This is a genomic window from Flavihumibacter stibioxidans (assembly GCF_014332695.1).
Classification (GTDB): domain Bacteria; phylum Bacteroidota; class Bacteroidia; order Chitinophagales; family Chitinophagaceae; genus Flavihumibacter; species Flavihumibacter stibioxidans.
In genome coordinates this window covers 346,214-576,899 of the sequence record NZ_MBUA01000012.1, presented here as the reverse complement: position 1 = coordinate 576,899, position 230,686 = coordinate 346,214, and the positions used below count along the sequence as shown (strand labels likewise).

The window sequence follows — 230,686 nt, the reverse complement described above, 5'->3', positions numbered from 1 at the left end:
AAGCTGGATGCAAACCCCAGTTGCTTCAGCAGAAAAACGGTAAAAGCGGGAAAGAAGGCCGTGCTGACCAGTACTGATATAAGTTTGATTTTCTTATACCACTCGTTTTCACCCGCGAAGGCAAAGGGATGCACGAATAATAAAAACGCCGTGATATATCCGGGTATGAATAAAGGATGAAAAACAAAGGAGATCAGTTGCCCGATGACCCATCCGGCGTTCACCCGTCGGGTGCCACCCGACGGGTGAACGCCGGATGGGTCCGCCACAGCAGATGTATTTGGTTGCTCTGTTGATACCATCATTACAATTCCTTTCTGAGTCGGGCCACCGGTATATTGAGTTGTTCCCGGTATTTGGCCACTGTTCTGCGGGCAATATTATAACCTTTTTCCTGCAAAAGCTCAGTCAGCCTTTCATCGCTAAGCGGTTTGCGCTTGTTTTCGCCTTCCACCATATCGCTCAGAATCTTTTTCACCTCCCTGGTGCTTACTTCCTCGCCGCTTTCGGTGCTCAGGCTTTCGCTGAAAAAGAATTTCAGCCGGTAGGTGCCGAACTCAGTCTGCACGAACTTGCTATTGGCCACCCGGCTTACCGTGGAAATATCCAGTCCCGTTCTTTCTGCAATATCCTTGAGGATCATGGGGCGCATGGTGGTTTCATCGCCTGTTACAAAAAACTCATACTGGTAATCCATGATGGTCTGCATGGTCATCATCAGGGTATGCTGACGCTGCTTGATAGCGTCAATGAACCACTTGGCCGCGTCAATTTTTTGTTTGATAAACATTACCGCCTCTTTCTGGCGTTTGTCTTTTTTACTGCCCCTGTCATATTCTTTCAGCATGTCGCGATATCCTTCACTGATCCGCAGGTCAGGAGCATTCTTGCTGTTAAGGGTCAGTTCGAGTTTGCCGGCATTATTATAGATGAAAAAATCGGGCACCACATAACTTTCCGCTTTATTGACCTCGCCCACATTGCCACCCGGTTTGGGATTCAGTTTAATAATCTGTTGTATGATCAGTTTGAGCTGCTCATCGTCAATATTCAGTCCGCGCTGGATCTTGTCGTAGTGTTTTTTAATGAACTCATCGAAGTAATCGGTCAGGATTCGGATGGCGCCATGAACGGCTTCGCCTTCGTGTTTTCTTCTTTCCAGTTGAAGGAGAAGGCATTCCTGCAGGTCACGGGCTGCCACACCGGCAGGATCGAATTGCTGGATCAGGCTGATCAGGTCTTCGATTTCTTCCTCACTGGCATCGATGTTCTGCCTGAATGCCAGGTCATCCTGGATGGAAGTGGTTTCGCGGCGCAGGTAGCCGTCGTCATCAATGCTGCCCACGATCTGTTCGGCAATACGGCGCCTGCGGTCATCCAGGGTGAGCATGCCCAGCTGGTCGGCCAGGGTATCATGGAGGGTCGATTCCACTTTGAAGGGAGTCGCCTGCTTATCGTCCAGTTCAGGGTAATTATCGTCTCTAAGCCGGTAGTCGGCTATCTCGTCATCGCCTTCCTGTACATATTCGCTGATATCGATATTGTCATACTCGTCCTCACTGCCTTCAGTATCGTATTCGTCATCAGGGTTTTCAAATTCTTCACCCTGCTCCTCAAAACTGTCATCCGCCATCTCATCACTCTGTTCCAATGCCGGGTTCTCCTCCAGTTCCTCCTTGATCCGTTCCTCCAGGTTGGCCGTTGGCACCTGCAGCAACTTCATCAGCTGGATTTGCTGGGGCGAAAGCTTCTGCAATAATTTCTGCTGTAAACTTTGACTCAGTGCCATTAATAGTTCAGGGTTTTTTAGCCCCGTTTTTTACCACGGGGCGCGCTATCCACAAAAATCAGGCCGTAAATTACTAATTTACTAAATAATGGCCGTAATCTAAAACTTAAAATATTGGTAATGCTGGTGGTCCGGGCTGTTGATTCCTTCCTCTGATGCAATACCATAAAGGATTTGCCCGGATTTTAAAGGATCGAAACCTGATGAAGAAAATATTTCCGGAAAAAAACAGTAAAAATGGGTTCCATTAGCCAGTTTGACCTGGTTTCGGAACTGCCTCCAACGCCCGCAGTGGGTAAATTGCCGCCCGCCGCGTGTAAACAGCTCCTTTTACTAAGGCATGTTTTAATGCTAACGGGCCACAGCAGTTGCCGTAGCCCGTTTATATTTATTTATCTGCGATATTTTGGGGAGTAGCCGGTTGATTACATTCCGGAGGTAAAAGGATTTACAGGCAGCCAGTCCATTGCCGGGATGGCAGCAGGCTGGCGGTAATAATGCTGCCTGAGGCTGTCGCCCCAGCCATTGGGATTGTTCACAAAACTCTTACTACTGAAATATATCACGCCATGCATGTTCGGGGTATTCCTGACAGCCCGGATCATCCGGGGTAGCTGGTTTTTATCCTTCCATGCCGGGTTGCTTCCTGCCCGGTAAATTCCCAGTCCGATATAACAATGTTTGCCATAGCAGTTTTTACTCCACCAGTCCAGCAATACTTCAAAGTCGGCGGCCTTGTGCCCGAATTCCCAGTATAACTGCGGCGCCACATAATCAATCCAGCCTTCCCTCAGCCACAACAGGATATCCGCATACAGGTCGTCATAATTGGTTTGTCCTGCCGTAGTGGCGCTTCCCATCGGATCCTTGTCTTTGTTGCGCCATACACCAAAGGGCGAAATGCCAAACTTCACCCAGGGCTTTTCCTGCCTGATGGCACGGGCCAGCTGAACAATAATGGAATCCACATTGCTGCGGCGCCATTCATCGCGGCTCAGGCCTTCGCCAAATACTTTATAGGTTTTGTCGTCCGGAAAGTCTTTGCCCGCAATGCGATAAGGATAAAAATAATCGTCGAAATGAACTCCGTCCACATCATATCGCTTCACCAGATCCCGAACGATGTTCACCACAAACTGTTGTGCGTTCTTGTTGCCCGGATCGAAATATTTCTTGTCGCCGTAGGTCAGGAACCATTCGGGGAACTCCCTGGTTATATGGGTTTTGGCAGGAATCGATTTGTTGATATTGAACACCGCGCGGTAGGGGTTGAGCCAGGCGTGAAATTCCATGCCTCTCTTTTTGGCCTCGGCAATCATGAACTGAAGCGGATCATAGTAAGGTACCGGTGGCTGGCCCTGTTTTCCGGTCAGCCATTCGCTCCATGGTTCATATTGGGAGGGATAAAATGCGTCTGCTGCCGGCCTCACCTGGACGATCACCGCATTTAAGCCATTTCTCTTGTGCATGTCCAGCAACCGGATGTATTCATCCCTTTGCATGGCCGGGTCTACAGTACCGGCATTGGGCCAGTCAATATTGTTTACCGTTGCTATCCAGGCTGCCCTGAATTCGGCCGGGGCTTCACCCGCTGTTTTACTGCCCGCTTCCATTGGTGCCGGGATGGGCGCTGCGGGCTGCTGGGCTTGTAGTTGGGACAAACACCCAAGGGCCAGGGTAATAGTGGTAAGGACTAAATTTTTCATTTCACTGATTTCATAAAAAAATCGACGCCATCCAATGGCTGCCGGGCAGGGGGTATCCTGTTAATCCTGCGAATTTCGCAATTTGTCGAGCAATTGATTAAGCTGGCTTGCTTCATATTCGTTAAGATTTTTCAGCAGATTATCCCAATCGGCTTCATGGGAGTCCATCTTGGACAGCAATTCCCGGCCTTTATCGGTAATGGTTACGTCCACCAACCGCCGGTCGGCATTGCAAATCACTTTCTGCACCAGTTCCTTTTTTACCAGCCGGTCCACAATCCGGGAGGTATCGCTCATTTTATCCAGCATCCGCTGGCGGATCTGCAGGGTACTCAGCGGTTCCCCGGCACCTCTCAGGATGCGCAGGATATTGAACTGCTGATTGGTGAGATCAAACTGGTCCAGTTGTTTCCGCGTATTCTCCATCAGCCAGTTATAGGAAAATATCAGGTTGATCATTGCTTTCTGATGCTCATTCCTGAATTTTCGCTGATTGATGTCCTTGTTAATACTCATAAAATGAATGGTTCAACCTTAAAATTATAAAAAAAGGCTCAAACAGGCTGTGCGATTGGTTACGCTGCAAGTTCGGGACCCTCGTGGTGCGGGTTCAACCCCAAACCCTGGTACCCTCAGAACAATTGGCGCAAATATCAATATTGGCCCTGCTTTCCAGCAGTTTGGCCCTGAAACTCCGGTAGTCGGGATGCTGCCAGATTTCCCGGAATGATTTTCCTTTCAGGTCGCCCAGCCGGTGTTGTGCATCCTTGTCAAAACAGCAGGGAACCACCAGTCCGTCCCAGGTGATGACCGTAGCATGCCATGCCCGCCAGCAATGATTATGCAGGGGATTGCGAAATTCGAATTCACCCTTCCGGTTTTTACGGTAGCGGCTGTATTTATCAATGGTAGGAATCAATTGGTTGGGATCGTTGGCATAATCATATACCTGCGCAGTCTTGAGCCAGATATCATCCACGCCTATTTCCCGGGCCAGTACTTTGACTTCGCTGATCTGGTGTTCATTGGGCTTCACCACCAGGAACTGGAAAACAACAAAAGGCGTGCGGCTGCCAAGTTCTTTTTTCCACTTTACGATATTACGGGCCCCTTCCAGAACTTTTTCGAGTCTGCCGCCAATGCGGTATTGCTGGTAAACCTCCTGTGTAGTTCCATCAATGGAAATGATCAGCCTGTCGAGGCCGCTTTCCACGGTTTTCCTGGCGTTCTCGTCGGTCAGGTAATGGGCATTGGTAGAAGTGGCTGTATATATGCCCTTGCTTCCGGCATATTGAACCATGTCAAGGAACCCCGGATTCAGAAATGGTTCGCCCTGGAAATAGAAGACCAGGTAAAACAGGTCCCTGTGCAACTGGTCAATGGTATCGCGGAAAAAGTCTTTCTGAAGCATACCTGTTGGCCGGGAGAAGGCCCTTAAGCCGCTTGGGCACTCCGGACAGCGAAGGTTACAGGATGTGGTGGGCTCAAAGGAAATGGAAATGGGAAGCCCCCATTGAACAGGCTTCCTGGTGTACTTGCTTACATAATAACTGGCCAATACTTTTACACCGTTCCATGCCCTGCGGATGGTCAGTTTACGTAAGAGGTTGAGCGAGTCGGAAAGGTTGAAAGGCATGGGGCAAATATAGATTGTTTGTAGTTGTTGATTTGCTGATACAAACCGCCAACCGTTTATATATTTGCCCCGCATGGCAAAAAAGAAATCGAACCAGGTACCTGGACCAAAATATCTGTTTGCGCTGTTGATCCTGGTGGTGATCGGTGCCCTGGCCTGGTGGTGGTTCAAACGCAGCCAGCCGGATTTTGAACATTATCCGGATTTCGGGATCGAGATCCCGGCAAATTTTTCCATTCATGGTATCGACGTGTCCAAGTACCAGGAACGGGTAAACTGGAGGGCTGTTAAAGAGATGGAAGCCGGTGAGGTGAGGATCGGCTTTGTTTTCATAAAAGCCACAGAGGGATTGGGTAACATGGACCGCCAGTTCAAAAGAAACTGGGAGCATGCAGGTGAGGCAGGATTCCCGCGCGGGGCCTACCATTTTTTCCTGGCTACCAAAAGCGGCGCTGACCAGGCTGAGAACTTTATTCGCCGCGTTGATCTGCAAAAAGGGGATCTTCCACCTGTGCTTGATGTGGAACAGACCTACGGGGTAAGTGCTGAAAAACTGCGGACTGGTGTGAAATCCTTCCTGGACCGGCTGGAAGCTCATTATGGCGTAAAACCCATCATCTACACCAATGTCGATTTTTATAATAAGTACCTGAAAGGCGAGTTTGATGATTATCCGCTGTGGGTGGCTCATTACCTGAAAAAAGACCGCCCCCGCATTGCCCGTAACTGGGCTTTCTGGCAGTACAGTGAAACCGGAAATGTGAACGGAATCAGGGGTAAGGTGGATTTCAATGTATTCAATGGTGATTCAACGGATTTCGAAGATCTGCTGATTGATTAGGCTTTAAATTTGTCAGACACCTAAAATAAACGGAAATGGAAGAGGATGCAAAAGATTTCCTGCGCAGGGTATTGCTGACCCTGTCTGTCGGGGCATTGTGGATGCTCATTAATTCAACACTTGGCCTGATGATGGGCTGGGCCTTTTTTGCAACAACCCCAACATTGGGGAACTATATTTTTTACGCCTGGTTCCTTGGCAGTCTCGTCGGCATGATTCTTTATTTTATCCGGCTCTGGAAAAAGAAATTTCCGGTCACCTGATCTCTCAATTCTCCCTTCTCTCTTCTTTTCCGGCATACCTTCTCCTCCTTTGTGCCATATACTTCGCATGGATAATCTCGCTCATCGGCTTTTCGTACACTTTGCTTTCCACCCATGAAATGATGTCCAGGTAGGCAAAAGCACGGGTTTCAAACCGGCTTTTTTCCAGGTGTTTGATCTTATTCAGGAATTTTTCCAGTTCAGGCTTCATCCTGCGTACCGAAACACCAAAATTATGACGGATAAACCGGAACATTTCTTCTTCCACCACAGTCAGGTTTTTCATTTTAGCCATGAAGCGATACACCGATTTGATGAGCGATTCAATGATCTCATCATTACCCAGTTCGTAGTGGGCCAGCATGTGCATCAGGCGCGCATAACTCTGCAGGTCGATTCGTAAATCTGCCGATGTATCGTAAATGATCCGCTGCAGGTAATCAATACAGGTGTTGTAATCGCCGCTGCCGAAATACAGGGTTGCGAATTTGTAATTGAATACTACAATGCGATGCGGGTCGACATATAATGAATATTCTTCCAGATTGGCGGCGATCCTGTCTACCAGTTTTAATCCATCTTTGAAAGTGCCCGTCATAAGATGCCAGTTCAACTTGGCACTATTTATATAAATGCTGGTGTGGATACGAAAATTGTCATGCTGCTGGGCGATGGGCGTTTCGGCAAAAGCTTCAAATGCTGAAAGAACCGATTCGAACTGCTGGAAATTTCTAAGGTCAAAATGAGCATTCAAAAGATTGTGCATTCCCTTAATGTAGTGACCAATCTCCACTTTTTTCATGTCCTCGTTTTCATCAAACAGGTCCACCCATTTCTGGGCGTATCTATAATACATCAGGAAATCCTGCCGGATAAAAGCATACCAGGTATAACTCTGGAACAGGTAAAGCCGTTCATAAAAATCGGTTAGTTCGAAGGCGTCTGAAGGCAGCTGTTCCTTGAAATATTTTCGGATGCCGCTTTCATCCTGTTCATTGCGTGCATGGCCATTTTTGGTATACCAGCCATACAACAGTAGTGCAAGGTTTGAAAGTTTGGTAACCCGGTCGATATGGGCACTAATTTCCAGTGCCTCCTGGGTAAGTCTTTCGGTTTTCTCCTGGATGGTTCGGGTGATGTGAAGGGTTTCGATCTTTTTCTCCAGCGAAATCACCTGGGCAAGAAAATTGAACTTGCCATTGGCTTTGGCCAGTTCCCTCGATCTTTCCAGGATCCGAAGGGCCTGGTGTTTCAGTCCCTTGTGGTAGAGAATCCGCGCATTGTCGAGTTGTTCCGACAACTGAAGTTCCAGCGTATCAGCGCTTTTCAGGTCGCGCAGGCTGGCCAGCAATTGCTTGTACAGGTGGGTTTTTACATTATTTAACTGGGGTTTCTGGATGGAAGGCAGTTTTTTGAGCAGTAGCTTCTCATCATAATCGGCCAGTTTGTCAAGGCTGTCGAATAATTCGACGATTTTAAGGTCTTCTTTTGCCGAGCTGCGCTTGATATAAAGTTTAAAATGCCGCTTTTCAGCCTTGTGCAAAGATTTTATCAATTGAAATAAAGCGTCTGCTGATCTGTTGGGCATCATTAACTATTTTTTCTCAAATCCTTGCTGGATAAGGGTTTATATGCAAAAATATCCATTTTGGAGTAATAAAACCTTTCCAATTTTGATTTTAGACATGAATTTTCCCGCACTACTTTTACATCAGAGTTCAGGGAAATAAAAAAAACGACCTGCAATCACCGGGAAAGCAAACAGTCGTTGAGAAGGCAAAATTTCGTTAGAGGTCTGAAAATACGGCAAGCAATCGTTAAAGCAAACATCGTAGAGGCCGATCCCGAATCCTGAAAAGGATGACTCTCAAAACAAGATTCGAAGATTTTTTTATATGGCAAGCAATCGTTAGAGGTCGACTGTTTCTACAGTGGACCTTCTTTTTTTTATTGCGGTGGTGAAATTAGTGTTCCCAACCTATATCACAAAATTTTATTTATAATTTCTTAACATTTCCGGGTAATTATCCAAGCATTCTGCCATTTGTCACTTTCCGCGGTATTTCATGTAATTTATTTGTATCGTATTTTGAAATGAAGCATTTTGTTATTCTAAAATGTTTTCATGAGAAAAACTTCCCTCTTTGTTCCCCTGGCCATATTGATGGCAACGGGAGCATTTGCCCAGAAGAAGAGCAAGGCCGCTGCCCCGCCCGTGGCAGATACAGCGAAAAAGGCGGTACCAGCGGCACCTTCGAAACCTACCGTTAAAGACAAGGTAAAGTCGAGTAAAAAGCATGAAGGCCTGTTTACCCTTTACCAGGATACCGTTACAGGCAGCGTTCAGATGTATGTTAAAAAGGACCAGTTAGGCAAGGAATTCATTTACCAGAGTTTTTCCATGGGTGGTCCTACGGCATTGTTCCTGAACCAGAATATGATCAGGGCAACCTTTCTTTTCAAAATCGAAAAATCATTTGATAAGCTTGAATTCAAGCAGCAGAATACCAACTTCCATTACGACGGGGAGAATGCCATCAGCAAAGCCGCCAATGTGGATGTGAGCGATGCGGTAATGTTCGCTGAGAAAGTGGCAGTAGAAGACAGCCTGGGTTACCTGGTTGCGGTGGACGGACTTTTGTTGGGCGACAAACTCGATCCGGTGAAGCCGGTATTTCCGCCTACCCTGCCTCCCGGTTCGGTGTTCAATCTCGGCGGGTATAATCCCTCCAAGTCAAAGTATGGCACGGTACGTTCCTTCCCCAATAATACCGATGTATTGGTAGAACTGGCTTACGACAATCCGATGCCATTGAATGGTGGCGGAAAAGACATTACGGATGCCCGTTATGTAAGGGTAAAGATGCAGCATTCCTTTATAGAAGTACCGAATAACGATTTCCGCGCACGTCGCGATGATCCCCGTGTCGGATATTTCGGCAGTGAAGTGGATGACCTGAGTTCCATATCACCTACTCCATACAAAGACATTATCAATCGCTGGAACCTGGTAAAAAAGGATCCGGCTGCTGCAATCAGTGAGCCTGTGGAGCCCATCGTTTGGTGGGTTGAAAATACGACCCCTGTTGAGTTGCGTGAGATTGTGAAGGAAGCAGGTGAAAAGTGGAACGAGGCATTTGAAGCAGCCGGGTTTAAGAACGCCGTGGTGATGAAGATCATGCCGGACAATGCCGATTGGGATCCTGCCGATATCCGTTATAATGTGATCCGTTGGGTGAGCAGTGCCAATCCCCAGTATGGAGCCATCGGGCCAAGCTTTACGAATCCGCGGACCGGCCAGATACTGGGAGCAGATATCACGGTGGAATGGCGTTCCGGGGCCGGTGCTCCGGTGCAGGATGACCTCTTTAATGGCGGGCTGTCCTCCCTTGCAGCCAATCTGCCCTGGGAGAACCCCGCAGCCGCCATCGACCCGTCACAGTACACCAGTAAATATCCGGCCTTTGGCAACAGGCATATTACAACTTGTGCGCTGGCGAATGAACTCAGCATGCAATACCAGGCTGGTGTGGCGGCAATTGCCACCCTCGACGACGATGGTTCCAACGGCGAAAAGAAAACCACTGCTGTTCGTGAGTTGCACAAGCAGTTCCTGTATTACCTGATACTCCATGAAATGGGACATACCCTGGGACTGAACCACAACATGAAGGCCAGCCAGATGCTGCGCCCCGACCAGGTTCATGACCAGAATATCACCCGCAAACTCGGCCTGCAGGGTTCAGTCATGGATTATCCTTCACTGAATGTCAGCAGCGACAGGAGTAAACAGGGAGACTACTACACAACAAAAGCCGGACCATATGATATCTGGGCAATCGAATATGGCTACAGACCATTCAGGCCTGAAGAAGAAGAAGAAGGACTCCGGAAGATCCTGTCCCGCAGCACAGAACCTAACCTGACATTTGGTAATGATGCGGATGACATGCGTGCGCCGGGCAAAGCCATAGATCCGCGTGTAATGGTCAACGATATGAGCTCCGATATGGTGGCTTATGCTGAAGATCGCCTGAAACTGGTAAATACCATGATGCCCAAATTGAAAGCCCGCTTCAGTCAGCCCAACCAGAGCTATGCAGAACTGCGCAGCCGTTATTACCAGCTGATGAACCAGCGTGCACAGATGGTTGGAGCAGTAAGCCGGTATATCGGCGGGGTTAACGTGGACAGGAGTTATGCCGGACAGAATGCGGCCGCGAAGCCCTTTACACCTGTTTCAGCTGACTATCAGAAAAAGGCCATGGCATTACTGAACAAATACCTGTATGCCCCTAATGCCTTCAGTACTGATGCGGCATTATTCCCTTACCTGCAGATGCAGCGACGTGGTTTCAATTTCTTCAATGGAACAGAAGACGTGAAACCGCAAACAACTGTTGCCAGCCTGCAGATGAGCACACTGGCGCATATCCTGCACCCCGTGACTATGAGCCGTATCAACAACAGTTCCCTGTATGGCAACTCGTACAGTGTGGCTGATGTGATGAGTGACCTGGTGAAAGGAATTTTCAATGAGGATCTGAATGGTTCGGTTAACCTTTACCGCCAGAACCTGCAGACCGAATTTGTAAAAGCATCTGCTGCTATTGTGAATTCCCCGGTTGGTTATGACAATGCATCAAAAGCCGCCGCGCTTTCCACCCTTAAAAAGATTAAATCCATGCTGGCTGCTGCTTCCAGTCCGAACGAACAGACCCGTGCACACCGCACGAATCTGAACTTCCTGATTGAGAAGGCACTGTCGGTGAAATAACAAATGAAAAGAAAGGAAGCGCCAGCATTAACTGGCGCTTCCTTTTATTCTATGCTCAATTTTTCGGTAATAGCGCTTTGCCTTAATCCTTACTACATCATATATTAAGGCGAAAATCAAAATGCCTGCGGGTATGAAAAAGGAATGGTAGAATAATTTCCTGAAAGCAAAGGCGCCCAGTAATGCTCCCGCAATAAATGAACTGATTATAAATACCCTGAGCCATATACGGGATTTTAATTCAGATTTTTTCTCGGATTGAATAAATTTCAACTGCGCCAGTTCGATGCCCAGGTCTGTAAAGGTTCCCGTTAAGTGGGTAGTGCGCACAACAGATTTCGAAATCATAGATACCAATGCATTCTGCATGCCCATCGCAAACAACAAACTGCCAGCAAATATATGCCGGACTGTATCACTCGTGGTATATTGATGCCCGAGGAACCCAATGATAACAAGTATCAAAAACTCAAGACTTACAGGAATAGTTTTTGAATACCGTTGATTTTTACCGATCACATCAATGATAAAGCTTGAAACAAATGCGCCGGCTAAAAACAGAAGCATCCAGGTAGCGATCAACCAGGAGGTTGTCCATGCTTCAATGGAAATATATTCGGCAAACAGGGCTGCATGACCTGTTACATTGGTGGTTAAAACAGAGAATCCAAGAAATCCCTCGCTGTTCACGAATCCGGCTGTAAGACTTAATAGTACCGCCAGCCTGACATTATGGATGTGCGTTCGCCTTACTCCCTGGTGTTTTAGCATTGTTTAATGGCAATTTTATAAGTTGGTTATTTGATGCAATTATTAACGCATATTATAAAAGTATAATAAAAGGCTGTCTCATTGCCGACCGGAATTGCTTAATTCGCGGAAAAAGAACAGGCCATGCTCTGGAGGTATTGATCAATAACCGGCCGCTGAAATGCCTGTTCCCGTTAGGATTCACCCGAAAGGGGGATACATCGGTAAGTCCAGCAAGCCTTGAAAACAATATTAACCCTTGCAAAGGTAAAAGGGGGATTGGGCATGCTGTGGTGATAATTATCAATTTCCCCGGACACTAAAAAATCCGTTCAAACGTTATCTTCGATTATTATCCACCCAATAGAAAACCATGAAACAATTCATTGCTACCCTGTCCCTCTTTGCATTATTCCTTGTTTCCTGCGACAAAGTTGATAAACTTACCCAGTTTACCATAACCGACAAATCCAGCATGACCATTTCCGCGGGAGCCGCCACCCTGCTTCCTTTTGATGTCAGCACACCACCCGTAAACTCTGTGGCCGAAAAGGAAATGACCATGAACAATTCGCGGATCGACATGATTGAATCTGTGATGCTGGATGAACTGAAACTGGTTATTTCTTCGCCTTCCGGCCGCACGTTTGATTTCCTGAAGGATATCGAAATTTATATTTCTGCCGATGGTTTGCCTGAGAAAAAGGTCGCATTTGCCAATGCCATTGCAGATAATGTAACCAATACGATTCGCCTGACGACGGAGAAAGTGGAACTGGAACAATACATTAAAAAAGGCACTTATAACATCCGTACGCGGGTAACTACCGATAAGATCCTGAATGAAGACATTAACATCGAAATTACCTCGAAGTACCGGATAGACGCGAAAATATTGGGTGTCTGAAACCCGTGAATTAGCTAACTTACAGCATTAATCACGTAATACAGAGGAGTTAATATGTCAATTCTCAACAACAATAAGAATAGTAAGGATAAAAAGAAGAATGCTCAGCAAACCGTGAAACTTGGCATCCAGGCCGGTGGTGCAAAAGGTAAAGCCAATTCCAAGTCCCAGAGCCGCCAGACCAAATTAACTGGTGGCGCGCAGCGGGGCTCATGATTTAGCAGCCCGCTTTTTTAAGAAAGTAAACACTATTCCCGCAAGTAATATGACCATGCCTGCCGTAGCCGTTTTGGCCACCAGGGCATGGTCATGTTGTTTGGAGTAGATGCCGTACAGAGCCCAGGAAATTACCCCCGTATAGGCAAGATCCCGCCATTTGATGAGCGCCAGTACTCCCAGCAGGGTGGCAGTAATAATCATCCCGCTGCTCCAGGTTTCAGGTTGAATGCCCCACCCACTCCAGCTTTCTGATACCAGCCATGCCGTAATATTGGCGATGGTGGCCACACTGATCCAGCCCAGATACACACTAACCGGCAGGCGGATAAATAATTGCTGGCCGGCACTGATGTTTTTCAGTGCAAGCAGCTTCCTGTGCAGGGCGATCAGGGATACAAGGAAAAGAAGCATAATGATAACGGACAACCGAATCTGTAGATAATGCCAAAGGAATATCCAGCTGATATTCAGTATGCAGGTTAGCAGGAACAGGCGCAGTACGGACATCTGGATTTCGGAACTTCCCCGGCCGGCCGGGGCCAGTGGATTCAGCACTTTTCCCGATGCGATGAGCACCTGGTAAATGTTAAACATCAGCAGCAGGATATAGATTAACGACCAGATGCTGAAGGTGAATCCGGCCGGAACAAACAGGTTGGGATACAGGTCGGAAATAGCTCCCGTACTCATATTATTCAGGGGAAGTAATACGGCCATGGCATTGATGGCAATGACGGCCAGCATGGCAATGAATCCTGTAACCGCCAGTGGTTTTGCTGTCATAATGAACCTGGTTTTCAATTTAAGGTATTGCAACAATTGTTGCCGTTAAAGGTTCGGGTGATCCGATCATGGTTTTTTTTAAGTAGATTTCAATCTAAACCCAGCCAGATGACTTTCCAGGAAAAAATCCGGCAATACCAGACCCTTGTCAGCAACCTGCTGGAAGGGGAAGGTAAAAACCGGGATCAGTTATTGTCCGCCCTGAGAGAAGCGGGAATGGATATCAGCCTGCGAACCTTCCAGCGGGCACTGGAAGAATTGCGCGAAGAGTACGGCATTCATATCAGCTACGATGCTTCCAGGAATATATACTCGGTGGCCGATGCGGCCAAACCTGTTCTGGAAGATTTTATGCGCTTTTGCGGCCATAATGCCTGGACCGGCTTTGCCCGCATGTTACTGGCAGCTTCACCGGAAGAAAGATTGGCAGTTTCATTTGAGCGTGGTAGTGAGGAAAGGGGAATGCATGCACTACAGCCTCTTTTCAGGGCAATTGTTGACCGGAAGCAGGTGCGCTTTATACTGGAAAATCATTCCGGCCAGCCAGGGAAGGAGTATATCCTTAACCCATACCTGTTAAAGGAATACCGTGGAAACTGGTTTCTCGCGGGGATGGTGGCCAGGAATGGGAAAATCCGGACTTATGAGCTCAGCCGTATCAGCAACCTCGAATTATTGCAGGAAACTTACCAGCCCGATAAGGATTTCCCTTCCGATATGATATCCCGGTTCATGATCGGTGCCGGACTGGAAGACGGCAAACCGGAGAAAATTGTGCTGGAATTGTATCCGCCTGCTGACAGGGTTCTGGCCGAATTGCCCCTGCATGCAACACAGAAAAAAGTGAAATCGGGTAAGGACTGCCTGCAGGTGGAACTGCGGTTGCTGGTAAACCAGGACCTGGTGGAAGCATTGCTGCAACTGGGCGACCGGGTGAAAGTGCTGGAACCTTCAGCCCTCCGTAAAGCACTTGTCAGCCGCTATAAGGATGCCTTGAAGCTGTATAAGAAATGAGGTGAAAATTCTGGCATGTTCCGGCTAAATGCAGGAGGGCGACGGGGGAATTTTGAAGGATATTTGGTTTTCAAGTCTACGCCATGATAAAAAACACCATCAGATATTTTGCCCTTGTTTTGCTGGGCAGCCTTGCAACAGATGGATTTTCGCAGAATAGCCAATCGCTTTTTCCACAACCATACGGCGCCCTTCCGGCACAAAACCAGTTGAACTGGCATGAACTGGAAATGTATGTGCTGATCCATTTTACACCCACTACCTTCGAAAACAAGGAATGGGGTTATGGTGATGCTGATCCCGGGATCTTTAATCCCTCGCAGTTCAATGCGCAGCAGATTGCCGATGCCGCTGCTGCCGGCGGTTTCAAAGGGCTCATTTTTGTTGCCAAACATCATGACGGTTTCGCCCTCTGGCCCACCAGAACAACAGCCTATAATATCAGCAAAAGTCCATGGAAGAATGGCAATGGTGATATGGTAAAGGAATTTGAACAGGCCGCCAGGAAGAATGGTATGCAGTTCGGCGTTTATTGCTCACCGTGGGACAGGAATTTTCCGGCTTACGGAACCCATGAATATGTGAAAGCCTACCGGGAGCAACTCAAAGAATTGTATTCCCGCTATGGTAAACTTTTTATTACCTGGTTCGACGGCGCGAATGGCGGTGACGGCTATTATGGCGGCGCCCGCGAAAAAAGAAATATAGACCGTACTTCTTATTATGGCTGGGATACCACCTGGAATATTGTACGACAGATGCAGCCCGGTGCGGTGATCTTCAGCGACATGGGTGATGTGCGCTGGGTCGGCAACGAAGAAGGACACGCGGCTGAAACCTCCTGGGCAACATTCACGCCTGAACCTGTTGAAGGTAAAACCGTGGCTGTGCCCGGTGAAATGAAATACTGGAAATCACCGGAAGGCACCCGGAATGGGGCTTACTGGAAGCCGGCTGAATGCGATGTTCCACTGAGGCCGGGATGGTTTTATCACCCCGACCAGGACAAAAGGGTGAAAACTCCGGCACAGCTCTTTGATCTCTATTTTAAAAGTGTAGGCCGTGGCGCTGCCCTCGACCTCGGACTGTCGCCAGACAAGCGAGGGTTACTGCATGACAATGATGTGGAATCGCTCAGTGCCTTTGGGAGGCTGCTGAAGGAAACTTTTAGCATGGATCTTGCCAAAACAGCCAAACTATTGGTGAGCAATATACGTGGAAATAAAAGGGCTCTCTTCGGTGTGAAGAAACTGGTGGATGATGACCGCTATTCCTATTGGGCAACAGACGATCAGGTAACATCTGCTGACCTGGTATTGGAATGGAAAAAGCCGGTGAAGTTTAATATCATCAGGATAAGGGAAAATATCCAACTGGGACAACGCATAGAAAAGGTCGCGATTGATGCCCGCATAGATGGGCAATGGAAGGAGGTTGCGCAGGCAAGCAGCATCGGCTCCAACCGGCTGGTGAGGTTGAAGGAATTTATAACAACGGAGTCGGTCCGCCTGCGTGTGCTGCAATCCCCGGTTTGCCTGGCCATCAGTGAAATCGGTGTGTTTAAGGAGCCGGACCAGTTACCGGAGGTGAGTTATTCCCATTGGAAGGCAACAGGTGGGCTTGACAAGAAAGGCTGGACCATCCATTCCGTTTCTTATGAAAGCAGGATGAGTACCGGCGCTGCCAAAAATGCCATTGACGGCGACCCCAACACTATCTGGCATACCTGGGATAGTGAAAGGGAGATGAAAGCACCGCCGCAGGAAATTGTGGTAGATATGGGAGCGGCAAAAAACATTCGTGCATTTACCTATCTTCCGCGGCTAAACGGAGCCTGGGGTATTGTGGCAAATTATGAATGGCAGGTCAGCAGCGATGGTATTCAATGGCAGACCGTGGCAACAGGCGAATTCTCCAATATAAAAGCCAATCCCATTGAACAGATGGTAAGTCTGCCTGCACCGGTTAGCTGCCGCTATTTCAAATTTATCGGCAAAACATCTGTGGAGGATAATTACATCAGTGCGGCAGAACTGGGAGCAGTGGAAGCCGACAGGTGAATGGCGTTTTAGAATATCTAACGGTATGGCTTACTCGAAAAGAGCCGGACTGCAGAAAGTCCCTGGGCGTGCTTAAAAAAACTCATTTGATGAATTTAAAATATCGGAATGAAATATGTTAAGCTTCTGATACCTGCTGTTTTGTTATCCTTCCTTGTTTTTGTTGCCCGGGCGCAGAGAAACGCTTCATTGCCACCCGGACTGGATGCCTATATTTCAAAAGTGCTGCAGGGTTTTAATGTGCCCGGGGTTGGGGTGGCCATCGTTAAGGATGGAAAAGTATTGCTGTCCAAAGGCTACGGCGTGAAACGTTTGGGTACCAGTGATCCGGTAGATGACCAGACCCTTTTCCTGATTGCATCCAACAGCAAGGCATTTACCGCAACCTCCCTGGCCCTGCTGGTGGAAGATGGCAAGATCAGCTGGGAGGATAAGGTGATTCAACACCTGCCCTGGTTTAAAATGAGTGATCCCTATGTAACAGCCAGCATGACTGTGCGCGACCTGCTTGTTCATCACAGTGGTTTGCCGGCCTATGCAGGGGATATCATGCTCTTCCCGCCTGCCACCTTCAGCAGGAGGGAAATTCTGTCCAGGCTGCCGCAGATCCCGCTCCGGTATGATTTCAGGACTGTGTATGCCTATGATAATATTCTCTATGTGGCCGCCGGCGAACTGGTGGCTTCGGTTTCAGGAATGAGTTGGGAAGATTTTGTGCAGGAACGCATCTTTAAAAAAGTGGGCATGAGGGAAAGTATATCCCGCTATTCCGACCTGCAAAAGAAAAAGAATTTTTCGTTTGCACATGCCCGTTCTTACAACGATGTCAGGGTGGTGGAGAAATTTATGGATCAGAATATCGGCGATGCGGGTAACCCTGCGGGCGGCATCGTGTCCAATGCTGCCGATATGGCTAACTGGCTGATCACCCAGCTTGATTCGGGCCGCACCCCGCTGAAGGAGAGAGTACTGACTCCCGCCGCTACTGCCGATCTCTGGAAGATCATCCGTCCCATGCCCATCAGTAAAGTGGATGCTGCGATCAAACCTGCCCAGTCTGATTTTTGGGGCTATGCTTCCGGTTTCCGCGCCTACAATTATGGTAAATACAAAGTGATTGGTCATGGTGGTGCTTTGTCGGGATTTGTTTCGCAGATCGCCATGGTGCCCGACCTGAACCTGGGTGTGGTGGTACTGACCAACCAGGCATCCGCAGGGGCCTACTGGTCCATCATCTACCAGATACTGGATTATTATATGGGTAATCCGGCCTTCGACTGGCTGGGAGGTTATAAAAAGATACAGGATTCTGCCGTGGCCAGAGCCCTGGCACAACGGAAAAAGGTAGAAGTGGAAAAAGCATTGGGCGACAAGCCTTCCCTGCCATTGGAAAAATATGCGGGGCAGTTCATGGAACCCATGCTGGGCAGGGCTACTGTTGGCATTGAAGGAGGCGGACTGGTGTTGCGGTTTGATAATTCCGAACATTTCGTGGCCGACCTCAGCTATTTTCAGTACAATAATTTTATCGCCAGTTTCAGGGGCATGGGACTTCCGACTGAAGCCTATCTGTCTTATGCCCTGAATGCTGATGGCAGTATTGACCGGGTCAGGCTGAAAGTGACAGACCCCGCTTCGCAACTGGATTTTAACGAACTGGAGCTGACTCCGATTAAAGATAAAAAGATGGATACGGTTGCATTGCGCAAGGCTATCAATGCCGAGACCAGTAAATACCCCGAAGCATCCTTTGCCGTGGCCTTCAAGGACCTGGGCACCGGGCAGCAGTTTTTTGTAAATGAACTGGAGATGTTTCATGCAGCCAGCACCATGAAAACACCTGTGCTGATGGAAACCTATAAACAGGCAGCTGCGGGTAAGTTTTCTATTCATGATAAAATAGTGGTAAAGAACAGTTTCGCCAGTATTGTGGATGGAAGCTCATATAGTCTGAGTCCTGCGGATGACAGTGAACAGGAATTGTATACACTGGTCGGGAAGGAGCTCACCATCTATGATAGCCTGCACCGCATGATCACGAAAAGCAGTAACCTGGCGACCAATATCATCATCGACCTCGTGGGTGCCAGGAATGTGATGTCCACCATGAAGGAACTGGGTGCTAATAAGATACAGGTGTTGCGGGGTGTGGAAGATAATAAAGCTTACCAGGCCGGCATGAACAATACCACCAATTCTTATGACCTGATGCTGGTATTTGAACAACTGGCCAATGGCAGTTTTGTCAGCAAATCTGCCTGTGCGGAGATGATCCGCATTCTGCAGGATCAGTATTTCAGGGATATCATCCCGGCCCTGTTACCTGCAAATGTGAAAACCGCCACCAAGAGTGGGTCCATCACCAAAATTGCGCACGATTCGGGCATAGTGTACCTGCCCGATGGCCGGAAATATGTAGTAGTATTGCTTTCCAGGGGTTTTGCCGACCATGGCAAGGCCTCCGCTGCCCTGGCGCAGCTATCAAAACTGATTTACGACCAGGTGCGTTAGGTAGGCGTCTGACGTGCGTCTGACGTACGTCAGACGCACGTCAGACGCGTTAAAAAAACAATTCCAGATGTGTAGCATTCAAAAGTTCACCCTGATATCGGCAATATGGTTACCACTGGCTTTGATCCCCGCGGCATCACTGGCGCAATCGTCCACAGCAGCCCAGCGGTCAAATCAACAGCGTCCGAATATTGTATTGATTATTTCCGATGACCACGCCTTCCAGGCCATTGGTGCATACGGAAGCAAACTGATGCCTACTCCCGGTATTGACCGGATCGCCAAAGAGGGGGCAGTTTTCAATAAGGCCTACGTCAACAACAGTATCTGCGGGCCTTCCAGGGCAGCCATCCTGACAGGTAAATACAGTCACAAGAATGGCTTTAAAGACAATGAAAATTCTGTTTTCGATGCCAGCCAGGATTCTTTCATCAAACAATTACGGTCAGGTGGTTACCAGACCGCCTGGGTAGGAAAATATCACCTGCATTCTGATCCTCAGGGTTTTGATTTCTGGAAAGTGTTGCCCGGGCAGGGACAATATTATAACCCGGATTTCCTTGTGAAGGGCGGAACAGAAAGAATCGAGGGATATGCCACCAATATCATCACCGATATCGCAGAAGATTTTCTCGATGGTCGTGATGCTTCAAAACCTTTTTGCCTGGTTGTCGGACACAAGGCCACCCACCGCACATGGATGCCGGATACGTCAGACCTTGGACTGTTTGACCAGGTGAATTTTCCGTTGCCGGCCAATTTTTACGACAATTATGCCGGCCGTTCTGCCGCAGCTGTCCAGGACATGACCATCGAAAAAAACATGCGGATGGATTATGACCTGAAAATGTCCTCCTTTGGTAAAGACGGCCAGGGCTTTGTGAAAAGGATGAACCCTGCACAACGCAAGAAATTTGAGGATTATTACAGAACAGTGGAAGAAGACCTGAAAAACCGGAATCTTTCCGGGAAGGCACTAACGGAATGGAAATTCCAGCGATATATGAGAGATTACCTCAGCACGGCAGCATCCATGGACCGTAATATAGGCCGCTTGATGGACTACCTCGATAAAAAACAGCTCACCCAAAACACCATTGTCATTTACCTGAGCGATCAGGGATTTTACCTGGGGGAACATGGCTGGTTCGATAAACGTTTTATGTATGAGGAGTCATTCCGAACACCCATGGTTATGCGTTATCCGGGAAAAATAAAACCCGGAACAAAGGTGAACCAGTTTGTGATGAATACTGATATCGGTCCAACCCTGCTTCGTGCAGCTGGACTTCCAGTTCCGGCGGACATGCAGGGACGTTCATTCCTGCCGGTACTCACCGGTCAGAAGGGCGCCGGTCAGGATGCGATGTACTATCACTATTATGAAAATGGGGAGCACAGTGTTTCTCCTCATTTCGGAATACGCACCAGCCGTTACAAACTGATCCGTTTTTATAAAAGGGTGGAGGCCTGGGAGTTGTATGATCTGCAGCGTGATCCCGCCGAGATGAATAATCTCTTTGGTAAAAAGGGATACGAAAAGATCACCCAACAAATGCGAAGCCGACTGCTTCAACTGATCGATCATTACGACGACAACGAGGCCCGCAAACTCTTCACCCGTCGGGTGGCACCCGACGGGTGAAGAGCTGTTTGAAATGGAATCATATATATTTTAAATATGGAACGGGTTCACAACTACTTGCTTACTACATTGGTTCTGCTGGTGGCTGGTTTCGGCCTGCAGGCCCAGGTGCCCACCGCACTCAAATGGTGGGACCCACTTACCGAATCAACTGGTGCCATTGGTGGCCGTGGCTGGACAAGCGGGTTGGAATCCCCATATGATCGCTTGCCGGCAAAGGCGGAAGCGATGGTCAGAAAAGAAGTCTGGAGTCTTTCGCGGCAATCAGCCGGACTATTTGTCCGTTTCAGGTCAGATGCGAAATATATTGTTGTCCGCTATGCAGTGAATGGCGCCCTGGCTATGAACCACATGCCTGCCACCGGGGTCAGCGGCATAGACCTCTATGCCAGGGATGCATCTGGAAACTGGAACTGGGCCCCCGGAAACTTCCGGTTTGGAGATACCATAATATATACTTTTTCCAATCTCCGGTGGTCTGGAAAGGAGGCTGATTTTCACCTGTACCTTCCTTTATATAATTCCGTAAAATGGCTGCAGGTAGGGGTTCCCGAAAGTAATTTGTTCCAGCCGCTACCGGCAACTTTAGAAAAACCGGTGGTGGTCTACGGAACTTCCATCGCACAGGGCGGATGCGCCAGCAGACCCGGACTGGCCTGGACAAATATCCTTGAACGTCGCTTAGGTAAGACCGTTATAAACCTTGGTTTTTCCGGAAATGGACGACTGGAAGATTCGGTTCTGCATCTGTTGGCCGAAATAGACGCTGCTGTTTATGTGCTGGATTGCATTCCCAATCTTACAACTTCTTCAGGTCCGGATGGCAGTGACCTCAAAAACAAAATCCGCCATGCGGTGAAAGTTTTACGTTCACGCAGGCCAGGAGTCCCCATCATCCTTACGGAACACAGTGGTGGAACAGCAGCCCATTTTATGGATAGTTCGCGTCAGGAATTGTTCAGGTCTGTTAGTCTGATTACCCTCAATACTTATAATACCATGAAAACTGCTGGTGTAGACAATATCTATCATCTGAGTTCTGCGCAGATCAATCTAACCCAGGACGGCACGGTTGACGGTGTGCACCCAAATGATATCGGCATGATGTCGCATGCTATTGCTTATGAAAAGCTTATTCGTGCCATACTGAGTAAGGACAGGAAATACTAACCGCTTAATTTCTTTTAACACAAAAGGCTGCCCCTGAAAATGAAGCAGCCTTTTGTTTGCAATTGTTTATCCTAGTAACTGTCTTTAGACTTACGTTTCTCAATCTGTTTTTCCAATGCGTCAACTGCCTGGGCTGTTGCTTTCTCAAAAGTTTCAGCTCTTGAACTGGCCAACAAGTCATTTCCCGGAATCACCAGGCGGATATCTGATATTTTGTTATCATTCGTGGCGGATTTATCAATACGAAGTGTGATTTCATAACTGATGATATTATCCAGATAACGACCCAGTCTGGCTACTTTCTCCTTTATAAATTCGTTCAGATCGTCTTTTGCTGTAAAATCAAGCGTTTGAATATTGATGTTCATAGTGTAACTGTTTGATACAAAGAAAAGCAATTCAGCCCGTGTTATGAGTGACATAAATCAGTTTTTATCCTGTTTAACATTAGGTCAACACTGAACACTGTTCACCCGTCGGGTGCCACCCGACGGGTGAAATTTTGCCCCCTTGTTTTGTCGCATTTGCACAGGCCTCTGCCGGCTGATTGTAGGTAGATTTGGATCATAAACCTGATCGTTATGGTAAATGAAATCTGGATCAACCTGCCGGTAAAAAATGTCGCCAGGTCAAAAGAATTTTTCCGCCAAATCGGATTTTCCTTCAATGAAGAGCGGTGCAATGGCAATGATTCTGCCTGTATGGTAGTTGGAAGAAAAGGTATAGTAGTGATGCTGTTTGCAGACTCCCTGTTTAAAGGCTTCGCTGCCAATGAACTCGCTGATACCAGTCGCGGCACCGAAGTGCTTCTCTCTTTCGATGGTGAAAGTCGGGAGGCAGTTGACGAGATGGCAAAAAAAGTGGCAGCAGCCGGTGGAAATGTGTTCAGTCCGCCAGCAGAAAGCCAGGGCTGGATGTATGGTTTTGGCTTCGCTGATCCCGATGGTCACCGCTGGAACCAGTTGTATATGGATATGAGCAGGATGAGTCAATAATTATCGTAAAGATCTTTAAAGTATAAGTCATGAATAATAACACTATAAACGACTTTACTGGATATTTACCTGGTTGATGGTACTATTCCTCCTGTTCGATGGCATTGGTGGTGTCACGCACCGGCACCGGCAGACGGGAGTAGCGCTCATTAAACACCTGGGGTATCCGGTTTATTTCCTGAGTATTGCAGGGATCGCTAAACTCTTATCAGTCCCAGCCATACAGCAGTCAAAATATATAACCAGCGGGGAATGAGCCGGTGCGGGAAATGCATTCAATTTCATCGATACATAAAGGATTTGCTGTTGGTTAAGTTTATTTCAAGGCATGCTTCAGGGTTTGCTCAATCCTGAACGCATGACTTGAGCCCATTGTCAGGAAAACTTTTTTACCTGCCCGTACGGTTTCAATAATGGCAGCACACATATGGATATCCCTTGCCTGGTTGGAATAGTCAAAGATTTCTGAAAGCCAGCCTTTGGGCCAGCCGTACTCATCGCTGTTGTCACGCCAGTCCTTTGCCCCCGGAAATTCTGCTTTCCAGAAACTGTCGATGGCCGCTACATCGCTGATCTGCGCGCGTATGCCATCATAGTTGGTTCTGCTATTTATATATTCCTGCATTTTTTCATCCGGGTTCGCGGGTTTCCCAAAACGGAAATTACTGAAGTAGGGGCGAAGGGAATAGAAAATCGCGACCTGCCTGGGAGTGAATTTCCTGGTCATAAGGTTGATCTCGGCATTTTTTTCCGGCTCCCAGGTGTAAAATGGAACCCTGTCTTTTTTTGCCAGCCGCACCGTCTCCCCGCCTTCACCGTAGTGCTCCACCGGTTCCTGTAAACCGCCGAAAAGGAAACCCAGTCTGCCTTCAACAAAAGCGATATCGGGTCTGTAAGTTGTCCAGATTCTCCGGATGCTGTCAATCTGCGGATTTTTTTATATCCTTAGTGTGTTCAATGCCCAATACATACACACTTCCTTTGCCTGCATTGATCTGGTAGATATATGGTCTTGGGTGATTGCCGAGACTGTCATAGGCCTGCATATTCATGATGGGGACAACAAATTCCTGCTGCGAAGCAACAGTATAATAAGCCGGCGATCTCCAGATAATGCCAGTCCAGAGAAGTCCGCCAAATGCAGCGGCTGCAAGCAGCATCGTTACCAGAACTATTTTGAAAATCTGTTTAACTAACTTTTTCATTTGCTCAAAGAAAATCAAAATTTGGTTGGGGTACAGTTGAAATGGTTGGGATGTGGTAAACATGGTAAGTTTAAGCGCCGGGAACGACAATATGAAAGAAGTGAATGGTATTGTTAAAACAAACCGAAAGCTTTCGGGTGAGTGTGAAAAGTTTCCGGCTACTGCATCTCAGCCTGAAAACCATCACCATGCCCACACCACTCAAACCGGCTGTCATCGGGGGAATCATCCTGGCCGCTGTGGCCCTGACAGCTTTCCTAAAAAATCAATCTGTATTCATTGAAAAGGTATTGGCAAAGCATCCAGTGCCCCGGCTTTCTTCAAGGCCCCCGGTGCCGGAAAATCCGGCAGAATCACCGACTGTTAAAGAACCAGCCACTCCTGCTCAAGATGATCCTGAAGGTTCCATTTGGACCGCCTCCTTAAAAAATCCCGTATCCTCCGAAACGCCTGCCGCAAATCAAACACCAAATGCCTTCGCTTCTTCCGCTTCAAAAACAAAGATACAGGTGGCCGTTTTGCTGGATGTGTCCAACAGTATGGATGGCCTCATTGAACAGGCAAAAGCACAACTGTGGAACATGGTGAGTGTACTGGGAAAAGCCCGTTGTGACGGAGCCACTCCGCAGATAGAGATTGCGCTCTATGAATATGGCCGCAGTTCGAATAATGCGCGATTGGGATATGTGGAGCAGGTCAATGGTTTTACGCGGGACCTTGACCAGGTGTCAAAGAATTTATTTCGGTTAACCACCAACGGTGGCGATGAGTACTGCGGTCAGGTTATGTACACTTCCTTGTCAGACTTGCAGTGGGATGCAGGTAAGGACCTATACAAAGTGATTTTTATTGCAGGGAATGAAGATTTTCTGCAAGGTTCTGTGCCTTTCACCAAGGCATGCAATATTGCCAAACAAAAGGGTGTTATTGTCAATACCATCTACTGTGGTGACCGCCTTCAGGGTATTCGCGAGCACTGGAATCTTGGGGCGGAATGTGGCAATGGGAGTTTTACTTATATCAATTCCAATGCTGTTATAGATGATATCGCTACACCCTATGATGACCAGTTGTTCAAACTGAATCAACAGCTTAATGATACCTACATCAGTTATGGTGCAAAAGGCGAAGAAAGCAAATCCAAACAGATGGAAGCCGACGTGATGAATTACAGCATGAACAAATCAGTTGCCGCCAAACGAGTGGCAGTAAAAGGTAAGAAGGAACTCTACAGGAATGACAACTGGGATCTGGTGGATGCACAGGAGGCTGACCAGGGTTTTGCATCAAAAGTCGATATGAAAACTTTGCCTGAACCTCTACGGAATAAATCACGGGCAGAGTTGAAGCAATACATCCAGAACGTATCAGCCGAACGAAATAAGATTCAAAAGGAAATCGGATCATTGAATCTGAAAAGGGAGTCCTTCATCTCCGCCGAAAGATCAAGGAAGGCAGGAGCCAAAGAACAGACCCTGGAAACAGAAGTTGAAAAGATACTCCGCGAACAGGCGAAGCGGTTCAGGATGGTCATTGAATAAAAAAGTCTTCTGCCGGAAGGACTCATTCCCTGACCTTTTTCAGTGTGAAAGACCCGCATCCGTTTCGGCCATTGTTTTGGAAATGGTTTACCTGGTCTGGCTGGTTATCATTGTGCTGTTTGCCCGCTATGCAAATGGTATGGAGGATATAAAATAAAAAACACCCATCATTTGTGGGTGTTTTTTTATAGCTGTTCATTAACGCTGATCTATAAGTTGTCTGCTGCAATGACCGACCAGTCCTTATGGGCAAAGCCCTTTTCCAGGAACCTGTCCATTTCCTTTGCGATGGAAGGGACCAGTATCAGGGATTTATTCCCTTTCTCCGCTTCTTCCATCATCAGCCTGGCATCCTTGCGTGCCATCTGCAGTTCCCATGATGGGTTGTCGTAATCTGCACTCATGACCCGTTTCAGCCTGCCGGGGGCTGCGGCGCCCGGGTTGAATGATTCGAACAATGTGGCAATATCCTGGCCGGCAAGACCCATTGCCTTTGCCAGTGCAAGCATATCAGAAAACCCGGCTGTCAGCGTGAGCAGGAATAAATTGCCAATTAACTTGATGCCTGCTGCCTTACCTGTCTGTTCCCCAAAATTCAGCAACTTGCCTGTCATCGGTGAAAGCCAGGGACTGACTTTATCGACAATCTCCTGCTTATCCGAGATCAGCATAAAGCCGCTGCTGTCCAGTGCGTTGGACGGTCCCATAAAAACCGGGGCGTGAACATACGTGATCCCCCTGTCAGCCCAGGCCTTCGTTCGCCGTATAGCCCCTTCCACAGAAGTAGTGGTGTGGTCCAGGATGATAGCACCTGGTTCAAATCCCGCTGATGCCTGGTCCAGCACACTGTCAACTACGCTATCATCAGATAAAGTGATATGAATCCTGGTGGCGCCTTTTACTGCTTCAGCGGCACTCTCAAAAGATTTTGCGCCATCGGCTTCCAGAGCCTTTGCTTTTGCGACTGTACGGTTCCATACATGAACAGTTTCTCCTTTTGCCAGTAAGGCTTTGGTAAAATTGGCGCCCAGAAGACCGGTTCCTAAATATGCAATCATGGTAATTGTTTTTTCAAAGGTACCAAGGCCGGAATGAATTGCTGAGGAGAGTTTCCAGCCGAATCAGCATATTACCCTGACTGGCAACTTTTCACAGCAACTGGTAGTTTTCAATTCCATTCGTTGATTATCAATGCCAAATGAACATTAGGAAAACACCTTTCTCCCTTAGCTCCCTTATATGTAAATTGCACCCCTTGACCCGGGGCCTCCAGCCGGACCCAATTCCCGGGGCCAAATGAACCTGATGACGCAAGATTACCTGAAAGGACTGAACGAACAGCAGCGCGAAGCTGTACTCCATAAAGACGGACCCATCATGATCGTGGCTGGTGCCGGTAGTGGCAAGACCAAAGTGCTTACCACCCGTATTGCCCACCTCATGTCCCACCACCGCGTGGATGCCTTCAATATCCTGGCCCTGACCTTCACCAACAAGGCAGCCAAAGAAATGAAGGAAAGGATCGAAAAGATACTGGGCAACTCCGATGCCCGGAACCTCTACGTGGGTACCTTCCACAGCGTCTTTGCCCGGATCCTGCGCAGCGAAGCGCATCACCTGGGTTATCCCAACTCCTTCACCATTTATGATACTGATGACGCCAAATCGGTGGTGAAAACGGTGATCAATGAAATGAATCTCGACGATAAACTGTACAAGCCCAATATCGTTTACAACCGGATATCCAGCGCTAAAAACGCGTTGGTGGGACCAGCGGAATATGCCCAGGATTATTATATCCAGCAGGAAGACAACCGGAGTAACCGTCCGGCCATCGCCCAGATATACGCAGCCTACGCCAAACGCTGCTTTAAGAACGGTGCAATGGATTTCGATGACCTCCTGATCAAAATGTATGAATTGCTCAAACACTTCCCAGAATCACTTCATAAATACCAGCATAAATTCAAGTATATCCTTATTGATGAGTACCAGGATACCAACCCCGCGCAGTACGAGATTATAAAACTGCTCGGCGCAGCTTACGAGAATGTATGCGTGGTGGGAGATGATGCCCAGTCTATCTACTCTTTCCGGGGCGCAACCATCCAGAACATCCTGCAATTCCAGAAAGATTACGACGATGTAAAAGTGATTAAGCTGGAACAGAATTACCGCAGTACCAAGAATATCATCCATGTAGCCAATGAGGTGATTAATAATAACAAGGGGCAAATACCCAAGCAACTCTGGACTGATAATACAGAAGGGGAAAAGATCCGCCTCGTGCGCACCATGAGCGATAATGAAGAAGGCAAGTTTGTGGCCGATACCATCCAGGAGCAGAAATTGCGCAACCATTACAGCAACCGGGATTTCGCCATCCTCTACCGTACCAATGCCCAGAGCCGGGCATTTGAAGAAAGTCTGCGACGGATGGGCATCGCTTATACCATGTATGGCGGGGTCAGTTTCTATGCACGCAAGGAGATCAAGGACATGGTGGCCTATCTCCGTGTGATCGTCAATACACGTGATGAGGAAGCCTTAAAGCGAATCATCAATTACCCTGTTCGGGGCATCGGCAAGACAACCATTGATAAACTGCTGTTACTTGCCAATGAGAACAATATCACCATGTGGGAAGTGCTGGAAAACGCAAGGCAGGCGGGTTTCAAGGCAGGCACGTTGGAGGCGATCGAGAACTTTGTGACCATGATCAAAAGCTGCCAGAGTATGCTGCAAACGAAGAATGCATACGAAGTGGCCTTCCATGTGGGCAAACAAGCCAATATTGTCAAGGAACTTTTTAATGATAAAACGGTAGAAGGACTGCAGCGGTATGAAAACGTCCAGGAATTACTGAACTCCATCAAGGAATTTACTGAAACGCCGAGTAACGACGACGGTGAAGTGGGCGATAAAAGCCTGGGAAGCTACCTGCAACAAATCACCCTGCTGACAGATGCTGATGAAAAGGATCCTAATGCGGATACTGTAAAGCTGATGACCATCCATGCGGCGAAGGGATTGGAATTTCCGGTGGTTTTTGCAGCCGGACTTGAAGAGATGCTCTTTCCAAATGCGATGAGCATCAACACCCGCGAAGAACTGGAGGAAGAGAGAAGACTTTTTTATGTGGTGATCACCCGCGCCAAACAGAAACTCTGGATCACTTATGCCAATACCCGTTACAAATTCGGACAGTTGCAGCAGAATGAGCCAAGTCGTTTTATTGAAGAAATCCCACAGCAATATTTAGACCGCAGTTTTGCCGGCGGAGGCATCCGCAACCAGGGAGCCGGATATTCACAAGGCAGCGCGTTCGACCGTATGCGTGGTTTCGGGGCGTCTGAACAGGCGGAAAAAATCTACGGTCCACCACCTGCTAAAAGAAAGGATACTGTTCCATCCTATGTGCCGCCCAAAACAGCACCGAAGGTGGTGGAACACAAGCCGGCTGCGGATTTCGTACCGAGCGATACGTCCAACCTGCAGGCCGGACAAAAAGTGGAGCACCAGAAATTCGGCTTCGGAACGGTTCTTAAAATGGAAGGAAGTGCTCATAACCCTGTTGCCACTGTTCAGTTTGAATTGAATGGTGAAAAGAAGATCATGCTCAATTATGCAAAACTTCGCATAATTGACTAGTGGGGGGCTGGGTCTGTATCATGAATCAGATACAACGCAGGCAGCAACCGCCTGATTTTTTAACTGTCTTCCGGCTTGATTTTAAAGCGGCCTGGAAAACGATTGAAGATAATTCCTGACCGGACTTCTTTCCATTGATCATTGTCACCGGGGGGGATGCTTCCGGCCTCAGGGGCTGCAGGATGGCTGCGGCGGCTGCTGCCGAAAGCAACACCAGGGGAACAGCGATGATTAAAAAACTTTTCATGTTATAAAGTTGTGGTTGCAAAGCTACTTCGATACTGTATTGTTCGCAATGCAAACATCAATGACCTGTTAAAATTGCCGTATGAACGGTAATATTTCTAGTATTCGTAGTTGTAACGGATCACCGGCTTCAGTACTCCGCCTATTTCAATCTGCTGATCGCGGAGGGTCGGATAGCCATAATCGTCGTACTGGTATGTTATCCGGAGAATGTCACTTGTAGTAGAATTCCCATCGAGGTTCCTGATCACTTTCGGGTTGTTTTTAAAGAGGACTTGTCCGGGTATAAAGTGTTCCAGCAGAGCGGAAGGTACCGGGTTAGGTTGTCCGTCATAATCTTCAAAGACCTTTGAAAAGCTGTTTTCAAATACAGTTTCGCCCACTCTTTTGTGGAAGTAGTCTATACGCGCTACATTCCCGTCGCCCCTGTAGCTGATGTGAATTTTGACTTCCAGAATATCCTCTGGCTGATCTATGGTTTCGATCAGGTCGGTTACCCGGCCATTGTTGTCATAGGTAAAATGATGGGAGGAGATTTTCCTTCCGTTGTTCAGGAAATTCTCTGATTTTGTCAGGCGATTGCCGGTATAGGAATATTCCACCCTGCCTGCCTGGCTGGTCATCTTCTTAAGTTTGGTACCCTCATATTCGTACTGAAAATCAACACGTGTAATACCCCCTTGTGGTGATGTCTGCCATTGCGAGGTATAACCGGTCAGGTTCTTTCCGGTATTATAACTGAATGCCTGGAAATCATTTTCAGACGCCCTCAGTTTTTTTACCTGTCTTTCGGGTGGAGTGGGCGGCAGTTGCATATAATCATCGCGGTCACAGGAAACCAGCGAAACGGCAAACAGGGTTGTTGCAGCAATAAAAAATGATCTTCTTTTCATTATATAAGGTTAATTGTAAAGGATGTAAAATTCAATAAGCCTGACAACATTCCCAATCGCATACTCATGTGATTGGGACAAACGGCAGTAATCTTTCATGACCGGTGGCGGCTGGATAGTTCGATATTTTTTTTACGAGCAGGCAACGATTTGAACCAAACCTGTTGTCAGTTGGTATATCAGGTATCATTCAACCATTATAACCTTTCCTGTATGAAAAAGATCCTGGTCATTGCCGCAGCCGGTGGGTTAATCCTTGCCGGATGCAGTAAAGACCGACCTGTTGGTCCATCATCTCCCGAAGTGATAACCAAATCACTGCGGATTCACGTGTTTGCAGAAAATGTCCGACGAGAGGGAGAACCTGTTTTTACAGAGGCGGGTCTGAAACTGGTTGTGATGAAAACCAATTTACGTGATGCAGTTCCCATGTTGGTCTGGGATACGATGATACAAGTGAAATCTTTGGCCCGGTATCCGGGCAGTAAGGAGCCGATGCTGATCAGGAAATCATTTGAACTGGATCGTTCGGGCGAGTTTCTGCATTTGATGTATCACAAGATTTACAGGATCAATCAGCTAACCGTCATCAAAGATTTTACTGAATCATTTCCCGCCGGGCAGTTTTCCAAACAACTGGATATTCCCCTCTGAGTGGTCTTACGCATGATTTTCACATCAATATGTGAATGGAATGATTGAATTAAAGACTCAACTTGCGAATATGAAAAATGTAGTCTCCTGCATTGCTGCAATACTTATTTCTTTGAACATGCTGGCCCAACCGATCCGGCTCGCTACCTACCAGTATGCGAACAATGACAGAAAGGGTAACCTGTCTGAATTGGGTCGCTATATTCAATCTGAGCTGAAGAGGGAAGTGATTGTACTCTCCTATCCGACGGTGCAGACGTTTATGGAAGGCATTCGAAACAATGAAGTGGATATTGCTTTGATCAATACTTTCGGATACCTGTTGCTGGAAACATCCGGCAAACCTTTTCCCATGAAGGCGGTTGCCGCATGGGTGGTTCCGGAAGGTGCGGCTGATATTTACAAGACTGCTTTCCTGGTAAAGGATAAGGGCCCCGTTTTGAATTGGCGGTCCCTTGGTTCTAAAAGCGGGAAACTTCGGCTGGCCCTTGTGGCGAAAGGCTCCACATCAGGAAATCTCGTACCGAGGCTGGCGCTTACCCAGTTGGGCATCCGGGAGGCAGAGCATTCTTTCGACACTGTGCTCTATGCAGGGAACCACCAGGCTGCTGTTGAATATTTGCTCGATGGAAGGGCTGATATTGCCGCCATGGGACATGATGCCTACCAGAAGATGGTTGCTGTGAAACCTGCAGCAAATCTAATGTTGCGCCAGATATACCTGTCCCCTGAAATCCCGCTGGGACCGGCATTGGTTAATGTAAACCTGTCACTTGAGACCAGGCAATTAATAGAAAACATCCTGCTGAACCTGCATTCCAATGCACCAGCCGCCATGCAGGGCTTGAGGGATGGCTGGACAGAAGCCCGAAAAGCCACTCATTTTCAAACAATCGGAGCCGGTCATTATGAGCCTTTTCTTCGCCGGTTCGGGCAATCATCCGCCGTTGCTGCCATTTTACAGCAGTTTGCCAATTGATGGACCCTAAATGGGCTTTTCCGCTTAACTTACCGGTTGAAATCAGCCCATGAGCCGTTGTCTGTGTTTACTGACTGCCATTTTTCTGTACATTCTGCCCTTGACCGTGGTGGCACAAACGACCCCTGCCGAAGCCAACGCCCTGCTGGATGCTGAACAGATACAATACCGGGTTTACCTCCAGGGATTCAATAGTGAGGAAGGGATAAGGATACGGATCAGGGAATTTGCCTATCATACTACAGACAGTCTGCAGGCCGCCTTCCATGAAATGAAAAAAGATAGCCCGGCTGAGCAGGTCCTTGCCATCAACAGCCTGCGGTATTTTTTGCAGACGCTTCGCAGCAGCCTGAAACAAAACCAATACGATATTTATGATGTGCCGGAGATCCTGGAGAAATTTCCAGCAATAGCTGATGCCGTCATTCAACATAAACCATTGAGGGATATTATGGGTGGGTTTGGTGCCCGGCGAACCCAGCTGCTGGCAGATGCCTTCCGGCAATTCAATGAAGGTAAACGATTGCAGCAGCTTGCTGATATCCGCAGGGTGGCCGTGGGTGTAGATAATATCATCCCATTCCTCGAAAGGAGGGCCGATTTTCCGTATACTGATACAGCCCTGGTATATGTTGGAGAACTGGCCCCTATGAATATTGTGAACTATATAACGTATAACAATACCCGCATAACGGATATTATCCGGCAGCACAGGAACCCGGTTATCAGCCAGTTGGTAACCCTGTCGGGCAACCGAAATGCCGGAGAACTCGCGCATTTTGCGAAAGAAATCTCAGACGGCAGATATACAAAGGAAGAGCTGCTTTATCTGAGAAGCTCAGATGTGAACGGCTATTACCAGTTACTGGTGAATTCCATTCAGGAGAACCGGCGGATTAGACTGGCTGGTGGCCCGCCGGGTATGCAGGCTGCCCTCCGGAATGCATTACATGAGAAAGCGATGGCATTTTACATCAGGCAGATCAATGACCTGCATGAATCATCCGGCCCGACAAGATTTGCCAGTATCCAGCCCCTTAGGGCAATTGATCTTTATTACCTGCTCACCACAGGCGAAGATGAACTCTACACATCCAGCTTTCTCGGGATATACAAAAGAATGATGGAGCAGGTTCCTGCCGGCCGATCCGACAGCCTGATGGAGTGGGTTCAGTACGACCAGTTCAGGAAGTTTATACGCACCTGTTCGCACTATAACGTGTTATCCGATTTCCTGAACAATATGCCTGAATCGGAGCGGCAATCACTTTTGTCAAAATTCATCGCAGGAATCGAGACGGATATCAGTAGCGGAATGGAGGAAGCAATGGATGTGGCGGATGCATTTATCAGTCTTACAGACGATACCGTAACCAATACAATGGTTGGGCAGCTGCTGGATGAAAACCTGCAGCGGTGCAGGAATACCGAGAATTTTTTCGGCATCAGGATGTACAATATCCTTCACCAGGTGTATGATGTGGCAAACGATACCTCTGCCAGGAAGAAGTTGTTTGGGAAACTGGGCAATTATGAACTGCTACCGGTGGAATCAATCCGCGACCAGGATGAAGTCATCCACCAACTCGTTGTCTTTTATGGTGATGCCGACGGGAAAGCTTCCTTCGCGAGTTTCATGTCCCTGTTTCGTGATACAGGGCGTTGGGAGGTCGTGAAGCATTCCCAATGGATGGAAATCTGTTCCAGGAATACGATTCAGCCCATCCGGATATTTGCCAACCTTCCACTGGATCACGAGTTCAGGCTTGATGAGCTGGCGCAACAGGCTTTGCTGCAATACCTGTCGGGATCCGGGATAAAACCGGGAATCATTATTCACCGGGGCCATAGTTATCATTTGCCTACCACACTGAATTATCTGCAGCCTTACACCAGGCTGGCGATCCTTGGCTCCTGCGGGGGATATAAAAACCTGCTCACAGTAGTAGGGAAGAGTCCCGGCGCCCAGATTGTAGCTACCAAACAGATCGGGTCCAAACTGATCAATGATCCGATGATACAGGAATTGAACGTCCAGCTCTCACAGCAACAGGATATATACTGGCCGGAACTCTGGAACAGGCTGGGAGAGCAATTTGGAAAATCCGATTCCACACGGAACCTGTTTTCTGAATACGTACCGCCCTACCGGAACCTAAGTCTGTTTGTGATCCGCCTGTACAACAGTGATGCGGGATCCCTGTGAAAGGGGTAGGCGTCTGACGTTTGCGTCCACGGTATTCATCCATTCTAAACGTCAGACGCCAATCCCTAAACGTCAGACGCCAATCCCTGCGTCAAGGGCCTTTTTCAACGCTTCCACAACGGCTTTTGTATTGCCGATAAATATCTGGTCCCCCACAATGGCTACCGGGCGTTTGAGGAAGGTATATTCCTCCAGTATCAGCTTGCGGTAATCTTTTTCGGTCAGCTGTTTTTCATGAAGGCCCATGCTGCGGTATTTCATAGCCTTGCGGCTGAAAAGGGCCTCATAACTGCCGGCAAGTTTTTTCATTTCATCGAGCTGTTCCGGGCTGATGGGTTCTGCCTTAATGTCCTGGAGTTTGGCTTTCTTTTTAACAGCATTCACTTCTTTCAGGATTTTCTGGTTGGTGCTGCAGGTGGAAAGATGATATATTTTCTTCATAATCTTAGTCTGACAGGCAATGACAAATGCCGGCGCAATTTGGTTGAATAAGTCTGCAAATGTACCTTACCGGAAATATTTTTCTGTATGAGACTTCTCCTGATACTGCTTTGCTTTGTTCTTGCCGGCCCGGTTTCTGCCCAGGTTCCCGATGAACTTGCCATCCGCCAGTTATTGAGCAGGCAGCAGGATGACTGGAACAGGGGTGATATTGAAGCCTTTATGCAAGGGTATTGGAAATCCGATTCCTTGATGTTTATCGGCAGCAAGGGAGTAACATATGGTTACAACAATACCTGGGAACGGTATAAGAAAAATTACGACAGCCGCGATAAAATGGGTACCCTTAAATTCGACCTTCTTCACGTAAATCGATTGTCAGACCTGGTGTTTATGGTGGTGGGAAAGTGGCACCTCACCAGGACAGTCGGCGACATCGGTGGTCATTATACGTTGATACTGCGAAAAATCAATGGCCAATGGGTGATCGTATCAGATCATACGAGTTAATTGAACCAAAAGATCCCTTACTGTGTGAAGAAGTTGGTCTATTGCCGCACCCGCTGCTGCTCCTCACTGCTTCCGCCATTGTTGCGGCGACGGTTTTCAGAGAATTGCTTCCCGAAGCGCCAGGTAAAGCTGATATTCGCCACCCTCGTTTCACGGCTCTGGTTAAAGTGTTCTCTAACATACTGGTACCTGATGTTTCCGTTGATGCGCTGGGTAAAGAAAATGTCGCGTATATTCAGTCTCAGGGTACCTTTCCCCTTTAAAACCTGTTTGCCGATCCCGGCCGAAACCTGCCCGAAAGCGCTGATCCGGAATTGTGCATCTTCAAACGGGGTGTTATAATTTCCGGATAACTCAGCAGACCAACCCTTTTTGAATTTGAACTGGTTATTAATGCCTGCATTTGCATTGATGTTTTCACTGTTGAAATCGCTGTTGGTTCCAGTGCCATTCACTTTTCGATGGCTTCCGGTGGCATTGATACTGGCAGACCACCATTTGGCCGGATTGAGTTGAACGGAGATGGTGAGATTTGTATTCTGCATCCGTGCCAGGTTACCTTCTGTCAGGATTGTTACCTTCCCTTCTGTCCGGAATATCTGGTTGAAATATTGTTTTGTTTCGGCATGTTCAAGTGTAGTTGTAAGCCATTCCTTATATGTATGTGAAATACTGTAGGTCCAGGTAAACTGCGGTTGTATATAAGGGTTACCAACCTGGTAGGTATATTCATTGATGAAGAACAGGAACGGGTTCAGTTGCTGGTAGGCCGGCCTGTCAATCCTTTTTCCGGTACTTAGTGTAAACACATTGTTGGAATCTGCATTGTAAGTGATATACAAGGTTGGGAACAATGAATTGTAATTCCTTTTAAAGGAAGAGTCTTCCTTCATTGGATTGCCTGACTGGTTTCCCTTATAACTGGTGTTTTCAAAACGTAAACCACCCTTGAATGAGAATTTCCCCATGCTTTTATTGGCGCTTATATAAGCGGCGTTGATGTTTTCTTCATAGAGGAAATGGTTGGACTTCAGGTAATCCGGTTTCCATTGATTGTCCTCCAGGTTGGAATAATTCGCCAGGTTATCGGTTTTGACAAGGCTCGATTTAATACCGGCTTCCAGTTTCAAATCCTTTCCGATGTTTTGGGAATAGTCTGTTTTGGCAGAGAGTATGGAAATGGTTGCCGGAAGTTCACCCTTTAATTTTCCTTGTGAATGTATGGTGTTGTCCGGCAGGCTCGTTTTATTGGTGAACAGCTGGTTGTTTTCCATGTCATAGCGCACATAATCAATGTCTGCACCCAGCTCGCTGTTTTTATTAAACTGGTGGCGCAGGTTCAGGTTCAGGGTACCATTGACCCACCTGTTTTTATTGTCGCTGATGGTATTTATAATGGTGTCTGTAATATGATTACCATCTTGCAGGTACCCGGTACTGCTTCCGTCAAATTTGCGGGGCGAAATGAATCCGGTTCCCACTATTCCGAGGGTGGTTTTTTTATTCAGGTAATAGTCCAGACCCAATTTCAATGTATTGTTATTTCCGGCTATTGTCAGGTAGGTTGGTTGCCTGTAAAAAGCAACCGGGGTTTTACCATCATCATCTAAGTAGGTGCGGTTGATAAGCAGTTCATTGAATCCCTTGTTTGAATTCATGCTGTAATTGGCAAAAGCATTGAATTTTTCATTTCGGTAATTCAGGTTGAGGCTGTTATTTGTCTTGTAATACCTGCCCTGTCCATAGCTGATGTTCAGGCTGCCATTCCAACCGCGTTGTTTATTCTTTTTGGTGATGATATTGATAATCCCTGAGTTACCGGCAGCATCATATTTGGCCGGCGGGTTTGACATCAGTTCAATCTGATCCAGCTGGTTGGCACTCATGTTGTTAAGTAGGTTGGCCAGTTCTGTTCCGGAGAGATAGCTGGGTTTTCCATCAATCATCACCATTACGCCTGACCGGCCTTTCATACTGATATTCCCATCCCTATCCACCGTAATTCCAGGTGATTTTTCAAGCACTTCCATGGCAGTTGCCCCTGCATTTGAAATACTGGCCTCAACATTTACAATAGTCCGGTCGGCTTTTACTTCTATCATCCTTTTTTTGGCAATTACCGTAACACCACTTAGTTGCTTTTCCGCAGGCGACAACCTGATGGTGGCAAATTCTTTATGCGGGTTTGTTTCGCTGAGCAGGAAGGCATCGCTGAAAAATGTATTAAACCCTGCCGCGCTTACTGATATCAGGTAGTTGCCAAAGGCCAGCTGGTCAATTTCAAAACTACCCTGGCTTCCTGCAACTGCAAATTTTATGACAGATGAATCTATGGCCTTCAGCAATGAGATAGTGGCGCCTTCCGATGCTACGCCGTTTACCCTGCCTTGCTGTTGTGCAATTGATTCTGCGCAGAATAACATTGTACTGATCAATATTCCCAGTTGAAGCCTTTTCATGATGATTGTTTTGAAATGTGGCGTAAAGTTTGGAATAAGCAGCTGCAGCCGGAATTGAATTGGGATGATGGGTTAAATAATCATGCCGATGCACCAGCGGTGAATTTCAAGTATGAAAGGTTTCGTAGATGTCGCATATTTATGTGGTTATGCGCTGAAATATGTGAGTTTTACATGTGACAGATTATTTTTCGGGTAACCTGTAATAACTATTGCGGGGCGGCTACATATTATTAAACTGTTGATCTGGCAATTGATCGCATGGATTCTGATGGATGGTTCTGCCAGGTTTTGATTTTATTTGCGATGCTGTTTGTGTGAGAATGAATTTTATGAACAATTAAATGATACTGGTTGAGCGAAAAGGAATTTTTGGAACAGATCAGGGCGAACCAGGGTATAATCTACAAAGTGGTATCGTTGTATGCTGCAGACCCGGAGGAGAAAAAGGATCTCTACCAGGAAATCCTGTTGCAGTGCTGGAAAGGCTGGGGTAATTTTCGGGGAGAAGCAAAGTTCAGTACCTGGTTGTACCGGATTTGCCTGAATACAATTTTTACCAGCATGCGCAAGAAAAGACTGGTCGTTTATACAGATGAATTGCCGGAAGACGGGGAATTGGCTCCCAGCCAGCTGGACAAAGAAGATTCCGTTGCTTTACAAAAAGCCATCAGACAGTTGACGGATCTTGACAGGGCGATCATTTTACTACACCTGGATGGATATGGTAATACAGAGATCGCCGGGATGCTGGGCATGTCTGCCAATACTCTTTCCGTAAAGCTTTACCGGATCCGGCAGCGATTGTCAAAACTTTTAAATGAACAGGGAAATGACTGACCAGAATAAGTGGCGGGACTGGGAGCCCGTGGATGAAGAACTTGACGACATGTTGAAGCCCGGCTTTTCCAGCAGGTTTCAGCCACATCATCCCCTTGTTAAACTGAAAAGGAACCTCCTTATTAATTTGGTTTGGGGGGTATTGATTACTATTTCTTATTTGCTGGTGATGGTTTCTTATCCTGTCTGGCCGGTGGTAATAGCATTGCTGGTTAATATTTCATTTAATGCCGTGGCAATGCTGGGAGCAATCAGGTTGTTCAGGTCCATCAATACTACCATTTCAGGAAGCGGTAGTCTCCTTCAGGAATTACAACAGCATTACCACGATATCAGGGCCTGGGGGCAGTTGCAATTGAAACTGGCATTATGGGTTTATCCTTTCGCTGTGGCCGGCGGTTATATCCTTGGTGCGACCATCCGTTCGGGAAGATCCCTGGAAGAATTGCTGCAGAAACCAATTTTCATCTGGGTATTGTTGGTGGCTATTGTGGTTTTGGTACCAGCCAGTTATTTCCTGGCGAAATGGATGTTTAAAAGGAGTTTTGGCCGCCACCTGGATGCGTTGAAGCAAACCATTGAATCTATCCAGTCGGGTTACTGAGCATTTGTAGATGGCGTCTATTGGGTTTGATGCGGATTGATTAAATTGTGTAACAACCAATTTTATGGACCAACGCATTATCAGCCTGTATGATGAATACACACATCGACCCCTTGGTCGTGATCAATTTTTAAAGCAGCTCGTTAAAATTACCGGCAGCCTGACCGCTGCCATGGCTGTACTGCCCATGCTGGAGGGTAATTATGCCTCCGCACAAACCCAGCCTGCTGCCGGACTTTTTACCGAAAGAGTCAGTTATCCCAGTTCTGCGGGGGAGATGAAAGCTTATGTGGCAAGACCTGTGGCGCTCAAACCCTATGCCGCCATCATTGTTATACATGAGAACAGGGGATTGAATGCCCATATTGAAGACGTAGCACGAAGGGCTGCAGCTGAAGGTTTCCTTGCTATTGCCCCTGATGGATTATCCACCCTTGGAGGTACCCCTGCCAATGAAGATGATGCCCGCCAGTTGTTCAGCAAACTGGATGGTGTAGAAAACATCACAAGGTTTGGGGCAGCATTGCCCTACCTGAGAACAAGGAAGGATTGCAATGGCGCTGTTGGTTGTGTGGGATTCTGTTGGGGCGGTGCCATGTCGAACAACCTTGCTGTTGCAGTGCCGGAATTAAAAGCTGCTGTTTCTTTTTATGGCCGGCAGCCTGATGCTGCAAAGGTTGCAAATATCAGGGCCGCCGTTCAATTGCATTATGCTGCACTGGATGAGCGTGTTAATGCGGGGATGGCTGCATATGAAGAATCATTGAAGGCAGCCGGGATCAAATATGAACAGTATGTTTATGAAGGTGTAAACCACGCTTTCCATAATGACACTTCGGCCGCAAGATATAATAAGGAAGCCGCCTTACTGGCCTGGTCAAGAACCATTTCCTTTTTTAAGAAACACCTGGTAATCTGAACAGGTCATGATGCGGCTTCCGGAATTATTGCCGTCCGTTAATGACGAGTTATCTGGTTTTCAATTTTCTATCCTGAACAACCTGTAACAGGCAGATGCCTGGCGTCGGGTCGTTCACTTTCACATAGACAAGGTTTTTGCCAGCCTGTAATTTCTACCAGCCGCAGTTCGGTTTTTTCATTGCCGTTTGCCGGTAATAAAATGGTGAGCATTGTTTCATCCTTATGGTACTGAACTTTTTCAATTGCAACCTCTTCCACCGGCCTGGAGCGATTATTTAAGGTGGAGGTGGCTGGGGTTGAATTACCGGGCCATGCTGTATTGCTTAACCCCACTTTCAGGGAATAACATTTTGTGGCATTAGATGCATCATTTTTAACGGAGATTTGAAGGCGGTAACCAGTCTTTATCGCTCCGGTGTACCCAATTACCTCGGGTGTTGTGTCTATGTTGGCCGAACTCCAGATCAGTTTGCCTTTTGCACCTGTAACTTCAAATCGTAGTCTGCCGGCGGGCTGAAAAGGTTTATTTTAATATAACCGGACCTGCTGTCGTTTTAAACTGGAATTTATCAATATCAGCTGATGAAGAAATACGGGCGGTGATGGTATTGCTCACACCAATGGCAGCGCCATGTTTACCACTTGCTTCGTATGGATCAGTACAGGAAGGTGGCGGTGGTTCTGACGTATTTATCGGGTAGCCCCAAAAATACAATAAGCTAATTCCAGTGCTGGTTGCAAGGATAGGGGCTGCCCCGCTACTGTGTCCCGGGTAACTTATACCTGCAGGTCAGTAATATTCGAAATCATGCCACAACCGAAACGCATCTGAAACAGGTAGATTCTGTTAAGTCCCGGATAGTCAGTATTCCCTGCCAGGTTTGAAGCCATACTTAATGCCCGTTGACCGGTGTTTCCAATAGTTTCAAACCATACATTACCATTGTCAATGAATCATTCTTTTGGGTAGCCTGAATTGGAAGAACCACTTCCCCATAGCCTGACAAAATACCTGTGAGGTGAATTTTAGTTTCTGTTCGCGTCATTCCAAATTTCATACACTCTCCAGTTTGTTGCAGCGGTTGATTGTCCCTGTATGAGGTAAATATCACCTGCCACTACATTAGTTGCTGACCTGATAAGGGTTTCAGTAGCGCCATTAAAGCCCATGAGGTCAAATCTGTAATTAACAAGCGCTGCAGCCAGGTTTTCCGGAACTGTAAATCCAGTTATTCCATAGTTGAAACTTAAGGGAATAATATTGGTGTTGATCAATATTCCATTGCGATACTTTTTTACCCTGAGTCCTCTATACCCGCTGGATTCTTCAATAATGCCCACGATTGGTAAGCTGACTGAATTGGTCTGCATATCCCTGGGATATATTTGCTGGTTTACAGGGTAACTGGTGGCCTGCCCTGTTGATAGTTGAAAATACTAATCGTTAACCAGAATAGCACGACTTTCCTGATTGTTCCAGTCAATAGAACATGGACCATTGCATGATAATTTTCAAGTACTAAAAGTCGCGTGCTGGGGCTATCGGATAATATTGATTTTTTCAGTGAGCAGGCTGTTTTTACTAATGACCTGAATCAGGTAAAGACCGGCAATAATTTTGTCAAGTTTTATTTGATAGATGTTTTCTCCTTTAGTGGCGGTTTTCTGCTCCACCAATACCAGCCTGCCTGACAGATCTACTATCCTGATCGAAACAGCACCCGAAACTTCAGTGGAATATTTGAGGGTAATATTGTCGCGCGTCGGATTAGGGAACATGCTAATGCCTGACGAAACAATTGTATTTAATTCTGTTTTGGCTGTTGTTTCCATTGGAGCAGCTGTAAGTCCCGGATTAATGCCAGTTCCGGTTCCTGCTGTCCATTCTGTAGTACTTAACTCTGTCTTCAGCGAATAACAAAGCTCTGCATTGAAATTTCCGGCCTTCTTGGTTATGCCGATATAATAGAGTGCGTTGGTGCCGCCACTATTATCAATGATCTGTTCAGGTGTTGTGCCCGAATTGGTGGAGGACCCCAGCAAAGTCCAGTTGCTTCTATATACATAGAGTTCATAATCTGCGGGTAGGTCAAAAAGGCTGAACTTAATAAAGTTGCCGGTACTGTTGGTTCTGACATTAAACCAATCCACGTCGGTTGATACATCAATCAATGCATTGATGGTTGTGTTGGGTTGTATCTGTACAGAAGCCCCGCCATTATTATTTGGTTCGTAATTGTCTGTACAGCCTGATGGGGGTGGCGGCGGAGGTGGCGGAGGAGGTGGTGGCGGTGGTGGTGGGGTAGAACCATCAGCTTCTTCCACGATGAGGTTGGAAAAATAGGCAAGCCCCAATCCTTTGTTGTTGTAAACAACCGGCGAGGCTGTTCCCTGGTGGCTAAGATAGGAAAGGCCCGAAGGTTTCAGGGCACTTGAACCGCTGTTCCTGTAAACATTAAAATAAAGTGAATCGTTACTGATATAGTGGCTGGATATAGAAAAGCTTCCTCCTTCCATCCGAAAGTCTGAAGCCAGGTTGCCCATTGAGCTGTAGGTTGTATTCGGATCACTTAATACTAACGCTATCTGGGTGGCGACTCCTTCAGATGTCATGCCGGTTACAACTGCCTTTTTGGGTTGGGGAGTGTTTGTGCCATTGTTGACATGGTATATCACCCGTTGCACTATCTCATAAGCCCAGTCTCCCATTTTCTTGTAGCCTTCCACAAAACTATAATGGCAATCATCACTGTAATTATTGGTGTTGCTGGTACTTATCAGGCTAACATCAGAGTGATCGTTACTGAGCTGGCGATGGGCTTCCTGCACCTGCAATGCGCCATCTCTGGAATACATTCCACAGCCATACCTTGTCTGGAAAATTATAATATGCTCTAACCCCGGGTAATCTTCCTTCCAGTCTGCGTATAAGGAATTGAAATAAGTTTTATACTGACTGGTGGAGAGCTGGTTTGGGTTTAAGGAGCCTGAAGCATCCGATTCACCCTGGTACCATAAGATACCGCGAACTCTTTCCCTGACGCCTGCCTCAACCGATCTGTTTAATAAGCGGCCATAATTCGTGCCACCATCATTTGGATTCCAATCATTCCGCAGAAAATATCCAATGGCCGCACCAGGGTATCCTCCATTCAGGATACAGATCGGAATCCTTTGTGATTCTGCAATTCTTGATGCCATCCTTAAAGCCCATTGCCCGGTATTACCATTTACATCATAGTATGAATTGCCCATGGCAACAAACCATGCTTTGGTATAACTGGCATTGCTGGATCCGCTTCCCCAAACCCTTACATAATTGCGATAGGGTGCATTGGAAGAGTTGTTGGCATCATTTTCCGTTGTTATACTGCCTCTGACATTTGCCACGGCGTTTGATTGTCCCTGAACCAGGTATACGTCACCAGCCACAACATTGTAGGCTGCCTTAAGCCAGGTTTCCCTCCAGTTTTTATAACCGTACAGGGTGTAGGTGTAGTTTGCCAGCTCAGCCGGTAGTTCATCAAGAATGGTATAGGAAGCTACACCATTAATATAAGTCAGATTGGCTGTGATGGTTTTCTGGTAATAGCCATTCCGGGATCTTTTTAAGCGAACCTGGGTGTACCCGGTGGAGGAGGACATCGTTCCTTCTACTGTTACCGTCGCGGTATTAGTGGATGGATTTCTCGGATATAACTGTGCGTTGAGAGGGAACCTGGTGATTTGTGCATTGACCACCAAAAATGAAAAAATAAAAACAGGCAGGATCAAAAAGATTCCGCATGCCTTTCCAGGTTTAGCGTAAATAGGGCTCATTGTAATTAAGATAAGGGGTTGCCAATAAAAGACATCTGAGCTAAAACCGGGGGGAATAAATAGGGGGAGGATTTATCTACCCTGAAATTACAATATAAAAAACAAAATTCAGAAGACAGATTGACCATAAAGACAAAAAATGATTGATTTTTTTCCCGGGCAGGAGGGGCATTTTCCCCATTTCAAGTATTTCTACGATAAAGTATACCGAGAACCTATTTGAAAAATTTACACTTGATGATGTTATGGTCATAGATTTTTAATGCTGGCGCAACTGTATGGACTACATAACCAGCGTTAAAAAGGTAACCGGGATTCAGAATAGTAACGGGGATACACAGAAAATTCTGCGCAGCTATAGATGGTTAACCGAAAATCAACCTGCCTGGCAGGTTCCCTAAAATAATAGACAAATGAGGAGATGTTGACATAAATGATAAAGTATCAACAGTCATATTATCGCATCGGGTATTCTGAACAATATTCCTGCCGCGCAATGGTGAATTAAATAAAACAGCCCGCCGGATTCCGGCGGGCTGTTTTATTATTCCAGGGGTGTTAGTTTCCCTTTGTCTTCCTGTCCATTATTTCCTCTCCAGCAATTTGTAGAACTGGTCAAGCTGGGGAAGGATTACGATACGGGTGCGACGGTTGGCAGCTTTACCTGCAGCAGATGCATTGTCTTCCAGTGGCTTGTATTCTCCACGACCTGCAGCCGCCATTTTAGCGGGATCAAGGCCATATTTTTTCTGCAGTATACGAACCACACTGGTAGCACGCATTACGCTGAGGTCCCAGTTGTCTTTAATGGTACCGATATTGCCGCGGATAGCATTGTTGTCTGTATGACCTTCCACCATGAATTCAATATCAGGCTGGTTCTTCAGTACAGTTGCCACTTTTCCGAGTACTTCTTCCGCCCTTGGAGTGATGGCAAAGCTGCCACTCTTGAACAGAAGCTTGTCAGAAATATCAACATACACCACACCCTTATCCACTTTAACGTTGATGTCTTCGTCTTCCATATTCCCGATAGCACCTTTCAGGTTCATCACCAGTGCCATGTTCAGCGAATCTTTTTTGGCCATCTGGGTCTGGAGGTCCTGGATATAAGCATCTTTCAACCCGAGATTTTCCATTGATTTTTTGATGCTTTCAGCCTGGGCAGAAGAAATCACTGACATATCCTGTAATTGCTTCAGGGCAGTGGTGTTATTTTCTTTCAGGAATTCTAATTGCTTGTTGAGTCCGGCGATCTCTGATTCCAGTCCCGCCCTTTTACGGGCTTCCTCAGCTTTTGCATCTTCGCAACCTTTCAGGTCATTTTGCAATTGGCCGCTTTTTGCAGTAAGTTCGGCTACCTTAGACTGTTCGGCCTTGAACTTTTTTGAACTGACACAGGATACCATTGAAACTGTTGTTGCAGCAGCAATAACTAAGTAAGAAACTTTCATTTGCTTTTAGTTTTTAGTTAAAATTTCGTGTAAATGTACAGCAAGAATCAACTACCATGCCTTATTTCAAAGCAGTTTTAACAAGAGTTGATTTTATTCAAAAAAAAATTATTTGATATTTTTTTAATCTGTCAGCAGGTGTCCCATTCCTGCCTCAGGGTGCCTGCCTTGAATGGGTGCAAAAAAACGGATGATGGCGGGCATATCGGCTTCCGGAGATACTCCGGGCATGAATGGTTCAGATAGTATCAATTCTTTTTTTTGAAAATCCATACCTGCCATGATAATGGGCACCCCTGCCTGTTTGGCAATATGCCAGAATCCTGTCCTTAGCCTTTCAACTCGCTGCCTGGTACCTTCCGGTGACAGGGCAAGCACAAAATCTTTCCTTTTCCTGAATTCCTCAACCACCTGTTCAACCATATTATTTTTGCTGAACCTGTCTACCGGAACACCGCCGGTCATCCTGAAAAACCAGCCAAATGGGCCGTCAAACAATTCTTTTTTACCCAGGTAATGGGCATGTGGTATGGGAACCACAGATCGGGCAGCCATCCCCGTTACCACATCCCATCCGCTGGTATGAGGCCCAACAATAATGATGGCCCTGTTCAATTCCTTTGGCCATTGTCCCTGAACCTTCCAGCCGCTGAGTGTCCAGAATATTTTCCAGAAGAGGTTTCCACCCATATTAGTTTTTTTTCTTCCACCGAATCAAAACAGTGTCATTTTGCAAAAACACCAAAGTGTCGTTGGTTAATCTGTAACGGTTCACCCTGCCGATGGTTTCCAGGAAGATGCCTTCACCGGGTCCTTTGCAGGCCATCCTTGTCAAAATCATTTTATCCATCGCAAACCTGAACTGCTGGTTTACTGCCACAAACTGCCCGCTGAACCTGTTGCAGCCGGTGCTTCCGCTTGCCCGCAAGGTACTGCTATCAAGACGCATATAGGGCTGTTTCTCTGGAAATAAAACCCCGGGGTCAAATTCCGGACTATGAAAGAAAACCATATGCCAGTTGCCATTGATGGTATTTTGGCCTCCGGATTGCAGTACTGTTTCCGGAAAGCCGCTGAGGGTCATCCAGCCCATTAGTACTGATAAAAGAAAAAACTTCATTTTAAAGGATTTGCTTATGAAATGTCATAAAAAAAACCGGCACTGGGCCGGTTCTGAAGATTTTATTATTGGTTAAAGCACCATTACTCCTTTTGCGATGAACTGGGTTTCTTTCTTGGGCGCCTTTATTTTTTCAATTTCTTCCTGGCTTTTGCCGGCATCCTTGGCATAATGCTTCTGCTGTTTTACCGATACTTCCTTTACCACAGCTTCACCTTCAAGCACTACTTCCTTTCCCTGGATATCCTTTGGCATAAAAAAACCATAGTCCTTGAATTTGACCATCAGGGTTTCGCCGTTTTCCTTTTCCAGTTTCATCCAGCAGCCCTTTTCCTGGCATACTTCGGTTACCTTCCCGACTATTTTACCGGAATAAACATTACCGGACATTTTTGATGAAAGCTCGTTAACCGAAATGGCCCCATCTGCATTGGTGCCAGCTCCATAGGTCTCACCCTTCACCGCCGGGGCAGGGGATTGTGCCGCTGCTGCGGTTGCCATTCCCAAAGCCACAACTAAAACTGCTAGTATTCTCATACGGTTTATTTTTTCAAAGATACAATTCTGTAATAATGTGATAGCCCCTATTCATTGGGGGTATGTGAAAAAAAACCTAAAACCGCAAGGGTGTTTTCACGATAAAATATTTAGTGAAAAAATGCTAAATTAATTAGTGTTAATAATTAAATCTGGCTATCTTTGGCCCACTAATAATTTTGGACCATAACTAAAAAACAACAGATACTATGTCAAATGCTGAAAAACTGAAGGCGCTGAAGCTGACGATGGATAAGATCGATAAGGACTTCGGTAAGGGTTCCGTGATGATGATGAATGAAAGAGCCTCCGATGTGCAGGAAGTGGTTTCGTCCGGCTCGCTGGGACTGGATGTGGCGCTGGGAATTGGTGGCTTTCCCAGGGGAAGGATTGTTGAAGTGTATGGTCCGGAATCTTCAGGTAAAACCACCATTGCCATCCATGCCATAGCAGAGGCTCAGAAAAAAGGCGGGATTTGCGCCATTATTGATGCTGAACACGCATTTGACAGCTCCTATGCCCAGAAACTGGGGGTTGATGTAGACAATCTGCTGATTTCCCAGCCCGATTATGGTGAGCAGGCTCTTGAAATTGCCGACAGACTGATCCTTTCCGGCGCCCTGGATGTGGTGGTGATTGACTCCGTTGCCGCACTTGTACCAAAAGGCGAACTGGAAGGGGAGATGGGTGACAGTAAAATGGGGTTGCAGGCCCGACTCATGAGCCAGGCCCTGCGTAAGCTGACTGCCACCATTAATAAGACCAATACAATCTGCATCTTCATCAACCAGCTTCGTGAAAAGATCGGCGTTATGTTTGGTAACCCCGAAACCACCACAGGTGGTAATGCCCTGAAGTTTTATGCTTCCGTCCGCCTGGATATCCGCAGGATGAGCCAGATCAAGGATGGCGATGAGGCAGTTGGAAACAGGGTAAAGGTTAAAGTGGTAAAAAACAAGGTGGCACCACCATTCAGGACCGCAGAATTTGATATCATTTTCGGTGAAGGTATTTCCAAAGTGGGTGAAATCATTGATATGGGAGTTGACCTGGGTATCGTTCAGAAAAGCGGCAGTTGGTTCAGTTATAATACCGACAAACTGGGACAGGGGCGTGATTCAGTAAAACAATTGCTTCGCGATAATCCCGAGCTGCAGGCCGAAATTGAAAAGAAGATCCGTGAAAAAATTGCCGAAATGCAGGCGGCATAGGCTTCCATCCCGACAAATCAATTTTGAATAATGTTAGTAAACGGGCTCCCTGGAAAAGGAGCCCGTTTGTTTATTCTTTTTTTTCTATTTTCCGTTTCTATGTCTTCAGCCTGCCGTTACTTCGGAATTCTGCTTCTTTTTCTGTTGCCCTGCCGGTTTGCTGCAGCACAGCAGGAAGACTCCGTCATTGCTGTTATGGGCTTATCCGACAGTTCAACTGCCTGGTACCAGGAGCATGGTTACAGGATAAACAAAACCTATGTCCTGAGTTATTTTACAGATCTGCCCAAAGTGGCTGGATCACCGCTCAGGTATAGTGCCAGGGATTGGCGGACAGTTGCTTTTGTAACAGCCGGTGCGGGCGTTTTTTTGCTGACCGATAAGACCGTAAATAAATGGATGCGTGCCAACCAGGAACAATTCTATACCGAAGTGGCCAAAGTGGTGGAGCCGTTTGGAAACAAATACCCGCCCTTTATTATCGGGGCCATGTACCTGACGGGTGTTGTTACCAAAAACCGGAAAATTGAACACGCTTCCCTTATGACAGCCAAGTCGCTGGTCTTTTCCACTCTTTTTTATGTAAGCACGAAGCAGATCATACGCCGCCGCCGCCCGCTTTATACGCAAGAACCTTATGAATTCAATGAACCTTTCCAGGGCGGCAGGGAGTACACGTCTTTCCCTTCCGGCCATTCAAATACTATTTTCACGGTTGCTACAGCGTTGGCTATAGAGTTTAAGGAAACAAAATGGGTGCCTCCTGTTGCTTATACCTTAGCAACACTCACTGCCTTATCCCGTTTGTATGATAACCGGCACTGGTCCAGCGATGTATGGATTGGTGCTGCTTTCGGCCATTTTATTACGAAGGCCGTTTATAAAGTGGAAGCACGAAAAAAGGAAAAGCAAATGCTGAAACTTAATTTTTGAGTTTTATTTCAACAGTTTCAGCCTGACCATCTCGATCCTTGTGTCACTTACCGCCATGATTTCAAATTCATAGTCGTCAATGAAGATCCGCTCCTTTATTTTAGGAATGGTTTCGTGGTATTGTATAATATAACCAGAGAGCGTTTCAGATTCGTCCTCTTCAAAAACCAGGTTGTATTTTTCGTGCAGGTAATCCAGTTCCAGGCGACCTGAAAAGATGAACTCGGTTTCGGAGATCTTTTTTTCCTCGAATTCTTCTGTATCATGTTCATCCCTGATTTCACCAAAGATCTCTTCCAGCAGGTCCTCCATGGTAACGATTCCGGATGTGCCACCAAATTCATCCACCACCCAGGCCATGCTTTTTCTTTCCCTAGTGAACCTGTTGATCAGGTCTGTTGCATTCATGCTTTCAGGAACCGCCGGAATCGGAAGCAATACAGACGCAGTTGTTGATGGCTGCTTGAACATATCCAGTTGGTGTACATACCCTACGATATGGTCTATATTACCTTCATATACCGCCAGTTTGCTCAGCTTGGTATCAATAAATTTTGCGATTACCTTCTCCACCGGCGTATTGATTTCCACCCCTTCAATTTCTTTACGGGGAATCAGGCACTGCCTGACCCTGACCGTAGGAAGCGAGAGCGCATTTTCAATCAGGCTGGTATTTATTTCCTGTAATTCATTTTCTTTTTCTCCTGTATGTTGCATATTGAAAGCATCGATATCCGTCCTGATAAAGGCATCCTTTCTTTCAGTCAGCCTGATATTGAACAGGTATTTGAGTATCCATTCGGCAATGGAAACAAATAAAGTAGTTACCGGCTGTAATACCTGGTATAGGAAATTGATGATACTGGCAATGGCGCTATTGAGTATCCATTCATTTCTTGCGCGCCAGAAAGCTCTTGGCAGGAATTCGCCCAGAATTATGAAGATGGCAGTGGCTGTCAGTGTTTCAAAAAACAGGTGGATGATATTGGCATAGGCCACCGGTAACTTCTGTTCCAGGATCCTCCATAGGGGTTCCAGGAACTCGCCGATCATCAGGCCGTACACTACCAGGAAAAGGTTAAACCCAATCAGTACCACTCCGATAAAAGAGGACGGCTTTTCCAGGAACTGGCTGACCAGTATGCCTCCGGTGCGCCCCTGTTTTTTCCGGAGCTCAACGGAGAGCCTGTTAATACTGCCATAGGCAGCTTCAATACCGGCAAAAAATCCGACCAGTACCAGGAAAAAAACAATCAGTCCAAGTGAATTCAGGTTGATCATACTTTAACGAATATACGCATTGTTTGAGTCCTTTGCCATCCCTCAGGAAGGACTGGAAAGGAACTTCAGGATCAGGTCCTCTGCCGTTTTGCAGGCTTTATCCAGGTCATCATTCACAATGATATGATTGAAATGATGCTTGAAAGAAATTTCATAAGCTGCCTTATTCACCCTGGCAGCCAGGCTTTCCGTTGTTTCCGTACCCCTGCTTTCCAGCCTCCTTTTCAACTCCTCCACGGATGGTGGTTCAATGAATAAGGACAAGGTATTGTGGGGGTATTGCTGCTGTACATGGATAGCACCTTTTACATCTATATCGAGCATGGGTACCTGCTTATTGTTCCAGATTCGTACCATTTCTGATTTCAGGGTGCCATAATATTTCCCTTCGTACACCATTTCCCATTCCATGAAATCATTCAGGCGGATATGTTCCCTGAATTCATCCACGCTGATGAAGTAATAATCCACCCCGTTTTTTTCAGCACCCCTTGGCTGCCGGGTAGCTGCGGAAATTGAGAAGGCCAGCTGGGGATGTTTTTGAAGCAGGTAGCGGGTGATGGATGTTTTTCCGGCACCCGAAGGCGCGGTAATGATGATGATCTTTTTATTGGTGTACAACATTAGATGCGTTTGATGTCTGCACCAAGTGCTACCAGTCGCTGGTCGATATTCTGGTATCCCCGGTCAATTTGTTCAATATTCTGGATCACACTCTTTCCTTCCGCGCTTAGTGCGGCTATCAACAGGGAAACACCGGCACGGATATCCGGACTGCTCATGGTAATACCCCGGAGTTTTTGTTCGCGACCCAGGCCAATTACCGCTGCACGGTGCGGGTCACATAGTATGATCTGAGCACCCATGTCTATCAGTTTATCGACAAAGAAAAGACGACTTTCAAACATTTTCTGGTGTATCAGCACCGAACCCTTAGCCTGGGTGGCCACCACCAGCACGATGCTCAGCAGGTCCGGGGTGAATCCCGGCCATGGATGGTCGCTGATGGTTAGAACCGATCCGTCGAGGAAGGTCTGTATTTCATATGTTTCCTGCTCCGGAATGATAATATCATCCCCTTCAAACTGCATCTGTATACCGAGTTGCCTGAATTTATCGGGGATTATGCCCAGGTGTTCAATGCCTGCACCCTGTATCCTGATATTGCCCTGGGTCATGGCAGCCATTCCTATGAATGAGCCAACCTCGATCATATCGGGAAGCATGCGGTGTTCGGTTCCGCCCAGGTAATCTACCCCTTCAATGGTCAGCAGGTTACTGCCGATTCCGCTGATCTTTGCCCCCATCCGGTTCAGCATCTTGCAAAGCTGCTGCAGGTAAGGCTCACAGGCGGCATTGTAAATAGTGGTGGTGCCTTTTGCCATTACAGCCGCCATAACAATATTGGCTGTTCCGGTTACCGAAGGCTCGTCCAGTAACATATATGTTCCCTTCAGGTTGGGTGCATCCAGGTGGAAATAACCGTCTTCGGGATGGTAGTTGAATTCTGCCCCCAGCTTTTCGAACCCGATGATATGGGTGTCAAGCCTTCTGCGGCCAATCTTATCTCCACCGGGCTTTGGAATGAATGCCTTCCTGAACCTGGCGAGCAAGGGGCCGGCCAGCATAACGGAGCCGCGTAAACGACCACCTTTTTTGCGGAATTCTTCACTGTGGAGAAAGTCGATATTGACTTCAGCTGATTTAAAACTGGCTGTATGCCGATCTGTCCGGTTGATTTCAACGCCCATATCGCCCAGGAGTTCAATAAGGAGGTTTACATCCAGGATGTCGGGAATATTACTGATGGTTACCTGTTCCGGAGTCAGCAAAACAGCACTCAGTATCTGGAGCGCTTCGTTTTTGGCTCCCTGAGGTACAATAGTGCCGGAAAGCTTTTTGCCACCGATTACTTCAAAGCTGTTCATGGGAGGGCCTTTGGTGAATGGTGAATGGGGAATGGTGAATGGGTGAATGGGGAATGAACACGGGGCATTCCAGGATCACAGAAAAGCAATCATTTAAATCTTTTTTTGAACTTCTGCTGTCCGCCCCGGTTGCCGCCGCCACCGCCACCGCCGCGGTTATCACGGTTATCGCGGTTATCGCGGTTGTCACCTCTTTGCTCATTACCACGCTGCTGGCCACCACCACCGCGCTGCTGGAATTTCTGGGGTCTTTTACCTCCACCACCGCTGCGGAAATCCCTTTGTCCTTCATTGGGACGGAATGCTTTTACATAAGGAGTGTTGGTAAACTCAAGTTGTCCGCCGGTAATGGAACTCAGTTCACTCTGGATGGCATCGTCATGAACAATCTCCTTGTGCCAGTTGCTGTAGGCCAGTTTCATGTAATAGGCAATGGCATTGGCAAATCCCTGGCGTTTTTCCGGATTCTCCTCTTTTAAAGCCTTGTGGATGATCACTTCTATGTTTTTCCCAATATGCGAATAGCGGGGATAACCCTTTGGGTACTTGAGTGGGGTAGGCTTTGCCTTCAGGCTTTCCTTTGTGGGGATCGGGTAAGGCGATTCAACCTCCAGTTTGAAATCAGAAATCAGGAACAGATGATCCCACAGCTTGTGGCGGAAATCTTCCACGTTTTTCAGGTGCGGGTTCAGGAATCCCATCAATTCAATCACCACCATTGCATTTTTCTGGCGTTTTTCAGGATCTTCCAGGCTCATCAGGTATTCAATCATTTTCTGAACATGACGGCCATATTCGCGCATTATCAGGTGATTTCTTGTTGTGTTGTATTCCATTCAAACAATTTGTCTTATTGCAAATGTAAGTCTTGCCATTCAGGAAAAAGCACCAATTTGCAGCCATTGTTCAAAATACCTGCATGATCACCCTGGCTTATTTTATTGATCCATTCCTGGAAGCTCCGGCCTCCCTGCAGGACCAGGCCTTCCTGGATGCCATTCCGGACCTTGCAGCACGCCTGCCGGATTACCGGCATATTGCCCTGACCACCTTTCCGGGCATCAGCCTGGATGCTGGTGCAGATTCCGCCCTCCGGCTTACCGTTCTGCCACTGCCCCGTTACTCCCTGCTCGGGAAAAAGGCTGCGATGTTACAATCATTGCGGAAATGGCTGGCCGCAGAGGATGTAAAGCTTTTCTTTACCTCCGACCCGGAACTGGTATTTCCCCATGCCGGCCACACGCTGCTGGTAACCAGTGCCGCGAAATTGCTGCAAAAAGCACCCGGAGGGAAACTCCTGGGGAAAAAAAATACTACTGGCTGGATGGCCGCCTCACGTATTATTGTGCCCCATGAAGCCGACCGAACCCGGTTACTGTCCGCCTTCCCTGGTCTGGAAAACAAAATAAAAGTAATCTATCCGGCTTTCCAGGAACCGGTTCCCTCCCTCGGCTGGTCTGAACAGGAACAGGTGAAACTGCGTTACTCAGGAGGGCGCGATTATTTGATTTTTGCCGGTGCCCTGGATAAATCCCACGACCTGGTAAACCTGCTGAGATCTTATTCGCTTTTCAAAAAATGGCTGATGACCGGCATGCCGATAATCCTTGCCGGACCTGCCACTGATTATACCCCCGAGTTTGAAAAACTGCTGGAATCCTATAAATACAATTCCGATGTGTCCCTGTTCCCCAATCCCGGCGAAGATGAACTAAAGGAAATGCTTGCCGGCGCCTACGCGCTGGTTTGGCCGGCGGAGGGCACAAACGATGCCTGGCCAATTGAATGGGCATTCCATGCCGGCACACCCGTGATCTCCACCGACCATGCCGGCATACGTGAACTCTGTTCCGGCGCTGCCCTGCTAAGCTCCGCCGGCGACCTCGACCAGATGGCCCAAAACCTGATGATCCTGTATAAGGATGAACACTTACGTGCGAGGCTGATTGAAAAAGGCCGCGAAAGGGCGCTCGAACTGAACCGGGAAACTACCCTCAACCAGTATGCGAATTCCATCCTTGAACTTTGTGGCCGATAATGGCTAATTTTGCCACCACAATATTCCCAATATGCAGGATTCAACCATAACAATAGATGTACAACTCGACCCCGATAAATTTCCTTCACAAATTTCCTGGAAAGCTTCGGGCAGCACGGCAGAAGAGGCGCAAAAGGCTAAAGCGATGATGCTGGCATTCTGGGATGGGGCCGATAAAACCGCCATGAGAATAGATCTCTGGACAAAGGAGATGATGGTGGATGAGATGGCTGATTTCTTTTACCAGACCCTTATGACCATGGCCGACACCTATCAGCGCGCCACCCGCAACGAAGAAATGGTTGCCGATATGAAAAAATTCGCAAAGGATTTCTACCAGAAATTCCGCGACCAGCAGATGAAAGAAAACCAGGCCTGAGCAGGATTGGTGATTTCTGATTGATTACTGCTGCTTATTAACTGAGTGCTTAAATCTTCATTACAAACTGATCATATGTCCTTAGAGTCCCTCGTAATGGCCGAATTAAAAGAGGCCATGAAAGCAAAAAATGAAGCCGCCCTGCGTGGCTTGCGTGCCATCAAGGCCGAAATCATCAAAGCCAAAACAGAGCCTGGTGCCAATGGCCAGATTTCTGCTGAAACTGAGGCAAAGCTGCTTCAGAAGATGGTCAAGCAGCGCAGGGATTCCCTCGAAATTTTCAACCAGCAGCAAAGGGCTGACCTGGCCGTCCGTGAACAGGAAGAAATAGAAGTGATCGAAAAATTCCTGCCCAAACAGCTGGACGAAGCTTCGCTGAAGTCTGCACTCCAGGCCATCATTGCCGAACTGGGCGCCAGTTCACCGGCAGACCTGGGCAAAGTGATGGGAGCAGCGACCAAAAAGCTGGCCGGACAGGCAGATGGCAAAGCCATCAGTGCCATGGTGAAGTCGCTCCTGGGCTAAGCTTCCATTCATGATCTGTATCAGCAGGTTTCCGGAAGATGTGGCCTGCGGCCAGGCAGGGGTGGTAAGCCGCCCCGCGGAACACAGAAAAAACGATTGCATATGATCCTTGATATTTTAACATTGGTCATCCTGCTCTGGGCAGTTTACAAGGGTATCTCAAAAGGACTGCTGATGGCGGTTTTTTCGCTGGTCGCCTTTGTTGCAGGCCTTGCAGCGGCGCTGAAACTGTCGGCAATCACCGCCAGCCGGCTGGAAGGAACCGTCAATGTATCGGCCCGCTGGTTGCCGGTGCTGGCCTTTCTTCTTGTGTTTATCGGGGTGACCATCCTGGTGAACCTTATTGGAAAACTGCTGGAAAAGTCAGCCGAATGGGCATTTTTGGGTTGGCTGAACAAGGCCGGAGGGGTATTGTTTTTTGCCGTTCTCTACCTGCTGGTCTGGAGCATTGTTTTATTTTACCTGGACAAACTGGAACTGCTGAATCCGGATACTATGACCGAATCGAATACCTATGCTATAATTGTACCCTGGGGTCCCCGGACCATAAACTGGCTGGCTGAATTGGTGCCGGTTTTTAAAAATGTGTTTGAAGAGCTGGGAATTTTTTTCGACAGGTTGTCTGATAAAGTAAATCAGCCTCCTCAGGTTGCCTTCTTATAGTTGGCCAAAGAAGCCGGCATCCTATAATTGAGGCAAATGGCCTATTTTAGCAAATAATTGGAAGTCTTATTTTTAGATACAGATGCAATACGAGATCAAACAGCTGGATAAGTTCAGGTATATCGAAGAAGGTGATGGTGAGCCGCTGGTATTACTGCATGGCCTTTTCGGGGCTCTCAGCAATTTCAGGGACCTGATAGAATACTTCCGCCAACATTATAAGGTGGTGGTACCCATGCTGCCATTATTTGAGCTGGACATACTGCACACATCAGTGGGCGGGTTACAGAAATTCGTGCATAAATTCATTGAAGCAAAAGACTTAAGGAATATTCATCTGCTGGGAAATTCATTGGGTGGCCATGTGGGACTGGTTCATGTGCTGAAGCAACCCGAGCGGATCAAAAGCCTGATCCTGACCGGCAGTTCCGGCCTTTTCGAAAACGGTATGGGGGATACCTATCCCAAACGCGGCGACTACGACTATATCCGCAAAAAGACTGAGCTGACTTTTTACGATCCCAAAATGGCTACCAAGGAACTGGTGGATGAAGTATATGAAATTACCACCAGCCGCCTCAAAGTGATCAAAATCATAGCGCTCGCTAAAAGCGCCATCCGGAACAACCTGGGCGAAGAACTCAGCCAGATCAAACAACCCACCCTGCTGGTCTGGGGAAATAACGACACCATTACCCCGCCGTTTGTGGGAAGGGAATTTAACCGCCTGATACCCAATAGCGAACTGCATTTTATTGACCATTGCGGTCACGCACCCATGATGGAGGTTCCTGAGGAATTCAACCGGATCCTGCATAAATTTTTGACGAAACTGAGTACACCCGCAGCGGTTGCCTGAGATTTGTCGTCTATACATAAACGATTTTAGTGATAAATAAGGACCTTATTTCCGCGTCTCTGCCGGTTTTATCCCCTAAGGATCCGGTATACCGCGCTTTACAGTTGATGGATGATTGTAATGTGATACATCTCCCGGTGGTAGACGAGGAAAAATATATTGGTTTGGTAGCGGAGGATGACCTGTTGAACGCAGAGGACGACAACCAGACCCTTGAAACCATATCCGCCTCCATCTCCAAATTAAGGGTGGCACCCGGTAACCATTTTACCGAAGCCGTGCAGCTTGCCAATGAATATGGCCTCGCCGTTGTGCCTGTTACAGAAACAGACCTGCAATGGGTTGGGTCAATTTCTGCCACTGACCTCCTGAAATTCACTGGTCACATGATCGGTGCCGATGAACCCGGCGGTATCATTGTGCTGGAAATGGAGAAAAGAAATTTCAGTTTTTCTGATATTAATAAGCTGGTGGAAACAAATGACGCACAGATCACACAGCTAAATACCAGTTTCGATAATAACCTGGGGGTGCTCTACATTACCCTCAAGCTGAATAAATTTGAATTATCTGATATTGTTGCCACTTTCCAGCGTTACGAATACCAGGTCCGGTATTATTTCGGGGAAGAACAGTATGAAAATGAGCTGCGAAACAATTATGACCATCTCATGAATTACCTGAATCTCTGAAAAAAATACCCAGTTTATTGTAATCTTGTTGCTAATCCTGTACTTTCATAGACCGGGTTAAAGGAATGAATAAGGTGTGGAAATATAGAATCCTGTTGGTTGCGGCCGTATTGTTTGTGTGTTGTCCCCTAAACGCGCAGGATGTTATTAGCATACCCGCAGAAGCCACCATCGCTCCCGGCCTAAGTCCCGAAGGGGCCACCCCCGTGGATTCCCCTTTTGTCCGTAAATCATTTATGATCAGTAAGATATTCGTCTCAGGTAATAGAAAAACCAAAGACTATATCATCAAACGTGAGCTCCCTTTCCAGGAGGGTGATTCCGTAGTACTGAACGAGCTGGTGGCAAAATTCAGGCTGGGCAAACGCCAGCTGGTCAATACCCGCCTTTTTAACGATGTGGTTATTTCCCTGAAGAGCTTCCGGGGATACCTGGTGGATGTTCAGGTGGATGTAAAGGAACGCTGGTATATTTTTCCTATCCCCTACCTGAAGCCGATCGACCGGAACCTGCAGACCTGGGCACAGAAGGGATACAGTCTTGATCGCGTCAATTACGGCGCCAAATTCAATTATTACAATGCAACCGGCCGGAACGATGTACTGAAACTCTGGTTGATTACGGGATATTCCCGGCAGATCCAGGGTTCCTATAACCAGCCTTTTATGGACGGGTCATTAAAGAGTGGTTTTGGGGTAAACTTTTCCTATGCTGCCATGAAGGAAGTCAACCCGCTCACTGTAAAAGACCAGCAGTTTTTCCTGAAAGCCGATTCACTGCCCAAAGCCGGGCGCTTCCTGGAAGAGCAACTGGGCGGATCAATTCAGTGGAATTACCGTCCCGGTCTGCGTACCAGGCATCTGGTCAGGCTGGGTTTCAATATGAGCAAGGTGGATAGCGCTGTGCTGGCCGTGAATCCCAATTATTTCAGCAAAACCGGCAAGAGCAGGGTCGTGTATCCTGAACTGAGTTATATGGTCTCCCATGTGGATATTGATTATGCCCCTTATCCGCTGCGGGGCCAGATGTGGGAGCTTTTTCTCTCGCGTCGCGGATTGGGTAAGGATGTGGGCATGTGGACATTCAGTGCCAAAGGCACCCGCGCCTGGGAAATGAAGTGGAAATCATCCTTTTCCTCCCAGGTCTTCGGAACCCTCCGGCTCCCTTTTAATCAGCCATTCATGCACCACAGGATGTTTGGATACGGAGATTTTTACCTCCGGGGATTAGAGAAATATGTCATAGACGGGGTTGCCGGTGTAATGAGCCGCAATACCTTAAGGCGCGAGCTGTTTAATTTTCACATTCCATTGCCAGTCAGGAGCAGCAGTCACGACCGGATTCCTTTCCGCATTTATGCCAAGACTTATACCGATTTCGCCTATTCGCACAACAAGCAGTTCAACCATAATTTTCTGAACAATAAATTACTGACAACAGCGGGCGCCGGCATTGATGTGGTTACCCTCTACGATGTTGTAATGCGTTTTGAATACAGTTTTAACCAGATGGGGCAGAAAGGATTCTTTTTTCACTTTAAGAATGACTTTTAATACCCTATCTTTCAGCGGATAAACCAGTACCATGAGAGTGGCGATATACAGCCGGGTGATTGACCAGGAAGATCATTCGGAAATTCAGGACCTGTTTAATGAACTGTATGCCCAGCATATAGAACCCGTCATTTACCAGCCTTTTTTTGAACAGATCATTAAATCCGTAAAGTTCAGCGACCATAACATTAATACCTTCAGTGTGTCTGATGATCTTGATGAATCCATTGAATTTGTTATCAGTTTGGGGGGGGATGGTACCCTGCTGGATACGGTTACCCTTGTACGAAGTAAGAATATTCCCATCCTGGGCATCAATTTTGGCCGGCTTGGTTTCCTGGCCAGTATTGGCAAGGAGGAGCTCAAAGTGGCTGTGGCTGCCATGTCCAGCAGGAGTTTTGTAGTGGATAAGCGCTCCCTGATCCACCTCGATGCCAGCAGTCACCTTTTTGGTGATACGCCCTATGCCCTCAATGAATTTGCCATCCACAAAACGGATATCTCGCCAATGATCAAGATCCATACCTATCTCAATGGCGAGTTCCTGAACACATACTGGTCCGACGGACTGATTGTCAGCACGCCGACAGGCTCCACCGGGTATTCGCTCAGTTGCGGTGGCCCGATTGTGTTTCCGGAATCAGGCAGCTTTGTAATCACACCCGTAGCCCCGCATAACCTGAATGTCAGACCCATTGTGGTGCCCGACGATAATATCATTTCCTTTGAAGTGGAAGGGCGCTCAGATAACTTCATCTGTGCTCTCGACAGCCGGAGGGAAATTGTTCCCCGAAATATCCAACTGGCAGTAAAAAGGGAAAAGTTTGATGTCAGCATCGTCCGCCTGAATGAGAATAATTTCCTGAGCACATTGCGGAACAAATTATCCTGGGGACTGGATACACGGAATTAGCATTTCTTTTAAAACAAAAAGATTTGCGGCACCGTTTTGGCTTGTACCACGCTCTGAATCCTTAAAGTTTTATCTTGCAGGTATGAATAAAGCAATCCTTGTTTTACTTGTTGCGCTAACCATTCAGTCATCCGCCAGGGCCCAGATGGAATCTGTGACACATGAAGGGGAAATAGGTATTTCACTCGGCGCCGCCCATTATTTTGGCGACCTGAATACAAGGGCACATGTAAACCGCCCTAAACTGGCTGTGGGAGCCTTTTTCCGCAAACAGTTCGGCAACTACATTGCCGTAAGGGTGGGCGGACAGTTTGCACAGGTGGGATATGCTGATAAATACTACGAAGACAATGAGTTCCAGCGACGCAGGAACCTTAGTTTCAATTCCAATATCTGGGAGCTGGCCCTCCAGGGCGATTTCAACTTTTTCCGCTTCGTTCCGGGGTCAGAAGACTACCGGTTTACCCCCTATGTAACAATTGGTGCCAGCATATTCAGTTACGATCCTTATGCTTACCTCCAGGGGAAAAAACATTTCCTGCGCCCGCTGGGAACAGAAGGCCAGGGCTCCTCTGCCTATCCCGACAGGAAACCCTACAGCAGCATGGCATTTGCCATTCCATTTGGGGTGGGCGTGAAATACGCCCTGAACGATAAAATGAATGTGGGATTTGAGGTATTGCACCGGTTTACCAATACCGATTACCTCGACGATGTAAGTACTACCTATGTGGGTGCCGATAAATTTCCACCGCTTCCGGACGGCACCCCCTCCGTGGGTCAGCTCCTGCAGGACCGCAGTTATGAAACCGGCGAGATCATCGGTATCGAAGGCCGCCAGCGTGGTTATGCCAAACAGAAAGACCAGTTTATTACTGCCCAGGTAACCGTTAGTTTCAACCTCAGTGCCTACCGCTGCCCCTCACCAAAATATTAAGCTCCCCGACATCTTTGTGTTAATAATGTCTGGCACCCTTCTTTTTTGTACCTTCGCAGCCTGAAATTTGATTATATGAGTTCGCTGGAAGCGAAAATTGACCGGCAAAAATTGCCCCGACACATTGCCATCATCATGGATGGGAATGGCCGCTGGGCACAGGAAAAAGGCCAGGACCGCCTTTATGGCCATTTCCATGGCGTGGAAAGTGTGCGCGATATTGTGGAAGGCTGCGCTGAACTTGGAGTCGGTTACCTGACCCTTTACGCTTTCAGTACTGAAAACTGGGACCGCCCGGCCCAGGAAGTGAACGGCCTGATGGAATTATTGGTCGACACCATCCGCAAGGAAGTGGATACCCTTAACCGAAATAATATAAAACTGCATGTCATAGGTGATATCAATATGCTGCCGGATTATGCCCGCCAGGAGCTGAAGGAAGCGCTGGATATGACCAGTCATAATACTGGCCTGAACCTCGTTATGGCACTGAGCTACAGCAGCCGCTGGGAAATGGTGGAAGCCATTAAACAGATTGCTGCCGATGTGCTGGCAGGGAAAATTGATCCCGCAGCCATCAGCCAGGAGACACTACGGCAATACCTTTGCACCAGTGAATTTCCTGACCCGGAGCTGATGATCCGCACCAGCGGGGAATACCGGATCAGCAATTTTCTACTCTACCAGCTTGCTTATGCCGAACTTTATTTTACCAATGTAAGATGGCCCGAATTCCGCAAGGAAAACCTCTATGAGGCCATCCTGGACTTCCAGCAACGGGAAAGAAGGTTCGGAAAAACCAGCGCCCAGGTGCAGGAAGCCTCCCTTTAACAAAGCTTTTTTAAACAATCACCTTAATTTGCCTACTTTATAAAACCAACTGGATGCACAGAAGATTACTCGTTGTTGCCTTTCTGCTTATGATGATCGGATTTACTGCCCAGGCACAACAACCTGATACCACACGGCCCACAGCAATCGATCCAGAATTGGAGGCATTGTCCAGCTTAAAATCCCCGCGGGAATATACCATTGCCGGAATCGAGGTAACCGGTACCAAATACAGGGACCAGGCATTGCTGCTTTCCATATCCGGACTCTCAGTTGGCGACAAGGTGGTTATTCCGGGTGGCGATAATATCAGCAAGGCTATTATGAACCTGTGGAAACAGAACCTGTTCTCCGATGTCCAGATTTATTATACCAAAGTTGTTGAACGGAACCTCTATATAGAGATCAATGTAACGGAAAGACCCAGCCTTTCCAGTTTTGCATTTAAGGGGGTAAAGAAATCTGAAGCAGAAGAACTGGAAGGTAAAACCGGCCTTGTTAAAGGACGGGTGATTACCGAAAATATGAAGCGCACCGCCATCGAGAACATCCAGAAATACTATGTGGAAAAGGGCTTCCAGGGTGCTAAGATTGTGATTGAGGAAGCAGCGGATCCCGCATTTGCAAATACACAGATACTGACCTTCCGTATCGCAAAAGGAAATAAGGTAAGGATCAACCAGGTGAGTTTCTATGGAAACGAAATGGTTAATGAACTGAAGCTGAAAAAGAAAATGAAGGGAACCAAGGAAACTTCCAGGTTAACGCTTTATCCTTCTTATGATTCCAGTTCCTATGGTGCCCGCAAACCTGTAAGCTTTTCTGAATATATCAACGACTGGGGTTTTCTTTCTCCCACTAAAACCGCCAATTTTCTCGACCCTTACTTCCGTTTTAAATTATTCAGTTCTGCCAAGTTCAACCAGACAAAGTTTGAGGAAGACAAGGACAAAGTGCTGGAATATTACAACTCCATGGGATACCGGGATGCTGCCATTGTCTCCGATACCCAGTATTACAGCAGGAAAGGCAACCTGAACATTGACCTGAAGGTCGATGAAGGCCGCCAGTACTATTTCGGAAACATTGCCTGGAAAGGGAATACCAAATACGGCGATTCCATTCTCAATGTGTTGCTGGGCATCAAGAAAGGTGATATCTATAATCTTGAAACACTTAATAAAAAACTGGGTAAGCAGATGACCCCGGAAGGCGGTGATATCAGTGGTTTATATATGGATGACGGTTATCTCTTTTTCTCCGTGGATCCTGTTGAAACCGCTGTGTACAATGATACCATTGATTTTGAGATCAGGATGCGTGAAGGGCCGCAGGCGACCATCAAGAATATTAATATTGCCGGCAACGATAAAACAAAGGAACATGTAATCCGTCGTGAACTCCGTACAGTTCCGGGTGAAAAATTCAGTCGCGCCGACCTGATCCGCTCCAACCGTGAAATCGCCAACCTCGGCTATTTCAACCAGGAGAAAATTGATATCAACCCTGTTCCCAACCCCGATGACGGTACGGTGGATATTAACTATAAAGTGGAGGAAAAATCAAATGACCAGCTCGAACTTTCGGCCGGATGGGGTGGTAACATCGGGTTGACAGGTACACTGGGTGTTACCTTCAATAACTTTTCCATCAAGAATATTTTCAACAAGAAAACCTGGGATCCGCTGCCTTCAGGTGATGGACAGAAACTGAGCCTCCGACTCCAGAGTAATGGCCGCCAGTTCCGTTCCTATAACTTCTCCTTTACGGAACCCTGGCTGGGTGGAAAGCGCCGGAACTCTTTCTCCGTAAGCTTTTACAGTACCCGTTTCGCCAATGCCTACAATCCCTTTACCGGCTTGTATGACCGTAAAGCCGGTGATACATCCTTCCTGCGTACACTGGGCGTATCCATAGCATTGGGTAAGCAACTGAGGTGGCCCGATGATTATTTCACCCTGGTTTACTCCCTGAACTTTACCCAGTACAAACTGCAGAACTATCCGAATCTGTTCCCCGGACTGAACAATACCACCGCGCACAACCTCAGCCTGAAACTCGCTCTGAGCCGGTCTTCCATTGACCAGCCCATCTTCCCGAAAAGCGGTTCCAGCTTTATGGCCAGTGTGCAGGCAACACCACCTTATTCGCTCATTGATCCGGGACGTGTAAACAGTGCCAACCCTTACGAGTTACCTGAGTTTCACAAATGGCGCTTTACAGGTGAGTGGTATGTGCCGATCGGTAAGCCGATGGGTGCCGACCGCAGCCGCCAGTTTGTGTTGAAAGCCGCTGCCAAATACGGCTTTATGGGACGCTATAACAGCAAGCTTGACTATTCTCCGTTTGAAAGATTCCAGGTGGGGGATGCCGGCCTGACCAACAACTTTGGTCTTCTCGGATATGATATCATCGCGCACCGCGGTTATCCGGTGTACGATAATTCCGATCCCACAGTGAACCCGGATAAATCATCCGCAAGCCAGTTCTTTACTATTTTCAACAAGTATACACTGGAGATGCGCTATCCTTTCTCCACCAACCCGAACAGTACAATATTTGGTCTTGCTTTCTTTGAAGCAGCCAACGGATGGTATAATTACAAGGACTACAACCCATTCCGCCTCCGTCGCAGCGCAGGCGTGGGTATGCGCTTTTTCCTGCCCATGTTCGGATTGCTCGGATTTGATTATGGTGTAGGATTCGACAGGATTACACCTAACGGTAAACTCCGCGACGCGGCCAGGTTTACCTTCATGTTAGGATTTGAACCGGAATAAAGAATTATTTATAACAGTAAATCGCAGTTATGAAAAAGATCTTCCTGGCATTTTGTTTTGTATTGGCCGCAGGTTTTGCCGTGCAGGCCCAGCGTTATGCCGTTGTTGACACCAGGTATATCCTGGATAAAATGCCTGAGTACAAGGCTGCCCAGACTGGCCTTGAAACCGTCAGCAAGCAGTGGCAGCAGGAAATTGACAACAAGCAGATGGCATTGAACAAACTGTACAAAGACTTTGAAGCTGAACAAGTGATGCTGAGTGCTGAACTTCGCAAAAAGAGGGAGGATGAGATTTTCCTTCGGGAAAAGGAAGTCCGGGAATTGCAACGCAAGCGCTTCGGGTTTGAAGGCGACCTGTTCAAAATGCGCCAGGAACTCGTAAAGCCGGTTCAGGATAAGGTTTACGAAGCCATCCAGAAAATCGCTGTGGCCCGGATGTATGACTTTATTTTGGACAAAAGTGAAGGAATTACCGTTATATTTGCCGACCCCAAACTGGATAAGAGCGAAGATGTGCTGAAAGAACTGGGTGTTAAATAATCTGTAAAGGATTTTTTAGATACAACTAAAACCGTAACGAAAACAACTTTTAAGTAACAAACAATCGCATGAAAAAAGTTTTATCAATTCTGATGGTAGCTGTGGGACTGGTTATGGTTAGCAGCACTGTTAAGGCGCAAACCAAGATTGGCTACATCAGCTTCAATGAAGTTGTGGCCGCTATGCCCGATGCAAAGAAAGCTGACTCCGCCCTCGTACAATTCCGTGACGCCCTGATCCAGAGCGCACAGGAGAAAGAAAATGCACTGAACGAAGGCATCCAGAAATTCAATGCCGACTCAGCAAAAATGACCACTGCTGTGAAAGAAGTTAAGCGCAAGGAACTGCAGCAAAAGCTTACTGAACTTCAGGGTGAAGAGCAGCGTATCCAGCAGGAACTGCAAAAGAAGCAGGAAGAGCTGAGCGAACCCATCCAGAAAAAAGCAATGGAAGCAGTTCAGGCCGTTGCAAAGGAAAGCGGTTACACCCATGTGTTTCCCAAAGAATACCTGATTGTTTCTCCTCCCGGTGACGACCTTCTGCCATTGGTGAAGAAGAAACTGGGCTTGAAATAAAAATCTTTTCACAGGCTCTGTATGAACGCCGGGATAGTATCCCGGCGTTTGTTATTTATAGCAATGGCAGGACCAACTGTTTTATGTGTTAACTTCCGGCTTTTACTGAAACCAGGCGTATAAGTTTAACGTGTATGAATACAGTATCTCCAACAGGGGACTATCCGATCGGGATTTTCGATTCAGGTTATGGGGGGCTGACGGTAATGAAAGAGATCGTAAAAGCCCTTCCGGCTTATGATTATATCTACCTGGGCGACAATGCGCGCGCTCCCTACGGTACCAGGAGTTTTGATACGGTTTACCGTTATACCCTTGAATGCGTAAAGTGGTTTTTTGACCAGGGCTGCCCCCTGGTGGTGCTTGCCTGTAATACCGCCTCTGCCAAGGCTTTGAGGACCATCCAGCAAAATGACCTGCCGATACTGGCTCCCGATCGCCGCGTGCTTGGAGTAATCCGGCCTACCACTGAAATTATCGGAAACTTTTCCATGTCGGGTGAAGTCGGCATCCTGGCCACTGCCGGTACAGTTGCGTCGGATTCATACCCCATTGAGATCAGTAAATTCTTTCCCCAGTTGAAAGTACACCAGGAAGCCTGCCCCATGTGGGTTCCCCTGGTTGAAAACAATGAACACAATAAGCCGGGTGCCGATTATTTTATCCGGCAACACATAGACAGGCTGATGGAGAAAAGCGGCCTCATCGATACGGTGCTGCTGGCCTGTACGCATTACCCCCTGCTGGCGGAAAAGATCCTTCAATGCCTGCCGGAAGGCGTGGAGCTTTTGTCCCAGGGCGAAATTGTGGCCAACAGCCTGAAGGATTACCTGCAGCGTCATCCATCCATGGATGCTCGTATAACCAAGAGGGGTACCCGAAAATTTTATACCACAGACTCAGTGGCCGATTTTGAAAAGCATGCCAGCATATTTTTTGGGGAAGCCCTGCGCGCTGTAAGAATTGATTTGTAATTCCACCTTTTATTTTGATCATGAAGAGAAATATTCAGTTAATGATGGTGCTGGTGTGTTTGATGGCATATCGGCAGGTTGCCTTTTCACAGGCGGCTGTCAGTATTATTCCAAAGCCGGTGATGGTAAAGCAGACAGGTAAAAATCAGGTGCCGGTAAATGAACAGACGGTTATCTATTACGATAGCAGCTGGAAGCCCCAGGCGGAATATTTTCGCGGGCAGGTAATGGCGCAGACTGGGCTGGACCTCAGCCTCCGGATGCTGGAGCCGTCACAGGCAGATTTGCCGGCCAGGGGAATCGTTCTTCATAAAAACGACCAGACCATTGATAAGCCTGAAATGTATATCCTGCAAGTCACGGGAAAACATGTTGTGCTCACAGCCAGGGATATACGAGGTATTGTCAATGGCATTCAATCAATGCTTCAGCTGATGCCCCTCGACAGTTCCGGCGGTTTTCATCTGCCGTCTTTGGAAATCATTGATTATCCCAGGTTTTCCTACCGGGGTATGCACCTGGATGTGGTGCGGCATATGTTTCCGCTCACGTATATCAAAAAATATATAGACTACCTGACCTTTCATAAGTTCAACACCTTTCACTGGCATCTTACCGATGACCAGGGCTGGCGCCTGGAAATAAATTCCTACCCGAAGCTGAACAGTATCGGTTCCTGGCGCGACTCAACCCTTGTCGGGCATTTTAAGGATAGTCCGGCCCGCTACGACGGAAAACGTTACGGCGGTTTTTATACAAAGGACGAGATCAGGGAGGTACTGGCCTACGCTGCGGTAAGGGGTATTAATGTGATACCGGAAATCGATATTCCCGGCCATAGCCGCGCTACCATTGCTGCCTACCCCGAATTAAGCACAAAGCCCGATACCACCTGGAATGTGGCATTTACCTGGGGCATGTACAATCGGCAGAACAATGTGCTGGCACCCCGGGCGGAAACCTTCGCCTTTCTGAAAACCATTTTTTCAGAGCTGACGGATCTTTTCCCTTCCACCTATATCCATATCGGGGGAGATGAGTGCAGTAAGCTCTGGTGGAAGCAGGACAGCGCCACCCAGCGGTTCATGAAAGAAAAGGGCCTCCCCAATGAAGTGGCTTTACAGACTTATTTTATAGAGCAGGTTGCCGGCTACCTCAAAGAATCGGGGAGAAGGGCGGTGGGCTGGCATGAGATTGCCGAGGGTGACCTCGATACCACTACACTGATTGTGAACTGGGGAGATGAGAAAAAGGCGATCGACGCTGCCAGGAGAGGGTTTGATATCATCATGACTCCGGGGAAGCCTTATTATTTTGATCATTACCAGTCCCGGGACCCAAAGGATAGTCTGGCCATTCATGGATACAATCCGCTGGAAGCGGTTTACCGCTATGACCCGGTTCCCATGGCGCTGGTGAAACAGAACCTGCAGCATAAAGTAGTGGGTGGGCAGGCTAATGTCTGGACCGAATACATGGAAAACCAGCATAAGGTGGATTATATGGTCTTCCCGCGCATGACGGCATTGAGTGAAGCGCTGTGGACCCCGGCAGAAAAGAAAGATTACCAGGACTTTATCAAAAGGCTGGAACAAAAGCAGATTCCCAGGTACAGGTACTGGAACAGTTCCTGGTTCCGGGATTATGACCGTTGGAGGATGGAAAAATAGAAAGCCTGGCTGATTTTTTGCAATATTTTATTACCTTTGCCGTCCCTTTCACGACACAAGCGGGTATGGTGGCCCGATGTGATTGGAAATCAATCGTCTGGCTCTCCACAGGCGTATATTTTTTAAGGGTTAGTAAAAAAATGTAAAATGAAAAGAACATTTCAACCACACCGTCGTCGCCGCAAAACCGTTCACGGTTTCCGTAAGCGCATGCAAACTGCTAATGGTCGTAAAGTACTGGCCAGCCGTCGTGCAAAGGGTCGTAAGAAACTGACTGTTTCTTCTGAAAGCAAACTGAAGTAATCGGATCCGCTCCGGCGGAAACAGATATTGACAATAGCTCCGCTCCGCTTTGCCGGATCGGGGCTATTTTTGTTTAACACTGCCGGATCAATACCGGTCAACACATTACTTTGTCCAGATTTACTCTTCACGGGCAGGAAAGACTGAAGCATCGGAAAAAGATCGATGAACTCTTTAAAACGGGGAGGAGCTTTGCTATTTACCCTGTGAGGGTCTATTATGGGGAACTGAAAAGGGAGGGATTGACCGGTGAGCGGAAAGGGGTGAAGGGGGAGGTGCAGTTTGGGGTGGGGGTGAGTAAGCGGTATTTTAAGAAAGCAGTGGACCGGAACCGGATCAAAAGGCTGATCAGGGAATCTTACCGGTTGCAAAAGGAAGGCTTATATGAATATGCCCGGAGCTCAGGCAGCCATTTATCCGTTTTTTTCATCTATACCGGGAAGGAACTGCCAGGGCAGGAAGAGTGTCTCCGGGTGGTGGAACAGGCACTGGCTAAACTGGTACGCCTGTTAAATCCGAAAAAATGAACGGAATTAAAAAAATATTGAGTGTCCCTTTTATTGCGCTGATAAAAATATACCAGTGGGGGATATCGCCCCTGCTGGGACCGAAATGCCGTTATACCCCAACCTGCTCACAATATGGCCTCGAAGCTTTCCGGAAATACGGGCCGATAAAAGGATTCTGGCTTACGCTTAAACGTGTCAGCCGCTGCCATCCCTGGGGGGGAAGCGGGTACGACCCGCTGAAGTAAAGGGGTGAGGAGGAAGGCGGATTACTCCTCACCCGCAATCTTTATTCCTCGTTACCTTTCAGCATTTTCTCCAAACGGTCAAGTGTTTCTCTCGCGTCTTTATTGCTGATGAATTTGTACACTTCAGGGATATTTCCTTTTTTATCAGGCTCCAGTGAAGCAGGCATGCCCTTGAATGGCCCTACTATTATGGCATTGTCGGCAGTGGTGATCTTTTTGAAGTCGCCCGGTGCCAGAAAATGATTTTTCCTGGCTGCGCTGATATTGGCGCCTACCATCAGTTGCTTCAGGCTGTCCATCCTTTCCATCATCTGTTCCTGGGTAATACGGCCTTCCCTTGAGCCGGCCTCCCCAAAAGCCTGAAAGCTGCCGATCAGCGTATCTTTTTTAAGATTCAGTAGCCAGGTTCCCGGTTCAGTTACAGCGTAATCTTTGGAGCCGGAAGGATCGGTAACGGTCAGTTTATCACCTTTAAGCGTAATGGTTTGCTCATTGTGCTGGGTACCCGGGTCAAAGCTAACGGCATCGCCGGTCACATTGATTTTACCACTTGACATCACCACCACTTTCTTTTGTGGGGCGGAAGAGCAGGCAGCCAGCATAACGAGAGCCGAAAGTCCTAAAAAAACATTTTTCATGGTAGTGTTTTAAAACAAAGATCCCGCCCTGGGCGGGATCGTAATTGGAATTAGTCAGTTAAAAATAAACTATTTGGATGCAGCTGCGAAACGATCTGCAATCTTATTCCAGTTGATAACATTCCAGAAAGCGCCCAGGTATTCAGCGCGGCGGTTCTGGTATTTCAGGTAATAAGCATGCTCCCATACATCCACTCCAAGGATCGGTGTCCCCTTAACTTCTGCAACGTCCATCAGGGGATTGTCCTGGTTGGGTGTAGAACTCACCTCCAGTTTTCCATCCTTTACTATCAGCCATGCCCAACCGCTTCCGAAGCGGGTCATGCCGGCGTTGGCGAATTTTTCCTTAAAGGCGTCAAAGGAACCGAAAGCTGCATTGATGGCTTCTGCCAGGGCACCTGAAGGCTGGCCTCCTGCGTTGGGGGCAAGGCTTTCCCAGAAGAAAGTGTGGTTCCAGTGACCGCCGCCATTATTGCGTACGGCTGGGGAAATGGTTCCGGCAACAGCAACCAGTTCTTCGAGGGATTTGTTCTCATTTGGGGTGCCGGCAATGGCTTTATTCAGGTTGTCAACATAAGCCTGGTGGTGTTTTCCATGGTGTATCTGCATGGTCAGGGTGTCGATATGTGGCTCCAGTGCATCGTGAGCATAAGGAAGCGCTGCTAGTGTAAATGCCATAAGATCAGAATTTATATATTAAAAAATAGACTTGCAAAGGAAGGAGTAGCAAATTTAAAGCCTGGCGGCCATTCACCAAAAAAAGGTGTCTGACATGTGTAAAATACATATCAGAACACCTGTTGCGGTATTTTGTTCATGATATGCGTCTGACGCGCGTCTGACATACGTCAGACGCGCGTCAGACGCTATACCTACCTGCTGCACTCGTAGTCGGCCTGGTCCATGGCATCCCAGTAGGTGAGCCAGTAATCCATCACATTGGCCTGCACCAGGTACCCTTCTGAACGGTTGTAAAATGTCTGCACACCATACCTGCTGAAATTACCATAGAGAACCGATCCCCGTAAAGGAGTGAAACCTCCCCAGCTTTGAAGTACACTGAAGCCATAAGCGGTTTCCACCACATAAAAGTCGCAATTGAAACTGCTGTAGGTTACCACAGCCCTTTCCTGTTTCAGCCAGTAGGCTTCATCCACAGGGGGGCGGTAACCAATATCCTGCTTAGTACAGGAAGCAAAAATCACAGCTAGGGGTAAAATGAAGAGTATAATTTTTTTCATGGCCTGGGCTTTACCATACCATGACCAGCACAAGTTCGTAAGGATTAATAATGGCTTGTTAAATCAACACTCAGCCCCGCTTCTCCCGGAAAAATGCTTTCATCAGCGCGGCACATTTTTCCGCCAGAACGCCTTTCTGAACCGTGGCTTTCGGATGAAAGGGCCAGTTGTCTTTCGTGATGCGGGCATGACCGTTCTTCTCATCATCAGCCCCCCATACAATTCTGCCCACTTTACTCCAGTAAAGGGCTCCTGTGCACATCAGGCAGGGCTCCACTGTTACATACACAGTGGCTTCCGGAATATATTTCGCGCCCAGGTAATTAAATGCCGATGTCAGGGCGATGATCTCCGCGTGGGCAGTAGGGTCATTCAATTGTTCCACCTGGTTATAACCACGTGAAATGATCTTACCGTTGATGACAACGATGGCCCCCACCGGAACTTCCCCTGCTTCATATGCTTTTTCGGCTTCCCGCAAAGCCTGTTCCATATATTGTTCGTCCGTCATCATGCAGCGAAAATAATTAAATGGAAAACCATCTTTACAACTGATTGTTGTAAATTAATCATTATGCTCACAACGACCGCTCCCATATCTGCTGCTGAACCGCAGCAGGATCTGATCCTTCCCGGATTGCAAGCCATGAAAAAACATTTCCAGTCCGGCCAATCTTCTTCGTATGAAGCAAGACGCGACAAACTGTTGAGATTGCAATCTGTTGTGCGCAGGTTTGAGGAAGACATATTCCGCGCTTTGTATGATGACCTGCATAAAGGGAAGGAGGAAGCCTGGGCTACAGAAATAGGGATCGTTCATGCTGAAATAAGGCAGGCACTCAGCCAGCTTACATCCTGGATGCGGCCAAAGCGTGTAGGCACCAACCTGGCCAACCTGCCCTCCTCCAGTCATATATACAATGAGCCGCTGGGAGTGGTGCTGGTTATCGCCCCCTGGAATTATCCGTTCATGCTTTTGTTGTCTCCGCTGATAGGTGCCATCGCTGCCGGCAATGCGGCTGTGCTCAAACCCAGTGAATACGCGCCCGCCACGGATGCACTGATCAAAAAAATGATCTCGGAAACATTTGCTCCCGAAGAAATCATGGTGGTGCAGGGCGATGGCGCTACGGTTTTGCCGGCCATGATGAATCATTTCAGGTTTGACCATGTATTCTTTACAGGTGGTACCACTGTGGGCAGGATTATTTACCAGATGGCAGCTTCCCAACTTGTGCCGGTAACCCTGGAGCTTGGCGGTAAAAGCCCCTGTGTGGTGGAAGCCGATGCCAATATCGAAGTGGCAGCAAGGAGAATAGCACTGGCTAAATTTTCCAATGCCGGACAAATGTGCATTGCGCCGGATTATATCCTGGTCCACCATTCCGTTAAAGACAAACTGGTGGATGCCCTGAAAGATCATATCCGTAAATTTTATTCCGGCGATCCTGCAAAAAGTGAAGACTTCGGCAGGATCATAAACGAGAAACAATTCAGGCGACTGGTAGCTTATCTCCAACAGGGACGTATACTCGAAGGTGGTAAAACAGACGAGTCTGCCAGGTATATTGCACCATCCATTCTCGATGAAGTGTCACCCGATGCTCCCATCATGAAGGAGGAAATTTTTGGTCCCATATTGCCAGTACTGACCTACAAATCCATGGAAGAAGCCCTGCAGGTTATAGCCAGGAATCCAAACCCGCTTGCTTTTTACATTTTCACAAACAGTGAAAAAAGAGAGAAGGCCTGGATCGAGAGTGTTCCATTTGGCGGCGGTTGTGTGAACAACACTGCCTGGCATTTCACCAACCCATCCCTTCCTTTCGGCGGAAGAGGATACAGTGGTACCGGCGCCTGTCACGGGAAATTCAGTTATGATTGTTTCAGTCACCGGAAATCAGTCATGAAAACGCCCACCTGGTTTGACCCTGGCATTAAGTACCCGCCTTTTAAAGGGAAACTCTCATTGTTCAAAAAATTGATCCGTTAACCAGCAGGTATATAACAGTTATCATCATGCGAAAAAAAGTCTTTTCAATTTTTGGCCTGTTGGTGCTGTTGTTGCTGCTCTTCTTTGTAATACTTATGTCAAATTCTCCTGAAGGGTTAAGTGGCCGCCAGAAGGCCATGAAAATAGTTTACCCGCTGATCATGAAAGCCGGCCGATGGTTCGGCGCAAAGGCATCCCGCCAGGAAAACCTTTCCGGTAAATTGCCTGCAAAGTCCCTTTACGACCTGAAGGTCGTGCTGAACAATAACAGTATGCTGGATCTTCAAAGCCTGAAGGGCAAAAAGATACTCCTGGTGAATACAGCTTCTGATTGCGGTTATACGGCACAGTATGAAACACTGCAGCAACTATACGAAAGATATTCCCCAAAGCTGGTGGTTATAGGCTTTCCCGCCAACGACTTCAAGGAACAGGAAAAAGGCAGTGATGAAGAGATCGCAGAGTTCTGCAAGGTTAATTTCGGGGTGAGTTTTCCCCTTGCAAAAAAATCAAAGGTTGTAAAGGGAGATGGACAGGATCCGGTTTTTAAATGGTTGTCAGATGCATCCCTGAACGGCTGGTGCAACCAGCAGCCGGAATGGAATTTTTCCAAATACCTGGTTGATGAAAACGGGGTGCTCACCAATTATTTCGCACCCGGTATTTCACCTATGGATGAAAAAGTTATTGAGGCGGTTTTGAAATGAAAGGTCAGTCACAATTGCAGGCCATCTTTTCCATTTCCACTTTGCGGGGTTCGAATGCATAACCTGCATAAGTTTTTCTGATGGTATCCAGGATGTAGTCAATTTCTTCAACTGTTTTTACTGTTACCAGTTGAAGCCTGAATTCCTTGATATTGGGCAGCCCTTTCAGGTAGTTATTGTAGTGGCGCCTCATTTCGTTGATGCCGGGAACCAGTCCCTTCCATTCAACGGATTTGTGCAGGTGCTTGCGAATCACTTCCACCCGCTGCTCAATACCAGGTGGCGGCAGGTGTTCCCCGGTGGCCATAAAGTGCTTGATCTCATTAAAGATCCAGGGATAACCGATGGCTGCCCTGCCGATCATGATGCCATCCACCCCAAACCTGTTCTTATATTCCAGCGCTTTTTCCGGCGAATCGATATCGCCATTACCAAAAATCGGAATCCGGATGCGGGGATTGTCCTTGACCCTGGCGATATGTGACCAGTCGGCCTGCCCCTTGTACAGTTGCGCCCGGGTTCTGCCATGAACCGAGAGCGCCTTGATTCCTGTATCCTGCAGTCTCTCCGCCACCTCGCCGATATTGATGGAATCATTGTCCCACCCCAGCCTTGTTTTTACCGTAACCGGAAGTTTGGTGGAGCGAACGCAGGCGGCTGTGAGCCGTACCATAAGGTCTATATCCTTTAACACCGCAGCGCCGGCGCCTTTGGTAACAACTTTTTTCACCGGGCAACCGAAATTGATGTCCAGCAGGTCAGGGTTTATGGTATCCACGATCTGGGCACTGATCCCCATGGCTTCTTCATCGCCGCCGAAGATCTGGATGCCGATCGGACGCTCATAGTCAAAGATGTCGAGCTTCTGGCGGCTCTTGATGGCATCGCGGATCAGTCCCTCACTGCTGATGAATTCTGTATACATGAGGTCGGCTCCATTATCCTTGCAAACGGCACGGAAGGGGGGATCGCTCACGTCTTCCATGGGGGCCAGCAATAAGGGGAAACCGGGCAGTGATATGGGACCGATGTTTACCAATAGCAAAAATTTCCGCAAAATTACCGCTATTTCTCTATTTCTCCATTTCTCCGTAAAATGGTGCATCTTGCAACCATACTATGAACACCTATCTTAAGTATAAGCCGGCCTGGCTACAACTCGTGATTTTTGGCAGCCTCAGTTTTGGCACCTATTTAACACTTGGACTGGTGACCTATTTCGGCGTGGCAAAACTTTATGGTGTACCTGTAGAGCAATTGCAGGAGCTCGACTTTTCAAAGCCCGGGGTAGTTTCAGCACTGAAAATGATCCAGGGTATTCTTACCGTGGTGATCTTCCTGGTACCATCTCTTTTATTTGCCTATCTCAGCGACCAGCGCGCCTGCAGGTATATCGGCTGTAAAAAACCTGTTCCCCTGAACTTTTGGTGGCTTGGATTCATGCTAATGCTGCTGGCTTTCCCGGCCGCTTCCTGGCTGAACCAGCTGAACCAGCAGATACAATTTCCTGAATGGATGAAATCCACGGAATTGTCCATGAGGGCGGCGGAAGAGAACGCCGGCAGGCTGATGAAGGCGATGCTTGATATGAAAGGTCCGTCTGACCTGATTGCCATGCTGTTCCTGATTGCCTTACTCCCTGCCGTCTGCGAAGAATTGTTTTTCAGGGGGGTGTTGCAGAGATTGTTTATCCAGATTTTCCGCCGGCCATGGACCGGCATCATCATAACAGCGGTTTTGTTTTCTGCTTTTCACGGACAATTCCTGGGATTCTTTCCGCGACTGATGCTGGGTGTACTGCTGGGGGCCATCTATTGGTACAGCGGCAGCATCTGGCCGGGTATCATTGCTCACTTTGTGAACAATGCCCTGCAGGTGGTATATGTGTACAGGGATAAAACCTATATAGACCAGGAGCCAGCTATTCTGCCCGTATTTGTGATATTGAGTTTTGCAGCAATCGTGCTGATACTTTGGTATATGAAACGCATTTCGCATACCCATTATGGTGAATTGTACGATACCGATGATGACCTGATCCTGCCATCAAGGCAGAAGGGGAACAACCAATAACCCAATATTTTCCGCATGGCATTCAATTGGCAGACATTCTGGACAAGGGCATTTACCGCACTCATATTTGTGGCTGTAATGCTGACCGGTTTATTATGGAACCAATGGAGTTTCTTCATACTCTTTACCATAGTACATTTCGGTTGCTGGGTTGAATACCAGCGCCTGGTGGCAAAGTTTGAACCCGATTATGCTGCCATCACACCCTTTCACCGGTATGGTGTAATGCTGGCAGGCTGGTGTTTCCTCCTGGTTTTTACCAGCGATGAATTTAGTGCCGGCAGTCTTTCACTACATGCAATCGGCTGGTGGATGGGACTGCTTTTTCTGTTTATGCTGCCAATCACAGAGTTGTTGTTTTCAAGGAATATCCAATTGAAAAATATCAGGTATTCGGCCCTTGGCCTGCTTTATATATCATTGAGCTGGGGTTTGCTGATAAGCCTCCGGACAAAACCTGATTATGGTTACCTGCTTCCACTTGGAATCATTTTTTCCATCTGGATCAATGACACAATGGCCTACCTGGTCGGTTCCATGATCGGCAAAACGCCCCTGAGTGCCATCTCTCCCAAGAAGACATGGGAGGGAACAATTGGTGGAATCATCATCAGTATCGCTGCAATGTGTTTGCTTGCATGGTATACCAACCTGCCCATTTTGCATACCGGCATCATTGCCACCATATCGGCTGTTGCCGGAACTTTTGGAGACCTGCTGGAAAGTAAACTGAAACGGATGGCAGGCGTTAAAGACAGCGGTCAGATCATGCCCGGCCATGGTGGTTTTATGGATCGGTTCGACTCCTTGCTGTTTGCCACACCGTTTGTATGGCTGTACGTGAAACTATTCCTCTGAACCCTCACCCCTCACTCTTTCCCCCTCAGTCCTTATCTTTGCCTTATGGAAAATGTCTTAGAGCAGATAGCGGCATATAAGGAAGAGATAGCGGCTTTACAGCCAAATGGTGCGGCGTCACTGGAAGAATACAGGATCAGGTTCCTGGGTACCAAAGGCATCGTGAAAGCATTGTTTGCCGAAATGAAAAATGTTCCGGCAGACAGGAAGAAAGAATTTGGTGCCATCCTGAATGATTTTAAAGTTTTTGCTGAAGAAAGATATGATAGCTGGAAAGCTGCTTTGTCTGGAGCCGAAGAGTCGGGTGCGGCTTCGGATACAGACCTGACCCTGCCCGGAGATCCGTTGCCCCTGGGTTCCCGTCATCCCATCAGCCTGGTGAGAAACGAGATCCTTTCCATTTTCCGCAGGCTTGGTTTTTCGGTTTCCGAAGGACCGGAAATTGAAGACGACTGGCATAATTTCTCTGCACTGAACCTGCCGGAAAACCACCCGGCACGGGATATGCAGGATACGTTTTACCTGAACCAGAATCCTGACTGGCTGCTGCGTACCCATACCAGCAACGTACAGATCCGTGAAATGCAGAAAGGTAAACTGCCCATCCGGATCGTTACCCCGGGAAGGGTTTACCGCAATGAAACCATTTCAGCCAGGGCGCATTGTTTCTTTCACCAGGTAGAGGGACTATATATTGATGAACATGTGTCTTTTGCCGATCTCAAACAAACCCTCTACTTTTTTGTGCAGGAATTGTTCGGCAGGGATGTGAAGATCCGTTTCCGTCCTTCTTATTTCCCCTTCACAGAACCCAGTGCGGAAATGGATATCAGCTGCCTGCTCTGTAATGGAAAAGGATGTAATGTTTGTAAACATACGGGATGGGTCGAAATCCTGGGTTGCGGAATGGTTCATCCGCAGGTATTGGAAAACTGCGGCATCGACTCCAATAAATACACCGGTTTCGCCTTTGGTATGGGCATAGAAAGAATTACCATGTTGAAATACCAGATCAATGACCTCCGCCTTTTCAGTGAAAACGACGTCAGGTTCCTGCAACAGTTCACTTCCAGTTTGTAATATCCCAACAAAGCGACTGTTATGATTAAAACCATTTGTGTTTGCGGCGCCGGAACGATGGGTTCGGGAATTGCACAGGCTGCGGCGCAACATGGTTTCCACGTATTGTTGTATGACCTTTCGCAAAAGGTACTGGATACTGCCAGGCAACAGGTGGAGAAGAACCTGCAATCGCTTGTTGAAAAAAAGAAGATTTCTGACCATGCACGGCAAACCATACTGCATCATATCCGCTTTGTGAATGAAGCGGCCGAATGTGTGGCCGACCTGGTTATAGAAGCAGTGGTGGAAAAGCCGGAAGTCAAGATCGCACTGTTTCGGCAACTGTTTGCCATCAATGGCGATCATACTGTTTTTGCTTCCAACACCTCATCCCTTTCCATCACTGCCATTGCCAAAGAACTTCCTGATCCTTCAAGGGTAATCGGGATGCATTTCTTCAATCCGGCCACCATCATGAGACTGGTGGAAATCGTGCGTACTGATTATACCGGTGACTCAGTTATTCAACTGGTGGAGAACCTGGCAATAGATATGGGAAAGACCCCTGTAATCTGCAGGGACGCCCCAGGTTTTATAGTGAACAGGGTAGCAAGACCCTATTATATCGAATCACTCAGGATGGCCGAAGAGGGTGTGCCGATGGCGCTGATTGACGCGCTGATGGAAACAGCCGGATTTAAAATGGGGCCGTTCAGGCTGATGGATCTCATTGGCAATGATATCAACTATGCTGTGAGTTGCAGTGTGTATGAACAACTGGGGAAACCCGAAAGATTAAAACCATCTTATATCCAGCAGGAGAAAGTCGAATCCGGGCAACTTGGCCGGAAAACCGGCGCTGGTTACTATACTTATTAAGCATGATGCAATCTTCTCCTCCCGCGGAAAAACAAAAAGTGCTGGTAACCGGCGGAACCGGTTTTCTTGGTGCATGGGTCATCAGGCAACTGGTGATGGACGGCTATATTGTCAGGGCCATCAAAAGAGAAAACAGCAGCCTGCCGTTTTTTATTGAATCAAACATTTTGCAGGAAGTGGAATGGGTGGAAGGTGATATACTGGACCCTGGTTCCCTTTTTGATGCCATGGAAGGGATGGATGCGGTCATCCATTCAGCTGCGGTGGTTTCCTTTCACAGTTCCGATCGCAGCAGGATGTATTCTGCCAATGTGAGCGGCACTGCCAATGTAGTGAACCTTGCGCTGGAAACAGGTGTTCGCAGGGTCGTACACGTTAGTTCCGTTGCCGCATTGGGGCGGACAAGGCAGGGAGATGTGGTGGATGAGACAAAGGCCTGGACAGACAGCGGTGTGAATACCCATTATGCCATATCAAAACACAAGGCTGAAATGGAAATGTGGCGTGGAATGGCTGAAGGCCTGGAAGGTGTGATCCTCAACCCCAGTACAATCCTTGGCTATGGCAACTGGAAGAACAGCAGTTGTGCGATTTTTAAAAATGTGTATGATGAATTCCCATGGTATACCAATGGGATTAACGGCTTTGTATATGTGGAGGATGTGGCCAGGGCTGCGGTCGCTTTGCTGGAGAGTGATATTACCATGGAAAGGTTTATCGTAAACGGCGATAACTGGAGTTTCAGGCAGCTGCTGGATACCATCGCGACCGGTTTTGGAAAACGGAAGCCATACAGGGAAGCATCCCCTCTCATGGGGCAGGTGGCATGGCGCCTGGAAAAACTGAAATCCATGTTTACCGGAAAAAGCCCTTTACTCAGCAGGGAAAGTGCGAAGGTTGCGCAAAGTAAAACCCGTTTCGACAACCGGAAACTGCTGCAGACGATTCCGGACTTTCACTATACGCCACTTGATCAGGCCATTTTGGCCAGTTGCCGGCGGTATTTACAACAGCATTCGTGATAAATGGCCCTTTTTTTGCACCCCCGATATACGAGGCAGTTTGTTTTGACGTTTGACGTTTGACAATTCAATAATTATTTCCTTATGCAAAAACTCTTGGTACTGCTGGTATCTTCCTTATTACTCAGCTATTTCCCTGTTTTTTCCCAGGAACATTATACGATCAGAGGTAAAGTAGTCGATTCAACCACCCAACAGGCACTTAACGGAGCATCCGTGTTTTGCCAGAATACCACATTTGGTGTCATCACCAATGCGGATGGAGAATTTTCCATCACACTTCCAAGAGGTGGTTATGATCTCGTGGTATCCTATACCGGCTACCAGTCTTCCGAACAGCGAATCAATGCATCTGTGACTGAACCGCTGTTAATACAGATGCTGGCAAAGGATAAAAGCATGGAATCTGTTACGGTTGCCGGCAGTAATGAAGTGCCCGACGGATGGACAAAGTACGGAGGTTTTTTCCAGGAGCAATTCTTTGGTACAACCGAAAATGCGGCACAGTGTGTGCTTGAAAATCCCGAAGCCCTGCGGTTTTTTTACAGCAAGAAAAGAAACCGCCTTAAAGTGCTGGCAAAAGAGGACCTGAGGATTGTAAACAATGCATTAGGGTATCGCATCCGCTACCAGCTCGATTCACTGAGTTTTGAATATGCCACTAAAGTCAGTACGTTTTCAGGATATCCTTTTTTTGAAAACATGACCGGAACTGAAGAGCAGGATAAAAAGTGGTATGCCAACCGCAGGAAGGCCTACCGCGGAAGTAAACTTCATTTCATGCGAAGCTGGCACGACAGCACCATACAGCAGCAGGCTTTTGCCCTGGAAAAGGTGAATCCTGATTCACGGGATTTTGAATCCACCCCGATTGAAAATTACTATGATTCCAGTTTTTATTTTTCCGACAGCAGCATAGTGGACGTTTCGCTAACCGGTAAATTCAGGATCATCTACAGGGGTGAAATGCCTGATCCCAAGTTTGTACGTTATTACAAATTGCCCTCCCATATCAGGGTGCAGTTATCTGTCCTTGACATCAGGGATGCATTTGTAATTGAAGAGAATGGCTACTGGTATGAGCAGGCCGACCTGATCAATTCAGGATACTGGAGTTATGAAAGGATTGCCGAAGCCCTGCCATATGACTATACACCACCCCGTGAATAATCAGGATCCCTGGGTTAGTTTCTGCCAGATCTCGGGAATTCTTTTTATCCATATCAATTCCCTTTTTTTAATGGAAGCTTCTTCAGTGGGAGATCCCCAGTAAATTTTTCCGCCTTCAAGGTCTCCGGGAACACCGGATTGCGCAAACACCACCGCATTTTTTCCGATGGTAAGCGTTTTGTTTACGCCGACCTGTCCCCACAGGGTAACGCCATCTTCAATGGTGCAGGCACCTGCGATGCCAACCTGCGCGGCAAACAGACAGTTCCTTCCTACAATAGTGTCGTGCCCGATATGCACCATGTTGTCGATCTTGGTTCCTTTTCCAATGCGGGTATCGTGGCTCACCCCCCGATCAATGGTACAACCTGCACCGATCTCCACTTCATCTTCGATAATTACCCTGCCGCAACTCTGCATTCGTTTGTACCAGCATTCCCTGTCTTTTTTTGTGTTGTAGTAAAAAGCATCGGACCCAATCACCGTGCCTGCCTGAATCACCACGTTGTCGCCAATGATGCAATGGTCAAGTATAGTTACGTTCGGATGAATGCGGCAGTTTTTCCCGATCTGAACATAGTGTCCGACAGAGGAATGTGGAGCGATATAGGTTCCTTCACCAATGACAGCCGTATCGCTGATGCTTTTAGTGGCGGGAATAAAAGGTCGGAAATGATTCACGATGGTGGTGTACGCATCAAACGGATGATCGACTACCAGTAAGGCTTTGCCTTCGGGAATGCTGACGTTGCGGTTGTTGATGATGATGAATGACGCAGCAGAGCGAAGGCACTTGTCATAATATTTCGGATGATCAACAAAAACAAGATCACCATCTTCCACCCGGTGTATCTCATTGATGCCGGTTGCCATTCCGGAAGTATTACCTAACAATTCAGCATTGATCAATTCAGCAATCCAGTTAAGAGATACAGGTGATGGAAAACGCATGGTTTGAAATTTGCACAAAGGTAATTGCAACCAGACGGATTGAAATCATCAATCCATTTTCCACAACAGAATAAAAAATGTGAATAAAATTTTATGAAATATTTTTTTCAATCGGGAAAATTATTTTTAATATTGTGTAGGGAAATTTTGTTCCCTACTTACTAACCCATCCAAATATCAAAGCTCGGTTTACTCCCGGGCTTTTTTTATGTCCATGTTTTACTACTACGCACTATACAAACCGTATGAAGTATTAACCCAGTTCAGTCCGGAGCAAAACAAGAAAACGCTGAAAGATTGTATTGATGTGCCGGTTGATGTGTATCCTGTCGGCAGGCTTGATTATGACAGCGAAGGCTTGCTGCTGCTCACTAATGATACCTCACTCAATGCAGCATTGCTGCATCCGAAACATTCGCATGAAAGAACTTACCTGGTCCAGGTGGAAGGCCAGATTACAGCAACAGCGATTCAGATGCTGGAAAAAGGGATAACCATCAACGTTAATGGAAAATCATACAGGACCATGCCTGCAAAGGCCAGGTTGCTACAGGCAGCACCTGAGCTGCCAGAAAGGAATCCGCCGATTCGTTTCAGGAAAAATATTCCGACTTCCTGGATCAGTCTGACATTGTCGGAAGGGAAAAACAGGCAGGTTCGGAAAATGACTGCTGCCGCAGGTTTTCCGACACTTCGCCTGGTCCGTTACAGTATCGGCAAACTGAACGTGGCCGGTTGGGAATCGGGGGAACTCAGGAAATACTCCAGGAAGGAATTCCTGGATCTGATCTTTTGATCCCGACACTATCCTGATATCAGTTAGTTCAGATTTCACCCGTCGGGTGGATATCCATTGTTTTCATTGTTGCCACCCGGACGGGAGAAATCTTCATTCACCATTCACCATTCACCAAAATCGCTACCTTGCCGTATAAATTTATACTACATGCTGAAATCAATGACCGGCTTTGGAAGGGCAGAGCAAAATGTTGGTGACAAAACATTCCTGGTTGATATCAAATCATTGAATGGAAAACAGTTTGACTGCAACCTGAAAATGCCGGCCTTCCTGAAGCCTTTTGAATTTGATATTCGCAAGAGGTTGTCTGAAAAACTGCAGCGCGGCACCATCGACTGCACCATCAGCCTTAAACAAACCGGGAATGCCAAACCGGTATCCATCAATATCTCCCTGGCGAAAGCCTATTACCAGCCAATTGCAGAACTGTCAAAAGAACTGGGACTGGATGACAGCCAGATCCTGGGTAATATCCTGAAACTTCCTGAAGTAATTACCCCCACCTCCGATACACTTACCGAAGAAGAGTGGCTGACCTTCAAGGCTATACTTGATTCGGCCGCCGATGACCTGAACCAGCACCGCCTGGAAGAAGGAAAAGTGCTGGAGCAGGACCTGCTGAAGCGGATTGATAACATTGAAAAGGAGGAACAACTGATCGCTTCACTGGAACCACAAAGAAAACAGAAGATCCGCGAAGGCCTGGTGAAATTGCTGGAGGAAAATGTGGGTGCAGAGAACTATGACAAGAACCGCCTGGAACAGGAGATCATTTTTTACATTGAGAAGATCGATATCAGCGAAGAGCAGGTGAGGCTCAGGAACCATTGTGATTATTTTCGCAACATGCTCCGCCAGAATGATGCGGAGATCGGTAAAAAACTTTCTTTCCTGTTGCAGGAAATCGGCCGGGAGATCAATACTACAGGTGCCAAGGCCTATGATGCCACAATCCAGCAATCTGTTGTTATCATGAAGGATGAACTGGAAAAAGCAAAAGAACAGGTCTTGAATGTGTTATAAATTTATTTTTGGGTATGAAATCTTTGCTTAAAAAAGGGTTATTGCTGGCAATCGGTGCTGTGCTGCTGGCAGCCTGCCAGAAAGTGGATGTATTCGAAAAGAATGTGGCCATCAGGGACCATCGCTGGCAATCGGCAGAAAAACCGGTTATCTTTTTTGATATAACAGATACTGTTTCCCGCTATAATATTTATGTGGTGCTGCGGCATAATGACGCGTACCGTTACAATAATCTCTGGATGAATATTTATACCAAGGCACCGGGAGACAGTACCGCAAACCAGCAGGCGCTTGACCTGCAGCTGGCCACCACGGAGAAAGGCTGGCTGGGATCGGGAATGGATGATATTTTTGAACACCGGATCAGGATATCCCAGGCTCCCGTTTCCTTGAAAGCGGGTCGCTATGAATTCAGGCTGGAACAGATCATGCGCGATGATCCTCTCGATCATATTCTGAATGTTGGAATAAGGGTTGAAAGAGCCGTTAACTGATTATGCCGTTAAGATTTCTTCCCAAACAGAAACTTGCCCTGGCAACAGCCATCTACTGGTTCCTGTTGCTCTATATCATTGCTGCCCTGTTTTTCTGGTATATCAAATTGCAACAACAGAACCAGCAGATGGCTAATTACAAGCTTATGGAACTGGTGGCTGATGATCCTTCCTATCTGAGGAAGGTGGATCAGATCAATTTGGAAGCGGGCAGAAAAACCATGCAGTTCAGGGGTGAGGGATTAACCTTCCTGGTGTTTATCCTGATAGGTGCAGTTTTTGTATTCAGGGCCGTTCGGCGACAATTCAGGGTGGCTCAACAACAACAGAATTTCATGATGGCCATCACCCATGAACTGAAAACACCCATTGCAGTGGCCAAACTAAACCTGGAAACCCTGAAAAAGCACCGGCTGGATGAGCAGAAACAACAAAAGCTGATCCAGATGACGCTCGAGGAAACCAACCGCCTCAATACCCTTACCAATAATATCCTCATCTCATCCCAGCTGGAGGGCGGCGGATATAAACTGGTGCGGGAAGAAATTGACCTTTCCCTGACAGGGGAAAAACTGATGGAAGAATACCGGCAACGGTTTCCCGGGCGGCATTTTGAATGGCAAATTGAGCCTGATATAGATATTTCCGGCGACCCGCTTTTATTGCAGATCATGATCAGCAACCTGGTGGATAATGCCCTTAAATATTCACCTAAAGAAAGTCCTGTACGATTCCGTTTATACCGGTCACAGGGTGCCATCATTATCGAAGTTAAAGACAATGGTGCGGGCATACCGGATGATGAAAAACAAAAGGTCTTTCAACGGTTTTACCGCATCGGTAATGAATTGGTGAGGAAAACCAAAGGGACCGGCCTGGGTTTGTACCTTTGTAAAAAAATTGTGACAGATCATCGCGGCACCATCAGGGTTACAGATAACCAACCTGCAGGAAGTATTTTTACCATTCAATTCCCCTTACAAAAATGAAATCCTCCTTATCGATATTACTGGTGGAAGATGAAGAGAACCTCCACGAAGCACTTAAGATGAATCTTGAGCTGGAAGGGTATGAGATTACTTCGGCCTTTGATGGGAAAACTGCTGTTAAAGCTGTGCAGCAGGAATATTTCGACCTTATCATCCTCGATATCATGCTGCCTGAAATGGATGGAATGGCTGTTATGGAAACCATCCGGCTGCAGAACAACGAGGTGCCGATCCTGATACTAAGTGCAAAGAACAGCAGTGCCGACCGGGTGCTTGGGCTTAAAAAGGGGGCGGATGATTACCTGACAAAACCTTTCAACCTGGAAGAACTCTTGCTAAGGGTTCAGAAACTGATCAACAAGAATAAAAAGCTGCAGGAAAAAGATACTGTTGGCGACACTTATGTTTTCGGAAATAATAGGGTGGACTTTAAAGCACAGGAAGCCATCACCAAAAATGGCGAGAAAGTTCAACTCAGCAAAAAGGAAGCAATGCTGCTGAAGCTGCTGATTGAAAACAAGAATGATGTGGTGCCCCGTGAGAAAATCCTGCAGACGGTGTGGGGCTACAATGTTTATCCGACTACCCGCACCATCGATAACTTTATCCTGAACTTCCGGAAGTATTTTGAGGAAGACAGCCGGCATCCCCGGTATTTTCATTCCGTCAGGGGGGTAGGATACAAATACAGCGAGCAATAAAATTACAAAGCTTCAATGGTGGCTGCCAGTGACTCAGCCTGATCCAGCAGGGAGTTGTCTATTTGTAATATGGTTGAAGGAGTATACAATGCCCATTCGCACTGTTGCCAGCATTTTTTCAGGTGGTCAGATTCTGCAATGCCAAATCCTTTTGCTGCGAGCAATTGCATCGCCAGGGGCTTTTGTTCTGAAGACCCGGCCAGTTGAAGTTTACCTGAAATAATTTCCCATAATGCACGATCGATGGCGTGGTAAAATGCAGGCGGATCATTATTGACAACGGCTTCTCTTGCGGTGGCAAAAGGATCTGACGGTATCTGTGGAAGGGCAGGTGTCGCCAGTAGTTCCCCTGCAGTTTCAGCTGGTTTGGATGGCGCTGTTTCTGCCTGCTTTATTGTCCATGATGAGGGCTTTTGTTTTTTCAGGAGTAAGAATATGGTCGCCAGCATGGCAATTGCACCAAGCATACCAATGATCCATATTGTCCGGTTATCTTCTTTAGCAGGGATAGTCACCCCCGTTGCCGGCCCGCTGGCAGGTTTTCGGTTAGCCGCGGGTGTTACTTCGAGCCTTATGCTGTCCGTCTGTATTGTCCTGTATTGACGGGTGGATGGATCGAAATAACTGAATGGTACGGCCGGCAGTAAATATTTGCCAGGGGTTTCCGGAATGATGGCAAAGGAAAACTTTTTAAATCCTTCCATAGGTGCCACCATTTTATTGATCTCTTCCGTTACCTGGGGATCAAATTGTGTAAATCCTTCGGGCAGGGTAAGTTGTGGCGCATTCACCAGCGGCAGGTTCCCTTTACCATCAATGAAAAGCTCAAATGTTGCGTTGTCACCTGCTGCAATGACTGAATTCAGCAGTTTACCGCTGATAGTAAATTTGCCAACGGCTCCGTTAAAACTGGCCGGTGCTCCTTCAGGCAAAGCTTTGATGGTTATACGTTCCGGCTTACTGCTCAAGGTAACGCGATGCTCTTCCCAGTTTCCCTGCTGGTCGGTCAACAGGTCATCAAATAATTTCTGAAGAGGGCTTCTGTTGGAGCCCTGGCCTGATTCACTGCCCGTTCTAAGGAATCGTACAACATTTTCCAGTTCAACCGGTTCCAGCATAAATTCTCCTTCCTGTAGCGGAAAAAGCTGGGTTTTGCGGATGATATGAACCTGGTAGGATTTGCCATTCAATATTTCGATGGTTGGTCCCGAGCCATCCGGCTCGATCATATCGTACACACTGAAACCGTTCATGGACGGGCGTTTGCTGACCCTTGATTCTGAACGGAGCCGTGTATAAAGTTTGTAACTGGCTACGATCGGTTCCCCGATATAGGCTGTTGTTTTATCAAGTTCCAGTCTGACCAGCAGGTTGTCCTTAATCTTGTCGCCGGCATTTTCACCTGGTGATAAAAGATATTCCTCTTCTACTGTTTGCTGAAACGGACTTATCCCGGGGTTCATTGGGTAGGGATTGGTCTGCCTGGATGCATTGTCCCCCACTTCAATAATGATTTTATTGGACTGCATTTTTTTCCCGTTGATAAGTGCCGAAGCACCAGGAATTGAAAGGCGTCCCTTGCGCAAGGGTTGTAATATATACGTAAGCGCCTTGTATTGGGTAACCTGGTTGTTCACCATGCTCATGCCGCTTGTTTCGATAGGGCCGTGCATGACTTTAAAATCCCTGAAGGCTGGTGCCCGGAAATCTTCGATCTGGGTGGCATTTTCTGCTATGAACTGCACCTGTACGACATCGTTCAGGTGAATGCTGAGTTCATCTGCAATGGTAGAAAAACTTACCTGTGCGCCGGAAAATAGCGGGGCAAGGAATAACAGGCATAACAAGATGACAAATCTGGGTCGCACGCAGCTTTTATTAGGCAATTTACAGATCGCCCAGTTGGGGGCGCAGGATAATATCTTCCACGCAAGCCTGTGGTGACAATCGGCTTGCCGCTTCTACCATTATGGCAATATCGGTTGCTGTCATGATCCTTCCCGGATCAATCCCGGCACCCTCCCAGGAAGCTGTATAGGCCGCTCCGGGCATCACAGAAGTAACTTTAATTCCGTAGGGTTTCATTTCCTCGCGCAGGTTGCGGCTGAAACCCAGTAAGGCGTATTTGCTTATACTGTAGGAACCGCCATTTGAATAGGCCTGAAGGGAGGCGATGGAACAAATATTAAAAATATGCCCTGTCTTCCTTTCCATCATGGCTGGCAGGAAAAGTCGGGTAAGGTGGTAGGCGCTGAAGAGGTTTACTGCCAGCATTTCTTCCAGTGCACCAGGTGCTTCATTGTGCACACTACCGGGGATAAACCTTCCGGCGTTGTTGATCAGGATATCGGGCACCCCGTAACCCAGGACCCAGTTGGCCCAGTCAGTAAGCTGGCTGTTGTCGGAAAGATCAGCCGGCCTGGCTTTGATGATGGCATGCGGAAACCTGTTTAGCAGGTCTTCAGCAGCCTGATATAATCCGGTTTCACTCCTGCTGCACAGAAAGAGCTGGTGGCCGCCTGCAGCGAATTGTTCGGCCAGCGCTTTTCCAAAACCTTTGCTGGCTCCTGTGATCACAATATTCATGCGTAAATGTAAGTCATCTTACGCTGTGGCAGGTGCTGCTTTTCTTTTTAAATTGCTAAAAACGCGATAGGTAAGAAAGGACAATCCGGCAACCAGAAAAACTAATTGCCAGGAAATGTCGAGCTTCCCAAACCGGTCCGTGGGAGGTTTTCCGGCAATCAGGGAGGCCATATCATAATGGCTTTCCCTGTCTTCCCCTTCTTTGTAGGCATCGAATGCTTCTGCTGCTGTAAACCGGGTTTGTGCTATGATCAGCGGTAGTGTTTTTTTGATATCTGGAAGCTGGTCAAGGGTTGCCACTGCGTTGATTTTGATCACACCTGTTTTGCCCATCAGGCGGAGGTTATAATTTAATATTTCCTCCTCAGTTCCGTTGGCATTGATCCTGGTAGCCCAGTACAATGCTTTTTTGTACTGGTCGAAATAGGGAACGATTACCCATCCCGTAACGCTCATGGTATTCAGTCCCATATTAATCCGGCTTTCATTGCTCCGGTCCATATTTTCCTTCAGTTGTGCCAGCAGTTTATCATGGTTAAGCTCTGTAACTTTCTGTGATGACACATGGCCAATATCACTATAGCCGATCACAAAACTATAGTCGTTGATCAGCCGGGAAGGCTGGAATCCTTTGCGCACAATCATTCCGTCAACTTCGGGGTCTGGCAGGTTGCCCCAGAGTTCTTCCAGGATGTAGCGGCTTTGATTGGCATCAATAAAAAGGAACTCATCCGGCACCCGCAGGGTGAATTTTCCGCCGGCCAGTGTAATATTTCCGGTATGGTATTTGATTTTGTTCTCAAGTGAATCGAGCTGGTGATTCAACTTTTCAATGATCGGGGCATCTGCCTGAGGAAGTAAAACGGTACTGTCTTCAGGTAAGGCCATGGAACAAATGGAAAACAACAAGGCATAGCTTGTTATAACAAGTTTTCGCATAAGGATACAGATTACGGGGTTTTATATTCGGTGACTAATATACAATTTCCTTGAAACGATGCAATACCTTTGCATCTTTATGATGAAAAAATACCAATACCTATTCTTCGACCTTGATCACACCTTATGGGATTTTGAATCCAATGCACGGCAAACCCTCGAACAATTGTATGATGGGTTGTCTCTTTCCTCAAGGGGCATAAACGATTTCGAACGCTTTTACAGTCAATATATTATCCATAACGATAAATTATGGGAGCGCTATCGGAATGGGTACATTAAGGTGGATGAACTTCGCTGGAAACGTATGTGGCATACACTTCTTGATTTTAAGATTGCAGATGAAAAGCTGGCAAGACAGATGAGCCATGATTTCCTGGAACTGCTGCCGACCAGGAAAGCTTTGTTCCCTTATGCAGTTGAGTTGCTGCAATACCTCCGGGGCAAAGGGTATTATATGCATTTAATTACCAATGGTTTTGAGGAAACGCAGCTGAATAAAATCAGGTATTCGGGGCTGGACGGTTTTTTCGGTGAAGTGATTACTTCCGAGGGAAGCAACAGCCTTAAGCCGCACCGCGAAATTTTTGAATATGCTTTTAAGAAGACCGGTGCCCTGCCGGAAAACAGTATCATGATTGGGGATAATATCGAAGTGGATATTGTTGGAGCGAAAAATGCCGGGATGGACCAGGTTTTTGTGAATCATATTGACGATAAGCGTTCGGAAGAATCAACCTATACGGTGTATTCACTGAAAGAGATGGAGACCCTGTTTTAGGGAGAACTGAGGCGTGAAGCAAAAAAGAAAGGGGGATACCCCCCCCCTTTAAGCTTTTTCTGAAGTTTTCTTGCAACAGGATTTTTTATCCCCTGCCCTGGCTTCTTTCTTGCAGCAATCTTTTTCTTTTTTGGAACATTTCTTACCGTCGCAGGCAATGGCAGCGCCGGTGGTCAGCAAAACGGCCATGGACAGAACAAATAGTTTTTTCATGCTTTTCAGATTTTAGTCTTGATCAAGATAGCTAAAAAAACGGGAGTTTAAAATTGGACGGCATTTCTTTCTTTTAAAGTTTAGCCACTACCTTCAACTGAGGGTAGCCAGCACAGTAACTCCGCCCTGTACCGCCTGGTTCAGTTCTACATTTACTTTTGTCCCAACCGGCAATAACACATCTACCCGGCTGCCAAACTTGATAAAGCCCAGTTCCTCGTTTTGTTTTACCTGCATTCCCGGGCGCAGGTAGTTCACTATTCTTTTTGCCACTGCCCCGGCAATCTGTTTAACCAGGATTTCGGTATTGCCTTTTTTCAGCACCACACTGTGACGCTCATTTTCGGTGGAGGATTTCGGATGCCAGGCAACCAGGTATTTCCCTTTATGGTACTGGCTGTATAGGACCTCCCCTGCAATGGGATTGCGGTTTACGTGAACATTGGCCGGGCTCATAAAAATGCTAACCTGTAATCTCCTGCCTTTAAAATATTCCTCATCGGTCACTTCTTCAATTACCACCACTTTACCGTCTGCCGGGCAGATTACGAGGTTGTCGCCATAGGTCATCTGCCTGTTCGGGAGCCGGAAGAATGAGATGATAAACAGCAGTAATCCCAGTAATACAATGAAAATTATCCAGCTCACAACAGGCGCAGAGGCGCTGATATAAAAGAAGGAAAGCAGGTTTAGAATGGTAAAGATCAATGTGGCTATTGCAATGGATTTGTAGCCTTCCTTATGAATGGTCATGTTAATTGGTTGAACAGCAAAATTAGGCAACTGCCAAAAGTGACCAATTATTATCTTGCAGCCATGAGCGATTTGCAGCACTTAACCGATTTTTTAGATCCGGTTTCCCTGGCTTACCTGAGCGGAGATGAAGGTTTCAGAGCCGGACAAATGGGTAAACATATTGCAGTGTATGAAGATGAGGCATTTCCTGACCTCGAAATGGTTGATCTCGTAATCGTTGGCTGCGGCGAAGAGCGTGGCCTGGGTATGGGACGCCCGTTTTCAGAAGCGCCCAACCAGATAAGGCAGGAGTTTTACAAGACGTATTACTGGCATCCAGATATAAAAGTTGCCGATCTTGGTAATATCAAACCCGGCGCTTCGCTCAGTGATAGTTATGCGGCATTGAAAATGGTGATCAGCGAATTGACGGATGCGGGGAAATCCGTGTTGATACTCGGCGGCTCACATGATCTCACCCTTTCACAATACCATTCCTATGCGGATCGCAAGCAGATTATTGAAGCTGCCTGCATAGATGCCAGGATCGACCTGGATATGGAAGCCCTTCCACAGGCTGAGCATTTCCTGATGGAGATCCTGACAGGTGAGCCCAATTTCGTAAAACATTACAGCCATCTGGCTTTCCAGAGCTATTATGTACATCCGTACATGCTGGAGAATATGGATAAACTGCGGTTCGATTGTTTCAGGGTCGGGCAAATCAAGGAGCAGATCGATGAAATGGAACCGGTCATCAGGAATTGCAGCATGGTGAGCTTTGACCTTTCTGCTATCGCTCATGCGTATGCGCCGGGAACTGCCATCTCGCCCAACGGGCTTAACGGGGAAGAAGCCTGTGTGCTGGCCAGGTATGCCGGTATGAGTCCAACGGTGAACAGTTTTGGAATCTATGGTTACCAGCCATCTGGTGATCACCAGCAACTGACGGCAAAACAGGTAAGCCAGATGATCTGGTATTTTATTGATGGCCTCAGCAAAGGAAAGAGGGAGGCTGCCATCAAAGAAAGGGATTCCTTCTATGAGTATAATACGGCATTTGCCGAAGTGGAAACGGTTTTTCTGCAAAGCAAGAAAACCGGAAGATGGTGGATGCAATTGCCAGACCTGCGCTTTATTGCATGCTCCTACAAGGATTATATAATAGCCAGCAATAATGATATACCGGAACGCTGGCTTCGGGCACAGGAGAGAAGTTGACGGACTGCAGTAACAAGTGAGGCGTTTAGTATTTTTCTCCTACATTTATCTGATGCGATCAATTTTGAATATTTCATGTTTTTGTGCTGCCGCATTAACGCTGGCTTCCTGCACTGCAGGTAAGCGGATCAATCGTTCCGCTGAGCGTATACTGCTGGGGCAGGAGGGCATCAGGAATGCGCATGTAGGCATCAGCCTGTTTGATGTTGACAAAGAGAAATACCTGTACAACCACCAGGCAGATAAATATTTTGTGCCTGCCAGCAATACGAAACTTTTCAGCCTCTATGCAGCCCTGCGATTCCTGGGTGACTCCCTGCCGGGCATCCGCTACCATGAAACACCAGACAGCATTTACCTGGAAGCTGCCGGGGATCCTACATTGCTGCATCCCGACTTTAAGGAACAACCGGTAATAGACTGGTTAAAAAAATCCGGAAAGGAACTGGTTATTGGTGACCGGAACTGGAACGAAAAAGAGTTCGGGTATGGCTGGTCCTGGGATGATTTTAACAGCGCCTATATGGCGGAAAGAAGTCCGTTGCCGGTTTATGGAAATGTGATCCGCTGGACCCAGGTGATGGAAAAAACGGAAACGCCGGATGGTAAAATGGCTGATGAAGCTTTTGTGTTTTCTGAGCCGGAGGTTTCCTGGAAGGTCAGGTTTAACCCTGCCAAATCAAATAATTTTGTGGTGGTCCGTGAAAGGAATGATAATATATTCTATGTAACGGAAGGCAAGGAGATCCTCCGTACCGTCGAAGTGCCTTTTGTAACTAATGGTGTCTTATCAGCGGTTGACCTTCTGCGTGATACCATCGGCAGATCTGTTTTGTATGTTCCTGCCGGGGTTACGCTACCGGTAACCAATATCCGCTATTCGCAACGGACAGACTCCATGTTGTCTGTTATGATGCATCGGAGTGATAACCTGTTTGCAGAGCAGGTGCTGCTGATGGTGTCGCAGCAGTTAACGGGTGGAATGAAAACATCCCTTGTTATTGATACTTTGCTTAAAACAGATTTAAATGGATTGCCACAGGCCCCGCGCTGGGTGGATGGCAGCGGGCTGAGCCGTTATAATCAGTTCACCCCGCAGGATTTTGTGTGGATACTTCAGAAAATGCTTAACGAGTTTGGCGCCGGCCGGCTCAATACTATCCTGCCAGGTGCCAACCAGGGAACCCTGGCCAGTTATTACAAGGGACTGGAAGGTGCGTTTTATGCCAAAACCGGCACACTCAGTGGCCAGGTGGCATTAAGCGGTTATCTGACCACCAGGAAGGGCAGGCGGCTGATTTTTTCCGTTCTGGTGAATAACCACCAGACCAGCGCTGTTGTGGTCCGGCGTGGTGTGGAGTCCTTCCTTCGGGACGTTTATGAGAATTATTAACAGGCCGGTATTGCTTTCATACTATCCCTTCATCTCTCCTCAATTGGGTTATCTTTGCAGGAGAAAGGAGAACTATTATTTTGGCTGATAACATACAATTATTGCCCGATCACATTGCTAACCAGATCGCGGCAGGGGAAGTGATACAAAGGCCAGCGAGTGCCGTAAAGGAATTGTTGGAAAACGCTGTTGATGCAGGGGCTACGGAAATCCGCCTGGTTGTCAACGATGCGGGTAAGGCTTTGATACAGGTGATCGATAATGGGAAGGGGATGAGTGAAACAGATGCCCGGCTTTGTTTTGAGCGGCACGCCACTTCCAAGATCCGGCAGATTGATGACCTTTTCCATATTAATACTATGGGTTTTCGTGGGGAGGCACTGGCTTCCGTGGCGGCTGTCTCCCAGGTAGAACTTCGTACCCGCAGGGCCGGCGATGAAATGGGCACTTATATAGAGGTCGAAAACAGCGAGGTGATTCGTCAGGAACCCTGTGCTGCGGCACCCGGTACCAGCATCGCCATGAAGAATCTTTTTTTCAACGTACCGGCCAGGAGGAATTTCCTGAAAAGCAATGCTGCGGAGATGCGTCATATCATTGACGAATTCATCCGGGTGTCCATGGCTTTTCCACAGTTATTCTTCTCCCTTACCCATAACGGTCAGCAGGTTTTCCACCTCGATAAGGGTTCGCTGAAACAGCGGATTGTGCAGTTGCTGGGCAGCAGTTATAATGCCAGGCTGGTGCCGGTACAGGAACAAACCGATTACCTGAATATCCAGGGGTTTGTCGGCAAGCCCGACGCGGCTAAAAAAACGCGGGGGGACCAGTATTTTTTCGTCAATAACCGGTTCATCCGCAGTTCCTACCTCAATCATGCAGTGATGCAGGCTTACCAGGGCCTCATCCCTTCAGATAGTTTTCCGCTGTATGTCTTATTTATTGATCTCAACCCGGAACAGATTGATGTAAATGTGCATCCGACCAAACAGGAGATCAAATTTGAGGACGAAAAGATCGTATATGCTTTTGTGCAGGCGGCCGTTAAACACGCCCTGGCCCAGTTCAGTATAACTCCCACACTTGAGTTTGACATCGATGCGGGTATCCAGCAGTCGGATGCTGTATCGAAACCCTTCACCGCTGCGCAACAAAATGCAGCCAGTAATTCCGGCTTGTTCCAGGCTTTTACCAGGTCAAACCAGGCCCATTTCATTGAAAAAGGTACTGGGTCGGGGTTTGAGGGCGGATTGGGCATGGCAGGATCGGGTACAGGTGCAGGAAGAACTTGGTCGGTTGAACCGGGAACGGTGGGAGGGGGGAGTAACTTCGGGGGCAGGACTTCTGCAGGCGGGGATATCCCCTCCGGAGGGCTGAAACACTGGAAAGATTTTTTTGAACCTGCAGGTGGTGGACCGGGTAATCAGGGTGATGCGCAGACCGGTGCAGGTTTACTGGAATACGAACAAAGCAATGGATTTGGGTGGGAAATGCCCGGAAAGAAATGGCAATTACTGGAACATGGGGAGCTGCTGCAGGTCCAGTTGCAATACGTCATTGCCCCTACCATGCAGGGTTTTATACTGTTGCACCAGCAATATGCGCATGAAAGGGTGCTCTATGAAAGGTATGCGGCTGCACTGGTGGGTAAGCCAATGGCCACCCAGCGCAATCTTTTCCCGGTTACCCTGGATCTGACCCCAACAGATGCCGCCATGTTACATGACCTCTTGCATGATATGGCCCTGCTGGGTTACCTCATCGAGCCTTTTGGCCAGAACAGTTTTGTGGTCCAGGGCACCCCCGCTGATATTTTGCAGGGAAACGAAAAAGCATCCATTGAACACCTGCTCGACCAGTACAAACATTTCAGTAGCGATGTGAAGTTTTCGCGGCGCGAACGCCTGATCCGGTCACTGGCTGCCCAGCATGCCATCCGCATTGGTACCCAGCTGACCCAGAAGGAAATGCGCCAGCTGGCCAATGACCTCCTTACCTGTGCGCAGCCAAATATTACTGCCACTGGCAATCCCACATTTATCGAATTCAACCGGACCTACCTGTCAAAGTTGTTTGGCGGATAAGTTTCACCCGACGGGTGCCTTCCACCCGTCGGATCCCTTTCACCCGTCGGGTGCCACCCGACGGGTGAAAGGGAGAAACTGCACTCAAAAAAGATCTCTGGGAGTCCAAGTCTGGCGTATCTGAATCTTCCCCCCATTAGAAAAAACAGCCACCCGTCGGGTGGCACCCGACGGGTGAAAGTATTGGCTGCCGAAAAAATATCCACCAAAAAATGTATAAATAATTTGTAATAACTAAAACATTAGTTGTATGTTTATATAACTAAATAGTTAGTTATGTGGAAAGCATTGACCAAAGCGGAAGAGGAAGTGATGCAGGCACTCTGGACCATCGGGCAGGGATTCCTCAAGGATATCCTGGAGGTAACCGAAGAGCCTAAACCCCATTCCAATACAATTGCTACCATTCTGAAGATTCTGATTGAAAAAGGATTTGTGGAGGCCAGCCAAAAGGGTAGGAACAACCTGTACAAACCCTTGGTTAGCAAGGGGGAATACGGTCAGCGATCGGTACAGCAGATTGTAAAAGGATATTTCGAAGGCTCAGCCAGCAACCTGGTCAGCCAGTTCGTGAAGGATGAAAAAATTTCTATCACCGAACTGGAAGAACTCCTGAAACAAATCCGGTCAGCAAAAAAATGAAATTATGGTAGCGATCCTGATCATTCTCATAAAGATCCTAATCAGTTCAGCATTACTTTTCGGGTATTACTGGTTATTTCTAAGGAATAAGAGATTTCATCAATATAACCGGTATTACCTGTTGGCAACCGTGGTGATTTCCCTGGTCCTACCGTTTATTAATATCCCAATACAAGTGCTTCCTGGTAGTCATATGGGGAAGGCTATATATAATACCCTGGAAGTAATCACTGTTTATGGCGAGGGGGAGGAGGCTGTTGTTAGTTTTGGCAGACTACTACCTGATTGGCGGTTCATGGCTTTGGGTATATACCTGGCGATTTCCCTGGTGATTCTTGCCGGATTACTGCGTTCTGTTTTTATTATCCGTAAAATGAGTCGGAATTACCCGTTGGAAAAGGTCGATGACATTAAAATATACCATACCAGCGAAGAGGGCACTCCATTCTCCTGGTTTCGAAGGATTTTCTGGAATGATGGTATATTACTTCACAGCCGTAAGGGACAACAGATATTCCGTCACGAACTCTTCCATATACGCCAGTGCCATAGTGCCGACAACCTGTTCCTTCACCTGGTTTATGGAGTGGCATGGTTCAACCCTTTTTTTTTCCTGATCCGTAATGAAATTAAAACCATCCACGAATTCCTGGCTGACCAGCATGCAATGGCAGATCAGGATCATCTGGAATATGCGGAAATCCTGCTGGAACAGAGTATCAGGGCAAGGCAACTGCAGGTAACCAACCACTTTTTTCAACACCAGATTAAACGAAGAATTACCATGATTACCAACATTCAATTCAGGAATCCCGGCTATATCAGCCGTTTGCTGGCGCTTCCGGTGGTAACATTTCTTACCCTGGTTTTGGCCTCATTCGTTTATAAGAATAACCAGGGTACAAGTCCGATGACTGCAGCAGAAAGAATAAAGATTGTGTTGGATGCGGGGCATGGAGGTAATGATCCCGGTGCAACTGCGGCGGATGGTTCCATATCGGAACAAAGACTGGCTTTGGATATTGTCCGGAAAATAAAGGACCTGGCACCTGCCTATAATATAGAGGTGGAACTTACCCGTATTGATGAAAATCTGCCAGGTGGATTATCTAATTTAAATGCCGCCAATCGCTGGAGGGTTGATTTTACCCAATCGGTAAACCCCATGATGTTTATTTCAATTCACATCAATGCGGCAGGCAATAATAAACGGCAGGGACTTGAAATTTATGTTCCAAAGGAGGGTAGTAAAAATGGTTTTAGGGAAGAATCGCTGATGGCGGCATCCATTATGGCAAAGGAGTTAGGAGAATATTTTCCGGAAAAAAAGGTGCTTCAAAGAGCCGGAGATAGGGGGATTTACGTGCTGGATTATAATGAGGTTCCTGCCATCATGATTAATCCGGGTTTTATAACTAATAACGGAGACCTTGAATTTCTTCGCCATGCAGCCAATCAGGAAAAAATTGCAAGAAAGATACTGGAAGGGATTATAGCATTTCAATTTCATCTTGATCAGCGGAAAGGGCTGGCGAATGATCAGCAAAAGGAACCAAGTGAAGAACCAACAGAGAGCGTAAAGGCCCTGGTGCCGTCCCAACCAAACTTACATTCACAAAAGGAAATGGGTTCCACAGACAGGGAAGGCTCCCATTTGGATATGAAGGTTTTCCAAACAGATTCCCTGCCCCAGTTTCCAGGAGGAAAAGAGGCCTGGCAAGACTACCTGAACAAAACACTCCGCTATCCGCAGGAGGCCATAGATAAAGAAGTTATGGGAACCGTATTAATTCAGTTTACCGTACACAAAGATGGCACCACCAGTAATCATAAAATTCTAAAGGATCCCGGTGCAGGCCTGGGGGCGGAAGCACTTCGGGTCCTGAAAGTCAGCGGTAAATGGGAACCTGCCATCCGAAATGGAAGGAAAGTCAAAGCTATTTATCAGCATCCGATTACATTCAGGCTGGAGGCCGAGTAAAATTTATGGTTTGGCTGGCATGAGTTAACGATGTCGAATGTCTAAAACTGGTTTCACCCGTCGGGTGCCACCCGACGGGTGAAATTTGCAGGAATTTGCGGGTTTATCTTTTTTTCTGTTGGATTAGAGTTTTTTATCTTAGTTGCTCAACAGTAAATAAGTATGAAAAAGCTCTGGTTAGCGTTTGCTTCCCTCCTGGCCATTGTGGCAACTGTTTCGGCGCAGAAAAGCAGTCGCCTTAGTGCAGATCAATGGGTGGATAGTGTGTTCAGGACCCTTGGTCCGGATGAAAAAATCGCACAGTTAATGGTCGTAAGGGTATCCTCCATGCGAAACGGCCAGCCAATCTTCTACGACAAAGAGGTTCAGGAAGCCATCACTAAATACAATGTGGGTGGGGTCTGCCTCTTTCAGGGTGGCCCCCTGCAGCAGGCGCAGCGGGTGAATTACCTGCAATCCATCGCCAAAACACCAGTATTGGTGACCATTGACGGAGAATGGGGATTGGGTATGCGGTTCGACAGCGTACAATCACTTCCCCGGCAGATGATGCTCGGTGCCATTCAGGACCCATCCTTAATGTATGAGTATGGTCGCATCGTCGCAGACCAATGTCGCCGGGCCGGTATCCAGGTGAATTTTGCACCGGTGGTGGATGTAAATAACAATCCGGCGAACCCGGTCATCAACGAACGTTCCTTCGGTGAGAATAAGTACCGGGTTACGGAACTGGGTATCCAGTATATGAAAGGCATGCAGGATAACGGGGTAATGGCCAGCGCCAAACATTTTCCGGGTCACGGGGATGTATCGGTTGACTCCCATCTGGACCTGCCGGTTATCAATAAAACACGCGCTGAGCTGGATTCGCTGGAACTTTATCCCTTCCGTGAATTATTTAAAGCCGGGGTGGGTAGCGTTATGATTGCCCATCTCTCCATACCATCCATTGACAAAAGGGCTAACCGGCCCACCTCGCTTTCTGCCAAAAATATTAAAGGCCTGCTCAGAAAAGAACTGGGCTACCAGGGACTCACATTTACCGATGCGCTTGAAATGCAGGGGGTGGCCAAGTTTTTCCCTAAAGGAGAGGCATCCGCCGAATCGGTGATTGCAGGTAACGACATGCTTTGTTTGCCTGGAGATATTCCCGGCAGTATCGCAGCCATCAAAAAGGCAATCCGGAAAAGAAAAGTAAGCTGGAAAGAGCTCGATGCCCGGGTTAAAAAAATCCTGAGGGCTAAATATGAATACGGGCTGGCAAACTGGAAACCTATTGAATACCATAATCTTACGGCAGACCTGAATAAGGATGTTCCGGCAATGCGCCAGAGAGTGGCGGAGCAGGCAATCACCTTGCTGAGAAATAATAATGTCAGCGTATTCCCTCTTCAGCCGGGGACTTCCCGCCGCGTGGCCTATGTTGGAATCGGATTGAAAAAAGACAATGCATTTTCTGACAGGATGCGGAGAGATTATGGTGCCCACACTTTCTTTTTTGATTATGGAATGGATGAAAACCAGGCAAATGCGCTGGTTCAATTTATGATGGGGCGGTATGATGTGGTGGTTACCGGCTTCCACGGCTACAGCCGCGTACCCGCAAAAAACTTTGGTATCAGTGCCCCTGCCATACATCTGGCCAACCATATCCAGCAGGCATTCTCCTCAGTTACCATCTATTTCGGAAATCCATATGCCATCACCAATACCTGTTCCGACCGTGTGTTGGTGGCTGCCTATGACGACGACCCGATCACCCAGCAAACAGCTGCGGACCTGCTGAACGGCAAGATCAGTCCCAAAGGAAAACTGCCGGTAACCGTTTGCGAACAGCTGGCATCCGGAACTGGCATCGTGCACCAGCGGGTATTGCCTGAAACCTGGCCGGGTAATGTGGGATTGAACCATAACAAATTGCAGGCTATCGACTCCATCTGTCTGGATGCCATCGCGCAGAAAGCCATTCCGGGTTGCGTGGTGCTGGTTGCCCGTGATGGAAAAATTGCCTACGAAAGATCCTTTGGAACCTACACTTATAAGGATCCAACCCCCATGTATTGTGAAACCATGTTTGATATGGCTTCTGTAACCAAAGTGATGGCTACAACCCTGTCGGTCATGAAACTCGTGGATGAAGGCCGCCTGGACCTGGACAGGACTTTAGGTGATTACCTTCCCTGGACCCAGGGCAGCGATAAGGCCCCCCTGGTAATCCGGAATATCCTGCTGCATGAAGCCGGACTAAAATCATATATTCCCTTCTACCGCGAAACCATTGATCCGGCAGATGGGACTCCCAACGGCTCGATTTACAGGTTCAAGCCTGATTCCGCTTATTCGGTAAGAGTGGCAGAGAACCTGTATTTACGCAACGACTGGACCGATACCCTGTACAGGCGGATACTAAAGAGTGACCTTGGCCCCTCCGGAAAATATGTGTACAGCGACAATGACTTTATTTTTCTGGGTAAGGTAGTGGAGGCTATATCGGGTAAAACACTCGATCAGTATGCCTATGAAACCTTCTATGCGCCACTGGGCCTGCAATCCACGGGTTTTACACCCCGCAAAAGATTTCCTGCTGGCTATATGGCCCCTACGGAAGAAGAACCCGTTTTCCGAAAACAGCTGATCCAGGGCGATGTGCATGATCCGGGTGCGGCAATGTTTGGCGGAGTAGCTGGCCATGCCGGTTTGTTCAGCAGTGCATATGACCTGGCAGTATTGTCACAATTGCTGCTCAATAAGGGTGTGATCAATGGGAAACAGTTTTTCAAGCCGTCCACCGTTGAGATGTTTACCGTGTACGCCAGTAATATCAGCCGCCGGGCACTTGGCTTTGACAAGCCGGAAAAAGACAATGCCACCCGCAAGGAACCCTACCCTTCGGCCATGGCCACACCAGAAACATTCGGGCATACAGGATTTACGGGTACCTGTGTGTGGATAGATCCCAAAAACAACCTGACCTATATTTTCCTCAGTAACCGGGTGAATAACAATGGTGATCCCAATAAATTCCTCCGAATGAGTGTAAGGCCCAAAGTGCAGGATGTGATTTATGAAGCTTTAGGCGGAAAGTGAGGAAGACTCCATTCACCCATTGACTTATTGACCTATTGACCTACATTTGTTACCGCTTGCTGTGCACACACTGATCTCAAAACCAAACAAGCTAAAAAAATGAGCTACATTTCCGAAGTACATGCCCGGCAGATCCTCGACAGCCGCGGGAATCCAACAGTAGAAGTAGATGTTATTACAGATGAAGGCGCACTTGGCCGTGCAGCCGTTCCAAGTGGTGCCAGCACCGGCATCCATGAGGCCGTGGAACTGCGCGACAACGACAAGAAAAAATATGTCGGAAAGGGTGTTTTAAAAGCGGTTAAGAATGTGAATTCCATCCTTTCAGACAAATTACTGGGGTGGGATGTATCTGACCAGGCCGGTATCGACAACCTGATGATCCAGCTTGACGGAACTCCCAATAAAGGAAAACTCGGCGCCAACGCCCTGCTGGCGGTTAGTATGGCTGCTGCCAAAGCCGCTGCCATCGAAGCCGGCTTGCCCCTATACCGTTATATTGGCGGTACCAATGCGAAGACATTGCCTGTTCCCATGATGAATATCCTGAACGGTGGTGCCCACGCTGATAACAAGATTGATTTCCAGGAGTTTATGATCATGCCTGTAGGTGCTCCTGATTTCTCCGAAGGCCTGCGTTGGGGAGTGGAGATCTTCCACACTTTGAAAGGTGTACTGAAGAAAAAAGGGTACAGCACCAACGTGGGTGACGAAGGCGGATTTGCACCGAATATCCAGAGCAATGAAGAAGCCATTGAAACTGTACTGGAAGCGATCACTGCTGCCGGATACAAGACCGGTTCACAGATCATGATCGCCATGGATGCCGCCAACAGCGAACTCTGGGACGCCAAATCCAAAAAATATGTGTTCCACAAGAGCGATGGTAAGAAGATGAGTCCCGACCAACTGGTGAAATACTGGGAGAGCTGGGTGAAACAATATCCCATCGCTTCCATTGAAGATGGGATGGCTGAGGACGACTGGAATGGCTGGAAGGCACTCACTGAAACCGTTGGTTCCAGGTGCCAGCTGGTGGGTGATGACCTATTTGTTACCAATGTGGAGCGCCTGCAGCAGGGTATCGATAAAAAAATCGGGAATGCCCTGTTGGTGAAAGTGAACCAGATTGGAACCATTACCGAAACCATTAATGCGGTTACCCTGGCACAACACAATGGTTATAATACTATTATGAGCCATCGTAGTGGTGAAACCGAAGATACAACCATAGCAGACCTGGCAGTTGCCCTGAACTGCGGACAGATTAAAACTGGTTCTGCCAGCCGTACCGACCGTATGGCCAAGTACAACCAACTGATCCGCATCGAAGAAATGCTGGCTGAAACTGCGGTTTATCCGAAAAATCTTACATTCGGAAAATGATCATAAAGAATTAAGAGGGAAGGAGGACTAGACTGGCAAGGGTCAACTATTCCTCCCTCTCCTCTGGTTCTTAATTCCCTTGCATGAAATCCATCCTCAACCATATCCCCGGTTACCTCAAAAACAAATACCTGCTTTCACTGGCAGTATTTGTAGTCTGGATGTTTTTTTTCGATGACAGGGATATCATTACCACGCATTTCCGTTATCGGAATGAACTCAGGGATCTCGAAAAAAGTAAGGTTTATTACGAAGAACAGATTGCTGAAACCCGCAAGGAGCTTGATAAATTACAATCTGATCCAGCCTTGCTGGAGAAATATGCCAGGGAGCGCTATCGTATGAAGCGCGACAATGAGGACCTGTATATTATGGAAGATTAGTTGTCTGGGTAAATTATTTTTTGGTTAAGGCAATAATCTTTTTAAGAACCCGTTTATAGTAATGGACGAAACCCCGGACTGGACCCCGGGTATTATTTACTGGACAAATAAATGGTTTGCTTATGTCAATCTTTACTCAGGAAGATTTACTTCTTTATTATTACAAAGAGACTTCCCCCGAACAAAACGCTGCAATTGAGGCAGCCCTGAAGCAGGATTACGATCTCCGTGAGAGTTTTGTAGTTTTGCAGGAATCCATTCAAGGCCTGGAACAGCCGCTCGAATCACCTCGTGTAGAAGTGGTGCTGAATGTGCTGAATTACGCCAGGGAAGTGGTGGAAACAGGCGCATGACCACAAAAGAACGTTACCAGAAATTAATCGAGTATTTTCAACAAAAGGCCCCCGATGCCGAAACGGAATTGTTGTATGACAACCCGTTTCAGCTATTGGTGGCCGTTGTTTTATCTGCACAGTGCACCGATAAAAGAGTAAACCTGACCACCCCGGCACTTTTTGAGCGGTTTCCCAACCCTAAAAGCCTGGCCGACAGCTCAGTTGAAGAGGTGTTTTCCCTTATCAGGAGCATTTCCTACCCAAATAATAAAGCGAAACACCTGGTTGGATTAGGCAAAATGCTGGAAGAGAAATTCAACGGAAGAGTGCCTATGACCGTGGAAGAACTGGTGCAAATCCCGGGAGTTGGCCGTAAAACTGCCAATGTAATCACATCCGTTATTGACGCACAGCCCAATATGGCGGTGGATACCCATGTTTTCCGGGTGTCGGAAAGAATCGGGCTAACAACTCATGCCAAAACTCCGCTGGCAGCAGAAAAACAACTCATCAGCCGGTTGCCAAAAGAATTGATTCATAAAGCCCATCATTGGCTGATCCTCCATGGAAGGTATGTTTGTACCGCAAGAGCCCCCAAATGTGAATCCTGTGGTTTACAGGAAATTTGCAGGTTCTACAGGAAGCAAATGGCAAAAAAATCGGTCAAAACTACTCAGGGGTAATAGGGTATTTTGGCAGGATCTGCTGAAATAATACCGTACATTCATCGAAAATAAATGTCCGTTCGTCGAAGCTTAATTGTATAATTAGCTGAAAACCAATTATTTATTATTTGTAGTATTCTTACTATGGGACATTTCCTCAGCATAAATACGTTGTGGCACAGCATAAAAGCTGATATTTTTCGTTTTTATTACTTGATCCGCATTCTATTAAAACGAAAATGTCTACCCTTATGAAAACAAAGCTATACGTAGCTGGTATCGGCGGCTGTCTGCTGCTGACGATGGCTTACCTAAAGCCATTTGAACTGTTTTCTTCTGATCTCAACGGGCAATCCAAACAAGAACTGTCTGGCACCACAGGATTGCTTAACTATGAAAAATCCAATATCCCTGGCCTGGAAATTAAAACTCCAGCCAAAATCGCAATAATAAACAAGGTTGCAGCTGTGCAACTGAAAAAAGAGGCCGAGAAGAAAAAATCCCGTTCAGAGAAAAGCAAAACAGAAGAATCAATGTTGGAAATAACGGCCAATTCCATGATGGATGCCGTTAAAGACCTGGTATTGGATGAGCCGGAAGATTCCAGCCCGGAAGAAGCAATTGAAGCAGAAGCTTCACCGGAGCTTCATCCCTACATGGCATCAGCCCGTACTGCTGCAAAAAAGATTGCGGTTCGACCTGAAACCTATCGTCCCCGACCCCAGGTTAATGTGCCCAGTCCTGAGCTCCCGGTTGCCCTTCAAAGCCGGAAAACCGGCCGTACCGTCATCAATTACCAGACAACGGAATATGCTGTAAATACTTCGAATACCCTCACCCCCCGTGATGACGAGAAATTTCCGCATGAAAATGAGAAGTTCCCCCACGATAGTGATGAAGCGATGGTCATATCCAATAACGCAGATGTTGTAGTGAATACCGCAGCAGAAGCAAAGGTGGAAAAGGTGGAAAAAGTAGAAAAAACCCTGAGTTTCAGGGGGAAAACTGAAGTGAAGTCAGACCTGTACAAATATATCCCTCCATTCTGGGATGGTTTTTCAGCGGAGATCGGCAACGACGAAGCCAACTACCTGGATCTGATGAAGAAGGCAAAGAAGCTTGCTGAAATGGCCAGAAAAGGTGGTTACAATACCCAATATGCTTTCCTGTTGGATATGAGCGTCAAGTCGAACAAAAACCGTTTTTTCATCGTGAACCTGAAAACCATGAAGGTTGAAAAAAGCTCTTTGGTTGCCCAGGGAAGAGGAAGAGAAAGGCTGAACCTTGACAAGGAATATTCCAACGTTCCGGGAAGTAATTGCAGTTCCCTAGGTATCTATAAGGTAGGCAAGTCCTATAATGGAAGTTTCGGGCTTTCCTATCGCCTTCACGGACTGGAATCATCCAATAGTAAAGCTTTGCAGCGTTACATTGTATTACATGCCATGGGGACCATTCCTGACGTAGAAACCAATTTCCCCATCTGGCAAAGTGAGGGTTGCCCTTCCGTTTCCCCCAAAATGCTTGATCGTGTGGGTAATATGATTGATAAAAGCGGTAAGCCCATCCTGATGTGGATGTATGATGAAACCTTTATTCCAATGATTTAGGATTTGCTAACTTTGCAGTCCGGCCCAAGGGCTAAAATCATTGATAAATGGAAGCAGTTCTCCAGGGTGAGGTTGAAATAAAAAGCAGGTTGTCTTTCGGACCACTTGTTGAAGCGTGGAAGAAAAATGCAGCTGAAGGTCGTCCCGGAACCCGGAAATTATACCGGAATCTATTGGATCGAATCCGTTTGCATCCGGAATTGCTGGATCCCATCGACGATTTAAGTATGCTGGACCAGCACCAGGAATGGGTCGAAATGCTGATGACCACACTTTTCCCTGTTTCATTTTCCGACCAGGACGATCTTTACGCGGTAGCTGTTCCGTTCAGCCAGGACATCATCTATTCCAGCACCCGGTTCAGCCGTGAGTTCCTGGATGAAAAAGGCTTACTGAAACACCTGCCGGTTAAACTGGCGGAACAGCACCTGAATGATGAAAAGTGCTCTACGGCCTATAAATTGATCCTTTCAAAGTTCTATGGCCAAAAAATTGACGGCAATGTTACCAGCATAATAAAATTCACCAATCCGGTTAACGGATTGGTGAATTATTTTGAACTGGACCTTGATCCGACATTTATGGATGTCATAGCTGAAGGTGACTTACCTGATATCAAAAAGCAGATTCATTGCTGTAATGTGGAAGAGGTAATGAGAAATCAAAGCCTGCAGCAAATGCTGCCGCTCCACCTGTTCCGGTTTGAAGGGCTTTCCATTGCCAGGATCAAGGATGTAACCCAGCGTGAGGTCATCAACAATATTAAGAACATCCTGCTGGAACAGCACAGTTTTGATGATTCGGTTGTTTTCCACCAGTTGGAAAATGAAATGCAGGCACTGATCGGTGTGGCTGATGTTAAAATGGGACTTACTCCCTTTCTCCAGGTAAACGATCATTATGTATTTTCTGAGCAGTACCTGCATCACAGCATGCTTCTCCAGCCGGTAAATGGCAAAACGGTAAGGCTGGAATTGTGCAAAGTGTTCATTGATCTTTTTCGGGACAGCGATATGCCTGTCCTGTTTGAGACCATCAATGAGGACGATTTGACTGGTCTGCCTATGCTGGGCAGGGTTTTCGGGCAGGGTTACCACAGTGCCGCTTTCTTTCCCCTTAAAAGCAATGGCAAACTGATTGGCGTTATGTCTGCCGTGCACAGGAACCCCGGAATTTTGCAACGCCATCATTTGTCGCAGGTATCTCCATCCCTTCCCTTGTTTGTGCTTGCATTGGAAAAAGCTGCAGAAGCTCTTGATAATGAGGTTGATAAAGTAATCAAAAAACATTTTACCGCAGTACAGGCTTCGGTGGAATGGAAGTTTACCGATGCCGCACTTCATTACCTGATCAACAAAAAGCAGGGGATAAAAGCTAAGATCGAGCCTATCGTATTTGAAAATGTATTTCCCCTTTATGGGGCCATTGATATCCGGAATTCCACGGTTGAAAGGAATAATGCCATCCAGCAGGATTTGCTGGAACAGCTGACCCATGCCGGGGAAATCATCCGGGTGGCACAGGATAAGGTAACCATGCCGCTGCTTCAGGAGGTTGCTTACCGTATTGAAAAATACCAGTACAATGTTTCCAATATTCTATTCTCTGGGGATGAAGTAACGATTGATTTGTTCCTCCGGAATGAAGTGGTGGAATTGTTGGAGCACCTGCGGCTGGTAGTGCCGGAATTGTCCGGAAAGGTGGATGAATATTTTACCAGGGTCGACCCGAAGATCAGGCTCAGGGTAGATCACCGCCAGGATTTTGAAGAAAGTATTACACTTATCAACCAGGAACTTGCCCGGTTTATGGATACGGAGCAGGACTTTGCCCAGAAGATCTATCCGCATTATTTTGAAAGGTTTGTTACCGACGGCGTCGACTTCAACATGTATATCGGACAGTCTATCAGCCCGGAAAAACCATTTGATACGTTTTACCTGAAGAACCTTAAAATGTGGCAGATGACTACCCTCGCGAGGGCTGCCCAAATGGTTCACCAGTTACAGGACCGGTTGTTGACCCGTTTGCAAACCACCCAGCTGATACTGGCGCATGGACTTCCTATTTCAATCAGTTTCAGGACTGCCGAAAGGAAATTCGATGTGGATGGCGCCTATAATATCCGTTATGAAATCATCAAAAAACGGATTGATAAGGTGCATGTCAGGGGAACCAATGAACGTCTTACGCAACCCGGTAAATTGGCTATAGTGTTCTCCCAGACCAGGGATGCCGCCGAATATCTTGATTTTATTGAATTTCTGCAAAACCAGGGACTGCTGTTATACGATCTCGAACAACTTGAACTGGAAGAGTTACAGGGTGTTGTAGGGCTGCAGGCTTTAAGGGTGGGCATCAATATGGATAAGGCTGACCGGAAATACGATGCCATCCGGAAGCCGGAAATTTTAGTTTCCAAATAATTTATCCGCTCAAAACTGGAAGCCCAGGGTAATAAAAGGCAGTCCACCTTCCTTTGATCTCGCATAACTGGCTGTTATAACAACCCGGCCGGCTGGAGACAACCAGAGACCTGCTCCATAGCCATTATGCCATCTGCCGGATGATTCCCCTTTTTGCCAAACCCTGCCGATGTCATGGAAGAACAGCATACCCAATGTTCCCGGGATAATATATCCGTTGATTTCTGTCAGTTTCAGCCTCAGGTCAAGGTTATGGAAGGCCATATCGGATCCGGCAAATCGGAAGTTCCGGTATCCTCTGAGGTTTTCTGATCCGCCCAGGGTCTGAGCCTGGAAAAATTCATATCGGCCGGTATTGGTGCCCGCCCCGATTCGGCCGGCCAATACCAGTTTGGCAGCAGCAGTGGTACTGATATAATAAGCCAGGCTGCTTTGTATCTGGGTAAAGGAGTAAGCGTACCTGTTCTGGCCGTTTACCCAACGGATAAAACCGTCCCACCGAAAACCCCGGGATGGCATTTCTGAATGGTTCCTGTTATCTGCAACTGCCTGGATTTGCCAGCCCAGGTATGATTTGGGTTTGACTAATAATTCCTGGTCAAGTCCGCTTCCCGGATCCAGGATGAATTTTCCTATGTTGTCATCGATGTCAATCTGGTAATACTGAAATATTGGGCCTGTGAGGATATTGAGTTTGGTATGAGGGCTGATCTTATAAAGGGCCGCCAGTTCCACCAGGTTGAACCTGCTTCGGTAAAACCATATTTTCTCAGGCCCCTCATTGCTGAAGCTTGTTCTATTTCCGTTTCCAAAGAAATTCCGGGTGTTATTGGGCGCTTTTATATTAGCCAGCAGCCTGAACCGGGGTGCATCGAATTGATACCTGAAATTATAGGCACCGGTTGCCACTGCATAACTGGCAAGAAAGCTTTGCTGCCATAAATAGGGCTCCTTCCTGAATCCATGCCTCGTGGCTCTGATGCCACCCCCCAGGAATAGGCCATCGTCCCGGTTATAGGTAATGGAAAGAAGAGGAGCTGTTTTATTGTACCGGAAATTGTTCCTTTCGTACTGGTTGATTTTTGGATTGCCTGTATGTTTTGAACGGATTTTGGCAGGTCCTGAGAGAATATTTCCTTCGGATAAGAGATCATACCATTTTACCTTTCCTTTTCTAAGTCCTTCCTGTTCTGCTATTAAGGTGTCCTTTCCGCCACCGCCAATAATTCGGATCAGGGGGCTTTGGCCGGCCTTACCCCGGAGCCGGAAGATATCATCACCCTTGAGTCCGTATAACCTGATCTCCCTGGTGAGTCCGGGTGTAATCAATCTTTCATATTGTGTATCACTCCTGTTGCCTGCCTTATTGACTTTGAAAACCCTTAGCTGCAGGTGCCCGTCTTCTTTCCATTCCAGGTCAAACCATTCCCTTTTATCGGAACCTGCAATCTCAATGGTGTTGGATAGAAACCTGTAATATTCCAAGGCGTCAGCATTGAAATACAGTTTGCGTTCTTTAAGTGTGCGACTGATATCGGCTGCATGTTGTCCGCGAATGGCCGATGGTTGCCGGGAAAGGGCAAGATCAATTACGCTGTCGGTCATTTGTGACAGGAGCTCATCAATGTGTTTCTGCCAGGTTTTTTCATCAGGTTCAGTCAGGAAACTGCGATCAAAATACCGGGCGTTGAAATTGAAGGTCCTGATATTTCTAGCTTTTGGCCTGATGCCCTGGAATTTTGGCAGGAGCCAGGGTTGGCTGACAAGCCAGGGAAGGAGGCCGTCGTTGGTGAAAAAAGCCTGGTCGCGGTCCCGTGGAACGGGGCTAAAGATTTTTCCATCCGGACCTGCCTTTTCGAGCCAGCGCCACTGGTCGTCGTGCCTATCAAAATCCATGATGAACATATCCAGCAATCTTGCTTTTAGGACCGACTCCTGGTTTACCCTGTTGTCATTATCCTTTGCAAGTGCCTTAATTACTTTGTCCGTACTGGTGGTTTTATTGTCAGGATCTGGTTCTCTTGGTTCAAAAAGATAGAGTGCATTGGCAAAATCCCGCCTGAACTCTGCCAATGCCGGATCATCGGGCAGGAAAACCAAGCTGGGTGTTAAATGGGGTATTTTAGCTGCGTCAGCCAATGGCGGTAAAGATAATGCCGCAAAAGGATAGGATGCGGAAATGCCATCTGTCACTGCGTCTTTGATAAAGGTCTGGCGAAGTTCTTCCGGAAGGGTCCGGTCGGGGTATTTTTCAATACTGCGCAACACGTATTCACGGCCTGATTCATCTTCCAGCCGGAGGGACCTGGATTGCATTCCACCCCCTCTTTTGGTGGGTGTCAGCCCGCCGCCAAACCGGGTTATATCCAGGACCGGCACCCTCACCGCAGTTGTCCATTCCTGCCGGTAATTGGTTCCAAGCAGCCACTGTTTGAATTTTCCTGCCCTGAAATATGGGGCGGCCGCAACTTCAACGGAATCCGGAAAGTTTGGGCGCCGGGAGACTCTGACAGTGTCTTCGTGAAAGGGGAAGACTGGCAGGTTGGTGGAGTAAAGGGTGGTGGAACTGGTATCATTGACCCCTTCGAAGACCATTTCAATTTTTCCGTTTTGCCAGATATTAATATAGGCATAGCCGGAATGTGCAGCATTGAACCGGGTATGTTCCCTTTTTCTCAACCGGGTGGATTTAGAGCCTGAGCCGCTTACAAAATATTGCCTGCCGTTTTTCACCAGGTGTTGAAGCCCATGTTCATGCCCGGCAAGCCGGATACAATATGGGTGGGTATTCAATAGGGAATCGATCCCTTCGATCATGCTTTTATAGCGGGGATGTTTCAGGTCCTGGATATTACCCAGTCCGCCGCGAAGCAGCGGATAAAGTGACCCCAGGACCGGCAGGGGGATGTATAATCTGGGATTGAATTCCGTAAATGGAAACAGGTGCTGCCTGAGTGTGTAGTACCCGCCGTGAATACCATCTGACATAAATGGGTGGTGGGCAATAAACAACACCAGTTTGTTCCTGTTGCGGTAGAGAATATCATTCAGCCGCAACAGCACTTCCTCTTCTGTTTTGCATTCGCAGTCGTTGGCGACTCCAGGCCGGCCTTCCTGCTGCAGCCACCACTGGCTGTCCAGGAGGATTGCAGTAACCGAGTTGCCTAAATTGATTTCTTCGGGGCCGGGACAACCATCTGCAGGCAGAAAACGGATGCGGTGGTTGTTCAGGCTTTCAATATAGCTTGCCTGCTGTCTGACCTGTTCCCATCCGTAATTTCGGCCTTTGGCCCAGTCGTGGTTGCCTGGAATAAACACGAGATTTTCCGCTGCAAGGAGTCCCGCCTGCCATTGTTTGTCAAGAATGGCTTTTTTCTCAGGGAAATGTTTGGAGGCTTGTTCGGGTAGTCCGAGGGGATAGATATTATCTCCCATGAAAAAAAGGTAACTGGCTTTCCTGTTCCAGGTGGCTGATTGTTTAACCAGTGCTTCCATAACCGGGTGCCGGTCATTCTGTGTTTCACCTGCATCTCCGATGAAAACCAAACGCATCAGGAGGGAATCAGACTGCGAATGGGCTGTGATGCTAACCACCAGGGCCATTATAAAAGGGAAGAGTCTGTGCAGGTATCGTTTCATAATATCTGGTCAGTTAGTCTCTTCGGGCATCGCTTGCCTGATAAGGAAAATACAACAGGCTTGCTTTTGACTGCCGGCCTTCGTTGCAGATAAAGAGGTCGCCATTTGGGGCAAAGCAAAGGCCCTCCGGTTGCTGGAAGAGGTCAGCGTTGATGCCATAAACAGCCTCTGGTGTTCCATCGGGTTTGCATTGTATCAACACTTTCCCAAGTGAAGCGATGATATACAACTGGTTGGTTATAGGGTGGAAAGCCGCAGCGGAAGGCTGGCATTCTATCGTGTCATCTTTCCCAAGCCGGCGGATATCCGTAAAGGCGATGGAGAAGACCGGGTCATTGCGGAAACTGTTTGATGTAAGGTCAAAGCTCCAGGCATGGATAAAGGGTTCATTGGGTCCGCAGGTTTTACAAATCAGGATTAACTGGTTGGACCTGGCATTGTAACAGAGGCTCTCAAATTCTGTAAACTTCGGAAAGTCGTGATGGAAAATGGCAAGTTCCTTTCCCGAAATGCCATCCAGTTGGTGAAGGGTGCCGTTGCTTTCCAACACAAAATAGCCTGCCGGCGTCCGGACAATATCTTCATAGTCGCCCTTTTCCCCGAAGGTTGTTTTCGTATACTGGCCGGTTTGGGTATCGATATAAAAAAGTATCCCGTCTTCATCATTGATGCCTGCCAGTTTGTTGTAACCGTGATAGCTGATCCCAGAGATTTCCCTGAGTGGTTTTTTGAGCAGGATCGTTGATGCCGGGTTATTATGGTAACCCGGAATGGCGGGAACAAAGGATAGTCCAGGCATAGTGTTGCAGCTTGAATTAATACACATGAAACATGCAAGGGATATGAAAATGAAGGATTGCTTCATATCTGCAAGTTAGGCACCAGGAGAATTCCATGGCCGAATTGCTTTAATTTAGTCCGACAATTCAGTATATGCAGATAATTGAATCCCTGGAAACAATTGCGGAACAATTTGTGAGGCAGATATTTGCCGACCAGGTTCCTTCGGCCTATTATTTTCACGACCTGCATCATACGCTTTGTGTGGTGGACGCTGTAAAAGAGATATCCTCCCATTATGAACTGACTGATGATGACAGGCAGGTGCTGTTGCTGGCAGCATGGTTTCATGACACTGGTTACAGCCGCCAATATGAAGATCATGAAACCGCCAGTGTACAGATTGCAGGTGATTTTTGCCGGATGCGCCAGGTGGATGAAGTCATTGCGGAGAAAGTTCGTGCCTGTATACTGGCGACAAAAATGCCGCAGGCGCCTTCCAGCCTGGTTGAGGAAATTATTTGTGATGCGGACCTCTACCACCTGGGAACGGATAAGTTTGACGAAGAAAGCAAATTGCTGAGAAAGGAACTTAATACAGCATTTGGAAAGGATATCAGTAAAAAGGATTGGCGGAAAAAAAATATTGCTTTTTTGCAGCAGCATTCCTTTTTCACCGATTATGCCAGGCAGCACCTTGCACCGGTGAAGGCCAGGAACCTGAAGGAACTGATGGATAAGGATGCTGGTATCAAAGTGGTTGAGCCCGAAGTCGGGGAGGACCTGTTACCTGGGGAGGCAGACACTGTTTTCCCGGCCCCGGAAGAAAATTTGCCAAAGGTTAAGCTGAAAGAATCTAAGGATAAAAACCGGGATGTGCGGACAGAACGGGGCATTGCAACCATGTTCAGGATCATGAGCGAAAACCATGTTAACCTGAGCCAGATGGCTGACAGCAAAGCCAATATCATGATATCGGTAAACACCATTGTGTTGTCGATACTGGTATCGGTATTGCTGGGTAAGCTGCAGTATTATCCCCAGTTCATTGTTCCTACCATCATCCTCGCTGCTGTTTGCCTGCTGGCAGTAATATTTGCCATTATGGCCACGCGGCCCAATGTCAACAAAGGGGTATTTTCCGAGGAGGATATCCGCCAGAAAAAAGTTAACCTGCTTTTTTTCGGTAATTTTTTTAAAATGGAGCTGCCCGATTATGAATGGGCAATGAAAGCGATGATGAATGACAGTGAGTATCTCTATGGCAGTATGATCAAGGACATTTACTACCTGGGGAAAGTGCTGGCCAGGAAATATCATTTTCTGCGAATATCCTACAGCATTTTCATGTTCGGCCTCATCATCGCCGTTCTATCGTTCGGCATTGCTGCATTCATCAGATAGCGTTAAGCATTCAGGTTGCATGATTGAATATATCAGGGAATATAAAAAGTACAGCAGCAGTTACTATGTATCTGAAGGTGTTCGTTTAACCGCGGGCGTTATGATTCCCCTGCTTGCGGCGTCTTATCTGGGGCAGTTGCAGGCAGGAATTGCGCTGGGACTTGGTGCCATGTGCGTTGGACTCACGGATAATACCGGACCTATCCATCACCGGGTGAACGGAATGGTGGCCACATTGCTGCTGATCTTTGTGCTCACTCTGGTAACCGGCTTGAGTATGCAGCATTCCTGGTTGCTTGCTGTACTCATAAGCGTAATGGGGTTTGCCTGTTCCATGATTGGTGTATATGGAATCAGGGCCGCATCGGTTGGAAGCGCCGGATTGCTGGTGATGATCCTGAGTATTGATGAACGATATGATACTGAACAGGTCGTCAGGAACGCATTGCTGGTATCTGCCGGGGGGGTGTTTTACCTGGTAATGAGTTTATTGTTGTACCGTCTGCGACCCTACAGGCTGATCCAGCAGGCGCTGGGAGATTCACTCCTTTCAACAGCAGACTACCTGCGTAGCCGCGCCAGGTTTTATGAAGACGAAGTTGATTATGACAAGACCTATAAACTGGTGCTCGAGCAGCAGGTGCAGGTGCATAACAAGCAGAACCTTGTGAGGGAAATGCTGTTCAAGACCCGTGATATTGTGCGGGAGTCCACCCACAAAAGCAGGATCCTGATGATGATTTTCCTGGACAGTGTGGACCTGTTTGAAAGGATCATGACCTCGCAGCAGGATTACCGGCAATTACATGAGATGGTGGATGAAAGCGGTCTCATTCCTGAATTCCGGGATTATATTGGCAGGCTGGCTGCTGAGGCCGAGTCAATAGGGCTGGCACTTCAGGAAGGGAGAACTTCCATGCCGGATCCCGCGCTCAGGGAAAAACTGATTGCTCTGGACAGGGATTTCAGGAATGCCCGGACTTCGGTTATGGATGATAGTAATATCGAGGGATTTATCAGCCTTCGTCATATTCTCGACAGCCTGAAAGACCTTACCCACCGGTTGGAAACCCTTCACCGTTATACGAGCTTCGATAAGAAGATCAGCGACAATTTTTCACGCCAGATAGATTATACAAAGTTCGTATCGCCTTCGGATTTTAATCTCAAACTCCTGGTAAACAATCTCAGTGTCAGTTCCAATATTTTCCGTCATTCGGTAAGGGTCTCATTGGCATTGCTGGCTGGATTTTTTCTGTCAAGGGTTTTGCCATTCGGGCATGGCTACTGGATTTTACTGACCATACTGGTAATCCTGAAGCCCGCATACAGCCTTACAAAACAGAGAAATGTGGAGCGCCTTACCGGCACTTTTTTCGGTGCCGTACTTGGCGCACTGATATTATGGCTGGTGCGTGACGACCGGTTATTGGTTTCCGTTATGATCCTGGGTATGATCATTGCCTACAGTATGATCAGGTTGAAATACCTGGTGAGTGTTGTTGCTATGACCGCTTATGTGCTGATCGCTTTTCATTTCCTGAAGCCGGGTGATTTTACAGAAGTATTGCGTGACAGGCTGATTGATACGTTTGCCGGTTCTGCCATCGCGTTTATCGCCACATTTGCCGTGCCGCCAAAATGGGAGCATGAACAGATACTGGAATTGCTGCGCCATGCCATCCGGGCCAATGCGTCTTATTTTTCATTTATCAGCAAACCTTTCCTGGGGCAACCATTGACCAACCTGGATTATAAACTAAACCGGAAGGAAGCTTTTGTAAGGCTGGCCAATTTATCAGATGCGTTTCAGCGTATGCTGAATGAGCCGCGGAGGCAACAGAAAAAAATACAGGTCATACACCAGCTGGTTGTGAGCAACCATATGCTGGCATCACATATTGCCACCCTGAGCTCTTACAGGAAGCTGGCGGATACTTATGCATCGGAAAAATTCCTTCCAATCGTTGATGCATCCTGCGGGCACCTGAAATGCGCTGAGGAACTGCTTTCGGAAGAAGCGTATCCGGTAAAACTATTAAGTGCCGAGGAGAATTTTGTAATTCGTGATGAGTTGAGGCAGTTGCTGGAAATACGCCTTGCTGAACTGGCTGCCGGCAGTCTTGAAACTGCCACCAGGCGTAAGTTCTCCGAGCTGAAAACCCTCGCCGATCAATTTGAATACATCAACAAGATCAGCATAGAGATTGAAAAGCTTGCGGCAGGGTTACGGGCTTAGGGAGGTGTCTCCTATGTTTGCGTCCGGTGAATTCAGGATGGTGTCTGACGTTTGCGTCCGGTGAATCCATTAATCCTAAACGTCAGACACCATCCTACACCTCAGGCACCAAATTCTTTACCCCACCATCTCTTTCAGCTTCTGCACCAGTTCGGTTTTGGTGATGGGAATTCCCATGATCTTGTTATAGGCCTTAGCGTCTACCAGGAATTGATCACGGATGATCTTGACGAGTTGACCATTATTGATTTCCGGAACCAGGACCTGGTCGAAATTCCTGAGCATGTCACCCAGGTTGCGTGGGAAGGGGCGCAGGTGGCGCAGGTGAGCATGGCTGATGGCATGACCAGCAGCCTGCATCTCGGCAACGGCGCTTTTGATCGCACCGTAAGTTGATCCCCAGCCCAGCACCAGGATCTTGCCTTTATCAGGACCACTATCCAGTTTTTGCTCGGGAATATAATCGGCTATTTTATCTACTTTTTCCTGCCTGATCTTCACCATCAACTGGTGGTTGTCGGGGTCATAGCTGATGTTTCCGGTGATATTCTGCTTCTCCAGACCCCCAACCCTGTGTTCCAGTCCGGGAGTGCCGGGAATTGCCCATGGCCTTACCAGTTTTTCATCCCTTAGATAGGGCTGGAACTTCTCCTCTCCATGTCCCAGTTCAGTTTTAAACTGTACTTCGATGGGTGCCAGGTCAGCACTGTTCGGGAATTTCCAGGGCTCTGCACCATTGGCAATATAACCGTCGCTCAGGAAGATTACAGGGGTCATATGTTGCACTGCAATGCGCACCGCTTCGTACACTGCGCCGAAGCAATCACTTGGCGTGGAGGCTGATACAATTGGCATGGGACATTCGCCGTTCCGGCCATAATAAGCCTGCATCAGGTCGCTCTGTTCTGTTTTTGTGGGAAGTCCGGTGGAAGGGCCACCGCGCTGGATATTGATGATTAACAGCGGAATTTCCAGCATCATTGCCAGTCCCATTGCTTCGGTTTTTAAAGCCATACCGGGACCAGAGGTAGTGGTAATACCCAGGCTGCCTCCATAAGCTGCACCGATTGCGGAAGTAATCCCGGCAATTTCATCTTCTGCCTGAAAGGTGCGGATACCGAAGTTTTTATAGCGACTCAGTTCATGCAGGATATCCGAAGCGGGCGTAATGGGATAAGAGCCCAGGAACATGGGCAGATTGCTTTTTTGGGCGGCAGCCACCAGTCCGAAGGTGAGGGCCTGGTTGCCCATGATATTGCGGTATTCGCCTGGTTCCATCCGGGCCTTTTCCACCTTGTAGCGGGTGGTGAAGGTTTCAGTGGTATCACCGAAGTTATAGCCGGCCTGAAGGACCTTGATATTGCTATCGAGCAGGTCAGGTTTTTTGCCGAATTTATCTTTGAGGAACTGGATACTGCTATCCATATCACGATTGTACATCCAGTAAAGGAAGCCCAGGACAAACATGTTCTTGGCGCGGTCCTTTTCTTTGGTACCGAGTGTAAAGTCTTTCAATGCCTCGCGGGTCATTTTGGTGACATCCATTTTGATGACCTCGTAGTTGGTCAGGCTATCGTCTTCGATTGGGTTTACTCCCTCCGGGTAATTGGCCAGGCGAAGGTTTTTGGCGTCAAATCCATCGGTATTGACAATGATCCTGCCGCCTTTTTTCAGGGCTTTCAGGTTGGTTTTAAGTGCGGCTGCGTTCATGGCCACCAGCACATCGCATTCGTCCCCCGGAGTGAATACCGGTTCGCTGGAGAACCTGAGCTGGTAACCACTTACACCCGGGATTGTACCCTGGGGTGCGCGGATTTCTGCCGGGAAATCGGGAAAGGTTGCGAGGTCGATTCCCAGCATGGCCGTATTGTTGGTAAACTGGGTGCCGGTCAGTTGCATGCCATCGCCGCTGTCGCCGGCAAACTTGATTACTACTTCGGGAAGGAGTTCTTCTTTGCGCATACAACAAATATAAGGGAGAACTGAGTGGTGCGAAGTAGGAAGGAGGGTGCGGCAGGAAATTTTTTTCCGGGATTACCCGTTGGCTGTCAGGCTGCGGAATACTTCCTCCAGGCTTTTTTCCCCACTCTGAAGGGAAACAATATTCAGGTTTTCCTTCACCGAAAATTCAAGCAGCTGTTTTTTCGCTTCATTGAGATCGGAAGCACTTATTTCCCATTCATGTGCGTTGATCCGTTGGAGGCCGGTCAGTGAGCTGATAGCGTTTTCAATTCGACCTGGTTCCAGCGTTTCCCTGAACTGAACGCGGATAACAGGGTTGCTATTGGCGGATTGCAGGTCAGACAGGCTGCTGTCTGCGATCAGTGTTCCTTTATTGATGATGATCACCCGATTACAAACTGCTTCCACTTCCTGGAGGATATGCGAGGAGAAGAGTACGGTTTTATTCTTTCCCAGGGAACGGATCACTTCCCGGATTTCGACGATCTGGTTGGGGTCCAGTCCTGTTGTAGGTTCATCCAGGATCAACACCTCGGGATCATGGATCAGGGCGGCTGCAAGTCCCACCCTTTGCTTATACCCTTTTGACAGCTGGCCGATCTTTTTATTGCTTTCCGGGGTAAGTCCCACCTGGGCGATGACTTCTTCCACCCGTTTGTTTTTATCCCCCACCCGGTGAACATCCGCCATAAAGTGCAGGTATTCCCTGACATACATGTCATAGTAAAGCGGGTTGGATTCGGGGAGGTAACCAATTTTGGCTTTGGTGGTCCCGGGGTCGGCCTGAACATCGGTACCGCATACCTCTGCCTTACCGCCATCGGGGCTGAGGTAGCCAGTCAATATTTTCATCGTGGTGGATTTTCCGGCCCCGTTGGGACCGAGAAATCCGACGATTTCACCTTTTTGGACGGAAAAGGAGATATTATTAACGGCTTTCTGGTCGCCGTAAACTTTCAGCAGGGATTGAACAGATATTGACATAGGATAACAAACCTACTGAATTATAAGTCATCATATTCATAGAGCTCATCAATATGAGTGCCGGCTTCCATTTCAAATACCGGTTTAATGAGACCGTCTTTCAGGCCGTAAACCCATCCATGCAGGTGGGGCCTTTGATTTTCTTTCCAGGCCTTCTGGATGATGGATGTTTTGGCCAGGTTCATCACCTGTTCCTGCACGTTCAGTTCCACCAGGCGGTCTGCTCTTTCTTCTTCATTAGAGATGTTGTTGAGCTCTTCACGGTGGAAACGGTAAACATCCTTGATATTGCGCAGCCATTTATTAATAATGCCCAGGTTGTGCTGGGTCATGGATGCTTTTACACCGCCGCAGCCATAATGTCCACATACGATCACGTGTTTAACTTTCAGGTGGTTTACAGCATATTCCAACACGGTGAGCATGTTCAGGTCGGTATGCACGACCATATTCGCCACATTACGGTGAACAAATATCTCACCGGGTTGGGTATTTGTAATTTCATTTGCCGGTACCCTGCTGTCACTGCAACCTATCCAAAGAAATTCCGGGGTCTGGATATTTGCCAGCCGGTTGAAAAAGTCGGGGTCATCCTGTACCACTTCAGCAGCCCAGGCCTTATTTTCTAACAATAATTTTTCGTATGCTTTCATTATGCGGTTTCTTTTAATGGTTCTGGGAAAATGGTAAATCCCTGTTGTTTATTGACGCTTTTTTTCAATTCTACTTTAATGTTTTTCAAAGGGGCACTGATCATGAAATCCTCAATTACTTCCACCACATCCCTGTCCAGGAAATCTGCCCTGGTGGCATCGATCAGTACGTATGAGTTTTCCGGCACATGGGCGAGTTTTCTCTTGATGATGGGTTTGTTGAGGAAGGAAACATCCTTTCTCAGCCTGAAGAGGTAATTGTTTTCATCGTTTACCACAAAAACCGCTGAACGGAAATTGCTGCGCATTACAAAGAAAAGTCCCACGATACATCCGATCAGGATGCCCACCAGCAGGTCAGTCAGCAGTATGGCAAGAATTGTAATGACAAAGGGCACAAACTGGTCAAAGCCTTTTTTGTAAAACTCTTTAAAGATAGATGGTTTTGCCAGTTTGAAACCGGTGTAAATCAGTACGGCAGCAAGGGCGGGCAGGGGTATCAGGTTGAGGATTTTTGGAATAAAGGCTACGCTTAACAGCAGCATGATGCCGTGTAAAATGGTTGACATTTTAGATTTGGCGCCTGAATTCACATTGGCTGAGGTGCGCACAATAACAGAGGTGACGGGTAGTCCGCCCAGTAAGCCTGAAACCAGGTTGCCGGCTCCCTGCGCCCTCAGTTCCCTGTTGGTGGGGGTAACGCGCTGGTAGGGGTCCAGTTCATCTGCTGCTTCAATATTCAGCAGGGTTTCGAGACTTGCCACGATGGCGATAGTGAGGGCGGCTGACCATACATTGAAATTGTTTAAATAACTGAAATCCGGAAACATGAAGAAGGAGAAGAATCCCTGAACGGAATCCGCCACAGGTATGCTTACCAGTGCATGGGCGGGCATGGCCAGGGAAGGGTTGTTCGCTTTTGCCCATTGATCAATACCCACCGCCACCAATACCACGATCAGGGGCGAAGGAATCATTTTGAAGAATTTACTTTTTTTGACCAGCACCTTGTCCCAGATGATTTGAATTCCCAGGGATATCAGACCAATCACGACTGCCAGTGGCAGGATGTAATTCAGGGCATTAAAAATGCCCGTAAAGGTATTGCTGCCATCTGCCTGGCGGAATGATTCGTCGCCTTCAAAATCGGCGTCATACCCAACCAGGTGCGGCAGTTGTTTGAGGATCAGGATCAGCCCGATAGCGGCCAGCATGGCTTTGATGACAGCACCCGGTACATAATCGCCGAGGATGCCCGCTTTCAGGTAACCCAGGATGATCTGGAAAATGCCTGACAATACCACGGCCAGCAGGAAGGCTTCAAAGGTGGGTATCTTGCCGATGGCAGCGGCTACGATAGCGGTCAAACCTGCTGCCGGTCCACTGACACTCAGTTGGGAGCCACTCAGGATGCCAATAACGATACCGCCGGCAATTCCTGCAATGATACCAGAAAACAAAGGGGCGTTTGAGCCCAGCGCAATTCCCAGGCAAAGGGGGAGGGCAACCAGGAAGACAACAACGGAAGATGGGAAGTCTGCACTCAGACTCCCAAACGGGTTATGTACACGTTTGGACATACAAGATTTTTAAGGGGGTCAATTATTTGACCGGTACCGGGGGAAATAAAACACCGGGGCCGTTCAGGTCAGTAACAAAAAAGAAATAAAACGGATCAGCATTCCGGAGGCTGGATGATCCTTCTTGTATGATCGGTGGTGCGTATGTCCACAGAGCGTGGAATATCATAATGGGCCCTTATGGCCAGGCTGAGTTGCATGATCTGGGCGAAGTCGAGAAAATTGGCATGGATGGATTTGCCGTTCTTATGTTCTTCGTTAATGTTGTTATTACTGCCCCCGGCCTCTTCTTCTACAGAATTGAGCAGTACTGTCCTGTTTTGTTTTGACACCAGAGGTAGCATCACCAGTGTACTTGCCAGGGCCATCATGAAAAAGAATGCCATTCCGCTGAGCAGAATTTTGGAGCGGTACAACCTTGGATAATATGACAGAACCGGATTTGGCATTCGGGGCAAATATAGTTATCAGGTCTTAAAGCACATACAATTGTTAATTCATTTAACAATGACTTAAGCCACGAGGCTGTTGATCTGCTTCATCAGGTCGCGGGTCGAAAAAGGCTTTGAAATGTAGAGGGCGGCACCCAGGTCAAGCCCTTTCCGGATATCTTTTTCGCGGGTTTTGGCACTGAGGAAAACAACGATGATGTCTTTGAGGACGGGATCGGTTTTGATATGCCGGCAGATGGCGTAACCATCCACATCCGGCATCATGATGTCAAGCAACACCAGGTCCGGATGGGCCTGTTCTACCAGTTCCATGGCTTCCTTTCCGTTTCTGGCTACCATTACAGCATAGCCGTTTTTCTGCATCAGAAATTCCAATGACATCAGGATATATGGGTCATCGTCAACTACCAGTATTTTTTTATTACCCATTGAGGAAAAAGGTTTTCATTGATGGTAGTGTAAAGATAAAGCAAGCGCCACCTTCCGGAGAGGTTTCTGCCCAGATTTTGCCCTTGTGCAATTCTATAATTCTTTTACAGATAGCCAGTCCAAGTCCGCTGCCCTCCGGTTTGGTCAGGGTTTGGTTCCTGGCCTGAAAGAATTTATCAAAGATCAGGTCCCGGGTTTCAATGGGAATACCTTTCCCTGAGTCGCAGACCCAGACCTGTAATTCGTCATAATTGTAGCGGGTGGTGATCCGTATCCGGCCCTCCGGCGGGGTGAATTTGATGGCATTTGACAGCAGGTTGTACAGCACCTGCCTGATCAGGTCTTTGTCACATTCAATCAGCACCATGCTGTCGGGCATTTGTATATGGAGTTGCAGGGATTTCTCCTGTCGCAGCTGGCTGGTGGAATCAGCCACATCCCTGATCAGGTCTCCTATATTGACGGTACTGGCGTGAACTTTTTGCCTGCCCGATTCGTACCGTTCGAGGTTCAGGACCTGGGTGATGAGGTGGCTTAATCGTTCCGTTTCACTGATAACGGAACCCAGGAATTGTTGCTGTTTATCCACGGGCATATCCGGGTTATCGTGCACGATCTCTGCCAGCGCCCTGATGGATGTAAGAGGAGTCCTGAGTTCATGCGTTACAGTGTACAGGAATTCATCTTTCACCTCGTCGATTTCCTTCAATTGCCTGTTAACGTTGGTGAGTTCCTGTGTGGCTTTGGTGAGTTCCTGTGATTTTCTCCGGAGTTCCCTGTTGAGTTCGATGACCTGTTGTGATTCGCGCAACATATTGATCACCTCATCAATGCTCAGTTTTTCAGTCTTTGCCACACTGGATACCATGATATGCGCGGAGGCCGAACCGATTACACCCGATAATATTTTTTCGGTAAAACTGACCAGCCTGGGATCTGCTTTTTTATTGGAAAGATCTATTTTATGTCGGGTGGAATAACTGTTCAACAGTTTGTCTGCTCTTTCGCCACCCAGAAAATTCTGCAGGAGTGACCGCAGGTCGTTAAGGCTGGCATTTCCTTTCCAGACTAGCTTTCCTTCCGAATGGGCGGACTGCCGGAAAATATCCACGAATATTTCTCCCTGGTAGGTCTCCTGGAGTCCTTTTCGGCTATAGATGGAGGTTATGAAAAATACTGCAGCGTTCAGTAGCAGGCTCCAGAAAAGCGAGTGGGAGACCGGGTCGAAGTTGTCCAAGCCAAAGAGGCTGTAGGGTCGTAACCATGACTGACCGAAAAGTCCATTGTTAAGGAACCGGTCGTTCACCAATCCTGCACTGGCGAGCGAAGGCACCACCAGGGTGAAGACCCAGATCAGGAAACCTGTAATCAGTCCGGCCATTGCCCCGTTCTTGGAAGCTCCTTTCCAGTAAATGCCTCCCAGAACCGCGGGAGCCAGCTGGGCAACCGCGGCAAAGGAAACCAGCCCGATCGATACCAGCGAAAATTGTTGGGCAATGAGTTTGTCATAAAGTAAGGAAAGTGCAAGCACCAGTACGATGCTGATCCTTCTGACCCAAAGGATAATGGTTTGGGGAGAGCCATCTCTCCTGTCCTGGATCGATGAGGAGGAGAAGAGAATGGGGAGAGCCAGGTTATTGCTGATCATGGTGGTCAGTGCAAGCGTTTCCACGATGATCATTCCTGTAGCGGCAGAAAACCCTCCTATGAAAATGAACAGGCTAAGCCACTCCATTCCATGTGACAGCGGAAGACTCAAAACGTACATATCCGGATCGACTGAACCTGCAGGATTCATGAGTGCGCCACCCAGTGCAATGGGTAATACAAAAATGTTGATCACCAGCAGGTATAAAGGGAAGAACCAGGATGCTTTATTCAGGTGGTTTTCTTTCAGGTTTTCAACCACATTGACCTGGAACTGTCTGGGCAGGAAAAAGATGGCCATCATGGAAAGGAATATCATGGAAACCCAGCTGCTATAGGAGGATTCCGTATCCATGACAAATACCTTCCTGAGTGTTTCATTGACGGAAGCCTGGGTGAAAATATCACCGATGCCGTCGAAAATTCCGTAGGTAATAACTAAGCCTGCGGCCAGAAAGGCTACGAGTTTTATCACCGATTCAAAGGCAATGGCAGCCACCAGGCCTTCGTGTTTTTCAGATGCGTCCACTGAACGGGTGCCAAAGAATATAATGAACAGGGTCAGCAGGAGGGTGATATATATGGTGCTGTCATTCAGCAGGCTGTAAGGACCGGACCCACTGCTGTTGGTAAGCATATCAAAACTGGCGGATATGGCTTTCAGTTGCAGGGAGATATAGGGAATGATGCCCACCACACAACAGATGGTTACGACAACCGCAATGGAAAAGTTTTTTCCATATCGGGTGGAAACCAGGTCGGCGATACTGTTGATGCGTTGGGTTTTGGAGATGCGGATGATTTTCCTGAGCACTGGCCAGAAGAGCGCGCACATGATGGTGGGTCCGAGGTAGATGGAAAGGAATTCAATACCGTTGGTAGATGCCCTGCCCACGCTGCCGTAATAGGTCCAGGCAGTGCAGTATACCGCCATTGACAACGCATATACATAACCGTTATTTATCAGGCTCCGGTCCATTTTCTTTCTCTTCTCTGCATACCAGGCGATGACAGACAGGATTCCCAGATAGAGGATGGCGGTGCCGATAGTGACCCAGTTATTCATGATCCCTGTTTTTTCTTCCGGATCGGTCTGCTGCCAGGTACAGCAGCAGGATGCCGGTGAGCCATATAATGAAGACATACAGGTAAAGCACCGGTTTTCCATAAAGGAAAGCCGGTTTGTTGGCAATCGATATCAGGGGATAACTGAATGCCAGGAACAGTGCGATACTGATCAGTATCAGGGTAGGTGATTTCCTGTTGTGGCGCATAAAAAAATGGCATAGCCGGTAAAAAGGTAATTTAACCAAACTATGCCATTTGGCAAAAGTGATGAAATCAATGATGGTATCAGTCAGTTATTTCATCTGAGCTTTCCGGCAGGTGATCGTATTCTCCCTTAAGTGCGTAGTAACCAAAGATGGCCAGGCCAACTGCAATGGGGATAAAAATGATGACAAAAACGCCCCACTGGATCTTTGTGTCAATTACCGGGTGGGCGGCAATCTGGGATGCGGCGGTTTTGATGAGGTAGAAAATAGCAATAGGGGCCATTGCCATCCAGAGCACTCCGAGATATCTTTTAAACTGGTTCATTGTATTAAATATTTTAGGTTAGTCATTAACGTCAGGGTCGATACGGTTGCTGATATACAGCGCCCCGATGAAGAGGGATACAGCTGCTATGATGATGGGATACCATAGTCCGACCATTTTATCTGCCGTATAGATGGTGGTTAACAAGGTGGCAATAAATGGTGTCAGTCCGCCGAATATTCCATTACCAATATGATAGGGTAGTGACATACTGGTATACCTGATCTTGGTGGGAAAAAGTTCTACCAGGAAAGCGGCAATCGGACCATAGACCATGGTTACAAAAAGGACCTGGATGAATACAAGGAAAACGAATTTCCAGTAAGTGCTGTTGTCCAGCTTTTTTTCGGTATAACTGATGACGGAGGCAGCTTTGACGATGCCAGAAGCGGCCTGGACCGTGTCAACGGAAACGGCTTTGTAACTAAATCCGTTGTTCAGTGTTTTGAGGGTTGTGCTGGTAATAAGGGAGTCTGTGCCGCTCTTCATGAGTTCTTTTTTCACCACCGGTTTTTCGCTGCCTGCCAGCATGGTTTTTTCCATGGAGGCAACATTGGTGAGGTCCATGAACTGGCGGTAAATGGGGCGATAGGAAACGATGGCAACCAGCATACCTGCCAGCATGATCCATTTTCGGCCGATCTTATCGCTCCATGCGCCAAATACAACAAAGAAGGGGGTGGCAAAAACGATGGCCCAGATGATGATGGTACGGCTTTGGTCAAAGTCGATCTTACACACGTTTTCTATAAATGACTGCGCATAGAACTGGCCGGTATACCAAACCACGCCCTGGCCCATAGTAGCGCCGAATAGGGCCAGCAGTACCATTTTCAGGTTGGTTCGGTGGCCGAAACTTTCCTTTAGCGGGTTCACGGACACCTTGCCTTCCGATTTCAGTTTGGCAAACAGGGGGGATTCGTTCATTTTCATCCGGATATAAATCGACACGATCACCAGGATGATGGAAACCAGGAAGGGAATACGCCAGCCCCAGTCGTTGAATTTGCGGATGGACTCATCAAGGTTGGCATCGAGGCTATGGCGGGTGAGCAGGATAATACCGAGGGAAACGAATAGTCCGAGTGTGGCGGTAGTCTGGATCCAGGAAGTGTAATAACCCCGCCTTTCTGCTGGTGCATGTTCTGCCACGTAGGTAGCAGCTCCGCCATACTCCCCTCCCAGGGCAAGACCCTGTATCAGGCGGAGAAGAAGTACGATAATGGGGGCAGCAAAACCGATGCTCTCATAGCTGGGCACCAGGCCGATGGCGAAAGTGGAGCCACCCATGAGTACAAGCGTTAAGAGGAAAGTGTATTTGCGGCCAATGAGATCTCCCAGGCGGCCGAATACGAGTGCGCCGAACGGCCTCACGATAAAACCTGCGGCGAATGTTGCCAGGGTGCTAAGCAGTGCGGCTGTCGGGTTGGTTTGCGGAAAGAATTGTTTGGCAATAACGGTGGCCAGGCTTCCGAAAATGTAGAAGTCATACCACTCGATCAGGGTGCCGACCGAGGAGGCCCCGATGACCTTCCAGATGCCCTGGGTGTTGTTTGATTTTGTTGACATGGCGAGCTGATGTTTGGATTGCAGATATGATTGAATTAAAGATAAACCTGGAACTGGAGGAGCAATTCTCCTGCACGTTCCATCACTTTTTTTGATGTTGGATGGTAAAGCGGCCTGCTGGAATATTGCAGGGTGATCCTGGAATGATGACCGTCCAGGAAAAAGTTGGAACCGATGTCATAATAGTGCCCGGACTGATTCAGGGCTTCAAGGTTTTTAAGGGTGTAGGCTGCCATTGGCTGTACCCGCAGTTTTCCACTTTTGCCTTTGGGTAGCAATAATCCGGCCTGGGTGTACCAGATATTACCCGTACCCATCATAATCCGGTTGTTGCCGGGGCCTTCCAGGGTTTTTGTGCCGGTAAACTGTGGGTCCACTGCGCCGGTATTCATAATGCCAACGGAGCGCAGGTAATCGGGTCCGAAATCGTAGTTATAAAAAACGCTGTAGGCGGTGACAGCCATATTCTTTGCTTTATCGCCCACAGGGATATCGGCAAAAACGTCTAATGCCTGCAGGCTGATATTGTGTTTGCGGGTGATGGCATCACTGGTGATGGAGCGGGTGCCGTCTTTGTTGTGGTAAAAGCCGGCCCCGATATTCAATACTTTCTTGCTACCGATATAGCTGCCCACCCGGTATGGCAGGGTGTTGGCTTCCTGGTCAAACAGTTGAAGGTCGTAATAACCGCCAATGGCTGCTTTTGAGTTCCCGTTATTGTCTATGGCAGGTCCGCCGGATGCTGGTGCAAGGTTGGTGGCGAAGGGTTTGTTGAGGTGCATCTGGTAGTGCAATTTTCCCAGGGCTCCCTTGATGTAGATGCCATATTGCCTGGCAAACTGGTCTGAGTTTTCGATCAGTGGCCAGTTGAAAACAGGCGCATCAATCATCAGGAAGTTCAGGGTGCTGGCTGAGGTCATCCTGCTGAGGCCCCACCAATAGTGCAGTCCGGCGCCCAGGTATAAACTGTTCCTGTTAGGCTTAAGTGTTTTCGGGTTAATGGAGGGTAGGATAGCATATTCATTGAATACATCATGGAAAAACAGCTGGGGTTTCTTTCCCTGCCCATACCCGCCGGTTCCCGCACTGCCTGAGGCTCCTCCAATTACAAAACTCTGGTTGTTGATGCCCGCATGCATCACGATCAGGTAGCGGGGTGAGATCTGTGCCATCGCAAGCAGCCTCAATCTCCTGGCCCCGATGTCAAGCGCGTTTTTGGCGGGATCGCTGTTGATGACCGTGCCGGGGTTCTGTTCCGAACTCCTTGCCCAGATCTGCCCCCAGAAGATCATTCTGAGATACCTGGAACCATCTTCATTGATGTTGATGCGTAACCCGGGTCCGTAATTGGCCCCACCCTGGGCCTGGACATTAATTATTGCTGAAAGGGTGCAGGCAGCCATCAGCAGCAATCGTTTGATGTTTTTTTTCACGCCTGTTCATTTTTTCAAATTTTATTTATTTAACAGGCCGGTTACAAGTTCCTGGTATACTTCTGTTAATGGGTATAGCTATCGGGAAGTGTTTTTCCTGAATCTTTCCCATTTTATGAGCATGAATTTATCGCCCAGTTCAGTGATCATACAGCCTGAGTTCCTGAGGCTTTCCCTTTCTTTTATAAAGTCGATCAACTCCGCGTGGGATAAGACTTTGTAGGTGGGTCGATAATCGTAATTCTCCGGTGATTTGATATTGTATTTTCTTACCCAGTTCAGTACGCTGACATGACTGATTCCCAGGATACGTTCAATTTCGCGGAGGGATATCCCTTCAATATAGAGTTGAAGGGCCTTGATTACATAATAAGGGTCTATATTTTTCCCTTCCTTCAAAACGGTAAAATAGTAGTTGCAGGATTTGCAATGATATCGCTGTCGTCCTTTAACGACGCCACTTTTTGCGATATTATCGCCTTTGCATTTGGGACAGTTTATTTGCTTCATGGCAGGGCAATCGTGTGGTGCTATAGATAATTAGCATAAATATACTAATTTAGCAAATTACGGTTTCTGTTGCCGAAACATCTTTTCTACTTTTATCCCGCAAACAAAACGATGCCATATGTCATACCCATACCAGATTAAATCCCTGGAGCAATACAAAGCAGCATATAATAAGAGTGTAGTGGATCCTGAAGGTTTCTGGGGAGATATCGCCGGTAATTTTTTCTGGCGCAAGCGCTGGGATAAAGTGCTCGAGTGGAATTTCAAAGATCCCTCTGTGAAGTGGTTTTTAGGTGGTAAAATGAATATCACGGAGAATTGTCTCGACCGCCATCTTGGTTCACTCGGCAACAAGCCGGCCATTATCTGGGAGCCCAATGATCCGGAAGAACATCATCGCATACTTACCTACCGTGAACTGCACACCAAAGTGATCCAGTTTGCCAATGTTCTGAAGAACAATGGCGTTAAGAAGGGAGACAGGGTATGCATTTACATGGGTATGGTGCCCGAACTGGCCATTGCTGTTTTGGCATGTGCCCGGATCGGCGCCATCCACTCAGTCATTTTTGGAGGATTTAGTGCGCAGAGCATTGCCGACCGGATCATGGATGCCAGTGCTGATTTTGTGATCACCTGCGATGGCGCCTACCGCGGCAATAAGGAGATTCCCCTGAAGAATGTAATTGATGATGCGCTGATTCAGTGCCGCTTTGTCAAGAAGGTGATCGTGCTGACCCGCACCCGTACGCCGGTTTCGATGATCAAGGGACGCGATGTATGGTGGGAGGACGAGATCAAAAAAGTGGAAACCATGGGCAACCCTGATTGTCCGGCTGAAGAAATGGATTCTGAAGATCCTTTGTTCATCCTCTATACTTCCGGTTCAACCGGTAAGCCGAAAGGGGTGGTTCATTCCTGTGCCGGCTATATGGTGTATACCAATTATACTTTTGTGAACACTTTCCAGTACACGCCGGGGGATATTCATTTCTGTACGGCTGATATCGGCTGGATCACCGGGCATAGCTATATCGTGTATGGTCCGCTGAGTGCGGGGGCCACCACACTGCTGTTTGAAGGGGTTCCCACCTGGCCCGATGCGGGAAGGTTCTGGGAGATCGTAGATAAATACAGGGTAAATGTTTTGTATACGGCGCCGACTGCCATCCGTTCGCTGATGGGATTTGGCCTTGGACCGGTTCACGGCAAGCAGCTCGATTCGCTTAAAGTGTTGGGTACCGTGGGTGAACCGATCAATGAGGAAGCCTGGCATTGGTACGATGAAAACATTGGGAAGGGGCGTTGCCCGATTGTGGATACCTGGTGGCAGACTGAAACCGGCGGGGTATTGATCAGTAATATGGCGGGTGTAACGCCTTCCAAACCAAGTTTTGCCACGCTGCCGATGCCTGGCATCCAGCCGGTGCTGGTGGATGAAAAAGGTGAGGAGATCCTGGGCAATGACGTGAGTGGAAATCTTTGTATCAGGTTCCCCTGGCCATCGATCATCCGCACCACTTATGGTGACCATGAAAGATGCCGGACCAATTATTTTGCCACTTACGAGAATATGTATTTCACCGGGGATGGCTGCTACCGGGATGCCGAGGGTAATTACCGGATCACGGGCAGGGTGGATGATGTACTGAATGTGAGCGGCCACCGGATAGGCACAGCCGAAGTAGAGAATGCCATCAACATGCATGCCGGTGTGGTGGAAAGCGCGGTGGTCGGGTATCCGCATGAAATCAAGGGTCAGGGAATTTATTGTTTTGTCATTTACCAGGGAACGCATGGTGATGAGAACCTGAGCCGCCAGGATATAACGCAGACGGTTAGCCGCCTGATTGGTCCGATAGCCAAGCCGGATAAGATCCAGTTTGTATCTGGCCTGCCGAAAACACGCAGTGGCAAGATCATGCGTCGCATATTGCGCAAGATCGCGGAAGGCGAACTGGACCAGCTGGGAGATACTTCAACCTTGCTGGATCCGGGAGTGGTGGATGAGATCAGGGCCGGCCGGCTCTAAGCAAGTGTGGAGGCTGATTTCAGCGGGAAGAACTCATGCCGTTTATAATAGATTTGCGTATTGCCTGCAAGGACCTGAGGGTGTTTGCAGGCAATTTTTTTGCCAGTTGCTGTTGTTTCCAATCCTGGTAAAAGCCAAAATAGTTCCAGCAGTATTGTCCGGTTGCCAGGGTGATGAATAAAAGGGCCAGCGCTTTCCAGGCCGGCAGCAGCAGGAAAGAGGCGATTGCCAGCAGGGTAATCCAGGCCAGGTAGAGCAATGCTGAAGCGGCCACCAGTATCCAGGAATAAAAATCAATCCGCCTTACTTTTTTGTCTGTGATCCATCTCGCGGTCAGGAGTGGAAGGGCATTCAGGAGCCAGCCGATAAGGGCTGCCGGAAACCCCATTACCATGGGTGTTTTGGACAATTTCGGGAATTCTGCAGCAGCAACGGCCTGGTCGGAACTATGTGCTGCAGCCAGCAGTTCGCGGTATTGGTGAAGCAGGGGGCTGATTTCTCCCTGCCATTTCGGTTGTGCCTGGGCGATAGCCATCTCCATTTCAATCCTTTCTCCTGGCGGCAGATTCGCTGCTGCCAGTGAGTGCCGCCAGATATCAAGGACTTCGAATAATTGGGAGGCTTCATTTTTGCCGGACTGTACCACGATGTCTTTTACTCCATGGAAAGCGCGTGTGGTCAGCAACCTGATGGCAGAAGCCGGTTGTTCCCTGTATTCGTCCAGGTAATCATTTGCCGGTATCGGCTGCCCTATATTGATCCAGACGGTACTGAATAATCTTGTAGGATGACTGTAGTTAAAGCCGATGGGAATAACAGGAAGGGGCATGTCGGTTTTTTGAGCCAGCGCCTGGAGGGCAATCCTGAATGCCCCTTTTTTGAAAGGCCATAGATGATAGTCGATATGGCTCACACCTTCAGGGAAAAATAAAACCAGTTTCCCCTCCTGTAACAGCCTGATGGCTGCATCTATTGTCTGGTCGTTGGCGCCCAGTGTATGTCTTCCTGCTTCATGGTGGTGGACGGGGTGCATATGGAGCGCAGCAAGTATGCGGTTAATGATCGGATGGGCGAAAATATCACCCCGGGCAAAAAAATGTACGGGTCTTTTTAAAACTATTCCAAGCAGGGCGGCATCCATGAGGGAAGAGGGATGGTTGGCTATCAGCATGGCTGGTCCGCTGGCGGGGATTTGCTGTATGTTTTTAACCAGGGTATGCCGGTAAAACATACCCAGTGCGGTACGCATCAGGATTTTGACAAAGCGATAGAGCATAATTGAGATGACATAAAAATAGGGCAATACTGTTGAAGGCCGTGAAGGGGTAAAAAAAAGACCGCCCTTTTGGGGCGGTCCAAACTATTGTCATTGTTTAATTACTGTACGAAGAAAGGCAGGGTTTGTTTTTCACCATTCAGGTAACTGCTGATGAAATAGCTTCCTTTCTGGAGACCTGACAGGTTCAGTTTTGCCCTGCTGTCAGATCCGAAATTGATTTGCTGCTGGGAAACGACTGCACCTACCGCATTGTATACGATAACGTTTACTTTTTTGTTGCGCCAGTTTGCGTTTTCCATTGTCAGCGGCATAGAGGCGGTAATTGGGTTCGGGAAGAGGCGAAGACCTTTGAAGGCTGATTCGCTGCTGGAAACCCTGATCACTTTGCTATAGCTGAACTTGCCATCGCGGTCAGTCTGCCTGATGCGGTAGAATCCGTCACCAGAGAGCGGTTGGGCGTCAGTGAAGTTATAGTAGGAAGTCTGTGAAGTATTTCCACGTCCGGCTACTGTTCCGATAGCAGAGAAAGTATGTCCGTCAGCAGAACGTTCAATGGTATAGGTTTCATTGTTCAGTTCCATTGCTGTGCTCCAGTTCAGGTCAACTCCGGCGTTCACATAGCGGCCAGTGAAGCTCAGCCAGTTTACTGGCAGCGGGTTGAGGATTGGATCCAGTGAACCAAAGGTGAATACCGGGTTAAAGTTACCAACAGAGAAGGCGCGTATGCTGGCACTGATATAGCTAACGCCATCAACAACTGTAAGGCCATCGTTGCTGTTGAGCAATGGAGTCCAGTAAGCTCCAAGTGGAGTAAATGATAACCATGCCATAATACCAACGGTGGTTGGGTCTTTCAGGCCACATGATCTCTGGTCTTCATAAGACAACCAAATAATTGGCTGGTCATCTGAAGGTGGGAAATCTACAGGTGCGCCAACATAATCAACATACCAGTATTCGCACTGGCTGATGGTATAAGGAACCCCGCCTTCTGAAGGTGGATTGTTGGTGTTCGGGAAGTCGGGTAATGTGGGCTGGCGAACATAGAAAACCTGATAGGAACGTGCCACTTCAAATGCGTCTCCGAAAGCACCATCACTTAAGTGGACTGGTGCATAAATACCGGCATCACCAACCGGGTAGGTGAAGGCGGACGTTCTTTGGGTTTGCAGAGGACCATCCACGAAACTGGCGGCACTTCCACCCACCAGGGAAATATTGTTACCTACCAATGAAAGCACATTAGTGGTAGTGGTCACGAAATTGCCACTGGTCATTGTCAGCACCTGGTTATTCTGGTCGATAACAAATGGGGAAGCTAAGGTAACGGTAGACCCTCCCGTTTTATTGATGGTTATGGGTCCATTCCAATGACCTACAGCGCCTGCGTCCAGAGTCACTGTTCCGCTGGTAGCACCGCCAAATATAAGGGCAGTTGCAGTGGTTGTAGCATCGCTGGAAGCCTGGGTGGTTAGATTGCCATTTACCTGTAGGGTGCCGCCATTAAAGCGCCCGTCAATGATAGTTACATTGCCTGTTGCTGTAATCTGGTCTCCTGCTTCAATATTGAAGTTTCCGGTGGCACTGGAATTGTTCAGGATGATATTATTGAAAGTAACCGTACCTGGAGTGGCTCCACCCAGTACGGAAATGGTTCTTGCTGCTCCGGCAAGGAACTGAACGGTTCCGCCGTTTGCGATAAAAGCGCCATCAATATTGATATTACCCTGGATGTTGGTCGTTCCTGAACTCGCGCTGAAAGTTCCATTAGCACCCAGGTTGAAAGTGCCATAGTTTATTGTCACATCGTCTCCGTCAGGAAATACGGCTGTGCCACTGTTTATGTTAAAGCTGCCTCCAAAAATAGTTCCGAAATTAATCGCATTGGATACAAGGTTGGTAACGAAGGAAACAGTTGCTGCAGGATCGGCTTTGTTGATGGTAATAAGTCCGGCTCCTCCAACTGTGAAAGGAGCATCCATAGTAACTATTGCACTGGATGTGCCGCTGAAAATCAGGTCTGTTAAAGCGCCCAGAAAACCAGTTTGAATTTCCATATCTCCCTGAACCTGAAGGATACCCGTTCCGGTACCCAATGTGCCGTTTCGGAGCGACAAATCATTTTGAACAATAATTTGGTCACCAGCGGCAATATTCATATTGTCAGACGCAGGATTGGTTTTATCCAGAACGACATCGTAAAAACTGATGATTCCAGGTGCTCCACCGTTGACGTTTACTGTAGAGTTGACAGATCCGTTGAAGGTGACTATACTGGTACCGGCATTAAAAGTGACACCAGGTATGTTCACACTAAGGTTATCATCAAATTGCATGGCACCGAGGATGTTAATAGTTCCGCCGGTGAGCGTAGTTGTATTAACTATTGAGGTGGAAACTGCACCAGTATTAAATGTGCCGCCGGTCTGCGCCAGGTTCCTTGAAACAACGACGGTTCCGGGGGCATTAAGGTTGCCACCATTGATCAAAAGATCTCGGTTTGCAATTAGAATATTATTGTTTATTGCAGGACTAATTGTACCGGTGTAGCCAGCACCAATTGAAAAATCACGAACTATAATAGAACTGATATTCAATACGCAGTTGGCATCACTGCTGCCATCAAAAATGGCGTCCTGGGTGGGAGTTGGTGCACCAGCACCACCTGCGCCGCCTGGTGTAGTGGACCAGTTGGCGGCAACGTTCCAGTTGCCGGAAGTACCTGGTGCAACCCAGTATTTTGCCTGTCCATAGGAGTAGCTGGAAAGGATGATGCACAGGAAGGTTAAGTGTAATAGTCTTCTCATGGTAGAGTATTTGTTAAAAAGTGAATACATAACAGCACAGTTTAATAGTGAAATAATCCAGCACAGGGTTAAACGGATAGCCCGACGATGGTAATTATTTCTACGTTAAGGGAACAGGAACTGTGGTTGTTCGGCAGGATGGTTGGAAGACTGGAGAAGCACTTTCTCCAAACAAAAATAGTCATATCTAAGATATGACTATAATTTATAGAACACTAATTTAATCGGAGTTGACCTATTTTCGTATACTCACTCTCGTTCCGACCGGGATCATTTCATATAACTCCTCCATTTCGGACCTTTTCAGGCTGACGCATCCATTGGTCCAGTTCTGGAAATAATCGACAGCCATGTCATCCCGCTGCCAGGTTCCATGGATTCCAATCCCGTTTCCGATTCCTTTGTTCTTGGGAATCAGGCCTTTAGCTTTTCTTTCGTTGTATTTGGCCTTATCGGTGGGCGTAGGGTAATCGATCAGCATGATCTGTCCCCATTGTTTGTGCGGGCGCTTGGCAACGATTTTGTAATCCCCCTCAGGCGTTTTCCGGTCACCCTCCCACATTTTGTCGCCCAGGGTCTTTTCACCGAATACAACCGGATAGGTGGCATACCAGCCCTCATCGTCAAAAATGCTGAGTTCGTAATCGGATTTATCAACCAGGATACGGGGTGTGCCATTGAGTTCGGCGTTCAGGCGGTTATACCGGATGCTGCGGTAATTATGCCCCGAAAATGAAAAAAGTCCAACAGTACATAGGAGCATCATGGATACGGTTACTCGTGACAGCTGCATAGATTTTTATTTTTAAAAAAGTAGCTTCAACGGTTAGGGATAGCTCAAAAACGCTGCCAGAGGGTGAATTATTTCAGGTGTGGAAAAACTTTGAATAATGTTAACAAAACAGCCCCGGTACCGGGGCTGTAATTAATTAAATATCAACTATTTGCGTGGAATCTTAAGTTCCCAGCCCGGCTGGATCAGGTCAGGGTCCTTTATTCTTCCGGTATTGGCCTCGTAAATATCCTTCCAGGTGAGCCCGGGATATTTCTTCGCTATTTTACTGAGGTTGTCGCCGCTTTTTACGACATATGTCTCTTCAGCCCCTTCCGCTACCGAAAGATTCATGATCAGATCCGAATCGCGGAAATCGGGATTCAGGGTTTCATAGAGGTCCCACAACTCCTGCTTCGCAGCACTGCTGGCAGTGGTACCGTCAATATATAATACGCCATCCTGCTCACGCACCAGCAGGTTGGAAACCCCCTGCGCCATAGCAGCATCTACCAGGGCTTTATATTTAGTGTCTTGTAATGCCATGTTAATAAGGTTTATTTGATTACAAGTTTATTTTCAATGCTCTTTGGCTTCAACTCATTCAGCTTTTGCATCAGGCTGGGCAGGTCGGCTTTTTTGATCTCACCGGTCAGCGTAACCACGCCATCTTTTACTGCCGCCTGTACCTTGGGTAGATTCATGGCGGTAATAGCTGCTCCAACTGTTTGCTGAAGGGTTTCATCGGGATTGATGACAACCGGTGGTGGCGGCGGTGGTGTAACGGTGAGATTATTGGTCACCGATTTAACCCCTTTTATCGCTTTGGCAGCCGTTTCAACAGCAGCCCTGGTGGCATCATCGGCTACTTCACCGGTAATGGATGCCACCCCATCCGTAACAGTAACACTAACTCCCGGGTAGGCAGCAACAGCAGTTGCGACATTTTTCTGAATGTCAGCATCCTTTGGCTTACAGGCAATGAATGTGGTTGAACTGAAAATTGCCAGTCCTACCAAAATCCGACCGATTTTTTTCATAATTCTGGTTTTAATATTAATAATAAAGGTCAATGGAAAACTTTCTGGTCAAGGTTGCCGGCTGCCTCTATCATTCCTTCCAGCATTTCTGCGGAAGGCACTTTCCCGGACAATCCGAACTTTTCATTTACTTCCAGCAATTTGGCATGCAGGTTGGCGGCGTTCCTGGTTGCTAGTTCCTTTACAGTATCTACGCCCGCAGCTTCGAGCAATTCGGCCGTTTGCCCGGCAATCCCACTGATCCTGAAAAGGTCGGAGTGGTTTACCCAGGTTAGTATCAGTGACTCGGGGATTTTCGTGGCAGCGGCCAGGATTTCACGGGATGCTTTAGTTCCGGCTTTTTGTAAGAGGTCACCGGTAGTCCTGATGCCAAGTTTTTCCAGTTTGGCAGCATAGGTTTCGCCGATACCTTCAATATCTACAACATTGTAACTCATAATTCCAATCTTTTATTCACTAATATACAATATTGTAGTAATGAGTCAGGTGACTTAAAATTAAAATAATTAGAAGAAACATACAGGGACTGATGCCGGGTAATAAAAAAGGCAGCCAATATTCTGACTGCCTGGAATTTTTTTTTCAGTGAGACTTAACTACCAGCTGCTCCACCTCAATCCCACCGCATAAGGGGTGTGATCCAGTCCTTTTTTATACATGGATTCGGTCGCATAGGAACCATAGACCATTACTGGTCCCAGGTGAAGCTCACCGATATAGGACAGTTTGAAGTCATTCAGTCCGAGATCACCCCTGGTCTTGTCTTTCCCTGTTTCATCGCTCACATACTTGTGTCTTGAGCCGTACAGGTAACCGGCACTTGCACCGGCGCTGATGCCAAAGGATCTGTGGTAAGGCTTTTTGGGTGTGAAGTTGAAGTTCAGCAGCAGGGGAACGGTAACATAGTTGGTGGCCAGTTTGTTCTTGGTGTACTGGATCGCATCATCTACGTAAACCGAAGCCGGATTTTTAGTGTACCGGAGGTCCTGCTCATAACGGAAATTGTAAAACTCCACTCCGAGACCATACTTCAGGTTCACCACATTTTTTATCATGTTCAGCCTTTGCATGAAAATCCAGATGTTCACGTTGATGGATTTACTGTTTCTCAGGTTGAAATCGTCTTCTGTGGTGCCCGGTGCGAAAGCCTGGGCGGCAGCTCCTGCATAATTTGTCTTATCCTCAAAATTATTAAAGCCGATATCGAATATAAACCAGCTGGTGTTCGACCAGGCCGATTTGCCATATTGATTCCGCCTGATATTGATGTTTACATCACGGCTTGAAGAGCTTGCGCTGCCGTTTTTCAGGATGATGATATTACCGATGCGCATGGTATCACCGCTGGTTTCAGGCTTTTGTGCGGTGGTGTCTGTCTGGGCTTTTAGTCCGGTACTGGCAATAGCTGCCAGGGCCAAGAGAATGGTCTTCTTAAGCATATTTTTTATTTTTCTTTAATTCATTGTTTATTGCTGATCATTGGAAGCGGTGAATACACCTCCCTTTTCGCGGTCAGCAGAGAGCGGGTTGTTTTTTTCTATAAAGCGGCCTGCTTTTCTCAGGATACCTTTCAATGGTGTTTTCCTTACAATATTCCTTCCGGGTACATATACATAGTCTTCTTCTGCGGCATTGCTGGTATATACCACATTGGGGGTGGTGCTGGGTTCAATAATAACCGGTTTGTCAATGACCATTCCTGGTTTCGGATCGACAGCTGCCAGGGTAATGTCGGGTGAACCAACGGTATTTTCAACCTGTGCCTGAGGAATGCTGGCGGTGGTTTCGATTGTTTCCTGTCTTTTCGCCGGCTGCTCCTGCAGATCATTTTTGGCCAGTATAACGGGTGCTTCGGTCTGCCGGTATAGTTCCTTTTCCTGGTTTTTCTTTCCGGTATCCTTTGCCGTTAGATCCTGTTCCTGTTGACCCGGAGATGAGGCTGCCACCAGGTTTGTATTCGGTTGTGCCTCAGGGTTAGTCAAGGCATTTATTTTTTCCTGGCGGGATGAATCCACGGATGCAATGGCAGGTTGCGAAACTTGCTCTGCTTTTTGCTGACGGAGCCAGGTAAAACCTGCTGTCAGGATCAGTGCAGCAGCTACCGCATACCTTATCCAGAGCGAGATCACCACCGGCTGGCGACGCTCTTTGTCTGTTCTGTAGAGCCGTTCTTTACCGGGGAAGCGGATATTCGAATCGGCACTTAGCCTTGTTTTCTGGAGCAGTTCAAAATCGGATTGTAATTCTGGGTGATTGTAAACAAATTTCTCTGTTTCAGCCTTCTCTTCATTGGTCAGCTCATCGTCTGTATATTGTACGAACCAGGATTCGAAATTTGTCATGTTCACCAGGCTGTCCGTATCTTCTGTGCGGTACAGGTTTTCCTTTTCATTGAAAGCTACCTGGCCGTCAACCGGCTGGATGGTCAGTAATAACATCTCCAGTTCCGCTTTCAGGTCGGGATGCTGTTTCGCGAACGCCTCCACCTGCAGTTTTTCTTCCGCAGACAATTCCCTGTCTGCATAAAGCAGGAAGTATTCCTCGTAATTATGTCTGTTGATGTTCATTGTTTGCCTTTTTGGGTACTACATTTATAACACGTTCTCAGGCTTTACCAGGTAGTTTTTCAGCTGGATCCTGGCCCTGTGCAGGTAAACTTTTACCTGGCTTTCACTTAGGGAAGTGATCTGTCCGATCTCTTCATAGGAATACCCTTCATAATCCTTCAGCAGGACGAGGCTTCTCTGGGTTTCGCTTAACCTGGCCAGGGCTTCGTCGAGCACTTTCTTCAGGTTATTGACCGGTTTGTTAACGATGCCGGCCTGCTCATGGAACTCATCTTTCAGCACAACCCGCTTCACTTTCCGCAGATGGTCTATCATCTGGTGGTAGGCTACGGTAAAGAGATAACTCTTGCTCTTTTCAAACTCTACGTTGTCGCGGTGAAGCCACATTTTTTCGAATGCAGATTGCACCACATCCTGTGCATCTTCCTCGTGCCGGAGGTTTTTAAGGATAAAGCGGTACACATTGTCCGCATATACCCTTACACATTCATTGTATTCCCTTTCAGTCATAAACAGTTGAACTTGAATTTTCAGGCTGGTTTATAAGTAATACGCATGGCATGGAGGTAAAGTTACAGCCGGGGTATGAAAAATATAAATTCCGGGAATTGGGGTGAGTGAACGGTATGGCCGGCTTAGAGGGGCAAATAGCAGAAATTGCCGTGCCTGCGGTACCGTAGGCTTCATGGGGTGGTGCCACATGGACGGAAATACTCGCCGGGGAGGAATTATAATACGATGGACAGGATGTTGCCGGACAGGGACTCCCAGATTATGGATTCATGGGCGCCGGCTTTACCGGGATGGTTATCAGGGTGCCGGCCTTCCGGACAACTGCTGTCCTGAAGGCAGGTTTTTTGGGAGTTGGCGGGGCTGGCGGTTTTTGCCTTGTTGCCGGCAATATACTGGCAGGCCGTGGCGGATAAAACCACCATACTAAAGATGACCATCCTTTTGCCTGCCTGCAGAATTTTCATAACCCCGTTTTGCATGTTGGACGCAATATAACCGGCTGTAGTTACAGGCTTGCAGAAAAAAAGTTAAATGGCGGGTCACATGGTAACTATGCAAACGATTTCAGGAATTCGTTTTCTGCTTGTTTACTTTATTATTTTTACAGCCTAAATGATTCACCATGAACGAAAAATTTGTACAAAGGATATCAGCTGAGCTGGAAGAGATCAAGGCTGCCGGCCTGTTTAAGAAGGAACGTATTATAACCAGTGAACAGGGGCCGGAGATCATGGTGAACGGGGAGAAGGTGCTGAACTTCTGTGCCAACAATTACCTCGGGTTGTCATCCCACCCGAAAGTGATTGAAGCTGCCCATCATGCTATTGATACCCATGGTTATGGCATGAGCAGTGTTCGTTTTATCTGTGGTACGCAGGATATTCATAAAACCCTGGAAAAGAAGCTGGCTGAGTTCCTTGGTACCGAGGATACTATTTTATACGCGGCAGCCTTTGATGCCAATGGCGGGGTTTTCGAACCCCTGTTCGGTGCGGAGGATGCCATCATTTCAGATGAACTGAATCATGCTTCCATCATTGATGGCGTCCGTTTGTGCAAGGCCCAGCGCTACCGCTATAAACACAATGACATGGCTGACCTGGAAGAACAACTGAAGGCTTCGCAGGGGGCAAGAAGCAGGATCATCGTAACGGATGGTTCTTTCAGTATGGATGGCACTATCGCGCAGCTCGACAGGATTTGTGACCTGGCGGATAAATATGATGCCATCGTGATGTCAGATGAATGTCACTCATCTGGTTTCCTGGGTAAAACAGGTCGCGGTACGCACGAATACCGCGGTGTTATGGGTCGGATCGATATCATAACCGGTACACTGGGTAAGGCCCTGGGTGGCGCTTCCGGCGGATTCACCAGCGGCCGCAGGGAGATCATCGAAATGCTCCGCCAGCGCAGCCGCCCCTACCTTTTCAGCAATACCGTAGCACCTTCCATTGTGGGGGCTTCCATAGCTGTGCTGGACATGCTGAGCCATACCACTGAACTGCGCGACAGGCTGGAATACAATACCAACTATTTCCGCAACAGGATGACCGCTGCCGGATTTGACATCAAGCCGGGCGAACACCCGATTGTACCGATCATGCTGTATGATGCGGTAGTGGCCCAGAATTTTGCCGCCAGGCTTCTGGAAGAAGGTGTGTATGTGATCGGATTCTTTTTCCCGGTGGTTGCCAAAGGGCAGGCCAGGATCAGGGTGCAGCTGAGCGCCGCCCATACCCAGGAACACCTGGATAAGGCGATCGCTGCATTTACAAAAGTGGGGAAAGAGTTAGGGGTGCTGAAATGATTTAGCCTTTCATGGCAATCATGCTGATTTCAACGTTCACTCCCCTGGGCAGGCCTTTTACCGCAACCGTTTCACGTGCGGGGAAGTTTCCGGTGAAACAGGCGCCGTACACCTCGTTAACTGCTGTGAACAAAGACATATCGCTCAGGAAGATGGTCGTTTTTACCACATCGGCGAATGAATAACCAGCCTGTTTCAGCACAGCATCCAGGTTTTTCATCACCTGTTGTGCTTCCGAACTGATATCGGTAGCTTCCAACTGGCCGGTGGCCGGGTTGATGGGCACCTGTCCGGAAACGAATAAGAGGTTGCCTGCCTGTACTGCCTGGCTATAGGGGCCGATTGGTGCCGGCGCGTCTGGGGTGTTGATGATCTTTTTTTCCATGCGGTAAAATTAATTGCTTTGTACTTTTGAATATGATTGTTGCTCCTTTAAAAGTTGCCATTCTTTCAGCCGCGGGCCAGGAACTCTTCCCGGCCTGTTGTCCTGAACCTGTTGACTTGCTTCATTTTCATGATCCAGAGCTTTTTTTCAGTGCGCATGCGGACCTCTATATAGATTGCGAATTCGAACCGGATCCGGTTCGAATTAAAAAGCTCAGCCATTTATTGCCGGCTGCTGTTATGGTCAATTCGGTTTGTCAGACCATAGCGGAGCTGGGACAGCCTTTTACCCGGTTTAACGGCTGGACAGGTTTCAGCGACCCGCAGGTACTTGAGATTGCCCTGGCTTCTGAAGATATTCCGGTTGCGTTGGAACAGTTTGCGCTTGCCTGCGGCCGGACCTGTATCAGGGTACCCGATACCGTTGGTATGGTAAGGCCCCGGATTATTGCCATGATCATCAATGAAGCCTGGCTGGCCCTTGGAGAGGAAGTGAGCAGCGAGCATGAAATTGATGTGGCCATGAAAATGGGCACCAACTATCCCTTCGGCCCCTTTGAATGGGGTGAAAAAATCGGACTGCACAGGATTCACCGTTTATTGTCTCAGCTTTCCTTAATTGATTCAAAATATAAACCTGCAGCCAGACTGGCGGCGGCCCTTCAAACATCCTAATGGCAAACATATTGATTATTGACACCGCCCTTGAAACTGCTGGTATCTGTCTTGCAGGTGATGGCATAATACTGGGTGAAGCGACCAATGACAGCCAGAAAGACCATGCGGCCTGGTTGCAGCCTGCTATTGAAAGAATGATGAAGGAAGCCGGAGTCCGTTTGCAGGAACTGGACGCCGTTGCGGTTTCGGCAGGGCCGGGCTCCTATACGGGTCTCAGGGTTGGCATGGCCACTGCCAAGGGATTGTGCTATGCGCTCAATAAACCCCTGATCCGGCTGGATACATTATATCTCATGGCAATGACTGCCCGGCGTGTGGTTGCATGGGATATCTGCTACTGTCCCATGATCGATGCCCGCCGGATGGAAGTGTATACAGCTTTATATAATTCATCACTGGAAGAACTGATGGCACCCTGTGCCATGATACTGGAAGCAGGGAGTTTTGACAATTGGATGACAAATACCGAGATATGTTTTTTCGGAAATGGTGCCGCGAAGTTTAAAGACTTGTTAAAATCAGGAAAGGTTCATTTCATCGAAATAAAGGTAAATGTTACAGATGCAGCAGTGTTAGCCGCAGAAATGTTCCAATCGGGATCTTTTTCTGATCTGGCATATGCCGAGCCAATGTACATAAAAGCTTTTTACGACCCCGGAAAAGCAAAATCATGAAGCATTTTAAAAAATTGCTATGTAAATTTGCCTGCCAAGGTTAAGGCGTTAAGGCATAATTGCGTACAATTATAAATCCAATCTGACACATGAACACAGTAGCAGGAAATTATCTAATGGTAAACGAGGTAGAAGGCCCGGAAATGAAAGTAGATTTTTTACACGTTAAAAAGGCGGCTCTGACACTGCGGGCAATGAATCACAAACTGCGCCAGCAAATAATGAAGTTGCTGGAGGAGAACGAAAAGCTGACCGTTACAGAGATCTATGTAAGGTTAAGGCTTGAGCAATCCGTTGCTTCCCAGCATCTTGCCATCCTTCGCAGGGCCGGGATTGTGAAGACTGAAAGGGATGGTAAATTCATCTATTACCGTCTGAATGAACCCCGGATTGTGGAAATCACCCGTTGTGTGGAAGATATCATCAGCTAAGGGTTTTACCTCGGAAAGAGTTATAATGGCGGGGCCTCCGGTTCCCGCCATTATAATGTAAATCCGTCCATTCCCGGAAGTTCAGCTGATGAATTCCTGCTATTTGAAGAATGGGCATTGATTGAATGCCTGTTCCCGATTTTACAACCAGAATTCTTAATATGTCGATTATATCAATATCACCATCCTCCCTGCAGGATATTATCTCAGAAAAAAATATTGTTTTATTGGATGTTCGTCCGGCTGATCAATTCAGGGACGGCTTTGTGCCCGGTTCCATCAGTATTGGTGAAGACCATCGGTTTGATGAGTGGGCTGCTGCATTCTCTGCCAATACCGAAGGGGTGGTATTAATTGCCGGTAAAGGCAGGGAAACGGAGTTCGCCCGTTTGCTGGAAGAGGCGGGTATCAAAAATATACTTGGTTACCTGGAAGGAGGGTTTGAAGCATGGGCAGCATCCGGTGCGCCGATCGACCTGGTGATCGGGGTTGAGACAGATGAGCTGGCCATGGATTTGCCATTTGATCCCTTACTGGTTGTGATAGATGTCCGTGAACCGGTGCAGTATGCAGAAGGTCATGTAGCCGGGGCCCAGAACCTGCCACTGGCTGAACTGGACCTGACGGCCATTGCCAATTATGAAGAGAACCAGAATCTTTACATTCATTGCGGGGGCGGACATAAAAGCATGCTGGCGGCTTCCCTGTTCAAACGCCAGGGTATTCATAATCTCCGGGTGGTGGAGGGAGGTTTTAAAGCCATCCAGTCCGAAAAAAGAATTCCGGTTGAAAAGGAAGCGAGTAAACTGAATTAAACATTTACAATTCCGTTGCGGATGGCAAAAGTGACCAGTCCGACCCTGGTCTTTAACCGCAGTTTGTCGAACAGGGAATCGCGGTAGCCATCGATGGTCCTGGGGCTCAGGTACATTTTGCAGGCAATTTCCTTATAAGTCATTTCCGTGCAGGCATATCGCAGGAACTCCAGTTCGCGGTCATTCAGGACTGAAAGCGGGTTGCCGGTATCATTATTGTCGAGGTCATCATAGCGGTTAATGGTATGGATCAGGCGTCCGGTGACCAGTTCGGAATAATAATACCCTTTCTGGATAAGTGCGTCCATTGCGGTTCGAAGGTCAACGGGGTCGCAGTATTTCATGATATAACCACGCACCCCGGCTTTAAACATCCTGATGATGGAGTTTTCCGTATCGTACATGGAAAGTGCCAGGATTCTGATGTCAGGGTAATTTCTTTTCAGCCAGCCGGTGCTGCTGAAGCCGTCCATTTCCGGCATGTTTACATCCATCAGCACCAGGTCAGGCAGGTTGCCGGGGTCAAGCAGTTCTATCATTTCCTTACCATTGGATGCTTCAAACAGCACCGAGTAATCGTGGAAACCTTCCACCATGGAAACCAGTCCTTTTCTAAGCAGAATATGGTCCTCTACCAATGCAACTTTATACGGCTTGTTCATACAGCAGCATTTTAAGCGTTGTTAAATGCGGGCAGGATCAGTCGGGCAACCAGTCAAAGGATGCGGGGTGCAGCAGCAACAGGGAAGTGGTATTTATTGGGATATGGATTCGTATGGGTTGACATCCTTTTCAGGTGCCGGGACATTGTCAATCCAGTTGGACAGGTAAGCGGGTTTCCAGCCTTTTTTCCATCGTCGGTGGCTCCAGAGCCACATGTCGGGCTGTTCCCTGATGACATCCTCCAGGAAATCACGGTACCGTCGGGTCAGTTCGCCTTCCGGAAGTTCATGCGGGTTTTCGGATACCAGTTTTGCGTGCAGGTGATAATAGCCTCTTTTTTTCCGGGTGATATGTACAAATACCACGGGGATATTTCCGGTGCGCGCTCCTTTTTCGGGTCCGGGTATAAAGGCTGAAGGGATGCCGAAGAAGTTCAGCCAGTATGCTTTGTCGGGGTTGGATGGAACCTGGTCGGCAACCAGTCCGAGCAGGTACTGTTTGTCGCGGTGTTGCAACATGCTTTTGCGCATATCCGTGGCCGGTACCAGGATGGTGCCGGTTTTGCTGCGCAATTCCCTGAAGATCCTGTCCATTGCCTTGTTCTTCAGGGGCATATAAACGCCCAGCAGGGGATGTTTGCAATTATAGCCGTAAGCGATATTGCCAAGTTCCCAGTTAAAGTTATGGCCCATATGCACCTGGCATTTCAATCCCCTGTCGTATAATTCATTGAACACGTGGAACTCACCTGTCATCCTGCTGGTTATAAAATCCTTCCCTGCTGAAAAGAGTTTGATGGTTTCGATAAAGGTATCGGTGAAGTTTTGCTGAAACCGGCGGATAATGGTTTCCCTTTCCTGTTCGGATTTTTCCGGAAATGCCAGTGCCAGGTTAGCGCTAAGCACACCGTGCCGGTACCCGAATAGGCGGAACAGGAGCCAGCAGACAAAGTCACTCAACCCGTAAAGCATCCACATAGGGAGCAAAGACATCAGGTATAAAAAGCCATAAACCAGGTAATACATTCAGATCAGTTCTAAACACAAATGTAGGTGGAGGGGATGCCTCTACCAAGTATGCGGAGGGGAGAAAAACACGGTATTTTAAATAGTTGCCGGTGAATATTACAGAACGATGTTTTGCAGAAGTGTGCTTTTTTCGGGATAATCTGTATTGAAATGCAGGCCCCTGCTTTCTTTGCGGAATTGCGCCCCTTTTACGATAAGAAAGGCCACCGAGATCATATTGCGCAGTTCACAAAGCTGGGGCGATATCCTGGTTGCCTGGTATAATTGCTCTGTTTCCGTCCAGAGAAGGTCCAGCCGCTTCATGGCGCGTTCCAGCCGCACATTGGTCCTTACTATACCCACGTAATCGCTCATGAGCAATTGCAGTTCTTTCAGGCTTTGGGTGATCAGGATCATTTCACGCGGATCGGTTGTTCCCGCTGCGTTCCAGTCGGGAATTTTTTCCGGTGAAATGGGGTTGTTCAGGTTGCTGGCGGAATGTTCGAAAGCGCGATGGCCAAAGACCATGGCTTCCAGCAGTGAATTGCTGGCCAGCCTGTTGGCGCCATGGAGGCCGGTGGAAGCACATTCACCGGCAGCGTACAGGTTGCGGATCGAAGTGCGGCCCCATTCATCCGTTTTGATCCCTCCGCAACTATAATGTGCCGCGGGTGCCACTGGAATCATGTGTTTGCTGATATCGATCCCGATTGACAGGCATTTTTCGTAAATATTGGGAAAGTGGTGGATGAACTTTTCCCTGTCCATATGACGGCAATCCAGGTACACATGCTCCGTACCGGTGATCTTCATTTCGCTGTCTATGGCGCGGGCAACGATGTCTCGGGGGGCGAGGTCTTTGCGTTCGTCATAACGTTCCATAAAGGCCTCGCCTTTTTTATTGCGCAGGATACCGCCATCACCTCGTACGGCTTCCGTGATCAGGAATGCCTGACCACCGACACCCGGTTCATACAGGGCGGTGGGATGGAACTGGATGAATTCCATATTTTCAATCCGTCCCTTGGCCCTGTATACCATGGCCACACCGTCGCCGGTGGCAATGGAAGGGTTGGTGGTGGAGCGGTAGACCTGGCCATTTCCGCCGGTGGCAAGCAAGGTGTTTCCGGCCAGGATCTTTTCGATCTGGTTATTACTGGTATTGAGTACGTAGACGCCGTAACACTGGATATCGGGTGTGCTTTTGGTGACCAGGTAGCCGAGGTGGTGCTGGGTGATCAGTTCGATGACAAACCAGTGTTTGATGAATTCAATATTCGGATACTCATTTACTTTTTCCAGTAATGCCCTTTCCGTTTCTTTTCCTGTCACATCCTTATGGTGAAGGATGCGGTATTCACTGTGTCCGCCTTCCATTCCGAGGGCATATTCGCCATTAACTCCTTTGTCGAATTCTGCCCCCCATTCAATCAGTTCGCGGATCCTGTCCACCCCTTCTTTCACAACTATTTCAACGGTTTGCGGGTTGCATAATCCGTCTCCTGCAATCAGGGTGTCGTTGATATGTTTTTCAAAGCTGTCATTCTCAAAATCGGTTACTCCCGCTATACCGCCCTGTGCATACTTTGTGTTGGTCTCTTCTGCGGCTGCCTTGGTAACGACGGTGATTTTTTTGTGAGGGTAACGGGCTGCCATTTTGAGGGCGTAGGTAAGCCCGGCAATGCCCGATCCTATCACTAAAAAATCAGTTTGTTTCATGATCTTCAATGTTTAGTTTGTTAACTGCTGCTTTCTCCAGTGGTTTCTCCAGTGGTTTCTCCTATGGCTCCTCCTATGGCTCCTCCGGCTGTTCCTGCGGTTGCTGTCGCGGTTGCTGTCGCGGTTGCTGTCGCGGTTGCTGTCGTGGTTGCTTGTGCGGCTCTTCGCCCGGCTCCGAAAACAATTCCAGCCTGTGCCAGTCCATAGGTGATCATCACCCAAAATGAAGCGCTGTTAAAAGGATGCAGGAAGGCGTTAACGGCAAGCAGGCTGTCCGATATGATAAAAAGTGCAGCGCCGGTTATGAACCAGGTTGCATTAGAGGTTGTTGCAGCCTGGGATGTGGTTTGGGCGGAACTGCCGGTTGAATGCCAGGCCATGGCAAACATGGTTGCTATGACAATAGCGTACAAAAATACCGGTATCTTCAAAGGCTCTTCCAGTGCGGGTCCCAGGAAAAAATAAAAAATTCCCACATAGAGGCCGAGTATTATCAACAGGATGATATTCCAGGGTTTGCGTGGTGATTGTTTTCTGCGCAGGCCTGAAAAATAAATGATATAAAAGAGGTGCGCCACCAGGAACGATGCCAGTCCCGCCGTGAAATACCGCGTTCCTTCATTCATCAGGAAAACATCTCCCAGCCAGGAAAAAAACAGGGCCAGGGTGATCAGGAAACGGGAAGTCCCGGTTTTAGGGCCTGCTGCCAGGAAGAAAACCAGCAACAATGCCATCAGCATGGGTTTGGTAACAAATCTCACCATGGACCAGCCGGCAGTAATGGCGACCAGGTGCAGCAGTAAAGTGAGTCCGTAGCCATACAGCCAGGCTTTCCCCTTCAAGATAGGCGCTCCGTTCATCAGTACCTGATAATGATTTCCATGTTTTGCGGTGAGTCGAGGGCAAGGATCATATCATTTTTTAGCGTAACAGTTTTTTTGTCGTCAGACAGGATTGCCTTTGGGTTGCTGACAGATTTTGCTTTGCGTGGAAGCTTCACCGTGAGGTTCATTGCCATTTCACCCATCATGGCCATCATGCCTTTTGATTCCTGCAGTTTCGGGTCGCTCACCAGGCTGTCATAACGGGCGCGGTTAAGCGTACGTCTGTATTCGCCTTTACTGAAAGTGATATCATACACACTGCTGAATTTTTCGAGTCCGGGACCGCCTGCACCCGGTACCGGGGGCTGGCCATCGCTGCCGGCTTCTCCATTGTTCTGTTTCAATCCCTTTAAGGCATCGCCCATCATTCCTTTTTCATTAATGGCGGCATATAACTTATTGGCATCTGAATAATTTTTGAAAGGGTATTTCATGTCCAGGTTGAACTGGTTCTCCTTCATGTTCAGTTTGACTTTCATGATGCCTTCGCGCAGCAAAGCCTTGTTTTCGGCACTGATGTCACGGGCTGTATCGATCAGGTCCTTCATGTGGATCATGGTATCGAGGGCCTTGTCCATTCCTTCTTTCTGCAGGTCTTCCTCAGAGGCAAAGCTTTTAACCAGTTCGAAAAGTTTGCCCATATCTGAGCTGACACTGATCTGGCCGGATCCGTCATCCTTCAACTCCACTTCTTCTTCGATCTGAATACAGGCGGTGAAAAAAACAGCTATCAGCGCTGCCAGCATCAGTTTGTATTGCTTCATATCAATTTTTTAAAATGTGGTACAATTTAAGCGGTTTCACCTGTAATTATTTCATAATGGAGCGTGAAGGTTTTTTCCACTCCCGGTTCCAATAACAACAATCCTATTTTATTGTTGAAGCAATCCGGCGCTGCGCTCAGGTTTTCGATGGCAATGCTCTGCCGGTCAGGTGGGGTGTAAATCTGGAGATAAGGGTATTGTTCATCTGTAATGAAGCGGAGGGCAATTTTTTTTATGGGATGGCTGAAAACACAAACGGGCTGTCCTGCAGCCGGGTCTATCAGGAAGCAGTTGTCGAGTTCCAGGCTTCCGATGGTCTTCGTTTCATTAAAAGAATCGAAGGGAAGGATATTTCCTGTGGGGATAAGTTGCCGGTTAAATTCCACCGTTCCGGCTGAAGGGAATTGCAGCTGGCATTCATCGATGGGGGAATTGAACCTGAAATAAGGGTGCCAGCCGTCTGCCATCGGAATGGCTTTCTGGTCGTGGTTGGTAAGGGAGGTCTGCAACTGCAGGGTTTGATTGGGCAGTAAAGTGTACCGGATGGTGCAATTATATTGAAAAGGATAGCCGGCGTCTTCTCCCTTGTAGTTATATTCAAAGGCAGCAGATGCCATGAAATCGGTAACCGTTTCTTCCCTGATGCTGAAAGGTTTGTTGAACAGTAAGCCATGGATGGCAGTGCCATCGGGGAACTTGTTGGCGAATTCATAGGAAACCCCGTCCCATGAATATTTTGCCTGGTGGATGCGGCAGGGGAAGGGCGAAAGTTTGCTGCTTTTATAACTGCGGTTGAGTTGCCGGCCGATTTCTTCCTCGCTGCTGTAATTGCTGATCACATTGCAGGGGCCATCAGAAGTTTTGACGATGAATGCGTGCAGCATGGCGCCGTGGTCCGGGGCTATTGAAACCGTTATGGCCAGTTCTTCATCATGCAGGTGGACCAATGAAATACCATTGGTAACAGAGTGGGAAATTCGGAATCTCATTGGACAAAACTACCATAAATGCACTTCAAATGCCAGTTCCCCTACCTTTGCGGCACAAATATTTTATATGAGATACCTGGCCGGTTTTTTTGGATTGATCATGGTCCTGGCTGCCTGTTCGCCCAATAATGTAACAGAGGATAAATCGCTGCAAAAATATTTTGACGCGGAGGGGGTGAGTGGGGTCTTCGGCATGTTTGACAATGCCCAGGGCGATTTTATTTTAAGTGACCGCAGGCATTTCCGCGACAGTGCCTACCTGCCTGCCTCGACCTTTAAAATTGTGAACTCCCTGATTGGTATTGAGACCGGGCGTGTAAAGGATGACAGTACGGTGATTCCCTGGGACGGGGTGGTGCGGTGGAACGAAAACTGGAACCAGGATCTCAGTATGTACCGTGCTTTCCAGTATTCATCCGTTCCCTGGTTCCAGGAACTGGCCCGAATGATCGGGAAGGACACCATGGAGCACTGGCTCGATACCCTGGGGTATGCCCGCCGTTATGATACTGCCAGAATAAACCGGATTGATAGTTTCTGGCTGGACAATTCGATGAAGGTGACGCCGGATGAGCAACTGGGTATGGTCAAAAAACTTTATTTCGATCAGTTGCCCTTCCAGCGCAGGAGCCATGAGATTGTACGCAGGATGATGCTGATGGAGGACAGCGCCAAATTCAAGCTCAGTTACAAGACAGGTTGGGGAAATGCAGAGAATGGTGACAATATCGGCTGGATCATTGGCTGGGTGGAGGAAAACAAACATCCCTATTTCTTTGTGGTGCAGGTGAGAACAGGTAAACCGGATGCGGATATAGCGGCCATCCGTTTGAGGATACTGAAGGCGATACTCAGGGACAAGGGTTTTTTTGAGGGTAACAAATAAGGGGTTGATTGCTGGCGTAGTTTGTGGGGTGGTTTGTGCGGTGGTTTAGCTTGGCCTCTTTTTTGCGTTATATTGTGATAAATGACTGCCATTGTTTCGATTTGAAAATATATACTGGTTGATAGCGTTGGCCCTGGTACCTGTACTGGTGGCGCTTTATATGCTGCTGGTGCGCTGGAAAAAACGTGCTGCGCAGAAGGTCGGCGATCCCGCCCTGGTGAAAGTGCTGACCGGAAATTTTTCTCACCAGAAGTTTTTATTAAAGTTTGTGCTGGGGGCTTTTGCATTGGCAGCGCTGGTGCTGGCTGCTGCCAATCCGCAGTTAAAAGGGGAAAGTGGCGAACAGAACCGGAAGGGGCTGGATGTGTTATTGCTGATGGATGTCAGTAAGAGCATGCTTGCCCAGGACATCAAACCGAACCGGCTGGAGCGGTCAAGGCAATTGATGAGTCTGCTGATCGACCAGTTATCGGAAAACCGGATCGGCATGGTCTGGTTTGCGGGAAGGGCCTATTTGCAGATGCCGCTCAGTTCGGATGCCTCTGCGGCGAAAATGTATTTGCAGAATGCCGGGCCGGATGCGGTTCCCACGCAGGGGACGGTCATTGGTGAAGCGCTTCGGCTGGCGGGAGCCACTTTTGACAGCAAGGAACAGAAATATAAGGCCGTGGTGTTGGTTTCCGATGGGGAGGATCATGATCCGGAAGCCCTGGAGGTAGTGAAGGACCTGGCTGCCAGTGGTGTGATGATCAATACAGTTGGGGTAGGTTCACCGGAAGGTGCAACTATTTTTGATCCGGCTACGAATGATACCAAGCGGGATGCCAGCGGAAACACAGTTGTCAGCAAGCTGAACGAGGCCCAGCTCAGGGAGCTTGCCCAGGCGGGTAATGGCGTTTATGTGTACCTGCAGGATGCTGCTGCGGCGGCCAGGACGATCCGGGCCCAGTTGGCCGGGGTGGAGCAGAAGGAGCTGGAGGATGAATCTTTTGTTCAGTACAACAGCTACTTTTTTATCCCGTTGGTATTGGTTTTATTGGTTTTGCTGGCGGAAATTTTCATAAGTGAAAGGAAAAAGCGATTACATGAAGCGTGAAATTGGGATATCCATACTGGCCGTTCTGGCGGTGATGCGGGCCGGGGCGCAAAGTTCCGGTATCCGGGAGGGGAATAAGTTGTATCGCGAGGGGCGGTTTGAGGAGGCTGCGAATGTTTATGACGGGGTTTTGAAGAGAACGCCGGAGGACAATACGGCGATGTATAACCGATCCAATGCCCTGGCAAAAAAAGGGGATAAGGCTGCGGCTATGTCGGGATATGACAAGTTGGTGGAAACTGCGAAGGACGCCAGGATACTGCAGCGGTCATGGTATGATAAGGGGGTGTTACACCAGCAGGGGCAGCAGTTGGATGGGAGTATTGCTGCCTGGAAGGAAGCGCTGAAGCTTGATCCGGAAGACCAGCAGGCTCGGGAGAATTTGCAGAAGGCCTTGCGGGAGAAAAAGAAGCAGCAGGAGCAGGAAGAGAAGAAAAAGGATGAGCCCAGGGATAAGAAGGATAAGGAGCCGCCGAAGCAACCGCCGCCGCAGAGCAAGCTGACTCAGAAGCAGGTGGAGCAGTTACTGAAGGCCATGGAGCAGAAGGAGAAGGAGATTCAGAAGAAAATGCAGCAGCGTGCTGCCAGTCCGAAGCAGCCGGAAAAGGATTGGTAGGGTTTTCGCGTCTGACGCGCGTCTGACGTACGTCAGACGTATGTCAGACGCGCGTCAGACGGGTAGGGCGGGAAAATCGGTTGGGTCGATATTTGCCTGGAGGATCGATCTCCGATCGAGGTCCAGTAATTGCATGGCAAGTTCCTTATTACAGAAACCTGGCCGTTCCGGGATAAGATATTCATTGTAAGAAGAAAATTTCCAGTCCTGGATTCTGTTTACCAGTCCAGCTTCAAAGGCATTCCTATGAATATAATGTAAAAGATTTCGCCCTTGTGTTTTGGTATCCGGCCCTACCAGTTTGTTTTTGAATTTCTGGTGGAACAGGTTGCCTGATTTATCGTATTGTGCATTAAATCCGGCAGTGTAGCTGCTTTGGAGGTTTCGCATACCTTCCGATAAACAACTGATAGGGATGATTCTGTTATCAATTAATTGAACAGTTTTTTCGTTTGCGTAGATCTCGAAATGGTAATGATTGGGCATCAGGGTCCACGATAGAAGGTCCACATACGGCAGCAGGTGGTCTTTCATTTTTTTCAGAAAATAGTAATAATTCGAGTCGTTGAAAAAAAGGGTTTGCTTTTGGTTTCCCCTGTTATAGATATGATATATCTGTCCTTCCTGTGGTTTCATCAGCCTAAAATAATCTCTCCAAACTGTCTGTGGTAGGGTGAAAAAACGGTTTTATGCGTCTGACGCGCGTCTGACGTACGTCAGACGTGCGTCAGACGCGTTATCTTCGCGGAAAATCGTTGCTATGCAGATTTACAGCGAATCGCTGACAGATTACAGGAGGTTGGTTACAAGGGAAGTAAAAATAGGGGAGCTGATCCTGGGAAACGGTCATCCAATCCGGATCCAGACCATGACAACCACCGACACCATGGATACCATGGCCACGGTGGAACAGAGCATCCGATGCATTGAAGCCGGCGCTGAACTCGTCAGGATTACTGCCCCCAGCAAAAAAGAGGCTGAAAACCTGCTGGTCATAAAAAACGAACTCCGCAAAAGAGGATACCATACACCTCTGATCGCAGATATACATTTCACCCCCAATGCCGCTGAAATAGCTGCCCGGATCATCGAAAAAGTGAGGGTTAACCCCGGGAACTATGTCGACAAGAAAAAATTTGAGCAGATCGATTATACCGATGCCGAATACGCAGAGGAGATAGATCGCATCAGGGAACGTTTTACGCCGCTGGTGAAAATCTGCCGCGAATACGGAACTGCCATGCGGATCGGTACCAATCATGGATCCCTGAGCGATAGGATTATGAGCCGTTATGGTGATACCCCGATGGGTATGGTGGAAAGTGCCATGGAATTCCTGCGTATTTCCCGGGATGAAAGCTTTCATAATATTGTCCTGAGCATGAAGTCCTCGAACCCGCAGGTGATGGTGCAGGCTTACCGGCTGTTGATACAGACCATGCAGGCAGAGTTTGGGGAGATATATCCCCTCCACCTCGGGGTTACGGAAGCCGGTGACGGCGAAGACGGCCGGATTAAATCTGCCATCGGAATAGGCACCCTGCTTGAAGACGGAATCGGAGATACCATACGGGTATCTCTAACCGAAGATCCGGAGTTTGAGATCCCGGTTTGCCGCGACCTGGTGAAGAGATACCAGGGAGATACCGTGAAGAATGAAGAGGAAATAGTGAAGGGACGGGTACCTGAAATAAATACCGGAACCCTGGGGTATTCTCCTTTTGAATACCGGCGTAGGGAAACATTTACGATCGATAATATCGGGGGAAAACATGTTCCGGTGGTAGTAGCCGACCTGAGCCGGCTTGAAAAAATTGAACCCCACCACCTGCAGGGTATTGGGTACAGGTATGACGCCACCACAGACAAATGGAATATTGGTGATGCGGCTGCGGATTATATTTTCACCGGCCACCAGTTGCTTTCCTTTGCCTTACCCGGTACCTTAAAGGTCATCTGTTACCCGGCCGCCTGGGAACTGGCGGAGGACCAGTCAAAGTATTTCCCGATTTTCCAGGACAGCGGATTTGTGGAAGCTGAAAGAAAAAGCGAGCTGCTCAATTTTGTGATGGTGGATTGTTTTAACGATGCAACCGCACTGAATGATTTTACCTACCTGGATGAACTGGCCAATGACCCGACTGTGGTGATCTGCCTGAGCAGCACCAACCGCAATGCCATGCAATCCGTGCGCCGGATGTTTGTAGAATTGCTCCGGAGGGGAATCAGGAATCCGGTTGTACTGATCACCGACAGCAGTTGGCATACACCAGATGAACACCTGATCCATTTTGCCACGGAAACAGGCGCCTTGTTACTGGAAGGTTTGGGAGATGGTATCGGCCTGGGCATTTCTGCAACAGCCTCTATTGAAAATGTACAGGTGAGCGGAAGGACCTATCTGCCCGTGAAAGATGTTTACCAGTTCGTCAACAATACAGCTTTTTCCATCCTGCAGGCCACCCGCACCAGGATATCCAAAACAGAATATATTTCCTGTCCGAGCTGTGGCCGCACTTTATTCGACCTGCAGGAGACAACTGCAAAGATCCGTGCTGTAACCAATCACCTTAAAGGAGTAAAAATAGCGATCATGGGATGCATTGTGAACGGACCCGGTGAGATGGCAGATGCGGATTTTGGATATGTGGGCAGCGGTCCGGGAAAAATTACTTTGTACAGGGGTAAGGAAGTGGTGAAACGCAATGTGGACAGTGAAGTGGCGGTGGAAGAACTGATCCGTCTGCTGAAAGAGAACGACGCCTGGGTGGAACCGGCCTGATGATTTGATTCACCCGTCGGGTGCCACCCGACGGGTGAATCAAATCATCAATACCTTTTCAGCACTGCACGCTGATAACTTCGCATGCCATAGGATTTGATCTTTGGGATGGTACTGTCCCCGCCACCAGTAATGGCTATTGGTTTTTCCTGGCTATTAAAGAATTCCACCACCAGGCTGTCACCGCTTAACCAGTAATTGTTCAGAATGGTATTCCCTTCCACTGTAAAGCTTCCGCTGAAACGGTCACCCAGCAGGAACTGGTCCAGCACAATGCTATTGCGCTCATCGATCAGCCAGTGACCGCGTGAGATATCAAAGGGTTTTAGCAGGTAGGGGCGGTTGTCTTTCTGCTGGTCACCGTATATAATCCTCCAACTGTACTGGTTTACACTGTCAGTGGGTAGAATATGCAATTCCATATTTACAGATTGCCTTTTTTGAATGCCCTGGAACCAGTTCAGGGTTCCTTTCCATTTACCAATCCAACGGCGGGGAAAATCATGTTGGGCTGGATTATCACCTGTGCCTGCCGGCTGGGCCTGGGAGACGGATGCAAGGGAGATGACCAGGGTCAGGGAAAAAAACAAGGCTTTGCGTATCATGCGTTCCAGAGTGATTTTAGTGCTTGGATGATTCAGTTGTAAATGTAGGGGGCAAAGTGTGAAATCCATGCCAGAAAAAACGGCTGCCCGATGGACAGCCGCCTCATTTCAAAATAACCAAACATTAGAGAACATTTTATGCAGCAATTTTCAGAGCTTGATGCCCACGGAAAAAATCAAACTCCTGCCATCGGCCGGGTACAATCCACCAGGGCCGGGAAAAAAGGCCGGTCTCTCCGTGAAATATTGTTTGTTGAATATATTATTCAGCATGAACCGGGCAGTTACCGCTGATGTGATCCGGTATGAAAGGTTCAGGTCAAAAAGATGATAAGCAGGTACTTTCCCGATCGTGCCGCTGGCATTGGGTTCTGCCGTATTAAGCGGATCGGCATAACTGGAGGAAGTGTAGCTATACTGTATCAACCCGGATATTTTCCCATACCTGCCCTGCAGTCCGTTCCTTGAAATCAGGGGTGGGGCTGCTTCAATCCTGTTACCTTTAACGTCGAGATTGCTTCTTCCCGCAACAATTGTTCCCTTGGTATAACGGGCATGAATAATTGCAGTTGATGTAAAAACCGACAACCGGATCCCGCGTTTGGCGTCGGGTCTTCCGGAGCCTGTGTTCAGGTGGCCAAGTAATATGGCTTCCCCGTAAAACTCAATGCCCTGTGAAAGCGAGTTTCCGGTATTGGTCTTGTATAGGTATGTGTTCCCTGATTCATCTGTCAGGGCGATGTTCCCCGTTCGGTGTTTATATTGCAAACTGAAAAAGGTCAGGTCAAATCTGAAACGATTGCCTGCTGTACCCCTGATCCCCAGTTCTGCATTGCTTCCGAATGCATCCCTGATCCCGGGGTCGATTTTGTTCAGGGTGGTAGCGGGAATGACATCGGCGAAAAGCACGGGCCGGTAGGCTTGTGACCAATTGGCAAAAACCTGGATTGTATTATTTAGTTCGTACTGGATACCTGCTCCCAGTAAAAAGAATTTGTGGGCGATGGTTACCGGAATATCAGCCGGATTGAAATTCCGGATAGAGCCATTCATTTTGGTACGGCCGTTTTCATAGCGCAAACCGGTTGTAAATGTCAGTTTCGGATGAACCTGCAAGAGGTTCTCTGCAAAGAATGAGATATTGGAGGTCCTGAAGCCCAGATCGCGGCCCCAAACGGGATCGGTTAGCCGAAGATCGTAATCTGATCCCGTTGTTCCCTTTCCCATTTGTTTCCGGATCAAATTGTTATTGATGTACCGGATCCCGGCTACAATGGTTTGTTTATTACCCAGCCAGTGGTAGTGGTGCTTTATCCTGGCTTCATTTGCATAACTGTTGTAGTGATCGATATCCACCTGGCGATGATTATAGTTGCCTGTGGTGGCATTAATGGTATCGGGAACAGTTGACAGCGCAATGAACTGTACGCTGTTTCGCGAACCGAGGATAGCACTGCTGATAAGATTCAGGGTAGTGTTCCTGCTGATGGAATAATCCAGATGGAGGGAGGGAACATGGATAGACGGACTGTAATAATTCCTGCTGCGGGTAGACTGGCGTGGGTTTTCGCGGAACTGTGCATCGGTCAGTCCGCCGTTTAAATGGTTCACGTATTCCATGAAATTATATTCCATGCGCAGTTTCAGCCTTTTGTTGAATTCGTATTGCACATGCGCGTGTGCCGCCAGGTAATCGTATTCGCTGTTATCGCGGTAACCATTGGATTGGCGGTAATTGATGTAGCTGTAATAACTTAATTTTTTAATTTTCCCTCCAATGGCGTTAAAGGTGCTGAGCAGGCCGTAAGAGCCTGTGGAATTGGAAGATTCAAATGAAAATTTCCGGGTGCTGTCCGCTTCCTTTGTGATGTAATTTACCATGCCTCCAAACTGGCCGCCATATTGCAGCGCCCCGCTTCCGCGAACGATTTCGATCCTGTCAATGGATTCCGTTGGTGCATTGAAGTGACTTGCCGGATAACCATAGAGATCGGAATTTGTCATGACGTCATTTAACCGCACATTCATTTCCCAGGATCGATGGGCGGTCAGGCCACGGGTGGCGATATTCACCTGGTTGCCTGAGCCATCGTTTTCATATACATATACGCCGGGAACTTTTGCAAATAACTGGCGGGGATTGTTATCCACTTTGTTGGCATCCATGGCAGAGACATGCAGGATCTCTGTTTTTTTACCCGAGTAGATATAGGTTCCTTTTACAGGGGCGAGAGTCAGCATTTGTGATCTTTGCTGGTTGGCAATGATCAGGATGCTGTCAAGGGCGTGGATACGTATTGAATCAGGCAGATGCCGGCCCTTTACCTGTGCGAGGGCGGGAAGGTAAAGGGCCAGCATTGCTGAAATAATGGTCAGATATGTACTGGTTTTTTTCAAATCAGGTAGGACGATAGATTATTTTTTCATCTTCAGCCGGCTGACCACCAGTTCGCCTACTTTTTTGCCGGACTCAGCGCCCAGTTCATTGTCGAAACGAAAGTGGATACCGCCGTAAAGCCGGCTCATGGCCGCTTCAGCCGCTGCCTGCCGGAAGGACCTGATCTCCCTGTTGGCAATGCCGAATTCCAGCAGGGATGTGTCGGTAAAACTTAGCTGATCGCCAAAAACACTGGACATTGCCTCTGCTGCCGATGCAGAAGCTGTGCCATGTCCGCTGGGAAAGGAAGGGAAGGGCGGGGTCTGGATAAAAGGACGCCATTCCGGATCCACCACCTGGTTGATCACTGTTTCAGGTCGGATATAGTTATAGCTGTACTTGCCTTCCCAGCAACTGATGAAAGCATCGAAAAGGGAAATAGCTGTTTTCGCATATCCGGTAACGGTAGTATTAAAATCAGCACCTGCTTTTTTGGCGGCAATACCTACAATATTCATCCAGTGGCCGGGAGGAGAGAACTTCTTTGTTGCAAACATGACATGCCCGCTTACATTCATTTTGAACGGATTGTCATCCCAGAACTCAGCGATATGCTTTTGTTCATCAGTAAGGCTGTCACCCACCTGTTTTACTTCCATCATGTCCCTGTAAAATCGGCTGTTTTTGTCGGTAACATTAAATACAGGAGGATTCTGTGCCCTGCACATGGAGGCACTGTCCAGCACCATGGTCCTGATTTCTGCCCAATGTGGTTCCAGGGCCTGGGCATACATGGGAGGAGTCGGAACATAACGCCCGGCTTCGTTCGTAACATTATAACGTGTTGCTGATCGTGTCTGGGCGTAGTTGTCTTTTTTGGACCATGCCATTATCGTGGCTACGATGGTGTCTGAAAAGGCCTTGCTTCCATTGATCTTTGCTGATGGCATTCCCAGGCTGTCTGCCATATTCAGCAGTTCGTCATAGTAACCCATCAGGCTGCCTTCCGGGAAGGTAACTGCATTACCCACTTTGGTAAGGGCCAGCATGGCTGCCAGTGGAAAATCAATCACTGCAGTGTCTGCAGGCCGGGGCATGGCGGGCATGTGCCTGATCTGGCCGGAAAGGCTCTGGTAATGCGCCGGATCACCTGCCGCTACGATTTCATAAGCTGCAATAGTCGAGTAAACATAATTACGCGTGGCGATCATTGGCGGAAAATTATTTTCCAGCACCACATCATTCAACTTTTTCACGGTTTTGCTGAAAAGGTGTGGATCATGCAGGGTGGATTGATAATTCTCCTTTTTGCCGGCGCAGGAAATCATCAGGGTCGCGGATAAAAATCCGAGGGTTAGTTTGTTCAGCAAAGAAGTTCTCATTTTCTGGGGTTTAAAAAATTATTTACTAGTTGGAGCCATCTGCCATGCCTTTTTTTACAGCGAAGCTGCCGATAGCATTGCCGCAGCGGGTGCCTGCTTCCGAATCAAAACGGTAATGGATGGCGCCATAGATCCTTGATTCAGCCGCTTCCAGTGACATCCTTTCGAATTCAGCTTTTTCATCAGGAAAGATATATCCAAGAACCGTTGAGGCGGCTCCGGAAAAAGTAGAATGTCCGGATGTGTAGGAAGGGAAGTTGGGTAACCCGATTGTTTTAATGGAAGGATCTGCCTGGGAAGGCCTCGGATAAAAATAATAGGCTTTGGCATCCCAGCAACTGATACCTGCGTCAAACACTGCCATATTCATTAGGGCAAGGGTCCTGGCGGTGCGCAGTTCGTTGAATTTGTTTTTGACGATGGAATTACAGGCTATTTCATTCCAGTGACCGGGTGGTGTATAGGTGGCGGCGCCGTCACTCCAGAGTTGTGCTATGCGCCATACTTCCCCGGATGGGTTATTGCTGTATCGTTTTACTTCTGCCAGGGCTTCGTTGAATTCCGGTGAGCCAATAGCGGGTGGCGGTTCCGGCCTCAGTGAATCGCGCTGGGCTGTAGTAATCAGGAACTGTTTGACGTTTCCAAACATGGCCAGCATCATCGGGCGTTTTGGTGTTTCCATGCTTTCCCAGGGGAGGGTCAGTCCGCGTGCCATGGCATCCTGCTTCAGTTCGTCCCAGAGATTGGGATTGCCTGCGGCCTGTCCCATGCCGTCGGTACGATATCTGGCCAGTACCTTTTCGGCCACCTGGTTGGCAATCAGTTCGCCTGCGGCTATGTCTGAAGGAGAGGCAACACCTGATAATTGTTTGGCCATCTTCTGTTCGTTGCTTTGTTCCTGCAGCCAGGTGGTGTCGTTGGGGAACATTACTTTGAGCAGCCGGTATCCCACCTGGGCCACTACTGCATCTTCCGATGGGTAGGATGGAAGTCCTTCCTGAATGGGTTCCAGCGCTTTGATACCGGTTCCCTGTGCAGCCGGCGACATCCTGTTGTGGGTGAATTTGTATTTCCAGGTAGTTACAAGTGCATCATACATGGCTACATGCAGATAGGCATAAGCCCTGGATGCATAAGGCGGATTGGCAAACGGGAACTTCGGGTAGGCGCCGGGGTTATTAGGGTTGGGTGCCGGATAGGTTCCGTCAGGGTTTGCTTCCGGCGGGATGTTATAGGTAGCCACGAGCTGCCTGGCGATCTCGTTCCAGCGGATGATGCCGCTGCTTTTCCATTTTTCAATTATTCGTTTGTCCGTATCCGTAATGGATTGTTGTCTTGTTGCAATGCTGGTAAGTTCTGCCTGGTAGGCTGCACTGCCGGCAGCTTCCGGTGCTGGGATAATGATATCGGCCGGACCCGCCAGGAGAATGGTTTTCCAGTTTCCGCCATTGGCTTCAGTGGCTGTAGGTTCGAAAGCAGGAAGACTGCGCTGGTCGATGTCTTTGGAACATCCTGCCAGCATTCCGAGGGCCAGGATGCCACCTATAAATATTTTGTTAGTTTTTGCTTGCTTCATTGGTTTTCTTTTGGAATGGTTTAAAAACATACTGGATACCGCCCATCCAGCTAAAGGCTTTGCCCATATTGCGGCCGGCGATGGTCTGGTCGGCCATACCCTGTATAGCCAGGCCTTTGACCCATGGCATCCATACCAGTGCGGTCAGGCTGATGCTTTCGCGGTTCATCCTGTTGGACGGGTAGGGCATGTCATTGCGCCGCATATCTGATCCGCTGGTGCAGAAACTCCAGTTATACTGGATGCCGGCCCTGATGTTTTTATTATCGAATCCTGCGCGGATGCTGCCGTCCCAGACATCGGGGATCGCCATTTCCTTGCTGTAATATTGCTGGTCGGTATAATAGGTTTCGCGATCCACTTCGATTTTGCTCCTGGTTATGTACCCGGTTTGCAGGGTGGTGAAGATCCCGTTATTGTGCTTCCAGTGACCAATAAGCCTTGCCTGTGCAGTTTTGCTACCCAGTCCGATGGAATAGGGAAGGAAATCGGGGATATAACTGGTAAGGGGAACCGAAAATCCGACGGTGGCGAAAGTACTGAGTTTACTGTTTTTGAAGGCAGTTTTGCTGAGTTGGATTTTGGTTTCCATATTGAGGTCCTGCCAGCCTTTCAGGTGTTGCATGGTGCCTTTATCGGAGCTGTTGGAAATATATGCTGCCGTTGCAAAAACACTGATTCTGTCGGTGATGCCATATCCCAGCATAGGCATGAAATTGGTTGATTTGAACTCGCCGATATTAAGGTTCTCCCTGAGTCTTTTACCTTCCCAGTATTCGGTCCATTTTGATTCTCCATAAGTGGCTACCAGGCAGAGTTCTCCCTTGCTCATGGTAAAGCCGTCGAAAGCTGTTTGCGCTATAGTGGTTTGTCCTGCTCCCAGCAAGCATAGCAGGGCCGCAGTCCGGTTAAAAATTCGTCTGATCATTGCAGTTGGTTTTGAATAAATGTAGGCGTCTGACCCATGCCGGACGGTGGGTTGCAGACTGCGGGCATTCAGCCCTCAGCTATGCAACATAACCGGTTGTACGACGGTTTGCCGTCTGACGTACGTCAGACGCCTGAATAAACGTCACGAAAATTGATCAGCAAAAATCCGGGGGCTGTTCCTGGGGGGGAGTATTTCGGTTGCAGAACTGCTCTGCAAAAAGGTTATAACAGGTTGCCCTGCTGGTGAACCTGGGCTCATATCCGGGCCTGGTTTCATCCATAAGGTAATCGGAAAATATGTTTTTCAGGCTGATGGCCTGTTTTACCGGTTGCTGTTTTCCGGAGGAACTGGTATGTTGCAGGTCATTCACCAACTGGAAGAATTCATCCCTGGCATTGGTAAGATGAGTCACTTCATTGTTGGGAATGCAACGCATTTCAAGGGAGTCATTGAATATCCTGCGCTCCACGTATTGGTAGGTAACTGAGCCGATGGTGACATTACCTTTTACCCTTTCAAAAATAGGGGAGTTGGTATAATACGGAAGCTGGTCAACGGGTACCTTGATGGTGATCAGAGCGTTTTCCTCATAATGATTATTGTCCAGCCGCTGGTTGAGGTCGTTGCTCAGGTGGGTTTCCATATAGGAGAATACAGCCCTGTATCCTGCCCAGTTGAATAGCAGAATACCCATTATTAATATGGCAGCCAGTTTTCTCACAAGGGAACAAGTTAAGAATTTTTTAAAATATTTCGTTGTGTCCTTAAAATTCGCTCCCGGCACCAGCCCCGCCAAAACTTCCACCGCCAAAGCGGGTATCTGTTGTTGCAGGCGCTTCCTGGCCGACGCCGGCAAATCCTGCCACCACCAGGAAGGGGTTCTGTCCAAGCAGATCACCCTCATCGCCCCCATGGCGGAAGCTGTACACCGAGTTGTCCTGTTTCAGGTAGCGGATGGCCATCCAGCCTGCCAGCAGTAATAGCAAGCCATAGAAGACTGCTGCCAGCTCATGTTCGAACAATGGATAGAATTGATGCTGGGCATAAAACACAGATAAAATGGCCAGGAGTGATAAGCGGATCGAGAGGGATTCCCTTTTCCGGAGTGCATACCAAATAAAGAGTGCCGGAATCGCCAGGGTCCAGGACCAGTAAAGGATTGCTGCCACAGGGTTAAGGGCGTTTGCCGAATTTGTACGGGTATTTTCGGTTAAAACGGTATCGATAGTAATAATATGGAGGGAAGCATAAGCTCCCAGGGCGGCGAGGTTTTCAAGCAGGATCAACAGGTGGCGGTGAAAGTTTGCGCCTTTACGGTCTTTCTGTTGGTGGGCAATGACCGCAATGGCGGACAGGATTAATGCCAGTGTCCAGCAAGGATAGAGGGCCATCTCAGGCGGACTGTTTTCCCACATGGAAAAGCTGAAAAAAGCGATTGAAGCCAGGGCGCCGATGAGTGCCAGACGGTCGAGATAGCGCAGGGCGGCCAGGGTGTAGCAAATAATTGCTGAGAGGGAAAGGATAATGCTGTTTGCTCTCCCATGATTTTCTGTTTGAATGCCGATGAAAATCAGCAGGCAGGAGATGCCTGTATGAAGTAAAACGTCATCTATACCTGAGCGGTAGTGTTGTTTTGACTGGATAAAATATTCAAGCAATCCGAAGCATCCCAGTGCAGTGAGCAGCAGGATGATTTCCGCATTCCTGAAATCCAGCAGCATACCAAATATGCTGCTGATGGAGGAAATACACACCATGGTTAATAATCCCAGTCCGATCCTGATATAAATATTGGGGGAATAGAAGCGGGAAGGGTATTTCATTAGGATGGCCATGCTTTCTTCCCTGGTAATCAGGTCCTGGCTGGAAGCATCCTGTACCACCGAGCGGATTTCAAGCCGGGTAAGTTCATGCCTGGAGTATGCTATCATTTTCCTTGAGTTGTCTGTTGATGAAAATGAGTAAGCGTGCTACGGAGATACCTGAGAGGAGCAGGTAGAACAGGATGGAATAGGCGGTATCAATATTGACTGTAGTTTTCAGCAGGACTTTTTCGATCAGCAGGTAGCTGATACCGGCATATCCATAGAGTATTGCGATCACCGCGTAATAAAAGGATGTATCACGAAAAGCCTTCTTGAGGTGATAATAAATGGCGCCGGCCAGTACGGCCAGCCAAAGTGGCCACCAGTCAATAAAGTGGATCAGTGCCGCGATATTCGAGATGAAAAATATATGGCTGCCAAACTGGTGATAGGTGGAGTCGAAATGTGCTTTGAAGTTTTTCAGTTTTACCAGGAAGGAGATCAGGATGAGCAGCAGTCCCAGTCCGGAGGCCGTCAGGATAGTGGTGGTATTGTTCAGTTCTGACAGGCCCCAGCTGCTGGCGCGGTTTACAGTAATGCCGAGCCAGGCTGCCAGGTTGGTGATGGCCAGGGCGAGTACACCCCGGTGGTCGAAAAAATAGGCGGTGGTGAACAGGATGCACATGGGTATGAAGCTGGCTAACCCCCATCGGGAACCGAAAAGCTGGAACTGCGATTGGAGGTAACCGACAAGGATCAGCACCAGCAGGCTACCTAACAATAATATATAATCGAAAAGTGGTGAAGGGGAGGTTGTTAGGCCTCGGCTGAAAGCTGGTCGTTTGAAATAGCAATATCCGTAACAGGCCAGGGTGGCGGCCAGGATGGCCATCACGATGGTGATATGGCCCAGTTGTTCGATGTGTTTGTACACCAGCACCCCGATGCCGGTGCTGATCAGTAATACGCCGATATACAGGATTCCCTGGATTTCTGTGCGCACTGATTTCCTGGGGTGGGCATAAAAGAGCCGGATTTTTTCCATTGATCCGGGTGAGATGAGTCCCTGCTGGTGCAGGTTTTCAAAAAAGGGCAAAGCCATTGAACAGGTTTAGGGTGTCAATGTACGCGTAATTTTTAATTCACCCGTCGGGTGCCACCCGACGGGTGGCACCCGGATTTCCCGGTTTTAAGCGGGGAAATGGCTTTTAAAAGTAGGTTTTTACGCGTAAGAGGGCAATTCACCCGTCGGGTGCCACCCGACGGGTGAAGGTTAGGGAAACTAACGGGTGTTCGTTATTGCCTGCGGGTTTGTACATTTGTCAACCAACTGATAATGCTTGTTTTATGAGTTATACCACCCAAAATAAAGTGAGGATCGTGACCGCAGCATCTTTGTTCGATGGCCACGATGCTGCTATTAATATCATGCGTCGCATCCTGCAGGCGAAAGGTGCGGAGATCATCCATCTTGGCCATAACAGATCAGTGCATGAAATCGTGGAAGCCGCCATTGAAGAAGATGTACAGGGAATTGCCATCACGAGTTACCAGGGCGGGCATGTGGAGTTTTTCAAATACATGAAGGACCTGCTTGACCAGAATGGTTGCGGTCATATCAGGATTTTTGGGGGCGGTGGAGGTACCATTCTCCCCGAAGAGATTCGTGAATTGCATCAGTATGGGATCACCCGCATTTATTCACCGGACGATGGCCGGCACCTGGGGCTGGAAGGCATGATTGAGGATGTAATCCGCCAGTGTGATTTTTCATTGGATGGAAAAGGTGAATTTGGTGCGCCCATGAAACTGGGGGAGGTTAAAGATGTTCGGAAGATTGCACGCGAAATCACCTTGAAGGAAGTGGGTGAGGTGACCCTCGATGCTGAAAAGCCTTCAGCCAGCGGCAAGAACCACCAACCGGTTTTAGGCATCACCGGTACCGGCGGGGCGGGTAAATCTTCTGTAACGGATGAAATAGTTCGGAGGTTTCTAAATAATTATGGTGATAAAACCATTGCAGTTATTTCCGTTGATCCTTCGAAAAAGAAGACTGGCGGGGCATTGCTGGGAGACAGGATCAGGATGAACAGCATCAGCTCTCCACGTGCCTATATGCGGTCACTTGCTACGCGCGATGATAATACAGCATTAAGCGCACATGTTCAGGATGCCATCGATATCTGCAGGGCTGCCGGCTTTGACCTCATCATCCTGGAAAGTGCAGGGGTGGGACAATCCGATGCATCGATCCTTGATTATTGCGAGATCAGTTTATATGTGATGACACCCGAATACGGCGCAGCATCCCAACTGGAGAAGATCAATATGCTGGATTATGCCGATGTGATTGCCATCAATAAATTCGATAAAAACGGCGCTCTGGATGCCTTGCACGATGTGCGGAAACAGTACAAACGCAACCATAATCTCTTTACGGTAAAGGATGAAGACATTCCTGTCATAGGTACCATCGCCGCACAGTTCAACGACAGCGGGGTGAATGAGTTGTTTGAAAAACTGATGGTTACCATAGGGAAGAAATCCGGTGTGGATTTTGGTCCCATTGAACTGCACCAGCACCTGAAAGACACCAGCTCCAAGTCCCAGGTAATCCCGCCAAAAAGGGTTCGTTATCTCTCCGAAATAGCCGACAATAACCGCGGATATGATCAGTGGGTAAATGAACAGTCGGCCATCGCTTCCAAACTTTACCAGATCAATGGGGTGATTGGCGAAAAGGAAACCAGTCAGCTACCCGAATTGCAGGAATTGCAGAAAAAATATGCCGGTCAGCTGCATCCCGAAAACCGGAAACTGATCGACAACTGGCAATTCCTGGTGGAAAAATACAACAAGACTTTTTTTGAATACCAGGTGCGGGATAAGGTGATCAGGCAGCCACTAACATCGGTTTCACTCAGTGGTACCGCCGTAAAAAAACTTGTCCTGCCGAAATACCGGGATTGGGGAGATATCCTCCGCTGGCAGTTGCAGGAAAATGTTCCGGGCGAGTTCCCCTATACCGCGGGAGTATTTGAATTGAAGCGACAGGGTGAAGATCCCACCCGGATGTTTGCGGGAGAAGGTGGTCCTGAACGCACGAACAAGCGGTTTCACTATGTTTCCCAGGACCAGCCTGCAAAACGTTTGTCCACTGCCTTTGATTCGGTTACACTTTACGGTGAGGATCCTGCTTCCCGGCCTGATATATATGGTAAAATCGGCAACAGTGGTGTGAGTATTGCAACGGTCGACGATGCCAAAAAACTTTACAGCGGATTTGACCTGTGTGACCCGAAAACAAGTGTCAGCATGACAATAAATGGTCCTGCTCCTATTTTGTTGGCATTTTTCATGAACGCAGCCATTGACCAGGCTTGTGAGAAATGGATTGAAGAGAACGGTGGGATGGGGAAATGGAGGGATGTGGTGCTGGCGAAAAAATACGCGCACCTAAACAAGCCATCTTATTACAACCCTTCCTCACCCGAACGCTTACCCGAAGGAAACAACGGGCTCGGTTTGCAGTTGCTGGGACTCAGTGGTGATGAAGTCCTGCCGGCAGAAGTGTACCATGAAATCAGGGCGGCGGCACTAAGCCAGGTTCGCGGTACGGTGCAGGCGGATATCCTGAAGGAAGACCAGGCCCAGAACACCTGTATTTTTTCCACTGAGTTTGCCCTGAAGCTGATGGGTGATGTGCAGGAATATTTCATTCAGCAGAAAGTGCGGAATTTTTACAGCGTGAGCATCAGCGGTTACCATATTGCCGAGGCCGGCGCCAACCCGATTACCCAGCTGGCATTCACGCTGGCCAATGGATTCACTTATGTGGAGTATTATCTCAGCCGGGGCATGCACATTGATGATTTCGCACCCAACCTGAGTTTCTTTTTCAGCAATGGAATGGATCCTGAGTACAGTGTGATTGGCCGTGTGGCCCGTCGTATCTGGGCCAAGGCCATGAAGCTGAAGTACAAGGGCAATGACCGCAGCCAGAAACTGAAATATCATATCCAGACATCCGGACGTTCCCTGCATGCGCAGGAAATTGATTTTAATGATATCCGTACCACACTTCAGGCATTGTATGCGATATATGATAACTGTAATTCGCTTCACACCAATGCCTACGACGAGGCCATCACCACGCCAACCGAAGAAAGTGTGCGCCGTGCGATGGCTATCCAGCTCATCATCAACCGCGAGCTGGGTTCTGCCAAAACGGAGAATTTTATCCAGGGTTCTTTTCTGATTGAAGAGATGACGGATCTGGTGGAAGAAGCCGTGCTGGCGGAGTTTGATCGTATCAATGAACGGGGCGGTGTTTTGGGTGCCATGGAAAGAATGTACCAGCGTAACAAGATCCAGGAGGAGAGTCTGCATTATGAAATGCAGAAGCATACCGGAGAGTTACCGATCATCGGGGTGAATACTTTCCTGAATAAAAAAGGCTCGCCGACCGTGGTGCCGGGAGAGGTGATTCGCAGCACCCGGGAGGAGAAGGAACAGCAGATCGCCAACCTGCATGCTTTCTGGAAACGAAATGAAAACAAGTCGGATGTTGCGCTCAAACGCCTGCGGGAAGTGGCCGTCAGCAATGGCAACCTCTTTGCGGAGCTAATGGAAACGGTAAAATACTGTTCCCTGGGGCAGATCACGCATGCCCTCTACGAAGTTGGCGGGCAGTATCGAAGGAATATGTAAATTCGGCTTACTGCTTAGGTGTCTGACATGTGGTGTCTGACATGTGGTGTCTGACATCTATGATTTCTGACTGCGGTATTTGCAGATGTCAGACACCACATGTCAGACACCTGAACCGCACAACTAAACCAATAACATGCGAATTACGCTTTCCCTGGCGCTGCTTTTACTGCTTGGCGGCGCCCATGCACAATCGAAGAAAAAGACAGTCGCCAAAAATCCGGCTGTCGCTGCCGCAACCGGCATCCAGCCCGATGAGGCCTTGCGTACCGTGAAGTTCAGGAACATCGGCCCCTTTCGCGGGGGACGTTCCGTAACGGCAACGGGCGTACGAGGTAATGACAAACTGTATTACATGGGCACTACCGGCGGCGGTGTTTGGAAAACAGCTGATGCCGGCATCAGCTGGACCAATATTTCTGACGGATTTTTTAACACCGGTTCCGTGGGTGCCATTGCGGTAGCGGAATCCGATCCCAATATTATATATGTAGGCATGGGCGAGCACGCACCAAGGGGCGTGATGACTTCCTACGGCGATGGTGTGTACAAGAGTACCGACGGAGGCCGCAGTTGGAAACACAGCGGTTTGCCCGCCAGCAGGCAGATAGCGGCGATACGGATTCACCCGAAAAACCCCGACCTGGTATATGTGGCGGTGCAGGGTGCATTGAACGGCCCATCGGAAGACCGGGGAATTTATATGTCGGAAGACGGCGGTCAGAACTGGAACAAGGTTCTGTATGTAAATGCAAGTACCGGTTGTTCTGACCTGAGTATGGACCAGCAGAATCCCCGCATCCTGTATGCCGCGATGTGGGAGCATCACCGCCTTCCCTGGGAAGTGAAGAGCGGCGGGCCAGGCAGCGGATTGTACAAATCAACCGACGGCGGCAGGAGCTGGAAGAAACTGGACAATGGCATCCCGAAAGAACTGGGAAAAATGGCCATTGAAGTATCCCGCAGCAATCCCGATAAAGTATATGCGCTGATTGAAAGTGACACTTATAAAGAACAGGGCGGCTTGTTTGTTTCAGAGAATGGAGGAGCTTCGTTTAACCGTGTCAGTAAGGATCATCGTCTCATCAGCCGGGCCTGGTATTATATTGAACTGGCAGTAGATCCGCAGAATGAAAATATTGTGCACTCACTGGGCGCGGAATGGCTGAAAAGCATTGATGGCGGCCGCACCTGGAGCACGCTGAATACCGCCCACGGAGATTACCACCAGTTGTGGATCAATCCCGCCAATCCTTCCAACCTGATCATGGCCGATGACGGCGGCGCATCCGTGAGTTTCAATGGTGGACAGTCCTGGAGCTCACTGAACAACCAGCCTACCGCACAATTGTATCGCATCAATGTTGATAATAAATTCCCTTACCAGGTTTATGCCGGGCAGCAGGACAATACATCCCTGTCGATTGAAAGCAGGAATGTGTGGGGTGGTTCCATCGGGGAAAGGAACTGGTTCTATTCCGCAGGTGGCGAAAGCGCCTTCCTGGCATTTGACCCTGACAACCCGCGTTACGTGATGGGAGGCAGTTACCAGGGAACCATTGAACTGGCGGATATGGAAGTTAAAGATGGAAAAGGCGTGATGCCCGTTCCCCTGCAGTACCAGAGCATTATGCCAAAGGAGATGAAATACCGGTTTAACTGGAATGCCCCGATCATCTGGTCAAAGCTGGATGGTGGTACTTTCTATCATGCAGGTAACCGATTGTTTAAGACTACCAATCTGGGCAAAACCTGGACCGTGATTTCACCAGACCTTACCCGGCATGATACCAGCAGGATGGGGCGTAGTGGAATTCCCTATACCAATGAAGGCGCGGGTGGCGAGAACTATGCCACCATTTCCTATGTGAAGGAATCGCCCCGGGAACCAGGAGTGATCTGGACAGGAAGTGATGATGGGCTGGTGCATCTAACCCGCGACAATGGCCGTTCATGGACCAATGTGACACCGGCGGGATTACCCGAGTGCCTGGTGAACAGCATTGAAGTGTCTCCGCATGATAAGTCAACTGTCTATATCGCCTGCACGCGGTACAAGCTGAACGATTTTTCGCCTATGCTTTACCGTTCGACAGATTATGGCAAGACCTGGACGCGTATTGATAATGGCATTCCGACAGGAGCTTATACCCGTGTGATCAGGGAAGATGACCAACGCAGGGGTTTGCTATTTGCGGGAACCGAGACCGGACTTTACATATCATGGGATAACGGTCAGCAATGGACGAAATCGCAGCTGGGATTGCCGGTTACTCCCGTCACTGATCTGAGGGTTCACCAGGGCAACCTGATTGCTGCCACCATGGGGCGTGCTTTCTGGATACTGGATGATCTTTACATGGTCCGCAATTTTGACAAACTCCAGAAGGGTGCGGCGCTGCAATTGTTCGGTCCGGCATCCTTGTATCGTCTCGCTGGCGGAAGCGCGCTGAATGCAGTGGGCAGCACGGACGATCCCAAACCCGCCACTCCTTTATCTGAAGGGACCAATGCACCGACATCTGCAGTTTTCTATTACCATTTGCCGGCAGGTTCTGACAGTGTTGCTCTTTCGCTGACCATTCGCAATGCCAGGGGAGAACTGGTTCGTCAATATTCCGATTCTGCAGATCCTGCTTTTGTGGAGTATCCGGGTGGTCCCCGTGCCGATCCGCTGCTGCCTAAAAAAACCGGCCTGAACCGCTTTACCTGGAACCTTCGTTATTCCACTTATCCTGGCGTTCCTACAGCGTATATAGAAGGCAGTTGGGATGGTCACCGTGCGCCTCCCGGAAACTATGTGGCCGAGTTGAAGGCGGGCGGACAGGTGGTAAAACACGATTTTACGATCCTGGCGGATCCGAGGATGAAAGCCAGCCAGGCAGATTATGATGAGCAGCATGAATGGCTGACGAAAGTGGAAGATGGCCTGCGCGACGTGCACCATTCCGTGTTGAAGATGCGTGTGGCGAAAGCTCAGGTAGCTGATTTGCTGAAGCTGATCGGCGATAAGCCTGCCTATGCGGAGCTGAAAAGTTCTGCCACAACCCTGCGTGACCGCATGGAGAAGTGGGAAGAAGACCTTGTGCAGAACCGTACCCAGAGCTACGATGATATCATCAATTTCGTGAACAAGCTGAGTGCCGATTATTTTTTCCTTAAAGGAGAAATGGACAGCAATATTCCATTTGTTACCGATGGACAGAAAGAACAGTTCAGGACACTGGAAGCCACCTGGAAGCCTTTGAAGTCGGAGTATACCAATATCGTTACATCCGCGCTGCCTGCGCTTAACGCTATGTGCCGTAAGCTGGGAATTGAAAGGGTAATGATGCCGGTTGAATAAGATTGGAATGGAAAGAAAGAAACCTGAAATAGATGTGGTGAATGAGATACTGGAAGATTGCATCCTTGCGTATCCGGTATCTTCTTTCATCATCAGTTTGTACAAACAGTACCTGCAGCGCGGAAGCCTGAGCAAGAAACAGTTGCAGGGTTTGCACGGGAAAGCTTCAAAGATTGAAGGACTTGCTCCCGGGAAACTGGCCACACTGGAGGCCCTGATCCTGCGGATGCCCACACGGATCAAATCGGTTGTGCCCCAGGGTGGTGGCAGGCCGGTGTTTGAGCGGGATGAAGCTGCGGGGGAGCTGATCTCCTCCATTCTGGCGAAATATCCCGAACACAAGCGGGCACTGTTCCTGCGCACGAAATACGAAAACAATGAAGTGCTGAATGCATCGGAACTGGCGGACCTGAAGCGCTTCGCCCGTGCTTTGGGTATAGGTGTCTGACATGTGGTGTCTGACATGTGGTGTCTGACATCTATGATTTCTGAGTCCGGTAAACGTAGATGTCAGACACTACATGTCAGACACCTAAGCCAAGACCAGGACCTTTCGCTGGAATGAGGCAGCCGTTTTCGATGGAGAACCCTCCGGTGGCCAGGTCGCGACTGAGTTCCAGACTGCCGTCGAGATCAAGGTATCGGGTGTTGGAGCAGGAGAGTGCTGCATGCAGTGCAGCGGTAATGCTGACGACACTTTCATCGTTGCAGCCCCAGAAGAGACCGATGCCCCCCTTTCCGGCAAGCAGCGCGATTTCACGGGCCGCCCTGATGCCCCCGCATTTCATCAGTTTGATGTTGAAGACACCATAACGATGCGGTGTATGCGCCAGTCGAAAAGCAGCCGAAGCATCCAGTAAAGATTCATCTGCCACCAGTATTGACCGCTCTGTTGGAGATAATTGCAGCAGATCTTTATCAGCGCCGGATGGCAGGGGTTGTTCGATCAGTTCAATATCGGCCTTTGCGGTGGCCGTTAAAAACCGTTTCAGATTGATGAGATCATACCCCTGGTTGGCGTCCACCCTCAGCACCAGGCTGCTGCTAAATACTTCCCGGAGTCGCAGCACCCGCTCTATATCCTGTTCTGCATCCAGTCCGGTTTTTATTTTTAAAACCCTAAAGCCCATGGCCAGGTATTCACGCGCATCGGCAAGGGTGCCGTTAATATCCTTGATGCCGATGGTTACCGAAGTTGGGAGGGGGGCGATTTTCTGACCGTAAAATTCAAGCACCGAAACGCCCATGAATTTTCCGAAAGCATCGTGCAGTGCGATGTCGATGGCTGCCAGGGTACCGGGCAGGTGCGGGAAATAAGCGGCCGCTTCGTCAATGAGCTGGTTGAAATGCCGGATATCCCGACCGGTAAGGGTTTCGAGGAACCCTGATTGCAGGTTTGCGAGTGTGTGGGAGGGCTTTTCACCCACCACTTCTTCAAATGGACTGGCAGCACCCAGGCCGGTGATACCGTTTTCCAGGACAAGTTCCAGGAAAACAATTTCAGCATCTTCACTGGTGCTATAGGCGATGGTGTAGGGTTTGCTAAGCGGCAGTTTCTCGAGCCAGGACCGGAATGATTTTATTTTCATTGCTGCTTGTTAAAGTCGGTTATGGGTAAGAGTTGCTGCAGAAAGGGAACCAGTTGCGAAACACCTTCCTGCAGGGGCAGCAAAATCGGGATGCCATATTCCAGTTGCAGGGCCCGCTGGAATGACAAAGCCTCTTCATCAGTACAATCCTCTGTATTCAGCGCAATGGCGATAACCCGGGAACCATAGAGGCGGATCAGTTCGATTTCCGATTGCAGGGAAGGAATCTCGCCCCAGGCAGGTGTATGTTCAAAATGTTTTCGTTTGGGCGCATATACGAGCACGGTATATTTTGCATTGCCCGAAACCAGGAACTCTGAACCAGCCGGACCGCTTGGGTTACGAAGGGCCGATTGTCCCTCCAGTAAAATAATATCCGGATTTGATTCCTTCCAGCAACTGAGGATGGCATGTTCCAGTTCGCCGGAGATGAAATCGTTGAGGGTGGAATCAAAAATGAATCCGTAACGCCCACCCTGTAACCACCCTGTTTGTCCGGTGTATATCATCTGTGCGTTAAGACCTGCTGCCTCGCAGGCCTGGCGGATCAAACGGCAGGTGGTACGTTTTCCCATGGCGCAATCCATTCCCAGAACCGCTATAACTGGAGCTGTAACCGAAAAAATCTCACCCGTCCAGAAATGCAGTTCAGAACGTCGTTTCGGCCGGCGCACATCTATCAGTTCCACTTCATGTGCGGCTGCCAGCCGAACCAGGTCGGACCTGTCTGCCAGGAAATCATGCAGTCCGTTCACAATGGATATCTTATGGCGGATAGCTGATTCAATGATGGCAATAAAATCAGGCGGCAACACTCCGCCGACCGTGGCTACGCCGATGATGCAATAACGGAGATCACTAACCGCTGTTACTGCATCCTCTATACCTGCATATACCGGTATGCCCCGGTGCGTTCCATCCAGCACTTCGCCTGCATCCCTGCCGGCATGTTTATAATCGATGATACCTGCGATATCAAAACGCTCTGTGCCACGGATCAGGCCATGGGCGGTTTTTGCATCTGATTCATGTAAGATCCCGTTCGTTATGACTATGGCTTTTGGTTTGCTCATACCGCTTATCGTTTTAAAAATTTACCCGGATATTTTCCTGTGGCCTGCTTGTCTGCGAAAACAGGTTCGCCGTTTACCCATACTTTCAGGATGCCGTCCGACAGGGCCATTGGGTTTTGAATGGTGGCATTATCCTTCACTGATGCGGGATCCAATAAAACCAGGTCCGCAAAATATCCCGGGGCGATCACTCCTCTTCTTTGAATGCCAACCTGTTCAGCTGCAAGGGCCGTCATTTTGTTGATGGCATTTTCGAGCGACATGATTTTTTTCTCCCTCACATAGTGCCCAAGGACGCGCGTAAAGGAGCCGTATCCGCGTGGGTGGCCTCCATCCGAGCCATCAGAGCAGATATTGGCATGCTGCCAGCTCAGGAAGGCCGATACATCGGCGTCTGTCATGGATTTGCCCATGATGCCTTCCACCCCGCTGCTGTCGGGATTTTTTTTGCGATAGGCTTCCGCTTCAGCGATCAGTGCCATCAGGGTGTGCGCCGGGGAAGTGCCGCGTAGTGTGGCCACTTCTGAGAGGGTCTTTCCCCTGTATTCCGGCTGTGGTTTAAATGCCACCAGAACAGATTGAGCCGGGTCAAAACTATGGTTCACCGCAAATTCAGCGCTGGCTAAATTGTTGTAATCTGTTTTGGGGAATAACACTTTCAGGGTGCTGCGCCAGAATTCATAGGGATACACATCGGCGGTGATGTCTATGCCCTGTAACCTGGCACGCTGAAGCCAGGCCAGTATATCCGGTGCAGAGCCCCAGTCGTCTTTCAGTCCAATTTTCAGGTGGGAAATCTGAACCGGTATTTTAGCCTCCCGCCCAATTCGGATGATCTCATCGATGGCATCCCGAAGGTTGATGTCTTCACTGCGAAGATGGCTCATATAACGTCCATGTTCACCTGCAGTCACCTTTGCCAGTTCCAGCACTTCGTGGTAGGTGGAGAACCAGGCCCCGTCATATTCCAGCCCGGTTGAAAGTCCCAATGAACCTTTCTTCATTTCCGCCATCAACAGTTCTTTCATTTTCTGCAACTCTGCCTCTGTTGAGGGGCGGTGCAAATCATTTTCACCCATTACCATTTCGCGCAGGGCGGTGTGGCCGGTATAGGTGGCAAGGTTGATGGCGGGTGGTGTTTTTTTTATGCTGGATTCCAGGCTATCTATCCAGTTGGCATAGCCATCCTGTCCGGCTACAATAGTGGTGATTCCCTGGTTCAGTGCGGCCAGGGCCTGGGGTTTGTTATCCAGTGATCCTTCCAGGTGGCTGTGGGTGTCGATGAAACCGGGTGCCAGGACTTTGCCGCCGCCATCTATAATTTCCTCGCCGGAATAAGGTTTCAGGTTGCCCACAGCCATGATTTTGTCACCCGCCAGCCGTACTGAAGCCTGCCGGGCCGGACTACCGGTTCCATCAATCACCCAGACATTATTTATCAGGCGCGTGGGGGTTACCGTTAGTCCGGCACCGTTGAAAAAATTACGGGCGATACCCAGGCCGGTTCCATCGCTTCCGCTACTCAGTAAAATAAGGGTGCGCTGATTTTTTACATCCCGTAAAATGATATTGACAAACCCTGTCCAGCCGCCGGTATGGGAAAACTGTTCTTTTTGTTTGTCTATAAACCAGCCGAAGCCATAGGGGTATGAACTGTCGCGGCCTGCCGCTGAAATCTTAACCGGTTCGAAAGCCTGTGCCAGGGTAGCGGGTTTGATCAGCTTTGACTGGTAGAGGCTTTGTTCCCATTTCAGCAGGTCTTCCGCGGAGGAAAACAGGTTGCCATCGCCCAGGATACCGTCCATTACCGTGAGATCAGCCACCCTGCGTTTGCCATTCTCTTCCAAAAATCCAACCACCTGGCCTGGGTTGCTAACAGTTGCGGGTAACCGAAAAAAATAGCTGTTTTTCAATCCGAGCGGCCGGGCGATCTCCTGCTGGAAAAAAGTTTCCATTGTTACGCCTGATAGCTTTTCCACCACTGAAGCCAGCAGGGCATAATTTGTATTGCAGTAATTCCATGCAGTGCCGGGTTCAAACTCGGGTGCAGGATGGTGTGTAGCCAGCAAGTCAACCAGCATAGCATTGGTAAGGGTGTCATTGCTACCCCTGTGGGTCATGAACAGGTCGAAATATTCCGGCAGTCCGGATGTATGGGTCATCAACTGGCGGATGGTCACTTTATCATACGGAATGGTGGGCAGGTATTGCTGCAATTTGTCATCCAGGCCGATTTTACCACGATCGTGTAAGATCAACACAGATGCACATACGAACTGCTTGGTGATGGAAGCCAGGTTAAAAGGAGACTGTAATCTGAGTGGTTTTCCGGAGCGGTAGTCGGCCACGCCGTAGGCTTTGCTCAGGACAGGCCTGCCTTTTTCAGCATACAGCACCACGCCGTTAAAGCGCCCTGATTGGTGCAGGGCGGTGAGGGCCGAATCCAGTGATCTGGCCTGCGACATGGCGTAAACAGACAGGCAGCAGGCAAAAGCCAGGACAGTCAATTTTCTCATAACGATGATATGTAACGGTAATTTATTATTTATTCAGGCAATCCTGGTAGATGCCGGGGGTAATCCCTTCGGATTTTTTAAAAAGCCGCACAAAATAGTTGACATCACTGAATCCGCATTGATGGCTGACGGAGGTGATGGAATTTCGCGAATCGGTTACTAATTGTTTGGCCGGCTTGATTCTTTCGCGGTTGATGAATTCGATCGGGGTAACAACAAACTGTTCGCGGAACCATTTGAAAAAGGAATTGCGGCTAAGGTCGGTATAAATATTTTTGGCCAGGTCGCTGCTGCAGTAAACCCTGATGATCCTATTGGTGGTATCCGTGATTTCGGTGTCGATGTCAAAATGATACTGGTTGAACTTTAATTGCCACTGGTGTTTATGGTCGGGATCGCTGTTGTAATAACTATTCATGAATTGAATTATGTCGTGGATATATTGGGCATTCACTGTTCGACCGCGTCTGACATGCGTCTGACATGCGTCTGACATGCGTCTGACATACGTCTGACATACGTCTGACATACGTCAGACGCGCGTCAGACGCCTTCGGCAATTGACCTGATCCTTCGTTGCAGGATTTGCCGGTCGGCAGCAGATCTTGCGAGGGATAATGCCTGTTGGAAATGCCCGGTTGCTAACTCCGGGTTTATATGCCGGTACAGTTCACCGAGCAGGCTGTAGTAGTATTGATTCCTGTTTGACCGGATCCTGGAAAGGGCTTCAATGGCAACCTGGGGTCCCCGGAGTTTGGACAGGGCATAGATCCTGTTGAGTGCCGCCACCGGGGAGTATTCTACTTGTAATAAGGTATCAAAAAGCTGGAGGATGTTTTCCCATTTTTCTGGTGTGTCGGTTTTTTGGGTATACCAGCAAGCGATGGCGGCTTCCAAGTGGTATTTAGTAAGCGTGGGGCCGGTTGCCGCATGATGCAGGTAATACAATCCCGCGCTGATGAGGTCCCGGTTCCACAAAGATTCATCCTGGTCCTCGTATAAAATCAATTCACCGGAAGAACCTTTCCTGGCGGCAAAGCGGGAGGACTGAAAACAGGTCAGTGAATACAACGCCTTCACGGAAGGCAGGTCGGTTTGCTGGTTGCCGAGCAATAACCGGGTCAGGCGCATGGCTTCCTGGCAAAGGTCTTCGCGCAGCACCTGGTCGTGGCTTTCGGAATAATATCCCTCATTAAATAATAGGTACAGGGTAGCCAGTACGGTATCGAGCCGGCTATCGATTTCCTTTTCCGCAGGCACTGAAATGCTGATTTTTTCCCGTCTTAAAGTTGTCTTAGCGCGATGCAGTCGTTTGTTAATCGTTTCGCGGTTTGTTAAAAAAGCATTGGCAATTTCATCTATCCCAAAACCGCAGAGAATGCGCAAGGCAAGCGCTATCTGCGACTCCCTGGAAATAGACGGATGGCAGACCGCAAATAACATCTGTAACTGGCTGTCGGAATTATTTTCTTCGAAGAGGTTGATGAAGTCTGGCGCTTCACCATCCCGCGCTGCCCCATCCTGCCGGTTGTTCAACTGCGGAATGATCTTATCCCGCAGCTGCTTATCCCGCTGCAAATGATTCCTGGCCTTGTTTTTTGCCACGTGGTAAAGCCAGGCAGTCGGGTTTGGCGGAACCCCCTTGTAGGTCCAGGTTTCCATGGCTGACAGGAAAGTGTCACTTGCCAGGTCTTCCGCCGTTTCCAGGTGTTCAATGCCAAACAATTTGCACAGTACAACCGTGATCTTCCTGAATTCGGTCCTGAAAAGATGCGGTATCAATTCCTGCTGTTCCATGGGCGGTGGATGGCCTGAAAATTATTTGGCGTGTTCGGGGCCGGCAATTTTGCGCACTTCCACCGTGTTGCCATCGCCTTGTAAAACGGGACAAGCTTTGGCAAACTCAACGGCTTCCTCCACTGAATCGGCCCAGACATGGATAAAGCCGCCAATAGTTTCCTTGATATCGCCAAAAGGTCCGTTGGTAACCATTTTGTCTGACTTCACCACCCTGGCCTCGTCAAAAGGCAGTCCCGTGCCGCTGACAAATTTATTCTGTGCTGCGATGCTGTTAATCCAGTCCATGGTTTGTTGCATCCAGGCCTGCATTTGTTCGGGGGAGGCCAGTTTGCCGCCATCTTCATGGCGCATGATCAGTAGGAATTCCTGCATGGGTTGATTTTTTAGGGGTTCAAAACCAGTTATATACCCTGATAACAATTGAAATCCGGGAAATAGGACAAATCCGGGTGAATCTTCCGGTAATTTACGACAGGTGTCTGACATGTGGTGTCTGACATGTTTGTCCGCAAGGCGGAGAATTTCACATGTCAGACACCACATGTCAGACACCTGTGTTAACTTTATTCCATGACGGAAATGTTACATCTCAGCAACGGACAGATAGAAGTTGTGATCCATCCCAGGGGGGCGGAATTACAGGTGCTGAAAAGCCTGTCCACCGGAGTCAATTACATGTGGAGCGGCGATCCGGAATACTGGGGAAAATTCTCCCCGATCCTGTTTCCCATAGTGGGCGCATTGAAAAACGATACCTATCTCTATAACGGAAAGGAATACACGTTGCCAAGGCATGGTTTCGCACGCGAACGGACCTTTCTGGCTGAACATGTTTCTGAGGAGGCAGTTAATTTCAGGCTGGTGGATGACGCTGAAACCAGGGCCTGTTATCCCTTTAATTTCCAGCTCGATGTGCATTATCGCCTGGAGGAAAACCGCGTGTATTGCCGATATACCGTAACCAATACCGGTGAAGGCCCGCTGTGGTTTTCCATTGGCGGGCACCCGGCTTTCGCTGTGCCCCTGCTCCTGGAAAACGAGACCACGCAATACGAGACCACGCAATACGAGGATTATTTCCTTGAATTCAACCATTCGCATGAGCTGAACCGTTATAAGGTAACCGGCGGACTGATCGGTGATGGAACGCAACATATAAAGCTCGACCAGGGCCGGCTTCCGTTGAGTAAGGACCTGTTCAGGGAAGATGCCCTGGTGCTGAAAGGCATGCCGGATACAGAGATCAGCCTGGGCTGCAGCAAACACCCTCATGGTCTTCATTTCAGATTTGAAGGATTCCCGTTCTTCGGCATCTGGGCCGCCCCCGGTGCAGATTTCGTATGCCTTGAGCCCTGGTGCGGAATTGCGGACAGCGTCCACCATAACCAGGAACTGACGACAAAAGAAGGCATTCTCTCCGTAGAACCGGGAGAACACTGGTGCCGTCAATGGTGTGTAGCCGTGTTTTGATGGTGTCCTGTTGAAGGAAAGCTGTTATAGTTTCCGGACGCGTACCTGCCATTCCGGGCCGCTGCTGAGTTTATAGCGCTCGGCAAGATTTCCCATATTGATCCCAAAGGAAAGATTCAGCAGGCTGTTGGCATAGGCCACCGGCTCACCCTCCCGTACAGCCGAAAAAGTATTGCCGAAAATCATCACGCCCCTGTACAGGATTTGTGATCCTTTGCTTACCTGCAATTCGAGCCGGTCACCCACCCGGACCCCGTTTTCTTCCAGCAGCGACAGCGGAATATTGGTCCACACATTTCCGTACTGTTCGTCCAGCACCGGGATGCTTCCATGGAAGTAGCCCGCTTCAAAACCGGCTTCCCGGAAAGGGATCATCACCACCTCGGGCGAAAGTGCAGGGCCCACTTCCGAAAACCGGATGATTCCACCCGCCAGTCGGGCTCCGGTATAGGCATACACATCGCGTCCATGGAAAGTATAGGATGCTGCTGACCCGGGCAGGCGGTTGATTTTTTCATCAATCTGCCGGAGGGAATCAATGCCGATGACCCGGGCTACCATGGTCAGGGTGCCATTGTCTGGGGTGACGATAAAGTGGCCGGACCTGGTTTTCGCTACCACCGATTTCCTGTCAGAGCCCACTCCCGGATCCACCACCGAAACAAATACAGTACCGGCCGGCCAGTAGGAAATTGCCTGCCAGAGCCGGTAGGCCGCTTCCCAGGTATTGAAGGCCGGAATTTCATGTGTCAGGTCGAAGATCTGAAACCGCGGTGTTGGAAAGGCAGTTTCCGTTGCCAAACCGGTTATCGAACCCGTTGCCGAACCGATTGCCACGCTGTATGCCACACCCTTCATGGCCGCTACCGCACCGTCTTTCAGGCCGAAATCTGTCTGCAGCACCAGGGCGCCATTTTGTGATCGGGCCTGCCCCGGAAGGAGAATGGTGAACAGAATGAAAGCCGAAACCAGGCGTATCCTCGCTGAAACCCGGAAGATCTTCGCTGAAAACTGTTTGCAGGGTGTATTCATAAAACTGTTTTTGTATGCCCGGATAACCGGTTACGTCTGGTGTTAAAGTTAATATAAGCCGCTACAACCGCCGTTTTGCACTATCTTTACGACAAATAGAAATGATTATTATTTGTGAATTTTAGTGAATTACCCCTCGATCCGGGATTAATGGAAGGGATCGACGCCATGGGATATGTAACCCTTACTCCCGTTCAGGAAAAAGTAATGCCCCCCATTCTGGAAGGAAAAGACATCATCGCTTCAGCACAGACCGGAACCGGGAAAACAGCCGCCTTTGTATTACCCATATTAAGTAAACTGATTCACCAGCGCCATGAAGGACATACCAGCGCGGTGATTATTGTGCCCACGCGTGAACTGGCTGTCCAGATCGCGCAGACTGTTGAAGGGCTCGCTTATTTTACCCCAGTCAGCAGTATTGCCATTTATGGCGGGGGGGATGGCAGTGCTTTTGTGCAGGAAAAACAGGCTTTGCGCAACGGCGTGGACCTGGTGATCTGTACGCCCGGCAAACTGATCGCCCACCTGAACATGGGCTATGTGGACTTCAGCGAGATCCAGTACCTGGTGCTCGATGAGGCCGACCGCATGCTGGATATGGGATTCCATGATGACATCATGCGCATCATCCGTTTTCTGCCCGCAAACCGCCAGAGCCTCCTGTTTTCGGCCACGATGCCGGAAAAGATCCGGAGCCTGGCGAAGCGCATCCTCAAGGACCCTGTTGAAGTGAATATCGCGATATCAAGGCCGCCTGAAAAGATCAGGCAGATGGCCTATGTGGTGTATGAGCCGCAGAAGAATGAGCTCATCATGAAGATCATCCGCGAAACCCCGCACCGCAGCCTTATTGTATTCTGTTCGCGCAAGCAAACGGTTAAGCAACTAACGCAAACCCTTAAGCGCGCGAATTTCAATGTGGCCGAAATACATTCGGACCTTGAACAATCGGAACGCGAAGAACTGCTGCAGGGTTTCAAAAGCGGTCGTATTCCAGTGGTGGTGGCTACGGATGTACTGAGCCGTGGAATTGATATTGATACCATTGATGTGGTGGTCAATTATGATGTTCCCAATGATGGCGAGGATTATGTGCACCGCATTGGCCGTACCGCGCGCGCCGAGAAAGACGGAAAAGCGTTTACGCTTGTCAGTGATAAGGAGATCGGACGTTTCTCCCGCATCGAATCGCTCATAGGTAAAGAAGTTGAAAAAGTACCGGTGCCCGCAGAGCTGGGACCGGCCCCTGAATATGTGGTGAGAAGGAGAGGTGAAGGAAGAAGAGAGGAGAGAGGCGGCAGGGATAAGGGAGGAAGAAGGGATGACAGGGGTGGAAAAAAACACCATAGCGGCAACAGGCATCATCCGCATCCGGAAAGGGCTGAGGGTGGAGAGCCCGCACAGGGCGAAGGTCAGCAGGGTGGCGGGCGTCCGCATGGTGACAGGCAGCCGCGTGGAGAGCGACCTCCCCGTGGAGAGCGGCAGCCAGGCGGAGGCGAAAGACAGCACCGCGGTGAAAGACAGCCACCACAAAGGCCGGAGCAATCCCGCGCGGAGGGAAGCCAGCCTGCCGGAGAGATAAGACATCCGGATACAGCCCACACCGGGGGACCTGATTCCCCCCAAAACAACGGCGAACCAAAAGTTCGGATCAGGGTTGTTAAAAAACAGGAGAACCCGGGTGGGGAGGGTTAAACTATTTTCAAGTAAGTTCTGATGAAAGCAAACCGGACAATTCTGCCCCTATCCATTGCCGTTATAATGATGGCCCTGGTGTTCGCCTGCAGTCCCAACCCCTATGCAAAGACAAACCGGTCGCATAAAAAGCAGGTGAAAGCGATCGCCAAAAGCCTGAAGCAGTTTCCCCCGGACAATAGCATGTCAACCGCCGGGAGATGGGTGGGTACCACGAACATGAGTATCCGCAAACCCAATTTTGTGATCATTCACCATACTGCCCAGAACAGCTGCGACCAGACCCTGCGCACTTTCACACTGCCGCGGACAAAAGTGAGTTCGCACTATGTCATCTGCAAGGACGGCACCGTTCACCAGATGCTGAACGATTATCTTCGGGCGCATCATGCCGGTGTGGGCAGCTGGGGAAACAATACCGATATCAATTCATCCAGCATTGGCATAGAACTCGATAATAACGGGTTTGAAAACTTTGATGAACGCCAACTGAACAGTTTGTATAACCTGCTCGACACCCTGAAAAAAAGACATGATATTCCTGCAGCCAATTTTATCGGCCATGGGGATATTGCGCCGACCCGCAAGAACGACCCGAACTGGCGTTTCCCCTGGAAGACGCTGTCAGCGCGTGGTTTCGGGAAATGGTATGGCGATACAACCGGGATTCAGGTGCCGGAACATTTTGATCACCTCATGGCGTTGCGGGTGGTAGGTTATAACCTGAAGGATAGCGCTGCTGCGATCAGGTCATTTAAGCAGCACTGGATGCAGGATACCACCCGGCCAATGACGGAAGAAGCGAAAAAGATATTGTTCCTGCTGGCGCAATAGGAGGCGGGGCAGCCACTGGTGGCTCAACTCCCCGAAAGCCGCTTTGACAGCTCCACGAGATGGATGTTTTCAGCAATGATCCTTTGCGGGATGCCATTAACCTTGCTCCATTTCACCAGGCGCATCTGGCCGTCGGAGATCTCTATCCCGGTTATATTTCCATCTGCATAACAGCAACAGCCAGCGTTGAAATAGCTGGGCTTCATGTTGCGGAAAGAATGGTTTACATGGTCGTATTCACGCTGCCTCCTGGGAATTTCTTTCAGGATGGTATCAATGGCGGGAATGTCCTTTTTTTCCCTGGCATCTTCCAACTGCAGGTAAAGTCTTTCCAGGTGGGTGAGGGAATTAAACACCGGCTGGTGGGTGTGACCGGTGATCAGCAGCAGGTTTTGCTGTGCGGCACTCCATTCATACATGAACTGGTTGTGCAGTGTCTTCATCTGGCTGTTGTCCGACGGCAGGTTGGTATTTACTTCCAGGAAGCTTTGCACCGGTCCCCAGATATAGGAAACGAACCATTTTGAAAAAACGTTGCCATCACTTTGTGCATCGCCCTGGTGGCCATGGGTGCAAAAGATATCGAGGTACCCGTATGGGAGTTCTGCCCTGAGGACCGCGCCCGTATTGGCTTTGAGCGGTTGGTCGTAGATTGATTTCAGGAACACAGGGGCCATGGGATCATTGCCCCAGAAGAGGTCGTGGTTGCCGAACAGTTTAACAAATGCCTTTCGCTGCAGGAATTGTTTTTCCTTTTCGAAACTGGCTTTGTTGTAAGTGATCACATTCGGCAAAAGGTTTTCCCAGAGTTCCTCACTGTCGCCCAGGTTGATATAATAATAGTTGTTGGCCTCGTAATAATCCAGGGCAGCCAGGTAGTTGGCTTCGCAGATGGCGAAATCATCGGCGCCATCGCGGGTTCCCTTGTGCAGGTCGGTGAAGATGATCACCGGCTGTTCATCGGGCCGGAAGGGGTAAAGCGGTCCTTTTTTACCGGGTTCGGTTATTATTGACCGGTAGAGATCGGTAAGTGCCCTGTTTACCCTTTCCTGGTCCGGTGCGGAGGATATCCTGCCGGCCAGCCAGGTAACCGGTTTCTTCAGGAGAAACTGCAATATGACCCGCAGTCCTTCCAATATGGTAAGGGCTATTTTTCGCATATTCATTTACGTTATCATGCCAGGCAGGTGCCGTTCATTCGTTAAGATAATGATTATTGGGGCACATTATACAGCCTGTGGGGGCTGATGATGGCAGCCCATTCTTCCTGCAGGTTGGTTTGGGGCAGCAGGCTTCCGTTTTCAATTTTTTTCCAGCTATCGGGTTGTCCCAACAGCCGGTCGAGATGTCCTTCCCCGGAAGGGTTGGCATTGGTGACATACTTTCGTTGCGCCAGTTGTGCGGGGTAGATTTGTTGCAGCAGGCGGATCACCCGGAGCATGGCACTGACGGGCCTCAGTTGGCGGGCATCGGTCACCAGCCATTGGATGCCCTGGCACCACTGGTTTGCCCATTCGCCCCAGGCCGGCTGGTAGCTGAAAGGGATGGCTGTCAATCCTGGCAGCCCAAGTGCGTTGATGTCGTCGGCCAGTTCCGCGGACCTGATAAAAGGCGCACCGAAGATGCGGAAGGGAAGCGTGGTACCCCGGCCTTCATTGATATTGATGCCTTCGAGTAGTCCCATGCCCGGGTACAATAGAGCGGTGACAGGCTCAGGAATTCCCGGTGAAGGAGGTGTCCAGTTGCACAGTAACGGATCAGTAACCGGCCAGGCTGGCGGATTTTCGCAGGGTATAACAGTGAGGTCTAAACGCTGTAGCCTGCTTGCCCTGAAATAAAGGGCAAGTTCGCCGAGGGTGGAACTGTGCCTTACAGGAACAGACCATCTGCCAATAAAGGAACTGCAATGTACTTCATCCAGGAAGGGGCCTTCTGCGAGTTCCGGTGAAAGTCCGGCTGGATTGCTGCGATCCAGTACCACCAATGGTTTTCCTGCTTTTTCGCAGGCTTCCATTACGTGTGTGAGGGTCCAGAGGAAAGTGTAAAACCGGCATCCGGCATCGGGAATATCGAAAAGAATACCGTCGGTGCTGCTGAGCTCTTCCGGTGAGGGCGCGAACCTGTCGCCATACAGGCTGGATACGGGGAGTCCGGTCAGCGGATCGGTGGTGTCGCCCTGTTTTTCACCATCCGCAGCCTGTGCCGTGAGGCCGTGTTCCGGAGAAAAAAGCCGGGTGATATTCCAGCCGTTCTTCAGCAGCTCTTTTCGGTTAAGGATTCCTGTTGCCGTTATGGCCGCGTTGTTGGTAACCAGTCCCCATCGAAGGTTTCCCCGATGGGGGACAGTATCCGGACTGTACAGTAGCCGGTCAATTCCATTGAACCTGATCATGCTACAATTTAGTGGTAAATTGCGATGCCCAACCTCAAGGGGCAACCGAATATGGAATTTGGACAATTGCCTGAATCAATGCTGGATGCGGTGGATTTCAGCCTGCGGGCGGATCCGCCGGTTAATGCCCTTTCCCTGGGTGGAAAACGGGTGGCGGCGCCGCGGCTGTACCTGGGTGCCACCCGCTGGACCCAAGCCGACTGGGTGGGTAATCTCTATCCGCCAAAAGCGCGGCCGGCGGATTTCCTGAGGTATTATTCGGAACAGTTCAACTGCATTGAGTTGAACGCCACCCATTATAAGCTCTATGACGCGGAGGCCCTGGGCAAATGGTCCGGACAAGTGGCGGAGGGGAGGGGTTTTTTATTTTGCCCCAAATTATACCAGGGGATTTCACACCGCGGCGGGCTTAAGGGAAAGGAGTCGATGACACGGGACTTTGCCGAGGGGTTGAAGGGCCTGGCCGGGGAGGTTAACAGCAAGGGGTCGGGTTTTCTGGGGCCGGTTTTTATCCAGTTGTCAGAATCTTTTGGCCCATCCCGGCAGGTGGAATTGCTGGAATATTTGTCGGGCTTGCCGGCGGGATTGCGGTGGATGGTGGAAATGCGTCATCCCGACTGGTTCAGCAAAGCATCTGTAACGGAGCATGTTTTTTCGGCGCTGCACAGTATGGGTGTTGGCGCCGTGATTACCGATGTGGCGGGAAGGCGGGATGTCTGTCACATGCAGTTGCCGGTTTCGCGGACCATGGTTCGTTTTGTGGGCAACCGGTTGCATCCGACGGATTACAGCCGGCTTGATGCCTGGGCCCGAAGGTTAGCCGACTGGTTTGATGCCGGCCTGGAGGAGGCCATTTTCATTCTTCATATGGGTGATGATGGTGTGGTTCCCGAATTTGCGCGGCATGCCGCCCGGGTACTGTCGGCCGCAACCGGGCTGGAATTGCCGGTACCGGTGTTGTATGAAAGCGGTCCGTCGCAGGGGAGTTTGTTTTAGGGGGGAAGGCGTCTGACGTTTGGGTTCGGTGGAGGGAATGGCGTCTGACGTTTGGGCTCACGGAAAGGCGTCTGACGTTTGGGCTCACGGAAAGGCGTCTGACGTTTGGATCCACGGTTTTCAGTAATGCTAAACGTCAGACGCCTGGGATCCCAACGTCAGACGCCTGGGATCCTCAATGAACCTCAAAGAGTTCATTCCATTTTGTGGTGTAACGGGGGCTCATGAGTTCCTGCCGCATTTTCCAGGACCGTTCGAGTCCGGATGCCGCGAACCTGACCATCTCCCCTTGCTGGCTGGCATTGATATTGTCGAGCGCCGCCATGAGCTTTTTGTTCTCCTTTCTGCCGCAACTGGATCCGCTTGTTTTTCCGGTCGTTTCGAAGAGGTTGCACTGGGTGCTGTTTTCCGGCACCAGTTCACTGAAATTGACACCTGCCTTCAGGTAGCGTGGTCCCTGAATGAATAATGCTTCTACTAACGGCAAAGTATACGCGATTAATTCATTGGTCATTGAACTGGGATGGGACAGACGGGCAGAGGCGCTGTATTTTTTCGGGTGGTAGGTGAATTTTTCTTCGGAAGCCGTTACCAGGTAAACCTCCACAACGGATGCGGCGCTGGATTGCCGGCGCAGCTTTTCTGCAGCCCTGGCTGTATAGCTGGCAACGGCTTCGCGGAGGTCTTTCAGTTCAAAGACCCTGCGTCCAAACATGCGGGAAGTGCCGATCATTTTTTTGTTTTCCAGCGGGTCTTTCATTTCAATGCAGGGCAGTCCATTGAGTTCGTGGAACAGTCTTTGTCCCACCACCCCACCCAGGTTTTTTTTCACCCATTCTTCCGGCATCCGGCTGAGTTTCCAGGCGGTGGAGATGCCCCACTGGCGAAGCTTTTCGGCATACTGGTGTCCCACGCCCCAGGTCTCGCCGACTTCAGTCTGTTCAAGGGCGGACTGCGTTTTTTCCGGATGGTCGAGAACCATCACACAGCCGGTAACTGCTTTCTGTTTTTTCGCCAGGCGGTTGGCCACCTTGCACAATACTTTCGTTTGCGCCACACCGATAGATACCCTGATGCCGGTCCATTGTTCCACTGTCTGCCGCAGGTTCCGGGCATATGCTTCCAGTTGGTCGGGTGGTATTGCCGAGAAGTCGAGAAACGCTTCGTCCACCGAATACACTTCTATTTTATCCGGGCCCAGCAGTTGTCTAACGGTGTCCATCACCCGCATACTCAGGTCTCCGTAGAGCTGGTAGTTGGAAGAAAAAACGGCCACATCTTTTTCGCGGACCAGCTCGCGGCACTGGAAATAGGGGGTTCCCATGCCGATGCCTGCAGCCTTCGCCTCATCGCTCCTTGCTATGACGCAGCCGTCGTTATTGCTCAACACCACTACGGGCCTGTGTTCCAGGTCGGGCCTGAACAGGCGCTCGCAGGAGCAGTAGAAGGAGTTACAATCGAGTAAAGCGTACAATTTTGCTGGTGATTTGTGGTTGGCTCGGAGGTGGGGGTGGGTGGACAATCATGGTTCAAACCTCACACTTTATGGATAATATAAGTGACCACTCCCCAGATGCTGAAATCTTCCCAGGAGGGATCAATGTCGATGGGCGCAAGACGTGGCGTTTCAGGAAGGAGCCGCATTTTATTAAAGGTTTTTTCAAAACGCCTGATCAGCATTTCCCCATTCAGGGTTGCAATGATGATTTTTCCGCTCTGGGGAGACAGGGAGCGGTCAACGATGACCAGGTCTCCATCCTGGATGCCTGCACCAATCATGGCTTCTCCGCGGACGCGCAGGAAAAAGGTGGCAGGTTTGTTCCGGATCAGTTCTTCGTTGAGATCCAGGCCGCGTTCGGCATAATCATCCGCTGCGGCACCAAAACCAGTGGCGTTTGTGTTTCGGATCTGGTGCTGGCTAAAGGATTTTGAACCGGTGTATGTCGGGGTGTAACTTTTATCTAATTCCATATACAGTAGTTTGAATGTAGTTGTAAGAAGTTTGGATGAGGTACAAATTTATTTGGTTTTACTAAAATAATTAGTAAATTTATGCTAAATAGTTTGGTTTGCTAAAATGACTGATATGGACAATCATTTAAACCCGGGTGCATTCCGGGGTAGCAGGGCTCCGGCTTCTGAAACCTCCCACCTTCAGGATGGGGTTGCCCGTCTTCCGGAAGGCGTTGCCGGCCATCAGAAAGATGCTATTGACCATCGGGAAGGCGTTGCCGGCCATTGGGAAGGCGTTGCCAGGGGGAAGGAAGGTAATGCCAGGGGAATGGAAGGCGTTGCCAGTGAAAAAGAAGGCAGGATGGCGCCGGAAAGAGATGGCAGCCTGTTGTGTTATGAACTGAAAGTTTTGTGTCCGGAGGCCTTGGTGCAGCAGCTTGGTTCAGAGCAATTATATGCGGCAGAGGCTTTTGGGAAGGATGCTTTTTCTGTGTCCCGCCCCGGAATGTTACTGGCGCGTTTTTATGCGCGGGAAGAGATGGAAAACACCCTGCTCAGGTGGCTGAACCGGGTGGCCGGACAGCAGGAAAGTTTTCCGGTACTCTTTAATAATTATGGAAGTATGCCCGCCTGTCCATTGTATATAAGGGTGCAGGATCCCGGACCGTTCAGGATGCTGGCAGAAAACTTAAGGGTCATCGATGCCTGGCTGAAAGGAAATGATTGTCCGGCTATAACCTTATTCCACCATCCGCGGCTTCCACTCATGGACCGATTGGATGAACAGAAGGCCATGGAGATCCTGCTCGAATTTTCCGGGCGCTGTTTCCGGGCGGAAATGGAACTGGAAGAATTGATACTGGTGTCAAGGGTTGCAGGAGAGGAAAGGGAAAGGATGGTTAGCCGGTTGAGGTTATTGCCAAGGGGATTAAGAACAGGCGGGCGGGATGAATGAAGGAAGATCTGAAATCAAAATTCTATTAACATAAAAACAGATGCTATGCAAGCAAGGATGCAGCAGCCGATGAGGCAGGATCTGAATATGGGTTTGATCAGTTTACCCGGTTACCAGGTATATGAATACCAGTTGGTGCTGGCGATACCGGAATCCTTAAGGGAAAAATTGCGTAAGGCCAAAATACAACTCTATGAAAACAACGGGTGGCCGGTTCCCAAATCGAATGCGATCTTCCTTCCACTCGTAAAATTCAGACAGCGGCAGTTGCTGGAGGAAAAGGTGGTAAGGTCGATGAACCAGATGATCATGGGCTGGCGACCCTTTTGTCTGACCCTGAAGGATTACAGGAGCCAGCCCACACATTCGATTGTGATTCCGGTGGCCAGCAGGAGTGACCAGTCGGGGAACCAGGCCTTGAGTACATGCACTAGAGACCTGAAGTCGATACAACACCTCCTGCGTGCCGACAAGGAGCATGCTGCCTGGTTTCCGGCAGATCACCAGGTTGTTCTTGCTTCGAGGCTGGGGCCGGGGCAATTTGAAAAAGCCTGGCAACAATATTCCTCCCGCCATTTCACCGGACAATGCCTGGTGGATGCCTGTCTGCTTCTCAAAAGGCGGACAGGGGAACTCCACTGGCAGATTGTGCAGCGCTTTGAACTACGTGACCTGCCTGTAGGCGTGCGCCAGGGAACATTGTTTGGAGCGTGAAGAGGTGAAGAGGTGAAGAGGTGAAGAGGTGAAGAAGTGAAGAGGTGAAGTCAACTACAAATAACAAACTGAATAATCTTGTCAAAATTTCGGGGCCGTGGTGCCCAGATAAATACCGCCAACAGGTTCAGCCAGCTTGCTGCATCCCGCGAACAGGTTGAATCAATTGACGACTGGGGTGAAGCCGATCCGGCAACCCGCTATATTGAACAGGAGGGTAAAAGCCTGGTCAATAAAGTTGATAGTCCGGATGTGGGCATGTTTTACAGCATGAATCCCTACCAGGGTTGCGAACATGGCTGTGTGTATTGTTATGCCCGTAATTCGCATGAGTATTGGGGTTATAGTGCGGGACTGGATTTTGAACGGAACATTATTATCAAGAAAAATGCCCCGGAACTGTTGCGGAAATTCCTGTTGCGGCCAAAGTGGGAATGCCTGCCTATATCCATCAGCGGTAATACCGATTGCTACCAGCCTGCTGAAAGGCAATACCGGATTACCCGTCGGTTGCTGGAAGTATGTCATGAATTCCACCAGCCGGTAAGTATCATCACCAAAAATGCAGGAGTGCTTCGGGACAGTGACCTGCTTTCAGGGATGGGACAAAAACACCTTGCCTCGGTATTGGTGACCATCAACAGCCTGGATGAATCCCTGCGCAGGGTGATGGAACCCAGGACCACCACGGCCAATCAAAGGTTGAGGGTTATAAGGGAACTGAGTGATGCAGGTGTAAGGACAGGTGTGATGCTGGGGCCAATGATCCCGGGGTTAAACGACCATGAGATACCGAATATCCTGGAGGCGGCAGCCAACGCAGGAGCAAGTTTTTCAGCCTATACCTTTGTGAGACTCAACGGAGCGGTTAAACTCATATTTCACGACTGGCTGTATAAAACATTTCCGGACCGTGCCGATAAGGTCTGGCATGGAATTGAAGATGGACATGGCGGTAAAGTAAACGACAGCCGCTTTGGTACGAGGATGCGGGGAGAGGGTCCTGTGGCGGAACTCATCCGGCAACAGTTCAAAAAATTCAGCAAATTATACGGGCTGAACCAGGACAGTTGGGAGCTGGATACCGGATCCTTTCACCATCCGGGACAGCAAATAAGAATGTTTTAGGCCGGCCCTACCACAGTAATCCCTTTTGGGAATGCCGATTCCAAATAGTAAATTTTGGTTTTAATTGGCCAGGGGCCATTCAACCAAATCCAGCTGCTGCATGCCAAAATTTATTATTGATCCAAATATCGCCCGGGCCAAAACCATTGATAAAACCGTTTATACCGATCCGCGTTATTTTGAGATTGCCAGGGAAAAAATTTTCGCCCCCACCTGGCAGTTTATCGGCACCACAGACATGGTAAAGGAGGCCGGTGACTGTTATCCATTCACACTGCTGGCAGGTTACCTGGATGAACCGCTGTTGTTAACCCGCGACAAAGCCGGTGAGGTCCATTGTCTCTCGAATGTGTGCACCCATCGCGGTAACCTAATGGTGTATGAACCCTGTCGATCCAGCCAACTGAAGTGTAAATACCATGGGAGGTTATTTGACCTCGATGGCAGTTTCCGTTCCATGCCCGAATTCAGGGAGGTGGAAAATTTTCCGACAGAAGGAGATAACCTGAGTCGGTTGCCAATTTTCCAATGGGGTAAATTGTTGTTCACGTCCTTGCAGCAAGCCAGTTTGTTGCCAATGCACCAGGCCGGTACAAATGATCCCTCGCCAACGGCCATAGCCGGTCCCATTTCCGCGGAGACTATGTTCAGGGAAATGATCGGCCGGGTGGGATGGCTGCCGCTGGATAAACTGGAATTCAGGTCTGATCTTTCTAAAGACTATGAGGTGAAAGCCAACTGGGCGCTCTATTGCGAAAATTACCTGGAAGGGTTTCATATTCCATTTGTGCATGCCGGACTCAATGCCGTGCTTGATTTCGGAGAATATACCACCGAGATCTACCAGTATTGTAATCTTCAGCTGGGAATCGGGAAATCCGGCGACAGCTGTTTTGACCTACCCGCTGATTCGCCGGATTCTGGCAGGAAGGTATCGGCCTATTATTTCTGGGTCTTCCCGAATATGATGTTCAATTTTTATCCGTGGGGATTGTCCCTTAACCTGGTACAGCCAACATCAGCGGGTACCTGTAAGGTATCCTTCCTGAGTTTTGTATACGACGAATCGAAGCTGAATATGGGCGCAGGCAGCGGTCTCGATACCGTGGAACTGGAAGATGAGGAAGTGGTGGAAAATGTCCAGAAAGGAATCCGCTCACGGTTTTACCAGCATGGCCGCTATTCTGTAAAACACGAAAAAGGTACGCACCATTTTCATTCATTGCTGGCCCGCTTCCTAAATGCAGAAGAGAAAATTTAATATGCCGAAAGAAGCCCCAGCCAATACTTTACAGCGCACCCTCAACAGCCGCACGGTTATAGCCATGGTGGTCGGCGGCATTATCGGAAGCGGAATCTTTATGAAACCCTCCCTCATGCTGCAACAGTTGGGATCCCCCTGGCTGCTGATCTCGGTGTGGGTAGTAGCCGGATTGCTTACCATGTTCGGGTCTTTGTCAAATTCTGAAGTGGCTGCGATGTTTCCTGAAACCGGCGGACAGTATGTGTTTTTCCAGAAAATGTACGGCAATGGATTTGCCTTTTTATACGGCTGGGCTGCCTTTGCCGTATTCAATACGGCAGGCAATGCATCCATCGCTTATGTGTTTTCGGAATATGCCAACTATTTTCTGCACATGCCGCGATTCAGCGATGCCACCGAGCGGTCTGTAAGGTTGTACATCCCATATATCGGCTATGTATTTCCGTTAGCAAATTTCGGAGTGAAAATGCTCACCATTGCACTGATTGCTTTTTTCACCCTCATCAATATACGAAGTGTTGCCGTCACCGGAAGCCTGCAGCGTATACTCACGGCCATGAAAGCGATTGCCATTTTCCTTTTAATTGCAGGAATCTTCGGCAGTGGTAATGGTTCTTTCTCACATCTCTCGGAGAGCATTACACGAAATGAATCACTGAGTTTTACCGGGGCCTATGTGGCTGCGTTGGCGGGAGCATTCTGGGCATACGATGGCTGGAACAATATCATGTTTGTAGCCGGGGAAGTGCAAGAGCCCCAGAAGAACATCCCGCGCGGCCTTTTCATTGGCGTAACGGCCTGTATCATTATCTATTCGCTGATCAACCTGTCATATCTCTATGCACTGCCGGTAAAGGAGATGGCTGCATCCACCTTTGTGGCTGCCGATGCGGCGACCGCCATTTGGGGAGCTGTGGGCGGCGGACTGATTGCCCTGATGGTGATGTTGTCCACCGTCGGCGCGGCCAATGCCAATGTGTTTTCCACCTCAAGGGTCACCTACGCCATGGGGCAGGAAAACAGTTTGTTTGCCTGGGCGGGGAAAACCAACCGGCGTTACCGGACACCAGGCAATGCGCTGGTGCTCAATGCCGTCTGGGCCTCCCTGATGGTGATCACCGGTTCCTTTGACATGCTCACAGATATGCTGGTTTTCGTGAGCTGGTTTTTTTACGGGATGACCGCATTGGGATTGTTTATCCTGCGCCATAAGTACGCCGACATGCCAAGAGTATTCAGGGTACCGGGATACCCCTTTGTACCCGGAATATTTGTGGCTTTTACCGCGTTTTTCCTGGCCACCACCCTTTACCAGGACATCTCCAACTACAATGAGGGAAAGATACCCATCATCAATTCCCTGCTCGGGGTGCTTATTACCTGCGCAGGCCTGCCGGTTTACTGGCTAAGCAAACGGAGGTAGGGGGAAGGGTAGGAAAGGCGTCTGACGTTTGGGGTCCACGGTATTCAGTAATGCTAAACGTCAGACGCCTCCCCTCCCGCCTCCCCTCCCGCCTTTCCCCCTCCCCCTCCCCCCTACAACTTAAACCCTACCCGCGCGAAGAGGCGAAGGCCGTTGGCGCCCATCTGCACAGCATCCCAGGGACCGCCGGTTTCGTTGTTGAAGGCCCACCATTTGGCGCCGGGAGCAAAACTCATATCGGGGTGAACATTCAGTAGGTTGTCCACTCCCCAGTAAAGGCCAAAGCGCTTGCTGAACTGGTAAGACATGAACAAATCCGTTACCAGCTTGCCATTGTACACATACTGGTCCTTCACCGGGGCACCTGTATTGTCATCCGGCACATAGGCATAGAGATCGCCGCGGTTGAATTCGGGCGTAAAATCCTCCGCCGTTCCATCGCCGTAGCCAAGTAAAGTAATCTTGCCAAAATAAGTCAGGCGCGCACCCACTCCAAACTTCTTCCAGTTGTGCTCCAGGGTCAACCCGAACTTGGAACCGGGAGCGGAGGCAAGGATAAATTTCTGCTCGCGCTCCGTGAGGAAGGTCGCCCGCAGGTCGGCCGTCGCATCCAGCTTTTCAGGCACATTAATCTCGTCAATATCCATCTGCTGCACATTGCCCGTCAGCAATGCCCTGAAATTATTTTTGCCATAGGACTTATTGTATTCGAGCACGACATCAATTCCCTTGTTGGAGGTATTCACCGCATTGGCAAAGAACTGAGCCAGGGCCACATCGAGGCGTTCCATTTCTGCAGTAAGCACCGGATCAATATCGGGGTCATCGGCACTGAACTGTCCGCTCAGCACCACCCGGTCCTTCACTTTCACGTAATATCCATCGACGGTCAGGCTCAAAGAATTGCTCAGCCTGGCGGTAAAACCCAGGGAAGCATTCAGTGATTTCTCCTGCTTCAGCTCCGGAATGCCCGCGGCACGCGTTATCGGCGAATAGTTCGGCGCGATCTTCACTTCCTTGATATCTGCTCCCTGAACGGTGGTGAAAGTGGAGGAGAAATTCATCTGCTGCAATGACGGCGCCCTGAATCCCGTGGACACCGATCCCCGCAGGTTAAAGCGGTCGCTGACTTTGTAACGAGTGGCCAACTTCCAGTTGAAGGTGGAACCAAAATCGTTATAGTTCTCGAATCGCAAAGCCGCGCCTACCAGGAATTGCCTGGTGATATCGAGTTCGGCATCGGCATACAGTCCCACCACATTCCGGTTCGCATTCACCTCATCCGATGGCTGGTATCCCGGAAAGCCCTGGGCACCGCCGGCTTTTTCACCCGTCGGGTCATAATTGAAATAAGACCCGGGCTCGCCGGCATCGATCTTGTAGCGTTCCGTACGGTATTCGCCGCCCAGCGACAGGTTAAATCCGGCTGCCACCTCATCAAAAGCCCTGGTAAAACCAAGGTTCACGGTGTTCTGCAGGAAATTGAATCCGCCGTCATCAAAATGGGTTTTGGTTGCCCCAAGGGAGGCATTAAATGTTTTGTCGCCGTAAAAATGAAAGTCATTCATCCCGAAACTATTGCTGAGGTCCCAGTCCCAGGAGCCTGCCTTTCCCTTCATACCGGCCGTCAGCGAATAGTCGTTGATCTTTGTCTGGATGCGTGGGTTGAAATAAAACTCCCCGTCGGAGGTCTCCCGGATGATACCAGGCACCATGATCATGCTGCCATCGCTGTTGGTGGGAAACCTGTCCGGACGGGCGGACCAGTTGCGGGTGAAAGCATAGGCATCGGAGGATTTATGGTTGTACCCGCCAAAAGCATAAAAGGCCGATCTGCCGCTGGCAGTGGGGGCTTCCATGTTGAAGAAGATTCCCCCGTTCACCAGGGATCCATCTCCATGGGCGCGACGGTAGATATTTGTTGGCAGCCAGTCTTCCTTGCCCTCCTCTGTTTCCAGGGTCTGCCGGAAGGTCTTGCCACTGGCGATGAAATTGCCGGTGAAATTGAGGAAGCCATTGTTCTTCAGGGCCAGCCCGTAGTTGAGGTTGGCGTTGAAAGCGTTGCCGTCGATCTTGCCCTGCGACACGTATTGTCCGAGTTCGGGTTTTTGAGCCGGATTGTATTTGCCGTCATAATAAGCCGACCAGCCCATATTGCCGTTCAGCTCGCCGGTGGTTTTTTTCAGCACCAGGTTGATGACCCCCGCAATGGCATCGGAGCCGTACTGGGCCGAGGCGCCATCCCGCAGGATCTCCACCCTTTCAATGGCGCCGATGGGGATGGCACTCAGGTCGGTGCCGGAATTACCGCGTCCACGGGCACCGAACACGGCCACAAAAGAGGTCTGGTGGCGACGCTTGCCATTCACCAGGACCAGGGTCTGGTCGGGACCAAGTCCGCGCAGCGTGGCCAGGTCAATATGGTCGGCGCCATCGGAACCACTTTGTTTGTTGTAGTTAAAAGAAGGCGCTGCATAGTTGATGATGGAAGTCAGGTCCATCCGCGCGGTGGGCAGGGAAACCTGTCCCACATTGACAATATCCACCGGCACCGGCGTTTCGATCTTCACCCTTCCGGCCCGCCGCGTACCCACCAATACCACCCCGCTCAGGTCGGTGATGGTGGGTTCCAGTGATATGCTCAGGCTGGATTGATTGCCCACCGTTACCGAAAACGGGGAATAACCGATCATGGTGAATTCCAGCACGTCGGTGGGAGCGGCAGTGATGGAAAAATTGCCGGACTCATCGGTGGAAGTGCCGGTTCGGGTGGATTTCACTTTTACCGATACGCCGGACAAAGGTGCACCGGTTTTACTGTCGGTGATCTTCCCTGTAATGGTGGTCTGCGCAAACAGGCACAGGGATGCCAGGATGCTGAATGCCAGCAGCATTAGTCTTGGTTTCATGTGTTGGGTGTGTTTACAGAAAATTACGGAGAATTTGGCATATTAAGTCGGGCTGTAGGGGCGAAGGGTGAGCAGGTGGGGCAACAATCCTTATATTTGGCGCTAATCAATTATGGAACAGATTATTCAACAGATAACAGACCTGTGGTTCGACACCAGGGGCAAAAAGGCGGCGGAAGTAACAAAACTGCCGCAGAGCGGAAGTGACCGGATGTATTTCAGGGTAACGGGCGAAGCATCCGCAACGGGTGCCACTGCCACCGCCATTGCCACTTACAATCCGCACCTGAAAGAAAACCAAACCTTTATGGCGTTCACGGAATCGCTCCGCTCGGCCGGATGCCCCGTAGCCAACGTATTAAAAGTGAATACCGCCGGAGATATCTATTTCCAGGAGGATTTCGGCGACACCTCCCTGCTGAACCTGCTGGAGCAGCACGGCTATAACGACTATGTATATTCGCTGTTTCAGCAGAGCCTGGCAAAGCTGGCGCACCTGCAGATAAAAGGGGGAGAAAACATTGATTACGGCTATTGCCTCACGGCGCATGAATTCGGCAAGCAGGCCATCCTGAGCGACCTGCTCTATTTTAAGTATTATTTTCTCGACACCCTCAAGTTTCCCTATGACAAGCAGGCGCTGCTAGATGACTTCGAAGCGCTCAGCACCTACCTGACCCATACGGAGAACAAGCATTTCATGTTCCGCGATTTCCAGAGCCGCAATATCATGGTGAAGGATGATCAGGTTCATTTCATCGATTACCAGGGGGGCATGCTGGGCGCGTTGCAATACGATGTGGCCTCCCTGCTGTGGCAGGCGAGGGCCGACCTGCCCGAGGAATGGAAAAACAGCCTGCTCGATTATTATATCGGTGAAGCCGGCAGACACCTGTCGCAACCGCTGGATGCAGCGCTGTTCACGGCACAGTACAACGGTTACGTGCTGATCCGACTGCTGCAGGTGCTGGGGGCCTATGGGTTCCGCGGGTTCTTCCAGCGCAAGGCGCAGTTTCTCACCAGCATACCGCTGGCGCTGAGAAACCTGAAAGCGTTTACGGGTAACCGTAAGATGGGCATCGCCGTGCCGGAATTTGATCGTTGCCTGCAGTTTTGTACGAGCGATGAAGTGATCAATCGTTTCGAGCCGCTGCGGGCTGATGACAGCACGCCGCTGGTGGTGCATATCCACAGTTTTTCCTACCGCAAGGGCATACCCCATGATCCTTCGGAAAACGGGGGTGGATTTGTATTTGATTGCCGGGGCATCCTCAATCCGGGCCGGTTACCCGAGTTCAAAACGCAAACCGGGCGCGACAAAGCCGTGAAGGATTTCCTGGAGCAGCGGACGGCCATGCCCGATTTCCTGAACAGCGTGTTTGACCTGGTGGATATCACCGTAGCGGATTTTATCAAACGCGGCTTTGCGAGCCTGCAGGTGAATTTCGGCTGCACGGGCGGACAGCATCGTTCCGTGTATGCGGCTGATGCCCTGGCCCGTCATCTCCGCAACAAATTCGGGGTGAAAATCGAGCTGTTACATATAGAGCAGGAATCAAAAGCGTGGGTAAACGGATAATCACAAAGTCCCATTCATCATGAAAGCAATCATCTTCGCAGCCGGACTCGGCACGCGTTTTAAGCCCTGGACGGATCAGCATCCCAAGGCGCTGGCGATGGTAAACGGCAAGTCGCTGCTGCAGCGCAATATCGAATACCTCCAACGGTTTGGCATAAACGAAGTGGTGGTGAATGTGCATCATTTTGCGGACCAGGTCATAGCGGCCGTGCAGGAAAACCATGGCTGGGGAAGCCGGGTGCTCATCAGCGATGAGCGGGAGGAGGTGCTGGAAACCGGCGGTGGGCTGCTGAAAGCGCGGCTATTGCTGGAAGGCGGCGCCTATGGCAAAGCGCCGGAGCCCTTTGTGAGCATCAATGCCGATGTGCTCACTGATCTTGACCTGAACAGGCTGGTGGCTTTCCATGAGCAGCAGGAAGCACTGGTCAGTTTCGGGGTAACCGGTCGTCGGACCTCGCGTTACCTGCTCTTCGATGAGGACAGTCGCCTGCGCGGCTGGGTCAATACCAAAACGGGGGATTACCGGTTTCCGGGGCAGGCAGGCATGCTGCGCCGCGATGCGCCCTGCATGGCGGATGATATCAATGCCATCGCCAACGGTCCCCGTACCGCAGATCCTGCCAAACCCGATCTCAGCCTGCCCTTCGCGGGCTACACGCCAAAGGCCTACAGCACCGTGGTTGTATATGATCCCTCTGTATTTCGATATATCCGCCAAACCGGCAAATTCTCGCTTATCGACACCTACCTCGACCTTGCCACCGAACACAGGATTATGGGCTTTGACCACAGCGGCGATAAGTTTGTGGACGTAGGCAAGCCGGAAAGTGTGGCGGAGGCGGAGAGGATGTTTGGGTGAGGTTCAGGTGTCTGACGTTGGGTTCAGGCGTCTGACGTTTAGTATTACTGAATACCGTGGATCCCAAACGTCAGACGCCATACCGTGGGTCCAAACGTCAGACGCCATACCCATGGTCCAAACGTCAGACGCCATTCCGTGGATGCCAAACGTCAGACGCCAGGGGAGACGTCAGACACCTGGGTATTTGCATGAGATTCGGCCCGAACGATGAGCGTTATGCCCAGGGCCAATTCAAGGGTCATTAAAGTTTCCAGGGTGAAATTTTCAGTGCCGCGAACCCATTTGCTAACCAACTGGGGACTTACTGCCATCCTTTCTGCCAATTGCTTTTGGGTCCAATTCAACTCATCCAATCGTTTCAAAATATCCAATGCAAGCAATTGCGACATTCGCAGGAATATCCTGTTGTCTTTCCTGGCTTTCATGCGGCCGATGCTGTTTGTTGTCTCTTTTGAGACCAGCGTTATGAATTTTTCTTTATTAGCCATGGTATTATTCACTTAGGAATTCAAAAAATGAATCATTGTCAAACACGCCTTTTGATTTCAAATAATCTCTGGCTTTTTGCAGTTTATACAACTCCTCAGTTGTGTGAATTCGTTCCTGCATTAAGTGGGTTAATTTTATGGTTCCCCCAGTTATCACAAAACAATCCGAATCTATTCTTAAAGCATATAGTCGTAAATAGGATATTCTTCGTTTTCTAAGCGAAAGAACTTTTGGTGCAGACTCTAGGTTTACGAGTGGGACAAAAAACTGATCCAGGGATATTTCCGGGTTTTCGTGAATCTGAATCAGCAAATCCTGTAACATGTCAACACTATCTAATAGCTGTTCCGCCATACTACGCCAATCTAAATCTTTGGGTAAGTCCTGCCTGTTTTTGGTCAGAAATGCATATAAAAAACCAGGATTACTCCATAATTCCAATAACCGGTCCAACTCGTTCTCCTCAGAGCCCTCATATTGGAAAGCAAAAAGCCGATCAGCAAAAATAGAAACAATTTTCATAAAATCAACTTATAAGTTGATTAAGCATCATTAACCATGTTGAATACTTTTTAAAGTAAAGCATCTCCCCCGGTTTTTACAAGGGTTAAAAAACGGTATTTGGATATAGGAACTGTGTGGTGGATCCCAGGCGTCTGACCTTGGGTTCGGGCGTCTGACGTTTGCGATAGGTGAATTCATTGACCCTAAACGTCAGACGCCATTCCCAGGCTCCAAGGTGTCTGACATCTGGCATTAATGAATTCCGTAATTCTAGATGTCAGAAACCTTCCCCTACACCTTCACATACCACTTCTTCTTATCCATCCACCAGGCGATGGACCAGAAGAAGATGATCAGGATGACGGCATAGAGCAGGGAGCCGTTCTCGGGTTTGTCGCTGATGGGTTTGCAGATATGTTCGTAGAACCAGGGGAGGGGACTGGTAAACTTCGGTTGTCCCTCGGCGTTGAGTCCGTTCGGAATGCGGATCAGGGCCAGGGATTTGGGTACCAGTCCGCTCAGAAGGTAGATGAACAATGGGTTTTTGCCGAACACGTCGAAGAATTTGGCCGCCCGGCCCTTCCAGCCGCGGAATTCGATCAGTTGGATCAGTGTAGCCAGGACCATCGTGGCCAGTCCGCAGGTATAAAGCACGAAGGAGCTCGACCAGATCTTTTTGTTAATCGGGAAGGAGAGGTCCCAGGCCATGCCCGCCAGCCACAACACGAAGCCTGCCACGAAGAGGTTGGCCACCATTTCGGCCGTTTTGCCCTTCTGCTGGATATAATCCCCCACTAAAAACCCGAAGATCACCTGGGCGATGGAGGGGATGGTGCTGGCGAGTCCCTCCGGATCAAAAGGAACGCCTTCGCCCTTGTAAATATGTCCGTCGCCCAGCAAGGCGCGGTCGAGGTGGGTACCCCAGAAGCCCTCAAGGCTGAAAGGATCGGCGGGGTCGCCGGCCATGACTGTGATCACCCAGTAGCCCAGGAGCAGGAGGGTGGCCAGGTAGAAAGAGCTGCGGGCCTTGAAGAAATAGACCATCAGGGCGCCGAAAGTATAAGCCAGGGCGATGCGTTGCAGTACGCCGAAGATGCGGAGGGAGGAGAAGGATTTACCCACCAGTTCGCCGTCCTCCCAGCGAATGAACGGGAACCAGTTCAGGAGAATGCCGATCAGGAAGATCAGGAAGCCACGTTTCAGGATTTTGGTCAGGGCGGCGCTGCGGTCCATGGCCTGCATTTTCGGCATCACGAAGGCCAGGGCGTTGCCGACCGCGAAGAGGAAGAAGGGGAAAACCAGGTCGGTGGGGGTAACCCCGTGCCAGCTGGCGTGTTTCAGGGGGGAGAAGATATGGCTCCAGGAGCCGGGGTTGTTCACCATGATCATGAAGGCCACGGTAGCTCCCCGGAAAACGTCGAGGGAGTAGAATCGTTGGTTGCTACTAGTACTCAAAGCAATTGGTTTAGGGGCTTAATTTAGGATATTTCCGGAAATCATCCTTCGTTCATCTCGGCTTTATCCCGGCTTCTTCAAGGCTTTATCCCGGCCTTAACCTATACTCAGGGGCCGCTGCGGACCAACACAATACATATCTTCGCGGAAACAACACCATGACCTATATAGATCCCAGTTCGGTGGTAGATGCCGGGGCCCGTATCGGGGAAGGCACCAGGATCTGGCATTTTTGCCACCTGATGCCCGGCGCCGTGGTGGGGGAACGTTGTATTATCGGGCAGAACGTGTTCATTGACAACAATGTGGTGGTGGGGGATGGCTGCAAGATTCAGAACAATGTATCCTTATACAATGGCGTAACCCTGGAGCGGGATGTGTTTATCGGGCCATCGGTTGTTTTTACGAATGTGATCAATCCCCGGGCCTTTATTGAGCGTAAGGACGAGTTTAAGCCTACGCGGGTGGAGCGTGGGGCCAGTATTGGCGCCAATGCCACCATCATTTGCGGGGTGACCATTGGGGCTTATGCCCTGGTGGGGGCGGGGGCGGTGGTAACCAGGGATGTGCCGCCCTATGCGCTGGTGGTAGGTAACCCTGCAAGGCAAGTGGGTAAAGTGGATGAGAGGGGTGAGAATACCGGCAGCAATACAAAGTAGTTTTCCCCTATATTTGCGGCTTGGGAGATGAGGTACCTGGCATCTTTCGCGGACCCTTAAATTGAATTCCTGTGAGTGAAGAGCTGACCTTGTTAGCGAAATATAGTGTATTGTATTATATATAAGTCGAAGGCATCGGCAGCATTGTAAGTGCTGCCCTTGCCTTCGACTCTTTTTTTGGTTGTACTGGATAATTTTAGGGCGACTGGTAGTAGCAAACAAGGAGTGCTGACCTGGTGGAAAAGGTCTTGTTGATTTTTTTATGGCCAATCAATTTCCTGATTAATTTATTGATAATCAATCGTAAATTGAAAGGTCTGGCATGATAATGGCTTTTGCCGGAGGATGGTGAAAAAAAACTCGGCTGTGACTGAGGAAGCGAAGCTATGCCCAGTAAGGAACCTTTAAAACCATTTGTTGTGAGTACTGAGTTGAAGCCGAAAACCTGGTATGCATTGTATACCAAACCAAGGTGGGAAAAGAAAGTGCACGAGCTCATGCTTCGCAGGGGAGTGGAAAGTTATTGTCCCTTGAATAAAGTGCGCAGGAAGTGGAGTGATCGGTACAAGGTAATTGAAGAACCTTTGTTTAAGAGTTACCTGTTTGTTCATATTGCGGAGAACCAGAAGACAGAAGTAAGGTATGTGGATGGAGTGGTGAATTATGTATATTGGTTAGGGAAACCTGCCAAATTGAAAGCGGAAGAGATAGCCCGTATCAAGCGTTTTCTGGGGGAGCACACTGATGTAAAAGTGATTCAGGTATTGGAACCAAAACCGGGGGACAAAGTAATTATCACTTCGGGCGCCTTCATGGAAAATGAGGGCACCATCTTATCTGCCGATAAAAAATGGGTAGAAGTAAGGATCGACAGTCTGGGGTTCAAACTGGTAGCGCAGATGGAGAAGGAAAAGGTAATTGTAAAATCCTGATGTGGGTCTGGCAAACAAAAATGAAAAAACATTTCTCATATTTCCAACCATACAGCATGTTGAAAAAACTTATTCAGGGTGCAGCATTTCTAACTGCACTTTTTTTGTTAGTGGGATGTGGGGCGAGTAAGAAAAATCATGAGCAAAGATTGATTCTTCAGGGGATCGATTCCCTGAAAGACCCTTTGGTGGATGTTCCTGAAATGAAGATTCAGCAAGGGGACCTTCTTACCATTCTGGTATATAGCGATAGCAAAGAAGCTACCGAAATATTCAACCAGCCGCAGCAAGGAGGGGGCGGGGGAGCAAGTGGGGGAGGGGGTGGCGCTATCATGGCTTCTATGGGGCGAGGATATCAGGTGGATAAAAGGGGTGAAATTTATTTTCACAACATTGGTTTGATTAAGGCAGAGGGACTTTCCAAGCTTCAATTGGCTGAGACAATAAAAGAAAAACTGATGAAATACCTGCAGAGTCCTTACGTAACTGTAAGGTTCACTAATGCCAGAATCTCAGTTTTGGGAGAAGTTACCAAACCAGGCATAATTGAAATGCCTGATCAAAAGATGTCGATCCTTGATGCAATCGGATTTGCAGGTGATCTGACGCCTTTTTCCCGCAGGGATAATATTTTGCTGGTCAGGGAAGAAAATGGCAAAAGGGTTTACACCAGGATTGACCTTCAAAAAGCTGAAGTTTATAAATCGCCCTATTTTTACCTTCAACAAAACGACCTGGTTTATGTGGAGCCAACCCGTAAAAAGCCAACTGGCAGTGAGCAGGTCCTGATGCGTAATATTGCCATCGGTACAAGTATTATTTCAGTAGTTACCCTATTGGTAACATTAATTACACGATAACCATTTTTCTGTATGTCGAATACAAGATCAGCTGATTTCTCATTTTCGCTCAGGGAGTTTCTATTGTATTACCTGAGGTTTTGGCCCTGGTATTTACTCTCCCTGGCTTTGGCACTTGGTTCGGCATTCCTGTACCTCAGGTATAATGTACCCATATACAATGCCAATGCAACCTTGCTGGTCAAAAGCGAAGGCAATGGCGGCGGAGGAGATAAATTTGAAGACATGTTCTTCTTTAAAAAAGGAGATAACCTGGTAGATGAAATAGAGATCCTGAAATCAAGAAATATGGCCAGGCGGGTTGCAGGTGCCATGAACCTTCAAACCAGGTACTACGCCATTGGAAATGTGAAAACCACCCTGATCTATCCGTACTCACCTTTTAGCTTCGAAATTATTAAGAAGTCCGACAGTTCAAGAAGTATAAACCTAAAGCTGACACCTCTGAATGAGCATGAGTTCTTTCTGAACGATGACCAGGGCAAGAAGTACAACTATAATGCCCCTTTTCAGGTAGGAAACGATACCTATATTATAAAAAGGGTTGATAGCCTTCCTGGAACAAAGGAATTGCAGAACGAGGAATACCTGCTGGTGTGGGAACCGCTGGAATCAGCTTTGTGGCTGGTGAAAGGCGGCTTGAATATTGCCAAAGTGAAGGACGAATCCAACCTGTTGCAACTGTCCTATAATGGAATTCATACCGAATTGGGGAAGGAAATCCTACGTCAATTGGTGGTAGAATACCAGGAGGCTAGCGTGGAAGATAAAAACCAGATCGCTTCCCGCACCAATAATTTCATCAACGATCGCCTTGGAATCATTACCCGGGAACTAGGTGATGTGGAGAAAGACCTTCAAAGCTTTAAGCAAAAAAATAATCTGATCAATATTGAATCCCAGTCTGATAATTATTTAGGTGAAATATCCACGCTGGATAGGCAATTGACCGATCTCGAGGTTCGTTTAAATGTTATCAATTTCCTGCGGTCTTACCTCGAAAATTCAAAAAATGATTTTAATGTGGTTCCGACCACACTGGGAATAGATGAGCCAGCATTGGGCCAATTAGTTGCTGAATACAATACCTTGCAATTAAAGCGGGAAGCGGAACTAAAAACAACCACTGCAGAGAACCCTACCATTAAAATCCTGGACCAGCAGTTAAACAAACTTCGTCTGGATTTGAATGAAAACCTCCGCACAATATTTAGTTCAACTGACCTTACCAGGAAAAACCTGAGGTCAAAAAGCGAATCCTTTAAGTCCAGTATAACTTCCATGCCCTTAAAAGAGAAGGAATTGCTGGAAATCAAACGACAGCAGGGGATAAAGGAAGCTTTGTATTTGTACCTCCTGCAAAAGCGTGAGGAAACCGCGATTTCCCTGGCCTCTACCATTTCCAATTCCAAACTGATCGACTCGCCGATTGCCAGCAGTACACCGGTCAAGCCTGATCGTAAAAATATCCAGACCATCGCATTATTTCTTGGCTTGTTAGTACCTACCGCATTGATTTACCTGCGTGAGTTGCTGGATGATAAAATCGGCAGCCGAAAAGAAATTGAAAAGATGACAGATGCCCCAATCCTGGGTGAGATCGGGCATTCGAAAGCAGGGGAAACCCTTGTTGTCAGGCCCAATTCACGCAATGCCGTATCGGAACAGTTCCGTATGTTACGGAGTAATTTACAATATCTGCTTAATAATGTTGAGGGCACTCCGGTTATCATGACCACTTCCACTTTCAGCGGAGAGGGTAAATCATTTATTACCATTAATCTTGCCGCTGCATTGGCAATTTCAGGAAGGAAAACTGTTATCCTGGAATTCGATCTCAGGAAGCCTAAGATCATTAGCAACCTGGGATTGAAAAGGAGTGAAGGATTTACCAATTACCTGGTAGGAAATTTTAAGGCCGAATCTTTACCAATTTCTGTTCCGGGGGTAGAGAATTTATTTGTCATTCCATGCGGCGCTATTCCTCCCAATCCGGGTGAAATGCTGAGTGACCCAAAAGTGGACCAACTCTTCCGGTATCTTTCCCGTGAATTTGACGCGATTGTAATGGACACGGCTCCTGTAGGCCTCGTAAGTGATGCCCAGATATTGAGTAAATATGCAAGCTGCAGTTTATATGTAGTGAGATTGAATTATACCCTCAAAAAACAATTGCATTTTATTGAAGACCTGTATCGCGAAGAGAAATTACCAAAAATGGCATTGCTGGTGAATGATATCGATGAAAAAGCCTCTTATTACAGTTACGGAACTTATCATTATGGCTATGGTTATGGTTATGGCCGGGGTAATGAATATTTTGAACCAGAAGTGCACAAACCCTGGTGGAAATTCTGGGGCTAAACAAGGATTCCTGGCCGCCTTTGTATCGGCAGAAATAGTATAGTATGACGGAAATTTTAACGGAAAAAGTAGTTGCGGAAGAAAATTGGGATTTGGAGATCCGGCCGCAAAACAGTTTGTTCAATTTGCATTTGCGGGATGTATGGCAATACCGTGACCTTCTCCTGTTATTGGTCAGGCGCGACTTTGTGGCGTTTTATAAGCAAACCATTTTTGGCCCCTTATGGTTTTTTATTCAGCCCATTTTTACCACCATCATTTTTACTTTTGTGTTTGGACGGATGGCAGGTATCAGTACCGAAGGTGTTCCTCCTCCGCTTTTTTACCTTACCGGTACTGTTGCTTGGAATTATTTTTCGGAATGCCTCACCAAAACCAGTACGGTTTTCAGGGACAATGCCAGTATTTTCGGGAAGGTATATTTTCCCAGGCTGATCATGCCTTTAAGCATTGTTATCTCCAACCTGGTTAAGTTCAGCGTGCAGTTCCTGCTATTTTTACTCATGTTGGCCTGGTATAAAGTGGATGGCCTAATCCTTAATACCAATTATTATATTCTGTTGTTTCCGGTAATTATCCTTTTAATGGCCATGCAGGGCCTGGGCTGGGGGCTGATCGTTACTGCATTGACCACTAAGTACCGGGACCTTGCATTTTTGGTAGCTTTCGGAGTGCAGTTGATCATGTATGCAACTCCAGTGATCTACCCTCTGTCCTCGGTTCCGGAAAAACATCGTTACCTGATTGAATTAAACCCGCTGACCGGCCTGATTGAAACTTTCCGGCATGGTTTCCTGGGCACCGGCCAGTTTTATGGACAGGCTTTCGGATATAGTATTATAATGTCTGTAATTGTTTTCATTGCCGGACTGATCATTTTTAATAAGGTGGAGAAGAATTTTGTGGATACTGTCTGATCAGACAGGTAGTTATTTTTTCATTCAAATCAATTTAAATGCCTGTTGCTATAAAGGCTGAAAATATTTCAAAGGCTTACCAGTTGGGTGAGTTTAGTACCGGAACACTTTCCCAGGACATTGAAAGAGCCTGGTATCGGTTTCGTGGAAAAGAGGATCCATTCCTGAAAATTGGCGAGACCAATGACCGCACCATGAAGGGTGAAAGTAATATAGTCTGGAGTTTGAGGGATATCAACTTTGAGATCAACCAGGGAGATGCGGTAGGGATTATCGGGAGAAACGGAGCGGGGAAGAGTACGCTATTGAAATTGCTGAGCAGGGTAACCACGCCTACAACCGGATCAATAAAAGTAAGGGGAAGAATTGCCAGCTTGCTCGAAGTGGGGACGGGTTTTCACCCTGAATTGACGGGCAGGGAAAATATTTTCCTGAATGGGGCCATCCTGGGTATGCGGAAGCATGAGATAAAAAAACGCTTTGACGAGATCGTTGATTTTGCCGGGGTGGAAAGATACCTGGATACGCCAGTAAAGAGATATTCTTCAGGAATGTATGTGCGCTTGGCATTTGCTGTGGCAGCACATCTTGAAAGTGAAATCCTGGTTGTCGATGAGGTGCTGGCAGTAGGGGATGCCGAGTTTCAAAGCAAATGTTTAGGGAAAATGGGTGATGTGAGCAAAGGAGAAGGAAGGACTGTTCTGTTTGTAAGTCATAATATGGCTTCAATTCAGCAGCTATGTAATAAGGGGATTTTATTATTGAATGGGAAACTTGTTGATAGCGGAGATACTGAAAGTATCATTAAACACTATTTAAAGTTAAGTGCCAACAATTCATTGATTACCCAAAATAATATTGAGATAGATGAAAATACTGTCCTTGAGGAGTTTAAACTGACAGAGAATATCCGACAATTTGAAAAGATTGAATTTGTATTAAAGATTTCATCAAATTTGGCAGGCAATGTAAAGGATTTAAAATTAGTTCTTGAAAGTGAATTCGGGGAAAGAGTATGTGTTGTTGACTTAAGGGGTGAGTATGTTGAGAATAGGAATGAACATGGTGCTGTAATTGTGATAAAAGGTAGACTGGTAAACGTACCCTTATTACCTGGTATGTATAGTGCTGGTATTTACATTGAAACGACACTATTGAAGCGCGATATAATGCCATTGGGCGTTTTTGAAATATTAAACGAAAATCAATTCGGGGAACAATATTCCAGAAAATTGACCGGGCATATTAGTATTAATTTGGAAGTATGATTGTTATGAAGTTTAAGTCAATTGCACAAAAGTTCCTTTATCGAATATTTGATAATTATCTACAATCAAAAATAAATTATCAAATTGGACCTATTCAAAAAGGCAGGAACTTCAAATTATATCATCCAGTATTTATTGGCTTTCCGGAAAAGATTAAAGTTGGTGACAATGTAGTAATAAACGCATTTGTTCACATCTGGGCTGGCGGTGGCATTGAAATAGGGGATAATGTTATGATTGCATCTCATTGTGCAATAACATCAACGACCCATAATACAAATTCGACTCTATTTAATGATGAAAATATTCACCAAAAAATAATTATTGGTTCGAATGTTTGGATTGGCGCACATTGTGTTATTGTTCCTGGTATTACAATTGGTGATAATGTAGTGATTGGCGCTAATTCTTTTGTAAATCGTGATTTAGAAGCAAATGCTGTTTATGTAGGTAGCCCGGCAAAAAAAATCAAGGCAATCGAAAGATAAATTATACCGTAGTGACTTCCTTTCCAAAAATTACTGTCATCACTCCAAGTTATAATCAAGGAGATTTTATTGAGGATACCATTTTATCAGTGCTTTCCCAGAACTATCCTTCTCTGGAATATATTATTATTGATGGCGGTAGTAAAGACCAGACTTGTAGTATCATAGAAAAATATTCTAATAAAATTGCATACTGGATAAGTGAGCCAGATAAAGGACAGACGCATGCAATCAATAAAGGCTTGTCAAAAGCAACTGGAGATATAATTGCCTATTTGAATTCAGACGATACGTATTGTCCGGGTACCCTGAAAGCGGTTGCGGCAGCTTATAATAAACATCCCGATGCAGGGCTGTTCCACGGAACCTGTAACTTTATTGAGGCCGATGGTTCTTTCCGGAGTGCACATACGGCATCCATAAAAAACTTTCAGGAAGTGGTAGATATCTGGGGGTATTGGTGGAATAAAAAACAGTTTGTCCAGCCGGAAGTATTCTGGACTAGGAAAGTTCTGGAAAAGGTAGGTGGCTTTAATGAAGATCTGTATTTCGTCATGGATGTGGATTTTTGGATACGGACACTGAAAGAAGGATTCGGTGTGGTTACCATTCCTCAGCCATTAGCCAATTTTCGTTTTCATGAACAACAAAAATCCGGTTTGGCAGAGCGTTCTGCTGCCGAACTCCAATATATTTTAAGGCCCTACTTATATGATATTGCCAGTCCCCTGCCTTCCGGATTAAGGCGGCAATTATGTGGAAACTGGGTTTTTGATAATAAACTTCTGCCCATAATAAAATCAAACCAGTCCAGGACTGGTAGGTATTGGAATGTGTTGCGTTCCCTTGTGGCTAACCCTGTTTTATTTGAATCTCCGAGATTCAGAAAACATCTAAAAACAGTATTTCATTTTGATAATTGAAAAGTTAAAATTCTATTACAAGCACAAATGGCTTCCACGCCGGAATAAGCGCCTGGCGGAGAATATACACAACAGTGCCCCGGTTCTTACAGATGACGCTTCAAAAGCCGAGATCCATGTACTCACCTCAAGTAAGGACTACCTGATGTTGCTCTGGGCATTAAAGTCATTTTATCATGTTTCAGGAAAGCGCTATCCCTTGGTAATCCATGATGATGGAAGCCTGGGGGATGCTGAGGCGGACGTGTTAATGAAACATTTTCCCAATGCGCGGTTGATCAAAAAGGCTGAGGCAGATGCGGAAATAAAGAAAGCCCTGGTTAATTACCCTAAAAGCCTTGAATTCAGGTTTTCAAATCACCTGGCTCCAAAGGTCTTTGACTTTTTTCATTTTGCCAGCAGGGAAAGGATATTGCTGATGGACAGTGATGTGCTTTTTTTTGAAAAGCCTGAAGTGCTTATAAACAGGATTGAAGATGCTGATTATTTAAAGAATTCAGTAAATGCAGATGTTGCAGACGCCTATACGATTGATCCTGCAATAGCGACTGAACAGTTGGGAGTAATCATCCCAAGTCGGTTCAATTCCGGCCTGGGGCTGATCCACCGGCAAAGTCTCGCACCCGGGGTGGTGGAAGATTTATTGGCCCTGCCTGGTATTATTGGGCATTTCTGGCGCATAGAACAAACCATTTACATGCTTTGCAGTGCCAAATGGGGTTGCGAATTATTGCCGCAAGAATACAATGTTCACCTTGGTTCAGGCATTAAAGGTCCGGTCCGGCACTATGTAGGCGCCGTCAGGCAACAGTTTTATGATGAAGGAATCAAAACTTTGTTGAACAGATTAACGAGGAGGTCATAGGTGCGGGTGCTGATGCTGCCTGATTACAGGAAAGATAATCCATACCAGGAGTTGCTCGCAATTCAGATGGAGCGTAATGGTGACCAGGTTGTTTTCCCTTCAGGGTATAAAAGAGTTTTTCCGCTGTTCAGGGCTATACGTTCCCAAGGGGGTGAGCAATTACATTTACACTGGCCTGATCCCTACTTTAAAGGTCAATACGCAGTAGTTAAGTTTTTGTACGGTATAAAATTTCTGATTGATATCCTGTTGATCCGAATTTCCGGGGTCAAAGTAGAATGGACTGTCCATAATATAGTCTCACATAATTCTCGTTTCCCTGAAATAGAAAAGTTTGTTTACCATTTGTTATCCAAAATAGTAAGCAAGATAATGGTGCATGATACGTCAGTGAAAAATCAGGTCAAACTGGAGTATCGGGTAAAAGGTACAAAAATTGAAATAATTGAGCACCCGTCTTATGAAATCCTATATCCAAAACCATGGCCTGGCAGGGACGCTGCAAGACTTGAACTTGGGATTGATTCAGACAAAATTGTGTTTCTTCATTTAGGTATGATAAGTCCTTATAAAGGAACTTTGGAGTTAATTGAATTCTGGAGGGAGAAATATCATTCATCTTCTGAAGTGTATTTACTATTAGCTGGAAAAGCTATAAATGAGGATTTTAGGAGCCAGGTAGTGCAAGCTATTAGTGATTCAGCGAATATAAAGTGGGATCAGGGTTTTGTAAGCCATGAGATGATCCCGAATTATTTTCAGGCTGCAGATGCGGTAGTTGTGCCCTATAAAAAAATCACAACATCAGGCAGCAGGATTCTGGCCAGAGATTTCGGAAAAATTTCAATCGAATCATTGGATGGAATTCATGAGTTTATCGAAAATATTGGTAGCCAGCAAAAAGGCTGAAAATGCTATTGTCCCTTTTAATGTTTGACTAGATGAGTGAATTGGTTTCTATACTTATACCTTGTTTCAATGCAGAAAGGTTTATCAAACAAGCCATTGAAAGTGCCTTGTATCAAACTTATTCCAATACTGAAGTAATTGTTATAGATGATGGCTCAACAGATAATAGCCTGGAAATTATTAAGTCATTTGGAGACAAAATCAATTGGCAAACGCGCGCGAATAAAGGAGGTAATTATACCCGTAATGAATTATTGAGCAAAGCAGCAGGAGAATGGATACAGTACCTAGATGCAGATGATTACCTATTGTCAGATAAACTTGAGCACGACATAGGCTTTATTAATAATTCCGGCAATAGACAAATTGATTGCCTTTATGGGCCATCTTTAATTGAAGAAACAATTGATAAAAAAAATAGCCGGTATGTATTGCCGGTAAAATATCCTGAAGATCCGCTGGTTAGCCTCTTTTGTTGGGATATGCCACAGACTAATACGATGCTTTTCAGAAAGTCTAGTTTAATTGCTGCTGGTGGCTGGAACAACGACCAGAAAGTCTGCCAGGAACATGAATTGTATTTTCGCCTCTTGAAATCAGGGGCAAGCTTTCAGGCTCATGTAAAAGAGGGAAGTGTTTACCGAATTTATTCAAGTGAAACTGTTTGCAGACGTGACCCGGTTTTTACCTATCAGAATCGGATTAAAATAATGAATGATCTGGCTGATTATGCCATTGAAAAGAAATTGCTTACTCCTGATAGGAAATCAATTATGGGAAATCAATTTTGGCAAATTGCCAGGGATGTCTGGCAGTTTGATAAGAACTGGGCGGAAAGTATTTCCAAATCAGTAAAATCAAAATTTGGGCAGCCCCAATACAATGATATACTTTCCGGGAAGTTCGTTTTTCTGAGTCGTTTGGTTGGATTTAATTGTGCAGAAAGAATAGCTGAATTTATTCGATGAAGCCTTTTTTTTCCATAATTATTCCGGCTTTCAATAGTGGTAAAACAATTTCACACACTCTGGAAAGTATTGAAAAGCAAACATTCCGTGATTTTGAGGTGATTGTTGTTGATGACGGTTCAACAGATAATACCCGTCAAAAAGTGGAAAAGTTTGGTTTTGTTAATTACCTGTGGCGAATTAATGCTGGGCCCGGTGCTGCAAGGAATTTTGGTGCCAGGATATCCAAGGGGCGTTATTTAGTTTTTGTCGATGCTGATGATATTTTACTGCCATGGGCATTGAGTCTTTATTTCCAGATTATAAGTAAAGTAGGAGAGGTTTCATTATTTGGCGGGCAAGTGATAGCCTTTTCCAATCAGGAACATCTAAAGGATTTAAACGAAGAAAATCGTGATATAAGGGTCTATTCCAATTATTTTGAAGCTTCAAAGAATGGCATATTTGTTGGGGCAGGGATGCTTGGTATAGAGTCTGGTGTTTTTTCTCAGACAGGTGGATTTAATGAAAAGGAATTTGTTGCAGAAGATATTGACCTGACTTACAGGATAGGCAATTTGCCGGGTTTTTTCTTTGTGAACAGGCCGTACATTATTGGCTATCGCGAAGTTGCAGATTCGCTTTCCAGAAATCCACTCCGGGTTTATAAAGGCCTGAGGTTTGTATATGCACAAGTTAGTGAAAAAAAATACCCTGATGATAGTTATAGTCGAAATTCACTGGCATTCATTTTAGCCCAGCACTCCAGGTCCAACTCTCTTGCCTTAAAGAAACAAGGTTACTATAAGGAGGCATTCTGGCTATATAAGAGAAACATGCTAACTAATTTACGTTATTTAAAGTTTAAATACATAATAGGATTTTGGTTTTATTAAATTATTATAAAAGCATTGCAAATCGCTTGCGAAGAATTTTCTTAAAACTTCGTGGGGTCAGCATAAAATCAAAGTCTTTTATTGCTGCCGGTGTATCGATTCCTCGGTTCCCTTCCAATGTAGAGATTGGAAAAAATACTTTTATTGATGAAAAGGCAACATTGCTTATAAGCGCTGTCAATGTAAACAGTGCGGGAAAAATAATCGTAGGTGACAATGTTTATATTAACCGCTTTTTTTTTGCTGATTGTATGGAGCAGATTATTATTGGGGACGGTTGTATGATTGGCCCTTATGTATATATCACAGATGGAGACCATAATTTTAAAGGCAACAATGAATTGCGAAACTCAGGAATGGTAACAGCGAAAGTTGTAATTGGAAAGAATGTTTGGATAGGGGCTCATGCAGTTATTTTGAAAGGAGTTTCGATTGGTGATAATGCTGTTATAGCGGCAGGTGCAGTTGTTACTAAAGATGTTCTGACCAATACAGTAGTTAAGGGCATTCCTGCAAAATGACGTAAAGAATATTTGTATTGATTTTTTAATATGGTAATAGTTGAATGATAATTCGAATCCTTTATTAATTACATATTAGGAACAGTTTAGATTATTATTGACCCAGTCTTAGGATAATTACAAACAATATTACCATTTCCATTATTTTATGTCCATAAATTTCCGCGGATGAATCGATTCGATACCAAATGAATTAATATATCCTAAACTATTCTTACGATTATTGTCGGATACGTATTGCTGGTTTTAGTTGAGAACTGTTTTTTTGATTTTTGGTATTCCGCTCTTTTGGGGCAATGAATTCAAATTATTTATTGCCATGGTGGAATTCTAAATAATTTAAAATTTCAATTTGCGGATAGCTCTTTTATAAAACAAGAATCAATAAAACAAATCAAACGGCGAAAGATAATTTGGACTGAATTGATAAATTCGAGAATACGTATAGTGTAATTCTAATATTAGTATGTTATTTAATTCATTACATTTTGCTATATTTTTACCAATTGTATTTGCCTTATATTGGTTCTTCACAAAAAGAAATCTGAGGGGGCAAAATTTATTATTACTTATCGCTAGTCTATATTTCTATGGTTGTTGGGATTATCGCTTCCTTTTCTTACTAGTTTTTTCTATTCTCCTTGATTATTTTTCTGGCATTCAAATTAGTGTTGCCAGGAGTAAGTATTCCAAACGATTCTGGCTATGGCTCAGCATAAGTATTAATTTGGGGTTCTTGGGAATTTTTAAATATTACAATTTTTTTGTAGAGTCATTTTCTCAAGGACTTTCTTTGGTAGGTTTAAATATGAATCCGAGAAGTTTGCAGGTAATATTGCCTGTTGGTATTTCCTTTTATACGTTTCATGGCCTTTCATATGTAATAGATATTTATAAAGACAAGATTGCCCCTGAGAAAAATTTAGTTGACTATTCGTTATTTGTTAGCTTTTTCCCGTTATTAGTGGCAGGTCCAATTGAAAGAGCAACGCATTTACTTCCTCAAATTAAAAAGGAAAGACAATTTGTATATGGTCAATCAGTCGATGGACTTAAACAGATTCTCTGGGGGTTATTTAAAAAAATTGTTATTGCTGACAATTGTGCAATTTTTGCAGATGAAATTTTTAATAATTCGTCAAACTATTCAGGCAGTGTTTTGTTATTAGGTGCCTTATATTTTACTATTCAAATCTATGGCGACTTTTCAGGTTATTCAGATATTGCACTAGGCACAGCAAGACTTTTTGGATTTGACCTGTTGCGTAATTTTTCATATCCATATTTTTCAAGAGACATTGCTGAATTTTGGCGTAGATGGCATATTTCGCTTTCAACATGGTTTCGCGATTATCTATATATTCCTTTAGGGGGGAGTAAAGGGGGAGCATTGAATAGAATTAGAAACACTTTTTTAATTTTTATCGTAAGTGGATTTTGGCATGGATCAAATTGGACTTTTATTTTTTGGGGGTTTCTAAATGCATTGTTTATTATGCCTTCAATTCTATTTAAAACCAATCGTGATAATTTAAATATTGTTGCTCAGGGGAAATTATTGCCTTCAGTTGGAGAAACCTTTAATATTTTGACAACCTTCCTGTTAACAGTTTTTGCCTGGATTTTTTTTAGGTCGGAAAATATTCTGCAAGCATTTCAGATTATAACAAGAATCTTTTCAAAATCCTTGCTCTCGCTGCCTTATTTTGAAGGTATTGGGATGTCTGTGACTACCCTGATATTTACAGTTATTTTTTTCTTTGTGGAATGGTTAGGAAGAGAACATCAATTTGCAATTCAGAAACTACAAATTGGAAATTCTAGATTTATCCAATGGTCTTTTTACTATTTGATTATTATTTGTATACTTTTTTACGCTAGTTCGTCCACCGAAAAACAATTTATCTATTTTCAGTTTTGAATTCAATGACTTTTTTTTTAAGAAAACTATTACTATTTGCATCGCCTTTTCTTATTCTTATAATACTATTTTTTGGAAGTTATTTGTATTGGGATCCTTTTAGAGTTGTATATGGATATGATGATTTTTCTAATCTAAATGTGTTGCCAAGTAGAGATTATATTTCTACCGAGACATTTATAAGAAATCGAAAAAAGTATAATTACGACTCATTCATATTTGGGACATCACGCACATTGGCATTTCGACCTGAGGAATGGAAAAAATACCTTAATGAAAAAACTAGTCCGTTTATGTTTGATGCTTCTAATGAAAATCTTTATGGTATTTATATTAAACTAAAGTATTTAGATTCAATAAATGTTAATGTGAAAAATGTCCTTTTAATTTTTTGCAGGAATGCTTCTTTTCGAGAAAAAGATATGGATGGACATTTGTATGTTAGGCACCCAGAAACTTCTAACATCTCATGGATTGAGTTTCACAAATCATTTCTAAATGCTTATGGAAATCTGGATTTTTTATATTCATTTTATTCATTTAAGTTAACTGGCAAATATCATGATTGGATGAAATCATATATTCAACAAAGTAAAGTTTCGGTAGATTTTGTTACAAATAGGGTCACATTAGTTGACCGTGAAAAAGCTATTATAAATAATCCCGATAAATATTATAGTGATAATAATATTTTTTACGATAGAGGTAAAGAACAGATGGATTCAATTCAAAGAATTAACGGGAAGCAAATATTTTATTTGGCAGAGATTAAAAGAATACTTGAAAAGCATAAATCAAATTATAAAATTGTTCTTAGCCCCCTTTATGAACAAATTAAGTTTTCAAAAGCTGATATTAAAGTTCTAAATGAAATATTTCCTAATAAAGTATATGATTTTTCTGGGGTAAATTCTTTTACAAATTCTATCACAAACTATTATGAATCTAGTCATTTTAGGATCAATGTTGGTGATTCAATAATGGCCAGAATATATACGCAATAGTTTTTGATTAACTTAAAATAATCCTTTTGTGCAAAGTGGTTCTGGAAAATTGGGTACTGTTGAAATGATCAGAGGCATTGCGGCTTTGTCTGTATGTCTTTTTCATTTCCAGGCTAATATGCAGGTTTCCGGACTGGAACAGAAATATTTCAATAAACTTCAATTGGTTCTGGGTTCTATATTTTCCTACGGCCATCTGGGGGTTCAGGCGTTTTTTGTCCTGTCTGGATTTATAATACCATATTCGATGGTAAAGGCTGGTTATAATTTGAGTGATTTTTTTCGGTTCTTTGCGCGACGTTGCGCCCGAATTGAGCCACCCTATATCATATCAATTTTATTGGCCATTGCTTTGTATTACCTTTCATCATTGGCTCCCGGATTTAAGGGCAAACCGTTTGATATTGGTTTGGGGAATTTTCTATCCCACCTGGGTTACCTTCCGGAACATCTTGGATATGATTGGATTTTACCCGTTTACTGGAGCCTGGAAGCGGAGTTTCATTTTTATATCCTGATCGGTCTTATACTACCATTTGTCTGGAAATCACAGAAAGCATTATTTCTTTTCTTTGCAATCGGGCTTATACTGAGCTTATTTATCCCATTGTATGTTATTAAGTTCATGCCATTTTTTGTTATGGGCATTGCTACCTGCGCGTTCAAAGTGAAAAAAATTAAATCTGCCGGTTATTGGTCTGCCTTAATTTTGGCCGCTGTTACTTGTTTGGTACAGGGCCTTGAAATGACTGCACCGCTTGTTGGTGTATTTACTTCGATTTTGGTGACCTATTTTAAAATTGAAAACCGTGTCACTGTTTTTCTGGGTACCATTTCATTTTCACTATACCTGATCCATGTACCTATTGGAGGTAGGATAATTAATTTACTTAGCAGGTATATTAGTGCTCCCTGGCAGATCTGGATATTATGGACCCTTGCATTGGGTGTCACGATCCTGGCATCATACCTGTTCTTTTTATTGATAGAGAGGCCGGCTATGAGGCTGAGTAAGCGGATTGTTTATTCTAATGCTCAATCCAGGCCTGAAAAAATACTGAGCACAACGAATTAATATAAATGATTGATACTAGGCAGTTTTCTGTTATTATACCCACCTGGAATCGCGGCGAATTGCTGAAAGTTACATTGGGGAAATTGAGAGCGTATCCTCAGTTCATTGCAGAGATACATGTTTATGTGGATGGCGGTGATGAAGCCACTATCAGTTTCCTTGGTAATCAATTTCCTGAAGTCCATTTTTTTCAGGGTCAGAAAAATATTGGTCCCGGAGGAGGGAGAAATGTTTTGTTGTCAAAAGCACAGAGCCCCTTTATTTTGAGTCTGGATGACGATTCTTATCCGGTTTCTGCAGGCTTTTTTGAACGGGTATTGGACAGCCTGGAAAAATATCCAACAGCCGGACTGCTTGCCTGTCAGATCTATCACAAATTTGAAGAGACTCCTGCATGGGTTGACCAGGTCAAACAAAAAGCTGTTTTTGAGGGATGTGGTTGTATATATCGAAAAATTGCTTTAAAAGGAGTGCCTGGTTATGTTCCTGTGCAATGGGCGTATGGCGTTGAGGAGCAGGATCTCGCGCTGCAATTAATAGATAAAGGCTGGGATATTTTCCTTGACAAATCCCTGGTGGTCTTTCATAATACAGACCTGGGTCACCATAATGACCCTAAAAAAAATGCCGCTGCTATTGCCAACCGTGCACTTCTGGCATACCTCAGGTTTCCCGCCAGGTATACCTGGTTGGGTTTGGCCATGTTTTTCAACCGGATTTACTGGGCACTTAAAAACTCACGAAGCAAGGGCGTACTGAAAGGTATTCTAATGACCCCCAGCCTTCTATTTCAATACCGTCATTTAAGAGTTCCTGTTACTGCAAGTACCATTAGAAAATGGAGGAAGATTGAACAAGGATAAGGGCAAAATAATCTGCTTTCAAATAGGTGCAAGGGAGCACTATGCACTTCCCCGCGGGTTTCACCAACAGGGCAGGCTTGCAGCCATGGTAACTGATTTTCTGTATCCTGATCTGCCTGGTGTACTTAAACCAATAATGAACGGTCCGACTTTCAAGTCATTGCAGCTCAGGGATCACCCTGATCTGGGCAAAATGCCTGCAGTGTCTTTTGCAACGAAAGCATTACTTTTTGAACTTGGGGCAAAATTAAAGAAACAGCAGGGCTGGGATTTGATAATGGCCCGTAACAAATGGTTTGGAAGGATGGCTGCCGCATGGTTGGAAGACTATTTGCGCAAAGCCAATCACAAGCCAGTTGTTTTTTCATATTCTTATTCGGCGCTGGAGATATTTAAGGTCGCCAGGAAATATGGATGTACTACCGTCCTGGGACAAATTGACGGAGCCATGGCAGAGGAAGATATTGTCAGGAAGGAAAGCGAATTGTTCCCTGAATTTAAAGAAGGATTTGCAACCATTCCATCTGTTTATTGGGAACATTGGCGTCAGGAAGTACATCTGGCTGATTATGTAGTGGTCAATTCCGCCTGGAGTAAAAATCTGGCATTGGAGAATGGGGTTTCGGAAAATAAACTGTTTGTTGCCCCCCTTGCCTATGAATCAGGCGAGGCTGAAACGTCAAAGGGTATAAGAAAAAACGGGTTTCAAACCCCTTTAAAAGTTCTTTACCTTGGAACCTTGACCCTTCGGAAAGGACTTGCCCGGTTATTGAATGTTGCCAAATTGCTGGAAGGATTTCCAATTGAGTTTACTATTGCCGGAGGAAGTTCATTGGTGGTTCCCGATCGCTTTAAAAATTTGTCCAATGTTAAATTTACCGGAAAGATAGAAAGGGACCTGACCAATGAGCTTTACAGGGAACACCATGTGTTTATTTTTCCCACTTTGTCGGACGGCTTCGGAATGACCCAGTTGGAAGCCCTTTCCAATGGTTGTTACCTGGTAGTATCTCCTTATTGCGGAGAGGTGGTGGATTCACCTGACCGTGGTATTGTTGTTGATCCCTATGACGCTGAAAATATGGCCGAAACACTTCGTCAACTGGCAACAAATGAAAGCAAGGTTTGGCATTTGCCTGACAGTGATATGGTTTCTGGTCGTTTTTCCATCAATAATGTTTGTTCTTTATATCCATAATCCTTGAAAACTCTTTTAACATGTACCTGCGATTTTTCATTTTCTTGTCTTGTAGCCTTCTATTTACACTTAACACCTATACCCAGAATTTAAAAGTGGCTTATAACGCTTCAGTAGGAATCAGTAAGATATCCTACAAAGAGGAGGTTATTCTCGATGTATATAAAAATATTGGCCAGCCATTCAGGGCGGAAGGGTATAAGATAATTAAAAGAGGCGGTGAAACTGTTTTTGCATATTCCCACCTGCGTAAGAAACACTGGGATAATGCCAATAAAAAAATTACGTTTATATATGATTGGGGAAGTTATTCCTGCCAATATATTCAAAAGGGCGACAGCCTGTATTTCAATATTCAGATGGTCAATACCCATCCTTCTGATACTTTTGCCGGAGTTGGTACACGCCTGGTAACAACTGCACTGGGTGAACTTCCTTCCAATTTCAAACAGGGGGTACATTACAATGGTAATAATATTCAAAGTCCGGCCATTGTAAAAGCTGTTTGTAAGAATTTTCAAATGGTTGTTGAAAATCCCGATGCCCGTAATTATGCTTATGCCGGTTTGGTTTCTTATGGTAAGAACAACGGCTATAGTATTGCGACAGGGAACCGCCCCATTGGCGGAATAACCGGCTTTGATCAGGCAAGTGAACTCAGGTTGGCTCCGGGTAAAACAGCCGCGATGACCCTTGTGGTTAAGTTCGTAAAGCCTGGCACATCAATAGAGGTGGTAAATGCAAAATTGATCAGTGATTACCGGAGGGAAAGACCACAGTTGATCAGGTGGCAAGACAAAAGGCCAATCGGTTCATTGTTCCTGGCATCCTACTCCAGGGATGGAAAAGAAAAAGGTAACCCCCGCAATTGGGTTTTTTCGCCGTCCTTTCAGAAAGGGAAGGGAGAACAGAAATTCATCGATTTTAAAAAAGACCTGATTAATTATGCAGATCGCTCCATTTCAATCCTGAAAAAAATGGGAGCGCAGGGTATGATCACATGGGATATTGAGGGCCAGGAATTTCCTCATGCCATTACCTATATCGGTGCGCCGGAATTACTTGAAAAGATGGCGCCTGAAATGAATAAAGTGATTGATGACTATTTCAGGCGGTTCTCCGATGCCGGGTTTGGAACCGGTATCTGTATCAGACCTGATTCAGTTATAATAAATGTAAAGAGTGGCAAAGTTTACCATGTTGCAGTAAAAGACCCGGCATATACCCTGATAAGAAAAATTAGGTATGCGCAAAAACGTTGGGGCAGTACCTTGTTTTATGTTGATTCCAATGTAGAGCCCAATGGAGGCCCGATGCCGGCTAGAATATTTGAGCAGGTTGCACGTGCCTGTCCGGATGCGCTGGTTATGCCTGAGCACATTACACTTGAGTATTATCGGTTTACAGCTCCTTACCGTGAAATGCGCAGTAATATTTTCCTGGTCAATGAAGCCGTGAAATCAATCTACCCGAACGCCTTCCTGGTTTTGAATACCGCAGATGGCATTAATCGTAAAAGGATGACGGATGAAGCGTTATTGGAGTTGTTAAAAAGCTCAAAGGAGCAGGGAAATATTTTCCTCTTTCGGGCATGGTATAGTGATCAGCCCATACAGGATTATATCATGAGGACCATGGAGAATAAAACGAATCAAAAGGATGGGAATCGCTAAGCCTGTATTATACTTTTACACCAATATGCCAACTCCTTACCAGTTGGATTTTTTTGGAGCACTGAAACATTACTTCGATCTGACAGTTGTTTATTTTACGGATCGGGAAAGTGACCGGCAATGGGAGCTTGCTTCAACTGGTGATGGTTACAGGACCATAGTTCTGAAAAATGGCTGGTTGGCAGGATTGGTGCAGAAATTCAAGCCGTCCTTTCATTTTGCCAAAGGCATAAAAAAAAATGTAGCGGATGCCCAGGCTGATTTTATTATTATAAATGGGACATACTGGAGTCCCAATGTGATATATAGTCTGAATATGGCTGCCCGGAAAGAAATCCGGGTAGCATTTTGGAGTGAACCTGTTTTTCCTGTCAATTCAAAACTGAAAAAATGGGTAAAGTCCTTATTGCTGGGGCCGGTGAAAAAGCATGCCGATATGTTGCTTGCTATAGGTGAAAAGGCGGAAGAGTGTTACAGATGGTACGGATTTTCCAAACCTATTCACAACATACCCTATAATATTGATACAGGACTTTTTAAAGAAGCGAATCTCGATCCGGCAGTGCTGGATGATCTTAGGAATACTTACAAATCAAACGGTGAATTGATATTCTTAAGCTCCGGTTCCCTGATTCATAGAAAAGGTATGGACCTGATTATTAATGCCTTTAAAGTTTTGGATCCAGGGATAAATGCCAGGTTGCTTATAATCGGAGATGGGCAGGAGAAGGCAGCATTACAGGAACTTGCGGCAGGAAATGGCAGGATACATTTTTTAGGTTTCCAGGATAAACATATCATCCCTTATTGGTTTAACCTTTGTGAAGTGTTTGTTTTTGCCAGTAGGTACGATGGCTGGGCGCTTGTTATTAACGAAGCAATGGCATCAGGCAAGGCCATAATATGTGCCAATAGTGTCGGTGCAGCATATAATAGCCTGGTTGACGGGAAAAATGCACTGATAGTTGAATCGGAAGATGTGGCGGGCTTTGCAACGGCCATGCACGAGTTACTGATAAATAAGGCACTTAGGGATCATTTAGGAAAAGAGGCATTTATAACAGGAGAAGGAATTTCATCAGAATCGATGGCAAAGAAACTCTATGACATTTATCAATTGGGTAAATAATAACATATTCATTCTGGCACTGGTGCTTGGCCTCCTGCTTTTCTGGGGGCTAAAAATTGGTTTTTCCAAAGGTGGAGGGCGACACATTGTTTACCTGTGGACACTTGGTGTCTTTGTCCCTTATTTTTTCCTGAGTCCGCTCTTTATGTATTACAGTGGGATAACTTCTGTAGTTGGGACAGATATCAGTGGTTATTATGGGATCCATTTTTTTTTCAGCATATTGGGAGTGTTTTTTTTTATTGCTGGTTATTGGATGGCCTCCAATATTTCACAGGATCGTTGGTTTGATTTGCCAAAATTCCAATTGTTAAATACGGAACAGGTACTAACAAAGTTGTTTATTGCGACTTATGGGATAGTAATGATCAATATGGCGGTGGGAGGAATAAATATAGCTGATGTATTTATTGGAAACAAGGTGATCGGACTGGGTGCAAAGGGGGCAAGTTATTACCTGCAAAATTTCGCAGATTCCCTTATTTGTGTTTTAGTTCTTGGGTATTTGTATGATGTGCCTAGGAAAAAATTGCTGACAGGAATTTTCTTTGCATTTTTCCTGTTTTTTTTACTTGGTTTCCGTTACCGAATCATTCTTAGTATCGGAGGCCTGGCGTTGGTGTACCTGATTAAAAATAAGGTGACTAGCAGGCAGGTATTCCAGGGGGTAATGCTGGGGTTGCTTGGTTTTTATTTTATTATTTTTTCCACTATTAACCGGTTTGCCCTCGTTGATAGAAGATATAGTGAACTGGTATTTAATCCCCTCGAGTTTCCGGTTGAAGGAATATTTGAACAAACGAGAGGAGCGCTCGCTGATATGGCGGTTTACAAATTGTATGATAATCCATTGAAAGGGGCCAGGCATGATTATGGAGCTACCATAACTTTATACGTATTTATTCGGGTAATTCCCAGGGCCATTCTTCCCAACAAAGATGAATTTTATCCACCCCCACAGTTGAAAACAACTGTTGATGCATATGACCCCTGGTGGGCAACTTTTACTGGCGAAGCGACACTCAGTTCCGGGGCTATTTATATTGCCTGGGGCTGGCTTGGAATAACTTTAGGTCATTTTTTATGGGGGGTGTTATTACGCCGGTTTACTAATTCAGTTAAAAAATCTGATCCCCTGAGTATTGCCACATTTATAGTCGTTGCACTTGCCAGTTTTCAATGGATTAGTCGTGGTTATTTTCCGCAATCAGTGGATCATTTTGCGTATATGATGATCCCGGTTTGGGCGTTACAGTATATACGAAAGAAACAACATGCGAATCATTAATTTAGTTGACACCCTGGCCCCAATCAACTTAGGTGTATGGCAATCAGCTTGTAGTACTGGTAACTTGCTTGGGGCATTTGGTATTGATTCCGAAGTTTGGTTTCCGGCAAATTCAGTTACAAGCATTCCAGGACAAATAACTATCCCTGCATACCCTCTTGAGTCGTTAACAATTTCATACCTAAAAAGTCTCATACATTCCAGACAGCTTGATACTGCAAATGATATCATTGTTACACATGGCTGCTGGCAGTTTGCTACGCACTGGGGAGCTTTTCTGAAAAAACTGGGGTATAAATGGATATATGTTCCGCATGGAATGCTGGAGCCATGGCCCCTGCAGCATAAGAAATGGAAGAAGAAGCTGTACCTTAAATTTTTTGAGAGACGCATGATATTAAAGGCTGATTTGATAAGGGCGGTAAGTAGTTCTGAAGCTCAAAACCTGAAAAAACTCTTTCCAGCCAAGAATGTAATCCTTGTTCCAAATGGCGTTGAATGCGAATCAGAATTTAAAGTTATAAAGGAGAATACTCCAATGATCTTTGTCTTCATGGCCCGACTCCACCAAAAAAAAGGCATTGTACACCTTGTAAATGCCTGGCTGCGTTCTTCTTTGAATAATGATTCTGGATACCAGTTACTTATCGCTGGTCCGGATGAAGGTGAATTGCCACTGATAGAACCATTGATAAAAAAAACAAATAATATTCGATATGTTGGGGTGGTTAAGGGCAGTTCAAGGGATGAACTCCTGGCCTCGGCCCATTTTTATGTACTGCCTTCTTATAGCGAAGGCTTCCCTACTTCGGTCATTGAAGCCATGGAAAAAGGTGCTATTCCGCTAATTAGCCGCGAATGCAATTTCAATGAAGCATTTGATGCCGGTCTGGCAATCGATGTGAAACCGGACCCGGCGGTCATAGCACCTGTATTGGAGAAAGTGGCAACAACTGCCAGGGAGGAGATAGCGTTAAAAGGAGCCGCCTGTTACCAGTTTATAAAAGCAGGATATAGCCTGGAACAGATTGCTGCCCTGCAAAAATTTGTATACCTGGAATTATTGCAAGATGTCTAAAACAAATTTGTCCGCCTACAATAACCAGTGGTTTGATCCCGGTGCGGGGAAACTGAAACGACTGTGCTGGTATGTGGTGAATGCCGTGGTTTTCAGGTCCTATCTTGTTCCGGTTTCATCTGTAAAAAGAGCATTGTTAAAAGCTTTCGGTGCGCGCATTGGCCAATCTGTGGTAATCAAGCCCCAGGTGAATATCAAATATCCCTGGTTGCTGAGTATTGGTGATCATTCCTGGATTGGTGAAAATGTGTGGATAGATAATCTTGTACAGGTTACCATCGGGGCAAACTGTTGCCTGTCGCAGGGCGCATTTTTACTGACCGGCAACCATGATTATACCAGTCCAACTTTTGAACTTATGGTAAGGCCAATCATCTTGGAAGAAGGGGCTTGGATCGGTGCGCAGGCACTGGTCTGTCCTGGAGTGACCTGCGCCTCCCATTCCGTACTAACTGCCAAATCGGTAGCTACTAAAAATCTGTTTCCTTATATGATTTATCAGGGAAATCCTGCTGTACCTGTAAAAGAAAGAATCATTCCTGGCCAACCCTGATTTAATATGTGTACCATTTCCGTTATAACAGCCACTTATAACAGTGCTGCTACTGTTGAAGACACACTCATTAGTGTCGGGCGTCAGACTTACCCATACATAGAACATATCATCATCGATGGGAAATCCACCGATCAAACACTGGACCTGGTAGCCCGGCACCCGCATGTGGCCAAATTGATTTCTGAGCCAGACAAGGGCATTTACGATGCAATGAACAAGGGTATAACCCTTGCATCCGGAGATGTGGTGGGCATCCTGAATTCCGATGACATCTATGCCCACAACCGCGTACTGGAATATGTGGCCCGGTTGTTTAAGGATCCGGATGTACAGGCGGTGTACTCGGACCTGCAGTATGTGAAAGCCAACAACCTGAACAAGGTGGTTCGATACTGGAAGTCTGGAGAATACAGTTCGCAGAATTTTTTTTATGGGTGGATGCCGCCGCATCCGACTTTTTTTGTAAGAAAACAATTATATGATGACTGCGGCGTTTTTGATACCAGTTTTAAATCAGCCGCTGATTATGAGTTGATGCTGCGTTTCCTGGTTAGATACAATCTTCCTGCTGCCTACCTGCCTGAAGTAACCGTAAAAATGCGGGTAGGCGGTATGAGCAATGCCAGCCTTACCAACCGCTGGCGTGCCAACCGCGAAGACCGCCGGGCATGGGATATAAACGGGTTAACCCCATATTTTTTTACCATACCTTTGAAACCTTTTAGAAAATTGACACAATTCCTTATCAAATAAAAATTATGTCTAAAGTCGCACTCGTTACAGGTATCACCGGCCAGGATGGCGCCTACCTGGCTGAACTCCTGCTGGAAAAAGGATATTACGTTCACGGCATTAAACGCCGCACTTCCCTTTTTAACACAGACAGGATTGACCACCTCTACCAGGATCCCCATGAGAAAAATGTTCGCCTGAAACTTCATTACGGCGACCTCACCGACAGCACCAACCTCATCCGGATCATTCAGGAAACTCAGCCGGATGAAATCTATAACCTCGCTGCCATGAGTCATGTGGCGGTGAGTTTTGAAGAACCCGAATACACAGCCAATGCCGACGGTATTGGTACACTTCGCATACTGGAAGCCGTACGTTTGCTTGGGCTCACCAAAAAGACTAAAGTTTACCAGGCTTCCACTTCAGAACTGTATGGCCTGGTGCAGGCAGTTCCCCAAAGTGAAACCACCCCATTCTACCCCCGCTCTCCCTATGCAGTGGCTAAAATGTATGCCTATTGGATCACGGTAAATTATCGTGAAGCTTATGGCATGTTCGCGGTAAACGGAATCCTGTTTAACCACGAATCACCCCTCCGAGGTGAAACCTTTGTAACCCGCAAGATCACCCGTGGTGTGGCCAAGATCGCCCTCGGACTGCAGGATAAGATATACCTGGGTAACCTCAATGCGCAGCGCGACTGGGGCCATGCCAAGGATTATGTAGAAGCCATGTGGCGCATTCTTCAGCAGGATACCCCCGAAGACTATGTGATCGCTACGGGCGTGACAACCCCCGTGCGTGAGTTCGTCCGGATGGCATTCGCGGAAGTAGGGGTGCAGGTTGAATTCAGCGGTGAAAATGAAAAAGAAGTGGGCAAGGTCGTTGCCTGCAGCAATCCTGATTTTCAACTCGAAATCGGTCGGGAAGTAGTGGCTGTGGATCCCCGTTATTATCGTCCCACTGAGGTGGACCTGCTAATCGGCGACCCCACCAAATCCAAGACCAAGCTCGGCTGGGAACCCAAATACGACTTACCCGCCCTGGTAAAGGAAATGGTTGCTGCCGATGTGGAATCTTTCCGTAAGGAAAAACTGCTGAAAGAAAGCGGGTATTATGTGAAGAATCAGTATGAGTAGGTGAATGAGTCAATGGGTCAATGGGTCAATGAATACAAAAAACAATATGGATATCTCTTCTAAAATTTATATAGCCGGCCATCGAGGGATGGTCGGTTCTGCTATACACAGGCGCCTGCAGAAAGCAGGGTTTTCCAATTTCGTACTGAGAACATCAAAAGAACTGGACCTGCGCAACCAGCAGGCCGTGGCCGATTTCTTTGCTGCGGAAAAACCCGATTATGTGTTCCTGGCTGCGGCCAAGGTAGGAGGCATCCTGGCCAATAATACCTATCGGGGCGAGTTTCTGTATGATAACCTGATGATCCAGAACAATGTGATCCATTCTTCCTATGTAAATGGGGTGAAGAAACTGATGTTCCTGGGATCTTCCTGTATCTATCCAAAAATGGCTCCACAGCCATTGAAGGAAGAATACCTGCTGACGGGTGAACTGGAACCTACTAATGAACCCTACGCGATTGCCAAG

At 47.7% G+C, this 230,686-nt stretch carries 211 protein-coding genes (2 of these 211 cut by a window edge); 119 read left to right on the top strand and 92 right to left on the bottom strand.

Annotated features, from left to right (window positions below; all coding sequences use genetic code 11):
- From BC349_RS09690 to BC349_RS09670, 5 genes are all read right to left on the bottom strand, one after another.
- Window positions 1-305, bottom strand: the 5' portion of a protein-coding gene (locus BC349_RS09690; protein ID WP_187256533.1) for a hypothetical protein. 397 nt of this gene lie to the left of the window's left edge; only the first 305 of its 702 coding nucleotides appear in the window; the start codon lies at window positions 303-305; its stop codon lies beyond the left edge, outside the window.
- Complete coding sequence (gene rpoN, locus BC349_RS09685; protein ID WP_187256532.1) at window positions 305-1,789, bottom strand: RNA polymerase factor sigma-54; 1,485 nt, start codon at window positions 1,787-1,789, stop codon at window positions 305-307. Before rpoN ends, BC349_RS09690 begins: the two co-directional genes overlap by 1 nt.
- Window positions 1,790-2,214: 425 nt before the next feature.
- Window positions 2,215-3,495, bottom strand: a complete 1,281-nt coding sequence (locus tag BC349_RS09680) for a glycoside hydrolase family 10-like protein (protein WP_246456881.1) — start codon at window positions 3,493-3,495, stop codon at window positions 2,215-2,217.
- Between the two features lie 60 nt (window positions 3,496-3,555).
- Window positions 3,556-4,011, bottom strand: a complete 456-nt coding sequence (locus tag BC349_RS09675) for a MarR family winged helix-turn-helix transcriptional regulator (protein ID WP_187256531.1) — start codon at window positions 4,009-4,011, stop codon at window positions 3,556-3,558.
- 94 nt (window positions 4,012-4,105) lie between these two features.
- Complete coding sequence (locus BC349_RS09670) at window positions 4,106-5,131, bottom strand: radical SAM/SPASM domain-containing protein (RefSeq protein WP_187256530.1); 1,026 nt, start codon at window positions 5,129-5,131, stop codon at window positions 4,106-4,108.
- 73 nt (window positions 5,132-5,204) lie between these two features.
- On the opposite strand from BC349_RS09670, the gene BC349_RS09665 reads away from it, so the two are divergent.
- Window positions 5,205-5,972 (top strand): glycoside hydrolase family 25 protein, encoded by a 768-nt coding sequence (locus BC349_RS09665; protein WP_187256529.1) that lies wholly within the window; start codon window positions 5,205-5,207, stop codon window positions 5,970-5,972.
- 35 nt (window positions 5,973-6,007) lie between these two features.
- On the top strand, window positions 6,008-6,235 hold the full coding sequence (locus BC349_RS09660) for a hypothetical protein (protein WP_187256528.1): 228 nt from the start codon (window positions 6,008-6,010) through the stop codon (window positions 6,233-6,235).
- Between the two features lie 4 nt (window positions 6,236-6,239).
- Here the strand turns inward: BC349_RS09660 and BC349_RS09655 are convergent, their stop codons facing one another.
- A complete protein-coding gene (locus BC349_RS09655; RefSeq protein ID WP_246456879.1) occupies window positions 6,240-7,826 on the bottom strand; it encodes a hypothetical protein in 1,587 nt (528 codons plus the stop codon).
- 534 nt (window positions 7,827-8,360) lie between these two features.
- On the opposite strand from BC349_RS09655, the gene BC349_RS09650 reads away from it, so the two are divergent.
- Window positions 8,361-11,012: a zinc-dependent metalloprotease gene (locus tag BC349_RS09650; protein WP_187256527.1), complete on the top strand. Its 2,652-nt coding sequence runs from the start codon at window positions 8,361-8,363 to the stop codon at window positions 11,010-11,012.
- A 27-nt stretch (window positions 11,013-11,039) separates the two neighbouring features.
- On the opposite strand, the gene BC349_RS09645 is transcribed toward BC349_RS09650, so the two are convergent.
- The gene (locus BC349_RS09645; protein WP_187256526.1) at window positions 11,040-11,783 is read right to left on the bottom strand and encodes a YoaK family protein; all 744 of its coding nucleotides are present in this window, start codon (window positions 11,781-11,783) and stop codon (window positions 11,040-11,042) included.
- A 352-nt stretch (window positions 11,784-12,135) separates the two neighbouring features.
- On the opposite strand from BC349_RS09645, the gene BC349_RS09640 reads away from it, so the two are divergent.
- Window positions 12,136-12,669 (top strand): hypothetical protein, encoded by a 534-nt coding sequence (locus tag BC349_RS09640; RefSeq protein WP_187256525.1) that lies wholly within the window; start codon window positions 12,136-12,138, stop codon window positions 12,667-12,669.
- A gap of 54 nt (window positions 12,670-12,723) precedes the next feature.
- Window positions 12,724-12,885, top strand: a complete 162-nt coding sequence (locus BC349_RS09635; RefSeq protein WP_187256524.1) for a hypothetical protein — start codon at window positions 12,724-12,726, stop codon at window positions 12,883-12,885.
- Here the strand turns inward: BC349_RS09635 and BC349_RS09630 are convergent.
- Window positions 12,880-13,671, bottom strand: a complete 792-nt coding sequence (locus tag BC349_RS09630; RefSeq protein WP_187256523.1) for a TspO/MBR family protein — start codon at window positions 13,669-13,671, stop codon at window positions 12,880-12,882. The two genes, BC349_RS09635 and BC349_RS09630, sit on opposite strands and share 6 nt — an antisense overlap.
- 108 nt (window positions 13,672-13,779) lie before the next feature.
- On the opposite strand from BC349_RS09630, the gene BC349_RS09625 reads away from it, so the two are divergent.
- From BC349_RS09625 to BC349_RS09605, 5 genes are all read left to right on the top strand, one after another.
- On the top strand, window positions 13,780-14,685 hold the full coding sequence (locus tag BC349_RS09625) for a helix-turn-helix transcriptional regulator (protein WP_187256522.1): 906 nt from the start codon (window positions 13,780-13,782) through the stop codon (window positions 14,683-14,685).
- Between the two features lie 83 nt (window positions 14,686-14,768).
- The gene (locus BC349_RS09620) at window positions 14,769-16,745 is read left to right on the top strand and encodes an alpha-L-fucosidase (RefSeq protein ID WP_187256521.1); all 1,977 of its coding nucleotides are present in this window, start codon (window positions 14,769-14,771) and stop codon (window positions 16,743-16,745) included.
- A gap of 108 nt (window positions 16,746-16,853) precedes the next feature.
- On the top strand, window positions 16,854-19,256 hold the full coding sequence (locus BC349_RS09615) for a serine hydrolase (RefSeq protein WP_187256520.1): 2,403 nt from the start codon (window positions 16,854-16,856) through the stop codon (window positions 19,254-19,256).
- Window positions 19,257-19,323: 67 nt separating this feature from the next.
- Window positions 19,324-20,901, top strand: coding sequence for a sulfatase family protein (locus BC349_RS09610; protein ID WP_187256519.1), 1,578 nt, complete (start codon window positions 19,324-19,326; stop codon window positions 20,899-20,901).
- A gap of 36 nt (window positions 20,902-20,937) precedes the next feature.
- The gene (locus tag BC349_RS09605; RefSeq protein WP_187256518.1) at window positions 20,938-22,071 is read left to right on the top strand and encodes an SGNH/GDSL hydrolase family protein; all 1,134 of its coding nucleotides are present in this window, start codon (window positions 20,938-20,940) and stop codon (window positions 22,069-22,071) included.
- 71 nt (window positions 22,072-22,142) lie between these two features.
- On the opposite strand, the gene hpf is transcribed toward BC349_RS09605, so the two are convergent.
- Entirely contained in the window at window positions 22,143-22,493 is a 351-nt protein-coding gene (hpf, locus tag BC349_RS09600; RefSeq protein ID WP_222840130.1) for a ribosome hibernation-promoting factor, HPF/YfiA family, read from the bottom strand.
- A gap of 159 nt (window positions 22,494-22,652) precedes the next feature.
- Here hpf and BC349_RS09595 point away from each other — a divergent pair, with 159 nt between their 5' ends.
- Window positions 22,653-23,066: a VOC family protein gene (locus tag BC349_RS09595; RefSeq protein ID WP_187256517.1), complete on the top strand. Its 414-nt coding sequence runs from the start codon at window positions 22,653-22,655 to the stop codon at window positions 23,064-23,066.
- 76 nt (window positions 23,067-23,142) lie between these two features.
- A complete protein-coding gene (locus BC349_RS09590) occupies window positions 23,143-23,322 on the top strand; it encodes a hypothetical protein (protein WP_187256516.1) in 180 nt (59 codons plus the stop codon).
- A gap of 60 nt (window positions 23,323-23,382) precedes the next feature.
- On the opposite strand, the gene BC349_RS09585 is transcribed toward BC349_RS09590, so the two are convergent.
- A complete protein-coding gene (locus BC349_RS09585) occupies window positions 23,383-23,895 on the bottom strand; it encodes a hypothetical protein (RefSeq protein ID WP_187256515.1) in 513 nt (170 codons plus the stop codon).
- Between the two features lie 91 nt (window positions 23,896-23,986).
- Window positions 23,987-24,271, bottom strand: a complete 285-nt coding sequence (locus tag BC349_RS09580; protein ID WP_187256514.1) for a hypothetical protein — start codon at window positions 24,269-24,271, stop codon at window positions 23,987-23,989.
- A 104-nt stretch (window positions 24,272-24,375) separates the two neighbouring features.
- On the opposite strand from BC349_RS09580, the gene BC349_RS09575 reads away from it, so the two are divergent.
- Window positions 24,376-25,812, top strand: a complete 1,437-nt coding sequence (locus BC349_RS09575) for a hypothetical protein (RefSeq protein WP_187256513.1) — start codon at window positions 24,376-24,378, stop codon at window positions 25,810-25,812.
- Between the two features lie 209 nt (window positions 25,813-26,021).
- Here BC349_RS09575 and BC349_RS09570 read toward each other — a convergent pair whose 3' ends face one another.
- Window positions 26,022-26,870 (bottom strand): NAD(P)-dependent oxidoreductase, encoded by an 849-nt coding sequence (locus tag BC349_RS09570; RefSeq protein ID WP_187256512.1) that lies wholly within the window; start codon window positions 26,868-26,870, stop codon window positions 26,022-26,024.
- Between the two features lie 247 nt (window positions 26,871-27,117).
- Between BC349_RS09570 and BC349_RS09565 the strand changes: the two genes are divergently transcribed.
- On the top strand, window positions 27,118-29,463 hold the full coding sequence (locus tag BC349_RS09565; protein WP_187256511.1) for an ATP-dependent helicase: 2,346 nt from the start codon (window positions 27,118-27,120) through the stop codon (window positions 29,461-29,463).
- A gap of 25 nt (window positions 29,464-29,488) precedes the next feature.
- Here the strand turns inward: BC349_RS09565 and BC349_RS09560 are convergent, their stop codons facing one another.
- Both BC349_RS09560 and BC349_RS09555 read right to left on the bottom strand, forming a co-directional pair.
- Window positions 29,489-29,710: a hypothetical protein gene (locus BC349_RS09560; protein WP_187256510.1), complete on the bottom strand. Its 222-nt coding sequence runs from the start codon at window positions 29,708-29,710 to the stop codon at window positions 29,489-29,491.
- Between the two features lie 97 nt (window positions 29,711-29,807).
- Window positions 29,808-30,602 (bottom strand): hypothetical protein, encoded by a 795-nt coding sequence (locus BC349_RS09555; protein WP_187256509.1) that lies wholly within the window; start codon window positions 30,600-30,602, stop codon window positions 29,808-29,810.
- Window positions 30,603-30,815: 213 nt separating this feature from the next.
- Between BC349_RS09555 and BC349_RS09550 the strand changes: the two genes are divergently transcribed.
- The 3 genes from BC349_RS09550 (at window position 30,816) to BC349_RS09540 (ending at window position 34,441) form a co-directional block, all read left to right on the top strand.
- The gene (locus tag BC349_RS09550; RefSeq protein WP_187256508.1) at window positions 30,816-31,256 is read left to right on the top strand and encodes a hypothetical protein; all 441 of its coding nucleotides are present in this window, start codon (window positions 30,816-30,818) and stop codon (window positions 31,254-31,256) included.
- Window positions 31,257-31,326: 70 nt separating this feature from the next.
- Entirely contained in the window at window positions 31,327-32,235 is a 909-nt protein-coding gene (locus BC349_RS09545; RefSeq protein WP_187256507.1) for a phosphate/phosphite/phosphonate ABC transporter substrate-binding protein, read from the top strand.
- Window positions 32,236-32,284: 49 nt separating this feature from the next.
- Window positions 32,285-34,441, top strand: coding sequence for a hypothetical protein (locus BC349_RS09540; RefSeq protein ID WP_187256506.1), 2,157 nt, complete (start codon window positions 32,285-32,287; stop codon window positions 34,439-34,441).
- Between the two features lie 72 nt (window positions 34,442-34,513).
- Here the strand turns inward: BC349_RS09540 and BC349_RS09535 are convergent, their stop codons facing one another.
- Complete coding sequence (locus BC349_RS09535; protein ID WP_187256505.1) at window positions 34,514-34,882, bottom strand: arsenate reductase family protein; 369 nt, start codon at window positions 34,880-34,882, stop codon at window positions 34,514-34,516.
- A gap of 87 nt (window positions 34,883-34,969) precedes the next feature.
- Here BC349_RS09535 and BC349_RS09530 point away from each other — a divergent pair, with 87 nt between their 5' ends.
- Window positions 34,970-35,392, top strand: coding sequence for a YybH family protein (locus BC349_RS09530; protein ID WP_187256504.1), 423 nt, complete (start codon window positions 34,970-34,972; stop codon window positions 35,390-35,392).
- A 38-nt stretch (window positions 35,393-35,430) separates the two neighbouring features.
- Here the strand turns inward: BC349_RS09530 and BC349_RS09525 are convergent, their stop codons facing one another.
- The gene (locus BC349_RS09525) at window positions 35,431-37,851 is read right to left on the bottom strand and encodes an outer membrane beta-barrel protein (RefSeq protein WP_187256503.1); all 2,421 of its coding nucleotides are present in this window, start codon (window positions 37,849-37,851) and stop codon (window positions 35,431-35,433) included.
- 372 nt (window positions 37,852-38,223) lie between these two features.
- Here BC349_RS09525 and BC349_RS09520 point away from each other — a divergent pair, with 372 nt between their 5' ends.
- The 3 genes from BC349_RS09520 to BC349_RS09510 all read left to right on the top strand — a co-directional run bounded on the left by BC349_RS09520 (window position 38,224) and on the right by BC349_RS09510 (window position 40,214).
- A complete protein-coding gene (locus tag BC349_RS09520) occupies window positions 38,224-38,691 on the top strand; it encodes an RNA polymerase sigma factor (protein ID WP_187256502.1) in 468 nt (155 codons plus the stop codon).
- Window positions 38,672-39,295 carry a hypothetical protein gene (locus BC349_RS09515; RefSeq protein WP_187256501.1) on the top strand — a complete coding sequence of 208 codons (624 nt, stop codon included), beginning with the start codon at window positions 38,672-38,674 and terminating at the stop codon, window positions 39,293-39,295. Before BC349_RS09520 ends, BC349_RS09515 begins: the two co-directional genes overlap by 20 nt.
- A gap of 64 nt (window positions 39,296-39,359) precedes the next feature.
- On the top strand, window positions 39,360-40,214 hold the full coding sequence (locus BC349_RS09510; RefSeq protein WP_187256500.1) for a dienelactone hydrolase family protein: 855 nt from the start codon (window positions 39,360-39,362) through the stop codon (window positions 40,212-40,214).
- Between the two features lie 1,028 nt (window positions 40,215-41,242).
- Here BC349_RS09510 and BC349_RS09505 read toward each other — a convergent pair.
- The 6 genes from BC349_RS09505 to BC349_RS09480 form a co-directional block, all read right to left on the bottom strand.
- Entirely contained in the window at window positions 41,243-41,587 is a 345-nt protein-coding gene (locus BC349_RS09505; protein WP_187256499.1) for a hypothetical protein, read from the bottom strand.
- Window positions 41,588-41,755: 168 nt separating this feature from the next.
- A complete protein-coding gene (locus BC349_RS09500) occupies window positions 41,756-44,035 on the bottom strand; it encodes a T9SS type A sorting domain-containing protein (protein WP_187256498.1) in 2,280 nt (759 codons plus the stop codon).
- Between the two features lie 584 nt (window positions 44,036-44,619).
- Window positions 44,620-45,489 (bottom strand): OmpA/MotB family protein, encoded by an 870-nt coding sequence (locus BC349_RS09495; protein WP_187256497.1) that lies wholly within the window; start codon window positions 45,487-45,489, stop codon window positions 44,620-44,622.
- Window positions 45,490-45,612: 123 nt separating this feature from the next.
- Window positions 45,613-46,179, bottom strand: a complete 567-nt coding sequence (locus BC349_RS09490) for a 1-acyl-sn-glycerol-3-phosphate acyltransferase (RefSeq protein WP_187256496.1) — start codon at window positions 46,177-46,179, stop codon at window positions 45,613-45,615.
- A gap of 1 nt (window position 46,180) precedes the next feature.
- The gene (locus BC349_RS09485) at window positions 46,181-46,609 is read right to left on the bottom strand and encodes an META domain-containing protein (protein WP_187256495.1); all 429 of its coding nucleotides are present in this window, start codon (window positions 46,607-46,609) and stop codon (window positions 46,181-46,183) included.
- 72 nt (window positions 46,610-46,681) lie between these two features.
- Window positions 46,682-47,146 (bottom strand): DUF4920 domain-containing protein, encoded by a 465-nt coding sequence (locus BC349_RS09480; RefSeq protein ID WP_187256494.1) that lies wholly within the window; start codon window positions 47,144-47,146, stop codon window positions 46,682-46,684.
- Window positions 47,147-47,355: 209 nt separating this feature from the next.
- Between BC349_RS09480 and recA the strand changes: the two genes are divergently transcribed.
- Window positions 47,356-48,357, top strand: coding sequence for a recombinase RecA (recA, locus tag BC349_RS09475; RefSeq protein ID WP_187256493.1), 1,002 nt, complete (start codon window positions 47,356-47,358; stop codon window positions 48,355-48,357).
- Window positions 48,358-48,456: 99 nt separating this feature from the next.
- Entirely contained in the window at window positions 48,457-49,290 is an 834-nt protein-coding gene (locus BC349_RS09470; protein ID WP_187256492.1) for a phosphatase PAP2 family protein, read from the top strand.
- Between the two features lie 3 nt (window positions 49,291-49,293).
- Here BC349_RS09470 and BC349_RS09465 read toward each other — a convergent pair whose 3' ends face one another.
- From BC349_RS09465 to BC349_RS09450, 4 genes are all read right to left on the bottom strand, one after another.
- On the bottom strand, window positions 49,294-50,571 hold the full coding sequence (locus BC349_RS09465) for a hemolysin family protein (protein WP_187256491.1): 1,278 nt from the start codon (window positions 50,569-50,571) through the stop codon (window positions 49,294-49,296).
- A 42-nt stretch (window positions 50,572-50,613) separates the two neighbouring features.
- Window positions 50,614-51,195 (bottom strand): guanylate kinase, encoded by a 582-nt coding sequence (gmk, locus tag BC349_RS09460; protein WP_187256490.1) that lies wholly within the window; start codon window positions 51,193-51,195, stop codon window positions 50,614-50,616.
- Entirely contained in the window at window positions 51,195-52,499 is a 1,305-nt protein-coding gene (gene murA, locus BC349_RS09455) for a UDP-N-acetylglucosamine 1-carboxyvinyltransferase (protein WP_187256489.1), read from the bottom strand. The genes gmk and murA overlap by 1 nt, the downstream gene beginning before the upstream one ends.
- Before the next feature lie 89 nt (window positions 52,500-52,588).
- On the bottom strand, window positions 52,589-53,335 hold the full coding sequence (locus BC349_RS09450) for a DUF4290 domain-containing protein (protein ID WP_187256488.1): 747 nt from the start codon (window positions 53,333-53,335) through the stop codon (window positions 52,589-52,591).
- An 83-nt stretch (window positions 53,336-53,418) separates the two neighbouring features.
- Here BC349_RS09450 and BC349_RS09445 point away from each other — a divergent pair, with 83 nt between their 5' ends.
- From BC349_RS09445 to yidD, 18 genes are all read left to right on the top strand, one after another.
- Window positions 53,419-54,537, top strand: a complete 1,119-nt coding sequence (locus BC349_RS09445) for a glycosyltransferase (RefSeq protein WP_187256487.1) — start codon at window positions 53,419-53,421, stop codon at window positions 54,535-54,537.
- Window positions 54,538-54,568: 31 nt separating this feature from the next.
- Window positions 54,569-54,916, top strand: coding sequence for a gliding motility protein GldC (gene gldC / locus BC349_RS09440; RefSeq protein WP_187256486.1), 348 nt, complete (start codon window positions 54,569-54,571; stop codon window positions 54,914-54,916).
- Between the two features lie 75 nt (window positions 54,917-54,991).
- The gene (locus BC349_RS09435; protein ID WP_187256485.1) at window positions 54,992-55,441 is read left to right on the top strand and encodes a GatB/YqeY domain-containing protein; all 450 of its coding nucleotides are present in this window, start codon (window positions 54,992-54,994) and stop codon (window positions 55,439-55,441) included.
- Between the two features lie 102 nt (window positions 55,442-55,543).
- Window positions 55,544-56,104, top strand: a complete 561-nt coding sequence (locus BC349_RS09430; RefSeq protein WP_187256484.1) for a CvpA family protein — start codon at window positions 55,544-55,546, stop codon at window positions 56,102-56,104.
- Between the two features lie 82 nt (window positions 56,105-56,186).
- Window positions 56,187-56,963 (top strand): alpha/beta fold hydrolase, encoded by a 777-nt coding sequence (locus BC349_RS09425; protein ID WP_187256483.1) that lies wholly within the window; start codon window positions 56,187-56,189, stop codon window positions 56,961-56,963.
- A 29-nt stretch (window positions 56,964-56,992) separates the two neighbouring features.
- Complete coding sequence (locus tag BC349_RS09420) at window positions 56,993-57,655, top strand: CBS domain-containing protein (RefSeq protein ID WP_343063678.1); 663 nt, start codon at window positions 56,993-56,995, stop codon at window positions 57,653-57,655.
- 236 nt (window positions 57,656-57,891) lie between these two features.
- Window positions 57,892-59,208 carry a POTRA domain-containing protein gene (locus BC349_RS09415; RefSeq protein WP_187256482.1) on the top strand — a complete coding sequence of 439 codons (1,317 nt, stop codon included), beginning with the start codon at window positions 57,892-57,894 and terminating at the stop codon, window positions 59,206-59,208.
- 31 nt (window positions 59,209-59,239) lie between these two features.
- Window positions 59,240-60,121, top strand: a complete 882-nt coding sequence (locus BC349_RS09410; RefSeq protein WP_187256481.1) for an NAD kinase — start codon at window positions 59,240-59,242, stop codon at window positions 60,119-60,121.
- Window positions 60,122-60,203: 82 nt separating this feature from the next.
- Entirely contained in the window at window positions 60,204-61,058 is an 855-nt protein-coding gene (porG, locus tag BC349_RS09405; RefSeq protein WP_187256480.1) for a type IX secretion system protein PorG, read from the top strand.
- 75 nt (window positions 61,059-61,133) lie between these two features.
- Window positions 61,134-61,889: an undecaprenyl pyrophosphate synthase gene (uppS, locus tag BC349_RS09400; protein ID WP_187256479.1), complete on the top strand. Its 756-nt coding sequence runs from the start codon at window positions 61,134-61,136 to the stop codon at window positions 61,887-61,889.
- 53 nt (window positions 61,890-61,942) lie between these two features.
- The gene (locus tag BC349_RS09395; RefSeq protein ID WP_187256478.1) at window positions 61,943-64,669 is read left to right on the top strand and encodes a BamA/OMP85 family outer membrane protein; all 2,727 of its coding nucleotides are present in this window, start codon (window positions 61,943-61,945) and stop codon (window positions 64,667-64,669) included.
- Window positions 64,670-64,698: 29 nt separating this feature from the next.
- Window positions 64,699-65,211 carry an OmpH/Skp family outer membrane protein gene (locus BC349_RS09390; protein WP_187256477.1) on the top strand — a complete coding sequence of 171 codons (513 nt, stop codon included), beginning with the start codon at window positions 64,699-64,701 and terminating at the stop codon, window positions 65,209-65,211.
- Window positions 65,212-65,279: 68 nt separating this feature from the next.
- On the top strand, window positions 65,280-65,786 hold the full coding sequence (locus BC349_RS09385) for an OmpH/Skp family outer membrane protein (protein WP_187256476.1): 507 nt from the start codon (window positions 65,280-65,282) through the stop codon (window positions 65,784-65,786).
- A 134-nt stretch (window positions 65,787-65,920) separates the two neighbouring features.
- A complete protein-coding gene (murI, locus tag BC349_RS09380) occupies window positions 65,921-66,760 on the top strand; it encodes a glutamate racemase (RefSeq protein ID WP_187256475.1) in 840 nt (279 codons plus the stop codon).
- A gap of 20 nt (window positions 66,761-66,780) precedes the next feature.
- A complete protein-coding gene (locus tag BC349_RS09375) occupies window positions 66,781-68,430 on the top strand; it encodes a beta-N-acetylhexosaminidase (RefSeq protein WP_187256474.1) in 1,650 nt (549 codons plus the stop codon).
- Window positions 68,431-68,577: 147 nt separating this feature from the next.
- Window positions 68,578-68,733, top strand: coding sequence for a 50S ribosomal protein L34 (rpmH, locus tag BC349_RS09370; protein ID WP_072038984.1), 156 nt, complete (start codon window positions 68,578-68,580; stop codon window positions 68,731-68,733).
- A 110-nt stretch (window positions 68,734-68,843) separates the two neighbouring features.
- Window positions 68,844-69,260 carry a ribonuclease P protein component gene (gene rnpA, locus BC349_RS09365; protein ID WP_187256473.1) on the top strand — a complete coding sequence of 139 codons (417 nt, stop codon included), beginning with the start codon at window positions 68,844-68,846 and terminating at the stop codon, window positions 69,258-69,260.
- Entirely contained in the window at window positions 69,257-69,487 is a 231-nt protein-coding gene (yidD, locus tag BC349_RS09360) for a membrane protein insertion efficiency factor YidD (RefSeq protein WP_187256472.1), read from the top strand. Before rnpA ends, yidD begins: the two co-directional genes overlap by 4 nt.
- A gap of 41 nt (window positions 69,488-69,528) precedes the next feature.
- Here yidD and BC349_RS09355 read toward each other — a convergent pair whose 3' ends face one another.
- From BC349_RS09355 to BC349_RS09340, 4 genes are all read right to left on the bottom strand, one after another.
- Entirely contained in the window at window positions 69,529-70,125 is a 597-nt protein-coding gene (locus BC349_RS09355; protein ID WP_187256471.1) for a hypothetical protein, read from the bottom strand.
- Window positions 70,126-70,194: 69 nt separating this feature from the next.
- Window positions 70,195-70,803 carry a superoxide dismutase gene (locus BC349_RS09350; RefSeq protein ID WP_187256470.1) on the bottom strand — a complete coding sequence of 203 codons (609 nt, stop codon included), beginning with the start codon at window positions 70,801-70,803 and terminating at the stop codon, window positions 70,195-70,197.
- A gap of 194 nt (window positions 70,804-70,997) precedes the next feature.
- A complete protein-coding gene (locus BC349_RS09345; RefSeq protein WP_187256469.1) occupies window positions 70,998-71,366 on the bottom strand; it encodes a hypothetical protein in 369 nt (122 codons plus the stop codon).
- A 70-nt stretch (window positions 71,367-71,436) separates the two neighbouring features.
- The gene (locus BC349_RS09340) at window positions 71,437-71,880 is read right to left on the bottom strand and encodes a nucleoside deaminase (RefSeq protein ID WP_281384566.1); all 444 of its coding nucleotides are present in this window, start codon (window positions 71,878-71,880) and stop codon (window positions 71,437-71,439) included.
- 60 nt (window positions 71,881-71,940) lie between these two features.
- Between BC349_RS09340 and BC349_RS09335 the strand changes: the two genes are divergently transcribed.
- Both BC349_RS09335 and BC349_RS09330 read left to right on the top strand, forming a co-directional pair.
- The gene (locus tag BC349_RS09335; protein WP_222840129.1) at window positions 71,941-73,359 is read left to right on the top strand and encodes an aldehyde dehydrogenase family protein; all 1,419 of its coding nucleotides are present in this window, start codon (window positions 71,941-71,943) and stop codon (window positions 73,357-73,359) included.
- Between the two features lie 26 nt (window positions 73,360-73,385).
- Window positions 73,386-74,066, top strand: a complete 681-nt coding sequence (locus BC349_RS09330) for a glutathione peroxidase (RefSeq protein WP_246456876.1) — start codon at window positions 73,386-73,388, stop codon at window positions 74,064-74,066.
- A 4-nt stretch (window positions 74,067-74,070) separates the two neighbouring features.
- On the opposite strand, the gene dusB is transcribed toward BC349_RS09330, so the two are convergent.
- Window positions 74,071-75,105, bottom strand: coding sequence for a tRNA dihydrouridine synthase DusB (gene dusB, locus BC349_RS09325; protein WP_187256468.1), 1,035 nt, complete (start codon window positions 75,103-75,105; stop codon window positions 74,071-74,073).
- An 80-nt stretch (window positions 75,106-75,185) separates the two neighbouring features.
- Here dusB and BC349_RS09320 point away from each other — a divergent pair, with 80 nt between their 5' ends.
- The 6 genes from BC349_RS09320 (at window position 75,186) to BC349_RS09295 (ending at window position 81,130) form a co-directional block, all read left to right on the top strand.
- Window positions 75,186-76,139 carry a CPBP family intramembrane glutamic endopeptidase gene (locus tag BC349_RS09320; protein WP_187256467.1) on the top strand — a complete coding sequence of 318 codons (954 nt, stop codon included), beginning with the start codon at window positions 75,186-75,188 and terminating at the stop codon, window positions 76,137-76,139.
- A gap of 15 nt (window positions 76,140-76,154) precedes the next feature.
- Window positions 76,155-76,997 (top strand): phosphatidate cytidylyltransferase, encoded by an 843-nt coding sequence (locus BC349_RS09315; RefSeq protein ID WP_187256466.1) that lies wholly within the window; start codon window positions 76,155-76,157, stop codon window positions 76,995-76,997.
- Window positions 76,998-77,042: 45 nt separating this feature from the next.
- Window positions 77,043-78,077: a phenylalanine--tRNA ligase subunit alpha gene (gene pheS, locus BC349_RS09310; protein ID WP_187256465.1), complete on the top strand. Its 1,035-nt coding sequence runs from the start codon at window positions 77,043-77,045 to the stop codon at window positions 78,075-78,077.
- A gap of 21 nt (window positions 78,078-78,098) precedes the next feature.
- On the top strand, window positions 78,099-78,938 hold the full coding sequence (locus tag BC349_RS09305; protein ID WP_187256464.1) for a 3-hydroxyacyl-CoA dehydrogenase family protein: 840 nt from the start codon (window positions 78,099-78,101) through the stop codon (window positions 78,936-78,938).
- Between the two features lie 2 nt (window positions 78,939-78,940).
- Window positions 78,941-79,960 (top strand): NAD-dependent epimerase/dehydratase family protein, encoded by a 1,020-nt coding sequence (locus tag BC349_RS09300; protein ID WP_246456874.1) that lies wholly within the window; start codon window positions 78,941-78,943, stop codon window positions 79,958-79,960.
- Between the two features lie 84 nt (window positions 79,961-80,044).
- A complete protein-coding gene (locus BC349_RS09295; RefSeq protein ID WP_187256463.1) occupies window positions 80,045-81,130 on the top strand; it encodes a carboxypeptidase-like regulatory domain-containing protein in 1,086 nt (361 codons plus the stop codon).
- Here the strand turns inward: BC349_RS09295 and BC349_RS09290 are convergent, their stop codons facing one another.
- Complete coding sequence (locus tag BC349_RS09290; protein ID WP_187256462.1) at window positions 81,131-82,081, bottom strand: UDP-3-O-(3-hydroxymyristoyl)glucosamine N-acyltransferase; 951 nt, start codon at window positions 82,079-82,081, stop codon at window positions 81,131-81,133.
- 214 nt (window positions 82,082-82,295) lie between these two features.
- On the opposite strand from BC349_RS09290, the gene BC349_RS09285 reads away from it, so the two are divergent.
- From BC349_RS09285 to BC349_RS09265, 5 genes are all read left to right on the top strand, one after another.
- A complete protein-coding gene (locus BC349_RS09285) occupies window positions 82,296-82,877 on the top strand; it encodes a pseudouridine synthase (RefSeq protein ID WP_187256461.1) in 582 nt (193 codons plus the stop codon).
- Window positions 82,878-83,027: 150 nt separating this feature from the next.
- A complete protein-coding gene (locus tag BC349_RS09280) occupies window positions 83,028-83,903 on the top strand; it encodes a YicC/YloC family endoribonuclease (RefSeq protein WP_187256460.1) in 876 nt (291 codons plus the stop codon).
- Between the two features lie 14 nt (window positions 83,904-83,917).
- Window positions 83,918-84,397, top strand: coding sequence for a gliding motility lipoprotein GldH (locus BC349_RS09275; protein ID WP_187256459.1), 480 nt, complete (start codon window positions 83,918-83,920; stop codon window positions 84,395-84,397).
- 2 nt (window positions 84,398-84,399) lie between these two features.
- Complete coding sequence (locus BC349_RS09270; protein WP_187256458.1) at window positions 84,400-85,386, top strand: sensor histidine kinase; 987 nt, start codon at window positions 84,400-84,402, stop codon at window positions 85,384-85,386.
- On the top strand, window positions 85,383-86,087 hold the full coding sequence (locus BC349_RS09265; protein ID WP_187256457.1) for a response regulator transcription factor: 705 nt from the start codon (window positions 85,383-85,385) through the stop codon (window positions 86,085-86,087). Before BC349_RS09270 ends, BC349_RS09265 begins: the two co-directional genes overlap by 4 nt.
- 2 nt (window positions 86,088-86,089) lie before the next feature.
- On the opposite strand, the gene BC349_RS09260 is transcribed toward BC349_RS09265, so the two are convergent.
- Genes BC349_RS09260 through BC349_RS09250 form a run of 3 tightly spaced genes read right to left on the bottom strand, consistent with a single transcriptional unit; the run spans window position 86,090 to window position 89,612 of the window.
- Entirely contained in the window at window positions 86,090-87,955 is a 1,866-nt protein-coding gene (locus tag BC349_RS09260; RefSeq protein WP_187256456.1) for a BatD family protein, read from the bottom strand.
- Between the two features lie 19 nt (window positions 87,956-87,974).
- On the bottom strand, window positions 87,975-88,673 hold the full coding sequence (locus tag BC349_RS09255; RefSeq protein ID WP_187256455.1) for an SDR family NAD(P)-dependent oxidoreductase: 699 nt from the start codon (window positions 88,671-88,673) through the stop codon (window positions 87,975-87,977).
- 18 nt (window positions 88,674-88,691) lie between these two features.
- Window positions 88,692-89,612: a DUF2167 domain-containing protein gene (locus BC349_RS09250; protein ID WP_187256454.1), complete on the bottom strand. Its 921-nt coding sequence runs from the start codon at window positions 89,610-89,612 to the stop codon at window positions 88,692-88,694.
- A gap of 79 nt (window positions 89,613-89,691) precedes the next feature.
- On the opposite strand from BC349_RS09250, the gene BC349_RS09245 reads away from it, so the two are divergent.
- Window positions 89,692-90,393 (top strand): YjjG family noncanonical pyrimidine nucleotidase, encoded by a 702-nt coding sequence (locus BC349_RS09245; protein ID WP_246456873.1) that lies wholly within the window; start codon window positions 89,692-89,694, stop codon window positions 90,391-90,393.
- Window positions 90,394-90,441: 48 nt separating this feature from the next.
- On the opposite strand, the gene BC349_RS09240 is transcribed toward BC349_RS09245, so the two are convergent.
- Window positions 90,442-90,606 (bottom strand): hypothetical protein, encoded by a 165-nt coding sequence (locus BC349_RS09240; protein WP_187256453.1) that lies wholly within the window; start codon window positions 90,604-90,606, stop codon window positions 90,442-90,444.
- A gap of 93 nt (window positions 90,607-90,699) precedes the next feature.
- Window positions 90,700-91,359: a phosphatidylserine decarboxylase family protein gene (locus BC349_RS09235; RefSeq protein WP_187256452.1), complete on the bottom strand. Its 660-nt coding sequence runs from the start codon at window positions 91,357-91,359 to the stop codon at window positions 90,700-90,702.
- A 39-nt stretch (window positions 91,360-91,398) separates the two neighbouring features.
- On the opposite strand from BC349_RS09235, the gene BC349_RS09230 reads away from it, so the two are divergent.
- From BC349_RS09230 to BC349_RS09170, 12 genes are all read left to right on the top strand, one after another.
- A complete protein-coding gene (locus BC349_RS09230) occupies window positions 91,399-92,562 on the top strand; it encodes a formimidoylglutamase (RefSeq protein ID WP_343063677.1) in 1,164 nt (387 codons plus the stop codon).
- Between the two features lie 52 nt (window positions 92,563-92,614).
- Window positions 92,615-93,955, top strand: coding sequence for a D-alanyl-D-alanine carboxypeptidase/D-alanyl-D-alanine-endopeptidase (locus tag BC349_RS09225; RefSeq protein ID WP_187256451.1), 1,341 nt, complete (start codon window positions 92,615-92,617; stop codon window positions 93,953-93,955).
- 80 nt (window positions 93,956-94,035) lie between these two features.
- Entirely contained in the window at window positions 94,036-96,039 is a 2,004-nt protein-coding gene (gene mutL, locus BC349_RS19970) for a DNA mismatch repair endonuclease MutL (protein WP_246456871.1), read from the top strand.
- A 276-nt stretch (window positions 96,040-96,315) separates the two neighbouring features.
- On the top strand, window positions 96,316-96,681 hold the full coding sequence (locus BC349_RS09210; RefSeq protein WP_187256450.1) for a BlaI/MecI/CopY family transcriptional regulator: 366 nt from the start codon (window positions 96,316-96,318) through the stop codon (window positions 96,679-96,681).
- A gap of 4 nt (window positions 96,682-96,685) precedes the next feature.
- Complete coding sequence (locus BC349_RS09205) at window positions 96,686-98,662, top strand: TonB family protein (protein ID WP_187256449.1); 1,977 nt, start codon at window positions 96,686-96,688, stop codon at window positions 98,660-98,662.
- A 162-nt stretch (window positions 98,663-98,824) separates the two neighbouring features.
- Window positions 98,825-101,749, top strand: a complete 2,925-nt coding sequence (locus BC349_RS09200) for a serine hydrolase domain-containing protein (protein ID WP_187256448.1) — start codon at window positions 98,825-98,827, stop codon at window positions 101,747-101,749.
- Between the two features lie 99 nt (window positions 101,750-101,848).
- The gene (gene eno / locus BC349_RS09195) at window positions 101,849-103,135 is read left to right on the top strand and encodes a phosphopyruvate hydratase (protein ID WP_187256447.1); all 1,287 of its coding nucleotides are present in this window, start codon (window positions 101,849-101,851) and stop codon (window positions 103,133-103,135) included.
- A gap of 83 nt (window positions 103,136-103,218) precedes the next feature.
- The gene (locus tag BC349_RS09190; RefSeq protein WP_187256446.1) at window positions 103,219-103,518 is read left to right on the top strand and encodes an FtsB family cell division protein; all 300 of its coding nucleotides are present in this window, start codon (window positions 103,219-103,221) and stop codon (window positions 103,516-103,518) included.
- Between the two features lie 122 nt (window positions 103,519-103,640).
- The gene (locus BC349_RS09185) at window positions 103,641-103,871 is read left to right on the top strand and encodes a hypothetical protein (RefSeq protein ID WP_187256445.1); all 231 of its coding nucleotides are present in this window, start codon (window positions 103,641-103,643) and stop codon (window positions 103,869-103,871) included.
- Complete coding sequence (gene nth / locus BC349_RS09180; RefSeq protein ID WP_187256444.1) at window positions 103,868-104,536, top strand: endonuclease III; 669 nt, start codon at window positions 103,868-103,870, stop codon at window positions 104,534-104,536. Before BC349_RS09185 ends, nth begins: the two co-directional genes overlap by 4 nt.
- A 233-nt stretch (window positions 104,537-104,769) precedes the next feature.
- A complete protein-coding gene (locus BC349_RS09175) occupies window positions 104,770-106,128 on the top strand; it encodes a murein L,D-transpeptidase catalytic domain-containing protein (protein WP_187256443.1) in 1,359 nt (452 codons plus the stop codon).
- A 47-nt stretch (window positions 106,129-106,175) separates the two neighbouring features.
- Entirely contained in the window at window positions 106,176-108,554 is a 2,379-nt protein-coding gene (locus tag BC349_RS09170; protein WP_187256442.1) for a hypothetical protein, read from the top strand.
- A gap of 9 nt (window positions 108,555-108,563) precedes the next feature.
- Here BC349_RS09170 and BC349_RS09165 read toward each other — a convergent pair whose 3' ends face one another.
- Entirely contained in the window at window positions 108,564-112,193 is a 3,630-nt protein-coding gene (locus BC349_RS09165) for a BamA/TamA family outer membrane protein (RefSeq protein ID WP_187256441.1), read from the bottom strand.
- A gap of 13 nt (window positions 112,194-112,206) precedes the next feature.
- Window positions 112,207-112,992 carry a hypothetical protein gene (locus BC349_RS09160; protein WP_187256440.1) on the bottom strand — a complete coding sequence of 262 codons (786 nt, stop codon included), beginning with the start codon at window positions 112,990-112,992 and terminating at the stop codon, window positions 112,207-112,209.
- A 134-nt stretch (window positions 112,993-113,126) separates the two neighbouring features.
- Here BC349_RS09160 and BC349_RS09155 point away from each other — a divergent pair, with 134 nt between their 5' ends.
- On the top strand, window positions 113,127-114,377 hold the full coding sequence (locus tag BC349_RS09155; RefSeq protein WP_187256439.1) for a Pycsar system effector family protein: 1,251 nt from the start codon (window positions 113,127-113,129) through the stop codon (window positions 114,375-114,377).
- A gap of 19 nt (window positions 114,378-114,396) precedes the next feature.
- The gene (locus BC349_RS09150; protein WP_187256438.1) at window positions 114,397-116,616 is read left to right on the top strand and encodes an FUSC family membrane protein; all 2,220 of its coding nucleotides are present in this window, start codon (window positions 114,397-114,399) and stop codon (window positions 116,614-116,616) included.
- A 117-nt stretch (window positions 116,617-116,733) separates the two neighbouring features.
- Here the strand turns inward: BC349_RS09150 and BC349_RS09145 are convergent, their stop codons facing one another.
- The 12 genes from BC349_RS09145 to BC349_RS09090 all read right to left on the bottom strand — a co-directional run bounded on the left by BC349_RS09145 (window position 116,734) and on the right by BC349_RS09090 (window position 129,434).
- Complete coding sequence (locus BC349_RS09145; protein WP_187256437.1) at window positions 116,734-118,578, bottom strand: 2-oxoacid:acceptor oxidoreductase subunit alpha; 1,845 nt, start codon at window positions 118,576-118,578, stop codon at window positions 116,734-116,736.
- A gap of 72 nt (window positions 118,579-118,650) precedes the next feature.
- Complete coding sequence (gldA, locus tag BC349_RS09140; protein WP_187256436.1) at window positions 118,651-119,562, bottom strand: gliding motility-associated ABC transporter ATP-binding subunit GldA; 912 nt, start codon at window positions 119,560-119,562, stop codon at window positions 118,651-118,653.
- Between the two features lie 20 nt (window positions 119,563-119,582).
- A complete protein-coding gene (gene can / locus BC349_RS09135) occupies window positions 119,583-120,215 on the bottom strand; it encodes a carbonate dehydratase (protein WP_187256435.1) in 633 nt (210 codons plus the stop codon).
- On the bottom strand, window positions 120,215-121,795 hold the full coding sequence (locus BC349_RS09130) for a SulP family inorganic anion transporter (RefSeq protein WP_187256434.1): 1,581 nt from the start codon (window positions 121,793-121,795) through the stop codon (window positions 120,215-120,217). The genes can and BC349_RS09130 overlap by 1 nt, the downstream gene beginning before the upstream one ends.
- A gap of 95 nt (window positions 121,796-121,890) precedes the next feature.
- Window positions 121,891-122,244 carry a hypothetical protein gene (locus BC349_RS09125; protein ID WP_187256433.1) on the bottom strand — a complete coding sequence of 118 codons (354 nt, stop codon included), beginning with the start codon at window positions 122,242-122,244 and terminating at the stop codon, window positions 121,891-121,893.
- A gap of 63 nt (window positions 122,245-122,307) precedes the next feature.
- Window positions 122,308-122,676 (bottom strand): response regulator transcription factor, encoded by a 369-nt coding sequence (locus tag BC349_RS09120; protein WP_187256432.1) that lies wholly within the window; start codon window positions 122,674-122,676, stop codon window positions 122,308-122,310.
- Window positions 122,669-125,389, bottom strand: a complete 2,721-nt coding sequence (locus tag BC349_RS09115) for a sensor histidine kinase (RefSeq protein ID WP_187256431.1) — start codon at window positions 125,387-125,389, stop codon at window positions 122,669-122,671. Before BC349_RS09115 ends, BC349_RS09120 begins: the two co-directional genes overlap by 8 nt.
- Window positions 125,382-125,597 carry a hypothetical protein gene (locus tag BC349_RS09110; protein WP_187256430.1) on the bottom strand — a complete coding sequence of 72 codons (216 nt, stop codon included), beginning with the start codon at window positions 125,595-125,597 and terminating at the stop codon, window positions 125,382-125,384. Before BC349_RS09110 ends, BC349_RS09115 begins: the two co-directional genes overlap by 8 nt.
- Window positions 125,598-125,676: 79 nt before the next feature.
- Window positions 125,677-125,922, bottom strand: a complete 246-nt coding sequence (locus BC349_RS09105; RefSeq protein WP_187256429.1) for a DUF6814 family protein — start codon at window positions 125,920-125,922, stop codon at window positions 125,677-125,679.
- 18 nt (window positions 125,923-125,940) lie between these two features.
- Entirely contained in the window at window positions 125,941-127,491 is a 1,551-nt protein-coding gene (locus BC349_RS09100) for an MFS transporter (RefSeq protein WP_187256428.1), read from the bottom strand.
- 35 nt (window positions 127,492-127,526) lie between these two features.
- Entirely contained in the window at window positions 127,527-128,924 is a 1,398-nt protein-coding gene (locus BC349_RS09095) for a hypothetical protein (protein ID WP_222840127.1), read from the bottom strand.
- A gap of 78 nt (window positions 128,925-129,002) precedes the next feature.
- On the bottom strand, window positions 129,003-129,434 hold the full coding sequence (locus BC349_RS09090) for an IS1/IS1595 family N-terminal zinc-binding domain-containing protein (RefSeq protein ID WP_187256427.1): 432 nt from the start codon (window positions 129,432-129,434) through the stop codon (window positions 129,003-129,005).
- A 118-nt stretch (window positions 129,435-129,552) separates the two neighbouring features.
- Between BC349_RS09090 and acs the strand changes: the two genes are divergently transcribed.
- Complete coding sequence (gene acs, locus BC349_RS09085) at window positions 129,553-131,466, top strand: acetate--CoA ligase (protein WP_187256426.1); 1,914 nt, start codon at window positions 129,553-129,555, stop codon at window positions 131,464-131,466.
- Between the two features lie 19 nt (window positions 131,467-131,485).
- Here the strand turns inward: acs and BC349_RS09080 are convergent, their stop codons facing one another.
- From BC349_RS09080 to BC349_RS09035, 10 genes are all read right to left on the bottom strand, one after another.
- Window positions 131,486-132,742 carry a 1-acyl-sn-glycerol-3-phosphate acyltransferase gene (locus BC349_RS09080; RefSeq protein ID WP_187256425.1) on the bottom strand — a complete coding sequence of 419 codons (1,257 nt, stop codon included), beginning with the start codon at window positions 132,740-132,742 and terminating at the stop codon, window positions 131,486-131,488.
- Window positions 132,743-132,843: 101 nt separating this feature from the next.
- Window positions 132,844-135,552 carry a T9SS type A sorting domain-containing protein gene (locus tag BC349_RS09075; RefSeq protein ID WP_187256424.1) on the bottom strand — a complete coding sequence of 903 codons (2,709 nt, stop codon included), beginning with the start codon at window positions 135,550-135,552 and terminating at the stop codon, window positions 132,844-132,846.
- A 235-nt stretch (window positions 135,553-135,787) separates the two neighbouring features.
- A complete protein-coding gene (locus BC349_RS09070) occupies window positions 135,788-136,345 on the bottom strand; it encodes a L,D-transpeptidase family protein (RefSeq protein ID WP_187256423.1) in 558 nt (185 codons plus the stop codon).
- A gap of 147 nt (window positions 136,346-136,492) precedes the next feature.
- On the bottom strand, window positions 136,493-136,870 hold the full coding sequence (locus tag BC349_RS09065) for a LysM peptidoglycan-binding domain-containing protein (RefSeq protein WP_187256422.1): 378 nt from the start codon (window positions 136,868-136,870) through the stop codon (window positions 136,493-136,495).
- Window positions 136,871-136,881: 11 nt separating this feature from the next.
- Window positions 136,882-137,364: a BON domain-containing protein gene (locus tag BC349_RS09060; protein WP_187256421.1), complete on the bottom strand. Its 483-nt coding sequence runs from the start codon at window positions 137,362-137,364 to the stop codon at window positions 136,882-136,884.
- 29 nt (window positions 137,365-137,393) lie between these two features.
- Window positions 137,394-137,801 carry a DUF4332 domain-containing protein gene (locus tag BC349_RS09055; RefSeq protein ID WP_187256420.1) on the bottom strand — a complete coding sequence of 136 codons (408 nt, stop codon included), beginning with the start codon at window positions 137,799-137,801 and terminating at the stop codon, window positions 137,394-137,396.
- Window positions 137,802-137,960: 159 nt separating this feature from the next.
- Window positions 137,961-138,803 (bottom strand): outer membrane beta-barrel protein, encoded by an 843-nt coding sequence (locus BC349_RS09050; RefSeq protein WP_187256419.1) that lies wholly within the window; start codon window positions 138,801-138,803, stop codon window positions 137,961-137,963.
- A 27-nt stretch (window positions 138,804-138,830) separates the two neighbouring features.
- Window positions 138,831-139,931, bottom strand: coding sequence for an anti-sigma factor family protein (locus tag BC349_RS09045; RefSeq protein WP_187256418.1), 1,101 nt, complete (start codon window positions 139,929-139,931; stop codon window positions 138,831-138,833).
- Between the two features lie 24 nt (window positions 139,932-139,955).
- The gene (locus BC349_RS09040) at window positions 139,956-140,441 is read right to left on the bottom strand and encodes an RNA polymerase sigma factor (protein WP_187256417.1); all 486 of its coding nucleotides are present in this window, start codon (window positions 140,439-140,441) and stop codon (window positions 139,956-139,958) included.
- Window positions 140,442-140,659: 218 nt separating this feature from the next.
- Window positions 140,660-140,908 (bottom strand): hypothetical protein, encoded by a 249-nt coding sequence (locus tag BC349_RS09035; protein WP_187256416.1) that lies wholly within the window; start codon window positions 140,906-140,908, stop codon window positions 140,660-140,662.
- Window positions 140,909-141,066: 158 nt separating this feature from the next.
- On the opposite strand from BC349_RS09035, the gene kbl reads away from it, so the two are divergent.
- Window positions 141,067-142,254 carry a glycine C-acetyltransferase gene (gene kbl, locus BC349_RS09030; protein WP_187256415.1) on the top strand — a complete coding sequence of 396 codons (1,188 nt, stop codon included), beginning with the start codon at window positions 141,067-141,069 and terminating at the stop codon, window positions 142,252-142,254.
- Window position 142,255: 1 nt separating this feature from the next.
- On the opposite strand, the gene BC349_RS09025 is transcribed toward kbl, so the two are convergent.
- Entirely contained in the window at window positions 142,256-142,639 is a 384-nt protein-coding gene (locus BC349_RS09025) for a RidA family protein (protein WP_187256414.1), read from the bottom strand.
- A gap of 32 nt (window positions 142,640-142,671) precedes the next feature.
- Here BC349_RS09025 and BC349_RS09020 point away from each other — a divergent pair, with 32 nt between their 5' ends.
- The 4 genes from BC349_RS09020 to BC349_RS09005 all read left to right on the top strand — a co-directional run bounded on the left by BC349_RS09020 (window position 142,672) and on the right by BC349_RS09005 (window position 145,236).
- Window positions 142,672-143,313: a 3-hydroxyacyl-CoA dehydrogenase family protein gene (locus BC349_RS09020; RefSeq protein WP_187256413.1), complete on the top strand. Its 642-nt coding sequence runs from the start codon at window positions 142,672-142,674 to the stop codon at window positions 143,311-143,313.
- Entirely contained in the window at window positions 143,313-143,990 is a 678-nt protein-coding gene (gene tsaB, locus BC349_RS09015) for a tRNA (adenosine(37)-N6)-threonylcarbamoyltransferase complex dimerization subunit type 1 TsaB (RefSeq protein ID WP_187256412.1), read from the top strand. Before BC349_RS09020 ends, tsaB begins: the two co-directional genes overlap by 1 nt.
- Before the next feature lie 89 nt (window positions 143,991-144,079).
- Entirely contained in the window at window positions 144,080-144,421 is a 342-nt protein-coding gene (locus BC349_RS09010) for an ArsR/SmtB family transcription factor (RefSeq protein WP_187256411.1), read from the top strand.
- 161 nt (window positions 144,422-144,582) lie between these two features.
- Complete coding sequence (locus BC349_RS09005) at window positions 144,583-145,236, top strand: rhodanese-like domain-containing protein (protein ID WP_187256410.1); 654 nt, start codon at window positions 144,583-144,585, stop codon at window positions 145,234-145,236.
- On the opposite strand, the gene BC349_RS09000 is transcribed toward BC349_RS09005, so the two are convergent.
- The 6 genes from BC349_RS09000 to BC349_RS08975 form a co-directional block, all read right to left on the bottom strand.
- On the bottom strand, window positions 145,233-145,898 hold the full coding sequence (locus BC349_RS09000; RefSeq protein WP_187256409.1) for a response regulator transcription factor: 666 nt from the start codon (window positions 145,896-145,898) through the stop codon (window positions 145,233-145,235). The genes BC349_RS09005 and BC349_RS09000 overlap by 4 nt on opposite strands.
- 93 nt (window positions 145,899-145,991) lie before the next feature.
- The gene (locus BC349_RS08995; RefSeq protein WP_187256408.1) at window positions 145,992-146,924 is read right to left on the bottom strand and encodes a lysophospholipid acyltransferase family protein; all 933 of its coding nucleotides are present in this window, start codon (window positions 146,922-146,924) and stop codon (window positions 145,992-145,994) included.
- 99 nt (window positions 146,925-147,023) lie between these two features.
- Window positions 147,024-148,625 carry an L-aspartate oxidase gene (gene nadB / locus BC349_RS08990; protein WP_187256407.1) on the bottom strand — a complete coding sequence of 534 codons (1,602 nt, stop codon included), beginning with the start codon at window positions 148,623-148,625 and terminating at the stop codon, window positions 147,024-147,026.
- 20 nt (window positions 148,626-148,645) lie between these two features.
- Complete coding sequence (locus tag BC349_RS08985) at window positions 148,646-149,485, bottom strand: lysoplasmalogenase (RefSeq protein WP_187256406.1); 840 nt, start codon at window positions 149,483-149,485, stop codon at window positions 148,646-148,648.
- Entirely contained in the window at window positions 149,485-150,273 is a 789-nt protein-coding gene (locus BC349_RS08980; RefSeq protein ID WP_187256405.1) for a hypothetical protein, read from the bottom strand. The genes BC349_RS08985 and BC349_RS08980 overlap by 1 nt, the downstream gene beginning before the upstream one ends.
- 26 nt (window positions 150,274-150,299) lie before the next feature.
- Entirely contained in the window at window positions 150,300-151,262 is a 963-nt protein-coding gene (locus tag BC349_RS08975) for an aldose 1-epimerase (protein WP_187256404.1), read from the bottom strand.
- Window positions 151,263-151,329: 67 nt separating this feature from the next.
- Here BC349_RS08975 and BC349_RS08970 point away from each other — a divergent pair, with 67 nt between their 5' ends.
- From BC349_RS08970 to BC349_RS08960, 3 genes are all read left to right on the top strand, one after another.
- Window positions 151,330-152,148, top strand: coding sequence for a class D beta-lactamase (locus BC349_RS08970; RefSeq protein WP_187256403.1), 819 nt, complete (start codon window positions 151,330-151,332; stop codon window positions 152,146-152,148).
- 91 nt (window positions 152,149-152,239) lie between these two features.
- Window positions 152,240-153,244, top strand: coding sequence for a VWA domain-containing protein (locus tag BC349_RS08965; RefSeq protein WP_246456870.1), 1,005 nt, complete (start codon window positions 152,240-152,242; stop codon window positions 153,242-153,244).
- Window positions 153,234-153,860, top strand: coding sequence for a tetratricopeptide repeat protein (locus tag BC349_RS08960; RefSeq protein WP_187256402.1), 627 nt, complete (start codon window positions 153,234-153,236; stop codon window positions 153,858-153,860). The genes BC349_RS08965 and BC349_RS08960 overlap by 11 nt, the downstream gene beginning before the upstream one ends.
- Before the next feature lie 54 nt (window positions 153,861-153,914).
- Here BC349_RS08960 and BC349_RS08955 read toward each other — a convergent pair whose 3' ends face one another.
- Window positions 153,915-154,496, bottom strand: a complete 582-nt coding sequence (locus BC349_RS08955) for a transposase (RefSeq protein ID WP_187256401.1) — start codon at window positions 154,494-154,496, stop codon at window positions 153,915-153,917.
- A gap of 124 nt (window positions 154,497-154,620) precedes the next feature.
- Between BC349_RS08955 and ispG the strand changes: the two genes are divergently transcribed.
- Window positions 154,621-156,642 (top strand): (E)-4-hydroxy-3-methylbut-2-enyl-diphosphate synthase, encoded by a 2,022-nt coding sequence (gene ispG / locus BC349_RS08950; protein WP_187256400.1) that lies wholly within the window; start codon window positions 154,621-154,623, stop codon window positions 156,640-156,642.
- 47 nt (window positions 156,643-156,689) lie between these two features.
- Here the strand turns inward: ispG and BC349_RS08945 are convergent, their stop codons facing one another.
- The 8 genes from BC349_RS08945 to BC349_RS08910 form a co-directional block, all read right to left on the bottom strand.
- Window positions 156,690-157,247, bottom strand: coding sequence for a hypothetical protein (locus tag BC349_RS08945; protein ID WP_187256399.1), 558 nt, complete (start codon window positions 157,245-157,247; stop codon window positions 156,690-156,692).
- A gap of 150 nt (window positions 157,248-157,397) precedes the next feature.
- On the bottom strand, window positions 157,398-159,644 hold the full coding sequence (locus BC349_RS08940; protein ID WP_187256398.1) for a TonB-dependent receptor family protein: 2,247 nt from the start codon (window positions 159,642-159,644) through the stop codon (window positions 157,398-157,400).
- An 18-nt stretch (window positions 159,645-159,662) separates the two neighbouring features.
- A complete protein-coding gene (locus BC349_RS08935; protein ID WP_246456869.1) occupies window positions 159,663-161,006 on the bottom strand; it encodes a vanadium-dependent haloperoxidase in 1,344 nt (447 codons plus the stop codon).
- 25 nt (window positions 161,007-161,031) lie between these two features.
- The gene (locus BC349_RS08930; protein ID WP_187256397.1) at window positions 161,032-162,582 is read right to left on the bottom strand and encodes a vanadium-dependent haloperoxidase; all 1,551 of its coding nucleotides are present in this window, start codon (window positions 162,580-162,582) and stop codon (window positions 161,032-161,034) included.
- Window positions 162,563-163,510, bottom strand: coding sequence for a hypothetical protein (locus tag BC349_RS08925; protein ID WP_187256396.1), 948 nt, complete (start codon window positions 163,508-163,510; stop codon window positions 162,563-162,565). Before BC349_RS08925 ends, BC349_RS08930 begins: the two co-directional genes overlap by 20 nt.
- 157 nt (window positions 163,511-163,667) lie before the next feature.
- Window positions 163,668-164,234 (bottom strand): hypothetical protein, encoded by a 567-nt coding sequence (locus tag BC349_RS08920; protein ID WP_187256395.1) that lies wholly within the window; start codon window positions 164,232-164,234, stop codon window positions 163,668-163,670.
- A gap of 43 nt (window positions 164,235-164,277) precedes the next feature.
- Complete coding sequence (locus BC349_RS08915; protein WP_187256394.1) at window positions 164,278-165,444, bottom strand: hypothetical protein; 1,167 nt, start codon at window positions 165,442-165,444, stop codon at window positions 164,278-164,280.
- A complete protein-coding gene (locus BC349_RS08910; RefSeq protein ID WP_187256393.1) occupies window positions 165,422-166,420 on the bottom strand; it encodes a DUF2157 domain-containing protein in 999 nt (332 codons plus the stop codon). Before BC349_RS08910 ends, BC349_RS08915 begins: the two co-directional genes overlap by 23 nt.
- Before the next feature lie 245 nt (window positions 166,421-166,665).
- Here BC349_RS08910 and BC349_RS08905 point away from each other — a divergent pair, with 245 nt between their 5' ends.
- The 3 genes from BC349_RS08905 (at window position 166,666) to BC349_RS08895 (ending at window position 173,822) form a co-directional block, all read left to right on the top strand.
- On the top strand, window positions 166,666-170,028 hold the full coding sequence (locus BC349_RS08905; protein WP_187256392.1) for a methylmalonyl-CoA mutase family protein: 3,363 nt from the start codon (window positions 166,666-166,668) through the stop codon (window positions 170,026-170,028).
- Between the two features lie 136 nt (window positions 170,029-170,164).
- A complete protein-coding gene (locus BC349_RS08900; RefSeq protein WP_187256391.1) occupies window positions 170,165-173,374 on the top strand; it encodes a WD40/YVTN/BNR-like repeat-containing protein in 3,210 nt (1,069 codons plus the stop codon).
- A 7-nt stretch (window positions 173,375-173,381) separates the two neighbouring features.
- Window positions 173,382-173,822 carry a hypothetical protein gene (locus BC349_RS08895; protein ID WP_187256390.1) on the top strand — a complete coding sequence of 147 codons (441 nt, stop codon included), beginning with the start codon at window positions 173,382-173,384 and terminating at the stop codon, window positions 173,820-173,822.
- 76 nt (window positions 173,823-173,898) lie between these two features.
- On the opposite strand, the gene BC349_RS08890 is transcribed toward BC349_RS08895, so the two are convergent.
- The 6 genes from BC349_RS08890 to BC349_RS08865 all read right to left on the bottom strand — a co-directional run bounded on the left by BC349_RS08890 (window position 173,899) and on the right by BC349_RS08865 (window position 180,724).
- Window positions 173,899-174,963 (bottom strand): mandelate racemase/muconate lactonizing enzyme family protein, encoded by a 1,065-nt coding sequence (locus BC349_RS08890; protein ID WP_187256389.1) that lies wholly within the window; start codon window positions 174,961-174,963, stop codon window positions 173,899-173,901.
- Entirely contained in the window at window positions 174,960-176,036 is a 1,077-nt protein-coding gene (locus BC349_RS08885) for an N-acetyltransferase DgcN family protein (RefSeq protein ID WP_187256388.1), read from the bottom strand. Before BC349_RS08885 ends, BC349_RS08890 begins: the two co-directional genes overlap by 4 nt.
- A gap of 5 nt (window positions 176,037-176,041) precedes the next feature.
- Window positions 176,042-178,552, bottom strand: a complete 2,511-nt coding sequence (locus BC349_RS08880; RefSeq protein WP_187256387.1) for a serine hydrolase — start codon at window positions 178,550-178,552, stop codon at window positions 176,042-176,044.
- 25 nt (window positions 178,553-178,577) lie between these two features.
- Window positions 178,578-178,970, bottom strand: a complete 393-nt coding sequence (locus tag BC349_RS08875; protein WP_187256386.1) for a helix-turn-helix transcriptional regulator — start codon at window positions 178,968-178,970, stop codon at window positions 178,578-178,580.
- A 125-nt stretch (window positions 178,971-179,095) separates the two neighbouring features.
- A complete protein-coding gene (locus tag BC349_RS08870; RefSeq protein ID WP_187256385.1) occupies window positions 179,096-180,349 on the bottom strand; it encodes an RNA polymerase sigma factor in 1,254 nt (417 codons plus the stop codon).
- Between the two features lie 21 nt (window positions 180,350-180,370).
- Complete coding sequence (locus BC349_RS08865) at window positions 180,371-180,724, bottom strand: YciI family protein (RefSeq protein ID WP_187256384.1); 354 nt, start codon at window positions 180,722-180,724, stop codon at window positions 180,371-180,373.
- 198 nt (window positions 180,725-180,922) lie between these two features.
- On the opposite strand from BC349_RS08865, the gene BC349_RS08860 reads away from it, so the two are divergent.
- Complete coding sequence (locus tag BC349_RS08860) at window positions 180,923-181,822, top strand: aldose 1-epimerase family protein (protein WP_246456868.1); 900 nt, start codon at window positions 180,923-180,925, stop codon at window positions 181,820-181,822.
- A 24-nt stretch (window positions 181,823-181,846) separates the two neighbouring features.
- Here the strand turns inward: BC349_RS08860 and BC349_RS08855 are convergent, their stop codons facing one another.
- The gene (locus BC349_RS08855; RefSeq protein WP_187256383.1) at window positions 181,847-182,854 is read right to left on the bottom strand and encodes an SAM hydrolase/SAM-dependent halogenase family protein; all 1,008 of its coding nucleotides are present in this window, start codon (window positions 182,852-182,854) and stop codon (window positions 181,847-181,849) included.
- Window positions 182,855-182,968: 114 nt separating this feature from the next.
- Between BC349_RS08855 and BC349_RS08850 the strand changes: the two genes are divergently transcribed.
- Both BC349_RS08850 and BC349_RS08845 read left to right on the top strand, forming a co-directional pair.
- A complete protein-coding gene (locus tag BC349_RS08850) occupies window positions 182,969-184,552 on the top strand; it encodes a DEAD/DEAH box helicase (RefSeq protein ID WP_343063676.1) in 1,584 nt (527 codons plus the stop codon).
- Window positions 184,553-184,573: 21 nt separating this feature from the next.
- Window positions 184,574-185,386 carry an N-acetylmuramoyl-L-alanine amidase gene (locus tag BC349_RS08845; protein WP_187256382.1) on the top strand — a complete coding sequence of 271 codons (813 nt, stop codon included), beginning with the start codon at window positions 184,574-184,576 and terminating at the stop codon, window positions 185,384-185,386.
- 23 nt (window positions 185,387-185,409) lie between these two features.
- Here BC349_RS08845 and BC349_RS08840 read toward each other — a convergent pair whose 3' ends face one another.
- Both BC349_RS08840 and BC349_RS08835 read right to left on the bottom strand, forming a co-directional pair.
- On the bottom strand, window positions 185,410-186,546 hold the full coding sequence (locus BC349_RS08840; protein ID WP_246456867.1) for a metallophosphoesterase: 1,137 nt from the start codon (window positions 186,544-186,546) through the stop codon (window positions 185,410-185,412).
- 53 nt (window positions 186,547-186,599) lie between these two features.
- The gene (locus BC349_RS08835) at window positions 186,600-187,778 is read right to left on the bottom strand and encodes an exo-beta-N-acetylmuramidase NamZ family protein (protein ID WP_187256381.1); all 1,179 of its coding nucleotides are present in this window, start codon (window positions 187,776-187,778) and stop codon (window positions 186,600-186,602) included.
- A 24-nt stretch (window positions 187,779-187,802) separates the two neighbouring features.
- On the opposite strand from BC349_RS08835, the gene BC349_RS08830 reads away from it, so the two are divergent.
- Window positions 187,803-188,774: a DUF72 domain-containing protein gene (locus BC349_RS08830; RefSeq protein WP_187256380.1), complete on the top strand. Its 972-nt coding sequence runs from the start codon at window positions 187,803-187,805 to the stop codon at window positions 188,772-188,774.
- Between the two features lie 175 nt (window positions 188,775-188,949).
- Here BC349_RS08830 and BC349_RS08825 read toward each other — a convergent pair whose 3' ends face one another.
- Both BC349_RS08825 and BC349_RS08820 read right to left on the bottom strand, forming a co-directional pair.
- Window positions 188,950-190,248 (bottom strand): Y-family DNA polymerase, encoded by a 1,299-nt coding sequence (locus BC349_RS08825; protein ID WP_187256379.1) that lies wholly within the window; start codon window positions 190,246-190,248, stop codon window positions 188,950-188,952.
- A 62-nt stretch (window positions 190,249-190,310) separates the two neighbouring features.
- The gene (locus BC349_RS08820) at window positions 190,311-190,745 is read right to left on the bottom strand and encodes a LexA family protein (protein WP_187256378.1); all 435 of its coding nucleotides are present in this window, start codon (window positions 190,743-190,745) and stop codon (window positions 190,311-190,313) included.
- A 115-nt stretch (window positions 190,746-190,860) separates the two neighbouring features.
- Here BC349_RS08820 and BC349_RS08815 point away from each other — a divergent pair, with 115 nt between their 5' ends.
- The 5 genes from BC349_RS08815 (at window position 190,861) to BC349_RS08795 (ending at window position 196,211) form a co-directional block, all read left to right on the top strand.
- A complete protein-coding gene (locus BC349_RS08815) occupies window positions 190,861-191,682 on the top strand; it encodes a hypothetical protein (protein WP_187256377.1) in 822 nt (273 codons plus the stop codon).
- Window positions 191,683-191,727: 45 nt separating this feature from the next.
- Window positions 191,728-192,396 carry a hypothetical protein gene (locus BC349_RS08810; RefSeq protein WP_187256376.1) on the top strand — a complete coding sequence of 223 codons (669 nt, stop codon included), beginning with the start codon at window positions 191,728-191,730 and terminating at the stop codon, window positions 192,394-192,396.
- A 78-nt stretch (window positions 192,397-192,474) separates the two neighbouring features.
- Window positions 192,475-193,524 (top strand): PA0069 family radical SAM protein, encoded by a 1,050-nt coding sequence (locus tag BC349_RS08805; protein ID WP_222840126.1) that lies wholly within the window; start codon window positions 192,475-192,477, stop codon window positions 193,522-193,524.
- A 100-nt stretch (window positions 193,525-193,624) separates the two neighbouring features.
- Entirely contained in the window at window positions 193,625-194,785 is a 1,161-nt protein-coding gene (locus BC349_RS08800) for an aromatic ring-hydroxylating oxygenase subunit alpha (RefSeq protein ID WP_187256375.1), read from the top strand.
- Window position 194,786: 1 nt separating this feature from the next.
- The gene (locus BC349_RS08795) at window positions 194,787-196,211 is read left to right on the top strand and encodes an APC family permease (RefSeq protein WP_187256374.1); all 1,425 of its coding nucleotides are present in this window, start codon (window positions 194,787-194,789) and stop codon (window positions 196,209-196,211) included.
- 113 nt (window positions 196,212-196,324) lie between these two features.
- Here the strand turns inward: BC349_RS08795 and BC349_RS08790 are convergent, their stop codons facing one another.
- Window positions 196,325-199,120, bottom strand: a complete 2,796-nt coding sequence (locus BC349_RS08790) for a TonB-dependent receptor (protein ID WP_187256373.1) — start codon at window positions 199,118-199,120, stop codon at window positions 196,325-196,327.
- A gap of 112 nt (window positions 199,121-199,232) precedes the next feature.
- Here BC349_RS08790 and BC349_RS08785 point away from each other — a divergent pair, with 112 nt between their 5' ends.
- A complete protein-coding gene (locus BC349_RS08785; RefSeq protein ID WP_187256372.1) occupies window positions 199,233-200,699 on the top strand; it encodes a RapZ C-terminal domain-containing protein in 1,467 nt (488 codons plus the stop codon).
- Window positions 200,700-200,718: 19 nt separating this feature from the next.
- Window positions 200,719-201,558 (top strand): nucleotidyltransferase family protein, encoded by an 840-nt coding sequence (locus tag BC349_RS19965; protein WP_246456866.1) that lies wholly within the window; start codon window positions 200,719-200,721, stop codon window positions 201,556-201,558.
- 152 nt (window positions 201,559-201,710) lie between these two features.
- On the opposite strand, the gene BC349_RS08775 is transcribed toward BC349_RS19965, so the two are convergent.
- From BC349_RS08775 to BC349_RS08765, 3 genes are all read right to left on the bottom strand, one after another.
- Window positions 201,711-202,049, bottom strand: coding sequence for a helix-turn-helix transcriptional regulator (locus BC349_RS08775; protein ID WP_187256371.1), 339 nt, complete (start codon window positions 202,047-202,049; stop codon window positions 201,711-201,713).
- A 4-nt stretch (window positions 202,050-202,053) separates the two neighbouring features.
- Window positions 202,054-202,572 carry a hypothetical protein gene (locus BC349_RS08770; protein WP_187256370.1) on the bottom strand — a complete coding sequence of 173 codons (519 nt, stop codon included), beginning with the start codon at window positions 202,570-202,572 and terminating at the stop codon, window positions 202,054-202,056.
- A gap of 273 nt (window positions 202,573-202,845) precedes the next feature.
- Entirely contained in the window at window positions 202,846-204,009 is a 1,164-nt protein-coding gene (locus BC349_RS08765) for an acyltransferase family protein (RefSeq protein WP_246456865.1), read from the bottom strand.
- Between the two features lie 158 nt (window positions 204,010-204,167).
- Between BC349_RS08765 and BC349_RS08760 the strand changes: the two genes are divergently transcribed.
- The 26 genes from BC349_RS08760 to fcl all read left to right on the top strand — a co-directional run.
- Window positions 204,168-204,668, top strand: coding sequence for an acyltransferase (locus tag BC349_RS08760; protein ID WP_187256369.1), 501 nt, complete (start codon window positions 204,168-204,170; stop codon window positions 204,666-204,668).
- A 419-nt stretch (window positions 204,669-205,087) separates the two neighbouring features.
- On the top strand, window positions 205,088-205,600 hold the full coding sequence (locus BC349_RS08755) for a UpxY family transcription antiterminator (protein ID WP_343063675.1): 513 nt from the start codon (window positions 205,088-205,090) through the stop codon (window positions 205,598-205,600).
- A 56-nt stretch (window positions 205,601-205,656) separates the two neighbouring features.
- Window positions 205,657-206,460, top strand: a complete 804-nt coding sequence (locus BC349_RS08750) for a polysaccharide biosynthesis/export family protein (protein ID WP_187256367.1) — start codon at window positions 205,657-205,659, stop codon at window positions 206,458-206,460.
- A 12-nt stretch (window positions 206,461-206,472) separates the two neighbouring features.
- A complete protein-coding gene (locus BC349_RS08745) occupies window positions 206,473-208,824 on the top strand; it encodes a GumC family protein (RefSeq protein WP_187256366.1) in 2,352 nt (783 codons plus the stop codon).
- Between the two features lie 44 nt (window positions 208,825-208,868).
- On the top strand, window positions 208,869-209,741 hold the full coding sequence (locus tag BC349_RS08740) for an ABC transporter permease (RefSeq protein WP_187256365.1): 873 nt from the start codon (window positions 208,869-208,871) through the stop codon (window positions 209,739-209,741).
- Between the two features lie 38 nt (window positions 209,742-209,779).
- Window positions 209,780-211,009, top strand: coding sequence for an ABC transporter ATP-binding protein (locus BC349_RS08735; protein WP_187256364.1), 1,230 nt, complete (start codon window positions 209,780-209,782; stop codon window positions 211,007-211,009).
- The gene (locus tag BC349_RS08730) at window positions 211,006-211,497 is read left to right on the top strand and encodes an acyltransferase (RefSeq protein WP_187256363.1); all 492 of its coding nucleotides are present in this window, start codon (window positions 211,006-211,008) and stop codon (window positions 211,495-211,497) included. The genes BC349_RS08735 and BC349_RS08730 overlap by 4 nt, the downstream gene beginning before the upstream one ends.
- 11 nt (window positions 211,498-211,508) lie before the next feature.
- On the top strand, window positions 211,509-212,420 hold the full coding sequence (locus BC349_RS08725) for a glycosyltransferase (protein WP_187256362.1): 912 nt from the start codon (window positions 211,509-211,511) through the stop codon (window positions 212,418-212,420).
- Entirely contained in the window at window positions 212,410-213,285 is an 876-nt protein-coding gene (locus BC349_RS08720; RefSeq protein ID WP_222840125.1) for a hypothetical protein, read from the top strand. The genes BC349_RS08725 and BC349_RS08720 overlap by 11 nt, the downstream gene beginning before the upstream one ends.
- Window positions 213,286-213,297: 12 nt before the next feature.
- Window positions 213,298-214,194, top strand: a complete 897-nt coding sequence (locus tag BC349_RS08715) for a glycosyltransferase (RefSeq protein ID WP_187256361.1) — start codon at window positions 213,298-213,300, stop codon at window positions 214,192-214,194.
- Between the two features lie 32 nt (window positions 214,195-214,226).
- Window positions 214,227-215,162 carry a glycosyltransferase gene (locus BC349_RS08710; RefSeq protein WP_187256360.1) on the top strand — a complete coding sequence of 312 codons (936 nt, stop codon included), beginning with the start codon at window positions 214,227-214,229 and terminating at the stop codon, window positions 215,160-215,162.
- The gene (locus tag BC349_RS08705) at window positions 215,159-216,037 is read left to right on the top strand and encodes a glycosyltransferase family 2 protein (RefSeq protein ID WP_187256359.1); all 879 of its coding nucleotides are present in this window, start codon (window positions 215,159-215,161) and stop codon (window positions 216,035-216,037) included. The genes BC349_RS08710 and BC349_RS08705 overlap by 4 nt, the downstream gene beginning before the upstream one ends.
- Window positions 216,025-216,558, top strand: a complete 534-nt coding sequence (locus BC349_RS20105) for an acyltransferase (protein WP_281384565.1) — start codon at window positions 216,025-216,027, stop codon at window positions 216,556-216,558. The genes BC349_RS08705 and BC349_RS20105 overlap by 13 nt, the downstream gene beginning before the upstream one ends.
- Before the next feature lie 466 nt (window positions 216,559-217,024).
- Window positions 217,025-218,479: an MBOAT family O-acyltransferase gene (locus BC349_RS08695; RefSeq protein ID WP_187256358.1), complete on the top strand. Its 1,455-nt coding sequence runs from the start codon at window positions 217,025-217,027 to the stop codon at window positions 218,477-218,479.
- A 293-nt stretch (window positions 218,480-218,772) separates the two neighbouring features.
- Window positions 218,773-219,483, top strand: a complete 711-nt coding sequence (locus tag BC349_RS08690; protein WP_187256357.1) for a hypothetical protein — start codon at window positions 218,773-218,775, stop codon at window positions 219,481-219,483.
- Window positions 219,484-219,547: 64 nt separating this feature from the next.
- Window positions 219,548-220,558, top strand: a complete 1,011-nt coding sequence (locus BC349_RS08685; RefSeq protein ID WP_187256356.1) for an acyltransferase family protein — start codon at window positions 219,548-219,550, stop codon at window positions 220,556-220,558.
- Window positions 220,559-220,563: 5 nt separating this feature from the next.
- Window positions 220,564-221,421, top strand: a complete 858-nt coding sequence (locus BC349_RS08680; RefSeq protein WP_187256355.1) for a glycosyltransferase family 2 protein — start codon at window positions 220,564-220,566, stop codon at window positions 221,419-221,421.
- Window positions 221,408-222,619: a glycosyltransferase family 4 protein gene (locus BC349_RS08675; protein ID WP_187256354.1), complete on the top strand. Its 1,212-nt coding sequence runs from the start codon at window positions 221,408-221,410 to the stop codon at window positions 222,617-222,619. The genes BC349_RS08680 and BC349_RS08675 overlap by 14 nt, the downstream gene beginning before the upstream one ends.
- 95 nt (window positions 222,620-222,714) lie before the next feature.
- Entirely contained in the window at window positions 222,715-224,292 is a 1,578-nt protein-coding gene (locus tag BC349_RS08670; RefSeq protein ID WP_187256353.1) for a hypothetical protein, read from the top strand.
- A gap of 178 nt (window positions 224,293-224,470) precedes the next feature.
- Window positions 224,471-225,421: a glycosyltransferase family 4 protein gene (locus BC349_RS08665; RefSeq protein ID WP_187256352.1), complete on the top strand. Its 951-nt coding sequence runs from the start codon at window positions 224,471-224,473 to the stop codon at window positions 225,419-225,421.
- A 229-nt stretch (window positions 225,422-225,650) separates the two neighbouring features.
- Window positions 225,651-226,709 (top strand): O-antigen polysaccharide polymerase Wzy, encoded by a 1,059-nt coding sequence (gene wzy / locus BC349_RS20160; RefSeq protein WP_187256351.1) that lies wholly within the window; start codon window positions 225,651-225,653, stop codon window positions 226,707-226,709.
- Window positions 226,696-227,787 (top strand): glycosyltransferase, encoded by a 1,092-nt coding sequence (locus BC349_RS08655; protein WP_187256350.1) that lies wholly within the window; start codon window positions 226,696-226,698, stop codon window positions 227,785-227,787. The genes wzy and BC349_RS08655 overlap by 14 nt, the downstream gene beginning before the upstream one ends.
- Complete coding sequence (locus BC349_RS08650) at window positions 227,780-228,340, top strand: putative colanic acid biosynthesis acetyltransferase (RefSeq protein WP_187256349.1); 561 nt, start codon at window positions 227,780-227,782, stop codon at window positions 228,338-228,340. The genes BC349_RS08655 and BC349_RS08650 overlap by 8 nt, the downstream gene beginning before the upstream one ends.
- Window positions 228,341-228,346: 6 nt before the next feature.
- A complete protein-coding gene (locus BC349_RS08645; RefSeq protein WP_187256348.1) occupies window positions 228,347-229,096 on the top strand; it encodes a glycosyltransferase family 2 protein in 750 nt (249 codons plus the stop codon).
- A gap of 5 nt (window positions 229,097-229,101) precedes the next feature.
- Window positions 229,102-230,217 (top strand): GDP-mannose 4,6-dehydratase, encoded by a 1,116-nt coding sequence (gmd, locus tag BC349_RS08640; protein ID WP_187256347.1) that lies wholly within the window; start codon window positions 229,102-229,104, stop codon window positions 230,215-230,217.
- Between the two features lie 28 nt (window positions 230,218-230,245).
- Window positions 230,246-230,686 carry the start of a GDP-L-fucose synthase gene (fcl, locus tag BC349_RS08635; protein WP_425489729.1) on the top strand. Its footprint extends 504 nt past the window's final position, so 441 of the gene's 945 nt are visible here — the first part of the coding sequence; its start codon is at window positions 230,246-230,248; its stop codon lies beyond the right edge, outside the window.

Bases quoted from the DNA above. Each gene is read 5' to 3' on its own strand.
- rpoN (WP_187256532.1), bottom strand. From the start codon at position 1,789: ATGGCACTGAGTCAAAGTTTACAGCAGAAATTATTGCAGAAGCTTTCG.
- BC349_RS09680 (WP_246456881.1), bottom strand. From the start codon at position 3,495: ATGAAAAATTTAGTCCTTACCACTATTACCCTGGCCCTTGGGTGTTTG.
- BC349_RS09675 (WP_187256531.1), bottom strand. From the start codon at position 4,011: ATGAGTATTAACAAGGACATCAATCAGCGAAAATTCAGGAATGAGCAT.
- BC349_RS09670 (WP_187256530.1), bottom strand. From the start codon at position 5,131: ATGCCTTTCAACCTTTCCGACTCGCTCAACCTCTTACGTAAACTGACC.
- BC349_RS09665 (WP_187256529.1), top strand. From the start codon at position 5,205: ATGGCAAAAAAGAAATCGAACCAGGTACCTGGACCAAAATATCTGTTT.
- BC349_RS09660 (WP_187256528.1), top strand. From the start codon at position 6,008: ATGGAAGAGGATGCAAAAGATTTCCTGCGCAGGGTATTGCTGACCCTG.
- BC349_RS09655 (WP_246456879.1), bottom strand. From the start codon at position 7,826: ATGATGCCCAACAGATCAGCAGACGCTTTATTTCAATTGATAAAATCT.
- BC349_RS09650 (WP_187256527.1), top strand. From the start codon at position 8,361: ATGAGAAAAACTTCCCTCTTTGTTCCCCTGGCCATATTGATGGCAACG.
- BC349_RS09645 (WP_187256526.1), bottom strand. From the start codon at position 11,783: ATGCTAAAACACCAGGGAGTAAGGCGAACGCACATCCATAATGTCAGG.
- BC349_RS09640 (WP_187256525.1), top strand. From the start codon at position 12,136: ATGAAACAATTCATTGCTACCCTGTCCCTCTTTGCATTATTCCTTGTT.
- BC349_RS09635 (WP_187256524.1), top strand. From the start codon at position 12,724: ATGTCAATTCTCAACAACAATAAGAATAGTAAGGATAAAAAGAAGAAT.
- BC349_RS09630 (WP_187256523.1), bottom strand. From the start codon at position 13,671: ATGACAGCAAAACCACTGGCGGTTACAGGATTCATTGCCATGCTGGCC.
- BC349_RS09625 (WP_187256522.1), top strand. From the start codon at position 13,780: ATGACTTTCCAGGAAAAAATCCGGCAATACCAGACCCTTGTCAGCAAC.
- BC349_RS09620 (WP_187256521.1), top strand. From the start codon at position 14,769: ATGATAAAAAACACCATCAGATATTTTGCCCTTGTTTTGCTGGGCAGC.
- BC349_RS09615 (WP_187256520.1), top strand. From the start codon at position 16,854: ATGAAATATGTTAAGCTTCTGATACCTGCTGTTTTGTTATCCTTCCTT.
- BC349_RS09610 (WP_187256519.1), top strand. From the start codon at position 19,324: ATGTGTAGCATTCAAAAGTTCACCCTGATATCGGCAATATGGTTACCA.
- BC349_RS09605 (WP_187256518.1), top strand. From the start codon at position 20,938: ATGGAACGGGTTCACAACTACTTGCTTACTACATTGGTTCTGCTGGTG.
- hpf (WP_222840130.1), bottom strand. From the start codon at position 22,493: ATGTCACTCATAACACGGGCTGAATTGCTTTTCTTTGTATCAAACAGT.
- BC349_RS09595 (WP_187256517.1), top strand. From the start codon at position 22,653: ATGGTAAATGAAATCTGGATCAACCTGCCGGTAAAAAATGTCGCCAGG.
- BC349_RS09590 (WP_187256516.1), top strand. From the start codon at position 23,143: ATGGTACTATTCCTCCTGTTCGATGGCATTGGTGGTGTCACGCACCGG.
- BC349_RS09580 (WP_187256514.1), bottom strand. From the start codon at position 24,271: ATGAAAAAGTTAGTTAAACAGATTTTCAAAATAGTTCTGGTAACGATG.
- BC349_RS09575 (WP_187256513.1), top strand. From the start codon at position 24,376: ATGGTATTGTTAAAACAAACCGAAAGCTTTCGGGTGAGTGTGAAAAGT.
- BC349_RS09570 (WP_187256512.1), bottom strand. From the start codon at position 26,870: ATGATTGCATATTTAGGAACCGGTCTTCTGGGCGCCAATTTTACCAAA.
- BC349_RS09565 (WP_187256511.1), top strand. From the start codon at position 27,118: ATGACGCAAGATTACCTGAAAGGACTGAACGAACAGCAGCGCGAAGCT.
- BC349_RS09560 (WP_187256510.1), bottom strand. From the start codon at position 29,710: ATGAAAAGTTTTTTAATCATCGCTGTTCCCCTGGTGTTGCTTTCGGCA.
- BC349_RS09555 (WP_187256509.1), bottom strand. From the start codon at position 30,602: ATGAAAAGAAGATCATTTTTTATTGCTGCAACAACCCTGTTTGCCGTT.
- BC349_RS09550 (WP_187256508.1), top strand. From the start codon at position 30,816: ATGAAAAAGATCCTGGTCATTGCCGCAGCCGGTGGGTTAATCCTTGCC.
- BC349_RS09545 (WP_187256507.1), top strand. From the start codon at position 31,327: ATGAAAAATGTAGTCTCCTGCATTGCTGCAATACTTATTTCTTTGAAC.
- BC349_RS09540 (WP_187256506.1), top strand. From the start codon at position 32,285: ATGAGCCGTTGTCTGTGTTTACTGACTGCCATTTTTCTGTACATTCTG.
- BC349_RS09535 (WP_187256505.1), bottom strand. From the start codon at position 34,882: ATGAAGAAAATATATCATCTTTCCACCTGCAGCACCAACCAGAAAATC.
- BC349_RS09530 (WP_187256504.1), top strand. From the start codon at position 34,970: ATGAGACTTCTCCTGATACTGCTTTGCTTTGTTCTTGCCGGCCCGGTT.
- BC349_RS09525 (WP_187256503.1), bottom strand. From the start codon at position 37,851: ATGAAAAGGCTTCAACTGGGAATATTGATCAGTACAATGTTATTCTGC.
- BC349_RS09515 (WP_187256501.1), top strand. From the start codon at position 38,672: ATGAACAGGGAAATGACTGACCAGAATAAGTGGCGGGACTGGGAGCCC.
- BC349_RS09510 (WP_187256500.1), top strand. From the start codon at position 39,360: ATGGACCAACGCATTATCAGCCTGTATGATGAATACACACATCGACCC.
- BC349_RS09505 (WP_187256499.1), bottom strand. From the start codon at position 41,587: ATGCAGACCAATTCAGTCAGCTTACCAATCGTGGGCATTATTGAAGAA.
- BC349_RS09500 (WP_187256498.1), bottom strand. From the start codon at position 44,035: ATGAGCCCTATTTACGCTAAACCTGGAAAGGCATGCGGAATCTTTTTG.
- BC349_RS09495 (WP_187256497.1), bottom strand. From the start codon at position 45,489: ATGAAAGTTTCTTACTTAGTTATTGCTGCTGCAACAACAGTTTCAATG.
- BC349_RS09490 (WP_187256496.1), bottom strand. From the start codon at position 46,179: ATGGGTGGAAACCTCTTCTGGAAAATATTCTGGACACTCAGCGGCTGG.
- BC349_RS09485 (WP_187256495.1), bottom strand. From the start codon at position 46,609: ATGAAGTTTTTTCTTTTATCAGTACTAATGGGCTGGATGACCCTCAGC.
- BC349_RS09480 (WP_187256494.1), bottom strand. From the start codon at position 47,146: ATGAGAATACTAGCAGTTTTAGTTGTGGCTTTGGGAATGGCAACCGCA.
- recA (WP_187256493.1), top strand. From the start codon at position 47,356: ATGTCAAATGCTGAAAAACTGAAGGCGCTGAAGCTGACGATGGATAAG.
- BC349_RS09470 (WP_187256492.1), top strand. From the start codon at position 48,457: ATGTCTTCAGCCTGCCGTTACTTCGGAATTCTGCTTCTTTTTCTGTTG.
- BC349_RS09465 (WP_187256491.1), bottom strand. From the start codon at position 50,571: ATGATCAACCTGAATTCACTTGGACTGATTGTTTTTTTCCTGGTACTG.
- gmk (WP_187256490.1), bottom strand. From the start codon at position 51,195: ATGTTGTACACCAATAAAAAGATCATCATCATTACCGCGCCTTCGGGT.
- murA (WP_187256489.1), bottom strand. From the start codon at position 52,499: ATGAACAGCTTTGAAGTAATCGGTGGCAAAAAGCTTTCCGGCACTATT.
- BC349_RS09450 (WP_187256488.1), bottom strand. From the start codon at position 53,335: ATGGAATACAACACAACAAGAAATCACCTGATAATGCGCGAATATGGC.
- BC349_RS09445 (WP_187256487.1), top strand. From the start codon at position 53,419: ATGATCACCCTGGCTTATTTTATTGATCCATTCCTGGAAGCTCCGGCC.
- gldC (WP_187256486.1), top strand. From the start codon at position 54,569: ATGCAGGATTCAACCATAACAATAGATGTACAACTCGACCCCGATAAA.
- BC349_RS09435 (WP_187256485.1), top strand. From the start codon at position 54,992: ATGTCCTTAGAGTCCCTCGTAATGGCCGAATTAAAAGAGGCCATGAAA.
- BC349_RS09430 (WP_187256484.1), top strand. From the start codon at position 55,544: ATGATCCTTGATATTTTAACATTGGTCATCCTGCTCTGGGCAGTTTAC.
- BC349_RS09425 (WP_187256483.1), top strand. From the start codon at position 56,187: ATGCAATACGAGATCAAACAGCTGGATAAGTTCAGGTATATCGAAGAA.
- BC349_RS09415 (WP_187256482.1), top strand. From the start codon at position 57,892: ATGATCAGTAAGATATTCGTCTCAGGTAATAGAAAAACCAAAGACTAT.
- BC349_RS09410 (WP_187256481.1), top strand. From the start codon at position 59,240: ATGAGAGTGGCGATATACAGCCGGGTGATTGACCAGGAAGATCATTCG.
- porG (WP_187256480.1), top strand. From the start codon at position 60,204: ATGAATAAAGCAATCCTTGTTTTACTTGTTGCGCTAACCATTCAGTCA.
- uppS (WP_187256479.1), top strand. From the start codon at position 61,134: ATGAGTTCGCTGGAAGCGAAAATTGACCGGCAAAAATTGCCCCGACAC.
- BC349_RS09395 (WP_187256478.1), top strand. From the start codon at position 61,943: ATGCACAGAAGATTACTCGTTGTTGCCTTTCTGCTTATGATGATCGGA.
- BC349_RS09390 (WP_187256477.1), top strand. From the start codon at position 64,699: ATGAAAAAGATCTTCCTGGCATTTTGTTTTGTATTGGCCGCAGGTTTT.
- BC349_RS09385 (WP_187256476.1), top strand. From the start codon at position 65,280: ATGAAAAAAGTTTTATCAATTCTGATGGTAGCTGTGGGACTGGTTATG.
- murI (WP_187256475.1), top strand. From the start codon at position 65,921: ATGAATACAGTATCTCCAACAGGGGACTATCCGATCGGGATTTTCGAT.
- BC349_RS09375 (WP_187256474.1), top strand. From the start codon at position 66,781: ATGAAGAGAAATATTCAGTTAATGATGGTGCTGGTGTGTTTGATGGCA.
- rpmH (WP_072038984.1), top strand. From the start codon at position 68,578: ATGAAAAGAACATTTCAACCACACCGTCGTCGCCGCAAAACCGTTCAC.
- yidD (WP_187256472.1), top strand. From the start codon at position 69,257: ATGAACGGAATTAAAAAAATATTGAGTGTCCCTTTTATTGCGCTGATA.
- BC349_RS09355 (WP_187256471.1), bottom strand. From the start codon at position 70,125: ATGAAAAATGTTTTTTTAGGACTTTCGGCTCTCGTTATGCTGGCTGCC.
- BC349_RS09350 (WP_187256470.1), bottom strand. From the start codon at position 70,803: ATGGCATTTACACTAGCAGCGCTTCCTTATGCTCACGATGCACTGGAG.
- BC349_RS09345 (WP_187256469.1), bottom strand. From the start codon at position 71,366: ATGAAAAAAATTATACTCTTCATTTTACCCCTAGCTGTGATTTTTGCT.
- BC349_RS09340 (WP_281384566.1), bottom strand. From the start codon at position 71,880: ATGATGACGGACGAACAATATATGGAACAGGCTTTGCGGGAAGCCGAA.
- BC349_RS09335 (WP_222840129.1), top strand. From the start codon at position 71,941: ATGCTCACAACGACCGCTCCCATATCTGCTGCTGAACCGCAGCAGGAT.
- BC349_RS09330 (WP_246456876.1), top strand. From the start codon at position 73,386: ATGCGAAAAAAAGTCTTTTCAATTTTTGGCCTGTTGGTGCTGTTGTTG.
- BC349_RS09320 (WP_187256467.1), top strand. From the start codon at position 75,186: ATGAACACCTATCTTAAGTATAAGCCGGCCTGGCTACAACTCGTGATT.
- BC349_RS09315 (WP_187256466.1), top strand. From the start codon at position 76,155: ATGGCATTCAATTGGCAGACATTCTGGACAAGGGCATTTACCGCACTC.
- pheS (WP_187256465.1), top strand. From the start codon at position 77,043: ATGGAAAATGTCTTAGAGCAGATAGCGGCATATAAGGAAGAGATAGCG.
- BC349_RS09305 (WP_187256464.1), top strand. From the start codon at position 78,099: ATGATTAAAACCATTTGTGTTTGCGGCGCCGGAACGATGGGTTCGGGA.
- BC349_RS09300 (WP_246456874.1), top strand. From the start codon at position 78,941: ATGATGCAATCTTCTCCTCCCGCGGAAAAACAAAAAGTGCTGGTAACC.
- BC349_RS09295 (WP_187256463.1), top strand. From the start codon at position 80,045: ATGCAAAAACTCTTGGTACTGCTGGTATCTTCCTTATTACTCAGCTAT.
- BC349_RS09290 (WP_187256462.1), bottom strand. From the start codon at position 82,081: ATGCGTTTTCCATCACCTGTATCTCTTAACTGGATTGCTGAATTGATC.
- BC349_RS09285 (WP_187256461.1), top strand. From the start codon at position 82,296: ATGTTTTACTACTACGCACTATACAAACCGTATGAAGTATTAACCCAG.
- BC349_RS09280 (WP_187256460.1), top strand. From the start codon at position 83,028: ATGCTGAAATCAATGACCGGCTTTGGAAGGGCAGAGCAAAATGTTGGT.
- BC349_RS09275 (WP_187256459.1), top strand. From the start codon at position 83,918: ATGAAATCTTTGCTTAAAAAAGGGTTATTGCTGGCAATCGGTGCTGTG.
- BC349_RS09270 (WP_187256458.1), top strand. From the start codon at position 84,400: ATGCCGTTAAGATTTCTTCCCAAACAGAAACTTGCCCTGGCAACAGCC.
- BC349_RS09265 (WP_187256457.1), top strand. From the start codon at position 85,383: ATGAAATCCTCCTTATCGATATTACTGGTGGAAGATGAAGAGAACCTC.
- BC349_RS09255 (WP_187256455.1), bottom strand. From the start codon at position 88,673: ATGAATATTGTGATCACAGGAGCCAGCAAAGGTTTTGGAAAAGCGCTG.
- BC349_RS09250 (WP_187256454.1), bottom strand. From the start codon at position 89,612: ATGCGAAAACTTGTTATAACAAGCTATGCCTTGTTGTTTTCCATTTGT.
- BC349_RS09245 (WP_246456873.1), top strand. From the start codon at position 89,692: ATGATGAAAAAATACCAATACCTATTCTTCGACCTTGATCACACCTTA.
- BC349_RS09240 (WP_187256453.1), bottom strand. From the start codon at position 90,606: ATGAAAAAACTATTTGTTCTGTCCATGGCCGTTTTGCTGACCACCGGC.
- BC349_RS09235 (WP_187256452.1), bottom strand. From the start codon at position 91,359: ATGACCATTCATAAGGAAGGCTACAAATCCATTGCAATAGCCACATTG.
- BC349_RS09225 (WP_187256451.1), top strand. From the start codon at position 92,615: ATGCGATCAATTTTGAATATTTCATGTTTTTGTGCTGCCGCATTAACG.
- BC349_RS09210 (WP_187256450.1), top strand. From the start codon at position 96,316: ATGTGGAAAGCATTGACCAAAGCGGAAGAGGAAGTGATGCAGGCACTC.
- BC349_RS09205 (WP_187256449.1), top strand. From the start codon at position 96,686: ATGGTAGCGATCCTGATCATTCTCATAAAGATCCTAATCAGTTCAGCA.
- BC349_RS09200 (WP_187256448.1), top strand. From the start codon at position 98,825: ATGAAAAAGCTCTGGTTAGCGTTTGCTTCCCTCCTGGCCATTGTGGCA.
- eno (WP_187256447.1), top strand. From the start codon at position 101,849: ATGAGCTACATTTCCGAAGTACATGCCCGGCAGATCCTCGACAGCCGC.
- BC349_RS09190 (WP_187256446.1), top strand. From the start codon at position 103,219: ATGAAATCCATCCTCAACCATATCCCCGGTTACCTCAAAAACAAATAC.
- BC349_RS09185 (WP_187256445.1), top strand. From the start codon at position 103,641: ATGTCAATCTTTACTCAGGAAGATTTACTTCTTTATTATTACAAAGAG.
- nth (WP_187256444.1), top strand. From the start codon at position 103,868: ATGACCACAAAAGAACGTTACCAGAAATTAATCGAGTATTTTCAACAA.
- BC349_RS09175 (WP_187256443.1), top strand. From the start codon at position 104,770: ATGAAAACAAAGCTATACGTAGCTGGTATCGGCGGCTGTCTGCTGCTG.
- BC349_RS09170 (WP_187256442.1), top strand. From the start codon at position 106,176: ATGGAAGCAGTTCTCCAGGGTGAGGTTGAAATAAAAAGCAGGTTGTCT.
- BC349_RS09165 (WP_187256441.1), bottom strand. From the start codon at position 112,193: ATGAAACGATACCTGCACAGACTCTTCCCTTTTATAATGGCCCTGGTG.
- BC349_RS09160 (WP_187256440.1), bottom strand. From the start codon at position 112,992: ATGCCTGGACTATCCTTTGTTCCCGCCATTCCGGGTTACCATAATAAC.
- BC349_RS09155 (WP_187256439.1), top strand. From the start codon at position 113,127: ATGCAGATAATTGAATCCCTGGAAACAATTGCGGAACAATTTGTGAGG.
- BC349_RS09150 (WP_187256438.1), top strand. From the start codon at position 114,397: ATGATTGAATATATCAGGGAATATAAAAAGTACAGCAGCAGTTACTAT.
- BC349_RS09145 (WP_187256437.1), bottom strand. From the start codon at position 118,578: ATGCGCAAAGAAGAACTCCTTCCCGAAGTAGTAATCAAGTTTGCCGGC.
- gldA (WP_187256436.1), bottom strand. From the start codon at position 119,562: ATGTCAATATCTGTTCAATCCCTGCTGAAAGTTTACGGCGACCAGAAA.
- can (WP_187256435.1), bottom strand. From the start codon at position 120,215: ATGAAAGCATACGAAAAATTATTGTTAGAAAATAAGGCCTGGGCTGCT.
- BC349_RS09130 (WP_187256434.1), bottom strand. From the start codon at position 121,795: ATGTCCAAACGTGTACATAACCCGTTTGGGAGTCTGAGTGCAGACTTC.
- BC349_RS09125 (WP_187256433.1), bottom strand. From the start codon at position 122,244: ATGCCAAATCCGGTTCTGTCATATTATCCAAGGTTGTACCGCTCCAAA.
- BC349_RS09120 (WP_187256432.1), bottom strand. From the start codon at position 122,676: ATGGGTAATAAAAAAATACTGGTAGTTGACGATGACCCATATATCCTG.
- BC349_RS09115 (WP_187256431.1), bottom strand. From the start codon at position 125,389: ATGAATAACTGGGTCACTATCGGCACCGCCATCCTCTATCTGGGAATC.
- BC349_RS09110 (WP_187256430.1), bottom strand. From the start codon at position 125,597: ATGCGCCACAACAGGAAATCACCTACCCTGATACTGATCAGTATCGCA.
- BC349_RS09105 (WP_187256429.1), bottom strand. From the start codon at position 125,922: ATGAACCAGTTTAAAAGATATCTCGGAGTGCTCTGGATGGCAATGGCC.
- BC349_RS09100 (WP_187256428.1), bottom strand. From the start codon at position 127,491: ATGTCAACAAAATCAAACAACACCCAGGGCATCTGGAAGGTCATCGGG.
- BC349_RS09090 (WP_187256427.1), bottom strand. From the start codon at position 129,434: ATGAAGCAAATAAACTGTCCCAAATGCAAAGGCGATAATATCGCAAAA.
- acs (WP_187256426.1), top strand. From the start codon at position 129,553: ATGTCATACCCATACCAGATTAAATCCCTGGAGCAATACAAAGCAGCA.
- BC349_RS09080 (WP_187256425.1), bottom strand. From the start codon at position 132,742: ATGCTCTATCGCTTTGTCAAAATCCTGATGCGTACCGCACTGGGTATG.
- BC349_RS09075 (WP_187256424.1), bottom strand. From the start codon at position 135,552: ATGAGAAGACTATTACACTTAACCTTCCTGTGCATCATCCTTTCCAGC.
- BC349_RS09070 (WP_187256423.1), bottom strand. From the start codon at position 136,345: ATGCAGCTGTCACGAGTAACCGTATCCATGATGCTCCTATGTACTGTT.
- BC349_RS09065 (WP_187256422.1), bottom strand. From the start codon at position 136,870: ATGGCATTACAAGACACTAAATATAAAGCCCTGGTAGATGCTGCTATG.
- BC349_RS09060 (WP_187256421.1), bottom strand. From the start codon at position 137,364: ATGAAAAAAATCGGTCGGATTTTGGTAGGACTGGCAATTTTCAGTTCA.
- BC349_RS09055 (WP_187256420.1), bottom strand. From the start codon at position 137,801: ATGAGTTACAATGTTGTAGATATTGAAGGTATCGGCGAAACCTATGCT.
- BC349_RS09050 (WP_187256419.1), bottom strand. From the start codon at position 138,803: ATGCTTAAGAAGACCATTCTCTTGGCCCTGGCAGCTATTGCCAGTACC.
- BC349_RS09045 (WP_187256418.1), bottom strand. From the start codon at position 139,931: ATGAACATCAACAGACATAATTACGAGGAATACTTCCTGCTTTATGCA.
- BC349_RS09040 (WP_187256417.1), bottom strand. From the start codon at position 140,441: ATGACTGAAAGGGAATACAATGAATGTGTAAGGGTATATGCGGACAAT.
- BC349_RS09035 (WP_187256416.1), bottom strand. From the start codon at position 140,908: ATGAAAATTCTGCAGGCAGGCAAAAGGATGGTCATCTTTAGTATGGTG.
- kbl (WP_187256415.1), top strand. From the start codon at position 141,067: ATGAACGAAAAATTTGTACAAAGGATATCAGCTGAGCTGGAAGAGATC.
- BC349_RS09025 (WP_187256414.1), bottom strand. From the start codon at position 142,639: ATGGAAAAAAAGATCATCAACACCCCAGACGCGCCGGCACCAATCGGC.
- BC349_RS09020 (WP_187256413.1), top strand. From the start codon at position 142,672: ATGATTGTTGCTCCTTTAAAAGTTGCCATTCTTTCAGCCGCGGGCCAG.
- tsaB (WP_187256412.1), top strand. From the start codon at position 143,313: ATGGCAAACATATTGATTATTGACACCGCCCTTGAAACTGCTGGTATC.
- BC349_RS09010 (WP_187256411.1), top strand. From the start codon at position 144,080: ATGAACACAGTAGCAGGAAATTATCTAATGGTAAACGAGGTAGAAGGC.
- BC349_RS09005 (WP_187256410.1), top strand. From the start codon at position 144,583: ATGTCGATTATATCAATATCACCATCCTCCCTGCAGGATATTATCTCA.
- BC349_RS09000 (WP_187256409.1), bottom strand. From the start codon at position 145,898: ATGAACAAGCCGTATAAAGTTGCATTGGTAGAGGACCATATTCTGCTT.
- BC349_RS08995 (WP_187256408.1), bottom strand. From the start codon at position 146,924: ATGTATTACCTGGTTTATGGCTTTTTATACCTGATGTCTTTGCTCCCT.
- nadB (WP_187256407.1), bottom strand. From the start codon at position 148,625: ATGAAACAAACTGATTTTTTAGTGATAGGATCGGGCATTGCCGGGCTT.
- BC349_RS08985 (WP_187256406.1), bottom strand. From the start codon at position 149,485: ATGAACGGAGCGCCTATCTTGAAGGGGAAAGCCTGGCTGTATGGCTAC.
- BC349_RS08980 (WP_187256405.1), bottom strand. From the start codon at position 150,273: ATGAAGCAATACAAACTGATGCTGGCAGCGCTGATAGCTGTTTTTTTC.
- BC349_RS08975 (WP_187256404.1), bottom strand. From the start codon at position 151,262: ATGAGATTCCGAATTTCCCACTCTGTTACCAATGGTATTTCATTGGTC.
- BC349_RS08970 (WP_187256403.1), top strand. From the start codon at position 151,330: ATGAGATACCTGGCCGGTTTTTTTGGATTGATCATGGTCCTGGCTGCC.
- BC349_RS08960 (WP_187256402.1), top strand. From the start codon at position 153,234: ATGAAGCGTGAAATTGGGATATCCATACTGGCCGTTCTGGCGGTGATG.
- BC349_RS08955 (WP_187256401.1), bottom strand. From the start codon at position 154,496: ATGAAACCACAGGAAGGACAGATATATCATATCTATAACAGGGGAAAC.
- ispG (WP_187256400.1), top strand. From the start codon at position 154,621: ATGCAGATTTACAGCGAATCGCTGACAGATTACAGGAGGTTGGTTACA.
- BC349_RS08945 (WP_187256399.1), bottom strand. From the start codon at position 157,247: ATGATACGCAAAGCCTTGTTTTTTTCCCTGACCCTGGTCATCTCCCTT.
- BC349_RS08935 (WP_246456869.1), bottom strand. From the start codon at position 161,006: ATGAGAACTTCTTTGCTGAACAAACTAACCCTCGGATTTTTATCCGCG.
- BC349_RS08930 (WP_187256397.1), bottom strand. From the start codon at position 162,582: ATGAAGCAAGCAAAAACTAACAAAATATTTATAGGTGGCATCCTGGCC.
- BC349_RS08925 (WP_187256396.1), bottom strand. From the start codon at position 163,510: ATGATCAGACGAATTTTTAACCGGACTGCGGCCCTGCTATGCTTGCTG.
- BC349_RS08915 (WP_187256394.1), bottom strand. From the start codon at position 165,444: ATGATAGCATACTCCAGGCATGAACTTACCCGGCTTGAAATCCGCTCG.
- BC349_RS08910 (WP_187256393.1), bottom strand. From the start codon at position 166,420: ATGGCTTTGCCCTTTTTTGAAAACCTGCACCAGCAGGGACTCATCTCA.
- BC349_RS08905 (WP_187256392.1), top strand. From the start codon at position 166,666: ATGAGTTATACCACCCAAAATAAAGTGAGGATCGTGACCGCAGCATCT.
- BC349_RS08900 (WP_187256391.1), top strand. From the start codon at position 170,165: ATGCGAATTACGCTTTCCCTGGCGCTGCTTTTACTGCTTGGCGGCGCC.
- BC349_RS08895 (WP_187256390.1), top strand. From the start codon at position 173,382: ATGGAAAGAAAGAAACCTGAAATAGATGTGGTGAATGAGATACTGGAA.
- BC349_RS08890 (WP_187256389.1), bottom strand. From the start codon at position 174,963: ATGAAAATAAAATCATTCCGGTCCTGGCTCGAGAAACTGCCGCTTAGC.
- BC349_RS08885 (WP_187256388.1), bottom strand. From the start codon at position 176,036: ATGAGCAAACCAAAAGCCATAGTCATAACGAACGGGATCTTACATGAA.
- BC349_RS08880 (WP_187256387.1), bottom strand. From the start codon at position 178,552: ATGAGAAAATTGACTGTCCTGGCTTTTGCCTGCTGCCTGTCTGTTTAC.
- BC349_RS08875 (WP_187256386.1), bottom strand. From the start codon at position 178,970: ATGAATAGTTATTACAACAGCGATCCCGACCATAAACACCAGTGGCAA.
- BC349_RS08870 (WP_187256385.1), bottom strand. From the start codon at position 180,349: ATGGAACAGCAGGAATTGATACCGCATCTTTTCAGGACCGAATTCAGG.
- BC349_RS08865 (WP_187256384.1), bottom strand. From the start codon at position 180,724: ATGCAGGAATTCCTACTGATCATGCGCCATGAAGATGGCGGCAAACTG.
- BC349_RS08860 (WP_246456868.1), top strand. From the start codon at position 180,923: ATGACGGAAATGTTACATCTCAGCAACGGACAGATAGAAGTTGTGATC.
- BC349_RS08855 (WP_187256383.1), bottom strand. From the start codon at position 182,854: ATGAATACACCCTGCAAACAGTTTTCAGCGAAGATCTTCCGGGTTTCA.
- BC349_RS08845 (WP_187256382.1), top strand. From the start codon at position 184,574: ATGAAAGCAAACCGGACAATTCTGCCCCTATCCATTGCCGTTATAATG.
- BC349_RS08840 (WP_246456867.1), bottom strand. From the start codon at position 186,546: ATGCGAAAAATAGCCCTTACCATATTGGAAGGACTGCGGGTCATATTG.
- BC349_RS08835 (WP_187256381.1), bottom strand. From the start codon at position 187,778: ATGATCAGGTTCAATGGAATTGACCGGCTACTGTACAGTCCGGATACT.
- BC349_RS08830 (WP_187256380.1), top strand. From the start codon at position 187,803: ATGCCCAACCTCAAGGGGCAACCGAATATGGAATTTGGACAATTGCCT.
- BC349_RS08820 (WP_187256378.1), bottom strand. From the start codon at position 190,745: ATGGAATTAGATAAAAGTTACACCCCGACATACACCGGTTCAAAATCC.
- BC349_RS08815 (WP_187256377.1), top strand. From the start codon at position 190,861: ATGGACAATCATTTAAACCCGGGTGCATTCCGGGGTAGCAGGGCTCCG.
- BC349_RS08810 (WP_187256376.1), top strand. From the start codon at position 191,728: ATGCAAGCAAGGATGCAGCAGCCGATGAGGCAGGATCTGAATATGGGT.
- BC349_RS08800 (WP_187256375.1), top strand. From the start codon at position 193,625: ATGCCAAAATTTATTATTGATCCAAATATCGCCCGGGCCAAAACCATT.
- BC349_RS08795 (WP_187256374.1), top strand. From the start codon at position 194,787: ATGCCGAAAGAAGCCCCAGCCAATACTTTACAGCGCACCCTCAACAGC.
- BC349_RS08790 (WP_187256373.1), bottom strand. From the start codon at position 199,120: ATGAAACCAAGACTAATGCTGCTGGCATTCAGCATCCTGGCATCCCTG.
- BC349_RS08785 (WP_187256372.1), top strand. From the start codon at position 199,233: ATGGAACAGATTATTCAACAGATAACAGACCTGTGGTTCGACACCAGG.
- BC349_RS19965 (WP_246456866.1), top strand. From the start codon at position 200,719: ATGAAAGCAATCATCTTCGCAGCCGGACTCGGCACGCGTTTTAAGCCC.
- BC349_RS08775 (WP_187256371.1), bottom strand. From the start codon at position 202,049: ATGGCTAATAAAGAAAAATTCATAACGCTGGTCTCAAAAGAGACAACA.
- BC349_RS08770 (WP_187256370.1), bottom strand. From the start codon at position 202,572: ATGAAAATTGTTTCTATTTTTGCTGATCGGCTTTTTGCTTTCCAATAT.
- BC349_RS08760 (WP_187256369.1), top strand. From the start codon at position 204,168: ATGACCTATATAGATCCCAGTTCGGTGGTAGATGCCGGGGCCCGTATC.
- BC349_RS08750 (WP_187256367.1), top strand. From the start codon at position 205,657: ATGTTGAAAAAACTTATTCAGGGTGCAGCATTTCTAACTGCACTTTTT.
- BC349_RS08745 (WP_187256366.1), top strand. From the start codon at position 206,473: ATGTCGAATACAAGATCAGCTGATTTCTCATTTTCGCTCAGGGAGTTT.
- BC349_RS08740 (WP_187256365.1), top strand. From the start codon at position 208,869: ATGACGGAAATTTTAACGGAAAAAGTAGTTGCGGAAGAAAATTGGGAT.
- BC349_RS08735 (WP_187256364.1), top strand. From the start codon at position 209,780: ATGCCTGTTGCTATAAAGGCTGAAAATATTTCAAAGGCTTACCAGTTG.
- BC349_RS08730 (WP_187256363.1), top strand. From the start codon at position 211,006: ATGATTGTTATGAAGTTTAAGTCAATTGCACAAAAGTTCCTTTATCGA.
- BC349_RS08715 (WP_187256361.1), top strand. From the start codon at position 213,298: ATGCTGCCTGATTACAGGAAAGATAATCCATACCAGGAGTTGCTCGCA.
- BC349_RS08710 (WP_187256360.1), top strand. From the start codon at position 214,227: ATGAGTGAATTGGTTTCTATACTTATACCTTGTTTCAATGCAGAAAGG.
- BC349_RS08705 (WP_187256359.1), top strand. From the start codon at position 215,159: ATGAAGCCTTTTTTTTCCATAATTATTCCGGCTTTCAATAGTGGTAAA.
- BC349_RS08695 (WP_187256358.1), top strand. From the start codon at position 217,025: ATGTTATTTAATTCATTACATTTTGCTATATTTTTACCAATTGTATTT.
- BC349_RS08690 (WP_187256357.1), top strand. From the start codon at position 218,773: ATGTTTGATGCTTCTAATGAAAATCTTTATGGTATTTATATTAAACTA.
- BC349_RS08685 (WP_187256356.1), top strand. From the start codon at position 219,548: ATGATCAGAGGCATTGCGGCTTTGTCTGTATGTCTTTTTCATTTCCAG.
- BC349_RS08680 (WP_187256355.1), top strand. From the start codon at position 220,564: ATGATTGATACTAGGCAGTTTTCTGTTATTATACCCACCTGGAATCGC.
- BC349_RS08655 (WP_187256350.1), top strand. From the start codon at position 226,696: ATGCGAATCATTAATTTAGTTGACACCCTGGCCCCAATCAACTTAGGT.
- BC349_RS08650 (WP_187256349.1), top strand. From the start codon at position 227,780: ATGTCTAAAACAAATTTGTCCGCCTACAATAACCAGTGGTTTGATCCC.
- BC349_RS08645 (WP_187256348.1), top strand. From the start codon at position 228,347: ATGTGTACCATTTCCGTTATAACAGCCACTTATAACAGTGCTGCTACT.
- gmd (WP_187256347.1), top strand. From the start codon at position 229,102: ATGTCTAAAGTCGCACTCGTTACAGGTATCACCGGCCAGGATGGCGCC.